The organism is Flagellimonas algicola, from assembly GCF_005937185.1.
GTDB classification, from domain to species: Bacteria; Bacteroidota; Bacteroidia; order Flavobacteriales; family Flavobacteriaceae; genus Flagellimonas; species Flagellimonas algicola.
This window is the reverse complement of record NZ_VCNI01000002.1, coordinates 1,384,112-1,614,797: the sequence shown is the minus strand read 5'-3', so window position 1 is coordinate 1,614,797 and position 230,686 is coordinate 1,384,112. Positions and strand designations below refer to the sequence as shown.

197 protein-coding genes and 1 tRNA gene (2 of these 198 cut by a window edge) are annotated in these 230,686 nt (G+C 41.9%); 98 read left to right on the top strand and 100 right to left on the bottom strand.

Features of this window, described 5'->3' with window-relative positions; translation table 11 throughout:
• From FGG15_RS16040 to FGG15_RS16025, 5 genes are all read right to left on the bottom strand, one after another.
• Positions 1–244 carry the 5' end (the start) of an MFS transporter gene (locus tag FGG15_RS16040; RefSeq protein WP_237561842.1) on the bottom strand. It extends 995 nt beyond the left edge of the window, so 244 of the gene's 1,239 nt are visible here — the first part of the coding sequence; the start codon lies at positions 242–244; its stop codon lies off the left edge, out of view.
• Positions 245–450: 206 nt separating this feature from the next.
• Positions 451–1,410, bottom strand: a complete 960-nt coding sequence (locus FGG15_RS20330) for a RagB/SusD family nutrient uptake outer membrane protein (protein ID WP_237561841.1) — start codon at positions 1,408–1,410, stop codon at positions 451–453.
• Between the two features lie 66 nt (positions 1,411–1,476).
• The gene (locus FGG15_RS20325; RefSeq protein WP_237561840.1) at positions 1,477–1,989 is read right to left on the bottom strand and encodes a RagB/SusD family nutrient uptake outer membrane protein; all 513 of its coding nucleotides are present in this window, start codon (positions 1,987–1,989) and stop codon (positions 1,477–1,479) included.
• A 14-nt stretch (positions 1,990–2,003) separates the two neighbouring features.
• On the bottom strand, positions 2,004–5,378 hold the full coding sequence (locus tag FGG15_RS16030) for a SusC/RagA family TonB-linked outer membrane protein (protein WP_237561839.1): 3,375 nt from the start codon (positions 5,376–5,378) through the stop codon (positions 2,004–2,006).
• An 87-nt stretch (positions 5,379–5,465) separates the two neighbouring features.
• Entirely contained in the window at positions 5,466–6,596 is a 1,131-nt protein-coding gene (locus FGG15_RS16025) for a FecR family protein (RefSeq protein ID WP_138838060.1), read from the bottom strand.
• 172 nt (positions 6,597–6,768) lie between these two features.
• On the opposite strand from FGG15_RS16025, the gene FGG15_RS16020 reads away from it, so the two are divergent.
• The gene (locus FGG15_RS16020) at positions 6,769–7,344 is read left to right on the top strand and encodes an RNA polymerase sigma factor (protein WP_237561838.1); all 576 of its coding nucleotides are present in this window, start codon (positions 6,769–6,771) and stop codon (positions 7,342–7,344) included.
• A gap of 166 nt (positions 7,345–7,510) precedes the next feature.
• On the opposite strand, the gene FGG15_RS16015 is transcribed toward FGG15_RS16020, so the two are convergent.
• The 7 genes from FGG15_RS16015 to FGG15_RS15985 form a co-directional block, all read right to left on the bottom strand.
• Positions 7,511–8,794 (bottom strand): endonuclease/exonuclease/phosphatase family protein, encoded by a 1,284-nt coding sequence (locus FGG15_RS16015; protein WP_138838053.1) that lies wholly within the window; start codon positions 8,792–8,794, stop codon positions 7,511–7,513.
• 280 nt (positions 8,795–9,074) lie between these two features.
• Positions 9,075–9,587 (bottom strand): hypothetical protein, encoded by a 513-nt coding sequence (locus FGG15_RS16010; RefSeq protein ID WP_138838052.1) that lies wholly within the window; start codon positions 9,585–9,587, stop codon positions 9,075–9,077.
• The gene (locus tag FGG15_RS16005) at positions 9,574–10,764 is read right to left on the bottom strand and encodes a hypothetical protein (RefSeq protein WP_138838051.1); all 1,191 of its coding nucleotides are present in this window, start codon (positions 10,762–10,764) and stop codon (positions 9,574–9,576) included. The genes FGG15_RS16010 and FGG15_RS16005 overlap by 14 nt, the downstream gene beginning before the upstream one ends.
• 2 nt (positions 10,765–10,766) lie before the next feature.
• A complete protein-coding gene (locus FGG15_RS16000) occupies positions 10,767–12,935 on the bottom strand; it encodes a type II secretion system protein GspD (RefSeq protein WP_138838049.1) in 2,169 nt (722 codons plus the stop codon).
• A 3-nt stretch (positions 12,936–12,938) separates the two neighbouring features.
• Complete coding sequence (locus tag FGG15_RS15995) at positions 12,939–14,351, bottom strand: GspE/PulE family protein (RefSeq protein ID WP_138838047.1); 1,413 nt, start codon at positions 14,349–14,351, stop codon at positions 12,939–12,941.
• Positions 14,351–14,833 (bottom strand): hypothetical protein, encoded by a 483-nt coding sequence (locus tag FGG15_RS15990; protein WP_138838045.1) that lies wholly within the window; start codon positions 14,831–14,833, stop codon positions 14,351–14,353. Before FGG15_RS15990 ends, FGG15_RS15995 begins: the two co-directional genes overlap by 1 nt.
• Positions 14,833–15,246, bottom strand: coding sequence for a general secretion pathway protein GspG (locus FGG15_RS15985; protein ID WP_138838043.1), 414 nt, complete (start codon positions 15,244–15,246; stop codon positions 14,833–14,835). The genes FGG15_RS15990 and FGG15_RS15985 overlap by 1 nt, the downstream gene beginning before the upstream one ends.
• Before the next feature lie 297 nt (positions 15,247–15,543).
• Between FGG15_RS15985 and FGG15_RS15980 the strand changes: the two genes are divergently transcribed.
• From FGG15_RS15980 to FGG15_RS15915, 14 genes are all read left to right on the top strand, one after another.
• Positions 15,544–16,917, top strand: coding sequence for a fibronectin type III domain-containing protein (locus FGG15_RS15980; RefSeq protein WP_138838041.1), 1,374 nt, complete (start codon positions 15,544–15,546; stop codon positions 16,915–16,917).
• On the top strand, positions 16,904–18,346 hold the full coding sequence (locus FGG15_RS15975) for a fibronectin type III domain-containing protein (protein ID WP_138838039.1): 1,443 nt from the start codon (positions 16,904–16,906) through the stop codon (positions 18,344–18,346). Before FGG15_RS15980 ends, FGG15_RS15975 begins: the two co-directional genes overlap by 14 nt.
• A 113-nt stretch (positions 18,347–18,459) precedes the next feature.
• A complete protein-coding gene (locus FGG15_RS15970) occupies positions 18,460–19,614 on the top strand; it encodes a fibronectin type III domain-containing protein (protein ID WP_138838037.1) in 1,155 nt (384 codons plus the stop codon).
• 4 nt (positions 19,615–19,618) lie between these two features.
• Complete coding sequence (locus FGG15_RS15965; RefSeq protein ID WP_138838035.1) at positions 19,619–23,203, top strand: RHS repeat domain-containing protein; 3,585 nt, start codon at positions 19,619–19,621, stop codon at positions 23,201–23,203.
• 33 nt (positions 23,204–23,236) lie between these two features.
• Complete coding sequence (locus tag FGG15_RS15960) at positions 23,237–28,654, top strand: DUF6443 domain-containing protein (RefSeq protein ID WP_237561837.1); 5,418 nt, start codon at positions 23,237–23,239, stop codon at positions 28,652–28,654.
• Positions 28,655–28,683: 29 nt separating this feature from the next.
• Positions 28,684–29,343 carry a hypothetical protein gene (locus FGG15_RS15955; protein WP_138838031.1) on the top strand — a complete coding sequence of 220 codons (660 nt, stop codon included), beginning with the start codon at positions 28,684–28,686 and terminating at the stop codon, positions 29,341–29,343.
• A 488-nt stretch (positions 29,344–29,831) separates the two neighbouring features.
• Complete coding sequence (locus FGG15_RS15950) at positions 29,832–33,278, top strand: T9SS type B sorting domain-containing protein (protein ID WP_138838029.1); 3,447 nt, start codon at positions 29,832–29,834, stop codon at positions 33,276–33,278.
• 75 nt (positions 33,279–33,353) lie between these two features.
• Positions 33,354–34,073, top strand: coding sequence for a hypothetical protein (locus FGG15_RS15945; protein WP_138838027.1), 720 nt, complete (start codon positions 33,354–33,356; stop codon positions 34,071–34,073).
• A complete protein-coding gene (locus tag FGG15_RS20225; protein WP_202619565.1) occupies positions 34,070–34,768 on the top strand; it encodes a hypothetical protein in 699 nt (232 codons plus the stop codon). Before FGG15_RS15945 ends, FGG15_RS20225 begins: the two co-directional genes overlap by 4 nt.
• Complete coding sequence (locus FGG15_RS15935) at positions 34,765–35,223, top strand: hypothetical protein (RefSeq protein WP_138838025.1); 459 nt, start codon at positions 34,765–34,767, stop codon at positions 35,221–35,223. Before FGG15_RS20225 ends, FGG15_RS15935 begins: the two co-directional genes overlap by 4 nt.
• Positions 35,220–36,488, top strand: coding sequence for a hypothetical protein (locus tag FGG15_RS15930; protein ID WP_138838023.1), 1,269 nt, complete (start codon positions 35,220–35,222; stop codon positions 36,486–36,488). Before FGG15_RS15935 ends, FGG15_RS15930 begins: the two co-directional genes overlap by 4 nt.
• Positions 36,476–36,811: a hypothetical protein gene (locus tag FGG15_RS15925; RefSeq protein WP_138838021.1), complete on the top strand. Its 336-nt coding sequence runs from the start codon at positions 36,476–36,478 to the stop codon at positions 36,809–36,811. The genes FGG15_RS15930 and FGG15_RS15925 overlap by 13 nt, the downstream gene beginning before the upstream one ends.
• Complete coding sequence (locus FGG15_RS15920) at positions 36,801–37,271, top strand: PulJ/GspJ family protein (protein WP_138838019.1); 471 nt, start codon at positions 36,801–36,803, stop codon at positions 37,269–37,271. The genes FGG15_RS15925 and FGG15_RS15920 overlap by 11 nt, the downstream gene beginning before the upstream one ends.
• A 2-nt stretch (positions 37,272–37,273) precedes the next feature.
• Positions 37,274–38,413, top strand: coding sequence for a type II secretion system F family protein (locus FGG15_RS15915; protein WP_138838016.1), 1,140 nt, complete (start codon positions 37,274–37,276; stop codon positions 38,411–38,413).
• Between the two features lie 280 nt (positions 38,414–38,693).
• Here the strand turns inward: FGG15_RS15915 and FGG15_RS15910 are convergent, their stop codons facing one another.
• From FGG15_RS15910 to FGG15_RS15895, 4 genes are all read right to left on the bottom strand, one after another.
• Positions 38,694–42,770, bottom strand: a complete 4,077-nt coding sequence (locus tag FGG15_RS15910; protein ID WP_138838014.1) for a BspA family leucine-rich repeat surface protein — start codon at positions 42,768–42,770, stop codon at positions 38,694–38,696.
• A gap of 530 nt (positions 42,771–43,300) precedes the next feature.
• Entirely contained in the window at positions 43,301–46,444 is a 3,144-nt protein-coding gene (locus tag FGG15_RS15905; protein ID WP_138838012.1) for a glycoside hydrolase family 2 TIM barrel-domain containing protein, read from the bottom strand.
• Positions 46,445–46,452: 8 nt separating this feature from the next.
• Positions 46,453–49,482 carry an aminotransferase class III-fold pyridoxal phosphate-dependent enzyme gene (locus FGG15_RS15900; protein ID WP_138838010.1) on the bottom strand — a complete coding sequence of 1,010 codons (3,030 nt, stop codon included), beginning with the start codon at positions 49,480–49,482 and terminating at the stop codon, positions 46,453–46,455.
• A 3-nt stretch (positions 49,483–49,485) separates the two neighbouring features.
• A complete protein-coding gene (locus FGG15_RS15895) occupies positions 49,486–51,513 on the bottom strand; it encodes an MGH1-like glycoside hydrolase domain-containing protein (protein ID WP_138838008.1) in 2,028 nt (675 codons plus the stop codon).
• 318 nt (positions 51,514–51,831) lie between these two features.
• On the opposite strand from FGG15_RS15895, the gene FGG15_RS15890 reads away from it, so the two are divergent.
• The 5 genes from FGG15_RS15890 to FGG15_RS15870 all read left to right on the top strand — a co-directional run bounded on the left by FGG15_RS15890 (position 51,832) and on the right by FGG15_RS15870 (position 62,139).
• Positions 51,832–52,392 (top strand): RNA polymerase sigma-70 factor, encoded by a 561-nt coding sequence (locus FGG15_RS15890; protein ID WP_161991983.1) that lies wholly within the window; start codon positions 51,832–51,834, stop codon positions 52,390–52,392.
• Positions 52,393–52,511: 119 nt separating this feature from the next.
• A complete protein-coding gene (locus FGG15_RS15885) occupies positions 52,512–53,639 on the top strand; it encodes a FecR family protein (protein ID WP_138838003.1) in 1,128 nt (375 codons plus the stop codon).
• 155 nt (positions 53,640–53,794) lie between these two features.
• Entirely contained in the window at positions 53,795–57,106 is a 3,312-nt protein-coding gene (locus FGG15_RS15880; protein WP_161991982.1) for a SusC/RagA family TonB-linked outer membrane protein, read from the top strand.
• Positions 57,107–57,136: 30 nt separating this feature from the next.
• Positions 57,137–58,657: a RagB/SusD family nutrient uptake outer membrane protein gene (locus FGG15_RS15875; protein WP_237561836.1), complete on the top strand. Its 1,521-nt coding sequence runs from the start codon at positions 57,137–57,139 to the stop codon at positions 58,655–58,657.
• 113 nt (positions 58,658–58,770) lie between these two features.
• Positions 58,771–62,139, top strand: a complete 3,369-nt coding sequence (locus tag FGG15_RS15870) for a VCBS repeat-containing protein (protein WP_161991981.1) — start codon at positions 58,771–58,773, stop codon at positions 62,137–62,139.
• 3 nt (positions 62,140–62,142) lie between these two features.
• On the opposite strand, the gene FGG15_RS15865 is transcribed toward FGG15_RS15870, so the two are convergent.
• The 9 genes from FGG15_RS15865 to FGG15_RS15825 all read right to left on the bottom strand — a co-directional run bounded on the left by FGG15_RS15865 (position 62,143) and on the right by FGG15_RS15825 (position 66,807).
• Positions 62,143–62,325: a CPXCG motif-containing cysteine-rich protein gene (locus tag FGG15_RS15865; protein ID WP_138837995.1), complete on the bottom strand. Its 183-nt coding sequence runs from the start codon at positions 62,323–62,325 to the stop codon at positions 62,143–62,145.
• Between the two features lie 49 nt (positions 62,326–62,374).
• Positions 62,375–63,301 (bottom strand): DUF5777 family beta-barrel protein, encoded by a 927-nt coding sequence (locus FGG15_RS15860; RefSeq protein WP_138837994.1) that lies wholly within the window; start codon positions 63,299–63,301, stop codon positions 62,375–62,377.
• On the bottom strand, positions 63,291–63,836 hold the full coding sequence (locus tag FGG15_RS15855) for a YceI family protein (RefSeq protein WP_138837992.1): 546 nt from the start codon (positions 63,834–63,836) through the stop codon (positions 63,291–63,293). Before FGG15_RS15855 ends, FGG15_RS15860 begins: the two co-directional genes overlap by 11 nt.
• Before the next feature lies 1 nt (position 63,837).
• Positions 63,838–64,233: an OB-fold protein gene (locus tag FGG15_RS15850; protein WP_161991980.1), complete on the bottom strand. Its 396-nt coding sequence runs from the start codon at positions 64,231–64,233 to the stop codon at positions 63,838–63,840.
• A gap of 120 nt (positions 64,234–64,353) precedes the next feature.
• Positions 64,354–64,635 carry a hypothetical protein gene (locus FGG15_RS15845; protein ID WP_138837988.1) on the bottom strand — a complete coding sequence of 94 codons (282 nt, stop codon included), beginning with the start codon at positions 64,633–64,635 and terminating at the stop codon, positions 64,354–64,356.
• Between the two features lie 10 nt (positions 64,636–64,645).
• Positions 64,646–65,491, bottom strand: coding sequence for a DUF5777 family beta-barrel protein (locus FGG15_RS15840; RefSeq protein ID WP_138837986.1), 846 nt, complete (start codon positions 65,489–65,491; stop codon positions 64,646–64,648).
• A gap of 12 nt (positions 65,492–65,503) precedes the next feature.
• On the bottom strand, positions 65,504–65,884 hold the full coding sequence (locus tag FGG15_RS15835) for a hypothetical protein (protein WP_138837984.1): 381 nt from the start codon (positions 65,882–65,884) through the stop codon (positions 65,504–65,506).
• A complete protein-coding gene (locus FGG15_RS15830; protein WP_237561835.1) occupies positions 65,884–66,432 on the bottom strand; it encodes a YceI family protein in 549 nt (182 codons plus the stop codon). Before FGG15_RS15830 ends, FGG15_RS15835 begins: the two co-directional genes overlap by 1 nt.
• A gap of 18 nt (positions 66,433–66,450) precedes the next feature.
• Complete coding sequence (locus FGG15_RS15825) at positions 66,451–66,807, bottom strand: hypothetical protein (protein WP_138837980.1); 357 nt, start codon at positions 66,805–66,807, stop codon at positions 66,451–66,453.
• A 233-nt stretch (positions 66,808–67,040) separates the two neighbouring features.
• Between FGG15_RS15825 and FGG15_RS15820 the strand changes: the two genes are divergently transcribed.
• A complete protein-coding gene (locus FGG15_RS15820) occupies positions 67,041–68,147 on the top strand; it encodes a LytR/AlgR family response regulator transcription factor (RefSeq protein ID WP_138837978.1) in 1,107 nt (368 codons plus the stop codon).
• Positions 68,148–68,197: 50 nt separating this feature from the next.
• On the opposite strand, the gene FGG15_RS15815 is transcribed toward FGG15_RS15820, so the two are convergent.
• The 5 genes from FGG15_RS15815 to FGG15_RS15795 form a co-directional block, all read right to left on the bottom strand.
• Positions 68,198–69,523 carry a TolC family protein gene (locus tag FGG15_RS15815; RefSeq protein ID WP_138837976.1) on the bottom strand — a complete coding sequence of 442 codons (1,326 nt, stop codon included), beginning with the start codon at positions 69,521–69,523 and terminating at the stop codon, positions 68,198–68,200.
• On the bottom strand, positions 69,520–72,807 hold the full coding sequence (locus FGG15_RS15810; RefSeq protein WP_138837974.1) for an efflux RND transporter permease subunit: 3,288 nt from the start codon (positions 72,805–72,807) through the stop codon (positions 69,520–69,522). Before FGG15_RS15810 ends, FGG15_RS15815 begins: the two co-directional genes overlap by 4 nt.
• Positions 72,804–73,940, bottom strand: a complete 1,137-nt coding sequence (locus tag FGG15_RS15805) for an efflux RND transporter periplasmic adaptor subunit (RefSeq protein ID WP_138837972.1) — start codon at positions 73,938–73,940, stop codon at positions 72,804–72,806. The genes FGG15_RS15810 and FGG15_RS15805 overlap by 4 nt, the downstream gene beginning before the upstream one ends.
• 153 nt (positions 73,941–74,093) lie before the next feature.
• A complete protein-coding gene (locus tag FGG15_RS15800; RefSeq protein ID WP_138837970.1) occupies positions 74,094–74,978 on the bottom strand; it encodes a leucine-rich repeat domain-containing protein in 885 nt (294 codons plus the stop codon).
• Between the two features lie 135 nt (positions 74,979–75,113).
• Positions 75,114–77,024 (bottom strand): ABC-F family ATP-binding cassette domain-containing protein, encoded by a 1,911-nt coding sequence (locus FGG15_RS15795; protein WP_138837968.1) that lies wholly within the window; start codon positions 77,022–77,024, stop codon positions 75,114–75,116.
• A 66-nt stretch (positions 77,025–77,090) separates the two neighbouring features.
• Between FGG15_RS15795 and FGG15_RS15790 the strand changes: the two genes are divergently transcribed.
• Positions 77,091–77,480 (top strand): DUF983 domain-containing protein, encoded by a 390-nt coding sequence (locus FGG15_RS15790; protein ID WP_138837966.1) that lies wholly within the window; start codon positions 77,091–77,093, stop codon positions 77,478–77,480.
• Between the two features lie 162 nt (positions 77,481–77,642).
• Here FGG15_RS15790 and FGG15_RS15785 read toward each other — a convergent pair whose 3' ends face one another.
• From FGG15_RS15785 to FGG15_RS15750, 8 genes are all read right to left on the bottom strand, one after another.
• The gene (locus FGG15_RS15785; protein WP_138837964.1) at positions 77,643–78,710 is read right to left on the bottom strand and encodes an NAD(P)/FAD-dependent oxidoreductase; all 1,068 of its coding nucleotides are present in this window, start codon (positions 78,708–78,710) and stop codon (positions 77,643–77,645) included.
• A 187-nt stretch (positions 78,711–78,897) separates the two neighbouring features.
• Positions 78,898–79,800, bottom strand: coding sequence for a type IX secretion system ring subunit PorN/GldN (gene porN / locus FGG15_RS15780; protein ID WP_138837962.1), 903 nt, complete (start codon positions 79,798–79,800; stop codon positions 78,898–78,900).
• 18 nt (positions 79,801–79,818) lie between these two features.
• Positions 79,819–81,390 (bottom strand): type IX secretion system motor protein PorM/GldM, encoded by a 1,572-nt coding sequence (gene porM / locus FGG15_RS15775; RefSeq protein WP_138837960.1) that lies wholly within the window; start codon positions 81,388–81,390, stop codon positions 79,819–79,821.
• Between the two features lie 66 nt (positions 81,391–81,456).
• On the bottom strand, positions 81,457–82,107 hold the full coding sequence (porL, locus tag FGG15_RS15770) for a type IX secretion system motor protein PorL/GldL (RefSeq protein ID WP_138837958.1): 651 nt from the start codon (positions 82,105–82,107) through the stop codon (positions 81,457–81,459).
• Positions 82,108–82,178: 71 nt separating this feature from the next.
• A complete protein-coding gene (porK, locus tag FGG15_RS15765; RefSeq protein ID WP_138837956.1) occupies positions 82,179–83,567 on the bottom strand; it encodes a T9SS ring complex lipoprotein PorK/GldK in 1,389 nt (462 codons plus the stop codon).
• A 120-nt stretch (positions 83,568–83,687) separates the two neighbouring features.
• Positions 83,688–84,845: a formimidoylglutamase gene (locus FGG15_RS15760; protein ID WP_138837954.1), complete on the bottom strand. Its 1,158-nt coding sequence runs from the start codon at positions 84,843–84,845 to the stop codon at positions 83,688–83,690.
• Positions 84,846–87,329 carry a type I DNA topoisomerase gene (gene topA / locus FGG15_RS15755; RefSeq protein WP_138837952.1) on the bottom strand — a complete coding sequence of 828 codons (2,484 nt, stop codon included), beginning with the start codon at positions 87,327–87,329 and terminating at the stop codon, positions 84,846–84,848.
• A 120-nt stretch (positions 87,330–87,449) separates the two neighbouring features.
• A complete protein-coding gene (locus FGG15_RS15750) occupies positions 87,450–88,703 on the bottom strand; it encodes an LVIVD repeat-containing protein (protein WP_138837950.1) in 1,254 nt (417 codons plus the stop codon).
• Positions 88,704–88,834: 131 nt separating this feature from the next.
• On the opposite strand from FGG15_RS15750, the gene FGG15_RS15745 reads away from it, so the two are divergent.
• The 10 genes from FGG15_RS15745 (at position 88,835) to groL (ending at position 98,969) form a co-directional block, all read left to right on the top strand.
• Complete coding sequence (locus FGG15_RS15745) at positions 88,835–89,812, top strand: formylglycine-generating enzyme family protein (RefSeq protein ID WP_202619564.1); 978 nt, start codon at positions 88,835–88,837, stop codon at positions 89,810–89,812.
• Between the two features lie 4 nt (positions 89,813–89,816).
• A complete protein-coding gene (locus FGG15_RS15740) occupies positions 89,817–91,148 on the top strand; it encodes a Gfo/Idh/MocA family protein (protein WP_138837949.1) in 1,332 nt (443 codons plus the stop codon).
• Between the two features lie 22 nt (positions 91,149–91,170).
• The gene (locus tag FGG15_RS15735; protein ID WP_138837947.1) at positions 91,171–92,085 is read left to right on the top strand and encodes a hydroxypyruvate isomerase family protein; all 915 of its coding nucleotides are present in this window, start codon (positions 91,171–91,173) and stop codon (positions 92,083–92,085) included.
• Between the two features lie 84 nt (positions 92,086–92,169).
• Positions 92,170–93,633 carry a tRNA (N6-isopentenyl adenosine(37)-C2)-methylthiotransferase MiaB gene (gene miaB, locus FGG15_RS15730; RefSeq protein ID WP_138837945.1) on the top strand — a complete coding sequence of 488 codons (1,464 nt, stop codon included), beginning with the start codon at positions 92,170–92,172 and terminating at the stop codon, positions 93,631–93,633.
• Between the two features lie 73 nt (positions 93,634–93,706).
• Positions 93,707–94,978: a sigma-54 interaction domain-containing protein gene (locus FGG15_RS15725; RefSeq protein ID WP_138837943.1), complete on the top strand. Its 1,272-nt coding sequence runs from the start codon at positions 93,707–93,709 to the stop codon at positions 94,976–94,978.
• A gap of 35 nt (positions 94,979–95,013) precedes the next feature.
• Positions 95,014–95,532, top strand: a complete 519-nt coding sequence (locus tag FGG15_RS15720; protein WP_138837941.1) for an LptE family protein — start codon at positions 95,014–95,016, stop codon at positions 95,530–95,532.
• 4 nt (positions 95,533–95,536) lie between these two features.
• A complete protein-coding gene (locus FGG15_RS15715) occupies positions 95,537–96,421 on the top strand; it encodes a hypothetical protein (RefSeq protein WP_138837939.1) in 885 nt (294 codons plus the stop codon).
• 9 nt (positions 96,422–96,430) lie between these two features.
• Positions 96,431–96,799: a preprotein translocase subunit SecG gene (gene secG / locus FGG15_RS15710; RefSeq protein ID WP_138837937.1), complete on the top strand. Its 369-nt coding sequence runs from the start codon at positions 96,431–96,433 to the stop codon at positions 96,797–96,799.
• 147 nt (positions 96,800–96,946) lie between these two features.
• Positions 96,947–97,225, top strand: a complete 279-nt coding sequence (locus FGG15_RS15705) for a co-chaperone GroES (protein ID WP_138837935.1) — start codon at positions 96,947–96,949, stop codon at positions 97,223–97,225.
• Positions 97,226–97,334: 109 nt separating this feature from the next.
• Positions 97,335–98,969, top strand: a complete 1,635-nt coding sequence (gene groL, locus FGG15_RS15700; protein ID WP_138837933.1) for a chaperonin GroEL — start codon at positions 97,335–97,337, stop codon at positions 98,967–98,969.
• 46 nt (positions 98,970–99,015) lie between these two features.
• Here groL and FGG15_RS15695 read toward each other — a convergent pair whose 3' ends face one another.
• A complete protein-coding gene (locus FGG15_RS15695) occupies positions 99,016–100,080 on the bottom strand; it encodes a DUF3179 domain-containing protein (protein WP_138837931.1) in 1,065 nt (354 codons plus the stop codon).
• A gap of 12 nt (positions 100,081–100,092) precedes the next feature.
• A complete protein-coding gene (locus FGG15_RS15690) occupies positions 100,093–101,070 on the bottom strand; it encodes a transporter (RefSeq protein ID WP_138837929.1) in 978 nt (325 codons plus the stop codon).
• 232 nt (positions 101,071–101,302) lie between these two features.
• Here FGG15_RS15690 and FGG15_RS15685 point away from each other — a divergent pair, with 232 nt between their 5' ends.
• Positions 101,303–102,502, top strand: a complete 1,200-nt coding sequence (locus tag FGG15_RS15685) for a glycoside hydrolase family 18 protein (RefSeq protein ID WP_138837927.1) — start codon at positions 101,303–101,305, stop codon at positions 102,500–102,502.
• A 7-nt stretch (positions 102,503–102,509) separates the two neighbouring features.
• Entirely contained in the window at positions 102,510–104,738 is a 2,229-nt protein-coding gene (locus FGG15_RS15680; RefSeq protein WP_138837925.1) for a DUF4838 domain-containing protein, read from the top strand.
• Positions 104,739–104,803: 65 nt separating this feature from the next.
• Here the strand turns inward: FGG15_RS15680 and FGG15_RS15675 are convergent, their stop codons facing one another.
• The 4 genes from FGG15_RS15675 to FGG15_RS15660 all read right to left on the bottom strand — a co-directional run bounded on the left by FGG15_RS15675 (position 104,804) and on the right by FGG15_RS15660 (position 108,631).
• Positions 104,804–105,514: a heavy-metal-associated domain-containing protein gene (locus FGG15_RS15675; protein WP_138837923.1), complete on the bottom strand. Its 711-nt coding sequence runs from the start codon at positions 105,512–105,514 to the stop codon at positions 104,804–104,806.
• Entirely contained in the window at positions 105,515–105,880 is a 366-nt protein-coding gene (locus FGG15_RS15670) for a heavy-metal-associated domain-containing protein (RefSeq protein ID WP_138837921.1), read from the bottom strand.
• A 19-nt stretch (positions 105,881–105,899) separates the two neighbouring features.
• Positions 105,900–108,134 carry a TonB-dependent receptor gene (locus tag FGG15_RS15665; RefSeq protein ID WP_138837919.1) on the bottom strand — a complete coding sequence of 745 codons (2,235 nt, stop codon included), beginning with the start codon at positions 108,132–108,134 and terminating at the stop codon, positions 105,900–105,902.
• An 86-nt stretch (positions 108,135–108,220) separates the two neighbouring features.
• Positions 108,221–108,631: an HYC_CC_PP family protein gene (locus FGG15_RS15660; protein WP_237561834.1), complete on the bottom strand. Its 411-nt coding sequence runs from the start codon at positions 108,629–108,631 to the stop codon at positions 108,221–108,223.
• 142 nt (positions 108,632–108,773) lie between these two features.
• Between FGG15_RS15660 and FGG15_RS15655 the strand changes: the two genes are divergently transcribed.
• From FGG15_RS15655 to rodA, 7 genes are all read left to right on the top strand, one after another.
• Positions 108,774–109,226: a GAF domain-containing protein gene (locus tag FGG15_RS15655; RefSeq protein ID WP_138837917.1), complete on the top strand. Its 453-nt coding sequence runs from the start codon at positions 108,774–108,776 to the stop codon at positions 109,224–109,226.
• A 92-nt stretch (positions 109,227–109,318) separates the two neighbouring features.
• Entirely contained in the window at positions 109,319–110,851 is a 1,533-nt protein-coding gene (gene purH, locus FGG15_RS15650) for a bifunctional phosphoribosylaminoimidazolecarboxamide formyltransferase/IMP cyclohydrolase (protein ID WP_138837915.1), read from the top strand.
• Positions 110,852–110,906: 55 nt separating this feature from the next.
• Entirely contained in the window at positions 110,907–111,935 is a 1,029-nt protein-coding gene (locus tag FGG15_RS15645; RefSeq protein WP_036380166.1) for a rod shape-determining protein, read from the top strand.
• A 62-nt stretch (positions 111,936–111,997) separates the two neighbouring features.
• A complete protein-coding gene (mreC, locus tag FGG15_RS15640; RefSeq protein ID WP_138837913.1) occupies positions 111,998–112,816 on the top strand; it encodes a rod shape-determining protein MreC in 819 nt (272 codons plus the stop codon).
• Entirely contained in the window at positions 112,809–113,315 is a 507-nt protein-coding gene (locus FGG15_RS15635; protein WP_138837911.1) for a rod shape-determining protein MreD, read from the top strand. The genes mreC and FGG15_RS15635 overlap by 8 nt, the downstream gene beginning before the upstream one ends.
• Before the next feature lie 52 nt (positions 113,316–113,367).
• The gene (locus FGG15_RS15630) at positions 113,368–115,236 is read left to right on the top strand and encodes a peptidoglycan D,D-transpeptidase FtsI family protein (protein WP_138837909.1); all 1,869 of its coding nucleotides are present in this window, start codon (positions 113,368–113,370) and stop codon (positions 115,234–115,236) included.
• Entirely contained in the window at positions 115,226–116,512 is a 1,287-nt protein-coding gene (gene rodA / locus FGG15_RS15625; protein WP_138837907.1) for a rod shape-determining protein RodA, read from the top strand. Before FGG15_RS15630 ends, rodA begins: the two co-directional genes overlap by 11 nt.
• On the opposite strand, the gene FGG15_RS15620 is transcribed toward rodA, so the two are convergent.
• A complete protein-coding gene (locus FGG15_RS15620; protein ID WP_138837905.1) occupies positions 116,509–117,309 on the bottom strand; it encodes a DNA/RNA non-specific endonuclease in 801 nt (266 codons plus the stop codon). The two genes, rodA and FGG15_RS15620, sit on opposite strands and share 4 nt — an antisense overlap.
• Before the next feature lie 110 nt (positions 117,310–117,419).
• Between FGG15_RS15620 and FGG15_RS15615 the strand changes: the two genes are divergently transcribed.
• The gene (locus tag FGG15_RS15615; protein WP_138837903.1) at positions 117,420–117,869 is read left to right on the top strand and encodes a GNAT family N-acetyltransferase; all 450 of its coding nucleotides are present in this window, start codon (positions 117,420–117,422) and stop codon (positions 117,867–117,869) included.
• Positions 117,870–117,926: 57 nt separating this feature from the next.
• Here FGG15_RS15615 and FGG15_RS15610 read toward each other — a convergent pair whose 3' ends face one another.
• The gene (locus tag FGG15_RS15610) at positions 117,927–120,092 is read right to left on the bottom strand and encodes a carboxy terminal-processing peptidase (protein WP_138837901.1); all 2,166 of its coding nucleotides are present in this window, start codon (positions 120,090–120,092) and stop codon (positions 117,927–117,929) included.
• 203 nt (positions 120,093–120,295) lie between these two features.
• Between FGG15_RS15610 and surE the strand changes: the two genes are divergently transcribed.
• Genes surE through FGG15_RS15585 form a run of 5 tightly spaced genes read left to right on the top strand, consistent with a single transcriptional unit; the run spans position 120,296 to position 125,098 of the window.
• On the top strand, positions 120,296–121,072 hold the full coding sequence (surE, locus tag FGG15_RS15605) for a 5'/3'-nucleotidase SurE (RefSeq protein WP_138837899.1): 777 nt from the start codon (positions 120,296–120,298) through the stop codon (positions 121,070–121,072).
• Complete coding sequence (locus FGG15_RS15600; protein ID WP_138837897.1) at positions 121,065–121,352, top strand: hypothetical protein; 288 nt, start codon at positions 121,065–121,067, stop codon at positions 121,350–121,352. Before surE ends, FGG15_RS15600 begins: the two co-directional genes overlap by 8 nt.
• Before the next feature lie 28 nt (positions 121,353–121,380).
• Entirely contained in the window at positions 121,381–122,493 is a 1,113-nt protein-coding gene (gene lpxB, locus FGG15_RS15595) for a lipid-A-disaccharide synthase (RefSeq protein ID WP_138837895.1), read from the top strand.
• A 31-nt stretch (positions 122,494–122,524) separates the two neighbouring features.
• Positions 122,525–123,073 (top strand): C40 family peptidase, encoded by a 549-nt coding sequence (locus FGG15_RS15590; RefSeq protein WP_138837893.1) that lies wholly within the window; start codon positions 122,525–122,527, stop codon positions 123,071–123,073.
• The gene (locus FGG15_RS15585) at positions 123,074–125,098 is read left to right on the top strand and encodes a ComEC/Rec2 family competence protein (RefSeq protein ID WP_237561833.1); all 2,025 of its coding nucleotides are present in this window, start codon (positions 123,074–123,076) and stop codon (positions 125,096–125,098) included.
• On the opposite strand, the gene FGG15_RS15580 is transcribed toward FGG15_RS15585, so the two are convergent.
• Positions 125,095–126,627 carry a peptide MFS transporter gene (locus FGG15_RS15580; RefSeq protein ID WP_138837889.1) on the bottom strand — a complete coding sequence of 511 codons (1,533 nt, stop codon included), beginning with the start codon at positions 126,625–126,627 and terminating at the stop codon, positions 125,095–125,097. The two genes, FGG15_RS15585 and FGG15_RS15580, sit on opposite strands and share 4 nt — an antisense overlap.
• Before the next feature lie 16 nt (positions 126,628–126,643).
• Entirely contained in the window at positions 126,644–128,803 is a 2,160-nt protein-coding gene (locus tag FGG15_RS15575) for a S9 family peptidase (protein WP_138837887.1), read from the bottom strand.
• Positions 128,804–128,960: 157 nt separating this feature from the next.
• Between FGG15_RS15575 and FGG15_RS15570 the strand changes: the two genes are divergently transcribed.
• The 7 genes from FGG15_RS15570 to FGG15_RS15540 all read left to right on the top strand — a co-directional run bounded on the left by FGG15_RS15570 (position 128,961) and on the right by FGG15_RS15540 (position 138,392).
• The gene (locus FGG15_RS15570; RefSeq protein WP_138837884.1) at positions 128,961–130,277 is read left to right on the top strand and encodes a hydroxymethylglutaryl-CoA reductase, degradative; all 1,317 of its coding nucleotides are present in this window, start codon (positions 128,961–128,963) and stop codon (positions 130,275–130,277) included.
• Positions 130,277–131,185: a GYDIA family GHMP kinase gene (locus FGG15_RS15565; protein WP_138837882.1), complete on the top strand. Its 909-nt coding sequence runs from the start codon at positions 130,277–130,279 to the stop codon at positions 131,183–131,185. The genes FGG15_RS15570 and FGG15_RS15565 overlap by 1 nt, the downstream gene beginning before the upstream one ends.
• A gap of 308 nt (positions 131,186–131,493) precedes the next feature.
• Positions 131,494–132,081, top strand: coding sequence for a helix-turn-helix domain-containing protein (locus FGG15_RS15560; protein ID WP_161991979.1), 588 nt, complete (start codon positions 131,494–131,496; stop codon positions 132,079–132,081).
• Positions 132,082–132,430: 349 nt separating this feature from the next.
• Complete coding sequence (locus FGG15_RS15555) at positions 132,431–135,655, top strand: SusC/RagA family TonB-linked outer membrane protein (RefSeq protein ID WP_138837878.1); 3,225 nt, start codon at positions 132,431–132,433, stop codon at positions 135,653–135,655.
• Positions 135,656–135,665: 10 nt separating this feature from the next.
• The gene (locus FGG15_RS15550) at positions 135,666–137,114 is read left to right on the top strand and encodes a SusD/RagB family nutrient-binding outer membrane lipoprotein (protein WP_138837876.1); all 1,449 of its coding nucleotides are present in this window, start codon (positions 135,666–135,668) and stop codon (positions 137,112–137,114) included.
• 10 nt (positions 137,115–137,124) lie between these two features.
• Positions 137,125–137,871 (top strand): BT_2262 family domain-containing protein, encoded by a 747-nt coding sequence (locus tag FGG15_RS15545; RefSeq protein WP_161991978.1) that lies wholly within the window; start codon positions 137,125–137,127, stop codon positions 137,869–137,871.
• Between the two features lie 11 nt (positions 137,872–137,882).
• Positions 137,883–138,392 carry a lipid-binding protein gene (locus FGG15_RS15540; RefSeq protein WP_138837871.1) on the top strand — a complete coding sequence of 170 codons (510 nt, stop codon included), beginning with the start codon at positions 137,883–137,885 and terminating at the stop codon, positions 138,390–138,392.
• A 394-nt stretch (positions 138,393–138,786) separates the two neighbouring features.
• Here FGG15_RS15540 and FGG15_RS15535 read toward each other — a convergent pair whose 3' ends face one another.
• The 7 genes from FGG15_RS15535 to FGG15_RS15505 form a co-directional block, all read right to left on the bottom strand.
• Positions 138,787–140,913 carry a peptidylprolyl isomerase gene (locus FGG15_RS15535; protein WP_138837869.1) on the bottom strand — a complete coding sequence of 709 codons (2,127 nt, stop codon included), beginning with the start codon at positions 140,911–140,913 and terminating at the stop codon, positions 138,787–138,789.
• Between the two features lie 135 nt (positions 140,914–141,048).
• Entirely contained in the window at positions 141,049–142,338 is a 1,290-nt protein-coding gene (locus tag FGG15_RS15530; RefSeq protein WP_138837867.1) for a hemolysin family protein, read from the bottom strand.
• 6 nt (positions 142,339–142,344) lie between these two features.
• Entirely contained in the window at positions 142,345–142,548 is a 204-nt protein-coding gene (locus tag FGG15_RS15525) for a hypothetical protein (protein ID WP_138837866.1), read from the bottom strand.
• The gene (gene lptC / locus FGG15_RS15520) at positions 142,541–143,152 is read right to left on the bottom strand and encodes an LPS export ABC transporter periplasmic protein LptC (protein WP_138837865.1); all 612 of its coding nucleotides are present in this window, start codon (positions 143,150–143,152) and stop codon (positions 142,541–142,543) included. The genes FGG15_RS15525 and lptC overlap by 8 nt, the downstream gene beginning before the upstream one ends.
• A gap of 1 nt (position 143,153) precedes the next feature.
• Complete coding sequence (locus tag FGG15_RS15515; protein WP_138837863.1) at positions 143,154–144,527, bottom strand: hypothetical protein; 1,374 nt, start codon at positions 144,525–144,527, stop codon at positions 143,154–143,156.
• Positions 144,528–144,629: 102 nt separating this feature from the next.
• Positions 144,630–145,895 carry a BamG family beta-barrel-assembly machinery protein gene (locus tag FGG15_RS15510; RefSeq protein WP_138837861.1) on the bottom strand — a complete coding sequence of 422 codons (1,266 nt, stop codon included), beginning with the start codon at positions 145,893–145,895 and terminating at the stop codon, positions 144,630–144,632.
• The gene (locus tag FGG15_RS15505; protein ID WP_138837859.1) at positions 145,896–146,624 is read right to left on the bottom strand and encodes a type III pantothenate kinase; all 729 of its coding nucleotides are present in this window, start codon (positions 146,622–146,624) and stop codon (positions 145,896–145,898) included.
• A 109-nt stretch (positions 146,625–146,733) separates the two neighbouring features.
• On the opposite strand from FGG15_RS15505, the gene FGG15_RS15500 reads away from it, so the two are divergent.
• From FGG15_RS15500 to FGG15_RS15480, 5 genes are all read left to right on the top strand, one after another.
• Positions 146,734–146,806, top strand: a tRNA-Phe gene (locus FGG15_RS15500).
• Positions 146,807–147,152: 346 nt separating this feature from the next.
• Positions 147,153–151,418: a response regulator gene (locus FGG15_RS15495; RefSeq protein WP_138837857.1), complete on the top strand. Its 4,266-nt coding sequence runs from the start codon at positions 147,153–147,155 to the stop codon at positions 151,416–151,418.
• Positions 151,418–152,245 (top strand): CheR family methyltransferase, encoded by an 828-nt coding sequence (locus tag FGG15_RS15490; RefSeq protein ID WP_138837855.1) that lies wholly within the window; start codon positions 151,418–151,420, stop codon positions 152,243–152,245. Before FGG15_RS15495 ends, FGG15_RS15490 begins: the two co-directional genes overlap by 1 nt.
• The gene (locus FGG15_RS15485; protein ID WP_138837853.1) at positions 152,211–152,816 is read left to right on the top strand and encodes a chemotaxis protein CheB; all 606 of its coding nucleotides are present in this window, start codon (positions 152,211–152,213) and stop codon (positions 152,814–152,816) included. Before FGG15_RS15490 ends, FGG15_RS15485 begins: the two co-directional genes overlap by 35 nt.
• 2 nt (positions 152,817–152,818) lie before the next feature.
• The gene (locus FGG15_RS15480; protein ID WP_138837851.1) at positions 152,819–154,363 is read left to right on the top strand and encodes a hybrid sensor histidine kinase/response regulator; all 1,545 of its coding nucleotides are present in this window, start codon (positions 152,819–152,821) and stop codon (positions 154,361–154,363) included.
• A gap of 20 nt (positions 154,364–154,383) precedes the next feature.
• On the opposite strand, the gene FGG15_RS15475 is transcribed toward FGG15_RS15480, so the two are convergent.
• Positions 154,384–154,935, bottom strand: coding sequence for a hypothetical protein (locus tag FGG15_RS15475; protein WP_138837849.1), 552 nt, complete (start codon positions 154,933–154,935; stop codon positions 154,384–154,386).
• Positions 154,936–155,176: 241 nt separating this feature from the next.
• Between FGG15_RS15475 and FGG15_RS20220 the strand changes: the two genes are divergently transcribed.
• From FGG15_RS20220 to FGG15_RS15460, 3 genes are all read left to right on the top strand, one after another.
• The gene (locus tag FGG15_RS20220) at positions 155,177–155,902 is read left to right on the top strand and encodes a DUF6090 family protein (RefSeq protein WP_138837847.1); all 726 of its coding nucleotides are present in this window, start codon (positions 155,177–155,179) and stop codon (positions 155,900–155,902) included.
• Positions 155,903–155,971: 69 nt separating this feature from the next.
• Positions 155,972–156,199 (top strand): hypothetical protein, encoded by a 228-nt coding sequence (locus FGG15_RS15465; protein ID WP_138837845.1) that lies wholly within the window; start codon positions 155,972–155,974, stop codon positions 156,197–156,199.
• Positions 156,196–156,591 carry a VOC family protein gene (locus tag FGG15_RS15460; protein ID WP_138837843.1) on the top strand — a complete coding sequence of 132 codons (396 nt, stop codon included), beginning with the start codon at positions 156,196–156,198 and terminating at the stop codon, positions 156,589–156,591. The genes FGG15_RS15465 and FGG15_RS15460 overlap by 4 nt, the downstream gene beginning before the upstream one ends.
• A gap of 66 nt (positions 156,592–156,657) precedes the next feature.
• On the opposite strand, the gene FGG15_RS15455 is transcribed toward FGG15_RS15460, so the two are convergent.
• From FGG15_RS15455 to FGG15_RS15430, 6 genes are all read right to left on the bottom strand, one after another.
• The gene (locus FGG15_RS15455) at positions 156,658–158,676 is read right to left on the bottom strand and encodes a DUF3857 domain-containing protein (protein WP_138837841.1); all 2,019 of its coding nucleotides are present in this window, start codon (positions 158,674–158,676) and stop codon (positions 156,658–156,660) included.
• On the bottom strand, positions 158,648–160,474 hold the full coding sequence (locus tag FGG15_RS15450) for a transglutaminase-like domain-containing protein (protein ID WP_138837839.1): 1,827 nt from the start codon (positions 160,472–160,474) through the stop codon (positions 158,648–158,650). The genes FGG15_RS15455 and FGG15_RS15450 overlap by 29 nt, the downstream gene beginning before the upstream one ends.
• 864 nt (positions 160,475–161,338) lie before the next feature.
• Positions 161,339–163,267 (bottom strand): S9 family peptidase, encoded by a 1,929-nt coding sequence (locus FGG15_RS15445; protein ID WP_138837837.1) that lies wholly within the window; start codon positions 163,265–163,267, stop codon positions 161,339–161,341.
• A 72-nt stretch (positions 163,268–163,339) separates the two neighbouring features.
• On the bottom strand, positions 163,340–163,843 hold the full coding sequence (locus FGG15_RS15440; RefSeq protein WP_138837835.1) for a nuclear transport factor 2 family protein: 504 nt from the start codon (positions 163,841–163,843) through the stop codon (positions 163,340–163,342).
• A 210-nt stretch (positions 163,844–164,053) separates the two neighbouring features.
• On the bottom strand, positions 164,054–164,620 hold the full coding sequence (locus FGG15_RS15435; RefSeq protein WP_138837833.1) for a dihydrofolate reductase family protein: 567 nt from the start codon (positions 164,618–164,620) through the stop codon (positions 164,054–164,056).
• Positions 164,621–164,628: 8 nt separating this feature from the next.
• Positions 164,629–165,279 carry a YdeI/OmpD-associated family protein gene (locus FGG15_RS15430; protein WP_138837831.1) on the bottom strand — a complete coding sequence of 217 codons (651 nt, stop codon included), beginning with the start codon at positions 165,277–165,279 and terminating at the stop codon, positions 164,629–164,631.
• A 230-nt stretch (positions 165,280–165,509) separates the two neighbouring features.
• Between FGG15_RS15430 and FGG15_RS15425 the strand changes: the two genes are divergently transcribed.
• The gene (locus FGG15_RS15425) at positions 165,510–167,021 is read left to right on the top strand and encodes a M20/M25/M40 family metallo-hydrolase (RefSeq protein WP_138837829.1); all 1,512 of its coding nucleotides are present in this window, start codon (positions 165,510–165,512) and stop codon (positions 167,019–167,021) included.
• Positions 167,022–167,117: 96 nt separating this feature from the next.
• Here the strand turns inward: FGG15_RS15425 and FGG15_RS15420 are convergent, their stop codons facing one another.
• The 3 genes from FGG15_RS15420 to FGG15_RS15410 all read right to left on the bottom strand — a co-directional run bounded on the left by FGG15_RS15420 (position 167,118) and on the right by FGG15_RS15410 (position 168,702).
• Complete coding sequence (locus tag FGG15_RS15420; RefSeq protein WP_138837827.1) at positions 167,118–168,068, bottom strand: bifunctional helix-turn-helix transcriptional regulator/GNAT family N-acetyltransferase; 951 nt, start codon at positions 168,066–168,068, stop codon at positions 167,118–167,120.
• Positions 168,069–168,184: 116 nt separating this feature from the next.
• A complete protein-coding gene (locus FGG15_RS15415; protein ID WP_138837825.1) occupies positions 168,185–168,424 on the bottom strand; it encodes a helix-turn-helix domain-containing protein in 240 nt (79 codons plus the stop codon).
• Between the two features lie 38 nt (positions 168,425–168,462).
• Complete coding sequence (locus tag FGG15_RS15410) at positions 168,463–168,702, bottom strand: helix-turn-helix domain-containing protein (RefSeq protein WP_138837823.1); 240 nt, start codon at positions 168,700–168,702, stop codon at positions 168,463–168,465.
• Between the two features lie 245 nt (positions 168,703–168,947).
• On the opposite strand from FGG15_RS15410, the gene FGG15_RS15405 reads away from it, so the two are divergent.
• From FGG15_RS15405 to FGG15_RS15395, 3 genes are all read left to right on the top strand, one after another.
• On the top strand, positions 168,948–169,391 hold the full coding sequence (locus FGG15_RS15405; RefSeq protein ID WP_138837821.1) for a hypothetical protein: 444 nt from the start codon (positions 168,948–168,950) through the stop codon (positions 169,389–169,391).
• A 37-nt stretch (positions 169,392–169,428) separates the two neighbouring features.
• Entirely contained in the window at positions 169,429–169,752 is a 324-nt protein-coding gene (locus FGG15_RS15400; protein WP_138837819.1) for an ArsR/SmtB family transcription factor, read from the top strand.
• Between the two features lie 100 nt (positions 169,753–169,852).
• Positions 169,853–170,728 carry a phosphatase PAP2 family protein gene (locus FGG15_RS15395; protein WP_138837817.1) on the top strand — a complete coding sequence of 292 codons (876 nt, stop codon included), beginning with the start codon at positions 169,853–169,855 and terminating at the stop codon, positions 170,726–170,728.
• Between the two features lie 3 nt (positions 170,729–170,731).
• Here the strand turns inward: FGG15_RS15395 and FGG15_RS15390 are convergent, their stop codons facing one another.
• Positions 170,732–171,586, bottom strand: coding sequence for an NHL repeat-containing protein (locus FGG15_RS15390; protein ID WP_138837815.1), 855 nt, complete (start codon positions 171,584–171,586; stop codon positions 170,732–170,734).
• 100 nt (positions 171,587–171,686) lie between these two features.
• Here FGG15_RS15390 and FGG15_RS15385 point away from each other — a divergent pair, with 100 nt between their 5' ends.
• Positions 171,687–173,204 carry a CRTAC1 family protein gene (locus FGG15_RS15385; RefSeq protein WP_138837813.1) on the top strand — a complete coding sequence of 506 codons (1,518 nt, stop codon included), beginning with the start codon at positions 171,687–171,689 and terminating at the stop codon, positions 173,202–173,204.
• On the opposite strand, the gene FGG15_RS15380 is transcribed toward FGG15_RS15385, so the two are convergent.
• The 7 genes from FGG15_RS15380 to FGG15_RS15350 all read right to left on the bottom strand — a co-directional run bounded on the left by FGG15_RS15380 (position 173,194) and on the right by FGG15_RS15350 (position 179,166).
• Entirely contained in the window at positions 173,194–174,621 is a 1,428-nt protein-coding gene (locus tag FGG15_RS15380) for a pyridoxal phosphate-dependent decarboxylase family protein (RefSeq protein ID WP_138837811.1), read from the bottom strand. The two genes, FGG15_RS15385 and FGG15_RS15380, sit on opposite strands and share 11 nt — an antisense overlap.
• Positions 174,622–174,780: 159 nt before the next feature.
• Complete coding sequence (locus FGG15_RS15375) at positions 174,781–174,990, bottom strand: hypothetical protein (RefSeq protein WP_138837809.1); 210 nt, start codon at positions 174,988–174,990, stop codon at positions 174,781–174,783.
• 12 nt (positions 174,991–175,002) lie between these two features.
• Positions 175,003–175,359: a YciI family protein gene (locus FGG15_RS15370; protein WP_138837807.1), complete on the bottom strand. Its 357-nt coding sequence runs from the start codon at positions 175,357–175,359 to the stop codon at positions 175,003–175,005.
• 88 nt (positions 175,360–175,447) lie between these two features.
• Positions 175,448–176,728 carry an RNA polymerase sigma factor gene (locus FGG15_RS15365; RefSeq protein ID WP_138837805.1) on the bottom strand — a complete coding sequence of 427 codons (1,281 nt, stop codon included), beginning with the start codon at positions 176,726–176,728 and terminating at the stop codon, positions 175,448–175,450.
• Positions 176,729–176,808: 80 nt separating this feature from the next.
• Positions 176,809–177,156, bottom strand: a complete 348-nt coding sequence (locus FGG15_RS15360) for a hypothetical protein (RefSeq protein WP_138837803.1) — start codon at positions 177,154–177,156, stop codon at positions 176,809–176,811.
• 34 nt (positions 177,157–177,190) lie between these two features.
• Positions 177,191–178,282 carry a glycoside hydrolase family protein gene (locus FGG15_RS15355; RefSeq protein WP_138837801.1) on the bottom strand — a complete coding sequence of 364 codons (1,092 nt, stop codon included), beginning with the start codon at positions 178,280–178,282 and terminating at the stop codon, positions 177,191–177,193.
• A complete protein-coding gene (locus FGG15_RS15350) occupies positions 178,282–179,166 on the bottom strand; it encodes a polysaccharide deacetylase family protein (RefSeq protein WP_161991977.1) in 885 nt (294 codons plus the stop codon). Before FGG15_RS15350 ends, FGG15_RS15355 begins: the two co-directional genes overlap by 1 nt.
• Before the next feature lie 170 nt (positions 179,167–179,336).
• Here FGG15_RS15350 and FGG15_RS15345 point away from each other — a divergent pair, with 170 nt between their 5' ends.
• Complete coding sequence (locus FGG15_RS15345) at positions 179,337–179,906, top strand: hypothetical protein (protein WP_138837797.1); 570 nt, start codon at positions 179,337–179,339, stop codon at positions 179,904–179,906.
• On the opposite strand, the gene FGG15_RS15340 is transcribed toward FGG15_RS15345, so the two are convergent.
• Both FGG15_RS15340 and FGG15_RS15335 read right to left on the bottom strand, forming a co-directional pair.
• Entirely contained in the window at positions 179,903–180,853 is a 951-nt protein-coding gene (locus tag FGG15_RS15340; protein WP_138837795.1) for a sugar phosphate isomerase/epimerase family protein, read from the bottom strand. The two genes, FGG15_RS15345 and FGG15_RS15340, sit on opposite strands and share 4 nt — an antisense overlap.
• A gap of 165 nt (positions 180,854–181,018) precedes the next feature.
• Positions 181,019–181,702: an SOS response-associated peptidase gene (locus FGG15_RS15335; protein WP_138837793.1), complete on the bottom strand. Its 684-nt coding sequence runs from the start codon at positions 181,700–181,702 to the stop codon at positions 181,019–181,021.
• A gap of 91 nt (positions 181,703–181,793) precedes the next feature.
• Between FGG15_RS15335 and FGG15_RS15330 the strand changes: the two genes are divergently transcribed.
• Positions 181,794–182,051 carry a hypothetical protein gene (locus tag FGG15_RS15330; protein WP_138837779.1) on the top strand — a complete coding sequence of 86 codons (258 nt, stop codon included), beginning with the start codon at positions 181,794–181,796 and terminating at the stop codon, positions 182,049–182,051.
• 117 nt (positions 182,052–182,168) lie between these two features.
• Here the strand turns inward: FGG15_RS15330 and FGG15_RS15325 are convergent, their stop codons facing one another.
• From FGG15_RS15325 to FGG15_RS15285, 9 genes are all read right to left on the bottom strand, one after another.
• Positions 182,169–182,492, bottom strand: a complete 324-nt coding sequence (locus tag FGG15_RS15325) for a hypothetical protein (protein WP_161991976.1) — start codon at positions 182,490–182,492, stop codon at positions 182,169–182,171.
• A gap of 263 nt (positions 182,493–182,755) precedes the next feature.
• Positions 182,756–183,058: a HigA family addiction module antitoxin gene (locus FGG15_RS15320; RefSeq protein ID WP_138837773.1), complete on the bottom strand. Its 303-nt coding sequence runs from the start codon at positions 183,056–183,058 to the stop codon at positions 182,756–182,758.
• 11 nt (positions 183,059–183,069) lie between these two features.
• On the bottom strand, positions 183,070–183,351 hold the full coding sequence (locus FGG15_RS15315) for a type II toxin-antitoxin system RelE/ParE family toxin (protein WP_138837771.1): 282 nt from the start codon (positions 183,349–183,351) through the stop codon (positions 183,070–183,072).
• A 174-nt stretch (positions 183,352–183,525) separates the two neighbouring features.
• On the bottom strand, positions 183,526–183,963 hold the full coding sequence (locus FGG15_RS15310; protein ID WP_138837770.1) for a hypothetical protein: 438 nt from the start codon (positions 183,961–183,963) through the stop codon (positions 183,526–183,528).
• Between the two features lie 311 nt (positions 183,964–184,274).
• Positions 184,275–185,759, bottom strand: coding sequence for a mannitol dehydrogenase family protein (locus FGG15_RS15305; RefSeq protein WP_138837768.1), 1,485 nt, complete (start codon positions 185,757–185,759; stop codon positions 184,275–184,277).
• A complete protein-coding gene (locus FGG15_RS15300; RefSeq protein ID WP_138837766.1) occupies positions 185,756–187,480 on the bottom strand; it encodes a purine-cytosine permease family protein in 1,725 nt (574 codons plus the stop codon). Before FGG15_RS15300 ends, FGG15_RS15305 begins: the two co-directional genes overlap by 4 nt.
• 101 nt (positions 187,481–187,581) lie before the next feature.
• Positions 187,582–187,833, bottom strand: a complete 252-nt coding sequence (locus FGG15_RS15295; protein ID WP_202619563.1) for a helix-turn-helix domain-containing protein — start codon at positions 187,831–187,833, stop codon at positions 187,582–187,584.
• A complete protein-coding gene (locus FGG15_RS15290) occupies positions 187,811–188,044 on the bottom strand; it encodes a helix-turn-helix domain-containing protein (protein ID WP_138837764.1) in 234 nt (77 codons plus the stop codon). The genes FGG15_RS15295 and FGG15_RS15290 overlap by 23 nt, the downstream gene beginning before the upstream one ends.
• A 22-nt stretch (positions 188,045–188,066) precedes the next feature.
• Entirely contained in the window at positions 188,067–188,315 is a 249-nt protein-coding gene (locus FGG15_RS15285; protein WP_138837762.1) for a helix-turn-helix domain-containing protein, read from the bottom strand.
• Positions 188,316–188,453: 138 nt separating this feature from the next.
• Between FGG15_RS15285 and FGG15_RS15280 the strand changes: the two genes are divergently transcribed.
• Positions 188,454–188,891 carry a hypothetical protein gene (locus tag FGG15_RS15280; protein ID WP_138837760.1) on the top strand — a complete coding sequence of 146 codons (438 nt, stop codon included), beginning with the start codon at positions 188,454–188,456 and terminating at the stop codon, positions 188,889–188,891.
• Between the two features lie 171 nt (positions 188,892–189,062).
• Entirely contained in the window at positions 189,063–189,290 is a 228-nt protein-coding gene (locus FGG15_RS15275; protein WP_138837758.1) for a hypothetical protein, read from the top strand.
• Positions 189,291–189,317: 27 nt separating this feature from the next.
• Here the strand turns inward: FGG15_RS15275 and FGG15_RS15270 are convergent, their stop codons facing one another.
• The 3 genes from FGG15_RS15270 to FGG15_RS15260 form a co-directional block, all read right to left on the bottom strand.
• On the bottom strand, positions 189,318–189,764 hold the full coding sequence (locus tag FGG15_RS15270) for a hypothetical protein (RefSeq protein ID WP_138837756.1): 447 nt from the start codon (positions 189,762–189,764) through the stop codon (positions 189,318–189,320).
• A 412-nt stretch (positions 189,765–190,176) separates the two neighbouring features.
• Positions 190,177–191,169 carry a type I glyceraldehyde-3-phosphate dehydrogenase gene (gene gap, locus FGG15_RS15265; protein ID WP_138837754.1) on the bottom strand — a complete coding sequence of 331 codons (993 nt, stop codon included), beginning with the start codon at positions 191,167–191,169 and terminating at the stop codon, positions 190,177–190,179.
• A 93-nt stretch (positions 191,170–191,262) separates the two neighbouring features.
• Entirely contained in the window at positions 191,263–193,080 is a 1,818-nt protein-coding gene (locus tag FGG15_RS15260; RefSeq protein WP_138837752.1) for a pyruvate kinase, read from the bottom strand.
• A gap of 229 nt (positions 193,081–193,309) precedes the next feature.
• Here FGG15_RS15260 and FGG15_RS15255 point away from each other — a divergent pair, with 229 nt between their 5' ends.
• From FGG15_RS15255 to FGG15_RS15230, 6 genes are all read left to right on the top strand, one after another.
• Positions 193,310–193,807 (top strand): rhodanese-like domain-containing protein, encoded by a 498-nt coding sequence (locus FGG15_RS15255; RefSeq protein ID WP_138837750.1) that lies wholly within the window; start codon positions 193,310–193,312, stop codon positions 193,805–193,807.
• Positions 193,808–193,815: 8 nt separating this feature from the next.
• Complete coding sequence (locus FGG15_RS15250; RefSeq protein WP_138837748.1) at positions 193,816–194,436, top strand: TIGR04282 family arsenosugar biosynthesis glycosyltransferase; 621 nt, start codon at positions 193,816–193,818, stop codon at positions 194,434–194,436.
• Positions 194,433–195,248 carry a purine-nucleoside phosphorylase gene (locus FGG15_RS15245; protein WP_138837746.1) on the top strand — a complete coding sequence of 272 codons (816 nt, stop codon included), beginning with the start codon at positions 194,433–194,435 and terminating at the stop codon, positions 195,246–195,248. The genes FGG15_RS15250 and FGG15_RS15245 overlap by 4 nt, the downstream gene beginning before the upstream one ends.
• Entirely contained in the window at positions 195,245–196,210 is a 966-nt protein-coding gene (arsM, locus tag FGG15_RS15240) for an arsenosugar biosynthesis arsenite methyltransferase ArsM (protein WP_138837744.1), read from the top strand. The genes FGG15_RS15245 and arsM overlap by 4 nt, the downstream gene beginning before the upstream one ends.
• Positions 196,211–196,357: 147 nt before the next feature.
• Positions 196,358–197,035 carry a DUF547 domain-containing protein gene (locus tag FGG15_RS15235; protein WP_161991975.1) on the top strand — a complete coding sequence of 226 codons (678 nt, stop codon included), beginning with the start codon at positions 196,358–196,360 and terminating at the stop codon, positions 197,033–197,035.
• Positions 197,022–197,726, top strand: coding sequence for a TIGR04283 family arsenosugar biosynthesis glycosyltransferase (locus tag FGG15_RS15230; protein WP_138837740.1), 705 nt, complete (start codon positions 197,022–197,024; stop codon positions 197,724–197,726). The genes FGG15_RS15235 and FGG15_RS15230 overlap by 14 nt, the downstream gene beginning before the upstream one ends.
• Here the strand turns inward: FGG15_RS15230 and FGG15_RS15225 are convergent.
• From FGG15_RS15225 to FGG15_RS15195, 7 genes are all read right to left on the bottom strand, one after another.
• Entirely contained in the window at positions 197,720–198,724 is a 1,005-nt protein-coding gene (locus FGG15_RS15225; RefSeq protein ID WP_138837738.1) for an N-acetylmuramoyl-L-alanine amidase family protein, read from the bottom strand. The two genes, FGG15_RS15230 and FGG15_RS15225, sit on opposite strands and share 7 nt — an antisense overlap.
• 34 nt (positions 198,725–198,758) lie before the next feature.
• Positions 198,759–199,691: an N-acetylmuramoyl-L-alanine amidase gene (locus FGG15_RS15220; RefSeq protein ID WP_138837736.1), complete on the bottom strand. Its 933-nt coding sequence runs from the start codon at positions 199,689–199,691 to the stop codon at positions 198,759–198,761.
• 88 nt (positions 199,692–199,779) lie between these two features.
• Entirely contained in the window at positions 199,780–201,039 is a 1,260-nt protein-coding gene (locus FGG15_RS15215; RefSeq protein ID WP_138837734.1) for a POTRA domain-containing protein, read from the bottom strand.
• A gap of 84 nt (positions 201,040–201,123) precedes the next feature.
• Positions 201,124–201,861: a hypothetical protein gene (locus FGG15_RS15210; RefSeq protein ID WP_237561832.1), complete on the bottom strand. Its 738-nt coding sequence runs from the start codon at positions 201,859–201,861 to the stop codon at positions 201,124–201,126.
• 19 nt (positions 201,862–201,880) lie between these two features.
• Positions 201,881–202,882 carry a glycoside hydrolase family 113 gene (locus tag FGG15_RS15205; RefSeq protein WP_138837732.1) on the bottom strand — a complete coding sequence of 334 codons (1,002 nt, stop codon included), beginning with the start codon at positions 202,880–202,882 and terminating at the stop codon, positions 201,881–201,883.
• Positions 202,883–202,926: 44 nt separating this feature from the next.
• Positions 202,927–203,808, bottom strand: a complete 882-nt coding sequence (locus tag FGG15_RS15200) for a hypothetical protein (RefSeq protein ID WP_138837730.1) — start codon at positions 203,806–203,808, stop codon at positions 202,927–202,929.
• 21 nt (positions 203,809–203,829) lie between these two features.
• Positions 203,830–204,552 (bottom strand): DUF547 domain-containing protein, encoded by a 723-nt coding sequence (locus tag FGG15_RS15195; RefSeq protein ID WP_138837728.1) that lies wholly within the window; start codon positions 204,550–204,552, stop codon positions 203,830–203,832.
• A 233-nt stretch (positions 204,553–204,785) separates the two neighbouring features.
• Here FGG15_RS15195 and FGG15_RS15190 point away from each other — a divergent pair, with 233 nt between their 5' ends.
• The 20 genes from FGG15_RS15190 to FGG15_RS15095 all read left to right on the top strand — a co-directional run bounded on the left by FGG15_RS15190 (position 204,786) and on the right by FGG15_RS15095 (position 224,911).
• The gene (locus FGG15_RS15190) at positions 204,786–206,135 is read left to right on the top strand and encodes an NAD(P)/FAD-dependent oxidoreductase (protein WP_138837726.1); all 1,350 of its coding nucleotides are present in this window, start codon (positions 204,786–204,788) and stop codon (positions 206,133–206,135) included.
• A 70-nt stretch (positions 206,136–206,205) separates the two neighbouring features.
• Positions 206,206–207,810: a 4Fe-4S binding protein gene (locus tag FGG15_RS15185; protein ID WP_138837724.1), complete on the top strand. Its 1,605-nt coding sequence runs from the start codon at positions 206,206–206,208 to the stop codon at positions 207,808–207,810.
• A gap of 1 nt (position 207,811) precedes the next feature.
• Entirely contained in the window at positions 207,812–208,282 is a 471-nt protein-coding gene (locus FGG15_RS15180) for a toxin-antitoxin system YwqK family antitoxin (protein ID WP_138837722.1), read from the top strand.
• Positions 208,282–208,971, top strand: a complete 690-nt coding sequence (locus FGG15_RS15175) for a glycosyltransferase family 2 protein (protein ID WP_138837720.1) — start codon at positions 208,282–208,284, stop codon at positions 208,969–208,971. The genes FGG15_RS15180 and FGG15_RS15175 overlap by 1 nt, the downstream gene beginning before the upstream one ends.
• A gap of 1 nt (position 208,972) precedes the next feature.
• Entirely contained in the window at positions 208,973–210,457 is a 1,485-nt protein-coding gene (locus FGG15_RS15170) for a cellulose synthase family protein (protein ID WP_138837718.1), read from the top strand.
• Positions 210,458–210,460: 3 nt separating this feature from the next.
• Entirely contained in the window at positions 210,461–211,813 is a 1,353-nt protein-coding gene (gene mptB / locus FGG15_RS15165; RefSeq protein ID WP_138837716.1) for a polyprenol phosphomannose-dependent alpha 1,6 mannosyltransferase MptB, read from the top strand.
• 219 nt (positions 211,814–212,032) lie between these two features.
• Entirely contained in the window at positions 212,033–212,653 is a 621-nt protein-coding gene (locus FGG15_RS15160; RefSeq protein ID WP_138837714.1) for a GNAT family N-acetyltransferase, read from the top strand.
• Positions 212,650–213,840, top strand: a complete 1,191-nt coding sequence (locus FGG15_RS15155) for an argininosuccinate synthase (RefSeq protein WP_138837712.1) — start codon at positions 212,650–212,652, stop codon at positions 213,838–213,840. The genes FGG15_RS15160 and FGG15_RS15155 overlap by 4 nt, the downstream gene beginning before the upstream one ends.
• The gene (argC, locus tag FGG15_RS15150) at positions 213,833–214,807 is read left to right on the top strand and encodes an N-acetyl-gamma-glutamyl-phosphate reductase (RefSeq protein WP_138837710.1); all 975 of its coding nucleotides are present in this window, start codon (positions 213,833–213,835) and stop codon (positions 214,805–214,807) included. The genes FGG15_RS15155 and argC overlap by 8 nt, the downstream gene beginning before the upstream one ends.
• Positions 214,808–214,819: 12 nt before the next feature.
• A complete protein-coding gene (gene proC, locus FGG15_RS15145; RefSeq protein ID WP_138837708.1) occupies positions 214,820–215,614 on the top strand; it encodes a pyrroline-5-carboxylate reductase in 795 nt (264 codons plus the stop codon).
• Positions 215,615–215,620: 6 nt separating this feature from the next.
• Positions 215,621–216,748 (top strand): aspartate aminotransferase family protein, encoded by a 1,128-nt coding sequence (locus tag FGG15_RS15140; protein ID WP_138837706.1) that lies wholly within the window; start codon positions 215,621–215,623, stop codon positions 216,746–216,748.
• Entirely contained in the window at positions 216,745–217,941 is a 1,197-nt protein-coding gene (locus tag FGG15_RS15135) for a glutamate-5-semialdehyde dehydrogenase (RefSeq protein WP_138837704.1), read from the top strand. Before FGG15_RS15140 ends, FGG15_RS15135 begins: the two co-directional genes overlap by 4 nt.
• 4 nt (positions 217,942–217,945) lie before the next feature.
• Entirely contained in the window at positions 217,946–218,707 is a 762-nt protein-coding gene (gene proB, locus FGG15_RS15130; RefSeq protein ID WP_138837702.1) for a glutamate 5-kinase, read from the top strand.
• Positions 218,704–219,642: a Rossmann-fold NAD(P)-binding domain-containing protein gene (locus tag FGG15_RS15125; protein ID WP_138837700.1), complete on the top strand. Its 939-nt coding sequence runs from the start codon at positions 218,704–218,706 to the stop codon at positions 219,640–219,642. The genes proB and FGG15_RS15125 overlap by 4 nt, the downstream gene beginning before the upstream one ends.
• Position 219,643: 1 nt before the next feature.
• Entirely contained in the window at positions 219,644–220,396 is a 753-nt protein-coding gene (locus tag FGG15_RS15120; RefSeq protein WP_138837698.1) for an SDR family NAD(P)-dependent oxidoreductase, read from the top strand.
• Position 220,397: 1 nt separating this feature from the next.
• Positions 220,398–221,177, top strand: a complete 780-nt coding sequence (argB, locus tag FGG15_RS15115) for an acetylglutamate kinase (protein ID WP_138837696.1) — start codon at positions 220,398–220,400, stop codon at positions 221,175–221,177.
• Positions 221,174–222,244: a M20 family metallo-hydrolase gene (locus FGG15_RS15110; RefSeq protein WP_138837694.1), complete on the top strand. Its 1,071-nt coding sequence runs from the start codon at positions 221,174–221,176 to the stop codon at positions 222,242–222,244. Before argB ends, FGG15_RS15110 begins: the two co-directional genes overlap by 4 nt.
• A gap of 13 nt (positions 222,245–222,257) precedes the next feature.
• On the top strand, positions 222,258–222,668 hold the full coding sequence (locus FGG15_RS15105) for an ACT domain-containing protein (protein WP_138837692.1): 411 nt from the start codon (positions 222,258–222,260) through the stop codon (positions 222,666–222,668).
• Positions 222,665–223,954, top strand: a complete 1,290-nt coding sequence (argH, locus tag FGG15_RS15100) for an argininosuccinate lyase (protein ID WP_138837690.1) — start codon at positions 222,665–222,667, stop codon at positions 223,952–223,954. Before FGG15_RS15105 ends, argH begins: the two co-directional genes overlap by 4 nt.
• Before the next feature lie 735 nt (positions 223,955–224,689).
• The gene (locus tag FGG15_RS15095; RefSeq protein ID WP_138837688.1) at positions 224,690–224,911 is read left to right on the top strand and encodes a hypothetical protein; all 222 of its coding nucleotides are present in this window, start codon (positions 224,690–224,692) and stop codon (positions 224,909–224,911) included.
• A 108-nt stretch (positions 224,912–225,019) separates the two neighbouring features.
• Here the strand turns inward: FGG15_RS15095 and FGG15_RS15090 are convergent, their stop codons facing one another.
• The 5 genes from FGG15_RS15090 to FGG15_RS15070 form a co-directional block, all read right to left on the bottom strand.
• The gene (locus tag FGG15_RS15090) at positions 225,020–225,859 is read right to left on the bottom strand and encodes a pseudouridine synthase (RefSeq protein ID WP_138837686.1); all 840 of its coding nucleotides are present in this window, start codon (positions 225,857–225,859) and stop codon (positions 225,020–225,022) included.
• Between the two features lie 57 nt (positions 225,860–225,916).
• The gene (locus tag FGG15_RS15085) at positions 225,917–226,867 is read right to left on the bottom strand and encodes a carbon-nitrogen hydrolase family protein (protein ID WP_138837684.1); all 951 of its coding nucleotides are present in this window, start codon (positions 226,865–226,867) and stop codon (positions 225,917–225,919) included.
• A complete protein-coding gene (locus tag FGG15_RS15080) occupies positions 226,867–227,772 on the bottom strand; it encodes a geranylgeranylglycerol-phosphate geranylgeranyltransferase (protein ID WP_138837682.1) in 906 nt (301 codons plus the stop codon). The genes FGG15_RS15085 and FGG15_RS15080 overlap by 1 nt, the downstream gene beginning before the upstream one ends.
• An 11-nt stretch (positions 227,773–227,783) precedes the next feature.
• On the bottom strand, positions 227,784–228,722 hold the full coding sequence (locus FGG15_RS15075; protein WP_138837680.1) for a mevalonate kinase family protein: 939 nt from the start codon (positions 228,720–228,722) through the stop codon (positions 227,784–227,786).
• 128 nt (positions 228,723–228,850) lie between these two features.
• Positions 228,851–229,945 carry a diphosphomevalonate decarboxylase gene (locus FGG15_RS15070; protein ID WP_138837679.1) on the bottom strand — a complete coding sequence of 365 codons (1,095 nt, stop codon included), beginning with the start codon at positions 229,943–229,945 and terminating at the stop codon, positions 228,851–228,853.
• A gap of 92 nt (positions 229,946–230,037) precedes the next feature.
• On the opposite strand from FGG15_RS15070, the gene FGG15_RS15065 reads away from it, so the two are divergent.
• Positions 230,038–230,511: a TspO/MBR family protein gene (locus FGG15_RS15065; protein ID WP_138837677.1), complete on the top strand. Its 474-nt coding sequence runs from the start codon at positions 230,038–230,040 to the stop codon at positions 230,509–230,511.
• Here FGG15_RS15065 and FGG15_RS15060 read toward each other — a convergent pair.
• Positions 230,508–230,686, bottom strand: partial view of a DUF1697 domain-containing protein gene (locus tag FGG15_RS15060; RefSeq protein WP_138837675.1) — the end only. The gene runs 355 nt beyond the window's last position; the window shows 179 of its 534 coding nt (coding positions 356–534); the start codon falls outside the window, past its right edge — the gene reads right to left on this strand; it ends in the stop codon at positions 230,508–230,510. The two genes, FGG15_RS15065 and FGG15_RS15060, sit on opposite strands and share 4 nt — an antisense overlap.

Sequence of the window (230,686 nt, the reverse complement as noted above, 5' to 3'; positions counted from 1 at the left end):
TGAACAAATGAATTATAGACGCTGCAAAAAGGCCTAGGGCCATGAATGTCCTGATATTGGCTCGATCAGCCAAAAGTCCACTGATAAACTTTCCTATTCCGTATACCACATAAAACACGCTGCTTAAAATTCCCAGCTCTATGATGTCGATATTCAATTTTTCACTGATCAAGGGCAGGGCAGGTGAAATGTTTTTGCGCGTAAAGTAGAAGATGGTATACCCAATGTACATACCTATGAACATTCTCCATCTCCAATGTTTATATGTTTTAGCGATTAATTTTTTAGGTACTTTTTCTGTGGAGGGTTCTACTTGTTTTAAAGGAGGTATTTTTTTAAGAAGCATTATAATGTAACGAATTATAAAGGCAAGTGCGCCCACGAATGGACGCACCTATCCAATCAAAACTAACTCAACTTACTGGTTGTTAATAACTTAAATGAATTTTGTTACCATCCTTCGTTTTGCTGTATGGTTCCTTCGCTGGTGGAAATCACCAAAGGCGGAATAGGCCATACATTATAAATGCTGGCATCGAACTGGGGTCTGGCCGGCCATACTTCCTCGATAACATAAGGAGAATCAGGGTCTGACTTATCGGAATGTATGCGTCCATGAAGCGCATTAGGTATTACTGTTGCAGCATCTCCCCAACGAATCAAGTCCTCATATCTGCCAAATAACTCGCCTGCAAATTCAGCTCTTCTTTCATATTTGAGGTCCGACATAGTGGCCCCGGAAATCGGAGCGAGACCTGCTCTCTCCCTAACTTCATTTAAGGGTGCGTCTCCATCCTGTCCTTGCATAATCAATGCTTCAGCTTTCATTAAAAGTATGTGTGAGTAGCGAAGTAAGGGAAGGTTAAGATCTGTGGTAGGGTGGTCACCATTCCCATTTAAATGCTGTGCATCCGGATAGCTGTAGGGCTCCAGATATTTTTTGAACTGAAATCCCGTAAGGTTGGTTGTGGACCAATACCTTCTACTTTCCCCAAAATAAGTGAAAGTATCACCAAATTTTAGCATGGTAGCTTCTCTTCTGTTATCTTCTGGCAAATAGGATTCATATAACTCCAAAGTCGGAGCGAAATATCCCCAGCCGTTGTATCTGCCCCAACCCCGGTTCTCCAGAGATGCCCCAGGGAAAATACTTCCACCTTCTTTGTTACTGGGAACGGACCAGAGGTATTCAGAACCCCAATTGTTCGCAATCTTAAATACATCCTCAAAATTGGCCTCTAAAGCGTTTTTTCCTGAGTTGATTACTTGATCACAAGCTGTTACCGCCATGCTCCATGAACCCGAATCATATTGGGCGTTATGGAGGTGGGTTCTTGCCAAATACCCATATGCAGCATTTTTATGTGGTTTCCCATAATCATCTTGACTGATCTGGTCAAAATAGGGCAAGTATTCAGCTGCCTTTGAAAAACTATCGGCCGCAAAAGCATAGCTTTCACTTACATGTGCTGGTCTTTAAATAAAAAACGATTCCGTGTTTTCATCGACAATTGGAATTCCCGCTCGTTGGTCGCCATAAATAACGCAGAGTTGAAAATAAGCCAGTCCCCTCATAAAATAGGCTTGCCCCAATGCAAAGTTTTTGAGGTCATTATTGATGTCCATATCGGGAACATTTGTAATGATATCATTGGCTCTTTTAACCACTTGGTAATGCATAGCCCAAATATCCCTAGTGTAGGATCCTGATCCATCAGTAAAAAAGTTTTTGATATCCTCTATTTGTCCTTTTGACTTGCCAACAACAAAATCATCGCTGGGAATCAAAGAATACAGATGGATTCCCCTACCATAAATCCCTTGAAAATCATTCAATAGGTATAGTCCGTTGGTGGCCGCAACAACATCAGCCTCCGATTTCCAAAAGGTGGCCAATGTTGGTGCTCCTTCAGGCTCCAGTTCTAAAAAATCCTTTCCACATCCCATAAGGATGAACAGTATTCCGAATGCACTTATAAATTTTTTCATAATAGTTTTTTTGTTTAAAATGATACATTAAGTCCAAGGTTAAAAACTCTTGAAACTGGGTATTGCCCTCCATCAATTCCCCTATTTGTGACTTCGGGGTCCAAGCCAGAGTAATTTGTTACGGTAAACAAGTTCTGTGCAGAAATGTAGGCTCTTAATCTATCGAACATCTTCAATTCTGAAAATGTATAGCCAATCACCAGGTTTTTCAACCGTAAATAATCCGTACTCTCCAGCCAAAAGTCAGATGGCCTTAAGTTATTATTGGGGTCGTTCAAAGAAAGCCTAAAATAGGTTCCGTCCGTGTTTCCTGGATGCCAGGTGTTTGTAGCTTCGGCAAACAAGTTGGCACCGGCAACCGATGTTTGGGCAGGGTAAACTGTGGTAATATTAAATCCATTATAGGCTGTTGACCCGCTCACTCCTTGAAAGAAAAAGGAAAAATCAAAATTCTTATAATTGAAATTTGCGTTTAATCCATAGGTGAAATTGGGAAACGAACTTCCTTTATAGACTTTGTCATCTCCATCGATTACACCATCTCCATTCTGGTCTTTGAATCTAAGATCTCCTGCAACGGCATTTGGTTGTGCAGTGTAGGCTGAAGCCTCTGCATCCGACTGAAATATCCCATCCGATTCCAATAAATAGAAGGAGAACAGAGGCTCACCGATTACAGATTCAATAGGAAAGTGTGTTGCTACCTGGGTGTTGTCAAGAATTCTATTGATGCCATTGCCCAAGGCCACCAATTCGTTATCTATTTTGGAGATGTTCCCTGAAATATCATAGGTGAAATCCCCTTCAAATTTGGCAAACGACATGGAGATTTCTATACCCTTATTGCGAACCTGTCCAGCGTTTACAAATGGAGCATTACCTACCCCGGCGAGCGAGCTTATGGGCAGGGGTAAAATCAGGTCTTTAGTGTCTTTTATAAAATAATCCACAGAACTGGTAAATCTGCTGTTAAAAAGAGATAGGTCCAGTCCAAAATTCAACTGTTCGGTAGTTTCCCATGTGATATCTGGATTTGAGATACCATCCAATGCAAAACCACTTACAGGAGTGGTGGCTCCCAAAATCACCCTAGTTTCTGATAGCGGGACATTGGTGGGATAATTGCTCAAAGATGAAATGTTGCCTATCCTACCCCAGCTGGTCCTGATCTTGAGGTTATTTATTGAATTGCTTTCGTTCAAAAAATTCTCTTCGGACACTCTCCACGCCAACGCAACTGACGGAAATGTCCCCCATCTATTGTTTTCTGAAAGCTTGGAGGTACCATCCCTTCGTATACTTGCCGTTAGAAGATATTTGTTGTTAAAGGTGTAGTTCAACCTACCAAAGTAAGAGGACAATGTATTTTCTTCTTTGCCGCTCAGTGGCTTGTCAAACTGTGTTGCGTTGATCAAAAACCTGGAACTGGGATCTTCGCTTGGCAGATCTCTTCCTATGATTGAAAATATCTCGCGCGAAAAGCTTTGTTGCGTAATCCCCCCTAATAAGGTCAGGACGTGTACTTCGTTAAAAGTTTTATTGTAAGTCAAGGTGTTTTCAAAGGACCAATCCTCTTGTTTGATTTCTGCCACCTGAAGGCTATTGGTAGTCTTTTGTGTTTTGGAAACTTCGGGAATCCTAGGATCGAATTCTTTGAAGGATTCCGATTTCAGATTGATTCCGAAACTGGATTTAAACTTTAATCCCTTTGCCACGGTATAATCCAGGTACAAATTGCCAAAAAGATCGGTTACCGGATTGTCAATATCGATTCTGTTCAAGGTGGCTACTGGATGGATGGTAAGCCCATAGCCGGCATCGGGCATATTGGAATAATTTCCATCTTCATCATAGACCGGTACATGGGGAGGAGCTTTAATGGCCTGTGCAATGATTCCGTTGTAATTGGTCTCTCCATTGGTTGCCTGTGTTCCTGTGAACGCGCTGTTTCCATTGGTTCTGGTGTAGGACATGTTCTCTCCAATCTTTAACTTTTCATTTACCCGGAATTCAGAATTCATCCGGACGCTTATGCGCGTGGCTTCCGTATTTAGCAGTGTACCTTCCCTTTTGTTGAATCCCAAAGAGGATGAAAAGGTGATTTTTTCATTTCCTCCCCGAACCCCGATATCGTAGTTCTGGATCATCCCGGTCCTGAAAATTTCATCGACCCAATTTGTTCTGGTAATTTGCCCATCTGGATTCTGGGCCGCATCGTGCACAGGATCTCTTGGAACGCCGGTATTGTCGGCGGCAATATTGTAATATTCTGCTTGTTCCGCAGCATTCAAGGCTTGTGGTTTGTTCCAAACGCTCTGCATTCCAGTATAGGTGTTCACATCGAACGTCAATTTTCCCGACTTACCTTTTTTTGTAGTGACCAAGATTACTCCTCCTGCTGCTCTTACCCCATAGATTGCGGTGGCAGAGGCATCCTTTAAAACTGTAATCGATTCGATATCGAAAGGGTTCAAGGGACCTCCATAGTAAGGCACTCCATCTACCACCCACAATGGGGATTCATCCGATGTGGTTCCAACCCCTCTGATTCTTACTGTAGGCACACTGGTGGGGTCACCGCCGTCAGCAACTATGGTAACACCGGCCACATTTCCCTGTAGTGCTTCTTCCGTATTGGTTACGGCCCTATTTTCTATGTTTTCAACCTGCGTAATGGCACCGGTCAGATCTTTTTTTGTCACGCTGCCATAACCAACAAGTACTACTTCGTCCAATTTTGCGGCATCAGGCCGCATTTGAACATTGATAGAGGTTTGATTACCCACAACAACTTCTTGGGTAATGTAACCTATATAAGAAATAACCAAAGTGGTCTCGGCACCCGCAACCTCGAGGATAAAGTTTCCATCAAAATCTGATTGCGTACCATTGGCGGTTCCTTTTTCAAGAATGTTGGCGCCAGGCAATGGGCCGCCGTTTTCATCGGTTATCGTACCATTGACCTGTAACTGTAGGTCGTCATCCAATGCTCCTTGCTGATCATTATCTTCTGCGGCAATCCGCTTCGGCTTGACCACTATGGTGTTATTCCCCGTGAACTCATAAGTGAAGTTTATTGGGGACAAGCAAGCGTTCAACAAGGCCCTTGCCTTTATGGTTCCCCTTTTTAAAGCAATCTCCGGAGCGTTTTTGACCAAATCGTGCCTATAAATAAATTTATAGTTTGCTTGCTTGTTGATAAGCTTGAAGACCTGTTTAACGGTCATTTTTTTATCCTTATCTATGGTGATATCAGCGTCCTGTGCATGACCCATTTTGGGCCCAAGGGCCAGAGCGACCGTACAACATAAAAAGATAAAGGTTTTCATAATGGTTCTCAGGAGCAGCTTTCCCACGCGGGAACACTCCTTGGTTAAATCAAATTCCATAAATTTGTTCTGGTTTAGTTAGACATTGTTTTAATTAAGCTGGCGGAAAAAGGCTAATACTGTCCAAGGTGCTGGCCTTTTCCTTTTTTATTTAATGATTATTGTTTTCCCTTCTATTTCAAATGCAATCTCACCTTCGCTGGTAGCCGCGATAAGTTCAAGGATATCTACAAACGACTTGGTTTTTTCGAGTACACCTGTGAACGCAAAATCTTGGTGCTCGACGGATTCGAAGACCACATCCACATCATACCATCGGGATAGGACTTTCATCATTTCCCCCAAAGATTCTTCGTTGAAAGTGAACAATCCTTTGATCCACGAAACTGCCTCTGCAGCATCTACTTCTACAACTTCTATTTGATTAGCATCTGAACCAATTCGCGATTGCTGGTTTGGACGTAGAACTCTCTTTGCTCCCTTGGTCTCAACCTTAATTTTTCCTTCGACCAGGGTGGTCTCAATTTTTGGGTCATCGGAATAGGCCTTTATGTTAAACTCGGTTCCCAAAACACCTACCTCTTGACCTTTGGTCTTCACGTGGAAAGTAGCCCCATTGTGCAGCGTGCTCGGAGACACTTTCAAATAAGCCTCACCATATACAAGCTCTATTTCACGTGTTTCTCCTTTAATAAATTTTGTTGGATACCGCAATTTTGAATCTGAGTTCAACCAAACCTGTGTACCATCGGATAACTGAACAAAAAACTGCCCACCCTTGGGAACGGTCAACTGGTTGAAGAGTAATTTTTCGTTTGCGTCGGCCTCTTTAACTTGAGCATTGTAAACAAGTTCTTCGCCGTTACTTTTGACATTTCCTGTTTCGTAGCTCTTACCTTTACCCAGAGCCACTTGATTGCCATTTTCCAAGGTAAGTACGGCCTTGTTCGAACCAATGACGATTTGGTTTACGTTATCGGTTGTAGCTGTAATCCTTTGATCCTTAAGGTACAAAAAGGACAGCCCCATGATCAAAAGAATCGAGGCGGCAACAGATAATTTTTTGTAGATCAGCATTTTTTTTCGCCGTTCTGATTTTCTAAGCTTTTGACCGATCGATTCCTTTGCTTTGGTTATGTTGTATTCTCCCATGTAAAGTGCAGTAAGATATTCTGTGCGAACAAAGCGGTCAAAAACGGAATTGTTGCTTTTGTCCTGCAACCAAACTTCCAGTTCTTCCAGTTCGTTCTGGTTTGCTTCCTTATTAAGGAATTTCACTATTGTTCTATGAATTTTTGGATTCTCCACATTATGACATTATACTAACATTACGTGCGAAAAACTGATACCCCTCTATTTTTTTGTTCTTTTTTTTTAGATTTGTGCACCATCCATTCCTTTTTTTTAAGAATAACTCAGCTAAACTATGGCCTTTGAAAAAAACTTTTTTTTGGCGAAGCGCTTAAGTTCCGGTGATGCCAAGGCATATGATTTTTTGATGGATGCTTTCTATCAAAAGCTTTGTAGCTATGCCTATACTTTGACCAAAGATCATGGCAGGGCAGAAGATATTGTTCAAAATGTATTTGTAGAGGTCTGGACCAACCGAAAAAAGATAAACCCTAACTTTTCCATAAAAAATTACCTGTACAAATCGGTGTACAACGAGTTTATTGATCAATACCGAAAAAACAAGCCTGTGATTTTTTTGGAAAAGAAATATATGGAGGCATTGGATTTGGTCATTGAAAAAGAAGAGGAAAACCTGGACGAACTGATCAAATTGGTGAATGTGGAAATCGACAACCTGCCCAAAAAATGCAAACACATCTTCCTATTGAACAAAAAAGAGGGGCTGACCCATGTTGAAATCTCCGAACACCTTGGAGTTTCCATTAAAACGGTTGAAGGGCATATAACCAGAGCCTTTAAAATTTTAGGAGAAAAACTAGGGAAAAAAGTAGATACTATCCTTTTCTTGCTTTACAATCCTGGGACGCGGATACAATTGCTTAAAGAAAATTGATCTGCAGTCATCCATTTTCCAAGGCATCACATACTTCTTCTCATACGAACTATCTTTTTGAGATTCTACCTTTTAAGGCAAGTGGTAATTAATTCCACATTTAAATGAACTTTCATGGATTACTGCCGTTTGACTTATTAGTTCACAAAAACGGTGGTTAAGTGTTTTAAAATGCACTATTCAAATATTCTTCACTTTTATTGATGTCAATTTCAACCCACAAAGGCAGATGATCACTTATTTGAAAGGTGTTCCAAGGAGATTCTTTGTAGAATTTTCTTTGGGCTGCATCATCTTCTGCTAAAAGGGCAAGATGATATTCTAATTTACCTTGGGCTTTTTTTTGACGCCCAATAAAAATCTTCCGCTTCGATGCAGATAAAGTAGCATCACTTAATTTTGCTTTTAAATCCTCTAGTTTAGTTTTCAATTTTTGATTCTCATCTAAGAATATGTCCTTACTTCTACTAACATAATTCGCTACATCTTTTTTAAATAAAGGAAATTGTTTATCCGTATAGACGTAGTTGAAAAAATTAAATGTTCTATCCCAATTATTGTGGTCTTGCTTTGAAGATTTATTGGAGTCCTTCCATTCAAAATCCAAGTCGGTGGTCTTGTAGTAAGAAATTTGATCATAAAATTTTGTCCTACTTCTATTGGATCCTTTCCTGTTTTTTACAGTTTTAAATCCATTTTTTGCAAGAGCATCATACGAAATATTGCCCTCACCAACGATGTTAAAGTCGCCGACAATAAAATAATTATAGGGATTGAACCATGTTCTTCCTTGAGAACTCTTACTCTCTTTTTTTGCGTTTTTGGCAATTACTTTGGCCACTTTGTCAATTTCATCTATTCTTCTCTGGAACTTTTTTGAACTTTCGCTTTCCTCTCCAAAATAAATATGCACCGTTGTTACCTTAAACTTAAACCATCCTGCTTGGAAAGAACACTTAAAAGGCGTTCGTGAAAATTGTCTTTCGACGATTCCATCATTATTTCTAATAAGCATATCTTGGGGCAAAACAAGCTCTCCTGCTAGGCCCTTGAAGCGTACTGTTCTTTTATCGTATATAAAACCCAATCGTTCATTATTACCTCCTGCCTTCCATGCAGCTACATCTGTAACAATATATTCATAGTTCTTGCCTAGGATTTTGAGTACTTTTTTTAGTGGAGTTAAGTCCTCATTTATTTCCTGAATTGCCAAAAGGTCGAATCGAGAAATTATTTCGGCTATGTAAAAGAAGTCATCTTCTTTGCGCGGGCCATACTTTTTATTATTCCCATCAAATTCCCTAATGTTCCATGTTCCAAAAATCAAAGTTTCATTTAATTGCCTTTTAGGGATTTGACGACTCAAACCCTCTCTTAATGATTTTAATAGGCATACACAGCGCTCGGTATATTCCTTGTTTTTGAAGTATTTTATTCTATAATATTCCATGCCAATAAATTAAGTAATTTGAAAGTTTTAATTTTTTGGAAACTAATTCAATACCCTCTTATGGGTATTTTTGGGGAAGAAAACATAAGAAGATAAGTCAGTTATTGGAATATTCCAATATAGAAAATAGTCATGAAAACCAACTACATAAAACCCTTAGATTTTCTGGGGTTTTTCTATTGTTTCACACATTTATCCCTTCTAAATTGCTAATGCCTATTTAGTTTTTCAATTCTCTTTTCTAGAAATTGAAAAAAGAGGGGGTTATTTAAACCTAGAATTATTTTACCTCCTTGAGAAATATTGTTGTCTGTAAACGTGAAGTTCTGTTCCTAAAATCGCGGTTCTTTTCATAGTCAACATGGGATACCCGCCCAAAACCTCCTTTTTTCTCCAGCTCATGGAGCATTTTCAGGATTGAAACATAACTCCCTTCCAAAGTGAAGATCTGTGTTTTTACCTTGGTATTGTTGTGCTGGGTAACATGAGGGGCGTTGAATGCTATTATTTTAATGCCGTAGGCCTCACTTTGTTCATTAAGAATCCTCAGAAGATTGTTCTGAACGGATGAATTGTCCAAATCCAAACTGCTAAGTTGTAAATCCAAGTTTTGTTCCTTCTTGGACAATTTCGCAAGTTCATGATTAACATTCACATATTTTTCTTGATGGTCATTGGTAACAGCCATTTCACCCTTGAGCTCGAATGTCTTTTTCACTGCCAAGAAATAGCATGCAAATGCCATCGCAAGGATTCCGCCAATCAAGTATTTGTTCTTTTTATTTAGCTTCATCCAAATACATTTTTAAAGCAAACCGATCCCTTTGTTTTGAAACATACTCATAAGATTCGATTTCCACTTTATCCACCCACACTTTGTTTTCCAGTTCACTTGTCCACGCAATAAATTCTAACTTGCTCTGCGTAACACCGGCCACAAGAATTACTTTTTCTTGCAACTCAATAACCTTCCCATCCCTAACCGGTTTTAATGTGGGCTGATATGTAATTTTGTCCAACAAAACTGAAGATGGTAATTCCAGTGCTATACGGTCTAAGTAGAAAGACGATTTGGAATTGACGGCATTGGTAACCGCCATAAGTTTTTCTTCTTTAAGGGCTACCCGCTCTTGCATTGCGTTAAACAGATTCAATTGCTGTTGGGCCGAGGCTTGTATTTCCATGTTTCCCAATTCACTTTGATAGCTGGAATAGTATAAAAAGTTTACTAGTAGAATACCGAGGAAAATGCCCAAGGACCACCGCAGTCCAAAGTGAAATAAACGTCTATTCTTGAATTCATTGAACAGGAACATGTTGGTTGTTACAAGGTTCCCCAATTCCGGCATTCTTTTTAGATGTCCCAATATTTGGGCAAAGGAAGTTATACTCGCTGATGACAACATCAACTCGCCCATCTTCACTTTCTCATCGGAGGAGTTATGGGTCATCTCCAATTTCCCGTCTTGAGATAGTTTGTAGTTGGACCCAAAGATCTCAACCGAATCCATGTGACCCAAAATGAATTGAACTGGCGTGGTTCCCAAGGCAACTTGCACTGGGGAAAGCCCATATCCAGCCAACTCTTCCATAAGGGAGCCCAAATAATCTCTTTTACTGATGGCCACTTGTTGGTTCCCGTTTAAATCCATGGTTTGGAAATAGAAATTTTCCAGATCCAAATTGGGAAAAGCGGTCACTACCATCTGTTCCGAACCAATTTTGGATGCCACATCCACCCTTCGGGTCAATATTTGGGAAGTGTTCACCGTAAGGAACAAAATGGTGTTCCTATGAATATGGGAAGTCACTTTATCCAAAGAATCAAAAGTCTTCTCAAACCGCACATGGAGTTCATCCTTTTCTTTCTGAACATGCAACAAAGCATACCAAATTTTGCCTTCGATTTCAAAAATCTCCAAGCCTTGATAGCTGTTGCCTTCAACGATATGTTTTAACCAATTTTTCAAAATCAATAGATAACGGTGGGCTTGATCAAGATCGTCAGCTTTTGTTTGGTGTCTTCACGTTTTCGCTTGCTAAAAAGCCATTTCAGAACTGGCACTCGAGCGAGCAAGGGAACCCCGCTTCCGGAGTCATTTTTGATTTTCTCCTCAAGTCCGCCCAGTATGGCCAAATCCTGGTTTTGCATCCTGATTATGGAGCTGAATTCCCTAGAGGTCAATCCGGGAGGGGCATCCTCTTCGATACGTTCCCCACTAAAATCCGACTGTATGACATTGATGTCCAGGGTCACTTGTCCATCCCCGGACACCAATGGTTTTATACTTACCCCGAGCTCGGCGTCAATTGGCGCATAATTTCGTACTTCCGAAGTTGTGGGAACCTGGGAGCCGAAAAAATTCTGGTTGGTTATGACATAATAGGTGGTTTCCCCAATGGACAAATTCGCCCTATGTCCATTTAAAGTAGACAATTTAGGGGTAGATCGTATTTTGATGTTTCCGTCCTCTTCCATGGCCTTGATGGTGGCAAAAAATTCCGGTACGACTTTGCCAATATTGAAAGATCCAAACCCGTCAAATCCACCGATGACTTTGTTCACGGTTTTGGCACCCAGAGTCAAGTCTGTATTGGGAAATAGATTTCCTTTGGTCTCTACGGGACTGTCCCCAATACCCCAACTGATACCTGTCTCTACCAAAGAAGATTTTCGGACTTCAATAATCATTACTTCTATGAGTACAACAGGTATGGGCTTATCTATTTCCTGAATGAAATTTTTAAACCGTTGGATGTTTGCCGAGGGCCCGCTGACCAAAAAACTGTTCAACTCAAAATCCACTTTTATGTCCAGTTCGGCCTTTATTTCCTCTGGAAGAATGTTCACCAAAGCCTCCGTACCACTTTGATAGCCTTCAAAACCATTTCCCCTGGTGTTGATGGATCTTTGGTTGTCCAGATTTCGTTGGCCATTTGGACCAAACGAATTTTGACCGTTGGAGAAGTAGTTTACGTTGCCCGTATTGGTTCTTCCTGCCGTTCTATATCCTCCTGAATAGTTGGCAGGGTCGCTCATCAACTCCACGGAACGGTGCATCATCTGTATAATTTCCACCTTGCGCAGACTCAGCTGATCCGCGGTCCCAAAAAAGTAAATGTTGTTTTCTTTTTTGAATGTAAAGTTATTCGTGACAGCCGTACTTTGATTAGCATTGTTGTTATTGGGGCTGTTCCTACCCCTAGGTTGATTGGTTTGCGGAATTGGGGCCGGACGACTCTTGGACTGGCCCTCGAAAATATGGGCCAAAAGATCATCGAAAAAGATATTCCCGGCGTTAAAGGTCACATTTCCTGCATTCTCCAGTGGAGTTGCCGTGTACACGTCAAGCTTTAAATCATAACTCAACGATTCAATAATGTCGGCAATTGAGGCATTGGTGAAGTCAACATTTAGAATCTTGTTGATGGTGTCCAAAACCTCATAATGCATCCCATTCCGGCCACCTTTACCCAAACGCGAATTGTTGGAACCTCCCTCATTGGCACTGAAGAGATAAAATCCGTCCCGGGATTTGGAATGGTTTAGGTTATTGAGTTCCGCCAGCTTTTCCATGGCTGTATCAAAGGGAACGTTATTGAGATAAACATTGACGGGATTGTTCTTAAGGCTGTTGGCATAAAGTAAATTCTCCCCGGAAGACTCCATGATTTTTCGGAAAACCTGTTCCAAGGGTATATCATTGATATCCAACGTAATACTATTAGCCCCGGGGTTCCATTGTACCAAAAAAGCCTTCTGGGTTTCCTTTGGCGGAGGAGGAAGGTACTTTTTGATAGCCAGGATACTTCCAGTGAAATCAATGGTCAAATTATACTCCTTGCACATAAAAAGTAACAGATCGGAAATGGTGACATTGGAAAAATTGTTGACAATTTTGATATTGGAAATATCATTGGCGACGCTCAAGTTCAGGTTATGCACCTTGGAGACCGCAATGAGAAAATTGGGCAGGGTCACATTGCTCACATTTACCTCTAGTTTTAAGGTTTCGTTGAATGATGGGTTCTCTACCGCAAGCAGTTCCAGATGGTTGCTTATGTTTTGAAACCTGTCCGTGTGTTGGGCGAAACCAAAACTGCCCAAAAGAAATAAAAAGAGAAAAACACTTTTTTTCATAGATCAATTGCTTAGTAGGGAATACACTTCCTCTACAGAGGTTACCCCTTGCTTGACCAGCTCCAGGGCGTTGCTTTTTAATGTTGAAATATTTTTTTCCTTTAAATAGTGTTCAATCTCAAGGACATTGTCCTTTATGGGTTTTGCCAATTCCTTTGAAATAGGTAGGATTTCATAGATGGCTTTTCTTCCCTCATAACCGGTATGATGACATGCATTGCATCCCGTGGCCACGTGATGCGATTTCAGATCTGTAGGAATGTCAAAATTGGAGGGAAAAACATCTTTGTTCACAGGTTCTTCTTTTTTGCAGCTATTACAAAGTTTCCGAACTAAGCGTTGTGCCACGCTCATGTTCAAGGTACTGGCAATCAAAAATGCCGGTACGCCCATATCTATGAGTCTTGAAATGGTGGCCCATGCCGAGTTGGTATGGATCGTTGACAACACCAAATGTCCGGTCAAAGCTGCTCTAATGGCCATATTGGCTGTTTTCACATCGCGAATCTCACCTACCATGATTATGTCTGGATCCTGTCTTAAAAAAGTTCTCAAAGAACTGGCAAAGTCCAAACCAATGTTCTCCTTTAACTGTACCTGGTTGATTCCCTCCAAAGTATATTCAATGGGGTCTTCTATAGTTAGGATATTGCTATTGCCTGTATTCAATAGTTTTAAAGTGGCATAGAGTGTTGTAGTCTTTCCAGAACCCGTTGGGCCTGAAATCAAAACAATACCATTGGGCTTTTTTATGCCTTCCGTATAGCTAAGCAGCTCTTTCTCATTCATTCCTAAATCCTCCAACTGCCCTGCTGCGTTGTCTTTGGCTAAAATTCGCAGCACCAACTTTTCACCATGTAAAGTAGGGAGGGATGAAACCCTGATATCAAACTCACCCTGATTGGATTTCACGGTAATCCGCCCATCCTGGGGCAATCTTTTTTCGGCTATGTCCAATTGTGCCCTGATCTTCACCTTGTTCACCATGGTTGGATAATCCTGGATGGGAATGTTGTAGTATTCCAAAAGCTTACCGTCCAATCGGAATCTTACCCTACACTGATTTTCATAGGGCTCAAAGTGAATATCACTACTACCAAGGGATTTAGCCTCCAGCAGTATATTCTCCAAAAAATCGGTTACATAGGTGAGTTGTGCCAAATCTTTGGATTTTCCCTGTCTGTAGTTGGTGGTGAGGTATTGCTGTAGTTCTTCGCTATCACAAGCTTCCAAATGCACTTTGGAATCCAATACGATATTGAGCTCGGCCAATAACTCTTGAAGGGATTCACTATCGGTTTTAAGTTTAAGGCCATTTTCATCCTGGGCAACGGGAACAACTCTATAGTGAAAAGCCTGTTCTGCCGAGATGCATTGTTGTAGTTGCGGTGATATGTGAAACTGTTTGTTTTTCATTAAATAAGATATAGGCATGGGGAGTTGGGGAAAAAACTAAGTAGTACCACCCCAATAAGATAAAGTGCCATCAAACCTGCCAAGGGTACGGAATCTGTTTTCCTGAATACTCGAAGAATGGTGAAAGCGATCAAGGAAAATCCTATTGCCGATACAAAAAGGATGATAAAGGTCAAGGTGGGAAATCCCAATGCAAAAGCATAAAAGAAAAGCATATCGCCAAGACCAAAACTAACATCCAGAAATGCTTTCTTAAGAATGTATTTGGTGCACAACCAAAGTACTAGTAGTACACAGCTGATAAGCAAAAGGTTGGAAAGGGTAAAGAACCAAAAAAATTCAAGACCCACATGCCAAATATGGAGACTGGCCAATAGGATTCCCAATATGGGAAGCAATATCCACGTAACAGCCCTTTCCTTGAAATCCTGAAAGGCCACTACGGCAAATCCGGTCATTGTAAAGAGTTGTAGGAGGAGCATCAGTCCTTAATGGTTTGTTTAGGGTTTCCGCTTTCGTCTATTTCCCAAACGTTCATCACCCCATCACCATCAAAATCGGTAATGGCTTCTGCCCGGGCCTTGAAGGTTGCGTTGGATGCTTGCAATATTTCATACCTGTAATTGGCAGTTCCATTTTCTTCCACAGTCCTGGGAGCCACAAAATCCAGTTCGTCAATATCTGGGGTATACTTACTATGCAGATACCTGTAGGTAGTCTGGGAATTGTAGAGGGCCTTGAGCTGGGTCTGTGCCTCAATACTCTTTGCCTTGGATATCAAGGGCATCAAATTGGGAAGTGCCAGTAAGAGCAATATTCCGATAATAGCTAGTACTATAAGGGTTTCCTGTAGGTTTAGTGCCGGAATTTTCCTTTGCAGAATGCTTTTTGACATAAATAAGATAGTCTTGATTTGGTGATACCATTAACTGAAAAAGAAATTGATTATTATAATTATCTGTAAAAAATGTAAGTTTTTTCATTTTGGTTTGTAGTTCATCGAAAAAAGAAAATTATTATATTATTAATCAGAATAAAGCGATATAATTGCGGCGTAAATATTTTTCCCAAATAAAGTATTTACATATTAAATTAACCTACTTAGCATGCCCCACTTACTTGTTTTACGGACACCCGAGCTCCGTTTTTGTACCAACAACCTTTTCCTTTTAAATCTTAATCTAGCATGAACATGAAACACCTACTAGCGTTTGGTGCATTTACTCTATTTACCCTTTTTAATTCTTACAGTCAAACTAACTTGCTGGACACATCCACTTGGTCCATTGGAAGTGGATCTGTTACGGGATTCCCGGCTTATGGGTCTTCAAATGAAAATATTAGAGAATTGGACACTGATCCTCATGGGAACCAATCCATAATTTGGAAGGGCATTCCCCAAACTCCAACATCCAGTGGTGGATGGCTATCGGATACCTTTCCAATCGATCATACTAAAACTTATAGGTTTACGGTTTGGATGAAAAAAACCAATACCCTTACTGGATTTGAGGTGTTTGGCACGGAAGCTTACAATTCAAACGGCGATGATACTATTCTTAATCTCAGTGGAGGAGTCAATGCAAATCCCATCTTTAAGACTTCAATACCACAATTAGACCATTGGTACCTTTATGTGGCTTTTGTTCACCACAGTGGATATGGAGGAACCACAAGTTCAGGTGGTATTTACGACATGAACGAGGTAAAAGTTGCTGATGTTGGAGATTTCAAATTTAGTACAACCAGCGTTTCAGCTAAACATCGAGCTTATTATTGGCAAGGAGAAAATGCCGCGGATGAGCTTCATTTTTTCGGCCCCACTGTTTACATGGTGGACGGAACTGAGCCCACAATTTCAGAGCTACTAAACCCTGCAGGAGGAAACGACACCCAAGCCCCCTCTGTGCCAACTGGCTTACAGAGCACTGCCCAATCCCAAACTACGGTTGACCTTTCCTGGAACAGTTCAACAGATGACTTTGGAGTGACCAACTATAGAGTATATAAAGATGGAACTTTAGACGGGACCTCTGGTAATCTAACCTCTTATCAGGCTACTGGTCTAACCAGTGGAATCACTTACGACTTTACCGTATCTGCCTTGGATGCCGCCCAGAACGAGAGCGCCCAGAGTACCCCCGTATCTGTGACAACGGAAAACGGATCCAGTGGAGGCGGGAGCACGGTTTGGACAAAGAATGGTTCAACGGCGAGTTATTCCGGTGAGGTCGCGATTGGAACCAGTACTGTTCCCAGTGGTTACCAACTGGCTGTTGATGGCAACATCCGTACTCGAGAAATTCGCGTGGATCAAGACACCTGGCCAGACTATGTCTTTGATAAGGACTATCAACTTCCCACACTTGATGAAATCCAAAAACATATTGATGAAAAAGGACATTTGCCCAACATTCCATCCGCAAAGGAAGTTGAAACCAATGGAATGAATGTGGGTGAGATGAACAGACTGTTGTTGGAAAAAATCGAACAACAGATACTCTATATACTTCAGTTAAAAAAAGAAATAGACCAACTAAAAAAGTCCAATAATGAAAAAAAATAGGTCTCTAAAGTCTTTCTTCAAAAAAAAGAGTACCATACAAATCTTGGCAATTCTGTTCCTTTCAACACAGGCCATTGCCCAAAATAATCTGCTAGACACATCCACGTGGACCGTGGGCAACGATTACCTATCGGATTTTCCCAGGTATGGTTCGGCCGCAAAAAATGTACGCGAACTTGATTACGGACCACATTCGACAACCCAACAAGTTATTATCTGGAAAGGTTTAGCAGATGACACTTCAGGCAATGATGGTGGTTGGCTAACCCCATATTTTACCATAGATTCTTCAAAAAAGTATCGTTTTACCGTATGGCTCAAAAAAATAAATTCAAATGATGGTAAATCCTACTTTGGCTTCAACGCTCTTGATGCTTCTGATAATAACGCATCACTAAAACTGGATGGAACAATTGAAAGTAACTCATATTTTGGGTCATCCAATGTATCATTCCCATCATTTAATGAGTGGTATTTATTCGTGGCCTATGTAAACCCGCACACACATACCTCTACTACAATTGAAAGTGGAATATATAGCACCGATGGTACAAAGGTGGCTAGCCTAAGGGAATTCAAGTTTGCCCCAACAGCAACTAAAATTAGACACCGAGCTTTTTTAATAGATGATAATAACTTGGATGAATTACATTTTTACGAACCAACAGTCTATGAAGTAAACGGACAAGAACCAACGATAGCCGAGTTGTTAAATCCATCAGTGGGAAGCGACACCCAAGCCCCATCGGTGCCAACAGGCTTACAGAGTACTGCCCAATCCCAAACTACGGTTGATCTTTCCTGGAACAGTTCGACTGATGATGTTGGAGTGACCGACTATAGAATTTATAAAGACGGAATTTTAGATGGCACTTCTGGTAATCTAACCTCTTATCAGGCTACTGGTCTAACCTCAGGAATCACTTACGACTTTACCGTATCTGCCTTGGATGCTGCCCTGAACGAGAGCGCCCAAAGTCCCACTGTTTCTGTGACCACGGAAAACGGATCCAATGGAGGGGGTAGCGCGGTTTGGACCAAGAATGGTTCTACGGCGAGTTATTCCGGTGAGGTTGCCATTGGAACCAGCACTGTTCCCAGTGGTTACCAACTTGCAGTTGACGGCGATATTCGTACTAGAGAAATCCGAGTAGACCAGGACGATTGGCCCGATTATGTTTTCGACGAAGATTATGACTTACCCACATTGGAGGAAATCAAATCCTTTATTGAAGCGAATGGCCATTTGCCCAAAATACCATCAGCAGAAGAAGTAACTCAAAACGGGACCGACCTAGGAAAAATGGACAGGTTGCTACTGGAAAAAATAGAGCAGTTGACCTTATTTGCAATTCAACAGAACAGATTACTTGAAAAGCAGCAAGAAGAGTTAAAACAGCTTAAAGCAGCCCTTAAATCCAAACGATAATCTAAAAAAAAAACGGAACGGAATTTAGAAAAACAGTTCGCAATTAATTTCAAAGTATAGTTATAAACTAAAATTAATCCATAGGAATAATATATTATTAAACAACAAATACAATGAACAAATTATCCCAAATCTTCATTCTAACAACTATGTGCTTTGGCAGTAGTTTTGCTCAAGAACTTCATACCGAAAGCAACGCGGGAAGCATTGCCAATGAATCCAACGCAATAACAGGATGGACTCCACAAAACCAGAATGTAACCACCGTATCCGTAGAGACCAGTGATGTTTACGAAGGATCTTATGCTTTACGGATAGAGACCATTGCCGAAGCAGCGAGTCGTGGGAAATATACTTTTACCACTACAGCCAATACCCAATACAAAATAGTTATACACGCCAAGTCATTGAGTTTGGATGGTGGCTTTTGGTCATGGGACGGTTTTAGTGATTTTGCCGGTGTGGATTTTTATGGAACAGGCTGGCACCGCTACGAGTTCAATGTGACAGCGAGTGGAACCTCGGCCACCTTGAAGGTGTATGCAGGTGCCCCTTCAACAATTGGGGAAGCCGTACTGATTGACAATATCTCCATCCAGGAACTGGACAGTTCGCCGCCGACACAACCTGGTCAACCTACCCTTGTTTCCAAAACAAGTAATTCAGTATTTTTTAATTGGACAGCGGCCGGTGACGATATAGGGGTCACCGGATATAAGGTATACCAAAACAACGTCGCTGTGGACACACTTTCCAATGTTCTGGACTATACGGCTGACCAACTGACCCCGTCAACTCCATATCAGTTTCATGTGACCGCCTTGGATTATTATGAGAATGAGAGTCCTGCAAGTCTTTTTTTGGACGTAACCACGGAAGCTGCACCTGCTGGCGGCGGTAACGCGGAATGGACAAAAAACGGTACCACGGCTAGCTATTCAGATGCGGTTGCCATTGGCACAAGTTCTGTTCCTTCAGGGTACAAACTGGCCGTTGATGGACATATCCGTACCCGTGAGATCCGTGTGGACCAGGATACCTGGCCGGATTACGTGTTCAACAAGGATTATGACCTTCCCACACTTGAAGAAATCCAAGAATATATAAACATACACGGACATCTGCCCAACATTCCTTCTGCCGAGGAAGTGGAAACCAATGGAATGGCAGTTGGAGAAATGAACAAGTTGCTGCTAGAGAAGATTGAGGAGCTGACACTGCATGTGATTCAGTTGAAAAAGGAAATAGAAACACTTCAAAAGAGATAGAACAATGAAGCTTAAGATTGAATTACATAGAATAATGAGCGGTATTGCTATGGTTTTACTTTTTGGTAATGCGATAGCTCAAAATGATCTCGACGATTATTTGCAGAAGTACCCTACCGAACCAAGAATGACAAGTTTCGACACTTATGGAAGTTTTTCACCTCCCTCCTCCTATGGAGTAATTCCTATAAGCATACCTCTTATGACTTTGTCAACCAGGGATTTGCAGATTCCGGTTTACTTAAGTTATGATTCCGGAGCAGGGATACCTGTGAACCAAAGGTCCTCAGAAATAGGATTGGGATGGTCTTTGAACATTAACAACTTCTACATAGAAGCTACCATTAATGACGACCCCGATTGGTTCGCTCACAATGCGCAGACCCAATACAACGACATTGAGACGCGGAAAAATTCAAATGACATCAATGAAATAAGCGGTCTGTACTTTCAAATCAAAAACACAATCATGGGAGAAGACATTACGGCTGCCGACTTTGGGTTGGACGAGTACCGATATAATTTCAATGGACATTCTGGAAACTTTCTTTTCGACGAACTGGGGGAAATCATAAATCTTAGCACCAGCAACAGCGATTTAACAATTATTAAAGACACGAATGGATTTACCGTATGGGATTCCCGGGGATATACCTATTCATTTACAAAGGTAATTGACTATGAAGACCCTAACGAAAACAAACTTTTTAGAAGAAGATGGTTACTGGAAAAAATAAAACACCCTAACCAAGAAGAGGTAATTTTCACATATACCAACGGGAGCTCCGAAACGGGTAGTGTCATTGTTCTTTCCGAAACCAACAGCACCACCCGCCAATTACACCATATTGAAGAAATAATTAACCCACCAGGTGCAACCGGTTTAAGGCCTCCTGCAATGGAGTACCCTCCGAATTCCAGTATTATCAGCCATGAAATGAGTTATGTTAAATCCATAGAGTTTGCCAATGGGAAATTGGAAATTGACTATGCATTAAATTCAATGGGCAAGTTGATGCTTTCCAAATTGAATTTATTCGGGAAAAGTGCTGCAAACTATATTAAGGTAAAGGCAGTACAGCTAAACAATGTCAACTATTACGTAGGGCAGGATTCAGGTTCATCTACGTTGGTCAATAGGGCTCCAAAACTGGAAGAGGTTGCATTCTTGGACGAAAATGATCTGGAGGTAAATAAATACCAACTTTTCTATAATCCGGGAGAAATCCCTTCAAGAAGTAGTGCCAAAAAAGATTATTGGGGGTATTATGCAGGTCCCAATGCTGGAACAATTCCAGATTTCACTTATTACCACGACAATCAATCTTTTAGTTTGGGCAATGGGAGCAGAGAGCCCATTTTTTCTTATACCCAAAATGGCATTCTAAACAAAATTGTTTATCCCACCGGAGGATACACCGAGTTTAGTTATGAACCCAATTACTATTATATTGAAACTACTACTACAGGAAGTTCTATAGTGCAAAAAGATATCGACCTCACAGCAATTGGGGCTAATCCCGATTCTGGGGGGAATTGGGTAGCAACACCAGAGGCCTCGACAACCTTTAACCTCAGCTATGGACAGGTAAGCAGCCCCGGAGGAATAACCGTTACCTACTCGGGGTCCAGATACACACCTGAATCCCCTCAGGCTGCACTGCCCTATATCAGGGTTACTACTCCGAGCGATGGTCTTTTTAATAATGTTTATAGCAATGTTTTTCATATTCCCACGGAAAGGGAATCAGGAACCTTTCATATTACCAATATTAAAACTGGGGAATATAAGGCAACCGCTTATGTAGGGAATTCTACTTTGGATCCTAATGATCCACAACCGCACATTTTTGGAACGGCAGCCGTGGAATTATCGCTGAGCTGGAGCGAGTATGTCGACAATGGAGGGGTGACTGAAGAAAAACTGATGACTGGTGGTGGTTTAAGAATAAAGGAAATCAAATCCTATGACGGGAACAGCACTACTCCAAGTAGGATACAAAAATTCAATTACGGTTCAAAAACCGTGGAAAACCAGGAAGTAGGTAGCTTTTTAGGAGTGCATACCCAACAGAATATTGTTAACCCAATTAATGGGCTTCAAGATGAAGATCATATGATAGCTCATTTCTTAACGTTAAAAGAATATGATCTTAAACATGGGAGTTCGACCGAGTTTGGTGGATGTATTTTTTCAGAAACCTACGGAAGTAAAAGCCTGCAAATATCTTCTGAGCCACAATTTCCCATCCAGTTTAACGGGTCGTCCGTGCACTATGATAAGGTTATCATATCAAGTGTGGATTCAAGTAATCAGGCATTCGGCAAGACAGAGTACTTCTATTCCTCCCCGAAACCCAAAAAGATTTACAACCTCAATGGGAATTGGGACGATCAATCCTCCAGCGCAGAAAAAGATATCGCATCGTATTCACCTTATGCAAAGGTTCATTTAAAAGAGGAAATTCATTTTAACGACAACAATGATACGATCCAATCAAAAAAGTACAATTATATCACCACTAACCTAAAACCCCTACATAGACTTAAATTGGCTTTATCTGACCGAAACACAAATATTTCTGGTTGTTACATATCTACAGCCGCGGTGGAAAGGGCATTTATAAATGATAATTTAAGGTATTACACCTACTACGAACCTCTGGAAATTGACAAGCTTTTTTCCGTTGAGGAGAAAAACTATTTGGGCAATACCACTTTATCAACCAGCACGAACAATTGGTATACCTCAAATAATTCCTTTAGGGTTGCAAAGACATCTTCCACCAATAGTAAGGAGGAGGTAGTGATAACCAAGATGTACTATCCCGACGACATTTCTTTTGATACGGATTTGGGGGAACCTTATTTGACCCCTACCGAAAAAGCTGCCATAGACAAACTTAAGACAGATGATCTTCACCGCCTTTCAGAAACCGTTCAAACAGAAACATATAAAGATTTGAACAAGGATGGCGTCGCCGATCCAACGGAGCTGTTAGGACTAAGTCGAACATATTTTAAGGAATGGCATCCCAATATCGTTTCCGCTGAGTCCGTTCATACTTTGAAAACCGCGTATTCCGGCAACAATCAATTGCAAAAGCGGATACAATTTCACAGCTATGATACCCACGCCAACATATTGGATATTAGTAAATCAGGCGAGGCACATATTTATACCGTTTGGGGCTATAACCATGAATACCCCATAGCTCGTATTGAAAATCTTCAAGAAGGTCAAATTACTACAGCCATACAGCATCGAATCGACGCTGCAATTGTGGCATCTGATGAGGACGATGACAGAACATTGGATTCAACTGATGGACAGGGCAATAAAGTCTATGTGGGAAAAGAAGGAGAACTGCGAGAGGCGTTATCCGAATTGAGAAATGACCCCGCCCTAGCTGAAACACAGATAACCACATATACCTATGACCCCACAATCGGGGTTACCAGTATTACAGATCCCAGGGGGTATACCATTTATTATGAGTATGACAGCTTCAACCGTCTTAAAGAAGTTAAGGATGCCAATGGCAATCTAGTGACGGATTATAAATATAACTACAGATCCCAGAACTAAAACCTACGAGACATGAAGACAAAGATGTACAGCATGAAACATTCCATATTTCTCTTTTCTGCTTTGGTATTGACCCTTTTATCACAAAATGATCTTAATGCCCAATGCTATGTGGAAAATCTTTCACCTTCGTCATTCGATTTTACCGAAGCAGGAGGTACCCAAACGAACAGTATCGTCTATACCAACGGATCGTGTACCTATTCGTTGACTTTTTCCAACATCCCATCATGGATAACCAGTGTAACCCAACCCAACTCCTATCAGGTAGTGGTTACTTGTCAGGCCAACCAAGGGGGAAGCCGTAATGCTTTAATAAACTATTCCTATAATGGACAGATGCAAAGTTTTGCAGTTTCTCAGGACGCCAACCCCAATCCACCTCCAGCTCCGAATATCCCAACTGTGGTGGCAAACAGTAATGGATGTGGTCAGGCTACTTTGCAACGTTCAGGAAACCCACCAAGTGGGGTGACCTGGTACTGGCAGGGGACAAATTCCAGTGGAACCAGTACATCATCCTCCCTCAACGCTGCCAACAACAATTACACGGCAACCCAGACGGGCACCTATTACATAAGGGCAAGGGGTGGCAATGGACTATGGAGTCCATCTGCATCCAGAGCGGTTTCAGTAATTGATTTGGAGCCTGGCGTTATTGAAAACAACAACGTATCTATATGCTCTGGTGATGACCCTCCTCAAATAGACAGTTTTGAAGAGGCCTATGGAAGTGTTGGGGGTCATACTTACCAATGGGAACGGTCTCTGAATGGAGGAGCATGGACAGAAATCGGTAATGCCAATGATAGTTTTTACGATCCTCCAGCCGGGCTCACACTGAACGCAAAATATCGAAGAAAGGCCTCCTGTGGTTCACAAGAGGTGATTTCCAATGAAGCAACTGTAACGGTAGACCCTTTGCCTGGAATTGCCAGTGGAAATGACGTTTCACGATGCGGATCCGGAACATTGACGCTTTCTGCCACGGCGGGGACAAACGGTAACTCAATACGATGGTACAGCACGTCAACAGGGGGTACTTCCTTGCACACCGGAATCAATTTTGGAACTCCCAGTTTGAGTGCAACCACTTCCTATTATGCCGAAAGCTATAATAGTACAACAGGGTGTACCGCCACTTCTAGAAAACTCATTAGAGCGGTAATTAATCCGATACCTGGAAGTGCCACCGGAAACAATACTTCCCGTTGTGGAACCGGCACCGTGACCTTGACCGCCAATCTGGGTACAAATGCCAATACGATTCGATGGTATACAGCATCTTCTGGGGGCACTCTCCTCCATACCGGCACCTCCTTTACAACTCCAAGTTTAAGCTCAACCACAACTTACTTCGCGGAAAGCTATAATAGCACCACAGGTTGTGTGGCTGGTTCACGTACACCTATCCAAGCCCAGGTCGAGTCCGTAATTACATGGTACCTGGACGCAGACGGCGACGGACATGCAATATCCACTTCACAAAGCTGTTCCAGTCCAGGAGCGGATTTTACCCAGACAGTGCTTCCCCTTGACGATTGTGACGATGGTAATTCCGGCATACAGGGACCCGTTGTTTGGTATTTGGATTCAGATGGTGACGGTCTTGGGGATCCAAATGAGCCAAGCGATCCATCCTGTACCGCTCCGGCCAACCACGTGGCCGATAACACGGATCAATGCCCGGGATATGGATCGCCCACCAATCAGTGCGAAATACCGGCTAGCAATGATCCGGAGACACACAACTACATTTATACCCGAACCTACCAAAGTGAGGTAGCTACAGTACCCACTCTCAAGTTTGGGAATGACGACGCCTATGTCCAACAGATTACCTTTTTTGATGGGCTGGGACGACCCCAACAGCAAAATGCCATCCGCCAGTCACCGGACAACAAGGATGTCATCACCCATATTGGGTATGATGAGTATGGCAGACAGGACAAGGAATGGTTGCCCCTTTACGAACCTTTAGGTTCCCTCGGGGATTTCCGTACCGGTAATCTGGAAGCGGACACTCGTGGGTATTATGAGAACCATGCGGATTATGGTCTGGATTTCCCAACAACAAGCGGAATAGATGTAAATGCCTACTCCCAAAAGGATTTTGAGCCATCCCCATTGAACAGGGTGCTAAAACAGGCCGCCCCTGGGGAGGACTGGAAATTGGGCAATGGACATGAGATTGAGTTTGATTACAAATCCAATAGCGCCTCGGACAACGTAAAGCAGTACAGGGTAAGCTTGGTATTTGCCAGCAATACCTATACGCCCACCTTGGTGGATGATGGAACTTATACGGCCAAGGAATTGTATAAGCACATCACTTATGACGAAAACCACGATGGCAGCAGTTCCAATCTGCATACCACAGAGGAATTTACGGATAAACAGGGCCGGGTGGTGCTCAAACGTACCTATGCAAAAGTCGGGTCGCCGAGCGAAGTCGAGGCACATGACACCTATTATGTCTATGACGATTTTGGCAACCTCACCTTTGTGCTCCCACCTTTGGTGGACACTTCGGCTACCATAGATCAGACTATATTGGACAACCTTTGTTACCAATATGCCTATGATCACCGCAACCGCTTGGTGGAAAAACAGCTGCCCGGAAAGGAAAGGGAGTTTATTATATATAACAAGCTGGATCAGCCCGTAATGACCCAAGATGCGAATCTTCGGGAAGGAACAGGCCCGGACACATGGCTCTTTACCCACTATGATGCCCATGGAAGGGTTGCTTATACCGGAAAGCTTACCTATGCCAACGATACCCAGCGTACCTACGTGCAACAACAAGTGGACAATTATATACAAGACCAAGAGAACAACGGAGTGGTAGATCCAAAACTTTGGGTAAACAAACGCAGTCTTACCGATGGCCCACTTACCATTGCGGGAAGTGAGGTACATTATTCTGGCATTGAATACACAGGTGCCACCATTACGGAGGTACTGACTGTAAATTATTATGACAACTACGAATTTGATACGGCCAATGAAGGTGCTTCGCCAACTGATGTCTTTAATGAACCAGTGGATGACCGTACCCAAGGTCTGGCCACAGGAAGTTTGGTAAAAGTACTGACCACCAATGACTGGATTACTACCGTGACGCGTTATGACGACAAGGGTCGAGCCATCTATACCTATAGCCAGAATGACTATCTGCAAACCACGGACATGGTGGAGAGCCAACTGGATTTTGTGGGCAAGCCCCTAAAGGTACGCAGCCAACATACCCGCAACGGTAATACCGTGGTTACCTTGGACAACTTTACCTATGATCATGTGGGCCGTTTGCTTAGCCAGACCCAATGTATTGGCGACCAGACCCTGGGCGAAAGCTGTGATCAGGTCAACGTGGAAGCAAACCCTGTGGTGAACACCTCATTGGTTACCCAAGGCACCGTTGGTACCCAGAGCGTGACCATTGCCAACCCAAGCCCCTCAGAACCTGTAGTGGTAACTGGAGGTACTTTTAGGGTAGACCCCAATGCCGGGAGCAGTGGTGCGGATCAGGAGCTTATTGTATATAACGATTACGACGAGCTGGGACAGTTAAAGTCTAAAAAAGTGGGTGGTGACCCGAATGCCAGTACCCTGGGTCTTCAGACTGTGGACTACGGCTATAACGTTAGGGGTTGGTTAAAGAGCATTAACCAGGATGCGAATGCGGACAACGACCTCTTTAATTTTGGGATCAACTACAATACGGTTGCCCATGGAGGAACCGCCCTATTTAACGGAAACATAGCCGAGACCCAGTGGGAAACAGCAAATGATAACATACAGCGCTGGTACCATTATGGCTACGATGCCCTGAACCGGATTACCGGAGCCACAAGCAATACTGGAAATTACGATGTGGCCAATATCACCTACGACAAGAACGGGAACATCCAGACCCTGAACCGTGACGGATGGCAGGACAATGGCGGTGGTACTGTTTACCCGGATATGGATATCCTGGATTATGACTACAATGCTGGCAATAGATTGTTAAAGGTGACCGATACCGGAAATACCAATTTTGGTTTTAAGGATCCCACAACCACAGGCAACGATTACCGTTATGATGATAATGGCAACCTAGTGATGGACCAAAACAAGGGAATAGGAAACGATGCGGTGGATGGCATAAGCTATAACCACCTGAATCTTCCTACAAGCGTTGTGATAAATGGCCAAACAATTTCCTATATTTACGACGCCGCGGGAACCAAGTTACGGAAGAACGCGGAAGGTTCTGTGACAGATTATGCCGGTAACTATGTGTATACAGACAATAATGGGACACCCGTGTTGGAGTTCTTGAGTCATCCAGAGGGTTACGCTAGCCCAGATGGACAGGGCGCCTATGACTATGTGTACCAATACAAAGACCATTTGGGCAACATTAGATTGTCTTTTATGGACAACAACGGTACCACCGAAATTGTGGAGGAAAACAACTACTACCCCTTTGGCCTTAAGCACAAAGGGTACAACGATACTACTTCTCCTCTTGGGAACAGTGTGGCCAATAGATGGAAGTTTGGTGGAAAGGAATTGGATGATAGTTTTAATGATGCCTTGGCTACTTATGATTTTGGTGCGAGGAACTATAGCCCCGATTTAGGTAGGTGGATGAATGTTGATCCGTTAGCGGATTTGCTTACTCAATATGACAAATCTCCTTACGCATATGCATGGAACAATCCAATATTTTTTATCGATCCAGATGGAGAGTCTCCATGTCCTCCTGGTATAGATTGTGAAAATCCATTACCGAATATGCAAAGGATAAGGGTGAATAGGGCAAGTAATTTAGGAGCAGGATATACTAGGACGAATGGTACGCAATGGCATGCAGGACATGATTTGTATGCGCCTGTAGGAACAAGCGTTAGATCTTCTATGGCAGGAGAGGTAGTAGCAGAAGGAAATAGTTCCTCGTATGGGAATTATGTGACAATCAAGACAACACATACAAGAACGGAGACCGTGAATGGCGAGACTACGGAAACAACAGACACTTATTATACTTTTTATGCACATTTGGAGGAAACATCAGTTGAAGAAGGAGATACAGTGGAGGCTGGAGATGAAATAGGTACTTCAGGAATATCCGGAAATGCTAGTAATTTGACAGGAGACAATGAACATTTACATTTTGAAATTGGGACAGAGTTGAGGAGTGAGAATAGTTCTTTCCTGAAGAAAGACTCCCTCCTTGATGCTAATAAAGGTTATAATGGTGTGTCGTTTGCTAGTCAGGATCCAGAAGCAACAAATCAAAGCGATAAAGGTGTTGTTAAGACGCAAATTTCTATAGGATACAATCCTCAAACCGGTAAACAATATTTGATTCTTAAAAGAACAAACCAAAATTATAGCTCAAGTAGTGCTAATGGGACTGATGAACAGCCAACTTATAATATTTTGGAAATAGAACAGTAAACTTTTAATAATAAAACAATTATTGCAAAATGAAATTAAAAATGTATTTCACCATAACATTGGTAATCTTCCTTATAGTTTTTTATTCCTGTTTGGGAAATAACAATACTAAAACAAATGTAAAAAGTGAAGCAGCTGAAACAAGTAACAACGTTGGTGTTGTTAATAAATCAGATAAGGAAAAAGAACCTGTTGTGGAGAACGGGTCTGATGCCATTAGATTTTTAAAGTCCAAAGGGATTGTAGGCTCCGAGTATTCTGATAAAATGGCAATGTCTTATGAATCTAAAGTTTACCGTTCTCTTAAATATTGTTTGTTGAAGTTAAATTATGACGAGAGCCTTGGTAACGATTATTCGGAAGATCCGGTAATCAACTTCTTGTATATAAAGAAAGGAGAAGATTTGATTAACTTAATAGTATTATATACTATTAATGAGGAGGATTTGACTTTTTCATTCAATATTGAAAAAATTCCTTTTTATAAATATTATGATTCGTCTACTGGTTGGCACAAGTATTATTCGTATTTGCCTCTTAAGGAAAATTTCATTGAGACTAGACAATTGGACGAATCAGAAGAAATAAAAAAGGAATCGATAAGATTAGGAGAAAACTTGGGTTATCAAATTAAATCAAGCTCTGACATCGAAAAATTTACCGTGATCGAAAAACCAAAAGTCAAGTAATGTCTTAAACTGGTTATTTTAACTTCAAACAACCAACAACAGCAGTTCATTATGAGCTGCTGTTTTTTTATGGAGTAATGGAAATAACGGTTTATCACCCGCCCAACCCCTCTACCCTTTTTTTAGCTGGTTAAGTGGACGAGTTGATGTTCTTAGCGTTTTTATCTGAACTTAGGTTTTCGGTATTTGGACTTCACGCAAAACATCTAGTTCGGAATGTTGTTCCATTTTCAATTCTGAATAGACCCTTAACCTTTCGACCTAAGAGAAAGAACCAAGAACTTAGTCCCAAGACCAAAACAATTTACAATGGACAATTAGCAATGATCAATATTCAACAGATCATTTTCAGTTTTCCATTTTCCATTTTCAATTCTGAACACGCCTTACCCTTAACCCAAATTCTGCTCCGTTTGAAGAATAATTTTCCCTGCCAGCCACAAAATCATTACATTTAATTCCTAAATAAACTATCAACCTTTACCTACTTGAACCTACGACTTTTCTGCGCTGCTATAGCCCTACTTTTTTCTGTACATGTCCAGTCCCAGTTGGAAGCCTCCATTTGGTATTTTGGAACCAATGCAGGTCTGGACTTTAGGAGTGGTGCCCCCGTTGCCTTGGAAGATGGCGAACTGGTGACCAAGGAAGGATGCGCAACCATCTCAGACCCTTTGGGCAACTTACTTTTTTATACGGATGGTTCCACGGTTTGGAACCGCAACCATATCATCATGCCCAATGGTACGGGATTGTTGGGAAATTCTACTTCCTCACAATCTGCAATCATAGTCCCCAAACCTAACGACTCCAACATCTTTTACATAATTACGGTATCTTATGAAGGAGTGGCTGACGGTGTTAATTATTCCGAAGTGGACATGGGCTTAAATGGCGGATTGGGAGATGTTACCGTAAAAAATGTGCACCTGTATGGCCCATCAATGGAAAAATTGACTGCTGTGGAACATGCCAACGGCAGGGATATTTGGGTAATAACCCACGATTGGGCCAATGCAGATTTTTTGACCTACTTGGTTACTCCTGCTGGCGTAAACACCACCCCGGTGGTTAGCACCGTAGGCATGGATTTGTCCGGTAGTCTCGATACCACGGCAGCCATTGGTTATTTAAAAGCTTCCCCTGATGGGACCAAGGTGGCGGTTAGCCATAGGGACGCCGGTTCTGAGCTACTGGATTTTGATACTACCACGGGCATCCTCAGCAACCCCATTCTCCTGACAACAGAAGGGATGCAATATGGCGTGGAATTTTCACCTTCGAGCAAGATACTGTACCTAAGCCCGTTTACGGAGTTTCTCTACCAATATGACCTCACAGCGGCAGACATTCCAGGCAGTGCCATCAATATCAATGAAAATAACGTAGGTGAAGCCGCATTGCAGTTGGGCATTGATGGTAAAATTTATGCCACCAATTTTCTTAGGAATACCTTGAGCGTAATCCATGATCCCAATGTCCTTGGCCTTGGCTGTAATTATGAATTCGCCGCAATTGACCTAGGGTCTGGGGAAGCTTTTTGGGGACTTCCACCGTTTATACAGTCTTTTTTCTTTATCAGCGATATCCAGGCAGACAATCTTTGCCTGGGCGATACCACGGAATTTAGCATCAACGTCTCAGAACCTATAGTTTCTATTTCATGGGACTTCGGAGATGGGAATACCTCCACAGATGAAAACCCAACCCATACCTACACCTTTCCCGGTAATTATACGGTCTCCGTAACGGTGACCACTGCTTCTGAAACCCAAGTGGAAACCAGGGACATTGTGATTTCTGAAGTTCCTGTCGCAAACCCTGTAACCGATCCAGTAGTTTGTAACGCCACAAACACTTATAATTTTGATTTGTCCACTTTGGATACAGAGGTATTGGGAACCCAATCTGCTACGGATTTTGTGGTGTCCTATCATACTATACTTGCGGATGCGGATACGAATAGCAATCCAATGAGTTCCATCAGCACTTTTGGATTGGGAGCCACCCCGGTTTTTGTGCGTATATCCAATCGTGCAGATCGGGATTGTTATGATACCACAGCTTTTACCATAAACATCTATTTGCAGCCTAGCTTGCACGCAGTTACCGATTGGACCGTCTGTGATGATGATACGGACGGGGTATATAACTTTGATCTTACCTCTAAAGATGCTGAAGTATTAAATGGGCAAGATGTCTCCACATTTGCCGTTAGCTACCACAGTTCCCAAACGGATGCGGACAATAGGGCCAATGCTTTGGGAGCATCCTATATCAATACCCTGCCGGTGGAAACTCTTTTCTTCAGAATAGAAAACAGTGGCGAAACTGATTGTTATGAGACCGGGAGCTTTGCCATTGAAGTGATCGAGCAAGTGGTAGCAAATACACCTGTCAATCTCGAAATCTGCGATACGGACAACAACGGAAATGCCACTTTTGATCTGAGTTTGGTGGAAACCGAGATTATTGGTGCACAAAATCCGGCCAGTTTGGTAATTTCCTATCACAGTACCAAAGCGGATGCGGACGCAAACACCAATCCTCTGGCTACGAACTTTGACAGTACCAACTATCAAGAAACCATTTATGTACGCCTGGCCAATGCCTCCAATTTGGATTGCTACGATACTACCTCCTTTCAACTCTTGATTTTTGATACTCCGGTAGTTTCTATCGTATCGGACTGGTACGCCTGCGATGACGATAACGATGGGGTTCTTTCTTTTGATTTGACCGAGAAGACTTCCGAAATCTTGTCTAGCTTCCCTAGTGGGACGGTTTCATTTCATGAAACCCAAAATGATGCCGATTTGGACCAAAACCCGATTGTTGGAAATTATTTCAATACAGCCAATCCGCAAACCATCTATTTTAGGATTGAAAATTCGGGTAATGCCAATTGCTACAATTTGGGGCAGTTTCAAATTCAGGTATTTGATACCCCTTCCGCAACCATGCCAATGGATATTGTGGTCTGCGATGTGGACGAAACCGGCCGTTACACTTTTGACCTTGGCCAAAAGGATTTGGAAATTTTGAACGGGCAGGCTCCAAATGTATTTGAAGTACTGTACTTCAGTTCGGAAATGGACGCCTTGAACAATACAAATGCCTTGCTAGCAACTGCTTACAATAGCAATTCGGCAAGTGATGTCATTTATGCACGGGTGCACAATCCACTTTTTTCGGATTGTTTTGCCATTACCAATTTTTCGGTGTTGATCAACCCCTTGCCCCAGATAGGATTACAGGATACTTACGTCATTTGCCCGGACAGTCCAGACCTTACTATTCAGGCTGACATATTTGAATCTTATGAATGGACAGATAGCGCCGGACAGGTTTTGGGTAATGCCCAAGAACAATTTATTGCAGCGTTGGGCAATTACAGCTTGACCGTCACCGAGACCACGAACGGGGTCACTTGCACTAACGCCTTCAATTTTGAAGTAGTGTCTTCAGGGGCTCCAGATAGCTTTACCGTGTCAACTGATGGGGTTTCAGACGAGATAACCCTTACTGTGGATGCTGTGGGCATTGGCACTTTTGAATATTCCATAGATGGGATCAACTACCAAACAGACAATCAATTTATGGTCTTTCCCGGGAGATATATCGTATACGTGCGCGACCCCTTTGAATGCCGTACCCTAAGCCAGGAGATCATTGCCTTGGGATATCAAAAATTCTTTTCACCCAATGGGGACAACCACCATGAATATTGGAATGTAATCGGTGCGGAACAATTCCCAAATTCCCTGCTTTTCATCTATGATAGACTGGGTAAATTACTGTGTCAGATTTCTCCCCAAGGACAAGGCTGGGATGGTACGTATTTAAGACGTCCCATGCCCGCATCAGACTATTGGTTTCGCTTCGAATATGGTGAAGGCGAAGTACTTACAGGCCATTTTACCTTAAAAAGGTAATATTTACATTACTATACTCATTTTTCGTACAACACTTCTCGGAAAAAAGCGTTAACTACCTACAGAATCTTATACATGAGACCTACAATTACCGTTTTGCTACTGGCATTGCTGTTAAGTGCCTGTGGCCCAATGCGCAACCTACAAAAAGTAGAAACGCGCATTCCCTGTCTGGGATCAGTGGGAAAAAGCAGTACCACCTTGTTTACCAAAGATTTTCAAAAAGCCGGGGAACCAAGCTTGGATACCCCTCTGGAAGTTTCATTGAATGTCTTTGATTTTTCCCAGTCCACACTTTCAAAGTATAGGAAATTCAAAGAGCGCCAGGGAGTAAAAGCCACAGACTCGTTGAAAAATTCTACCCAGGCGGCTAATTCCAAATACTACAAGTTGAGGGTTTCGGATCTGGTGGGTCTCAAAGCTCAATTGAACGCTGCCAAAAACCTTACCCTGAAAGAATACCTACAGGACGATTCGGACTTGGAAGTTTTAACGGGTATCTCATTTGTTGCCAAGGGGGGTCTCGACTCAAAATTACGGACCGCCCATCACTTTTATCTCAAAGAATCTCGTGGAACCTTGGTATTGGAGGCGCATAACGGAAAACAGTTTTCTACCATAGAGATGGCGGGACTTGAGATTTTTGATTTTGAAACCTCCCAACTCTGCTGGAAACGAAACCATAGGGGCAAATTGGAAATTGCCACAATTACAGATTCAGGAAGCCGTTGTCCAGGAGATACTGAAAAGGATCCCAACAAATTGGATTCCACCAAAAACTATTTGAAACTATGAGTCTGAATAAATTACTATTGTGCCTACTGGCAGCAGTTCTGCTTGCTTTAGGTTGTGAAGATATCCTGGAAGTACCGGACATTTCTACCCAAATGGTGGACATTCTGGCCCCAACCGAGGGAAGTGTGCTCACCACCAATGCCATATCCCTGAATTGGGAAGAGATAGAGGATGCGACTGCCTACCAAGTGCAGATTGCGACTCCCAGCTTTGAAAATGCAGCCCAATTGGTATTGGACAGTATTGTGGAAGTGGATTCCCTGGACCAGATCAAAACCCGGATCCATCAAGATTTGTTCAATGGAAACTATCAATGGCGGGTAAAAGCCGTGAACAGCGGTTATGAAACGGCCTATTCATTGAGTGGTTTTCAAGTGAACGGGGATGAAAATTTGGATCTGACCCCTCCCAATACCCCCCAACCTGTAAGTCCGGCCAATGGAGCATCGCTTACTGCAACCGAAGTCAACTTTTCATGGACACGGGTAGATGTTGCAGGCAGTGCGGAACGCGACAGCATCTTTATCTATGCTGATGAAAGTTTACAGTCCTTGGAAACCAAGGGCTTGGGAGCCAACAAGACCTTTACCACCAACTTATCCGATGGAACTTTTTATTGGGTAGTGCGCGCGTATGATGCTGCCGGCAACCAAAGCGGGGACAGCAATACTTTTAATTTTACCATCAGCAATTGAGCAAACGAACCAAGACATATTTGCTTTTAGGTGTAGTCCTGGTTATCTGGGGCTTGATCGGGTTTAAGGTGGTAAATACCCTTTCTCCGAACGAAGAACCTTCAATTGTACAAAAGCAAGCCGTGGATATTCCCACGGCAACCATTAAAAAGGATACGTTTACGCTTTATGCCAACTATAGAGACCCCTTTTTGGGCACCTTGCAAAATCCGAATAAGAAGGTAAAAAGAAAGGTTTCCAAAAAGACCGACCAACCCAAAAAGAACATTGCTTATGCCGGTTTGGTATCTCAGGCGAGTTCTGGAAAATCCATGTTCTTTGTTACCATAGATGGGCAACAGCATATGATGTCCCCCAATCAGGAAGTGGACGGGGTACGATTGCTTAGCGGAAATGTGAGCAAAATACGTGTGAGGTACAACGGCCAACACGAGACCATTACCCTTTCTGAATGATGGGATTAAAAAAAATAAGGGCAGGGGCACTACAATTCGTGCTTTTTGTGGGCGCCATAATAGCTGTGCTGCTCATGTCTTTTGTACTGGTTTCCTATACCCAGGTCCTATTCAAAAAGAAAACCGATGTCACCTTAGATTTGATTCAAGCTGCTCAAACCGGACTGGAAAGTTCCTTTAAGGAACCCATGCAAGAGGGGAAACCAATGGAGATGTCCATTCAGGCGACCTCGGAAATGGAAGTGACTGTATCCAAAAAAACTTGGGGACTACTGGAATTGAGGGAGGTGATGGCGAAAAAAGGTAAATTGCAGTTTTCCAAGATCGGATTCGTGGGAAAAACGATTGAAAATCGCCCCGCTCTATATCTTCAAGACAACCAAAGACCCATGGTGATAGCGGGAAAGGCCAGGATCAAAGGAGATGCTTTCCTGCCCCAAAGGGGAATCAAAAGAGGAAACATCCGAGGACAGGGATATACCGGCTCCCACTTGATCTACGGTAAAGAGGAAAAAAGCTCATCTACCCTGCCCCAATTGGATTTGGAACTACAATCCCAGCTTGAGACCCTAACCCAGCCATTTTTTCAGCCCAAGGGGGAGACAATCCGAATTCAAAAAGGAATGATTTTAAGGCAAAGTTTCAAGGAGGAAACCAAGGTCATCAAAGGAGAATTTTTGGAATTGGACAAGGTAACACTTAGCGGAAACGTCGTGGTCTGGGCAGCACATAAAATAATTGTTCATCCGTCTTCGCAGCTTAAAGATGTGCTCCTTATCGCACCTCAAATAGAGATAAAGGACCAGGTTTCTGGAAATTTTCAAGCATTGGCCAGTAGAACCATCAAAGTGGGGCAAGCTTGTAATCTGGAATATCCAACTGTACTTGCCGTCCATCAACCCAAAATAGGAGAGCTGGACAAGAATAAAAGAACACCGCCGAACATGACTATGGACAAGGGATCAACAGTTAGGGGGATGATGGTTTATCAGACCAAAAATGAGATAAATAAGTCCATGACCCATATCCATGTTGCGGAAAAAGCAATGCTCATTGGGTCCATGTTGTGCCAAGGGAATTTGGAACTTAAGGGAAGTGTACTAGGGAGTGTGGCTACACAAGGATTTATTGCCCTGGAAAATGGGAGTGCCTACCAAAACCATTTGTTCAATGGCACCATAGATTTTAGTGCCCTACCCCAAAAATTTTCCGGATTACCCTATCAAAATGAACAACCAAACAGCATTGTCAAATGGCTGTACTAAAAAAGTTAAGGGCCTCAACCCTCATGGAAACCTTGGTGGCAACCATTTTAATCGTGCTTGTCTTTATGTTGTCCAGTATGTTATTGAATTCAATATTGACAAACACCGTTGGACAAAATGATGAGCTGGTAAGACAAGAATTTCTGCTCTTAAAATACCGATATGAGCATGGAACACTGCCATTGCCGTATTACGCGGAGTTGGAACATTGGGAAATAGCTGTGGTGGAAAATGAAGAACTAAACTCATCTGGAGTTTCATTTACCGCGCTCCACACCAAAACCAATAAGGAAATCTTATATCAGATGGATCATGAACCTTGAAAACTCTAAAATAAAGGCCTTTACCCTAACAGAAATGTTGGTGGTCCTGTTGATCACCAGCATCGTGATTAGTTTGGGGTTTTCCGTACTGCGCTTGGTCCAGCAACAGATGTATACCATTGGTGGAATCTACGAAAGTAATACGGAGGCCAATCTATTGAGGCAAAGTTTGTGGGTAGATTTTAACCGACATGATGGTGTTTGGTATGATGAGCAAAGGAATGAACTTGTCTTTGCCAATGAACTGAAAAATACCGTTTATCAATGGCAGCAAGATTATGTGGTCAAGGAAAGGGATACTTTCTTTCTAAAGACACATGAAGCGACGTATTATTTTAATGGATTACCAACACAATCCAGTGAGGTGGATGCGCTGGATTTCTCCGTAGGGAACGAGGGCAAAAAACAAAGAATTGTGGTTTATAAAACCAATGCGGCCACCACTTATCTAAATCAATAGTTATGGGATTCAAATTGGAACATACCATGAATACGGAAGCTCCCAAAACGTCCAAAACGGATGGATTGGAGCAATTGCTTAAAAAAGAGATCTCCTTGTTCGGCTACATGTTCAATTCCAAAAAAAAGGAATCTTTCTACAGTGAATTGGCAGTGTTGCTAAAGGCAGGAATCCATTTGAGGGAGGCCCTTGACCTGATCAAGGAGAACCAAAAGAAAGAGAAATTTCAGCATTTTTATTCCCAAATGTTGAACGAATTGGATGCTGGACACAGTTTTTCCGAGATTCTAGAGTCCAGAAAAGAATTCACGGAATATGAGCATTATTCCATAAAAATTGGAGAGGAAAGCGGAAACCTTGGCAAGATTACCCAAGAGTTGGGAAATTATTTTGCACAAAAAAACGAACAGCGCAGAAATCTTTTGAACGCGCTGACCTACCCTATGATCATATTGGCAACGGCCATTCTGGTCGTGGTATTTATGCTCCGAATGGTGGTTCCCATGTTTGAGGACATTTTTAAGCAAAATGGGGTGGAACTGCCTACAATTACCGTTTGGATCATCTCTGCATCCAATTTTATAAAAGATTATGGTTTGCTCATAATCTTTGCCGTTTTGGGTTTTCTCATATTCAGAAAACCCCTGCTGAAAAATCCCAAAATCAAAAGAAGAAGAGATTTTCTATTGCTCAGGGTTCCATTTGTAGGGGAATTTGTCAAAACGGTCTACATGTCCCAGTTTGCCCAAACCACAGCCTTATTGACCTCATCAAAGGTGCCCATGTTGAACAGCATTCAAATGGTGAAGAAAATGATCACTTTTACCCCTTTGCAGGAAGCATTGGGCAGTATGGAAAATAAAATCATGAAAGGTATCAGCCTACATGAGAGCATCAGGGGCAACAGGCTTTTTGATAACCGTATGTCTTCCTTGGTCAAAGTGGCCGAAGAGACCAATCAGACCGAATATATCTTCGATAAATTGAGCCAGCAATATGCCAGGGAGGTTCAGCAAAAGTCCAAAATGCTGTCCACCATCATGGAGCCCCTGATCATCGTGGTCGTTGGTTTTTTCGTTGGTGTCATCCTTGTATCCATGTATCTTCCCATGTTCAGGTTGAGCAGTGTTTTGGGTGGATAGTTTTTACTACTTTTACCCTAATTAACCGTACACGATACCGTACACGTTTTTGGACAAAATTGGCGGAAAAAGACCGGGTTTTGTACCCCATTGGGGAGCTCATAACCCGAAGGTCACAGGTTCGAGTCCTGTTCCCGCTACTAAGAAAGTCATGATCTGTTGAAGGTTGTGACTTTTTTTATGGACCAAAGCGGGGAGGACTAGAAGCCTACAGTTTTATACAAAAAAGTCCTCCAATCTATCTGTGATCGAAGGACTTCTATTTTAAGTCGGCATTGGGTTAATTTCCAATGACCATTTGCTTACGAAATTGCTTCCCCTTGTCATCTTCCATTAGAATAAAGTAAGTGCCACTTGGTAGTTCATTCACATCCATTGAATAATTCACTTTCATTTGTTGATCCGCCACCCTATGAACTTTTACTAGACGGCCTGTCATATCAAACACCTTAATGTCTATTAGTTCAACAGCCTCATCAAAAGTTGTGGTTACCTGCGTTGTTGCCGGATTCGGATATAATTTAATCTCAAAAGAACTTCTACTTGTAGGGGTATTACTTTCCGCATTATCTCCAATCCGCGCAGTTAAATTAGTTGAAAAACCAGATACTGCTATATTATCGATATAGTAATTTTCAGGGGAACCACTTACTTTTGACTCTACAATAATCTGAATGGTATTGCCTGAAAGATTGTCTGCCGTGAAGGTTTGTGGGTCTATATCGTCTGAAACTGAACCAAACAGTACTGGTGTACCACCGTCCAAAACGTAATAGGCCCGAAGGTAATCCGCCCGCTCTTTCTTCTGGTCGGAATCGTCAACGTCCATGGAAATTGAAACCGTACCACTTATTGAAATCACCTCGGAAGTCCAAGTACCCGGGCCAGAACTCGAACCATTAATACGAAACCTGCCATCTAAGACTTCGAACACCCCACTATCTCGTATGGAATTCCAAGCCGTGGAACCATTGTCTACCGTTATACCGTTTACGAGATCCTCGAAATCTTCCAACCATATCGTTCCACCTGAAGGAATGGTGCTATAGGTGGCAGTAATCTCAGCATTAGCAGAGGGCATTGTCAAAGTGGTAGTTGCACTGTTGATATCAGAAACAGCCCCAACGTCCCCGGTCCATGCTTCGAACTGTTGGCCCGAAGGAGCCGTGTCCGCCACTATATTGACCACCTCGCCTGCTTCATAGTTACCATCACCACTTCCATTGTTGACGTTAAGCATATAAGAAATACTAGCTGCAGATGCTTTTCTTACCGCAATATTATCGATATAATAATTTTCTGGGTTGCCACTGACCTCAGATTCTATGATAATCTGTAGGGTACTGCCGGCTAGATTGTCCGCAGTGAAGGTCTGTGGGTCTATGTCGTCTGAAACAAAGCCAAACTCCACTGGGGTTCCACCGTCCAATATGTAGAGGGCCCTGACGTAATCCGCCCGCTCCTTCTTCTGATCGGAATCGTCAACATCCAATGAGACCGACACAGTACCGCTTATCGAAATCACCTCAGAGGTCCATGTACCTGGGCCTGAGCCTGCATTATTGATCCGAAACCTGCCATCCCAAGCCTCAAATACCCCTCCATCACGTACCGCGCTCCAGGCCGTGGAACCATTGTCCACAGTTGTGCCACGGGCTAGGTCATTGAAATCCTCAATCCATAGTGGCGCCCCTACTACCATTACTTGCGCATCACAGCTGGCTGTATTACCATTTTCATGAGTCACTGTTAAGGTAACCGTATTGGGACCAATATTCCCATAGGTAAAACTGGAAGGGCTTACAGATACACTTTCAATACCGCAATAAGTAGTGGAGCCATTGTCAATATCGGCAGCGGTTATCGTGGCAACCCCTTCATCATTAAGAACTACGGTAATGTCTCGGCAAAGAGCAATTGGAAGTTCCGTTTCTGCACTTCCACCATCATTGATGGTCCATCCATAGGTATCCATGATACTTTGGCGGGCTTCTATTGCTTCACAGTACTGGTTTTGGGGAGCATCCAATTGAACACCATTTTGTAAAGAAGGTAATTGGCTCCAGCCTATTATAATTTGGTCATAATTGTTATCCTGGAGACCAGACCTAAAAAACATGTTGATCATCTGAGTTACGCTTTCAACATTCCAACTTCCTAAATTTTGGTTAAAGGAGGTTGCATTACCAAACATAAGAGGCATTCTGCTACAATTTCGTACATTCCAGTTACCAATATTTTGATTAAATGAGGTTGCGTAAAAAAACATAAGAGACATATCCGTAACCTTAGTGACATCCCAACTGCTTAAATCTTGATCAAATGCAAATGCATCTTCGAACATACTGCCCATATTGGTTACGTTAGATACGTTCCAATTCCCAATTGGCTGATTAAATGAGCTTGCTTCACCAAACATTGCAACCATGCTGTTGCAATTCCCTACATTCCAATCACTAATATTTAGATTAAAATGGTGATTTCTAAAAAACATGCTCGTCATATTGGTAACGCTGCTTACATCCCAATTACCAATGGGTTGGTTGAAAGAACTATTCGCAAATGCTCCGTCCATTCTTGTCACATTTTCAACATTCCAACTATTGAAAGAAGGGTTTCCGATCAAAGTAAAACATCCATTAAACATCGATCCTAGGTGGGATGTTTGGGAAAGATCTGGAACATCAACAGCCAAAACATCCAATTTTATGCAATTTATAAAAGCCTGTTCCATTGATTTCCATTCAAGGTCTCCCCATTGATTTACCTCAATTATTTTTTCTTTATCCGTAGAAGTTTGAAAATAAATTCTAGGAAAATGTCCTGTGATTGAAACCGTATAGATACCAGGTATGGTATAAGTATGAGTAATATTACCGGTGACATTAGTGTCTGAAGTGCCATCACCCCAATCCACCGTATAATTATAGGTCTCCGCCGCAAAAGTCGGTATAGTTATTTGGTTGTCATCGGACAATCCAACATTGTCCGTTTTCCATGTGGTGACAAAGGGTCTTTGACAATCAGTTGCTTTGCCAGCATCATTGATGGCCCAGCCATAGGTGTCAATAATACTTTGGCGGGCCTCCTCGGCCAAGCAATATTGTTTGCTTGGAGCATCTAGTTCCACATTCCGCTGTATATTTGGGAGCGTTGACCAACCCAGCAAAGTCTTGTCATAATTTTCATTGGCAAACGAGGAGTTCTCCAACATCCTTGTCATTTTTGTGACCTTACCTACATCCCAATCGGCCAGACTCTGATTGAACTCAAGTGTAAAAACAAACATAAACTCCATGTTTTCTACGTTTGAAACATCCCATGAACTGATGTTTTGATTGAATTTTCTAGAGTTACCAAACATAAAACTCATATCTTTCACCTTGGAAACGTCCCAACCTGAAATATCTTGATTAAAAACACCGTTCTGGAACATTGCTCTCATAGACTCAACCTTTGATGTATTCCAATTACTAATATCTTGGTCGAAAGCCATGTTGCCGCTGAACATAAAGGCCATATTTGTCACGTTTGAAACATTCCACCCACCTATATCTTGGTTAAAAGCAGATGATTCAAACATTTGAAACATACTAGTAACCCCACTAACATCCCAATTAGAGAGATCAAAATTGAAATTAGAAGTGCCGCTAAGAAAACCATCCATATCAGTAACATTACCAATATTCCAACGACTTATGTCTTGATTGAACTTTGATGCCCCTGAAAACATGTTAATTACAGTTCTAGCGCTGCTCAAATCCCAATCGGATACATTAGCATTAAATTCAGAACATTCAGAAAATGTTTGAGTGAAATCTTCTATAGTGCCGACATCCCAGATATTAAAGGTATCATTACCCACTAATGAACTACAGTTCGCAAATGTTGAAAATAGTGATGTAACATTTGAAAGGTCTGGAGCATCAATGGCAAACACGTCCAAGTTTGAACAACCAGCAAATGCGGCTAACATGGTTTGCCATTGAATATCACCCCATTGATTTATTTCAATGAGTTTGGCAGCATCACTATTTGCCTCATTCCCAGGATAGCTATTAAATAAAATGCCAGGAAAAGTACCGGAAATGGAAACGGTGTATATGTCAGGAGCATCATAAGTATGGGCTATATCTCCCGTGACGTTGGTATCTACATCACCATCTCCCCAATCAATACTATAATTATACACAAAACCAGGTCTTGCAGGTATAGATATCGAATTGTCATCAGAAATACCTAGGTTGTCCGTTTTCCACGTGGTGATAAAGGGTCGTGGAGTACCACCTGTTTGCGCAGCTATTGTATTAGCTGCTAGTAGAACAAAGAATAAAGAGAGTAAAGTAATTTTTTTCAATGATAAATTATTTTAAGAGTTAGTGATTAGGCACATACGGATATAAGCAAAAAACCTGCAATCCAAGTTGGTTTTGGATAACTAGATCTTTGGAATTAGCAAAAATTATTGAAACTCCTTTGCCTGATTTTTTTGGTGAGAAAGAATTGTAAAATTTCGTTTGTATAGACCTAAAAAGGTCAATGAAAAAAGAAACGATCTGGGACGTTTTCATATTAGTTTACTGGTCGCTTATTTGTAATTGATGACCTAGCTTAGCAATCAAGTTTAAGGTAGTTAAGATTGGGATTCTTGCGATGAAAATAAACAATGCATCACAACAACTAACCTATCCATTTTTAAATTGGGTGAAGTGCTAATTAATTTCGTTCAACTACGAGGATGACCAAATTGAGTGGAAAATTTGAAAATCACCTACATAAAATGTAGTAGGGTCTTACAACTCAGAGATCAAGAGATCAAACCCTTTCCGCTATATTGGAAAAGCCAAGTAAATGCTCGTTTTTTTATTGCCAAAAACGTAATAGAAACTACTCCCTTTGGTTTGGTGTTAGTGTTATGGAATAGGATCTAGTCATGGGCTTAATCAAATAAGGGTCCTGGACCATTCTACCCCATGAATTCTCACCCCCCACTCCCATCTGAAGCAAATCAATATTCCACTGAACGCTGTTGCCCAATTTGATCTCGGCCCCATGTTTTTTGGTCACGGGTACCAAACCCGAAGCTGATTCAGCACCGTCTTCATCAGAATTAAAATCCAATTCCTGCATCCCAAAAGGCCACGTACTTGCATTAAGCAAGGTATCTCCCGTTACCCTTATAGAAAGTTTTTCTGAGGAAACGGTCATCCAACGAACATCCGTTTTATTTCCGGTTTCCTGCGGTCGTGGGTAGCGGTGAAACTGATCCACAATCTTACCAAAATAAACTCCCGTTTTAACTCCCGTTTTTCTATCCCAATAACTCTCCTCAGGGCCGTTTCCGTACCAGGAAATTTCATCAAAACTTTGAGGCAGAGTAAGATACATCCCTAATCTTGGAATATTGGGAAGTTCACCTTTCTTCGGCTCAAACTGATAATTGATTTTCAAAAACCCATTCCGTTCCAACATGTATACCATTTCCACCTTGGCTTCGTCATTAGGTAACGTATAACCTACTTTGAATCCAACACCGCCACTTTTTCCAACCTTTGGTTGACTAATCAGTATTGGGATACTGTTATATGTGGCATCTTGCCATATTTTGGCCCACTTGTCCATCCCGTTGCCCAAATCGTTATCCGTAGGTGGACGCCAAAAGTTGGGTTTTATGGGTTTTTCTGTTATGGTTTGACCTTGATATTTCCAAGACAACAGTTCTCCCGATTTAGCATCAATACTGAGCTTCGCCATATCATTTTCTATGCTGAAAACCCCATCTGCCAAATCAACGCTAAATGCATCTCCTATGGGTTGTTCTTCTATTTTGAAACTTCCCTTTTGCAGTATAAATTGATTCCAGGCAATTTCGTGTCCACTGGGTATCATTGCCGTCCCTACTTTTTGGAACATCCCTATTTCCAAAATATATTCCTTATCTGCATCAAAGTTTTGCGGAATTAGCCCAAGGCTGATTCTTTCAGACTGCCGTGGCTTCACTTCCAAAGAAATCTCCTCTTGCACCTCTGCAACTTCACCATTCACCAACAGCTTGGCCTTAAACTGCATCTGGGAAAAATCCGTAAAGAAATTTTTGTTTGCCACTTCAACCATCCCGTTCCCTAAATATTTGAAAGCTGCCGGTTGGTATACCTTTTTAACCTCTGTAAGATGCGGGTGCGGATTTCTATAGGGATCCACCAATCCATTATTTAAAAAATTACCATCTGTGGGCAAGTCTGCATGGTAATCATGCCCATAAGCCAAATATGGATTTCCTTCCTCATCCTTGTATTCCAGACTTTGATCTACCCAATCCCAAATATACCCGCCTTGTAGGTTGGGATATTTTTCAATGATGTCCCAATAATCCTGCAGGTTACCAACGGAATTTCCCATGGCGTGGGCATATTCGATCATGATGGAAGGTTTGTCCGAATTGGATTCACCGTGTTCTATCAGATATTCAGGTTTGGGGTACATGGGGCAATATAGATCCGTGTAATCTTCTTTTCCTGCAGGTTCATATTGCACAATTCTATTGTCATCCTCTTCCTTGAACCATTGGTAGGTGGTTCTGAAAATTTCTCCCTCCCCTGCTTCGTTCCCTAAAGACCAGGAGTATATGGAGGGATGGTTTCTATCCCGATAGTACATGCGCTGGGTTCGGGACATATGTGCGGGAAGCCATTCCATTTCGTTCCCGATTTGGGTTTTTTCATCAATGGCTAAAGGATGGCTCTCGATATTGGCTTCGTCCACCACATACAGGCCGTATTGGTCACAGAGATCAAGCCAATAGGGGTCATTGGGGTAATGTGAGCTTCTAACCGCATTGATGTTGTTCTGTTTCATCAGCTTTATGTCCAGTTCCATGGACTCCCTTGAAACCACATGCCCTGTAAACGGGTCCGTTTCATGGCGATCTACCCCTTTGATATAAATGGGTTTGCCATTGATCAATACCTGACTGTTTTTAATTTCCACCCGTTTAAATCCAACATGATTCTTTATGTATTGGTTGTTTTCTGGCTTGATGGAATCTTCCAATGCTATTTTTAAGGTATAGAGATAAGGCGTTTCAGCTGACCATTGCTTGACATTTTTAAGCAGGTCTTTGACCTGGATCCATGCAACATCCTTGGGAGCTAGGTTTATTTTAGAGGTTTTTGAGAAAATCAAATTTTCATTGCCCAGAAGTTCCACCGTGATCTTACCTAAAACTTGTTCATTTGATTCGTTATCCAAATAAACGATCTCCTCATAAATTCCGTCCGAATACTGATCATCTAAATTGGTATAGGAATAATGGTCGGAGATATACACTTTAGGCCGAGTGTAGAGGTAAACCCCGCGTTCAATACCACTCATCCTAAGCATATCCTGGCTCTCCAGATAGCTGGCATCACTCCAACGAAACATTTGCAGCGCAATCAGATTTTTACCTGCGGTTAAATATTGGGAGATATTAAATTCTGCTGGAGTTTTACTTCCCTCGGAGTATCCCACGTAATTTCCATTGATATATACATACATGGCGGATTTTGCCCCTTCAAAATGAAGGATTACTTCTTCCTTTAAGAAATCTTCTGTCAACTCAATTTCTTTGCGGTAGGTTCCCACGGGGTTGTAATCCGTTGGCACATTGGGCCAATGCGTATCAAACGGATATCTCTCATCCAAATAAATGGGGAAATCATACCCTTGTACCTCCCAATTGGCTGGAACAGGGATGGTACCCCAATCGCTATCGTCGTACTCCCTATTTTGAAATGTTGTAGGACGTTCTTTTGGGTCTTTAACGAAATGGAACTTCCATTCCCCATTCAAGCTTAAGAACCTTCTGGAATGCTCTTTTGAATCGACATCAAAAGATTCCATGGCAAAGAAAGTAGCTCTTGGCGACAATTTGTTTTCTTCAAATATCAGATGGTTGAAATGATACAACTGCTCTGGAACTTCTGGAAGTTGCGGTCCTGTGCATCCATGCAGGCAAACCAAGGCTATAAAACCGGTATAAATTCGTTTCATTTTGTTTGTCAATTAAGTTGCATGAAATCCTCAGTCAGAATTTTGTCCAGATACAGCACCAATTCTTCTGCATTTTCCATGGAAAAAACCATTGGAGGTTTAATTTTTAGGACGTTGTTGTCCGGGCCGTCCGTGCTCATGAGTATGCCATGATCTTTCATTCTATTGGCCAGGTAATCTGCTTTATCACCCAAGGGATTCAAAGCTTCATTAACAAGCTCAAACCCAAGGAAAAGCCCTTGTCCCCTAACATCACCGATAATTGGAAATTCTTGGGCCAATTTTTGCAGTTTTTGTTTAAGGAATTCCCCAACCTCTAAGGCATTTTCCTGAAGCTTTTCGCGCTTTACCGTTCGCAACACCTCAGTTCCAATGGCGCAGGAAACAGGATTGCCACCAAAGGTGTTGAAGTATTCCATCCCATTAGCAAATTTTTCAGCCACTTCTTGCGTACAAGCTACAGCAGCCAAGGGATGCCCGTTGCCCAAAGGTTTTCCAATGGTAACAATGTCCGGCACCACATTATGCAATTGAAAACCCCAAAAGGTCTTTCCAACGCGTCCACAACCTACCTGCACTTCATCAGCAATACACAAGCCACCTGCTTTTCGAACATGTTCATATGCTCTCTCCAAAAATCCCTCCGGAAGCTCTATTTGACCTCCGCAGCTGATAATGGACTCCAAAATCAATGCCCCAACTCCTCTTCCTTTGGAGGCTATCCGTTCAATGAGGGGAAGTATCTCATCCGCATATTTTTCACCTGAATCCTTGCCTCTATATTTTCCCCGAAATGCATCAGGCAATGGGAAGATATGGGTATGTTCAGGGGCACCTGAACCGCCTTTTCCATCAAATTTATACGAACTAATATCCACACACATATTGGAATTGCCATGATACCCCACTTCTGAAGCTAATATATCTCTTTCGCCGGTAGCTGCTTTTACCATTCGGATAGCCAATTCGTTGGCCTCACTGCCAGAATTCACAAAATGCATTACAGAAAGTTCTGGGGGCAAGGTTTTGAGCAACTCCTCCGCCAAGGTGTTGATATTTTCATGTAAATAGCGGGAATTGGTATTGAGCAAAGCCATTTGCTTTTGCCCAGTTTTGACTACGTCATAGTTTTCATGCCCAACATGAGCAACATTATTTACAGTATCCAGATATTTTTTTCCGTTTTGGTCCATTAAATATTGTCCCGCGCCACGAACCATGTTAATGGGAATCTTGTATTGTAGGCTTAAGCTTTTCCCCAAATGTATTTTTCTGTATTCAATCAAAGAATTGTTGGTCTGTTCTTGAGCAGGTTTTAGCTTATCAATTTTGAACAACAGATTGGGATCCGGGCAAAGTCCTTTCCAAGTTTCCAGCTGATTGTAATACGCTACTCCAGGGAAGTCATTTTCATATCCCAATAAGGACAGCATCAACTGAAAGTGAAGATGCGGAGCCCAATTCCCATTTTCTGGGTAATTGCCCAAAAAACCAATACAGTCTCCTTTTTTTAGCGTGTCCCCTACCTTGTTTTTTGTGGCGCTTGCCACGGTCATATGCCCGTATAGGGTATAGAACTCTAGGCTGTTTACTTGATGTTTTAAAATAACCAACCCTCCATATTCCTTATCACCGGCGTCATTCACAGCTGTAACTACCTCCCCATCAAATAGGGCATGGACAGGAGTGTTGGCAGGTAACCAAAAATCCACCCCTAAATGCACTGTTCTGCTTTCGCGACCACTATTTCCCATTTTGTCATAGGAAGAAGTTCCATACAAAGCCCGTGGCTCTAAATACCCTCCGGCAATTATCTTTTTGGGGTGCTCTTTTTGAAGCTGTTCCAATCTAAACTGAAGAAAATCTAAATCATTGAATTCTTGTTGATGTCCTACCCATTCGCTGGAAACACTTAAATCGATAGGGAAAACATCATCCGCATCAACCGTCGGAAACAACTCCTCCAAAGAAAAGGTATGCTCCTTAACCCATTGCTCAAACGTATCTTCCTTGGGATGGGATGTAAACCCACATGCTTTTCTAAATGAGAAACAAGCGAAATCCGGATGAATGGAATACCATTTTTTGAGTACTTCCCAGGCCGGTTTTTCACTCACCAGCAAATACGTATTATCCGGTTCCTTGATTTTGTTGAGCGCAGATTTGGTCACTGAAATTACCAAGCGCATAGCAATGGCATGGTACAAATGTTCCAATTCCGCCTCCAAAAGGGGAAAAGATTTATGGTAACCTGCCACCATTGGCAATGCGGCCTCGAGAGGGTCATTATGATGCATGACGGCATAGGCACTAGCCACGGCCAAATCATTGATGGTTTGGGTGTACATTGCATCACCATAATCAATAAACGCCCTTACCTGTGGCTCCACCAATTCCTCAGTTACTATAATGTTATTGTCATTGGCGTCGTTGTGCACAACAGACTTTCGCAGTTTTGAATAGGAATCCTGGTTGTTTTCGAAGGCCTCAATAAAGTGCGAAAGAATCTTCCTCTCGTCATCTTCAAACAGATTCAAGTGGGCTTTAGTCCATAAGGCTTGGGCTACGTCCCATTCAAATTCCCTTTGCGCCATGGGATGATCAAATCCCTGCAGGGAGTGCGCCAATCGACCACATTGCTCTCCCAAACTAAATCGGAGGCTATCGAGTTGTGGATTTACACCGCTCCATAACCGGCCAGGAATCCATGTCAGCAGTCTAATCCTACGCTGATTGCCGAAATCATCCTTATACTCTGAAATTTCATTTCCGTCTACATCTTTGATGACCAAGGGTGAAATAAGATCACTTTCTTGCGCTGCAACGTATTGAAGCAATTTTTGTTGGTACTCCAAATACCCAATATCTTCGCCAACTCTAGAAACTTTGAGGATATAGCCATCGCCACCTGGCACCTTGATTCTAAAGTTGAAATCAATTTCTCCGGGTAATTGAAAAATTTCCCCTTGAACATTAAACAGGCTTTGGGCCAACCTTCCCGCCTCTTCCGTTGATATCTTCAACTTCGCGTATTCCATGTATTATTCGTGGTTTGTCAGTAGTAAAATGATGTGGGCTGCACTCCAACTAAAATTTTTGGCGTACAGTCCTTTTCCCGTTAAGGGATGATAATTCTCATAAATGGGTGCACCCTTTTCCATAAGTCCCTCGGCACCCTGCAAAAGTTTTTCGGTAACCTCATCGGCCTCCTCGGTAAACCCATAGTTCCTTAACCCCTTAATTCCAAAATAGGCTTGATCCAACCAATTTGGACCTCTCCAATACCCGTTTAGGGGGTTGAACAAGGGATGGTCGGCTGCCATGGTCTGAAATGGAACTTTCACATAAAACTTTTCTGGATCCAACATCTGGTTCTTTACAGTTTCTGCTTGCTGGCCTGTGGCCACTTTTGCCCAAAGGGGAATCCATCCTTCGCTTCCAGCTCCCTTTACAAATTGGTCTCCATTTAAATTGGTATCGTAGAACCAGCCATCATCCTCATCATAAAATTGTGTTTGAATGCGTTGTTTCAAATTCTCAGCTTCCATCTTCCATTGTTGGGCTTCATCCATCAAATTTAGCACCTCTGCCAAGCTTCCCAAATATAATTTTTCGGCATATAAGTAAGCATTGAGATCAACACTTTCTTGATCTAAGGAATATGCCTCTTCAGAGTTTTTCAAAATCTTGGAATTATCAAAGCGAATGGCATTGTCCATCCCACTTTCCCATTTAGCTGCAATGAGCGTCCCATCAGTGGAACCGTACTCACATAGACCATCTTGATCATGATCCCGATCCACATACCACCACTCATGGTATTTTTTCAGTTTCGGATACATTTCCTTCACAAAACTGGTGTCCGTATCCATTTGCATAATCTTGGCCACGGCCCATGCCGCCAAGGGAGGTTTGGTGTCCCGAAAGTTGTGGGGTTCTATCGAAGTGTCACGGTATACACAATCCACAATAAAGCCATTATCCAATTGAAAATCGAACATGGCCCTCATTTGGTCTTTGGCCAATTCTGGTGCATATAGGGACAATCCTGCCGCATGTTTCCATGAATCCCAGGACCAAAAACCGTGGAACCACTCATAGTGGTAGCTTGGAAACAATCCTTGGTGCTGCAATTCCCCTGCTGCAATTCTCCAATTGTTCTGTAAGGTCAAGTGGGCTTTTGCAAGAAGCTCGGCATATACACTATCTTTAAATTTGGCAGCAGTTTTAGAATGAATGGCGGCCAACTCCTGGTCTTTTTCCATTTGGCGAGTCTGTAGTAGGGAATCAAAGTCTACTTTATGAATTGCATCCTGTTCTATGTTCCATACATATTCCGGAAAAATAAAGGATTGTGAAACCAAAAAGGTTCTTGATGTATTGGGCAGTATGGTTACAGCAGATTTTCTGGCTTTGTACGAGAGGCTATCTTCCAATAGAATACCATCTACCCCATTCAAAAATTGTAGATATCCTACGGCATCACTTTTTTCTGAATCAAACTGAATTGTATTGTTTCTATTGGATAGTTGCATATCCAATTTAAAGACCACCCCTGAATATTCCAGGTTTAGGGTAATGGCCTGATCTGTCCGATTGGCAATGGAGTTGCGTTGTAAGGCCGTATGCCCAGACATAAAAACCAGTTCCTGTTTTACCTCCAAGCTTGAATTTTCGAAAATTTGCTCCAAATGGCTGGAAAAACTACGTTGGGAAATCAGGGACGATTTCCAATCCATTGCAACTTGATCGTTATCGTCCCAAATAAGTTTTAGTTGAACGAGGTTTGGGCTTAACCAAACCCCATTTTCTTGGGTCATTAAGAAAGGGCCACTAAAACTTCCTCCCTTCCCATTCTTGGGCAGACCATATCCAAACCAAGCCCCTTGGTCCGAAAAAACAAGCATCTCCCTATCCCTTGGGTGTTTAGGTGCTCCGGTATAATTCAAGGTGTTGGCATAACTGGAAACATGAGGCATCTGATTTGTGGAACTGTTGATCGGCTCCCCTTGTTTACAGCCATAAAGCAGGGCAATCAATACAAAAAATAAAAAGATGAATTTGTCCATAAGCTTGCTGCCATAAGTTTGTTTTCCTATGGTCTTTAATTAAAGGATTTATACCTCTTTCAAGCTACACGAACGACATGGTAAATCACAACAAAAGGAAAAGAATGTTGCTATTGTGGACGGATGCAATGTACAAAAAAAACCATTTTAACATCTGTTGGGAGGTAAAATTTTCGTTAATTCATAATTTTAATACTAGCTTGTTTCATCTTGGGCATCCATTGTAAGATAATACCCCAGAGCGATTTGGAATAGCTGGACAATTTATGCCAAACCGGTATAGAAACTAGTTTTATTAGGTCTTTTAGCACAACCATCTTGGACTCTAATTCAATTATACAGGAAATACGGAACCAAAACCAATTTGTCTACAAAAAGTTCTTTGAAGACACCTATGCGGAACTGGTCCACTACGCCAATAGCTATCTTTTTGATCAAGGTTGGAGTGAAGATATTGTGCAAGAAGTTTTCATCCACCTATGGGAAAAGTCTTATTCCCTCGAAATCAAAAGTTCTTTAAAAGGGTATCTGTATGCCATGGTGAGGAACCGCTGCCTCAACTTTTTGAAAACCATAAAAATCACAGACGATGCAAACGTTTTGGACATGCAATCCATGCTTAGTGCCGATTATAATTTGGACGTATTTTCCGATGAGGACCTCAAAATTATCCACATCCAATTGCTGAAGGTTGTTGAAGGCCTTCCTACCAAGATGCAGCAAATTGTGAAGATGCGATTTATAGAGAATTACAAGTATGTGGATATTGCGGAGGAATTGGGTGTTTCAGTGAACACGGTTAAGACCCAACTCAAAAGAGCCAAGGTAAAAATCACACAGCAGATGGCCATTGTTATTGCACTTTTGACACTTCACTAAGGCCTTCATTCTTACGATTTTTGCTAATTTTTAGCTCTTTTTTTTTTAAAATTTTTGTCATTTTTTTGTCACCCATTTTACGATTTTGATTGTCTACAAAATAGAAAGTCAAAACAAAAATGGAATTTAAGTTAATTCTAAAGAAACTAAATAATACTCTTAGCCTAGAGGAAGAGCAGATTTTTAATGATTGGATTTCTGAATCCGAAACCCATAAATCTTACTTTGAAAAAGTTCGCGAAAGCTATTCAAAATCACGGAATATTGTTGATATTCAAAAAGGGTGGGAACAGATTAATTCCAAAATCCGTCCCCGCAAAAGTTTCTCCACGGTTTGGAAATATGCAGCGGTGGCTGCACTATTAGTATTACTAAGTCTCCCTTTTTTGCTCACAAACCAAGACCCAATAACAGAACCTACGACCAATATCGTCAATGAGGTAATTGAAATAGGTACGGATAAGGCCACACTTACCTTGGAAGATGGCACCAAAGTACCGCTGGAAAAAGGCAAAGCGTTCAGCACCCAGGCCCTTACCAGCAATGGTCAGGAGCTCGTTTACACCAATAAAGCTGAGACTTCATCCAAAACAGTGCTATATAACACTTTGACCATACCAAGAGGTGGGCAGTTCTACATTACCCTATCCGACAATACCAAAGTTTGGCTTAATTCAGATTCGGAATTGCGATATCCTGTCAATTTTTCCACAGATCAGCCAAGAAAGGTGGAATTGGTGTACGGTGAGGCCTATTTTGAGGTTTCTCCTAGTGCACATCACAACGGAACCCATTTTCTGGTGGCCACTCAGGAACAAGAAGTGGATGTATTGGGTACAGAATTCAATATAAAGGCTTTTAAAGAAGATTCTTTTATCGAAACCACCTTGGTCAATGGTAAAGTTGCTATTAGAAACGGTGAAAACATCAGCAATCTAACTCCAGGTTACCAATCCCGACTGGAGAAAGGCACAAATGAAATCAGCATATCACACGCCGATATCTACAATACCATTTCATGGAAAAATGGCCTTTTCAGCTTTAAGAACATGGCTTTGAAAGACATCATGACAGTGTTATCAAGATGGTATGATGTAGATGTGGACATAATTAACCAGGAGGTTGAGAACGTCACTTTTAATGGTGTTTTTAACCGAAATCAAGATTTAGAAAATATTCTTTCAATTATAGAAAATACGAACGAAGCAAAATTTACAACTAAAGGAAAAACTATTATGGTAGAATAAAAAAAGGGATGGAGCTTAGACCTGGACAATTTAAACTTCCATCCCTGTGTGTCGATCAATTAATTAAATATTAACTAACTAACGAATTCAAATTTATGAAAACAAAATTTGTTGGTCTACCTATTTTTTATAGGAAGACCCTTTTACTCGTAATTATGAGGACCTTTATTTTTCTATTTTGTATGGCAACCTTTGGTTTTACAACCAAAATAGGCTTCTCACAAAATAAAAAGATAGTTGTCAACACAAGCCAAGAGCTCACTGTAGAGCAGGTTTTTGACCTCATTAGACAGCAAACAGACTACTCTTTTATTTATCGATCGGATTTGTTTGCAAATGCTCCCAAGGTTATGGTCAAGAAAGGGGAAACCCGTATTAATGACCTTCTTAAAAAAACCTTGTCTTTTGCAGATTTTGAGTATGAACTGTCTCCCGAAGGATCTATCCTTCTCATTAAATCAGAAAAACCGGCGACTCGGAAAAAGAAAAAATACCAACAGGAGATTACCGGGACAGTAACGGATAAAAACGGAACTCCCTTGCCTGGAGCCTCCGTACTTATAAAGGAAAATACCACCGTGGGTACCCAAACCGATTTTGATGGGAATTACTCCATCATGGTGCCCGGTTTTGAGTCCACTTTAGTATTTAGATACTTGGGCTTTGTGACTCAAGAGGTAGTTGTGGGTAATCAGACCACCATAAATGTTACTTTGGAAGAAGATGCCCAAGGTTTGGAAGAGGTTATTTTGGTAGGTTTCGGTACACAAAGAAAAGCCGAAGTTACCGCAGCCATTTCTTCTGTTGACATTGAGGAAATCCAAAAAATCCCAACGGCGGATGTTGCAACCTCGCTGCAAGGTCAGGTAGCTGGTTTAAATGTGGCTATTGCAACCGGTGCTCCCGGAAGCGAGCCTATCATCCGAATTAGGGGATTGGGAACCATTGGTAACAATAATCCATTGGTGGTAATCGACGGTATTCCAGGAGACCTTTCGTATATCAACCCATCAGACATTGAGGACATCAGTATACTTAGAGATGCCTCTGCTGCTACCATCTATGGTTCCAGGGCCTCCAATGGTGTGGTCATTGTAACCACCAAAAGAGGTAGAACGGGTGACCCAAAAGTCACTATTGGGTCTTATGCCAGCACCCAATGGTTCAGCAATGGCGTGGATGTGGCCAACAGGTCGCAGCACGATCAGATAAAGTTGGAAGCCTTCAACAATGCTGGAGAAACCCCTGCGCCTTACCTGACCAGTGGAGCCCAGTATGCTGATTCAGATTGGGTTGGTGCATATATCGATAATGCTTTTGAACAAAAACACGATATCGGAATTACTGGTGGTACGGAAAACATGAAATACAGTTTTTCAGCAGGGTATTTTGAAAATACGGGAACCGTAGTAAACACCGATTTCAATAGACTAAGCACCCGATTGAATTTGGATTTCACTTTGTTGGAAGGTCGTCTTAATATTGCACCAGGAGTAAGTTATACCCGAGAAAATACCGGTGGGATTTTTGAGCCAACTTCCGAAGGAAATGCCAGTTTCTCACCTTTCTTGCAGATATATCAAACTTTGCCCCACAAGTCCATTTTTGATACCAATACATTGAACGGTTTTGCTGTACCTCCATCTGAGCTGGGATCAGGAAACCCAGTTGGGGAAACAGAATTGAATGATAGAAATGACGAAGATGACTATCTGCAGTTTAATGTAGCTGCCACACTCAAACTTTTCGACGGACTGGAATATCGCTTCCAGTATGGTGCCAATATTGAAAACACACATTTTGCCAACTTTTTGCCCACCTATAATTTTGGGCCTCAAGCCGTAAATGATAATCCTTCCCTGTCCGAAAATCGCACAAGAACCAATGAATGGACCTTGAACAACACTCTAAACTATCGGAAATCATTTGAGAAACATGACGTTGAAGTGTTACTTGGTATTTCAAGGGAGAAAAGCGAATTTAGATCATCTGGGGGATCCAACAACGAACTAGCTTCTGATCAGTTAAGAGGCTTAAGTGCAGGTATAGGCGATGAATCTTCTTTTGGATTCAACTCTACTAGCACCTTGCAATCTTATTTTGGGCGATTGAGCTATGACTTTGACAATAAATACTATGTTCAAGGAAGTGTTCGACGAGATGGTTCTTCGCGCTTCGCTTCCACCAACAAATACGGAAATTTTTATTCGTTATCCCTTGGTTGGGCGGTTCACAATGAGGAATTCTTTGATTCTGAACTGATCAGCCAACTAAAACCTAGATTTAGCTACGGAACCTTAGGAAACCAGCTTATCGGAGATCATTTGTTTCTAGCTCGAATTGGTTCAGGAGGACAACAACTGAATTATCCTTTCGGAGCTGGGCAAAGTCAGCCCGTAGTTGTTGGAGCCATAGCAACATCGTTTCCTACTCCTGATATCCAATGGGAAGAGACTACTACCACCAACATTGGTGTAGATTTCGGTCTTTTGCAAAATCGAGTTAAATTCTCATTTGATTACTTTACCTCTGAAACCACAGACATGTTGGTGAATGTTCCTATTCCTGCAACTTCAGGGATTACCTCTTTCCCACTGACCAATGGCGGTAATTTGGAGAACAAAGGTTGGGAATTTTCAGCTTCTTACAACAACGGATCGGATAGCGATTTTAGCTATAACATAAGCGCCAATATCAGTGGTTCTTCCAACGAGGTTACTAAATTGGGTATTGCAGATGAAGCATTTACAGATGGATTTATCGAGTTCAACAATTTCCCAACCACCCGTACAGAGGTGGGTGGAGAAATTGGAAGATTTTACCTGTTTGAGGCGGATGGAATTTTCCAGACACAAGCGGAAGTTGATGCCCACGGGGTACAGCCTAATGCCGCTCCTGGTGATCTTCGCTTTGTGGATACCAACGGAGATGGGGTACTTGATGACGATGACAAACAATTCATGGGCAGTGGACTTCCTGATTTCGAGTACGGTATCAACTTTAGCGCCAATTACAAGAATTTCGACATCAGCTTATTCTTCCAAGGCACCCACGGAAACAACATTTACAATGGGGTTAGGATGTGGTTGTATAGAACGGATAGACAAAATATGTCTGCCGACCTGTTGAATGCCTGGTCTCCCTCAAATACCGGAAGCAATATTCCAAGGAACATCTTTGGGGATCCCAACAACAACATTCGACCCTCTAGCTATTTCTTGGAAGATGGATCGTACTTCAGGCTAAGAAATCTACAGGTGGGATATACCTTCCCGCAAAAGGCAATGGGCAACCTTCCTATTGACAATCTTCGATTGTATGTTACCGCGACCAATTTGTTTACCATTACAGATTATTCCGGTTTTGATCCTGCCCTAGGAAATGGAGGAACCTTTAACAGAGGTGTTGATAGAGGCTTCTATCCTTTGTCCAAGTCACTTATCCTAGGATTGAATCTTACACTTTAACAAAAAATTGAAAACATAATGATCAAGATCATGAAAGAGAGCAAGTTAATTCTAGTTGCAGTATTGGCCCTAATAGGGATGTATTCCTGCAGCGATGATTTTATAGAAGTTGAAAACAGGGAGGTCCTTACGGAATCCAGTTTTTGGCAAACGGAAGACCATGCGCTTCAAGCCCTTACCGCCACCTATGCTGCTTTGCATAGCTCCAGCGGTAGTAAATGGGCCTTTTTTGAGGAAATATACACAGCCATGGCCTATAAAGCTGATGACATGGTGAACAATACTGCTGAGACCTACAGTAGGTCCTTGGCAAGTTTCACCAATACCACAGAAGAAAGCGGACCCTTCAATATCTGGCGAAGTGCCTATGCCGGTATTGGACGTGCCAATCAGATTTTACAACAGGTTCCCAACATGGAAGCCCTTTCCCAAGAGAGTAAGGATGTGATCATGGGAGAAGCTAAATTCCTGAGGGCATACTATTATTTTTGGTTGGTGACCGGTTTTGAAAATGTACCCTTGGTAACCACCTATGAAGTGGACCCAGACAATCTTTTCCCTGGACAGGCAACTCCAGCCGAGGTATGGGCCCAAATTGAAACAGACCTTTCCGAAGCTGAGTCTGCCATGTTAGTGGCACATTCTGGGGAGTGGATAGGAAGAGCAACCCAGGGAGCTGCCAAGGCCCTTTTGGGAAAAGCGTATCTATTCCAAGAAAAATGGTCACAGGCGGAGGCTAAACTTGCCGAGGTAGTTGCTATGGATTATGCCTTGTTGGAAAATTACGCCGACAATTTTAACGGAAGTGCTGAAAATGGCAGTGAAAGTGTTTTTGAGATTCAGTTTACTGGCGATAGAGCCAATGGTAATGATGAGCGTCAAGTATTCAACTTTGAAGTTTCCCCTTATGCCTTTGGAGGATGGGAACTCTTTTATCCTTCACAATGGTTGGTAGATGAAATGAGAACGGATGTTGATGGCATTGGTGACCCCAGTGAGCGTGTTTACGCCAGTATTTTCTTTGATGACCCAGGTTCTCAAATGTACAGCCGCGATTCCGACACGGAAGTTGCCTATGGCGATGTTGCCGGAGAATTGAACCACCCAAAATACTTCAAAAAGTATTCTTTCAATGAAGACACCAATTTTTACAATGGTACCAACATCACCATTATTCGTTTTGCCGATGTACTGTTGATGTATGCGGAAGCTCTTAACGAAAATGGAAAAACAGCAGAGGCCATAGTTGAAGTCAACAAAGTAAGGGAAAGAGGTGGTGCAGTCCCATTGGCGGGTCTGTCCCAGAGCGAACTAAGAACGCAGATCCGTCATCATGAGCGGCCTGTAGAGCTGTCCATGGAATTTGGGATTCGCTGGTTCGATTTGTACCGTTGGCAACGTGGTAGCACCGCCACAGAGTCCATTCAAACGACCCTTGAAAATCATGGTAAACCATTTGCCGAGAACTTTCAAGACAAACATATACTGTATCCCATTCCACTTCAGGAGATCAACATTAATGAAAACCTTGATCAAAACCCTGGATGGTAAACCGGTTAAGTTTAGTTTGAGTTAGTTTCGTGTTTAAGTAGCGTAACTTGCCACCTAGGGACAAAGAGCGGTCCTTAGGTGGTTTTTTATAAAAACCCATCAGATAAAACTGAGTGGAAATTGAATTTAAGGCCGCTCACCTACAAAGCAGGAGTATTTTGATCAGTTGTAAATACGTCACATCCTATACATTAATCCTATTAAGCCTGATAGGTTTGTTTTCCTGCTCTAAATCCAACGAAAAACCTAGCGACAAGACTATACCTCTATTCACGGAGATTTCTTCATCCCAATCTGGAATAGGTTTCGTTAATGAAATTCCAGAAAACAGTGCCATGAACAGTATGGTCTACGAATATTTTTACAACGGTGGCGGCGTAGCCATTGGAGATGTGGACAACGATGGACTTGCCGATATATATTTCACCGCCAACCTCAAGGAAAACAAATTGTACAAAAATCTAGGTGATTTCAAGTTCGAGGATATTACAGCCAAGGCCAAGGTAAAGGGAAGTTTTGGTTGGACAACCGGAGTGACTATGGCAGACATCAATGCGGATGGCTGGTTGGACATTTATATCTGCAAATCAGGGAAAGGAAAGGCAGAAAACAGGGCGAATCTCCTGTACATCAACAATAAAAATGGCACATTCTCGGAAATGGCCACTTCCTATGGTTTGGATTTCTCCGGTTATAGCACCCAAGCTTCATTCTTTGATTATGACAGGGACGGAGACTTGGATTTGTTTTTACTAAATCATAATGTAGCACCTGTAAATACCAATACCCCAGAAGTTTTCAAAAATGAGGAAAATGAACTAGTGGGCGACCGTTTATACAGAAATGATAACGGGAAATTCACCAATATTTCCAAACAAGCTGGTATCATAGGTAATTCCTTGGGATTTGGCCTTGGAGTTTCCATTGGCGACCTGAACAACGACGGTTGGCCAGACATTTATGTGGGCAATGACTATATAGAACAGGATTACCTCTATTACAACAATAGGGATGGCACTTTTACCGAAGGGATCAAAACCTCCATGGGGCATACCTCGAATTTTTCCATGGGAACCGACATTGCCGACATCAACAACGATGGGCTACCAGAGGTTATTTCCCTAGACATGGTCGCCGAAGACAATTACGGAATTAAGACAAGTATGAGCGGCATGGATCCCAAAGCCTTCAACTATGCGGTTGAAAAAGGGTTTCACTATCAATACATGTATAATGCGTTACACTTGAACAATGGCGATGGACACTTTAGTGAGATTGCCCAAATGGCAAATGTTTCCAATACAGATTGGAGTTGGGCTCCCCTATTAGCCGATTTTGACAATGATGGCCAAAAAGATTTGTTCGTTACCAACGGACTCAAACGCGATTTCAGAAACAACGATTTTAAAAAGTATAAGTTGGAACGGCTGGAACAGGCACAAAATCGCAACGAAAAAATGCCGAAGGTCATTGAGGAGTTGGTTCAAAAAACACCTCAACGCAAAACCACCAACTATCTTTTTAGGAGCAATGGAGATTTGACCTTCACCAACAAAACAAGTGACTGGGGCATTCAAACCCCAACCTTTTCCAATGGCGCAGCCTACGGCGATTTGGACAATGATGGAGATTTGGACTTGGTCATCAACAATATAGATCAGGCGGCCACCGTGCTGCGAAATAATAGCAAGCAGAACTACATTCAGTTTGAATTTAAGGGGCCTTCGCGAAACCCCTTCGGTGTGGGTACAATCGTAACCATAGAAACAAACGACGGACAACAATTTGCCACCAATTATCCTACCCGCGGATACCAATCGGCAGTGCAGCCCTTGGTGCACTTTGGTTTGTCACAGACCACCCAAGTAGAAAAGGCAGCAATCCTCTGGCCGGATGGTAAATCCCAAACCTTCCAAAATTTAGGGTCAAATCAACGGATGCACGTCGACTATGGTAAGGCCGTTGCTACGCAAGAAGAAAAAAACCGCATCACCGATATACTTTTTCAAGATATTACCGATGCATCTGAGATTAAGTACCGTCATACGGAAAACTTCCATGACGATTTTGCGCTGGAAAGCCTATTGCCTCACAAAATGTCACAGGAAGGGCCTGCCCTGGCCGTGGGCGACATCAACCAGGATGGGCTGGATGACTTCTATATTGGAGGTGCTAAAGGATACTCTGGGGCACTTTATGTGCAGCAGGAAAATGGTAAATTCCATGTTCAAAATCAAACTATTTTTTCTGAAGATAAAATCCATGAAGACGTGGATGCCGCCTTTTTTGACGTGGATAAGGATGGTGATCTTGATCTTTATGTGGCCAGTGGCAGCAATGAAGAAAAAGCAGGCTCCAACTATTATTTGGATAGGATTTATGTCAATGAAAATGGTCTTTTCAGTAAGGTTTTAAATCCTTTTAATCAGGATGTCGCCTCAAGTAGTTCCATTGTCCGACCTTATGATTATGACAAGGATGGTGATTTGGATTTGTTTGTTGGAGGTAGGCAAGAACCTGGAAAATATCCTTTATCCGGAACTAGTGTTTTATGGAGAAATGATACTGAAAATGGACGTATCAATTTCACTTCAATGCAAGAGGAAATCCCAGATGATCTGGGGATGGTCACTGACGCTGCTTGGGCCGATGTTGATGGGGATGGCTTTTCGGATTTGATCCTTGTTGGGGAATGGATGTCTATCAAAATCTTTAAAAACCATAAAGGTTCATTTACGAACATATCCGACCATATAGGTTTGGAAAACCAAACGGGTTGGTGGTTTAGCTTGGAAGTTGGGGATTTTGATGCCGACGGAGATATGGATTTCGTAGCCGGTAATCTTGGATTAAACAGCAAATATCAAGCTTCATCCCGGGAACCTTTCGAAATTTATGCCAAAGATTTTGATCAAACAGGATCCCTGGACATTGTTTTGGGGTATCATCAGGAAGGAAAGCAATTTCCGTTACGCGGACGTGAGTGTAGTTCCAATCAAATGCCATTTATCAAGAAAAAATTTCCCACCTATCATGATTTTGCATCTGCAAGTCTGGAAGATGTCTATGGCAAAGAAAACCTAGCCACAGCGGTGCAATTCCAATCCAAAACCTTTGCCTCAGCCTATTTTGAAAACCAGGGAGATGGTAGTTTTACATCAAGACCTTTACCCAATTTAGCCCAACAAACAGCTGTAAGGGATATCATAGCCACGGACTTTACTGGAGATGGGCTGGAAGACCTACTGCTTTTTGGTAATCTTTACGGATTTGAAGTAGAAACCCCAAGACAAGATGCTGGATATGGCTTGCTAATGGAAGGGAACGGAAGCGGAAGTTTTGAACCTCAAATGCCCTACGCTAGCGGATTGTATATCCCAGGGGATGTAAGCCAGGCCTGCATGTTAAGACTTGCCAGCAATAAAAAGGGGCTTTTGGTAGCCAAAAACAATGATTATTTGCAACTTCTCGAAATACAATAATTCCTATTGTCCCAACATTCCGACCTGAAATTGCGTCAATTCCCCATTTTCAAACCCTACTTGGCTTTCTATGGGATTACAGCATACTTCGCAATCTTCCACGTAGGTTTGTTGGCGGATTGAAGTATCCAAAAGAAAGGAAATTTCTTCCCAGCAATAAGGACATTGAAAGAAATGTTCCAACATGGTCTTGTTGATTTTAGTCTTTGCAGGTTGTCATGGCATATTCAAAATGCTATGGAGTTTTATTTCCCTGTTTCAGTCCTTTAAGCTGCCTTTTAAAATGAATGATGTAGGTGAAATTAAACCCAAAATTTAGGTTGGGGTTCTTAAAATTGAAATTGTTCCTGGTTTCTGCAATAAATGAACTTTCCACCATACTGGGCGCATTGGTCAGCATAAACTGAAGCATTACATCGCCCAATTCCCAATTTACACCAATTCCAAATGGGCCATAGGTATCTATACTTTCAACCGGGTTGAAAACTCTATAGTATTCACTCACCAACGATACGTGTGGCCCCAATTTATACCTACCCCCAAAGCCTAGGGCCAAATGATTTTGCCTTTCATCTTGCGTATAAACCGCACTTCTGTGGATAAAGGTTGGGGCAATTTGCAAGGAGAAATCAGAACTGATCTTTTTTGCAATGAGCAGTTGGGTGGTAAACGACAATCTATTGGAAAAATCATCTTCAACATTGGGGTTGCTAATGGCATGACTGTTATAGCTTGCATTTTGAAAAACAGTAAGCCCAATTGGCGACCCCTGGCCACTTGCCTGCTGTCTTACCAATCTATATTTCACAAAGGCATCAAAAAGACCATCCCATGTTGATCCCCCCAAGCCCGTGGTAAGTCTATCACTGATTCCATATTCCAAGGCAATACGGGCATTCAATTTGTCCGCCCCAAAACTTTGGGAACGTAACTCCGGGGTATTCCAAAACCTTGTTGCCGCAAACACCTCCAAAATTCCTTTTTTACGGGTCTCAACAGAATGTCCGTAGGTAATCCGGGTAGACTTAAATGTAGCTGGGACAAATTGAGGCACCGTATCAGTATGCTCCTTTTCCAAAATATCCAGCAGCTCATTTTGTGCCATTATTTGATTTACAAAGAGGCAAAAAACCAATAGCGTCCAAAAAACTCTAGTTTTCATAGGGCATACATTCAAAATTAAAATCCACTGAAATGGTCTTTGCAATATTCCCCGCCAGAAGTGGTGGAATCTTTATTTCATAATCCCTGACCAGGGTTTCAAAAGTCCCTGAAAGGATAAAGGTCTCGTTGTTGCGCGTTATTTTGGTCTTGATTTGAAGTTCTTTGGTAACCCCATGCATATTGAACCTACCTTCCACCATTCTTGTTTGTTCACCTTCAAGAGTAGGATCAAAATCCATAATGGTACCTACAAAAGTGGCCTTGGGATAAATATCGGATTCCACATAACTTTCGTTGAAATGTTCCCGCATCAAGGCTTTTTCAAAAACAAAGGCATTCATGAGCATGCTCACGGCAATTTCACCAGTGGTTGAGTCAACAATACTCAGCACCTGATTATTCTCCGCCTTTATGTGTTCTACAGAAGTGTAGGAGAAAAATGAGACATGACCCTGTCTTGCAATGGATTTGGTAGCCACTTGTCCAAACCCGTTAAAGGCGATCAATACTAAAAAAGGTAGAAGTTTACCCATATTATTCATGACTTACTACACAATTCAAAAATATGGCATCTTTTAAAATGCCTTTGAAAACACCTTTGATAACCAAAGTGTCTGTCGGTTCAAATTCCTTGATAAGATTTTCTTGACCTTCCATCATATCACAAATAATGGACGGATGTTCCTTTCCCTGAACATGCAAGATAACAGTAAGTCGGTTATTCTTTTTATTGATTTCCTTGATTGCACCTGTTATTTCAATAACCTTCTCAGCGGACAATAGGCCAGCTCCGTCCTTTTTTTCCAGCAAATCCACCAAATCGTTCGCACTCATGTACAGCTCAGGTTCTGCATTGGCCATATCCATAGATTTTGCTGACGCTATGAACCAAACAATACATATGCCCAAGATCAAAAGACCAACTGCCATCCACAGGATCAAACGGTTTTTACTTGTCAAACTTCGCATCTTGCCTTCAATAGAAACCCAGGGCCTTACTTAAAACCCTGGGTCCAAAACTACTAAAACTAATTTCCCTTTTCAAAGTAGTTATGCCGCACTGGAACCAACCTTGGTACACTGGCACAAAGGCGGCACGTAATTTTCTTTCTTTATTTTATCCCCTAAAGGTGGGTGTCCTATTTCCATTAATTTGTTAAGCGCCAAAGCGAGTTCATTGGCACTGCCAAAATGAAACCAAACCAAGGAATCCATTGGATTGGTGCATACATTGTATATCCCCTCTATTCCAAGAAGCTGTTTCTTTATACCACTTGCACAATCATCACAAAATGCCTGTGCCACCGGAATTTTTGCCAAACCTTTTCTCATGCTGTTTGTCTTAAAATACCCTTGATAAATTGAACCCAAAGAAGATGTCTCCATCACCCCAATCCCCTGTTGCCTGACCCAAAAAATAATTGGTGTTCATAGGTTGGGCATTGGTAAAATGCAACTGAAAAACGTGTCCTCCGGTTTCCAGGTCAAACCCTATGGACAAAGCATTTTTGAATGGGGAATTATCCGCTCGGTTCAAATGCCAACCATAATCCAGATTTAGGCTCCATCTTTTGGTCAGCTTATGTCTTCCCCCAATACCCAAAGCAAATTGCGAGTTGTCTTGCTCCTCCAGGCTGACCAGGTTGTCATGGAAAAATGTGGGCGTCAACTGCAGGGAAAGATCATTGTTCAACTTTCTTGAAATCAAGGCTGACACTGCATAACCCACTCGATGTTTGAATTCAAGACCCGGTAAACTAATATCATCCAAGGCAGTGTTAATCAAAACTGAATTGAACAAAACCAATGTTAAGGGAGATGCACCTTCCTTTTGACGCAACAATCGCAACTTAAGGGAACCTTCATAGGTTTTTTGGAACGAACTTCTTGAGATACCCAAATTAATCCCATCGGTAATCCCATAAATAAGGTTCAATCGCGTAACGGCCTGATCCAAACCAAAAAAATCATCGATTCCTGTTTTTATGGTTCCAAAACGGTGTGAAACCACAAAATAGAGCTCTTTTTGGGAGACCATTTTGGTAGATTCAAAATTTACAATTTTTAAGCCCTTAAAAGCAGCTGATTCAAAGGCTTCCGAATCATCAATTTCAAGATCTTGCAAAAGATCCTGCTGGCTAAAAATAATTGAGGGCACAAGGGCCAAAAACACTATTAGTTTTTTCATGATTTAGTATCTCTAGTTGGTAATTGTTGCTTGGTCTATTTTTACTATTTCCAAAAGATCATCATACCCAATACACCTTCCCTTAATGGTCAAATAATCTTCTACTTGGATTTCGGAATGTGGGGTGTCCAACAAATTGATCTGCACTTTGTGGTCCAGAAATATGGATTGTTGGTCAATTTCCGTCACCTTTCCCGTGGTTATTATGGCCTGATCAATGAATTGGTCTCCGTTTTCTTCAGAAAAATGTTCAAATAACAGCTGTGCTGATAGTTGATGGACGGCCTCCTCCTTCAAAATGTTCCTGGATTCTGGATAAAGGGTTCTGTACCCAACAATTGCCAGGGCCCCTACCGCTATTGCGATAAACATCAAAAGGTATCTTCTCGCCATTACTTCCTTTTCAGTTTAAAATCGAACTTAACCTGGACCTCCTTGGCAATTTGGTTTCGGACAATCCGTGGAATTTCAATATCAAAATCAGCGGGGGAAACGGTGAAGTTGCCCAAGAGGGACAGCACATCATTGACCAATTGTGCATTCACCACAGTTTGGATTTTCTTCACTTTTCCATGGAAGTCGAGAGTACCCTCAAGTTGCACCTCCCCTCCTGCGGATGGCAACCCTACCAAATCAAAATTTTTCAGAGCTCCCCTAAAAATGGCTTTTGGAAACTGGTCCGATTCGGCATAGCTTTCATTGAAATGTTCCTGCATCAGTGAATTTTTAAACTCAAATGCCCTTACCAATGTCAGTGACGCCAATTCGTTGGTTTCTGCATCATAAACCGCAGTGGCCGTGCTATTGATGGCTTTAACTTCCTCAAAAAGTTCTTCGGAAGCTTCAAAAATTACGACCCCATTTCTATCTATAAATTGGTCTTGGGCAACGCCCTGATAATTCCAAAGGAACAGTATGAGGACAAGTGAAATCTTAGCCATGCGTTGGACCATTTTCTGCTAGTTTTCCAAGGTTCCGTCCTCGATCCACTGCTCAACCAAATCTATCGCTGATTGAGGTAGTCTTCCTGCAGGTGGCATTGATCTAGCTTCAGAGGTTTGTCTGCTTATTGCAGTTAAAATACCTCCTGCCCTGCTCTGGACTTCGGTAAAGTTGGTCAGGGAAAAGGGTGCTCCATTTTGGGTGGGTGAGGAATGGCATCCCAAACAGCTTCCGCCAATCAAGGCGCTTATGTTCCCATCATACGTGACCAAATCATCATTGGGTGGGGTAAGATCTTCATCGCTGTCACTTGAACAGCTTGTCAACACGACCAAAAATGCCAATGAGCATAGATACATTAGTTTCTTTTTCATGATTGTGATTGTTTTTGTGTTTAATAATGTCAATTGATTTACACTATCAAAACAACAGTACCTCAGGCAATTATGGAGGGTAAACCTTTGTGAAAGGGAAAACTGGGCCTTGACAGGGAATTTTTAGCCTTAAAAGGAATTCTTAACCGTGTTGCCGAAAAAGTAAACCTTGAACGCTTTTACAAAGGGGGTATAAAATCATTATATTGGATAAAAAATTTGTTGGAAATCCTATGAGAAAGGATAGGCTATACTTCTTAACGTTTATTTCGATTACGGTCATCTACGCCATCATTGCGAGCATTGCCCTGCATTATTTGACCAAATCAGGAACCCTTACACTGCTGGAAACCTATCTGGAGTTCAGTAAAAACGAGGCCAAATCCTTTGCCACTTTGGTAGGTCATAATACACAAATGGGGATTTCCAAGGATTCCATTGTCCAAAGTGTCCAGCAAAGTTTGGAGGAAACCGATACTGATATTGGTTATTTGAGCATTCTGGATTGGTCTGGAAAAATCATTTGCCATCCCGACATCAAAATTGTTGGGGAACAAGCTGGTGGGTCTAAATCTTTCGTCTCTTCCGTTGCCGATGAATTAACGGTGGAAAGTTTTTACAGCCAACTTAACCGACGGTTAAAAGAGAATCGCGATTCGGCGAACCAGACACTCGCAAAAGAATCCGAGGTCATCCATTTATATCCCGTAAGTGGTTCGGACTGGATTGTGGCTGCCCACATTGGCATTGACAACATTTCCCAAAGATTGCAGGAAATGAGGAACCGATTTTATACCATCTTTCTACTTATGGGACTCTTTGTGGTTCTGTCCTATGTGGTGGTGGTTCGCCTTATTGGAAGCAACTATGAAAAACAGTTGGAGGCCAAAAACAAGCAGCTTGAGGACGAAGTAATTAACCTTTCCAAATTAAATAGGGCTGTTGGGGATTATCAGCAACGCGTCTCCGAAAAAAGTAAAGGAGACAAGGAAGACACTACCATTAAGCGGAGAATCCTTACGTATATTCGAAATGAACTATTGCCGGTGGCCACCGAGGAGATTGCTCATATCTATACCGAAAATTCCATTACCTATGTGGTTTGTTTTGATGGGAAACGGTCCACCACCAATTCCAGTCTTGATGAACTTTTTTCCCAATTGGACAGCGCTTATTTTTTTAGGGCCAATAGACAATTTATCATTGCTATTTCCAGTATCGATAAAATTGTGAAATATGGGAAAAACCAATTAAAGATTTTAGTGGTTCCCAAATCTGAAGCTGGTATTCTAATTAGCAAGAACAAGGCCGCAGAATTTAAGCAATGGTTAAATCTCTAACTTTTGAAGCACTCTTCCCAATCGAAAGTTAAATTGCGATGGTGGTTTAATCAGAATTCGACATTGAGCAATTGCCCACTGATCTGCAACATCTGCAGTTCAGCCAATTTTGCACTGTATTTGGCCTGACTTTGGGCCAATTCCGCATTTAAAAGGTTCAATTGCGCCTGTCTGAATTCAATGGACGTTACCTGACCTAACTTGTAGCGTTCATCTGTTCGGTTAAAATTATCTTGATTGGTCTGTAGGTTCTTTTCCTGAACCTCCAAAACATAAAGCGCATTGGTGTAGCTATCCCAAGCATTGCGAATATCGCGTTCCACTTCCAAAGCTATTTGTTTTTGCAACAGCTCTTGCGTCTCGTAGTTGATTTTGGTGTTTTTTATGTTGGTGATACTTCTCCCCCCATCAAACAAATTCCAAGTAAGGTTGATCCCTCCAGTGACCCCAGTTGCCGTGTTTTGCACAACAAAGGCCAAAGGGCTGTTGTTGTTGGATTCGTTCCACCCGTAGGTTCCTGTTAAACCAATGGTTGGTAAATAAACACTTTTGGCGGATTTAAGGTTGTAATTATTGATGTTCAACTGCTTTTCTGCAATCTGTAGCCGAACGTTATTGTCTTTTGCTTCATTGTGCATGTTTTCCATTTCAAGACCGGAAACAAAATTCACCATTGTGTCCGCTGCAAAAGTGGTGGCCAACTCCCTATTTAAAATAAGATTAAGGTCGCGCATAGTGTTCCGTAACTGCTGTCTGGAATTCAGCAGGTTGATGCTATCGGTATTAATGTCTACTTCGGCATTTAATACGTCCAGGCCTGTATTCTGACCATATTCAAATTGGTATTCTGCCCTGCTTAGTCTATCCTTTGAAATTCCCAAGGCGCTTTCAAGGTTTTGCGTGTTCTCGGTCAATCGCGCTACTTCATAATAGACCGTGAACAACTGCAAAATGGTAGTTTCTATGGTCTGCTGTACTTCCAGTTCGGATTGTTGGGAGCGTTCCTTGAAACTCTTATAGTTATAATGACGGCCCAAGCCATCAAACAAGGTATAGTTGACGTTTACCGAAGCATTATATCTCCTGGTTTCCACACCATCGGCTGTTCGTGTTTCTCCATTGCCCAAGGTCCCCTCTGTGTTTTGTCTATCAATGGTTCCTCCTCCATTGGCAGTCACTGAGGGCAAATATCCAGAATTTAAAATGTTGGCATTGTTATCATCAATTCTTTGGGTATTTCTTGCCACTTGGATTCCCAAATTGTTTTGCAGTGTCAAGTCAATTGCTTCCTCTTTGGACAACAGTGGTTCTTGTGCCAAAGCCCAATTTGCGAATGCGAAAAAAAATACGGGTAGGGTATAAAATATACGTTTCATTCTGTAGTGCCTTCTAAAACTTTTGGAGCTTCTTCCTTCTTTATATGCGTAGAACTTCCATTCTGACTATATAACCCCTCGTGCATCATATGTTCTTCCTCGTTACGTTCCCGGATGGACCGTTCCACTTCTTCCCTAGTTGCCTTTTCACCAGTCCACATCTGTTTCACAAATACTTTGACATAGTTGCCAAAAGAAAGAAAAATGGGCAGCATCAAAAGGGTAAGAACCGTGGCAAATCCAATACCGTATGCAATGGAAAGTGCCATGGGTTTTAAGAATTGGGCCTGTCGGCTTTTTTCCAAAAGAAGGGGTGCCAAACCAGCTATGGTGGTAATAGAAGTCAAGAAAATGGCCCGGAACCTAGATCGGCCCGCTTCATAGATAGCCTCATCAAACTTTAAGCCGTCCCGTAAATTATTGTTGAACTTTCCAATAAGTACCAATCCATCATTGACCATAATGCCAATCAGTGCAATGATTCCCAAAAGCGACAAGATGTTAATAGGGAAATTGTGCAACCAATGTCCCCATCCCACCGCTGTTAAACTAAATGGTACCATTAATATCAGCAATAAAGGTTGACTAAAACTCCTAAAGGTAAAGGCTATGGTCACAAAAATGAGAAAAAGCACGGTAAGACCTACAAAACGTAGCGAGTTGCTGAATTTGTTCGCTTCCCTATTCTGACCCTCATACGAAGGTGTGATGGAGGGATATCTGGACAGAATATCCGGCATTATATCATTTCGAATCCAAGCCATGGCATCTGTTCCGGTATATACCTTATCATTGGTTAAGTCGGATGAAATTTGGATTTCCCGTTGACCATCCAAGTGGTTGATGGCCACATCACCCCGCTCAATAGAATAAGAAGCTATTTCCTTAAGTGGAATACGTTCCCCGGTTGGAGATACAATACGCATGTCATCCAAATCCGTGATGGAGGAACGGTTACTACGATCGTAGCGAACCCAAACACGTATCTCATCTTGCCCGCGCTGAAAACGCTGCGCTTGGGAACCAAAAAATCCAGCCCTCACTTGGTTCATAACACTCCTAAGATCCAAGCCCAATAAATAGGCATTTTCCTTTAGTTCTATTCGGATTTCTTTTATCCCGGCAGGGTCATTATCCGCAACATCCTTCAACAGGGCGTTATTTAACATGGCGGTCTTCAGTTCCTGTTTGGCCGCTTTGAGTTCTCCAATATTATTTCCCAAAAGAGAAACGGAAACTGGATCTCCACCAAAATTTCCACCAGAACCGTAAATCAAACTTTCCACACCGATCACTGGACCAACCAGTTCTCTCAGCTTCCCGGAAACCATAGTAGAAACAATCTCATCCGGACGCTCTTCCCCGGGTAAAAGATTGATAATCAAAGTAGCCGTGGAAGAACCTGGCCCAAGGGTCTTGAGCATATTTTCAAACAACACTTTATCCGTTCCCAGTAGATATTCCTCCGTCAGCTGCTGGTTAACAATCTCCGCCTTCTCCTGAATCATGCTAATGATGGAGTCCGTTACTTTTTCGTTGGTCCCATTAGGCATTTGAAGCTCCACAGCAACCCTATCACTGGCAATTTGCGGAAAGAAAGAAGTTCTAATAATTCCTCCACCAATGGAGCCAAAAGTCAAGGCCAATGCCAAAAAGAAAAAGGAAAAGGTCAAAAACTTGTACCGCAAGGCAAACCGAAGGGTGGGGCTATACCATTTGTCCCGCATCCAGGCCATGGCCTGATCGCCCAGTTTATTGATGACACGTAGCTTGGCAAAAATTCGGCCTATGCTGGATTGTGGATCCTGACTCTTGGGCCGTAAAGCTTTGGAATGAGCCAAGTGCGCGGGTAAAATAATCAAGGCTTCCACCAAAGACACTACCAAGGTAAGGATCACGATTACGGATACTTCACTAAAGAAATCCCCAATTCTTCCGTCCAAAAACAGGAAAATGGAAAAGGCCAGGATAGTGGTTATGATGGCCGATAAAATGGGAGGTATTACCTCCATAGTTCCATCAATTGCTGCCTTTATGGGGCTTTTCCCTTTTTCGTAATGCTGATAAATGTTTTCAGCAATCACAATTCCGTCATCCACCAAAATCCCAATTACGATGATCATCCCAAATAAGGAAAGTACATTGATGGTTACATTGAGCATGGGGGCAAAAACAAACATCCCCAGAAATGCAATAGGAAGGCCAAAAGCTACCCAAAAGGCCAATCTTGTATTGAGGAAGAGGGATAAAAAGAGGAGCACCAGAATCATCCCAATCACGGCATTTTCCGTAAGGAGATCAGTACGCTGAGTCAAGGTCTTGGATTGATCGCTGATTACTTCCAACTGAGCGTTGGAGTATTTATTATTGAAATCCGCAATGTACTCTTTCACATTCTCAGCAGAGTCAATCAAATCTTCTGTATTGGTGCTGGTCACGGTAATATTAACCGACAGTTCATTGTTGAGGAAGGACGCATTGGGAGTTTCAGAGAAGCGATCTCTAATGATGGCCACATCCTTTAAGCGAATGACCCTTCCAGACGCATCGGCCCTTACCACTACGTTGGAAAGTTCATCACCATAATAGGAACGATTGTTGGCCCTAATCAGATATTCCTCCGCATCGGTTTTGATATTCCCCCCCGTCACCAGAATATTGGCACTTGAAACTGCCTGTGCCACCTCGCTAAAGGACAGATTATAGGCCAGTAGGCTATTTTCATTGACCGCAATTTCAATTTCTTCTTGGGGATATCCTGAAATTTGAATCTGGGAAATCCCATCAATGGCCCGAAGGTCATTTTCTATCTGTCTTCCAATTTGCTTTAAGGTAGCCAAGGGAATGTCATTTCCGCTGACCGCAAAGCTGATGGTAGGTCGTACCGCCTCAAGCTTGGAAACTACTAAAGGCTCCATCCCTGTGGGGAAAGTGGGTACCCTATCCACGGCATTTTTCACCTCAAGAAGCATAAAATCTATATCCCTCCCTTTTTCAATCTCTACATTGATGCTCCCGCTATTTTCCCTGGAGGTGGAGGTTACTCGTTCAACCCCTTGAAGTCCCTTAAGGTTGTCCTCAATCTTTAATACAATCCCTTCTTCCACTTCCAATGGGGAAGCCCCAGGATAGGTGATATTGATCAACACATTCTGGGATTCCACCAAGGGGAAAAAGGAAGATTTTAGGGAAAATGCCCCTACTATCCCAAAAATGAAAAAGGCAATGATAATCACATTGACCGCAACGTGGTACTTGATAAAATAGGATATGACCTTTCTCACGACTTAGTCCTTTTGGATTTAGCAGCATCGAATACTTTTACCACCATCCCGGTGTATGCTCCGGAAACTGCTTTGGAAACAATTACTTCATCGTTGGGAACATCTTTGAGCACCACCTTTTTATCCGTGAAGTAAACGGGATTTACGTCGATGACATCCAAGATGGAATCACGAACCACAAAAATCTGGTTGTTTTCCAATAGCAAGGAACGGTCCACTTCAATGGCATTGGGTTCCTCTTTGGCCTCCAGGCTGGCTTCCAAATATTGCCCTTCCTTAAGTTTATCTCCACTGACTTCAATATAAACGGTAATGGTTTGGGAGTTTTGATCCACACGGCCGTTCACCCGGGTTACTTTTCCCATAAATTTTTCAGTTTTCTCCAGATTGAAAAGCTCCACTTGCTTGCCCACGGTTAAATAATCACCATAGGTTTTGCTAACGGAAACTTCAAGCTCGTAAACACCGGTATTTATAAATTCGCCCAACTTTTGTCCTACCCTGATTAAAGTTCCTTCGGTGACCAAAGCATCTGTAAGCACCCCCTTAAAGGGAGCTGAAATGGTATATTTGGACAAGCGTTGTTCCAAGTTCTTTACATTATAATAGTTGGATATCACTCCGCGGCCCGAGATGAAGAATTTTTCCTTTTCACTGGTCATTTCCGGTAATTTGGGTGTGGTTTTATCTAAATCAAAGCCGTTGAGATAGGCCTGCCATTTGGGATATATGGTAGGGTAATCCAGCCTTAAATCCGGCATGATGGAAGTAAGCAAGTTGTATAAATTGCTTTTGGCAGACTGTACCGATGCGTAGTATTCGTTGGCATCTATTCGAATCAAAGTCTGGCCAGAGCCGTATTCCTGCCCAGTGCGAAACAATTTACTCCCAGACCTAAAAACTCCTTGAACCTCCGAAAAAAGTTCTACGCGTCTTTTGGCCCTTAAGTTTCCATTAGCTGGAACTACAATGGGAACTGTGGCATTTTTGACCGTATCCACAAAAACCGTTTTAACCACCCTTTGGGGTTGTGGTCTTTTATCCTTCTTGCTTCCTGCAATCATTCTAGCAAAAAAAATGGACAGAAAAATAATGAGGCCACCTGCAATGACCGAGAAAATGAGCTTGCGCATGTGTTGGTACCGATTAGTCTTTGCAAAACTATTGGCTAATGCATACTTGCTTGGTTAAATATTTCATAAATGTGAACTGTTCTTTGTAAAAAGGACACAAAAAAGGGGATACACGCCTGTATCCCCAAACCAAACAAACTAAAGTATAACTAACTACTCATTATCGTCAACATCTTCAAATTTTGTATCAGCCATCCGTGTACGTTGCAGCTGTATTTCGTTGAACTTGGGATTCAAGCTTTTTTCATCGGTATCAAATACCAAAAATTGTCTTGTATCCATCTCTTGCAGCCCTTTGTAGGAATTAAACCTATTGTTCTGCAACTGTAATATTTTTAAGCTCGCCAACTGTCCAAATTCTGAAGGTATCTCTCCTCCCAATTGATTGTTGGCCAGTACCAATTCCTTTAATTCCCCAAGATTTCCCATTTCTTCTGGAATGGTTCCCTCCAAACTGTTTTCAAAGAGACCCAAAGCTTCCAGTTTCGTAAGATTTCCGATAGTGTTTGGGATAATGCCTTTCAAATTGTTACTGGATAGGTTTAACTCCCGTAGATTTTTGAGTTCTCCAAAGGTTGGTGGAATGGAACCACTCAAAAAATTGTTGAACATGGAAAATACCTCCAACTCCTGAAGCTGTCCAATTCCCATGGGCAATGCACCTTTTATCCTATTCATTTCCAGTCGCAATACCTTTAGGCTTTTCAGCTTTACAATATCCTTCGGTAAAACCCCGGTAATGCTGTTGAATGCCAAATTGAGATGCGTAAGATACTTAAGCTTTCCTATACTCTCTGGAAGAATTCCATCCAAATTGTTCATGAAAAGATTAATTCCCACAACATGATTATCCTTGACCTTTACCCCTTTCCATTGGGCAACCGGTTCGTCAAGATTCCACGAAACCTTCCAATCCGATCCCTTGGTGCTATGGTAAAGATCCAACAAAACAGCTTTTTCTTTGGCAGAAACCTCTTCATTGGCCCATGCTAGTGTTGAAGCTAGTACCAAAAAGCAAAAAACGGTTAGTCTTTTCATGAGTTACAATTCAGTTTATAAGAATTTACCTACAAATTACGCATTGAGACAGCAACTCTACAAATTAAATAGGTGTAAGCACGGAAAAATGTTGTAAACAGGGAGAAAAATGTGGTGTAGAATGCTCCTTAGCCCTTAATCCAAGGATTCCAGCTCATGAGAAAGACTTTCCCAGTCTTGCATTAGGGTCTCCAGTTCTTTCTTTTTGCCTTGATAACCATCAAAAAAGTCAGGCTTGGCAATGGTTACATCGTAATCCATGAGCAGGCTGTGATCAATCTCTGCAATTTCCTTTTCCAATTGCGAAATCTTCTTTTCCACCCCACTTAATTTGTTTTTGAGCGATTTTATCCTCTTTTGGGCTTGATAGTCATTCTCCTTCGGTTTTTCAATTTTGACCTGGGTCTTTTGCTCGCCCTTTTCAATTTTTCTAAAATCCTCAGCCTTGCGTTGCTCCAGATAAAAATCAATATCTCCCAAATACTCCTTGATACAGCCTTCTTTAAACTCGTAAACCCGGTCCGTTAAGCCCTGAAGGAAATCCCGATCATGGGAAACCAGTACCAAAGTTCCCTCAAAGTTTTGCAAGGCTTGCTTGAGTACATTTTTGGATTTAATATCCAAGTGGTTGGTAGGTTCATCCATGACCAATACATTGAAAGGTTGCAGCAACATTTTGGCCAGTGCCAAACGGTTCCTTTCTCCACCGGAAAGCACCTTTACATACTTTTCCACCTCATCACCACGAAAAAGAAACGAGCCTAAAATATCCCGAACTTTACTTCGGTTGCTCTCATTGGCTTCATCAATCATGGTGTCCAAAATGGTCTTGTTGCCATCTAGATATTCCGCTTGGTTTTGGGCAAAATATCCGATTTGGACATTATGTCCTATTCGTATGCTTCCGCCGTGATCCAGTTCGCCCACCATGATCTTGGCCAAAGTGGTCTTACCCTGCCCATTCTGACCCACGAAAGCGGTTTTACTACCACGCTCCACCAAAAGATCAATTCCTGTCAACACATGATTGTCACCATAGCTTTTAGACAGATCTTCCAATTCAGCCACCACTTTTCCCGGGGTTACTGAAACCGGAAACCGAACGTTCATGACGCTATTGTCCTCTTCATCCACTTCTATGCGTTCCAGCTTGTCCAACTTTTTGATCAGCGATTGTGCCATGGAAGCCTTGGTGGCCTTGGCACGAAACTTTTCAATGAGCTTTTCGGTCTGTTGGATTTGCTTTTCCTGATTTTTTTGGGCATTCAACTGCTGCTCCTTCATTTCCTTTCTAAGCTCCAGAAACTTGGTGTACGGTTTGCTGTAATCGTATATCCTCCCCAATGAAATCTCAATGGTTCTATTGGTCACATTGTCCAAGAACATCTTGTCATGGGAAACGATGACGACAGCACCAGCGTAATTTTTTAAAAACTGCTCCAACCAAATAATGGATTCAATATCTAAATGGTTGGTAGGCTCATCCAAAAGCAGCACATCATTGTTTTGAAGCAGGAGTTTGGCCAGCTCAATCCGCATGCGCCATCCCCCGGAAAAGGTATCGGTGATCTTGTCGAAATCCTCCCGTTTAAACCCCAGTCCAATCAGTACTTTTTCGGTATCCCCTTGATAGTTATATCCCCCCAAGATTTCATAGCGGTGTGTCACATCGGTCAAATCCACCATCAATTGGTTGTAGCCTTCACTCTCATAATCGGTACGCTCGGCCAACTCTTGATTGATTTTTTCCAACTGTAGTTCCAACCCTTTGATTTCGGCAAATGCCTGATAGGATTCTTCCAGCACCGTACGGCCCTGTTCAAAATCAATGTCCTGTTTTAAAAAACCAATCTTAAGGTCCTTTTCGGTGGCTATGGTTCCTGTATCCGGAGCCATTTCCTTGGAAAGCAACTTGAGCAAAGTAGACTTCCCTGCCCCATTTTTCCCGATGAGTCCCACACGGTCTCCCCCATTCAATCGAAAGGCGATTTCCTCAAAAAGATATTCGCCCCCAAAGGCAACAGAAAGATTGTGAATATTAAGCATTTTATGTGACCAGAATTACAGAACAAAAGTGGGTTAATCCGTACTTTTGCATCAAAATCGCTGCAAATGTTAAAAAAAGGAAACAAACTCTACAGTATTTTAACAGGAAGTTGCCCCAAATGCCATGAGGAGAGCATGTATGAGAGCTCTAATCCCTATGCCATTTCCCAACTGTTCAAAATGCATGAACGCTGTTCGCACTGTGGAACCAAGTACAAAATTGAGCCCTCATTTTTCTATGGCTCCATGTATGTGAGTTATGCAGTGGGCATTGCCTTTGGCACCGCCGCGTTTGTCATTGCTTTTTTGATTTTGGGAGCTTCCTTGGTCAACACTTTTATTTCGATAGTTTTGACCCTGATCGTGTTTTTACCTGTAATCATAAGATTGTCCCGAAACATCTGGATCAATTTCTTTTTTAAGTACGAACCAGAAGTAAACGGTCAGTTGGAATAGGCCAAGTGGGCTTTGCTGACACTTTTTAATTGGCCATATTATTGTTTTGCCAATTAATTGACACGAACCTGCCTTGCCGGCAGGCAGGTTGCACCAATTTCCACGGATGCGATAAATCCCTTCTTGGACAACTTTTGGACAAGAAGGAATAATTGCATGTTTTTACTCTAATGTCTTTTTTGGAAAATACTTTTTGGTGAATCTGTCAATATTGATTTCTGAATCCAGATGGATTCCTTTTTCAATAAAGTTGAAGAGTTGCCCAGAAGCATAAGGAGCAATCATTACTCCTCGGGAACCAAAACCATTCAATACATAAAGGTTTTTATGTTCGGGATGTTGCCCCACCAGAGGTCGTCTATCCACAACCGTGGGTCTAATTCCTGCAACATGATCCACAATTTCAAAATCGCACTTGAGGAAAGTCTTTAATTTTTCCAAGAGTTCCGATTTGGCCTCTTTGGTTGGAGTATTGGTCTTGTCTTTCCATTTATAGGTAGCTCCAACCCGATACAAATCTTCCCCCATTGGAATGGTGAACACCCCAGATTTAATCACATTTTTCTCTATATAATCCGCCGCTTTGATACTCAAAAGCTCTCCTTTGGTTCCATTTAAGGGCAAATACTGGAAAAATGGGTTGTTTTTAAGCCCGTAGCCCTCGCAAAAGACAATTTGCTTGGCCTTGATAGTTTTATAGGAAATATGTTCCGAGGTGGCGTTAAAATGGGCAAAGTCGAAAGTCGAAAGTTGGAGGGCGCCATTTCTCTCCAAATATTTCGTGTATGACGACAGCAGCACCGCAGTATCAATACGTCCCGTGTGCAGCACTTCGCCAAAACCGTATGGAGCATCCAAGGAAGGGTTTTTGTTTTCTTGAATCTTGGTGGACATAAAATCTTCCAAGCCTGGCTTGTCCGCCGCCTCAAACCAAAGGTTCTGCTCTTCAATGGATGCAAACTTGCGAAGTACTCGCAATTTATGATCTAACCGAACACCCAATTTCTGTTCCAAATCCATATAAAATGGCATGGCAAGGTCCAGTTGTTCCTTGGCCTTCCAGGCCAGAGTAAAACGCTTTAGAATAACCGGGTTGTACATGCCCCCCGCCACCAAAGAGGATTGTTGGGAGTTATCTGAAATGACATGATATGTCTTTCCCTCTTTTTCAAGGGTTTCGCAAAAGGAGATTCCGGCCAATCCCAGTCCCACAATCAAATAATCGTACATACTGCAAAAGTAGGCATCCGGTTATTCATTCAAAAGATGAATAAACAGCAAATAAAAAACGCCGCACTTTCGTGCGGCGTTTTACTGTATAGAATTGGAAATTTATTTTTGGGCTTATCCCGAATAAATTCGGGATTAATTCGTCTAGCAACCTTTTTCGCTCATTGGCTCAAAGGTCGAGACTCATTTAATACGCCCACATATCCTGTTCCCTATCGCGGATGACCTCCTTGATTCGTTTGGCCTCCAACAATTGGAACAGTGCATTGTCAAATACGTAATCGTCTATTTCACGATCCCCGTGGACATTGTCCTCCTTATAGATTATTCCGTTGAAACGTCTTGCATTCAACAGCATATCAAAAGAAATGGGTCGTGCGGAGTTACGCTGGTTATAGACCTTGGCCTCATGCAGCACCTGACGGGCGGCAGGATACCATATCCAGAAAAGTTCTACTTTGTTTTCGCCTGGATCTACAGACTCATCGTCAATAAAGTTTACGTCCGGAGCTACGGGGGCAATTCCCAATAGTCTGTACTTCAACTCACCTTGACGCTTGTCAAAATACCACATTCCTTTTATGCGATACTCTTCAATATCAGCTGCGCTCAAATCCCTTTGGTTGATAAACTCCGCAGAAATCTGCTCTCCAGCGTTCAATTGCTCGTATCCAAGGTCAGTAGTATCCACCTTTCTTAACGTAGCGCTTAAGTCTCCTAAAGTTCGTTTTTCAGTGAAATACGAATCGGTGTACACCTCGGTCAGTTTCCCATTTCTGATGTTCTTCATCAAAACATGGTACAAAGACCTTCTGTCCGCACCAATACCAATGGTATCGGTTGGGTAGTACAATGGAAAGTTAACACGCTCGTCCAGGTCAATGGTCTCCCATACGGTCTTGGACCAAAGGATATCCCGATCGTCTACGTATCCGTAGGCAAGTGGGGCGTCATTGTCCTGTTCTTTTTGGGCCTCGGTCTTTATGCCTATATCCTGTGGCAACTTGGCATTCAAAATGTTTGCCTGGCCCAACATGGATACGGGCGCCAAAGCCAATGCTCCAATGATTAATGCATTTTTCCAATTCATGATTACTTCTATACTTTATTAGTTTGTAAGCTCAACCACAACAGGAGATACTTTCTTCAACTTGTATGTTCTGTTGTTTGTGATATAAGCTTTAATATCGAATATCTGAACCGCCTCGCCTCTCTTGGCACGCTTTAAGGCAGACTTGGCTCTTCCATCCAATTTATTTCCGTTTACGTTGATGGTTGGCTGACCTGGCACCTTGAACTTAAATCCGCTTACGGCTAGGTTCAAGTCAAAATCAAAGTCTTCCAACATAGCGCCAACTGTAGAAATCTCAAGGTTTCTTCTTGGCATTTTAACGCTACCAGCTTCTCCTCGTACGGTACCACCAGGTCTTGGGATATCCTTGATCCTAAACTCAGATCTTGTGGAAATACCTTTTCCATCTGGCAATGTACCTGAAGCAGTAATGGTAACTGTTCTACCCGTACCTGGATTCATTACATAGTTGCTACCACTTCTTCTGGTCAACCCAGGAGCATTGGCGCGTACTTTGTTATCTGGAATACCAGGAATGGAGATGGTCATTGGGTTGGACACACCACGGTATACAACGTTCATCTTGTCTGCAGAAATAACCGCAGCATTAGGTTTGGTAATGGTAGCAAAAGAGTTATTCACTTCCACTGGGATTTCCTCACCATCCTGCATAAAGAACATTGTTCCGGAAATTGTGTGGTCACCGGCAGCACCGGCACTGATCAACAACTTGATACCACCTTCTTCCAAGATATAATCCTTCTCGGCAGCAAGGTTTCTACCATCCAACTTCAACTCAGCCCTAACTGGCTTAGAAGAGTTATCGGTCTTACTGATGATAATTTTACCATCGTACTTCTCACCTGTGTAAAAAGCAGTTTTGGAAGCGGACAAGGATGTAGCGAAATTCTTCAAGGAAACGGCTTCCGTCAAGTTACCTTCCAAAAGTCCTTTCAATACTTCTTGCTCTGTAGACATGATATCTGCCTGCAACTGTGTGATCTTGGTCAAGGAAGCTACCAAAGGATAACCCTCAAAGTGGTAGTTCATCCAATCTACTTTGACTCCATCTCTTTGTCTCTCAACCTTGCCATTCTGATCACCAGTTTCAAAACGGGTTTGAACAGCTCCTTTAATCTCTCCCATGTTTTCTGGAAGTGCAGCAGAAATCTTGGTTCTATAATTATTCAGTTTTGACAAGAACTCTTGACCATCCGGCTTTAAGTTATCGCCTTTAAAGAATAGATTGTCCAAATAGTCAGACTTATCCATTACAACATAGTTGTTGGGATCTTCCTGATCGGCCAACATACCCTTTTTCAACTCCTCCAAGTACTCGTAGTACTCATTGGAAAGTTGTTGAACGGTCTGCGCCTTTTCATACAATGGACCATATTTGATCGCATCTTCAGATGCCTTAGTCCCAAGACCTTCAAAATAGGCCAAATTGTTTGCTTCGGCTTTTTCGTTAGAAGTCTCTAGCTTGGCATTCATCAATCCGAATGCGGCAAGAACTTCCTTGCTCATATTTAATGCCAACATCGCGATGAAGATCAAGTACATAAGGTTGATCATCTTCTGACGTGGTGTCTGTTTTCCTGATGCCATGTTTTTTATCTAATTAGAATTATTAATTAATTTGATCTGGGGTTTGGTATATCAATTAAACCCTAATTAGTTTTTGCTCATGGCAGAAAGCATACCTCCATAAACTCCGTTCAAGGAAGAAAGGTTGGTAGCCAAAGATTCCATTTGCTCTTTAAGAGCTCCGGCATTCTGTACTACTTCCTCATTGATGGAAGCTTGACGGCTAGCGCTTTCCAATTGTACTTTGTACAAGCTATTCAAAGACTCCATTTGAGCGGCAGCATGTGACAACTCTTCAGAGTACTTCTTAGTGTGTTGGATCGCATCTGTTGTAGGAGCGATGTTTTTGGCAGCTCCCTCAAAATTCTTGATACTCTCACCCAAGCTGTTGAACAACTCAGAATCGATATTGGCTTCTTTTAATAGATCATCCAATTTTCTGGAAAGAAGACCCTCAGCTTCTTTAGCTTGCTTAGCGTCATTCTTGTTTCCTTTGGTCTGACCGTTGGCCAATTCTGGGTATACCAAAGACCAATCGTACTCGTCATCTACTGGTTCAAACGCAGAGATAGCAAAGATCAATGCCTCAGTAATTAGTCCGATAGCAAGAAGTAACCCCCCGTTCAGTGGTCCAAATTCCCAGTGAAGGATTTTAAATAGTGCACCAATAATTACTACCGATGCCCCAAGGCCGTAGGCCATGTTAAACAGCTTTTTTGTTGATTTTGACTGTGCCATAATTCTAGTTTTAATTAAGTTATATAAATAAGTATTTGGTTACTGGTTTATATAATGTTCTCTTTCTTAATTTATCTGGCAGAAGGTAACCCGTTTCTACCGTTGGTGGAATCTTCCTCGCCCATATAATCCTGAACGGTTCTAAATCCGATATAGCTACGTGCGGAATCCTGGTATTCGTAATCCCGTGTACTTACTTGCAAGAAATAAGCAACGTCTTTCCAAGATCCTCCACGAATCACTTTTCTTTGGTTTTGTCCAGAACCGATATTTGGGTTCATGGTGGACAAATATTCATAGGCCCCTTGGTCAAAGCTGGAGCTTGTCCACTCCGCTACGTTACCGGCCATGTTATATAGGTTGTAATCATTTGGCTCATAAGACTTTGCCTCCACAGTGTACAGGGCAGCATCGGCTGCATAATCCCCACGTTGTGGCTTAAAGTTGGCCATAAAACAACCTGTGTCGCTGATCACATACGGACCACCCCAAGGATAGGTTCCTCCTTCAATTCCACCACGGGCAGCATACTCCCATTCGGCTTCAGTAGGTAACCTAAACTGGTTTACAAATTGTTTACCACGTGATTTCTGATCATCGTTCTTGAACTTGGTTCTCCAATTACAGAATGCTTTGGCCTGCATCCAGTTTACACCTACAACAGGGTAATCACTGTATGCATCATGCCAAAAGTAATCATTGTGCATGGGTTCATTATAGGAATACTCGAAATCCTTGATCCATACGGTAGTGTCTGGATAAATCTCAAGTTCTTCATGCTTAATAAAGTCTTTTCTTCTTCCTTTTTTGGCTCTAGCGGCAGCTTCAATGTCCATCCAACTGTATTTGTACTTCAATTGAGTAACATCTATGGAACGCAATCCATTATAACTTTCCTCTTCCGGCAAATAAATGGAATCCATAACTTCGGCGTAGTACTCATCTGGGTATTCCGAGGTGTCCCAAACCAAGTCCACATCCTTGTTCAAAGCCCTACCCTCATAACCTGTCTCGCCGAGACCTGCATAATTGTCGAGCATATATTTATCATAAACTGAAATTCTGGAAGTGTCGGTGTCCTTGAAGGCATATTCCCCAATCCCTTCATCTTCTGGGCCAATGCCCAACTCATCGGCCAAGATGGCCAATTTGGTTCTAGTAATGGAATCCTTCACCCACTCCACAAACTGTCGATACTCACTATTGGTAATTTCCGTATCGTCCATATAAAAGGAACGTACGGTCACTGTTCTAGTAGGAGCATTCAATACTTTAGCCTGATCTTCCTCAGCCTTACCCATTACGTAGGAGCCACGGGGAATTAGTTCCATCCCATAGGGTTTCTCTGGATACCATTTTTTTCCTTGGGCTCCAACGAGTTCACCTTTTGACTTTGAATTTGAACCGCAACTAGCGAGTAAAAAAGCAAGTGCTATAGATGAAAAGAATAGCTTTCTCATACTTTAGGTTAAATTTTCGATTTAGTTTTTTAAACTGTGCTACACAAATTTCTTATTCTCAAAACTGATTTTTGAATAAATTATTGTGTAAAAACAGTTAATGGTCAAAATTTAATTTGTTCAGTTAAAGCCCTTTCTGTAAGCTTTGAACCACCTTTCGGGAATCTTCTGGTTGCAAGCATCCAAATAGTCCTCCTCGGTGCATGGTAATAACGCCGCCGAATTTGTTTTAGTATGTTCGGGTAAAATTGATGGCACCTCAACCCACCAACGCTCTGTTACATGGCTTTTATAGAAGATCAGTTCTTCGGTATCCGTAGGTACAGTGAATTTGGTAAAGTCCTCACTTTTGGAACTTGGAAACTCCGTTATCCTAAAACTGATTCCTTCAATGAAGTACCAAATAATTTGCGCAATCATTTGGAAAGCCTGTAAGGAATTCTCCCCTTCATATATTCCAAACAAGGAAACCTTATCGCTTATTCCTGCATATCGCGCTATGGCACAAATCTCCCTTCCTGTAAATCCGTTGGGGGAAAAGTTCTTGTACAAACCCATTTCGCTAGCGCGAATAGCCCGTAGATCCAGACTAACAATATGGGAACTCCTCAAAATGGGTTCCGCCAATGAAATGTTGGCCGCAATATCTCCCAAGCGATAGGCATCAAAGAAAAGTCGCTCCATCAAATCAATTTCCTCCTGGGCATTAAAATAGCTTTGGTAACCTATATTGGAAAAATTGAAAAGATTGTTCGGTTTGTCTGTGATGATTCGGGTCATGTAGGAGTGGGAAGATATCAACTCTTCTTCCTCTCCAAAATCAAAGCGGCTGTCTATGGACACTAGGTTAACCATTTCCTTGATTTTATCAAACGCCCTGTAGGTCGGAAATGTGATATCTTGGGTAGCCCCTATTATAATAGGTATAATTTGCTCTTCCAAAAGACCGGCCACAACCTCTTTTACCACAAAGTAGGTATCCTCAACCGTGTCTCCTTCCTCAATATCGCCAATATCCAAAATTGTGGAATTCCAGTTCCCCGTCATAAGACGATACAGCTGAATCCGAATTTCGTCCACGTCCAAACGCTCCGGTTTTTTCTCGAAGGCATTTCGGGATTCATTGACGGCAAAGATGGCTACCGTTGCATTGGCAAATACGGGAAGGCCCTTCTTCTCTGTGTGCTTGTGGATGCTTTTTCCCAGGGCCTGGGGCGGAAGTAATTCTGAATAGGCCAGTACTTTATCACTGACCGGAACCAAAAAATCGAATGCCATTTATTTTTTTGCTTTCGCCTTTGTTTTCTTTTTAGGTGTTTTCTTTTCCAAAAGGGCCTGTGCCTCTTCCAACGAAATCTTGGTAGCATCCACATCCTTGGACAATTCTACCTTAATTCTGCCTTTGATAATATTATGTCTTCCCCATCTGGCCTTTTCAATTCGGATTTTCTCAGCTGGCCACTCCTGGACCAATTTCTCGGCCTCCTTAACTTTTTTGGCCTCAATAAGCTCTCCTATATCCGCTTGGGACAAATTATCAAAATCGTATTTTTTGTTGACATTGATGAACATGCCATTCCATTTGATGAAAGGACCAAAACGTCCAACACCCTTGGTGACTTCCAAATCTTCATAATGGGCGATGGGGGCATCGGCTTTTTGCTTGGCCTTGATCAACTCAATGGCACGATCCATATCCACATCAAAGGCACTTTCTCCCTTATCCAAGGAAATGAACTTTTTGCCAAAACGGACATAAGGGCCAAATCGACCTACATTGGCCTCCACTTCTTCACCTTCATGCTGACCCAATTTTCTTGGGAGCTGAAAAAGTTCCATAGCCTCTTCAAAGGTGATGGTGGAAATGGATTGTTCCGGCAACAAACTGGCGAACAAGGGTTTTTCTTCCTCTTCTACAGTGCCTATTTGAACCATAGGGCCAAAGCGTCCCAATCTAGCGGCCACTTGTCTTCCTGATTTTGGGTCGGTACCCAAAACCCGTTCCCCGCTGGCACGTTCCGCATTTTCCTCTACATCAAGTACCTTGGGATGAAAGTCCTTGTAGAACTCCTGCATCATTTTTTGCCAATCTTCTTCCCCATCGGCAATTTCATCAAAGTTCTCTTCCACCTTGGCGGTGAAATTATAATCCAAAATGGTGGTAAAATGACTCACCAAGAAATCGTTCACGATCATTCCAATATCCGTGGGCACCAATTTGCCCTTATCGGAACCTATCATTTCAGAAAGGGATTTCTCAGCTATATTTCCAGCTTCCAATAACAACTGGGTATATTTTCTTTCCGTGCCTTCCACGGTTCCCTTCTCTACATACCCTCTATTTTGAATGGTTGAAATGGTAGGCGCATAAGTGGATGGTCTTCCAATTCCAAGTTCTTCCAGTTTTTTCACCAAAGATGCTTCGGTGTATCTGTACGGTGGTCGGGTGAAACGTTGGGTCGCTGTGATAAAATTATTTTGGAGTGCTTCTCCCACACTCATGGCAGGCAGCATTCCTTCTTGTTCCTCAACCTTGTCCTCCTCATCAATACCTTCCAGATATACTTTAAGGAATCCGTCAAACTTGACCACTTCCCCATTGGCAGCGAATTCCTCGCCATGGGTATTGGACTTGATCTTTACGTTGGTGCGTTCCAATTGGGCATCACTCATCTGTGAAGCCAAAGTCCGTTTCCAAATCAATTCGTACAATTTGGCTTGATCTCTTTCCAAGGACGGATTTTGTTTGGACATATCTGTTGGCCGAATGGCTTCGTGAGCCTCTTGAGCACCTTTGGATTTGCCTGTATAGTTCCTAACCTTACTGTAGGACTCCCCATAATTTTGAACAATGGCGTCCTTGGCCGCGTTCAGGGCTTCGTTGGAAAGGTTTACACTATCGGTTCTCATGTACGTAATCAAACCTGCCTCGTATAAGCGTTGCGCCACTTGCATGGTCCGGCTTACTGAAAAGTATAGCTTACGCGAAGCTTCTTGTTGCAAGGTTGATGTGGTAAAAGGAGGTGCCGGGGACTTTTTGGCCGGCTTTTTGTCCATACTGGCCACGGAAAAGTTCGCGCCCAAATTTTGTTGCAAAAAGTTTTCAGCAGCTTCTTTGGTCGGAAAGGTTTTTCCAAGTTTGGCCGCAAAATTATTTCCGTTGGAGGTTTTAAACTCGGCACGGATTCTATAGGAAGCTTCTGGTGTAAAACCTTCAATTTCCCGTTCTCGTTCCACGATCAATCGTACAGCAACAGACTGCACCCGACCCGCGGACAATCCCGGTTTTATTTTTTTCCAAAGCACGGGAGATAGTTCATACCCCACCAGCCTGTCCAAGACCCTTCGGGCTTGTTGGGCGTTCACCAGATTATAATTGATTTCCCTAGGATTTTCTATTGCCTTCTGGATAGCGGATTTGGTAATGGAGTTGAAAACAATCCGTTTGATTCGGCTTTTATCCAATTTTAGGGCTTCGGCCAAATGCCATGAAATGGCTTCCCCTTCACGGTCCTCATCACTGGCCAACCAAATGGTATCTGCTTTTTGAGCCAAATCTTTCAGTTTTTTTACCAAGGTTTTCTTTTCCTTGTCAACCGTGTATTTGGGTTTAAATCCATTGTCCACATCAACACCAAGTTCTTTGGAAGGTAGGTCTACAATATGACCAAAACTGGATTCTACCTGATAGTCCTTTCCCAAAAAACGCTCAATGGTCTTAGCCTTTGCAGGTGACTCAACTATAACTAAATTCTTAGGCATGCAACGGGGTTTAGAGGTAACAAAAGTATATGAATTTTTCGATTTTGACTTTTTGACAAAATAAAGCGCAAAAAAATATCCCGCTTAAAACGGGATATTTGAGAAGGTTATTGTATTTGATTACTTCAAGTCAATTTGGCTCATCAGCCTGATGTCGTCTTCCAGATATTCATATTGATACAACACCTCATCACCAACCATGATCAAATGGCTTTCCAAAGGAATAACATCAAACGTAACAATATCTTTAAAATGATTTAACTGTTCCAACTCCATCACATCGGTCTTATCATAGACTTTAAGCCCAGAGCTTCCATCACACACAAACAACTTTTCATCCCGTATACCTAAACCATAGGGTTCATCCATAGGGTAATCCACGGTCAACTCCGGATTGGCAATGTCCGAGATATCCACAATAAAGAGTCCGCTTTCCAAAGCCCCACAATTGTTTCCTCCTCGCAAAGTTACATAGGCATAATCCCCATCCACCACAACAGGATCACAAGCAGTACCATGTTGAAACTCGGATACAAAAGTTGGGGTTGCAGGAGAGCTGATATCATAAATATACATTCCTCTCATACTTCCCAAGAATAAATGGTTGCCCCTATTGAAAATGGTCTCAATATCGAATCCAGCATATACATCCTCCAAGTCTACAGGGTTATCCAAATCCGAAATGTTGAATACATTAATATTATGGCTGTCCACAGCGTAGAGGTAATCTTCCACAATCTTAAACCTCGCCAGCGACCCTCCTTGTCCAGCGCCTCCTGCATCTGAAGCCTCTGCCAAGGCTATATCACCAAAAAATATTACATCTGTATTTCTTTGTTCCTCCACTTCAGCAATCAATCTTCTTTCCGTGGTAGTTTCCCAACCGATCAACACTTCAGTTTCCCAATTAAAATCCTCATTTTCTATGATATCGGCTTCAAAGGGCCAAAATACATTATTATATAGCATATTCTCAAGTCGGTTAACTTGAGCTATATTATTAATGTCAGATATATCCAATACAACTAGATCAGTCAAACTGTCGGCATATAGGAAATCATCCTTAACAGAAATATCCACATTTCCGGGAATTTTGATAAAGGCAATTTTTCTAGGTTGCAGCGGATTGGAATTGTCAATTACATGCACCCCTTGGTACTTGTCATTGATAAAGATGTAATCTTGATAGGTGTACACTTTCCCCGATTCATTGATAGGAGTTGGAGCTATGATGTCAATAGTGGTTAGTTCTGCCTTGCTGATAACAAGAGGTCTGGCAACCAAGTATTCTGCATAATCACTGTCATCATTGGATTCACAGGATACAAAGCTTATGGCAATTAAGGATAAAACCAGTAGAATTTTCTTTTCCATTTTTTGTATAAGTTTATTGGATTGTATAGCATTTGATAGATAAGAAGTCTGGAATAACGTTGCGTGGATTTTCACAAAAAAGTTTAAATATATAGCGTATAAAACCCTACTTTTATTCATAATTCTTCAAATTGAGAGCACTTTTTTTATCAACCTTATTACTTATTGGAATAAGTAGCACGGCCCAAAAACCTTTTAAAGCCTACAGTCAAAACGTTTCAGGAACAGATGTCCAAGTTAAAATGGTGCCTATTCAGGGAGGTTCTTTTACCATGGGAAGTCCATCCAACGAAAAAGGCAGAACCAGCGATGAGGGACCAACGCACTCCGTGGAAGTTGCGTCTTTCTGGATGGCCGAATTCGAAATAACCTGGGATTTATACAATCTTTACGTGTATAGGTCTATTGACAACCAAAGGGATTCCAAAAATCTGGCCAGTGAAGCTTCCATTGAAGTTGATGCTGTTTCTGGAGCTACGGTTCCCTATATTGTGATGGATTTTGGTATGGGGGTTGAAGGGCATCCCGCGGTGAGCATGACCCAACTGGCTGCCTCTAGATTTTGTGAATGGCTATCTGCGATGACTGGCAATTTCTACCGACTTCCCACCGAAGCCGAATGGGAATATGCCTGTAGGGCAGGCTCACAAAGTGCCTACTCCTTTGGAAATAATGCTTCCAACTTGGATGAATATGCCTGGTCCAAAGAAAATAGCGATGGAAAAACGCATCAAGTAGGTCAAAAAAAACCCAATGCTTGGGGACTGTACGACATGCACGGAAACGTAGCAGAATGGACCTTGGATAAATATGACCCTGAAACCTATTCCAAGCGAAGAAAAAAGACCAACGTAGATCCATTTGTTAAACCGGACAAAACCTACCCGAGAACATTAAAAGGAGGCTCCTGGGCAGATGCCGCAGACCGATTAAGGAGTGCTTCCCGAAAAGTTTCCCAGAAGAAATGGAAAATAAGAGACCCTCAAATCCCAAAAAGTAAATGGTGGCATACCGATGCCCCTTTTATCGGATTTAGAATTGTTAGGCCCTATAAAACCCCTAGTGCCGAAGAACAAAAAGTATATTGGAAGGAAAAACATACAAACTAAAACCATGTCGCAAAATCGCAAAAACAACGTAGCAGAAAAATTGAACAGACGATCGTTCGTCAAAACCACCGGACTCGCAACCGGTGCGTTAATGACCAGCTCCCTACCCATGAATGCCATGGGCTATGTAGCAGGAAACCAGAAATTGAAACTCGCCCTGGTTGGGTGTGGGGGACGTGGCACCGGTGCCGCGGTTCAAGCCTTAACGGCCGACACCGACGTAGAATTGGTAGCGATGGCGGATGCTTTTCAAGATCGTTTGGAAAACAGCCTTAATGCCATCATCGAACATTTTGATGGCGAACGCAAGATCAATGTAAAAGAGAAGAATCGTTTTGTGGGCTTTGATGCCTACACCAAAGCCATAGATTTGGCAGATGTGGTTATCCTGACCACCCCTCCAGGATTTCGTCCCTTACATTTTGAATACGCCATTGCGCAAGACAAACATGTATTTATGGAAAAACCCGTGGCAACGGATCCTGCCGGGGTTAGGAGGGTATTGAAAAATGCCAAAATTGCAAAAGAGAAAAATCTGAACGTGGTGGTTGGTTTGCAACGCCACTATCAAAAAAAATACCACCGACTTTATGAACAAGTGCAAAATGGCGCCATTGGACAAATTGTATCGGGACAGGTGTACTGGAACAGTCGTGGGGTTTGGGTAAGACCAAGAACGCCGGAACAAACCGAGATGGAATACCAGATGCGCAATTGGTATTACTTTAATTGGCTATGTGGTGACCATATTTTGGAGCAACACATTCACAATATTGATGTGGCCAATTGGTTCATTGGAGAATATCCTGCCTCGGCCCAAGGTATGGGTGGTAGGCAAACCAGAAATGGCAAAGACCATGGGGAAATTTATGATCATCACTTCGTGGAATTCACCTATCCGAGTGGAGCAGTTATCTCGAGCCAGTGCAGACATCAAGAAGGATGTTTTGCAAGAGTGGATGAGGTATTCCAAGGTTCCAAAGGCGGAATCGTGACTGGTAGCGGAGTAATCTCGGACTTAGAAGGAAATACCCTATTAAATACCAAAAAGGAGGGCGACCCGAATCCCTATCAAGTGGAACATGACAAACTCTTTGCTTCCATCAGAAACAAGGAAGTAATTGCCGATGCGGAAAACGGTGCCAAATCCACCTTAACGGCAATTATGGGTAGAATGGCAACATATTCTGGCCAAACCATTACTTGGGAACAGGCTTTGAATTCGGATTTGAGTTTGATTCCTGAAAACCCAACTTGGGATTCCAACCCACCCACGGTACCGGATGCCGATGGAAGATATCCAATTCCCATGCCTGGGGTAACCAAATTTGTTTAATCCCAAATCAGCTGAATATATTATGAAAAGAAGAACTTTTATAAACAGCACCGCCATGGCTGGTGCTGCCCTGGGGGTTTCCCCAAATTTATTTGGAGGAGAAGCCAAGCCCATGGGACATACGTTCAATTTAAAATATGCACCGCATTTGGGCATGTTTAAAAACAAAGCTGGCGATGATCCCATTGACCAACTTAACTTCATGGCAGACCAAGGCTTTAAAGCCTATGAGGACAATGGCATGAAAAAGCGAACGGTTGCCCTACAAGAGAAGATGGCCAGCACCATGGCGAAAAGAGGCATGGACATGGGCGTTTTTGTGGCCCATGAGATTTACTGGAAAGAACCCAATTTGGCCAGTGGTGATAAAGACCTTCGGGAAGAATTCCTATCCCATATCAAAGAGTCCGTTGAAGTGGCCAAACGTGTAAACGCCAAATGGATGACCGTGGTTCCCGGTCATGTAGACCTCAGACAAAACATGGGATACCAAACCGCCCATGTGGTGGAATCCTTAAAAAGGGCATCTGATATTTTGGAGCCGCATGGCCTTGTTATGGTTTTGGAGCCATTGAACTTCAGAAACCATCCAGGTCTCTTTCTATCGGAAAGTCCACAGGCTTATGAAATTTGCAAGGCGGTGGATTCCCCTTCGTGCAAAATTTTGTTCGATATCTACCACCAACAAATACAGGAAGGCAATTTAATCCCCAACATTGAAGCATGTTGGGATGAAATTGGATACTTTCAAATTGGGGACAACCCCGGCCGAAAGGAGCCCACCACAGGGGAAATCAACTATAAAAATGTATTCAAGTTCATTTACGATAAAGGTTACAAGGACATTTTGGGCATGGAGCACGGCAACTCCATTGAAGGCTCAAAAGGAGAGCAAGCAGTCATAGATGCGTACAAGGCTTCGGACGATTTTCTCTAAAATTTGGTTAATCCCTTCATAATTCAACTGCCAAATTGTCACTAAATTGGATTATGCATTATCTTTGCATCCCATTATAGCGAAATGATCAGGAACGAAGAATTAGAGAAGGTTATAGACGAAAGTCAACAAGGAAGTCCCCTTACTTTGGAAAGTGACGAAAAAAACAGCCGAAAGCTATATATAGAAAGCTACGGTTGTCAAATGAATTTCTCGGACAGTGAGATCGTAGCATCTATTTTGGCCAAGGAGGGATTCAATACTACCCAGGATTTAGCGGAGGCCGATTTGGTCTTGGTCAATACCTGTTCCATCAGGGAAAAAGCCGAACAGACCGTCCGCAAACGATTGGAAAAATTCAATGCGGTCAAAAAAACCAATCCAGGTATGAAGGTTGGGGTTTTGGGCTGTATGGCAGAACGCTTGAAAAACAAATTCCTGGAAGAGGAAAAAATTGTGGATATGGTGGTTGGCCCGGATGCCTACAAAGACCTGCCCAACCTAATCCAAGAAATTGATGAGGGAAGAAACGCGGTGAACGTTATTCTTTCCAAAGATGAAACCTATGGTGATGTTGCTCCTGTTCGATTGAACTCCAATGGTGTGACGGCCTTTGTATCCATTACCCGCGGATGCGACAATATGTGCACTTTTTGCGTGGTTCCTTTCACACGTGGACGCGAGCGAAGCAGAGATCCACAATCCATTTTGGAAGAGGTGAATGATTTATGGGAAAGAGGCTTTAAGGAAATTACCCTGCTGGGCCAAAATGTGGACAGTTACCTATGGTATGGTGGCGGTTTGAAAAAGGACTTTGAAAAGGCCTCCGAAATGCAAATGGCCACTTCGGTGAACTTTGCAAAGCTGTTGGAAATGGTTGCCATTGCCCAACCTAAAATGCGAATCCGTTTCTCTACTTCCAATCCTCAGGATATGACATTGGATGTCATTGAGTCCATGTCCAAGCATGAGAATATTTGCAATTACATTCACCTTCCGGTTCAAAGTGGTAGTGATCGCATTTTAAAGGCCATGAACCGCTTGCACACCCGAGAAGAGTACTTTGAATTGATTGACAATATCAGAAAGATCATTCCTGATTGTGCCATAAGCCAGGACATGATAACTGGTTTCCCCACGGAGACTGAGGAAGACCATCAGGACACCCTTAGTCTTATGGAATATGTGAAGTATGATTTCGGTTTTATGTTCGCCTATTCCGAAAGACCGGGAACTCTTGCTGAAAGAAAATTGGAAGATGATATTCCAGAAGCAACCAAGAAGAGAAGGTTAACGGAGATCATAGCGCTGCAGCAAAAACATAGCCTATACAGAACCCAACAGCATGTGGGCAAGGTAGAGGAGGTTTTGATAGAAGGATCTTCAAAAAAATCTGACACACATTGGATGGGGAGAAACTCCCAAAATACAGTGGTTGTTTTTCCGAAGGAAAATTACCAAGTGGGCGAGTTTGTCAATGTCAAAATCAACGAATGTACCTCAGCGACCTTAATAGGGGAAGCACAAGGTTTAAGTAAAAATAATTAAGATCTCAAGATTTAAGAGACAGGAACCAAGACACATCTTGTTTCTTGCTTCTTGAATACAGACTCCAAAAAACATGGAATCAATTCAATCCATAAAACAACGCTTTGAACTCATTGGTAATGATGTAAAGCTAAATAGGGCCTTGGAAAAAGCCATCCAGGTTGCCCCTACCGACATCTCGGTCTTGGTTACCGGGGAAAGCGGTGTGGGTAAGGAGGCCATTCCGAAGATCATACATTCCCTGTCGCATCGCAAGCATGCCAAATATATTGCGGTAAACTGCGGGGCCATCCCAGAAGGCACCATTGATAGCGAACTTTTTGGGCACGAAAAAGGGGCCTTCACCGGTGCCACCCAAACCCGTAGCGGATATTTTGAGGTGGCCAATGGAGGAACCATATTCCTTGACGAGGTTGGGGAACTGCCTCTGACCACCCAGGTTAGATTGCTTCGGGTATTGGAAAATGGGGAATTCCTAAAAGTGGGATCCTCCCAAGTCCAGAAAACAGATGTGCGCATTGTGGCCGCAACCAACATCAATATGTTTGAGGCCATTAAAAAAGAAAAGTTCCGGGAAGATCTTTATTACCGATTGAGCACGGTGGAAATCCATATTCCTCCGCTACGTGAACGACGGGAAGATATTCATTTGCTGTTTCGAAAATTTGCTTCGGACTTTGGGCAGAAATACAAAATGCCCACCATTAGGTTGGAGGAACAAGCCATTCAGTTATTGTTGAAATATCGCTGGCCCGGAAACATTAGGCAGTTGAGGAATATTGCGGAGCAGGTATCCGTATTGGAGGAAAATCGCACCATTTCAGCTGGTACGCTGCACACCTACTTGCCCAACTCCAGTAATACCAACCTGCCTGCTGTAATTGAAAAGCAAAAGAAGGAAAGTGATTTCAGCAACGAAAGGGAGATCTTGTACAAGGTGCTGTTTGATATGAAAGGTGACCTCAACGATCTCAAAAAACTCACTTTGGAATTGTTGAAGAACAGCGACACTGAAAAAGTACAGGAAGAAAATGAAACCTTGATCCAAAAAATTTACGGGAACAAGGAAGAGGATATTCCACAGGAAGAAACTAATGTAACAGAAGTTTTGCATCTACCGGAACCTGTTGTTGAAACAACAAGTACAGTATCACAACCGCAGGAGGACCGCTATCATTTTGCCGAGGAAATTGAAGAGGAAGAAACCCTATCTTTACAGGAAAAGGAAATTGAATTGATCAAAAAATCCTTGGAGCGAAACCGAGGCAAGAGAAAGGCAGCCGCTTCGGAGCTTGGTATATCAGAACGAACCTTGTATAGGAAAATCAAGCAATACGATCTGTAATTTTTGATCAAATCGATTATTGGACAAATAAATCAATGGTAAAAAAAGGAATTAAATTGGGACTACTTGTCCTTTTTTTCAGTCTACAAGGCTGTGGAATATATAATTTTTCAGGAGCTGATATAGGAACAGCGGAGAGTTTCCAGGTGAACTTTTTTCAGAATTATGCGGACCAAAGTCCCGGCTCAACCATTGAACCAGGGTTGGATAGGGAGTTTACAAACGCCCTACAGGAAATGATCAACAATCTGACTAGTCTTTCGCTGACAGGTAGTAATGGAGATTTGCTCTACGAAGGTGAAATTGTGGAATACAGGGTAACCCCGATGACCGCAACAGCCGATCAATTGACCGCCCAGAACCGATTGACTATGAGCGTAAATGTGCGTTTCTTTAATAAGACCAAAGACGACGCCGATTTTGAGCGGCGCTTCTCCTTCTTTTTTGATTTCGACGCCGCTGCGTCCCTACCATCGGTGCAATCCGCGGCGCATGAGGAAATTTTTGAACGAATCACCCAAGATATTTTTAATGCCTCGTTAGGAAACTGGTAAACAAATGAACGTATCGGATTTTATAGAAGTTCTTCAAAAATCGGACACCATCCTGTCCCCCAAACAAACACGGGAATTGGAAGGCATCATTGAAGAATATCCGTACTTTCAAGCGGCCAGGGCTTTACATCTAAAAGGATTAAAAAATCTGGACAGTTATAAATACAACAATGCCCTAAAGGTTACCGCTGCCTATACAGCAGATCGCGATGTTCTTTTTGATTTTATCACGTCCCAGGAGTTTGTTCAAAACAATATAGCGGATACCATTGCCGGTAGAGCTCCCAAGTTGGAAGACAAAAAAGCAGTTTCCGAAGAGATTGAACCCAATCCCGAAACGGAAAATCTATTGGGTGAGTCCAAGGAAGCCCTCCCACAGAACATACAGGATGCCGAACAAATATTGAGTCCAGCCCTATTTAAATCCAAGCCAGAAAGCGCCGAATCGGAACCGAGTAACGAAGAAACTTCCGAAGGAAAGGCTGAACTCGAGCTTGGAAAACCCCTCCCCTTCACCAAAAAAGAGCGCCACTCCTTTACTGAATGGTTGCAACTTACCTCCAATTCCACGGATGATGCGAATCAGGAATCTGATTCAAAAAGCCTGGACAAAAGACAAAAGTTTGATTTGCTGGACAAGTTTATTGCGAATAGACCAAAGATTGTCCCCAACGAAGATTCCAGTGCCAAGGTCAACATAAAAGAGTCCACGAAGATGGACAAAAGTGAGCTGATGACCCAGACATTGGCCAAGGTGTATTTGGAGCAAAAAAAGTACAAAAAAGCCATTCAGGCCTATAAAATATTGAGTTTGAAATATCCGGAAAAAAGTGGTTTCTTTGCAGACCAAATTCGGGCGGTGAAGAAGCTGCAGAAAGAAAAAGATTAAGATAAAACCATGAGTACGTTTACTATATTTTTGATTTTGATCATTGTTGTATGCCTTTTGTTGGTATTGGTGATCATGGTGCAGAACCCTAAAGGAGGCGGATTGTCTTCCTCTTTTGGAGGTGGTGGAAGCCAAATAGTTGGGGGAGTCAAAAAAACCGGGGACTTTTTGGATAAAAGTACTTGGACCTTAGCAGGATTGTTGATTGTATTGATTCTTGTTTCCAATGTTTCCCTTAAGGGAAATTTCAGTCAGGCCGACTCTAAATTATTGCAAGGAGATGACATTGAAAACACGGTGCCTGAGACTGTTCCAGAAACAGTTCCTGAGCAAGTTCCAGCAACGGATAACACTAATCCAGCGGACACCATCAACTAAAATAAGGTGACAGAACAAATACATAATGCCAGCTTGAAATGACAAGCTGGCATTTTTGTTTTCTATAATGTCAGTTTTCATCATAATGGCATAATTTCTGTCCAAACATTCGAGAATTTTTAAAACAAATACCTAAAGATTAATAATATGGCTAAAGTTAACATCCAACCATTAGCGGACAGGGTTCTTATAGAACCTGTAGAGGCTGAGACCAAAACAGCTTCGGGAATCATCATCCCGGATACCGCCAAAGAAAAACCCCAAAAAGGAAACGTAGTTGCCGTTGGTCCCGGAACCAAGGACGAATCCATGACCGTTAAGGTTGGCGATACGGTTCTTTACGGAAAATATGCAGGTACCGAACTAAAATTGGACGGCTCTGACTACCTGATCATGCGCGAAAGTGACATTTTAGCAATCGTATAACAGCTAAAAATTCCAAAAAAAATAACAAACTCCAAAGTACGACTTTCCTGAATTCATCATTTGGGATTTAGATTTTGGAACTTTAATTTTTCAACATAAAAATTATAAAATGGCAAAAGATATTAAGTTCGATATAGATGCACGCGACGGCCTAAAAAAAGGTGTGGATGCCTTGGCCAATGCTGTAAAAGTTACCTTGGGACCCAAGGGTAGAAACGTAATCATCAACAAATCCTTCGGCGCTCCCCAAGTCACCAAAGATGGGGTAACCGTGGCCAAGGAAATTGAATTGGAAAACGCCTTGGAGAACATGGGTGCCCAAATGGTTAAAGAAGTTGCTTCCAAAACCAACGATCTTGCCGGTGATGGAACAACCACTGCAACCGTTCTTGCACAAGCCATCGTAAAGGAAGGCCTTAAAAACGTTGCTGCCGGTGCCAACCCGATGGATTTGAAAAGAGGAATTGACAAGGCGGTGGAAGCCATTGTAAAAGATCTTTCCAAGCAGTCCAAAAAAGTAGGGGACTCTTCAGAAAAAATTAAGCAAGTTGCCGCCATCTCTGCCAACAATGACGGAGCCATAGGTGACCTTATCGCCCAAGCGTTTGAAAAAGTAGGCAAAGAAGGTGTTATCACTGTTGAAGAAGCCAAGGGTACAGATACCTACGTTGATGTGGTGGAAGGAATGCAGTTTGATCGTGGATACCTTTCCCCATACTTCGTTACGGATTCTGAAAAGATGATTGCTGATTTGGAGAACCCTTACATCTTGTTGTTCGACAAGAAAATCTCCTCTATGAAAGATTTGCTTCCTGTATTGGAGCCTGTTGCCCAATCCGGAAAGCCTCTTTTGATCATTGCTGAGGATGTTGACGGAGAAGCATTGGCTACCTTGGTGGTGAACAAATTGAGAGGCTCCTTGAAAATCGCTGCTGTTAAAGCACCAGGTTTTGGTGACCGAAGAAAGGCCATGCTGGAAGACATTGCCATTCTTACCAATGGTACCGTTATTTCTGAGGAAAGAGGTTTCTCTTTGGAAAATGCCTCTTTGGAGATGCTAGGTTCTTGTGAGCGAATCACTATAGACAAAGACAATACAACAATTGTGAACGGTTCTGGAGATACGGACAATATCAAAACCCGTGTGAATCAGATCAAATCACAAATTGAAACTACCACTTCCGATTACGACAAGGAAAAACTTCAAGAACGTTTGGCCAAATTGGCCGGTGGGGTTGCCGTACTTTATGTAGGTGCTGCTTCTGAGGTTGAAATGAAGGAGAAAAAAGATCGTGTGGATGATGCCTTGCACGCCACAAGAGCTGCTGTTGAAGAAGGAATTGTTGCTGGTGGTGGTGTAGCCTTGGTTAGAGCCAAGTCTGTACTTGCCAAGGTGGATTCTGTAAATGCCGACGAGGAAACTGGATTGCAGATTGTAGCACGTGCTATTGAATCCCCATTGCGTACCATTGTTGAAAACGCAGGTGGCGAAGGTTCCGTTGTTGTTGCAAAAGTAATGGACGGTAAGGGTGACTTTGGTTACGATGCCAAGTCTGACCAATATGTAGAGATGATGAAAGCAGGGATCATCGATCCTAAAAAAGTAACCCGTATTGCATTGGAAAATGCGGCATCTGTTTCAGGAATGATCTTGACCACGGAATGTTCATTGACCGACATCAAGGAAGATGCCCCAGCTATGCCTCCAATGGGAGGTGGCGGCGGAATGCCAGGAATGATGTAGGAATTCCGAAACCATAAAAAGAAAGCCCCAAGATTTGGGGCTTTTTTTATTCGCTATATAATTGGGTCTGGTAAAATGCTGGGATGGAAAACCACTGCGCCATCATGGCATCAACCTGTCCCAAACGCCCACCCTGCCTTGGTCCAGAAACGGCTTCGCCAAAAACATTCCATTCATTCCCCTCATTGTCCGTAAGTACAATAGCTCCATTTCCAGCAGCAAACGCATACTCAAATTCGAGATTAACCGTATCCTCAACCAAAGCAAACACAGTTATAAAATTTTGATTTCCTACCAACAACAGTTCATTACCACCATACAAATCCCTTAAAATATTATCCGTCTCAAAATCAGAAAACTGATATGCCTTAGCCCGATTTCCATTTAAAATGGCCAAAACCTTTTCTTTGGAAGGCAATCGTGGGTCTTTGTCCACAGGAAACAGGAAAAATTCGTGGTCCGTGTTGTAGTTCCCATAAGGCGACACCCCATAGGTTCTGGAAAAACCAGTATCGGTGCTCACCACCCTAACTTCTGGAAACATTTGTTTCAACGTGCCCCAGTTGGTTTCCAACAGTTGATACAATTCTGGTTTACGACCAATTAAGGTTCCATTTACGGATTCATTTAATATTTGGGACCAATTGCTATCCGTTTGTCGGTCATACGGAATAAGATTGGTGTTGTAAAGTAGGCCAGAAACCCCAAAAGTAGTTTCGGTACCTTCCAACATTCTTCCCCAGCCTATTCCTGTGCCGGTCAAAGGGCAAAAGGTAACCGCCATGGAAACATCCCCGATATTATCATTAATAATCTCGTGCCAATCCAATATGATATGGGGATATGCCCTTACCTCATCTCCATTTTTAAAGGCCAAGACCAAATCATTATTTTGAAGTACCTCAGTTTGATCCGCGGTAATCAGTTCAGGATTATCCAAGGCAGGAATTCCATCCTTTCCTGGCCCTCCATCCAGCACCTCTGCCACGGGAATACTCCATGGAGAAGAGTTATTTGTAGGAGTGTCATCCGTTCCTCCTGAGTTGGTCTGCTCTGCAGAACTGCAGCCATACATCGCAAACAACCCCAAAAAAATCAAAATTCTTTTCATAGCAAGTATTTTTTAGTTGTTGAGTATCGTGTTATTCTTTCGTTTTAAAGTGATAAAAATCCCTGCAGTAACTCTCAAGGTAGGCGTTAGCTGTGTGCCCTCAACAAAACTGTGGACCGGTATTTCAACTTTGGATACCAAGGCCATGGACGGTGAAAGGGCAGCGGAAATTTCAGGCCGGATAAAAATCCATTCCCCACCCGTATTGGGTAGATTGGAAGCATTGATTTTATCTACAAAGGCCTTCCTGTATTTGACAACCAATGAGGGTTCAAAAAGGGTATTGAGCCATAAAAATTGGTCTGAATAGCCCACATTGCCTTGAATTTCATTTCCAAATTCGTAGGTTGAAGTGCTATTCAAATAATCCTTGTTTACCCCAGTAAATCTAATCGTAACATTGGCGGATAGCGTAGCTGATTCCCTAAATGCCGGATTCTTTGAAAAAGATACCAAACCCACAAAGTCCCATGCACCACTTCCCGGCTGCAAATCGGCTGTAAGTTGAATCCCTTCACCGGTGGTAAAATCGGATCGCCCAAAGGGGATTTTAATCCCACCTCCAATACTAATATTTGACTTTTCCCCCACCAAATCCGGAAACGCATATTTCACCAAAAAGACCCCATCGCCTATACCACTGGTTTCGGTATCCGTCTCATTGCCAAATTGGGATATCGTCCGCAACTGATTGACCCATGTCAAAAGCGATTCAATAGATAATCTATCCGTAAACGCATATCCCGCACTTACCAAAACAGAATTGGTAACACGTAACCGGGAATCATCATCCAACCTATCAGAGCCTGCATTTAAGGTGTTAAGATTGTTGTAGTCATAACTCACCCCAAGAGTAAAAGCTCCTTTGCCTTCATTGGGCAAACCCAGATTATTGGACAGCGGAACACCACCCGAACAACAAGTCTGGGCATAGCACATGTCCATGGTACATATAGCCATGAACAAAAGAAGGGAACCAAAAATTTTCATAGCACCTTTTGAGAAGTGCCATAAAAATGCAAATCCTTACAATTCAGCATGTTAAAATTTATGATTTGCTGTCGACCTCATGCATTTACCACCCTTAAATTCCACTAGTGATCCAAGCATCACAATAGCTCCAAATCTGTTGTTGATATATGTACCAACGCTCTCGGTCTAATACTTTCTGTTTTACTACTGATAAATGACTAATTTTTAGTTTCTAAACCTATACTTAAAAATGAAATTCTCCCAATTATTGAACTCCGTCCTGACCATCGTATTAGCGGTTGGCATAGTGGGTTGTTCCGAACCACCTGAAGAAACCGATTCCATAGTGGTCATGGGCTACTATGTCCCAGAAGCGGACTACCAACCTGCCCAACTTCCGTTGGATCAACTTACCCACATCATATTCTCATTTACCAATGTGATCGATGGTGAAATGAAGTTTAGAAATGTAGAATCCGGCGAAAAACTCAAAGCCTTGGTGGCCCAACGTGAAAAACACCCCCATATTAAAGTAATGATTGCTTGTGGCGGATGGGGCGCCGATGGTTTTTCGGACATGGCGCATACTCCCGAAAACCGCAAAAAGTTTGTGGAAAGTGCTGTTGCATTTAACAAAACCTACGAATTGGACGGACTGGATATGGATTGGGAATATCCCGCCATTCCTGCCGCGGGAACAGGAGCAAGACCGGAAGACAAGCAAAATTTCACCTTGCTGATGAAAGAACTTCGGGAGGGATTGAACACCCTAGATCGCAAACAAACCTTAACGTTTGCCTCTGCGGGTTGGCAACGATACTACAACAATGTGGAGTTACTGGAAGTGATGAAACATGTGGACTATATGAATATCATGACCTATGATCAAGTCGGAGGAAGTTCCCCCTTTACCGGACATCATACACCGCTCGGTCTCATCACCGAAGAGGATGTCAAAGAAACCTTTGCTTGGGAATACATGAATGAGCGAAGAGAGCAATTGAAGGAAAGAGGCATTACTAATCTCAATCCCAGATCTGCGGAGCGTATTGTTGATTATTGTTTACAGCAAGGAGTTAAAGCAGAACAGATGGTCATCGGATCTGCGTTCTATGGCCGCGCTTGGAAAGGTGTTCCGCCAACCAACAATGGTTTGTACCAGTCCAACACTGGAGCTCATATTGGATGGAGTGCTTATAGGCAGATCAGAAGTGAATTTGAGCCTAATGAACAATACAAAAGATATTGGGACCCCATAGCCAAGGCACCATACCTCTACAATGCAACGGACAGCATATTTATTAGTTATGACGATACTGTTTCCGTTCGCTTAAAGACGGAATATGCACTACAAAAGCAATTAGGAGGCATTATGTTTTGGCAATTGGGCAACGACACCAAAGATTCCAATAGTCTTCTGAAAGCTATGTACGAAGCATCCATAAAATAACCTCACCATGCCAAAAAAATTTAATTTCATTATCCTAGGCCTGGCTGTTCTTTTATCGGCCTGTTCTAACAATAAAACTACCTTGTCAAAGAGAGGCCAAACAGAATATGAAATTGTCTTTATGGACAATGCCTCCAAACAAGTTTATCTAGCTGCTGAAAAGCTTGCAGAGCATCTAGAAACAATAAGTGGAGCAAGCTTTGATGTTGTTGGAGAAAGTTCCCAAACCACAAAGAAGAAAATCTATGTGGGCAATATCAAGGAAGAATCTTTGGAATACCATCAAATTAAAATCCAGACAGAAAATGGGAATTTGTACGTCAGTGGTGGTTCCGATGCTGCTACCCAAAATGCCGTCTATGAGTTTTTGGAAAAGTTCTTAGACTGCAAATGGTATGCGCCCGGAGTTGCAAAAATTCCGGAAATGAAGACCATTTCCCTGAATCCCATTGATTATTCCTATACTCCGGAAATTACTACTCGAACCGTCCATTCAAGGTTGTTTTACCAAAATCATGAATTCGCTGATCAACTCAAGGTAACCTACGAGGCATTTCCCACCTATGTTCCCTCTGCACGGGTACATACGTTTCATAAGTTTATGCCAGAGGAGGTTTTTTACGAGGAGCACCCTGAATATTATGCCCTAAGGGGGGATAAAAGATTGCCCACACAACTCTGTCTCACCAATGAGACCGTTTTGGAGATAGTAAAAGATTCGGTTGCAGCCCTATTTGAAAGACATCCCAATGCTGCCGTTTTATCTGTGAGCCAAGATGACAATCAGCAGTATTGCCAATGTCCCGTTTGCAGTAAAGTGGACGAAGCGGAGGGAAGCCCTGCCGGCACCATGATTCAATTTGTCAATCAAGTTGCCAAGTCGTTTCCAGAAAAGACAATTTCTACTTTGGCATACCAACACACTCGGAAACCACCAAAATTACGTCCTGAGGAAAATGTACTGATCACCTTGTGTTCCATTGAATGTGATCGAAGTGCCCCCATTGCAGACAAGTGTCAGGATTTTGCCAATGACCTTACCGGTTGGGGAAAATTGACGAACAACATCCGGATTTGGGATTATACCACCCAATTCACCAACTTTTTGGCCCCATTCCCCAATATCCGAACGCTACAGCCCAACATCCAGTTGTTTCGAGACAATAATGCCCAATGGGTATTTGAGCAGCACAGCAATAATCCCAGTGAATTGTTCGAGCTTCGCTCGTATATGACCGCAAAACTACTCTGGAATCCAAATCTTGATTTTCAGGGCTTGCTCGAGGAGTTTACAGATGGATATTATGAAGAAGCAGCGCCATTCGTAAGAGAATATGTCAACAAGATTCATGATCAATTGCAAGAGGTTCCGGATTTTTTCCTCTTCCTATATGGAGATCCCTCCGAAGCATTTGGTTCTTATCTGAATCCTGAACTTTTAAAGGAATATGTTGCCTTGTTCGATGCTGCAGAGGAAGCGGTCTCCCAAAAACCGGTTGTTGTAAATCGGGTTAAACTGGCCCGCATGGGGATTGATTATGCAGTTTTGGAAGCCAGCAGAAAAAACCTGACCGAGGATTTAAGTCTTACCGTTGCTGATGCCAATGGAGTGGAATCCATAAATCCAACGGTTGCATTGTTGTTAGACAACTTCAGTAAGACCGCAAAGGCAAACGACATCACCCTGATGAACGAAATGGGCTTTACGGTAAACGAGTATGGAGCCAATTACCTGTCCGCCTTGGAAATGGCCAAGAAACCCAACAAAGCCAAAGGAAAAAAAGTAGTGACGCTTACCCAACCCAAGAAATATGCCGGAGAAGACCCCATGGTCCTCACTGATGGTGCATTGGGCGGTAGTAGTTTTTATGCCAATTGGCTTGGGTATGAAGGGAACCGTATGGAAGTGGTGGTGGATTTAGGAAAAATCCAATCCGTTAGCAGCATTTCCATGGCTTTTTTACAAGTGACCAATCACGTGGTGTTTTTTCCATCTGAAGTACAGTATTTGGGATCTATGGATAACGAAAATTTCGTTTCTCTTGGAACACTGGCAAATCCGAAGCCGCTGAACAAAAAGAGCAAGGTCAACGACATCCAATACTTTGATCTTGATTTTAACCCTACAAACCTTAGATACATTAAAGTAATTGCACCAAATACCCCAACTCCATACTGGCACCATGCCGCCGGTTTGCCCTCTTGGGTATTTGCTGACGAAATTATTATTGATTAATCAACCAAAGCTACATCCAAAATAAAAAACCCCTTGTTTTTGACAAGGGACTTTTAGATAAATTTCTACGCCAACAGCATCCAAAATGCCATAATCAACATGATGGCATTTTCAATAAAGGTGGCTTCGGTCATCGGAAGTTTTAATGCCGTTCCCAAACAGGCACATCGGATGCTCTTTTTGTCCAACAAAGTTTTGGTGACCCCAAAAGTTGTTATTCCAAGTACCACAATGGTGGCAATTAGGGCAGATTGTAACTCCAATCGCATCAAAAATAGCAGTCCCAATCCCAGTTCAATAAAGGGGTAAAGCCATCCATAAAATGGCACAGCTCTTGCCAATGGATCGTACATTGCGAAGCTTTCGGGAAAACCCTTCAAATCCAAGAACTTGAAAAAGCTAAAAACAATATAGAACAGTCCCATAAAATCCAACATGGCTTCATTGGTATTCCAATCTCTTACATGGAGCAAAATTGCTGCTCCAAAGAGGTAGGCAAAAATCAAGAATAAGGGCTGCAACTGGGCCCATTTCGATTTCTCTTCCGGTAAACCTATTGGTTCAACAACAGCTTTCTTTTCCGAAATACTGTATTTATCAGGTAGGGCAGCCCTTAAATCAGACAATTGGATATGCTGATTCATTGAAATTTGTGCTGAAGCAGAAGCAAGGTCTACCTCAACATCTTCCACCCCACTCACATTGGACAGTTTTTCCCTAACAGATGACACGCAACCTCCACAGGTCATTCCTGTTATGGAATAGGTATGTTTCATTTAATGGTCTTTATGGTGATGACTGTCGTCCGTATTGTCTTCTCGATACTTGCAGCAGGGATGAATCTTATCATAAGCCTCTTGGCTGGCCTTAAGTTCCTTGGTATCGTGTCCCGCCTGGACCAAAGCTGTTTTAATCTTCATGGCATCGGTCTTTCTTTCGTCCATAACCAGAGAAAGTTGATGGGTTGGAATGTCCCAGCTGGCAAACTTCACCCCAGGCACTTCAAGAGCTGCCTTTTCGATACGCATTTTACACATTTCGCACTTGCCGTTGACATCTAAGACCATTTTTTTGTTTTTGTCTTGAGCCATCCCTAAGGTGGAAATCAACAAGCAAACAACTATCAAAATTCTATTTTTCATCTTGTATTATTTTAGTTTGTTATGATTTAAATCTAAAGCCCGCATATACCATCCGACCAAAGATTGGGGCATATACTATGGTCGTGTCAAAGTTCGTTCCAAAAGGATCCTGTGATCCCAATACTGGATTATCCTGTCTAAAATTAGTCAAATTCTCTCCTCCCAAATACACTTCAAATTTCTTTGAAAAGACCTTGGTGACCTGTGCATTCATTAAACTATAGCCTTCAGAAAAATCTCCCAATTGCAAATCAATTGGATTGGAGGATGTATCGGGAAGTCTTTGTTCTCCCAGGGCATTGAATGTATAGTCAAAACGCCATTGGGAACCATTCTCCGTAGGTTCTGTTGTATAGCCCAAATTGGTAAAAAAGCGATGTCGCGCCTGCAAAGGTTTCTGCAGCCTGCCGCTTTGGTAATCGGTCTTTACATCGTAGAATTTATAGGCTGTTCGAACTTCAAATCTGGGCAACAGTTCATGGTTTAACTCCACCTGAAGACTGTTGGCATAGCTTTTTCCGTCCAAATTGGAGAAGGTCACCTCCAGGGGATTTTCCCAATCCACCACAATTTGGTTGTCGAAATCCGTTCTGTAAAAATCCACAGAGAAATTTCCTGGTCTTTCAAACAGGGTAAAACCCTGTAAAAAACTTACACCATAGTTAATGGCCTTTTCAGGATCGAATCCGTAAACCGGACCACCATTATCCTGCAATTGAATAGTTCTAGAGGAAGCAAACAATTTCTGGTTCTCTGCAAAAATGTTGGCTGCCCTTCTTCCAATACCAAAGGAACCTCTTAAACTCCCTTTCTCCCAAGGGGTGTATCGAACATGAAGGCGGGGAGTTACAAAATTACCCAATCTGTTATGGGTATCTACCCGTAAACCAGCGGTTAAACTTAGTTTCTCAAGATTGGTATAAGCGTACTCAAAAAACGCACCTGCGGAACGGTCCACACGCTCAAAATTTTGAGCGTTTACCAGTTCATCATAGCCATCATAGGCAAATGTTAAACCAGCTTTGAATTTGTTCTTGGTATTGTCAATTATAGAATTGAACAACAAGTTGGAATAAATACTGGTATGATCAATATTGTACACATTAAATCCGTAGTAGGAATCCTGTTGATGATTGCTAAAAGAAGCTTGGAATCCAAAACTCTGATAGGGCAAATTAGGAAAAACGTATCCCAGTTTCAATGACCCATCAAACCGCTTGGTGTCAATTTCACTGCCCCAGGCATTAGTTGTAAATCGGTCTGTATCTGGATTAAAGTCCTCCTGGCCAATTTGTTTTTCATCATTAAGGTATCGTACGTTCAAAAAGCTAACCCATCCTGTTTCCGGGTTTTGATATTGCCATCGGTTCATGATGTTGATCTGATTGGCCAATGGATTGTCCAAAAAACCATCATCATTGTTATCTACCTCGATATCCCGTCTATTGCCATGAATATACAGTCCGGTACTCCATTTGTCCGATAATTTGGTGTTCAAATGGGTGTTCAGCTCCAATCTCCCATTTAGGTTGGCATAACCATTGGCAAATATGGGGGTATCCGTCAACGGTTTTTGCAATTCAGTATTGATCTGGCCCGAAATACTTTCATAGCCATTAACCACACTTCCTGCACCTTTGGTAATCTGTATGCTCTCCACCCAGGTTCCAGGTGTGAAGGTGAGTCCAAAAGCCTGCGAAGCCCCTCGGACCATAGGGATATTCTCTTGGGTAATCAACAGATAGGGACTGGTCAATCCCAACATCTGTATTTGCTTTGTTCCAGTCAACGCATCGTTGAAATTGACATCGATGGCCGGATTGGTCTCAAAACTTTCGGATAGGTTGCAACATGCCGCTTTCAGCAGTTCTGCGCTATTTACCGTAACCACGTTCTGAGGGGAAAAATAGGCTTTTTGCACGGCATCCCGTTCTTTCTCCACAACCACCTCATCCAATTGGTTGGAAGGTCGCAACCAATGATGAACCATTTTGGGCTCATTAATGGTAAGCGTATCTGACTGAAATCCAACAAAGCTGATAATGAGCTTATTGTATTCAGAGGTATATGGAATGGTAAAGGTGCCGTTGTCCTTGGTTATGGTTCCAATTTGGGAATCCATCCAGTACACATTGGCACCGGCTAGCCCAATGTGCTTGTTTTCTGTATTGGCTTCCATCACCATCCCTTCAATTTTATCTTGGGCGGTAGCTACAATGGGAAGCCAAAGCAATAATTTTAATATGTGTTTCATTAGATATTTTAAACATTTGTTATTGAAATAAATCAACCCTCCCGACTCAAATTCCTGAGACGGGTAATTGCAAATTGTTCAAAACATCAAATCAAGAAAACTTGATCCAAAAGATGGATATCCCGGGTTATTAAAGGCGGCGGATAACCTTCATGCGGAACGGGGAGTTCCTCCAAGGATTCAAAAAGATTAAGATAGCCGTGGGTAAAAGCAACCAAGAACACTTGTTGCTCCAACTCCAAATCGGTCAAAGTTAGCTTTAAATCATCCTGACCGGAAACGGTGAAAGACTCATCATCACAACAATGATTTTCTTCAGTTTCATCCCCCATAGCTGCCATTGCCATTTCCATGGCGCAATGCTCCGCTTCGGCAAATAGGGAAATGTCCATGACCCTGCCCATGCACAAGTGTTTTTCCACAGTCCAAGAAACGGTGGAAAGCAGCACCAACATGGCCAAGCCAACAGATAATATTTGCCTAATAAGGTCCTTCACGGCAACAAAATTACCAAATATTTCAGTTGCTCTCAAAATCAGCGTCAATCCTTAACTAAATTTTAGGGATACCTGGATGTAATTTTAATGGTAAAAATCGACCTAAAAGTCCAGTTTAAAATACATTTGCAAAAACTAAAATATGCTTGCCGATCTAAAACCCAAAGTTGCCTCCATCATGGACCAATCAGAGAAAGCTGTAGATGAGCGTCTCGCCGAAATTTGTGAATTGCTCCTTAATTCCATCTCTTACTATGACTGGGTTGGATTTTATTTTAAAAATGGGGATAAGGAAGAACTTAAATTGGGGCCCTATGCAGGCGAGCCTACTGATCATACCATTATTCCATTTGGTAAAGGCATTTGTGGGCAGGTGGCCGTAAGTAATCAAAACTTTGTAGTCCCTGATGTGGCCGCCCAGGACAATTATATTGCTTGTAGTATTACCGTAAAGGCAGAAATTGTTGTTCCGCTGTTCTTGAACGGGGAAAATATTGGCCAAATCGACATTGATTCCAACACCCCGGACCCCTTTTCGGAGGAGGACGAACGCTTTTTGGAATTTGTGAACGAAAAAGTATCACAAATTCTTTAAAACTAGTGCCATTTTGTTGATAACACAGCTCACATTTTACTGACAAAAAAATTACTTTTGTGTGCTTAAGAAATTGATTTTTAAGACACAAAATGACTACCACCAAAAAAGCATCAGCCGCCCTTATTTCCGTGTTTCACAAAGACGGATTGGAACCCATTGTTAGAAAACTTGACGAACTGGGAGTTACGCTCTACTCCACAGGGGGAACCGAGAAATTTATTAAGGATTTAGGGATAAATGTGGTACCGGTAGAAGAAGTCACGGATTATCCTTCCATTTTGGGTGGACGGGTAAAAACCTTGCACCCCAAGGTATTTGGGGGAATCCTGAATCGCCAGGACAACGACGGGGATGTGGCCCAAATGACGGAATTTGAAATTCCGCAATTGGACATTGTGATAGTTGACCTATACCCGTTTGAAAACACGGTAGCCAGTGGAGCTTCGGAGCAAGATATTATTGAAAAAATTGATATTGGAGGTATCTCACTAATCCGTGCAGCAGCTAAAAATTACAAAGATGTGCTTTGCGTGTCTTCCATGGAGGACTATGAAGATTTCTTAAATGTGATTTCAGAGGGGAATGGCAATACATCGCTCGAAGACAGAAAGCGGTATGCAACAAAGGCCTTTAATGTCTCTTCCCATTACGATTCGGCCATTTTCAATTACTTCAATGCCAATGGTGATGAAACCGCATTGAAAATCAGTGAGCAAAATGGAAAAGTACTTCGCTATGGGGAGAACCCTCATCAGCAAGGAATCTTCTATGGGGATTTCGAGGCCATGTTCACTAAACTTCATGGCAAGGAGCTTTCGTATAACAATCTTTTGGATGTGGATGCCGCTGTAAATTTGATGGGAGAGTTCCATAATGACAACCCCACTTTTGCAATTCTCAAACACAACAATGCCTGTGGACTTGCCACTCGAAGCAATATCAGACAAGCCTATGTGGATGCGCTTGCTGGAGATCCGGTTTCGGCCTTTGGGGGGATTTTGATTTCCAATGTTGAAATTGATGCTGATACAGCGGAAGAAATACATAAGCTGTTCTGTGAAGTAGTCATTGCCCCGAGTTATTCGGATGAAGCATTGAACATCCTGAAAGGCAAGAAAAACAGAATCATTTTAATCCAAAACGAAGTAGCACTACCAGAAAAACTGGTAAGAACTTGTTTGAATGGGGTTTTGGTTCAGGATAAGGATTTTAAGTCAGATACAGCAGATGTATTAAAGCCCGTTACCAACCTGCAGCCATCAGCACAAGAAATTGAGGACCTTATTTTTGCCTCCAAGCTCTGCAAGCACACCAAAAGCAACACTATAGTTTTAGCTAAAAACAAACAACTTTGCGCTAGTGGAACCGGTCAGACCTCAAGAGTAGATGCCTTGAACCAAGCGATCCATAAAGCCAAGTCCTTCAATTTTGATTTGGAAGGGGCTGTGATGGCCAGTGATGCCTTCTTCCCTTTCCCGGATTGTGTGGAGATTGCCCACAAAGCAGGTGTCAAAAGTGTTATCCAACCAGGAGGTTCCATTAAGGATCAATTGAGCATAGATTATTGCAATGAAAATGGTCTTGCCATGGTAATGACAGGCACTCGGCATTTTAAACATTAATTTTAGTACATTAGCCGATAAAATTTACCGTTAATCCGAAAAACCAACGTTTTCTATGGGATTTTTTGATTTCATGACCGAGGAGATTGCCATTGACCTCGGTACTGCAAACACCCTCATTATACATTTGGATAAAGTAGTTGTTGACAGTCCCTCCATTGTGGCCCGTGACCGGGTTTCCGGCAAGATCATTGCTGTAGGAAGGGAAGCCAACATGATGCAGGGAAAAACCCATGAGAACATTAAGACCATTAGGCCTTTGAAAGATGGGGTAATTGCCGACTTTGATGCTTCGGAAAAGATGATCAATATGTTCATCAAAAACATTCCGGCACTAAAGAAAAAGTGGTTCCCTCCGGCTTTACGAATGGTCATCTGCATTCCTTCCGGTATTACCGAAGTGGAAATGCGAGCAGTGCGGGAATCCGCAGAACGTGTAAATGGCAAAGAAGTGTATTTGATTCACGAACCTATGGCTGCTGCCATTGGTATTGGTTTGGACATTATGCAGCCCAAAGGAAACATGATTGTTGATATTGGTGGTGGTACTACCGAGATTGCCGTTATTGCCTTGGGCGGAATTGTATGCGATAAATCGGTTAAGATTGCAGGGGATGTATTCACCAACGATATCATTTATTACATGCGCACCCAACACAACCTGTACGTTGGGGAAAGCACGGCCGAGGCCATCAAAATTGAAATCGGTTCGGCAACCGAAGACTTAAAGTCCCCTCCGGATGACAAATCCATTCAAGGTAGAGACTTGTTGACTGGAAAACCAAAACAAGTTCAAGTTTCCTATAGAGAAATTGCCAAGGCATTGGACAAGAGTATCCTACGCGTTGAGGATGCCGTTATGGAAACCTTGTCGCAAACACCGCCAGAACTGGCAGCTGACATCTACAATACCGGGATTTACCTAGCTGGAGGTGGATCTATGCTGAGGGGTCTGGATAGAAGATTATCCCAAAAAACCGACTTACCTGTTTACATTGCAGAAGATCCTTTAAGGGCAGTGGTACGAGGTACAGGTATTGCGCTTAAAAACCTAGAGCGCTATAAAAGTATATTGATCAAGTAGCCGGAGTCCCAAACGGCAACCCATTTTGAAAGTTTGTGGACTTTCAGTAACGATACAGTTGCATGCAGCGCATCATCAATTTTATTTTAAGTTACAGAAATGCGTTTCTTTACGGTTTCCTTATGGTCATTTCGCTTGTATTGACCATCCGATCACATTCCTACCATCAGTCCAGATTTTTTAACTCCTCCAAATGGGTTAGTGGTAATATTTATGGTACCGCAGCCAATATTTCGGCCTATTTTGGCCTACAGGAGGAAAATCAGCGTTTGGTGGAAGAAAATGAGGAATTGAGAAGATTGCTCTTCAACAATGCCACCCCCACCAATCCCATTTTACCTGATTCCATTTCCACCACTTATGAAGTAATCAGTGCCAACGTGATCAAGAATAGTTTTTCATCTCCACGGAACTACCTTACCATTGACAAAGGAAAAAATCATGGGACAGCAACGGACATGGGGGTAATAACCACCAAGGGCATTTTGGGTATTGTTGAAAATACATCCAATAAATTCTCCACGGTTCAAAGTGTGCTGAATACCAAATCCAACATCAATGCGAAAATCAAGAACACCAATCATTTTGGCTCCCTGAAATGGGATGTTGGCGATTATAATGTGGTACAATTGGTAGATATTCCAAGATTGGTTCCTTTAGTGGTTGGCGATACCATTGTTACAGGGGCCATGTCCAGTATTTTCCCCGAAAATATCCCTATTGGTGTCATCAAAAAATACGATTTGGACAATTCCAGGAGTTTTTATCATATTGATGTGGAGCTGTTCAATGACATGTCCAACATTAAGAATGTGTACCTGATCATCAACAAAAACAAGGAAGAAATACAGGAACTCGAAGCTAGAACACAGAATGAATAGTGCCTTGTTTATTAATGGACTTCGTTTTGTCTTACTTGTCTTAACACAAGTACTGATTTTCAACACCCTGAATTTTCTTGGGTTCATCAATCCATTGGTCTATGTTATTTTCTTTTATTGGTATCCCATTAAAAGCAACAGGGCCCTATTTATGCTGACTGCCTTTTTGCTGGGCTTCATGATTGATTTCTTCTCTGATACGCTGGCCTTGCATTCCATTGCATCAGTAACCGTTGCCTATATTCGTCCTGTGATCATGCGTTTCTGCTTTGGTGTGAACTATGAGTTTCAAAATTTCAGTTTCAGAAATACCACGAAAATTCAGCGGCTAACATTTTTGGGGCTATTGGTGTTGATCCATCAAGTGGTCTTTTTCTCATTTGAAGTCATGAGTCTGTCCCATTTCCTTCTCATTTTGAAAAAGGTATTTGCCACAGGTATTGTAACTTTGATAATATGTGCACTATTTAGTTCACTTTTCAGCCCCCAAAGCGAATAAATTGGAGGTTGTTCCGTTGAAATAAAAGATTCAGGGTCAAATCGGGTTTTAAATGAAAAAACTACTCTTATCTTCCATCATTGTAATCATTGGTTTTACTTTCATTGGTAGACTCTCCTATTTACAGCTGTTTCGTTTTTCGCCCGACCAAATTTTGGACGACCCAGCCATTAAAAAAATATACGATTATCCAGAACGGGGATACATCTACGACCGTAATGGGGAGCTAATGGTGGGAAACCAGGCTGCTTATGATGTCATGGTAATTCCCCGAGAGGTAAAACCTTTGGACACCTTGGAGTTCTGCAACCTCTTGGCAATAGACAAAGCCGAATTTGTAAAAAAAATGAAGAAGGCCAGAACCTATTCCCCCCGACTTCCTTCAGTGCTGGTTCCTCAATTGTCTAAAGAAGATTATGCTCGTCTTCAAGAGAAAATGCGACATTTTGAAGGCTTCTATATTCAAAAACGTTCCCTTCGCTACTATACAACTTCAGGAGCTGCCAATGTTTTAGGCTATATCAGTGAGGTAAACGAATGGGACTTGGATCGAAACCCATACTATGTGGCTGGGGAATTAAAGGGCCAAACTGGTGTTGAAAAACAATACGAAGAATTATTACGGGGTAGAAAAGGTGTAAAACACATCCAAAAAGACCGATTCAATCGGGATATTGGCCCCTATAAAGGAGGAAAACTGGACACCTTGCCCGAACAAGGGAGGGAAATTAGAATCACTCTTGACAAAAAATTGCAAGAATACGGAGAGCGATTGATGCATGGTAAACGTGGTGGAATTGTAGCCATAGAACCCAAAACCGGGGAGATTTTGGCCATGATTTCAGGACCTACCTATGACCCCTCCTTATTAGTGGGAAGGCAACGCTCCAAAAATTACAGCAAACTCCATTACGATTCCATTTCGAAACCGTTGTTTGATCGTTCCATTTCGTTTGAAAAGGAACCTGGGTCTCCATTCAAGACATTAAATGCGCTTGTGGCACTTCAAGAAGGTGTGATAGAACCCGGTACCAAGTTCCGCTGTTATAATGGGTTTTATGTTGGAAACCAGAAAAAGGGATGCCATTGTGGAGGCGGGGTACGAAATATGATATTAGGGATTCAGGAATCTTGCAACGCCTATTTTGCGGGCACGTTTCGAAAAATCTATGATAAGTTCCCCACTACGGACGAGGGGATGGACGTTTGGGAAAAGCACATTGAAAGTTTTGGTCTGGGGAATTATTTGGGCACGGACCTTCCAACGGGTAGACCCGGAAGGATTCCAGGAAAGGCCTTTTATGATAGATGGTATGGCGATGGTGGATGGGCTTCATCCACTATTATTTCCAACAGCATAGGACAGGGGGAAGTGGCTGCCACTCCACTCCAATTGGCCAATATGACTGCGGCCATTTCCAATAGGGGGTATTATTACACTCCCCATATTCTCAAAAACGTTGGTTCTTCAGGTGCTATTGACCCTAAATACACCGAACCGCATTATACCACCATAGACCGAAAACACTTTGATCCTGTTATTGAGGGCATGTCCAACGTGTACAAATACGGGACTGCCAGATGGATTCAAGTTCCAGGAATCAATATTGCAGGTAAGACCGGGACCGTGGAAAACTTTACCCGAATTAATGGCGAGAAAGTGCAGCTTACGGACAATTCGGTATTTGTGGCCTTTGCCCCAGTGGAGAACCCTAAAATTGCCTTGGCGGTATACATTGAAAATGGGTATTATGGCGGGCGGTATGCCGGTCACATCGCTTCGTTATTGATTGAAAAATATCTCAAAGGGGAAATTACCCGCAAAGATTTGGAGAAACGCATGCTTGAAAAGACCTTGGAGCATGAGTATGCCAAACCTTTAAGTGGGGAACCGTTCAAGATAAACGAGTATGTTTGGTAGAAGGGGGCTGTTTGGCAGATTGGATTGGCTTACTGTTTTTCTCTATGCACTTTTGGTTTTTATGGGTTGGGTCAATATTTACTCTACCACATTAAGTAATCCCGACCTTTCCATTTTCGATTTTTCAACCTTGTATGGCAAACAGCTATTTTTTATGGGGCTTGCCGGGTTGGGTATTGTCTTCGTATTGTTTATAGAAACCAACTTTTTTGAACGATTTGCCTCCATCTTTTACATTGCTTCCATTGTACTCTTACTTGGGCTTTTTGTCTTTGGAAAGACCATAGCTGGAGCAACTTCTTGGTACGATCTTGGCTTTTTTAACCTGCAACCTTCAGAATTGGCCAAAATGACAACCGCCTTGGCCTTGGCAAAGTACCTGAGTGATATTCAGACCGACATCAAAAATAGAAGGCATCAGCTATATGCCCTAGTGATCATTCTTTTACCTGCGCTGCTGATTTTGCCCCAACCGGATCCCGGTAGTTCCTTGATTTACTTTTCGCTCTTTTTTGTGCTTTTTAGGGAGGGTTTTCCGCTTTACTATTTGGGAATTCTATTGGTTATGGTCGTTTTGTTTGCCACCACTTTGATGTATGGAACCGTTTGGGTCTCCATTGGCTTGGTTATGCTTACCATCCTCATTTTTGGGTTCAAGAAAAAATCGACCAAAATTCCCATACTCCCATTTATTGCCATCATGGGGGTGGCCGTGTTATTTTCCTTTTCGGTTCGGTTTGTTTTTGACAGCGTTTTTGAACAACGACACCGAGATCGTTTTGCCCTTTGGCTGCGTTTGGAAAAGGATGAACAAAAATTGGAGGAAATCCGCAAGACCATTGGCTATAACACCTACCAATCCGAAAAAGCCATTGAATCTGGTGGGTTCTTCGGTAAGGGTTTTTTGGAAGGTACCCGTACCAAGGGAGACTTTGTACCCGAGCAACATACGGACTATATTTTTAGCTCTGTGGGCGAAGAATGGGGTTTCCTGGGGACCGCTTCCGTAATTCTCATATTTTCCATTTTCTTTTTACGGCTGATCTATATTGCGGAGCGGCAAAAAAATGATTTTAGTCGCATGTACGGGTATGGGGTCATTTCCATTTTGTTGATTCATTATTTTATCAACATTGGGATGGTGATTGGACTTCTGCCCACTATTGGAGTTCCACTGCCGTTTTTTAGCTACGGAGGTTCTGGGCTTATCTTTTTTACGATGCTGTTGTTTATTTTCCTGAAGCTGGATTCCAACCGATTAAAGGATGGTATTTAAAAATCCCAACCTGAAGTATTGATTCCTGCTTCGAACTTGTCTTGCCATTCTTTGGGTTGATTAACAAAGAAATCTATCCCCGAATGTTTTTCAAGCTCATCTATGGAAATTAGAAATTGATTGAGAGGTTTCTGACTTTCTCTATGTGGCACTAGGAATGCAAGGAGTTCATCCCCAGTCTTATTTTTTTTAATGATCACTTTGAAAAATGCCTCGGGAACATCAACATCCTCTTCCCCAATTTCTTCCAGGCCTTTTTCCAAAATCCCTCCCGTGATAACCACTAAATCTCCTCGTTTTTTACACCATTGTCTTACTTGTTGTTCCAAACGGTTCCAGACTCCTGCATTAAAATCCCGATCCTGGGGACTAATGTTGCTGGTATAGAAGGTCTCATTGTAAGCATATTCCGAAAACCGCCTATCCCCAGCCGGGCAAAGGTGCCCACGATCATAACCAGAACCTTTATAATTTCTCCAATCCGCCGATTTGGTTTTCACTTTGGGGTCTTCAATAAAATAAGGTCTTTGACGGTCATCATGGGTAAGATGACTTCTTTGCAACGGATAGGCTACCCACTCCGCCTGTTCATGCGGTTCACTATAGGAAAGCATAAAATGGTCATGTTCTACTATCACATCCGTAGTGGATTGGGGCAAGAAGAGTTCATCTAGTAGCAGACCATCATTGTCACTTTTTGGGTTGGAATAAGTGTCCGGAGTATAAAAATTCTCAAACACCCAAAACCCCACCACACAGGTTATAAAGAGAAGCGTATAGATGGTTTTGTTTTTCATAACCATTTCCAATTAATCATTTAGTCAAAGATTGGCATAAATTTGAAAGAAGCAAGGGGCAATTTATTGTATTTATATTCCTTTGCGAAACCATCAAAAACCAAACAACTATGAAGATAGTTTCCGTTCGCGAAAATCCAACAAGTTTGGAGCATGTTATATCCTATTTCCAACAGACTTGGAAAAGTGTACCGCCGGAGGTATATCAGGATTGCATCAGTAATTGTATTGATTCCCCTAATCCTTTACCACAATGGTATTTGTTAGAAAATAAAGGAGAAACCATAGGTTGCGCTGGACTGATTACAAATGATTTTATTAGCAGGATGGATCTATATCCTTGGATATGTGCTTTGTTCATTGAAGAGGGACATAGAGGAAAGGGTTACCCTGCCCTTCTTATTGAAAAAGCTAAAGAGGATGCACGTAAAGGTGGATTCAAGCACATTTATCTCTGCACAGAACATATAGGATATTATGAAAAGCATGGATTTCATTATGTGGGACAAGGGTATCATCCTTGGGAGGAGGAATCCAGAATCTATACCCTTAGTTTATAGGGTACAAAAAAACCGGCTTCAAAGAGCCGGTTTTCTATATTTTGAAAAATGTTTTTATTATCCCTTAACGGCGGCTAATTTTCGCTCGCTGCTTTTGATGTTGTTCAACTGAAGGTCTCGAAGCACATTAATGGCTTCCTCCACATAAATATCCCTAGCCAAATCCTTGTGCCAGCGATTTCTTTTTTCACGTAATACAGAGTCTTGGGTAAACAATTCGGTCTCATATTTCAGGGATTCAAATGTGAGTTTGGAATCATATTCCCTTAGGCTCTTGAAGTGATCTGAACGCTTCTTCGCTTCTCCCTCCTTGACCTTGAACGCGTCGTAATTCAAGGAAACAATGGTTTCATCTTGCTGCTCCTTCAACCATTTGGCATTTTCCTCAATCAACTCGATCTGTGGATTCTCAGCCATTCGTTTTTTACTATTGGCCACTGCTGTCTCAAAATCGATATAGCCTTCCCAGATTTCATAATCTGCTGGAGATATTTTATCCCAACCCAATGGATTTTCCTGATCTCTCTCTCCTAGATCGATATAACTGTAACGGTCTGGAACCACAATGTCACTCTTTACACCTTCCAACTGTGTAGAACCTCCGTTAATTCGGTAGAATTTCTGTGTTGTAAGCTTTATAGCTCCCAAATCTCCATGCTCATTGCTACGAACAATATTATCCAAAGGAATTACATTTTGAACAGTTCCCTTACCAAAAGTCTGTTTGCTACCAATAACAACAGCGCGCTTATAATCCTGCATGGCTGCTGCGAGTATCTCAGATGCAGATGCGGACAACTCATTCACCAAGATTACCAACGGGCCATCCCATTGAATGCGCTCGTCCTTATCTTCGTGTACTTCTTTTCTTTGCCCCGAAGATCTTACTTGTACAATAGGACCATCTTTGATAAAAAGTCCGGCCATTTCCACAACGGTCTTAAGCGAACCACCTCCATTATCCCGAAGGTCAAGCACTATACCTTCTACTCCAGCTTCCCTAAGTCGGTCCACTTCTTTGGCGACATCTGTTGCCGCATTTCTTTCGGTATAGTCCTCAAAATCTACATAGAACTTGGGCAAATTGATTAATCCGTATTTGTGATCTTCTCTTTTAACTGTCGCTGATTTAGCATAGGACTCTTCCAACATCACTACATCACGGGTAATGGAAACCACATCTATTGTACCGTCTACACGTCTAACGGTCAAGTCTACAATGGTACCTTTAGGCCCTTTGATCAATTTAATGGCATCGTCCAAGCGCATTCCTACAATATCAATGGGCTCTTCGCCATCTTGACCTACTTTAAGAATTTCATCACCTACTTCCAAGCTTTGTTCTCTCCAAACAGGGCCACCGGAAATGATTTCCATGATTCTGGCGCCTTCCGGCTTCTTTTGCAAACGTGCTCCAATACCTTCAAACTTTCCGGACATTCCAATATCAAACTTTTCTTTATCATCCGGAGCAAAATAGAAGGTATGCGGATCAAATTCATCCACAATAGTGTTGATGTATTGCACAAACCAATCCTTTCGCTCTAAATCATCGATAAAGTCAAAGAACTCATCCAAGGTGTTTTTTGTGTTCTCTCTTGCTTCTTCCTCCAATTCATTCCTATTCACTGACGAAGTAATACTGCTGTAAGTCAATGCATTGACATCAGCAACTTGCTCCCCGGCATCTGAAATTCTATTTTCAACCTTCCCATCAAAAACTGCCAAGGTGTTATATTTCAATTGCTTTCTCCAGCGCTCCTTTAGCTGCTTTCTGTTGGCAGCGTAATCTTGATCTTTATAATCAATATTGATGGTTTCCTCAAGGGAATAATCAAAAGGTTGGGACAGTACTTCTCTGTAAATCTCCTTTGCTTCTCCCATACGCTTCATCAAACGTTGGTACACAATATTGAAAAAAGTAATGTCAGTATTTTTTATTTCGTCATCTATCTGAAACCTATATTTTTCAAACTCCCGAATATCGCTCGCAATGAAGTATCTCTTCGTGGGGTCTAGGATATCCACGAAATCGTCAAAAACATTGGACGAAAAACTATCGTTTAGGTTTTTTGGCTCATAATGCCCCCGTTCCAAGACGTAGGTAATCAAATCCAACAACAATTTGTCCTTGTCATCGTTTTCAAAAGATTTGCTTGTAAAACTACAGGAGGCTACCGCCACAAGAATTACCAAAAGAGCTAAGGTGAAATTCTTTTTCATAAAAAGGTTGTTTAATTGGGAACGAAACTAGTTGGCTAACCAACCAAAAACTCATCACTTCATCCTCCGTTTCTACTTGTATGAATTCCCTAAGATACTGAAAAAACCGTGCCAGTCTGGTCAAGTCCGTTTAATTTTTTGTTAAACACCTAGAGCTTCATATCCTAATGAAAAACGTATTTTTACCCTATTAATTATACAAAATGGAAAAACCGCTCATCCTGGTCACCAATGATGATGGAATTACTGCCCCTGGGCTTCGATCATTGATCGGTGTAATGAAGGAAATAGGAGAGGTTGTGGTGGTTGCCCCAGATAGTCCACAATCAGGTATGGGACATGCAATTACCATTGATAGCACCCTGTATTCCAAACAGGTCATTATTGACCAAGAAGAAGGAGCTCCATTGGAGTACAGTTGTAGTGGGACTCCGGCGGATTGTGTGAAATTGGCCCTCCAAGAATTGCTTGATAGAAAACCGGATATCTGTGTTAGTGGTATCAATCACGGTTCCAATGCATCCATCAATGTTATTTATTCTGGAACCATGAGTGCTGCCATTGAGGCAGGAATTGAGGGCATTCCCGCCATTGGTTTTTCGCTATGCGATTATTCCTGGGAAGCCGATTTTGAACACACCAGCAAGTCCATCAAAAAAATTGTTACCGAAGCATTGCTTCATGGGATTCCCAAGGGTACCGTGCTCAATGTGAATTTTCCTAAAACCGATAAGGAGCCCAATGGCATCAAGGTATGCAGACAAGCCAGGGCCAATTGGAGAGAACAGTTTGATAAACGTACAAGTCCCACTGGCAAGGATTATTATTGGCTTTCCGGGGAATTTGAGCTTTTGGACAAGGGACAAGACACTGATGAGTGGGCACTTTCGCAGGGCTATGTTTCCGTGGTTCCCACCCAATTTGACCTTACCGCCCACCATGCCATTCCACAAGTAAACAATTGGTGTTTGAATGAATAACAGAAAAGAAGTTTTAATCGGGTTTGTTGTGGGTATTATTGCCAATACCTTTGGGACCCTGGGATACATTTTGATTTTTTCCGACCTTGGAATTACCGAAACCATTGAAGCCGCTATTTCCCAAGGACATGTGGGTAGCTTGCTCGCCCTTGGCGCCATTTTGAATTTGGTTGCCTTTTTTGGGTTTTTGCGACTTAAGAGGGACCATAGGGCAAGAGGGGTTATGGTGGCAACCCTACTTACAGCCCTGCTGATCATGTACTTTAAATTTTTCAAATGATCTTGACCCTTGAAAATGAATTTTTAGGATGAAGTACTACATCATTGCCGGGGAAGCATCGGGAGACCTACATGGTTCAAATTTGATTAAGGCCATTAGGCAAAAGGATGCCAATGCCCAGATCAGATGTTGGGGCGGGGATTTGATGGAACAAGCAGGCGGTGTATTGGCCAAGCATTACAAGGACATGGCTTTTATGGGGTTTTTGGAGGTCATCAAGAATATTCCCACCATCTTCAAGAACATCTCTTTTTGCAAGGAGGATATCGGAAAATTTAATCCCGATGTCGTGGTTTTCATTGATTTTTCAGGATTTAACCTTCGCATTGCAAAATGGGCCAAGGCTAACGGTTTTAGAACCAATTACTATATCTCCCCACAAATCTGGGCCTCAAGGGAAGGTAGAATCAAGAAAATTAAACGGGATATTGATCAAATGCACGTGATTCTCCCATTTGAAAAGGATTTTTACGAAAAAAAGCATGGCTATCCAGTTCATTTTGTGGGTCATCCCCTAATTGATGCCATTGACAATACAGATATCCCGGAAGAAACGGAATTTCGTTTGCAAAATTCCTTGCATCCTGAAAATCCCATTATAGCCCTGCTTCCAGGGAGTAGAAAACAAGAAGTACAAAAAATGTTGGCGGTGATGCTTTCGGTCACCAAAGATTTCCCTCAGTATCAGTTTGTGATTGCCGGTGCTCCCAGTTTATCACAGGATTTCTATTCCTCCTATAGGAATGAAAACAAAGTCGGGTATGTTTCCAATCAGACCTACACATTGTTAAAGTACTCCCACGCTGCATTGGTGACCAGTGGAACAGCCACTTTGGAAACGGCACTTTTTGGCATTCCTCAAGTGGTGTGCTACAAGGGAAACTGGATTTCGTACCAAATTGCAAAGCGCATCATTACCTTGGAATACATTTCCCTGGTCAACCTGATCATGGACAAAGAGGTTGTCAAAGAACTGATACAAAACGATTTAACAACAGCCAATCTTAAACAAGAGCTTGGCAAGATTGTTGAAGGACCAAAACGTGAAGCCATTTTGGATGACTATCAAATCCTTCGGAAAAAACTAGGTGGAAAAGGTGCCAGTCAATTAGCAGCACAATTAATTGTTGAAAATGCTTAATTTATGGCCACAAGTCATAAACCTACTTAACATGTTTCGAAACGTCCTTTGTATTCTTACCCTTTTGTTCCTGCTTGGTTGCGGGGCAAAAAAGAAGCGAACGTACAGCAAGAGCAGAACCCCCACCATTACAGTTGAAGGATCAATCGAGGAACCCACGCCACCCAAATTATCTCGAAAAGAAGAACGGGCAAATGACCAAGCCAAAAATATTATTGCCACTGCGATGACCTTTTCGGGCACCCGTTACAAATACGGGGGAACCACCGAAAAAGGCATGGATTGCTCAGGATTGGTGTTTGTTTCGCTCAAAGAAAATGATATCGAATTTCCCAGAGTATCGCACCAGATGGCGGAACATGGAAAACGAATTAAGGTAGGTCAGGTTCAAAAAGGAGACCTGCTGTACTTTAAGACCGGCAAAAGTGGCAAACGCATCAATCATGTGGGATTGGTAGTCGATGTCAACCGAAACGAAATCAAATTTATTCACGCTACAACCTCACGTGGAGTCATAGTTTCTTCCCTTAGGGAAGGATATTGGAACCACGCCTTTGTCAAGGCCATGAGGATATTGTAAATGCAACAATTTAATTTTGTGTCCATTAAGTTGACACTCTGCCTGATCATAGGCATTGTGTTGGGTTTGTATTGGAATTTTAGCTCCTATTGGGTTCTGATTCTTCTTCTTTCCCTACTTCCCTTCCTCTATTTTAGTTTCAAAAAACAAAAACGCCGAACTTTTCCTTTTTTTGAATGCCTTACAGTGGTTACCGTAATAGTTCTAGGAATTTTTACGGTAACTTTTTCAATGTCCAGCACATGGGAAGGAAGGTTTGAAAATACCAAGGAAGATGTAATTGGTTTATGGGAATTAAAGATTCAGGAAGTCCTGAAGCCGAACTCCTATTCCCAACGATGCATCACCCACTTGCATTCGTTGGACGGGAGCAAGTCAAGAGGGAAACTGCTGCTCACCCTCCCTTTGGATTCCACTTCCAAGTTGCTCAGCGTTGATGACGAGCTTGTGCTATGGGGAAAGGCAGAAACCATCCGCCCCCCTTTGAATCCCAACAGCTTTGATTATAAAGATTATCTGGCCAAACAGGGCATTCGATATCAAATCCGAGCACAACCCGATCAATTTAAAATTCAGGAAAACCCCTCATCTACTTTATACGGAATAGCCTCTCGTTTTCGGAATCAAATACTATCCAACTTGAAGCAAGAGGAGTTTGGGAAGGAAGAGTTAAGCGTGATTCAGGCCTTGGTACTGGGCCAGCGGGACGACATTTCTGAAGACACCTACAAAAGTTATAGAGATGCTGGAGCAGTCCATATTTTGGCTGTTTCTGGACTACACGTGGGCATACTGCTCCTTTTGTTCCAATTTTTTCTGTCGCCCCTGGAAAGGCTCCCAAAAGGTAAAACCTTAAAGCTGATTATGGTAGTCCTTTTTCTTTGGATGTATGCCTTTATCGCAGGATTATCACCCTCCATTGTCCGGGCCGTTACCATGTTTTCCTTTGTAGCCTACGCCATGCACCTGAACCGCCCCACCAATGCGTTTAACATCTTGGCGCTTTCCATGTTCTTTATCTTGTTGATTAAACCTTTGTTCCTGTTCCAAGTCGGTTTTCAAATGAGTTATGCTGCGGTATTTGCCATTGTTTGGTTGTATCCCAAGTTGCAACGTTTTTGGTATCCGGAAAATATCATTCTTCAAAAGTCTTGGCAACTCATGTCGGTCAGTATTGCGGCCCAATTGGGTGTTTTGCCCATAAGCCTTTATTATTTTCATCAATTTCCCGCCTTATTCTTTGTTTCCAATCTTTTGGTAGTGCCGTTTCTTGGATTGCTATTAGGTATGGGAATTTTTGTCATCGTTCTATCCTTTATCCATGCCCTGCCCCATCAAGTGGCGGAGGTATATAATTTTTTAATAGGAACCATGAATACCATAGTGGCTTGGGTGGGAAAACAGGAAGGTTTTGTTATCAGGGATATTCCATTTGACCAAATTCAGATGGTCTTGGGGTATGTTCTCATTATCGCATTGGTTCGAACGCTGTCTAAACCCAAAGTCAAAAATGTATGGTTGCTTGGAATCAGTATTCTGATGATGCAGTTATGGGTTATTTGGAACCAACAGCAATCCAATACCGTCCAAAGTTTGATTTTGGCTAATCAGACCAAACAGAGCTTGCTACTATATCAAAACGGAAACAATTTAAATATCCATGCCAATGATACCCTTCTTAATCCTTCGTGGATCGACAATTTCAAAATTGCAAAGCGCATCTCATCCTCAAAAGTGCATTCCTTAAAAAACAGCTATCACCTTAGCCAAAAAAGAATTTTTGTAATGGACAGTTTTGGTAACTATCCTCTAAAAAGTGGTGTTGATTATCTCGTACTCACCCAATCTCCCAAAGTTCATTTGGGTCGCCTCTTGGATTCTGTCGGACCCAAACTAGTTTTGGCAGATGGGAGCAACTACAAGAGTTATGTGCGTCAATGGAAAACAACTTGTGCACAAAAAGAAATCCCCTTCCAAAGTACCAGTGAAAAGGGATTTTATGTTTTCAATCTTGAAGAAGATTAATGGACATTCCCCATCAAGCGTTTCATTAAAGGCCCAAACAGTAATACTACTGCACCTGCTACCAAGGCATAAATGGCAATCAATCGGAATCCATCCAAGTACACATCCAAGGTTTCCAGACCACCAACATTGCTATCCGTACTTTCAATAGCCAATTGCTTGGAGATAAAACCAACAATCTGGAAGGCGTAAGCGGATGATAGGAACCATACCCCCATCATAAAGGCCACAATTCGTTTGGGTGATAAATCGGTAATCTTGGAAAGTCCTACCGGAGACATAAATAGTTCTCCAACGGAAATGATAAAATATAGCCAGAGCAGATAAGAGAACGGAACCATCCCATTTTCATCTGCACTACCACCGCTTAAGGATACCACATAAAATGCCAAACCTGCCAACACCAATCCCATACCAAACTTATATGGGGTTCTTGGGTTGATTTTCTTCTTGGCCATATAGGTCCACATGATAGAAATAGGAATGGACAAGATCACAATAAACATGGAGTTCAGGGCATTGGTCTGACTCGCATTGATCAAGGACAAGTCTACATTTCTGGCAGCAAACAAGGTAATCACACTGCCGTGCAATTCATGAAAGCCCCAGAAAATGGTCATAAAGAAGGTAATCAACAGAGCCATAAAGAGCTTTTTACGCTCATCCACCGTTGATTTAACCATGATGGTTGCCATATATATCAGCACGACAATCCCAACCAGATAAAACAAGAGGTTCACGATATTGGTATCGGCAAATGCAGTTCCTTCTTCTCCCAGCGACTTGTACGAATGCAATAAAAATGCAATCAAAGGTGCGGACAAAAAGGCTAATATGGGGATTAAATGTTTTTGTGGAATTCCCATCACCTTTTTTTCATACACCTCTACGCTGGGTGGTTTTCCTCCATCACCAAACACATTCTTCTTGATACCACTCCAGAAGAAGAGTAATCCGGTTAACATTCCAATTCCTGCAAGACCAAATCCGTAGTGCCATCCATAGGTTTCACCAAGCCAGCCACAGAGTAAAGGGGAAATAAATCCTCCTATGTTTATCCCCATATAAAATATGGTGAACCCAGAATCCTTTCGGGGATCTCCGTCCTTATATAGCGTTCCTACAAAGGTGGATATGTTGGGCTTAAAAAAGCCATTTCCAACAATGATTAAAGCCAAGGCCAGAAAGAAGGCAATATTATGTTCAATGGCCAACACAAAATGACCCAGGGCCATCAAAATTCCTCCTAAAAAGATGGATGCCCGCATCCCTAGAATGGAATCCGAAATCTTGCCTCCAATAACCGTGGAAGCGTAAACCAAGGAGCCATACGAAGCATAAACTGCAGCAGCGGCATAATCCCTGGTGGACAGGGCCTCGAATATTACATTAACCATATAGAGCGTGAGCAATGCACGCATTCCATAGAAACTAAAGCGTTCCCATAGCTCAGCAAAAAACAGGTAGAATAGGCCTTGTGGGTGCCCAAGAAGCTGCTTTTCGCTAGCCGGTTTTACAACATCTGACATATATTAGATAGTTTGGTTACAAATTTTCCTTGACGAACTTGGTCATCTTGCTAAATAGGTGAAGTCGGGTATTGCCCCCGTAGATCCCGTGATTTTTATCGGGATAAATAGCCCATTCAAAATCCTTGTTCGCCTGCACCAATGCCTCGATCATGCGCATGGAATTTTGCACATGCACATTGTCATCCCCCGAGCCATGCACCAAGAGGTATTTCCCCTTTAACAATTCAGGATAGTTAAAAGGTGAGTTGTCGTCATAGCCAGCAGGATTTTCCGCAGGCGTACGCATAAATCGCTCGGTGTAAATGGTATCATAGAATCGCCATGACGTGACAGGTGCAACGGCAATCGCCATTTCAAAAACATCATTCCCTTTCAACAAGCAGTTGGTACTCATGTGACCTCCATAGCTCCAACCCCAGATACCGGTGCGGTTTTCATCAATATATGGGAGTTTACTCAGTTTCTTGGCCACGGCAATCTGGTCTTCGGTCTCATATTTTACCAGATTCATATAGGTGACCTTTTTAAAGTCACGTCCTTTTAAGCCTGTTCCCCTGCCATCCACACAGGCCACAATATAGCCTTCGGATGCCAACATTTCGTGCCAGTAATCATTGCTTCCCAACCATCTGTTAGCCACTTGTTGGGAACCCGGACCACTATACTGGAACATTAAAAGTGGGTATTCTTTACTGGGATCAAAGTCGGCCGGTTTGATCATCCACATGTTCAGGTCATTCCCATTGATGCTGATGGTTGAAAATTCCTTCGGGCTAAGCTCATAACTCTCCAACTTTTGATCCAGAGTGTTATTGTCCTTGATCACCTTGAGCTGTTTCCCATCCGAAGCTTGGTGTAACGTAAATTGATACGGCGCAGTGGCACTGGAATACGTATTGATATAATAGGTAAAGCTTGCACTAAATGCCGCACCATTGGTTCCTTGTTTAGCGCTTAAAGTCTTCTTTTTCTTCCCATTTGCCCCAATGCTAAATACCCCTCTATTTATGGAGCCGTTTTCCGAGGATTGGTAATAAATTCGCTTTCGTTTTTCGTCGTAACCGTAATAGGCCGTTACCTCCCAAGGCCCTTGGGTCACTTGGTTTTTTAGCTTCCCATCTTGTCCATAAAGGTAGATATGGTTAAAACCATCCTGCTCGCTCGTCCAGATAAAACTGTCATCTGGTAAAAAGGTAAGGTCATCAGTGATGTCCACATAAGCTGCGTCCTTCTCCTCGTGCAAAAGTGTCACAGCATTGTCCTTGGCATTAACACTATACATCTTTAGGTGGTTTTGATGTCTGTTAATGGTTTGGACACTCAATTCATTGGGATTGTTCTTCCATTTGATTCTGGGGATGTAATACGCATTTCCCAAATCAACATCAGAAGTATTTCCAGCGGAAACATCGTACATATGAAGACTTACTGTCGCATTCTCCTCCCCGGCTTTAGGATACTTGAATTCGTATTGAAAAGGATACAGGTTTTGACCGTAAACATCCATGGCATAAAGAGGAACATTGGACTCATCAAATCGAAGGAAGGCGATCTTGCTCCCATTACTGTTCCAAGCAAAAGCACGTACAAAAGCAAACTCTTCTTCATAAACCCAATCGGTAACACCATTGATAATGGCTCCCTTACTACCGTCCAAAGTGATCTGCTTTGTGGCTCTGGAGGCTAGATCAAAAACATAAATGTTGTTGTTTTGAACATAAGCAACCGCCGAACCGTCTGGAGAAAGCAAAGGTTCCTGAATCTTTTGATCAGAAACCTTTATGATATTCTTGCCAACTACGTCATATACATAATAAACGCCGAGTCGTGAATGTCTAAAAATAGGCTCTATTTCTGTGGCCAATAATACTTTGGTCTCATCTTTACTAAAGGTATATGAACTGAAAAAGGGAACATCTCCGGAAGAAGCTACAATGGTTTCCACCTTTTCTGAGGTTTCATAATTGTATTTGTCCAGACTACTTGATCTTGGAGACCTATTGAAATTAAGAACCGTATAGTCCGTTCCATTTTTCATGGAGCGAAGCGCGTCCATGTATTCTGTTCTAAAGGACCCTTGCCAGATGTCCTCAAGGGTTATTTTCTTTTTTTGGGCTTGTGAAAGTGTTAAAAATCCGAGGGTAAAAATGTAAATTAGGAATTTGTTTCCCATGAATACTGATAATTGATTAAAAACCGTCAAGTTTACTAATATTTTGTCAATTAATAAACTATGTGTTTACACTTAACACTGGAAATCTTTCCGATTTGATCTAAATCATCACCTAAAATGGGATTATCCTTATATTTGAATCCTTTAACCAAGCACCATGAATACTCCCGTTGAAGGATTTTCCAAGCTTTCCAAAAGCGAAAAAATCAATTGGATTGCGGAACATTACACCAAGAATCCTATCGCTTCCAAAAAGCTATTGGAACAATACTGGAACGAAGATCCCAAAGTTCAAAAGGTGCATGATGAGTTTATCGAAAATACCTTATCCAACTATTACCTTCCATTTGCGGTAGCGCCCAATTTTTTGCTCAATGGAAAGTTCTATGCCATACCCATGGTCATTGAGGAAAGTTCCGTGGTCGCAGCGGCGAGCAATGCGGCCAAGTTCTGGTTGAATCGTGGTGGGTTCAAATCCGAAATTGTGGGTACAGAAAAAGTGGGCCAGGTTCATTTTATGTTTCATGGCGACACGGGCAAGCTCCCATCATTCTTTCAACAGCTTAAGCCAAAATTAATTAACAGCGTTTCCGCCATCACCAAAAACATGGAAAAACGCGGCGGTGGGATAAACAACATTGAACTCCGAAGTCTGGATGATAAGCTTAAGGGATATCATCAATTGCACTGCACTTTTGAAACTTTGGACGCCATGGGCGCCAATTTCATCAACTCCTGTTTAGAGCAGTTTGCCAAGACTCTAAAATCCGAAGCCAAAACGTATTCAGCATTCACACCTGAAGAATCCGAATTGGAGGTAGTCATGAGTATCCTTTCCAATTACGTCCCCCAATGTTTGGTAAAAGCAGAGGTAAGCTGTCCCGTATCCGACTTGGATCAAGCTGGCATCCCCGGTAAAGAATTTGCTGAAAAAATAGTTCGGGCTGTAGAAATAGCCAAGGTAGAACCGCACAGGGCGGTGACACACAATAAAGGAATTATGAACGGGGTGGACGCCGTGGTTCTGGCCACTGGAAACGACTTTAGGGCTATTGAGGCAGGGGTACATGCCTATGCAGCAAAAGACGGGCATTACTCCAGTTTAACCCATGCCAAAATTGAAGATGGCATCTTTTCATTTTGGATTGAATTGCCTCTGGCCTTGGGTACCGTGGGCGGACTTACATCACTTCATCCTATGGTTAAACTTGCTCTGGAAATTCTAGGGGAGCCTACCGCCAAGGAACTGATGCAAGTAGTCGCGGTTGCCGGATTGGCCCAAAATTTTGCCGCTTTGCGATCCTTGGTCACCACCGGAATCCAAAAAGGGCATATGAAAATGCACTTGATGAATATGCTCAACCAAATGGGTGCCACAGAAAGTGAAAAACAACAGCTTGTACAGTATTTTAAGGACCATACGGTTACCAATGCATCCGTTAAGGAGGCCTTGGAAAAGATCCAATCGCAATAATGCAGCAAGAATATTATAGCCATGGAAAACTATTACTTTCAGGGGAGTACGCTATTCTGGATGGAGCTGTTGGGCTTGCCGTACCTACAAAGTTTGGACAATCCCTTAAGCTTGTTCCATCTAGCAGTCCATTTTTAGGGTGGACGAGTTTCGATACCGATGGACAACTGTGGTTTGAAGCTGAATTTGAGGTTCCAAATCTTAAGCTAAGGATAAGTTCAGATGAAAAAATGGCCAATCGACTGTTGGAAGTCCTTACAGCTGCACAATCCTTGAATCCAAACTTCTTGGTTGATGGCCAAGAGCGGAGTGTGGAAACCTTCTTGACCTTTCCAAGAGATTGGGGGTTGGGCACTTCGTCTACCCTGATAAATAACATGGCTTTATGGGCCAAGGTGGATGCCCACGACTTATTGCAAAGAACTTTTGGGGGTAGCGGTTACGATCTTGCCTGCGCACAGCACAACTCTCCTTTGTTATACCATCTTAAGGACAACCACCCTACAGTTCAAGAAGTTCGCTTTGATCCTCCCTTTAAAGAAAATCTATTTTTCGTCTATCTCAATGAAAAACGAAATAGTAGGGATGCCATTGCCAACTACCGCTCGCTTGAATTTGACAAAGCTGAATTGATCCATAAATTGACCACCATCACCAAAAACATGGCAATTTGCAGTACCCTAGAAGAGTTCCTGGCGCTGATGGATTTGCATGAACAAACCTTGTCCGAAGTACTAAAAGTACCCACGGTTCAAAACAGATTATTCCCGGATTTTCCTAAATCCATTAAAAGTCTGGGTGCTTGGGGTGGTGATTTTGTAATGGCAGCCGGCACCAAAAAAGATCAGCAGTATTTTACGGATAAGGGATACCACACTGTATTATCTTATTCGGATATGGTTCTTTGATCCTACCACTTTTTTGTTTGTATACAACCTACCTTCCTCCTTTTCAATAGATCCAATCTTAAGAAAACACCTCATTTTGCCTCATCCGTAAACTGAAACAGGGCATTCGTCAATTCAGGGCCTGAAAACATACACATTTTTCACAATTTGACTGCCGGGGTCATTCATATAGGTGATTCCGAATCGATTTTGAAAATTCAGATGCTATGTTCTCTTGGGATTACACGTTTTTCTTCTTCTTGCTTCAAATACTCCTAATCACTGTTATTTTTCTATGGAAAAAGAAGAAAAACCACCACGAACAAAAGATGGCGCTACTTTTTTTGGTGCTGTTGTCCTATAATGCTTTCCTGACATATTATGGTTGGACCAACTCCAAAGACGAGTTTTACTTAGTGATGAGTTATGTCCAATTTGTGCCTTTGGTTCTGCTCACCATTACTTTTTACATAAAGCCTTGGCAACTCGGATTTTTAACCCGAAGGACGCCAAAGGTTAAAATGTCATTCGGGAAAAATCACAAGTATGAAAAAACAGGTCTGTCCAAAGCCTTTTCCGAAGAGTTGAAAACCAAACTGGAACATTTGATGATGACCCAAAAACCCTATTTGAATCAAGAATTAAGACTGGATGACATTGCCAAAATGTTGGACATTTCCAGACATCATGCATCTCAGGTGATCAACGAGAATTTTGGGCTCAATTTCTATGATTATATCAATGGCTATAGAATAGAAGCAGCCAAAAATCGATTGACATCCAACTCGGAAACTGCAATCCCATCCATTTCAGAAATAGCCTATCAATGTGGGTTTAACAATAGGGTTTCATTTTATAAGGCATTCAGAAAAATTACCCATTCCACACCTTCGGAATTTATGGGCAAGGTAGCTTAAAGTCATCGGCTCCTACCAGCTAAAATCGATGGCAAAGGCAATTTACCCCAGAGGGCCTATCACCTAGTCATATTCCATAGCGCTTTAACCAATCTACTTGTATCCTCAACCAGCTAGAATTTTGAATCATGAGCTGGCTTGTAAATCTCCTTCGGCAATTGTGTAAAGGTTTTTAAGGGTTAACAAAGTCCGTGTTTTCAATTCGTTTTTTTGCTCGGCAATCTTCCAAAAACAGGAGCCAAACTTTTCTTCCCCATTTATTTCCATGAGGATTATTTGAATTAGCTAACAAATACAAAGTTGAACTCCTGTTTGGTCGATCGCTCTGACTAACTCTTAATAAATATTTATGAAATCAAAAAATCTATGCATGATGCTGGTGCTATTGCTTTGCATAAGCGCAACCGCACTGGCACAAGAGAAGAATGTTTCGGGTACCGTTTCCGACCAAAACGGATTTCCACTCCCGGGTGTTAACATTGTAGTTTCTGGAACAACAATTGGCACCCAATCCGATTTTGATGGCAAGTATTCCATTGCAGCCGGCCAAGGTCAAACTTTGGTATTCTCCTATCTGGGCCAAATGGATGTTCGGGTTGCTGTGGGAGCAAGCAATACCATCAATGTTCAAATGGAAGAGGATGCTGAAGCATTACAGGAGGTTGTAGTTGTGGGCGCCTTTGGAATTAAAAAACAAGCACGTTCATTAGGTTATGCCGCAACCAAGGTTTCCGCAGATGATCTTACCGAAGTAGTCAACACAAATCCGTTAGAATCTCTTTCTGGATCGGTTCCAGGTGTGGACATCTCCGCACCTGCACAACCAGGTGCTTCTGCCAAGGTAATTTCAAGAGGATTTGGATCCATCACAGGTAGCAATACTCCTCTTTATGTAATCAACGGTTCACCCGTTCTCGACAGGGCCAACGGATCAATTTTAACTACAAGTTCATTTGATGTAGGTTCAGGGGTTGTGGATTTAGATCCCAACAATATAGAAAGTATAAACTTTCTAAAAGGAGCAGCCGCTACTGCCCTTTATGGTTCTAGGGCAGCCAACGGAGCCATAATAATTACCACCAAAACTGGCAAAGGAAGATTGAAAGTGGACATAAGTTCTTCCATCGATTTTAACGAAGTAGGAAAATTGGTGGACAAGCAACAAAAGTTCGGTACCGGATGGTCGGGACATTCCTATTCCAATGTTACTGGGGAAGGTCCATTAGCGGCAAGTAATGAAAATGGCTCTTGGGGAGCTCCCTTTGATGGCGAAGTTAGAGCATGGAGTCGAATCGTGGACAATACCCAACTAATTAAACCTTATGTCCCCCTAGAAGACAATGTCAGGGAGTTTTTTGACATAGGTCAAACGTACACAAACTCCATTACTATTAGTGGTGGAGACGAAAATGCCAATATGGCTTTTACTTATTCTAGAGTGGATTCAGACGGGATTTTCCCTACTGATTCAGATTCCTTCAAAAAGGACAATTTTGGCTTGAATACGGGATTAAAAGTAGATAAGCTCGCCATCAGGGCAAGTGCGAACTTTACCAACAAAGATCAATGGGCAGTACCTTCTGGTCAGGGAGATGATGCCGCATTTGGTAAATCATTGATGCAAGAAATGATTCAGATGCCCAATGATATCAGTATTGTTGACATGGAAGATCAATCCAACATCTTCAATACCCCTAGTTACTTCTACACTCCCTATGCTGCCAATCCCTATGTTTCTTTAGAGAGCAATAAGGTTAGGTCTTTAAAGAATCGGTTCTTTGGAAATGTGAACCTGAACTATCGGTTTAATGACAATTTTAATTTAATCTTTCAGGTAGGTGGTGATGTAGACAATGAATACATTAAACGGACAGGTGCAATTATTACTTATATCGATGGCGCTCCACAAAATTTAGCAGGTTCTAACGAAGTGGTAGGTGCTGTAGGGGAATATAAATATTCAAATAAGGAATTGGACACCTATTTGAACTTAAATTTCAATAAGGATCTGTCTGAAAATCTTAATTTGAATATTCTTGCAGGTTTTAATTATAATCAGCGGAATGGTGATGCCCTTTCTGTTGCGGTAACAGATTTGGACTTACCCAACTTTTATGAATTGAGCAATTCCGCCTCAACTCCTTCCCTCGGTCAAAGTAATTACCTCCGAAGGGTATTTGGGCTTTATGGCAGTGCGGAGCTAGGCTTCATGAATCGTTACTTCCTAACCCTCACGGCGAGAAATGACAATTCATCTACCCTACCCATTGAGAACAACTCCTATTTTTACCCCTCCGCTTCTTTGGCGGCAGTAGTAGTTGACACGAATTCGAGTTTTGTCAAACTAAGAGGTGGGTATGCCCGAATTGGCAACGACACTGGATTATACCAGGTATATTCCACTGCAGGACAGGCAGTAAATGCCGGATATTTTGGCGCCATAGAATATCCGTTTGCAGGACTGAATAGTTACGAGGTATTTGGCCGAATTGAAAATCAAAACTTAAAACCAGAGATTACTGATGAGCTTGAGATTGGACTCGAAACCCAGTTCTTTAACAACCGATTGGGTCTAGACGTTTCGGTATATCAGCGCGACACTAAAGATCTCATTGTTGATCTGAACGTTCCCCGATCCACAGGATATAATCAGATTACTGGAAATTTTGTAGACCTACAGAACAAGGGTATAGAACTGGCCTTTACGGCCAAGCCCATCCGTACCCAAGATTTTGAATGGAGCTTGACCTATACCTTCGCTAAAAATGAAAGCGAAGTAACCCATGTAGAAGGGGAACAAGAGTTCGACGAAAACGGTGATGAAATCAAAAAGAAGATTTCAATCTATTCTGCCTATGACATAAACTTTTATGCACAAGAAGGACAGCCATTAGGAGTATTTTATGGCCCTGCCCCGGAAACAACAAATGATGGCGAAATCATTGCCGATCCCAATACTGGATATTATACCTATGATGGAGAAGAGCATTTCCTAGGGACTTCACAACGAGATTTCATTATGGGTCTGCAGAATTCCTTTGAATATAAAGGTCTGAGGTTATCCGCAAACTGGGACTGGAAACAGGGCGGTAAGATGTACTCTTACACCAAAAGGTTGAGTTATTTTGTTGGGAATGGTCAAGAAACCACCTATAACGACAGAAATCCGTTCATTCTTCCCAACTCCGTAGTTGCCGTAACGGATGAGCAGGGCAATGTAACCGGTTATGAAGAGAACAGCACATACGTAGATTATGAAGATGTGACTGCCTTTTATAATGCAAGCCAAAATCAGGCTATACAAAGCGAGCATATCATTGATAAATCCTTTATTAGGTTGCGGTCGGCCGCACTGACGTATACCTTTCCCAACAAATTTGTTCAATCTGTTGGGTTAACCGGTATGTCGCTGTCTTTGTATGGCAAAAACCTCTTTTTGTGGACTCCCAGCGACAATACTTATGTAGATCCCGAAACCACTTCCTACGGAAGGGGAATTAGAAGTGAATTTGGGGAGTTTGCAACCAACCCGGCCCAACGGGCTTACGGAGCTCGTGTAAAATTCTCATTTTAAAAACAAACCCATGAAAAAAACATATATCATATATAGTCTTTTGTTGATCGCTGGAGTTTTAAATTTAATTTCCTGCGACCATGATTTGGATATAAATGTTGATCCAGATCTATTGACGCCTGAACAAGTACCAATGGCGGCAGAACTCCCAACAGCGCAAACAGGAATTGCTGCAGCAGCTGGCACCTATTTTGCCATTCCTGGGGGTTTTTGGAGCCAATTTTGGACCCAGAGTGCGGTAGCCAATCAATACCGTATTTATGATAACTACTCAGTTACCAATTCGAGTACCTTGTTTAATGATGGTTGGTCTCAAATCTATGATGCCCTAACCGATATCAGAAACATTAAAGCAAATGCAAAAACCGATAGCAATTGGAATTATTATTTGATTGCCTCTACCTTAGAAGCCTATGCATTTCAATTATTGATAGACTTTTATGGATCAGTTCCATATACCGATGCAAATAATACTGCAATTCTAGCTCCAAGTTTCCAATCTGCGGAGGAAGTATACGATCTAATGGTCTCAGACCTAAAAGAAGCCCTTTCCAAAAATCTGGCAAATTCTCCATTGGATAACGTTCCAGGCGAAACAGATCTTCTCTTTGAAGGAGATATGGAGAAGTGGGCTCAATTTGCCAACACTTTGTTACTACGATTGTATTTGAGACAATCCAATGCACGCCCCACAGTGGCTTCTTCAGGCGTTACAGAATTAATTAATTCAGGCGCAAGCTTCCTGAATGAATCTGCGGCAATTACCCAATTTGTAGATGAGGCCAGCCGAAGTAATCCCCTATATGAAAATGAAAAAAGGCAGCTGAATGTGGGTACCAATTTAAGAGCCAGTAACACCATGGGGTCTTTTTTGGAGGCTGCCACGGATCCAAGATTGGCAGAATTCTATGACGGTAATACCTTTCAACTGCAAGGCGATTTTGGTGATGGCTCCGGCGATGCCTCGGTAGTTGTACTCCATGCTACGGATCCTTTCTACTTCATTTCTGAAGCTGAAAGTAAATTCCTCCAAGCGGAGGCGTATGAAAGATATTCAGAAGGTACTGAAGCTCAAGGATTATACGAAGAAGGGGTCTTGGCAGCATTTGCCCAGTTTGGTCTGGACGGTAGCGACATGCTGGCCACAAATTATGCCTACCCTAATAGCAACGATGAAGAGGCAAATATCAAAGCCATAATTACGCAAAAATGGATCTCCCTCTATCCAGGTAGTGGTTTTGAAGCTTTTATAGAGCACAACCGGACCGGATATCCCCAAATAAGTCCTGTAGTAGGTGATGACAATAATTATGTTCCCGGAGAATTCACCTACTCCGTAGAAGGAACCACAGGAGGGCTTTTCCCAAAGCGATTTCTATTTCCGTTGGATGAAACGCAACGTAACCCAAATACTCCGGCACAAATTCCATTAACAGAAAAAGTTTGGTATGCTAATTAAAAAAGAAAATATGATGAAAAATAGACTGTCAATTATAATTACAATAGCAGGATTGTTGTCTTCCTGCTCATCGAATATGGATACTGGTGGTGTCTCCAGACTTACCTATTTCCCAATAATCACCATGAATGGAGATGCTGAGTTGCTAGTCCCTTTGGATTCAACCTTTGAAGATCCGGGAGCCACGGCCGACGCAGGAGGAAGTTCTGTTGAAGTTGCTACGACAGCCAGCGGCACCTATCAGGGAGTGGATGGAGTAGATACATCAATTCCAGATAACTATCTAGTGACCTATTCAGCTCAAAACGATGACGGTTTTGATGGAACAGCTATTCGAAATGTCTGGGTGGCAAACACCGGGGATTTGATCAATAGTATAGAAGGGCTGTATTTGGCAAACGTACAACGAACTCCAAATTTTGAGTTCCTTCCCCAATATACGGACATGAACTATGTTCTTATTTGGCAAACGGATGTTGGAACAGGCACTTATGAAATATCACATGCTCTTGGAGCCTATTATGATATTGGGCGTGGCTTTGGTCCAAATTACGCCGCTCGAGGCGCTGTGATAACAGCAAATGACATCCCATCTAACGATTTCACCATTGCTCAAGCTGTCTTTCCAATTTGGGGAAATACCGTTGACATAACAGATTTTCAAGTTGACCCAGAAAATAAGCAAATAACATTCACCGGAACCGGGAATTTTGGTAACGGTGTATTTCAAGTTCAATTAACCCAAGTTCAATTTTGATTTTAAGAAAAATGAAAAGTATTTATACAAATAAAGTTTTAAAGGTCTTGGTTATTTTTTTGGTAGGGATTTTGGCCTTGGCATGCGATAAACATGAAGATTATGTCCCAGGAAAAACCGCACTTACTGAAAGTAGTGGAGACTGGTTCATAAGGCTACTAATAGATGGTGAAGACATCTATGGATTAGGTTACAATCTAATAACCACAGCAAATAGTGCAGATGAAACTTCTCTTTGGATTGATGATCATCATGCTATCTGGGATTTCAAGACGAAATGTCCTATAAATGCCGAAACCATGAAATTTTCAGGCTCTGATCTTGCCAGCAATGTAGATGGTTATGAAGTTGACGTTACCATCTCCAATGGAGCCATATTCAAGGATGCTGTTGAGTCCACAGGCGGTAATGTTGTGGATAGTATTTATTTTGAGGCTGAGTTCTCTGATGATCCCAATCCTGGAACTATTTACCAATTTGCAGGCTACAAACGCACAGGTTTGGCAGAAGATGAACATTAAGGTGTAGCGAGGAAGCCATTTTTGATGAGGGCTTTCCCAGAAGAGGTTGTTCTAAAAGGACAACCTCTTTTTTTTTGTGCCGCGCAGAGCATCTATCAAAACAACTTGAGTTGCAACAAGATACTATCTGCCTGTCCAACATTCAACAGTTTAAGCTTTTATGTCAGGTCGAGCGCAGTCGAGACCTACTTAAAATTCGAGTCATATGGACTTCTCCACTGCCTGCCTGTCGGGAGACACGGCGCTCGAAGTGACATCAGTTCCATCAACAAGCTGTGTACTTAGGTTGAAACACAGTTAAATTTGTGATTACTGGTGAGCCCTGAATAAAACGAAACAAAAAAAGCCTCCCTTAAAGGGAGGCTTTTTTTATTCTATAACGATTGCTTACCTACTAATAAAAAGTAGCTCGCTTGTCCTCAATATCGGCTCCATCTTTAAGCGCATTGTAAACCGCTCCGTTTACCCTATTGGCTGCATTGGTTCGCAAAGTTTTGGCGTAGGTGCTAAAGTTGTCCACATTAGGGGCTTCTTCCTTCTTGGTCACTTGGATCATAAATACTCCGGTTTCTCCCTTAATCAGACCTGAGGTTGCACCTTGACCCAAAGCAAAGGCAGTACCTACTACCAATGGCTCTCTTCCTGCACCTGGCAGGGTTGGTGACTTCATGGTCAATGCAGAGGCATTGGATTTGGCAACGTTGCTAGCTGAAGCAAAGGCATCCAAATCCATATTGGAATGTGCAGCAATAATTTGCTCTGCTTTACGATCTTTTCTGATTAATGGTAAAGCAGTAGCAGAAGCATCCTCAGGAGTCATTAGTCCCTCCTTATATTTCTTGGTCACTTGTACTACGGCATAACCGTTGTTGATGTTGAAACGTCTAATATCTCCCACCTTGGTATCATCGTTAAAAGCCCACTGAACAATTCCTCGTTGAGTGGAAAGTCCAGGTAGGTTCTCATCCAACTCCTTGATTTTGTTTACCGGTCTAACCACATAGGTGCTTTCATTGGCAATATCACTAAAAGCTTCCGGCTCGGCATCAATGGCCGCCATTTCAAATTTGGTGGCATCGGTGAACAGGGTATTGATGGTTTCTTCAGATGGGGCTACCTCACGGGAAAGCGTGGCCACCTGAAGCAAATCTTGCTTGTCATCAATTTTAATGATATGGAACCCAAAAGGTGTTTCCACCATTCCAATTTCATCCAAATCGTGCTCAAAAAGGAAGTTTCTGTAATTTTCAGCCAACCCTAGGTCAGTCTGTCTAAAGTAACCGATATCTCCTGAACGCTGAACCGCTGTTGGGTCATCTGAATGTTCTCTGGCGAGGGCTGCAAAATTGGCATCGGCCTTTTTGGCTTCTTCCAACATTTTCTTTGCTTCTTCCTCCGCCTCTTCCTTGGTTCTTGTGATATCTGCCCCAGCTCTTTCAGCACCTTCATAGGCGTAAAGAATATGGCTTGATTTCACGGCTCCTTCGGCTTTTTTATCCAATATCTTTGTCACCCTAAAGAAATCTCCATCGCGATATGGTCCGTAAACCTCACCAATGGACAATCCCATCAAGGTGTCAGCCGCAATAGATGGCAGTTCACTTTTGGCTTTGAAAATGCTATCATATTTGGTATCAGAATTTCTATCCAAGAAAGCTGCGATATCATCTGTATTGGAAAATTGCTTTTCCACGTAGGTGGTGTCAGCGGCGTTGGTCACCTTGTCCTCAATTAAATTGGTGATATCCTCTTTTACCTGATTCTCATCACCCAAAGAAGGCTTTTCCTCAAAAAAAACAAAACGTATATCCCTGGCCTTTTCTTGTTTGAATTGGTCCTGATGGTTGTTGATATACGTCTGAATATCATTTTTTGAAACTTGAATGGTGCTATCGGCAATTGCAGTATAAGGTACACGTACATACTGGATGTCTACCTTTTCGTTGGCCATTTTGTAATCGAACTCTCCTTCGGCAAGCGTGGCTCCCACACCTCCCTTGATCAAATTAAAATACAAACGTTCTTTGGCGGATTGAATGATGCGCGCCTCATCCTGCAACCAAGCATCGTAACGCAAAGGGTCATTTACACTCCAGTTGGCAACGGCACTTCGAAATACTTCAGCATTAAAAATTCCATTCTCATCCTGGAATTCCGGGATTTGGGCATAACCGGAAGTTCTAACGAACTCGATAATCTGATCGCTCTCCACATCAATTCCCAAATCCTTGAACTGCTGATCCAAAATGGTGTTTCTTACTTGCTGCTCGTACACCTGGTTCACCAATTGTGTATTGGAAAAAGTAGGGCCAAAACGTCTTGAGGCCGACTCCACTTCTTTTCTAAAATCGTCAATGGAAATACTCTCCCCATTAATCTCAGCCACCGCGGAGCCTACTTTAGCACCTCCTGCAAAATCATTGCTGGTAAAGACTCCAGATATTACAAAGGCGAACAGGGCCATACCGATAATCAAAATCAGCACAGTTGTTCGTTTCCTAATATTCTCTAATATTGCCATTTTACTGCTTGTTTTCTGCGAACTCCTCTACGCTTTTTCCAGTTGGTTAAAAAATTTACGTGAGTTCAGTATTTTCAGTGGGCGAAAATACCATTTTCTTTTCAAATAGGAAAGCTTAAAAAAGCTTGGAAATTGTTAATCTTCAGGGAAAACCTGTAGGTTCACCAAATCGATTTTGGTATTGGACACTTCCAATATCTTGAATGAGAAATTGTCGATTTTCACTTCCGAATCTTGTTCTGGAATTTCACCCGTTCCGTTCATGATGAGTCCACCCAATGTTTCGTACTCCTCACTTACCGGTAGCTCCAACTTATAGTTTTCATTGATGTAGTCCACCTCTAAGCGGGCAGAAAACTTGTAAACGTTCTCACTCAACTGCTCCTCATGCAAGTCTGTACTATCATGCTCATCCTCAATCTCCCCAAATAGTTCCTCTATAATGTCTTCCACTGTCATGATGCCAGATGTACCCCCATATTCGTCCAAGACCACGGCCATACTCTTCCTTTTTTTGGTGAGTACGTTAAGGATATCTTGGATCAACATGGTTTCTGGGACAAATTCCACCGGAAGTAAGATGCTTTTGATGGTTTTTGGTTTTTTGAAGAGTTCATAGGAATGTATATACCCTATAATCTCATCTATGCTCTCTTTATAGACCAAGATTTTGGAATATCCCGTTTCCGAAAATAATTTGGCCAGATTTTTTGGAGTCTCATCCAGTTCTACCGCCATGATTTCGGTTCTAGGAACCATAGCTTCTCTTGCCTTTACATTGGAAAATTCAAGGGCTTTCTGAAAAATCTGGATTTCTGAATCCACCTCATCTTCCTCCTCCACCGTTTCCATTTGTTCGGTAATGTAATCCCCTAGTTCCAATTTGGTAAAAGCCAGTTGTACCTCATCTCCATCGGTTTTGAAAAAGACCCGCAAGATGAAATCCGACACTTTGATCACAAACCAGGAAATAAAAGAGAACAGCACATAAAAGAAATATGCGGGAATGGCAAAGAACTTCAACAAGGTGTTGGAGTAAATCTGAAAGAGCACCTTGGGCAGAAATTCTGCCGTGATCAATATAATGAAAGTGGAAATGATGGTTTGAGACAACAGGCTAAAATCCGTCAACAAAGCATTCGCAAACTCACTTGATGTGGGCAACAGGGTTTGGAACCATTCCATCAACATATCGCCCATAAAGAGTCCATAGACCACTAGGGCAATATTATTGCCAATAAGCATGGTGGCAATAAATTTGGAAGGCTTTTCAGTTAGCCAAGTAAGTACCTTGGCAAAAAAACCTTCCTGCTTTTTTTCGATTTCTATATGAATCCGATTTGCCGAGACAAAGGCAATTTCCATTCCGGAAAAAAAAGCCGAAAACAGTAAAGACAATACTATTATGATCAGCGAAGGGTCCAAACAATACTACTGTTGGTTATCTTGTTTTCGTTGCTCGAAGCGCTTGCGGTACTTTCTTCTAAAAAGAAACATGGCAATGGAGACCACTGCGAAAAAAATGAATATATAGGTCTCCTTGGGTTCCACGCTCCACAAGGTGGCCACCTTGTAAATGGAAACAATGGCAACAGCCAAGTACAGGTATTCGGTATATCTTAAAATCTTAATCATCCAGTTCTTTTTCTTTTATTGTCATTAGACCAAAGGTCTTATGGGCCTTAAAATAACTCCGATTCCTATTGAAGTCCATTCCTTCCCCATTCATAATGGAACCGTCCTCAGGGTTGGTAAAGGTGAAGGCCTCTTCGGTAAAAATCCAATTGTTGGATCGGTCAAAAAACATCTGTGGCGCCTCCAATTTCTTCCCATCATGACTTTCCAGAACCACATTGCCCTGTAAGTCAATCAGATCGGTCTGGGTATACACAATTCCATAATCGGCAGTAATTACACTCTTCTGATTGTTATCATCAAAAAAGTCCACCTTGAGTCCATTAGGAAAGGTACGAAATTTAAAAACTTGGTTGTCGAAGTCTTCATAAACAGGACTTGTAAGAACGGCAATAACCTGTGAGCTATCTTGATCCTGTGTGCCCAATTCTTTTGTGGTCTTGGTATAGGTCAGCGTCAAATTTTGCGCGACCCCTTGCGGATAAATTGGCTTTACAGCTTCTTCCCCAACCCTTTCATAGTTGTCCCCACAGGACATAAAAAGGATTGCCACGGTAAAAACCGTGGCAAAACACTTTAAAATATTTCTTGATTTTCGAATCACACTATAGACTAGGCACTCTTACGCTACCTCCTACCCAACAGCTGAAACTAACTGTTTTACCAGCCATTCCAGAGCTAAAAATCATCTCCTTGGTAGGAGCCCTTTCTGTATAACTGGAAGCAGATTGATTGGCCCTTCTACTCAAAGCTGGATCGACTCGACCTGCTTTTCTGGCCATTTCTGCAGCTCTCCAGTAGATTGCTCTCTTCTCAAACGGAGTACTACCGCAAGCATTGGCACTAGTGGCGTACAAATTGGCAATCAATAAATACGCCTTACCATTAGCTGGGTTGGCATTGATCGCTTTTTGGGCATAGTTCCTTGCCTGGGATTTGCTGCCTCTTCTTACTGTAGTAGCAATCTTGTAAAGGATGTTGGATTTTCTATGGGAATCGGTTTCCAATTCCACCGCCTTGTTAAAGTCAGCTATGGCACCTTTGCTATCACCTGCTTTTTGCTTCAACACACCTCCATACATATAGGCATCTGCAGAAGGATCCAAGGCCAATTGCGCTTCAAACAATTTTCTAAACATAGGATCATCCGTACATTCTTTGGCAAACATTCTTCCCACTGCACGCTTAACCCAGTTTACGTCGCTCTTTTTGGCTTCGTAACTTTTCTCGTAAAGGGGAATTAAATTTTCGCAATTTGCCAAATCCCCTAATTTGGTGTCAATACTGGAAGCAATCTGACCATAAGACTTGGAATTCGTTTCATATACCTTTTTAAGGCGCTTTTCTTTAGAAGTCAATTCAGTTCCAGCATCTTCTTTTTCCAATAACTTGCTCAGGGACCCAGTTAGTTTCTTATTTTCAGCCTCAACCTTTTCAGTTACATCATCATATTTGTCAAACACTTCTTGAAGTTCTTTGGACCCTGCCTTGTGCAAGTCAACCAAAGTAGAGAAGTATAGGTACAAAGCTTTTGGGTTTTTGAAGTTCTTTCGATCTTCATTAAAAGCTTTGTCCAGCATATCGTACAACTGTGCATCAGAAGCCATTTTATTGTCATAAGACAACAAGGCCTTGTCAATAGCCACCTCAGCTTTGCTAAACTTGGTTGGGAAATACTTAAGGCTATTGTCATATAAGGACATCAAATCTTGGATGTATCCATCTTTGTCTGCCCCAGAAGAATTTTTGATTTTATGGGAAAGTATTTTTTCGCCGTAAGAGAAATTGGCCTTGTTGATGTCAGGGCAACTTTCATACACCATTTTCCATGGTTCATAAGCGGCGTCGTAATTTTTAACTTTAGCGTGTTCTGCGTAAATGGAAAGATTGGTCATGCACTCTGGATTCTGTGCTTGGGCCATACTTAATCCCATCGACATAAGTACCGCTATCATCGTTAAGTAGTGTTTCTTCGTCATCTTACTAATTTTAAAGTGGTTAATGTACAAATTTTCATGAAAAAAATATCTTAAAGGAGCAGATATCACAGGTATTTTGCAGATATCAAAATAAAATCCCCATCAATTTATTTTTCTTTTAAGGAACCATTTGTCATTTAAGGACAGACCAACGTTGACTTTAAAGTAGCCCTCTTCAATCAGGTTCGCATCTGTTGTGCCTCGTTTTCCTAGCTCAAATCCTAAGTTTACATTGGAGAAACTATTGCCCAACGGTAACCCAAATCCAAAATTTATGCCAAAATCATTGATCTCTTGCCCATTAACTTCCAATCCGCTCACTTCATAACGCAATCCAGCTCTATAGGTTATCCTTTTATGGTATCCTCCCAATGCCCTATAGTCCGGTACCCAATATCCGCCCAGTGCAAAACTACTTGCATCCGTATATGCCACGTTTTCTATCGCTAGAAAGTCATTTGTGAAATCGCTAAACTTCTGAAAACTATATTCCCCACCTAAAAACCATTTCTTGTTTTCCCCAAAACCAAGACCCAATGTGGTTTTGGTTGGTACTTTCAATTCCGTGTTTTTAAGATTGTTTGTATGTAGGTTCACATCAATTACTTCAATTTCCTGACCATTGACCAAGGAGAATGACCCCAATCTTGCCGAATTCTCTGAAGCTAGGTTGCCCTGGGTATTAACCAAAACAGAGGTATATAAGGTATATTTATCCTTGATTGTGGGTGTATATGTGGCCGCATAGTTGAAATCCAGCCCATTGATTCGTGATTCCCTTCGGTCCAAGGTTCCAAACTGGACCCCTTCCACACTTTGGATGCGTTGATATTCCAAAGTTCCAAAGTTGAAATTAGCTGTTACACCAACACTAAGGTTTTTAATGGGCTCAAACCCAATGGAGAAGAAAATCCGGTTTAATCCACCATCTCCCGTAAATACATTGGTAACCGCTTGATCGTCGTTGTTGGTAGTTTCATCCGTCAGCTCATAACCTACAGAAGACAACGGCATTATTCCAAATCCAGCTCCAACTTTATTTCCAATGGGGAAACCAATAGCCAAATAATCCAAATTAGTGACGTTTGCGGTTTGTTTTTCCTGACTGTCCTTTAGGGTGAACCTACTACGGGAAATCCCTGCGGTATAGGTAGTAAGTCTTAACTTGGAATAGGCAGCTGGGTTGTTTAGGTTTATGTGGATACTATCCCCATACAAACTAATTCTCCCCATCATTTGGTTTTCTACGGAACCACTGTTCCTAAGGTCCCCAATACCAAAATATGAATAAGGTGATATAGTGGCGTTTTGCGCAAAAATGCCGTGTGCAGCTACGCAAAATAATGCAATCAAAAATTTCTTAACCATCTAGCGTTTGTTGTATTCCAGCAAGTAGTTTAGCCCCTCCAAGAGAAATTTAGAATTCGCAAATATGGTATTTTTTAGCCGTTTAGCAAAAAAATGGAAGTCGCCTCCTGTTAAAATAACTGTTAAATCTTGAAAGCGAGATCGGTACTGATCAATTACTCCGTCAATTTCTTGCGAAACCCCATTGATTACCCCACTGTGCATGCTGGTTTCGGTTGAGTTGCCAATAAAGTCCAGGATTTCGTCTGGTTCCAACAACGGAAGCGCAGCTGTTTGGTTGTTCATGGCCCTATATCTCATTCGTATTCCGGGAGAAATGGCGCCTCCAACATACTCGCCGGAGTCGTTAAGCATGTCATAGGTAATACAGGTTCCCGCATCCACGACCAAGGTGTTCTTCCTAGGATTTTTGTAGAAAGCTGCCGTGGCCAAGGCTACACGATCCATTCCGAGGGTATGTGGTGTTGCATAACTGTTTTTGAAAGGCACTTTGGAATCATGTGACAGCACATGTACCTTGCAAAAAAGGGAAACCAAATCGGATTCTTTGTGTTGCAACTCCCCTACCGAAGATATTAAGGCTTGGTCAATCTTGGGAAATTGCTCAAAGAGCTCTTTTACTTTGGACAGGAACAGTTTTGACTCGGAAGCTTGGTCGAACAACAGTGTGCGATTTTCAAAAACTGCATACTTTATAAGGGTGTTACCAATGTCGATGACCAAGTTCATATTGCAAAGATGGAAAATTGAAAAAAAACACCTGCCTTTTTTCCCCTTTTTGTTTGTATATCCTAATTTTGAAATTATATTTGCACCCGCCTTTGCAAAAGGCTTGGAGGGTACCTTAGCTCAGTTGGTAGAGCAACGGACTGAAAATCCGTGTGTCCCTGGTTCGATTCCTGGAGGTACCACGAAGTGGTAGATACAGAAAGCACTCTTGAAGAAGGGTGCTTTTTTTGTGCAACAAAATGAATCGAGGCCTGTCCTGAACCTGTTGAAGGAATAACTGGAAGTAACACAACCCATTAAATACAGAAAGCACTCTTGAAGAAGGGTGCTTTTTTTGTGCTTTTTTTCAAATTTCACCCGTGCTCTTCAATCACGGTTTCCCAGGTCATAAGTTCTAGATATTAGTGCCGTATCTTCAGAAAGATTACCTCATTATCCAAAAACTTTCAAGTCATTGCATACAAATGGTTCAAAAAATACGTTGTAGGTAAAGACTTACATTGATTGTAGTTTTTATTTATAATTCGTATGAATGCAACTATTATAAGGGAAAAGGTAAAAGATACGTTTACCAATACATTTAAATCGACAGCTGTGCTATTCGTGGCCATGCTATTATCTTCAATGCTACTAACCTGGCTGGTATCAAGTTTTGATAGTAAATCCTTGCCCGTATACTGGTTGCTGATTGTTGGCCTAACTTCCTTACTATTGGTTTCAAGTGTCCTGGTGTATAGAAACCTAAAAAAAACAGCAAGGGATAGTTCGCATTTTGCTCAAAATAGGGCCATAATCAAAACTGCCGCCGAGTGCATCTTCACTATGGATGGCAATCAGGTTATACAGTCGTTCAACCCTGCTGCAGAATCCCTATTTCAATATACGGAGAAGGAAATTAAAGGAAAGCACATCGACTTTTTGCTCTCGGACGATTTTGTCCATAATGCGAATGACACTACTGAATGCAGCAAGAATACTAAAAATGCTCAGCTAATTGGTAAGGATCAAAGGGTATTGGCCAGAAAAAAGGACGGTACACTGTTTAACGTCAATGTTTCAATTGCGGAAATCCAGATTGGGGCCCAGTTTACCCTAGCAGGTATTATGCGGGATCTATCCGAAGAAACCCGACAACAGGAAGAGATTGAAAAAAGAACCCAGGAAATTGAAAAACAGCATTGGATCAAAACAGCCATTTCAAAAGTATATGACGTAACCAAGGGAGTTCAGGACATTGATGCACTTACAGCCATCTTGAGCGGGGTAATTAGCAAACTTCTGGAAGCTTCCGTGGGTACCTTTTATCTAAACCAGGGTCTTTTTGACTGTGATTCGGACGAATTGAAACTATATGGAAGCTACGCTTTTAAAAATACCAAGGGACTTCCCGAAACCTTAAAATTTGGCGAAGGTCTGGTAGGCCAATGTGCCTTTGAGGGAGAACCAATAACCATAAAGGACATTCCAGAAAACTATATAGAGGTTAACTCTAGTTCCGGTAAGTCCATCCCGAACGAAATAACCATAATTCCAATAAAACACAACAGCGAGATTATTGGGGTAATGGAGTTTGGAACCATAGGTAGTTTCAGTGAGGTGCAACAGGAGTTCGTAAAGGAAATCTGTTCTTCCATTGGAATCATTATCAAAGGAGTGGTTGAAAGAGCCAAAACCGAGGAACTGTCCATTGAAATCAACAATCAAATATCCGCTATCAATCGTTCCAATGCGGCCATCGAATTTGATCTTGACGGAAACATTCTTACGGCCAATTCCCTTTTCCTGGACCTTATGGGCTATAGTTTGGATGAGATAAAAGGCAAACACCACGAAATATTCGTGGAAGCTGAATATGCCAAATCCAAAGAATACAAAACGTTTTGGAAAGAACTCAAAAAAGGTGAATTTAAACAAGGAGAATTCGAACGTTGGGGAAGAGAAAAGCAATCTGTTTGGATACAAGGCTCCTACAATCCCATATTTGATGTGGAGGGTGAGCCCTATAAAGTGCTAAAAGTTGCGGTGGACATCACCAAACAAAAAGAGCAACAAATAAAAACGGATGAACTCTCCATAGAGATCAACAATCAAATTTCCGCTATCAATCGTTCCAATGCGGCCATTGAGTTTGATTTGGACGGACATGTACTTTCTGCCAACGATCTGTTCCTTAATCTAATGGGTTACACTTTGGATGATATCCAAGGGAAACACCACAAAATGTTTGTGGGCAATACCTATTCCAAATCCAGAGAGTACCAGGGGTTCTGGAAAGAACTGAAGCAAGGGGAGTTTAAACAAGGTGAATTTGAACGTCGAGGAAAAGATAACAAAACCGTTTGGATTCAGGGGTCGTATAACCCCATTCTAGACGTGGAGGGTCAGCCGTATAAAGTCCTTAAAATAGCTGTTGACATCACGGAACAAAAGAAGATTCAGTTCGAAGTTCAAAAACAAAAAGAGATTGTAGAGGCCCAAGAAGAAGAATTACGGGTTTCCAATGAAGAACTTACCAAACAGGCCAACCAGTTGCAAGCTTCGGAAGAAGAATTGAGGCAACAGCAGGAAGAATTGGAAAAAGCCAATGTGTTATTGGAGGAAAAGGCACAACAACTGGAAGAACAACATCTGTATACAGTTGAAAAAAATGCGGCCCTGGAACAGGCTCAAGCGGCATTGGTCCTCAAATCGGAGGAGCTTGAAAAAAGTGGTCGATACAAATCTGAGTTTTTGGCCAATATGTCCCACGAGCTTAGGACACCTCTCAATAGCGTCATCATTCTATCCAAATTGCTACAAGACAACAAAACAGAGAACCTCACCGAAAAACAAATTGAATTTGCCCAAATCATCAATAAATCTGGAGAAGATCTACTTAGCTTGATCAATGAGGTATTGGATCTGGCCAAAGTGGAATCCGGTAAAATTGAGTTGGAAATTGAATCAGAAGATATTATAAGGTATGCAGAGGACAGCAAAAAAACCTTTGTAGCCATAGCACAGGACAAAGGGGTTGATTTTGTGCTAAACATAGACAAATCCCTTCCGGAAACCTTTACCACAGATAAACAAAGGCTAAATCAAGTTATCAAGAATTTACTAAGCAATGCCTTCAAATTTACTGAAGAGAATGGTACCGTAACCCTAGACTTCAAAAAGAGCAGAACACTTCCAAAGTTCACCAGTCCTTCCCTTTTAAAGCAAGAACAGGTATTGCAAATTTCTGTGACAGATACCGGTATTGGAATCGCGAAAGAAAAATTGGGGTCAGTTTTTGAAGCATTTGTACAAGAGGATGGCACTACACAAAGAAAATATGGAGGTACCGGCCTAGGTTTAAGTATTTCCAAAGAATTGGTAAAGCTTTTGGGCGGAGAAATCTTTGTGGAAAGTGAAGTTGGCAAAGGTTCTACTTTCACACTGTTCCTTCCCTTCGACTGTTCGGAAGTAGTTCAACAGGCAACCGCTGAGAACAAGGAACCCGAAGAACAATCAACTGAACAAGAAGACTCCAAGGTTTTGGAAACCCCAGAAATGGATGAAAAAACCGCCTCGGGCAACAAGAAAAAAGCTTTGGGGAAAAAGTTGGAAGCCGTTATCGCCGATGATCGTGATCAGCTTCAAGAGGGCGATAACACTATTTTGGTTGTGGAAGATGACCTTCAATTTGCCAAGGTACTTCTAGATCAAGCTAGAGAGAATGGTTTCAAAGTAGTGGTCACCGATCAAGGCGACAAGGCTCTACAACATGTGGAGGTATACAACCCAAAGGCCATAATCCTAGATATGCAGTTACCTGTAATGGATGGCTGGACGGTACTGAAAAAACTAAAAGCCAGCAAAGAAAACGCCCATATCCCCGTACATGTTATTTCCGGTATTGATAAAACCAAACTTGGTCTGGAAATGGGAGCTGTGGAATATTTGGTGAAGCCCATTGCGCTGGATACCCTGGAGCAAACCTTTTCCCTTATTTCAGAATCCATTTCAACCAATGATGTTAAAAAAGTACTGATCATTGAAGATGATGAATTGAACAATCAAGCGCTACAGGAAATGATCAAAAGCAAACGATTGGACGCCATTGCCGCGAAAAATGCCAAGGATGCCCGAAAGTTGTTCAAAAGTGAGCATCCCGATTTGGTTGTTTTGGACCTTGGCTTGCCTGATATAGATGGCATTGAACTATTAAGTGAGCTTAAAATGCAGAAAAAAGAGGTTCCAGTAATCGTATTTACCGGTCGCGAACTGACCAAAAAAGAACTGAAGCAGATTGAGCGCCACAAGGACACCTCGGTAGTACTGAAGACTACTAAATCCTATGACCGTCTTTCTGAAGAAACCGAACTCTTCATGAACATGCTGAACGCCACCCAAACCGATTATCAAGTCTTGCCTCCCAAGGAATTTGGATCAGAAGACATCATAAAAGGAAAAAGGATTCTCATTGTGGATGATGACATGAGAAACATCTACGCCCTGGAAACAGTTTTGGAAGATGCAGAGGTTGTAGTAACCATAGCCACCAATGGCGCGGAAGCAGTGGAAGAAGTAAAGAACGGCGAATTTGATGCTGTGCTTATGGATATTATGATGCCGGTCATGGACGGGTATGAGGCAACCAAAAAAATTCGGGGAATGGGGCACACCAAGCTTCCTATTATTGCATTGACCGCCAAGGCCATGAAAGGAGACCGTGAAAAATGTCTGGAAGCAGGGGTAAGTGACTATATGTCCAAGCCCTTGGATGTAGAAAAACTAATGTCCCTATTAAGGGTTTGGTTATACAATTAATGGAAGCGCTCCTAGAAATTTCAGAAAACGAACTGGATGATTTTATACAATTATCCGACAAGCTTTATGGCATCGATTTTTCGGGCTATGCTTTGGAATCGTTACGGAGGCGGGTCTTGCGTCTAATGCAACTAAAATCCTGCGATTCCTTTACGGCTTTCAAATACTACCTGGCCAATCAGCAATTGAGTGATGAAGAATTACTGAACGAAATCTCTGTTAACACTACGGAAATGTTCAGGGATTTTGAAGTGTTCAAATTCCTAAAGGACGAAGTTTTTAGTGTACTGGAAACCTATCCCAGGATCAACATCTGGCATGCGGGATGCTCAACAGGGCAAGAACCCCTAAGTCTTGCCATATTACTAAAGGAACATGGACTACTGAGAAGAACAGTCCAGTATTGTACGGACATTAATTCTGAAGTGCTGGCCCAAGCTAAAAAGGGAATTTATGAGCTAAAGGAAATGAAGGACTATTCCGCCAATTACATAAGATCTGGAGGAGCGATGTCTCTCTCGGATTATTATGTAGCCAACTACGGCAAGGCAAAAATGAACAGGGAATTGGGAAAGAATATGGTATTTACCAAGCACAACCTAATCAATGGTACCTCCTTCAACCAAATGCATATGATCATGTGTCGCAATGTTTTTATCTATCTGACCACAGCGCAGCAAAACAAAGTGTTGCGCCTGTTCATTGATAGTCTTGTACCCCGTGGTTATTTAATCTTGGGAGTGAAGGAGAGCGCAGTTTTTTCAACGGTTTTAAATGAACTGGAAATTGTAAATGGCAAACTCAAGATCTATAGAAAAAAAAGATAGCCACAGCACTATCAAGGTGGTACTTTTTTGCGGTTCTACCGGCGCCATTGAGGTGTTGGAAAAGTTCTTAATGAATGTGAGCCAAAAAAACCTAAGGGCCGCTTTAGTAGTGATCCTGCACAGAAAAACCGGGACACGGGATTTGCTGGTCAGGTATTTGAATGAAAAACTTAATGTAATGGTCAAAGCAATTGAACATGGCGTCCCTTTGGAAAAAGGGGTCATTTATATAGCCCCTGCAGGATATCACTGTATGCTGGAAAAGGACATGACCTTGAGTCTGGACCTCAGTGAAAAAGTAATGTTCTCCAGACCTTCGGCGGATGTATCCCTAGAATCATTTTCATATAATCTTAAGGATCGATTGATCGCCATTATTGTGAGCGGTGCCAATTCTGATGGTGCGGATGGTGCTAAATGTGTATCCCGCAGAAATGGAAAAATTATTGTGCAAAATCCAACAGAGGCCTTTGCCAAAACAATGCCAAGTGCAGTTATTGATAGCTTGGACAAGGTAGACCACATTGTAACCACCAAAGAACTTTATAAAACAGCCGCCAAATACTTTTAAAAATGGACAAAGCAAAAATTCTTATCGTAGATGATCTAGTGGAAAATTTATATTCCCTGGAACAGATTATTGAAAAGGAGGACCGAGAGATCATTTCGGCCACAAGCGGAAATGAAGCTTTAAAATTGGCACGAAAGCATGAATTTGCATTGGTCATCACCGATGTCCAAATGCCAGAAATGAACGGTTTTGAATTCGTGGAAATTTTCAGGAGTAAGAAGAACACCCAAAACGTGCCGGTCATTTTTGCCACTGCCATCAACAAAGAGAAACAATATGTGATCAAAGGATATTCCGAAGGTGCGGTGGACTATTTATACAAGCCGCTTGACCCAGAAATTGTGGCGGCCAAAGTTGACATTTTTGTTACCCTCTACAATCAAAAAAGAACCCTGGAACACCAATATCAGGAACTGGATGCGCTGAACAAGCTAAAAAACAAGTTCTTGGGAATTGCCGCCCATGATATTCGGAATCCATTGGCCATTATTGAATTTTATTCCAAATCCCTTCTAAACGAATTGGAGCCTGTTCTAAAGGACCGTGCCAAAATCCAAGAACTGGAAAACATTTTTGTTTCCACCAAATTTGCACAAAACCTGGTCAATGAGTTTTTGGATATTAGTAAAATTGAATCAGGAAACATTGATCTGGAAGAAGAAATGGTGGATGTAGGGTCCTTTCTGGAAAGCAGCATCCAATTTAACCAAGTTTTTGCCAACAAAAAGAAAATCAGTCTCATTGGCGATATTCAAGTAAATGGACTTCAAACCGCTTTTGACCGAAACAAGATGAACCAGGTCTTCAACAACCTGATTACCAACGCCATCAAGTTTTCGCATGAAGGCACCTCCATCCATATGAATGCCCAACAAAAAGATGATCATCTGTTGATTTCCCTCAAGGATGAAGGGCAAGGTATTCCGAAAAAAGAAATTATCACTTTGTTCGATCCGTTTGCCAAAACCTCGGTGAAATCCACCGCTGGTGAAAAAAGTACTGGACTGGGGCTTATGATCGTCAAGAAGATTGTGGACGCCCATAAGGCGGAAATAACGGTAACCAGTGAGGTAGGTGTGGGCTCCTGCTTTACCATCGAGCTTCCCATCCGGGAGTTGGGAACCTTAAAGCCAATTTCCAATCAATTTGTGGAGCAAGAATTACCTTCAAAGGATGAACAACTGAACATTGTGGTGGTTGATGATGATATCTTGATGCGAACCCTTTCCGAAGTCGTATTCAGTAAAATTGGCGGGAACATTACCATGCTCGAAGATGGGGAGGCTTTGCTTGATCAGGTAGAGGCGATAAATCCGGATTTAATATTTACGGACATCAACATGCCAGGAATTAGTGGTTATGACCTGGCCAAAGAAATTCGAAATAAGGGTATTGAAATCCCAATTTTTGGTCTAACAGGATTCATAAACGATGAAGTCCAGGCACTTTCCAAAAAGTCGGGAATTGATGGAGTCTATGAAAAACCCCCCGTGGAAAATATGCTGAAACACCTAATTTCCCAAGTTAACGAGCAGCGTGCCTCTTAAACCCACGTTGATTGCTTTAGTCAATCCAGTTTTTCCGGGCCCTCTGTATCATTGGTAATCCTCCAGCGTTCATTTTGTATGGATCTATAAATGATTTCAAAATACAAGCCTTCTTCCAACAAATGGTTCAAACTGTTTCGTAAGAGTAGATAATCTTTCCTAGAGTTTTTGACTTCCACGATGTTGTAAGAGGAATTGACCGGGATGGCCATCCCTTTATCCAAAGTTGAGTAAGAAATAGCTTTTATGCTATCCAATTCTGGCATTCTACTTTTTAGAAAAGTGAGTACTTCATTATCAAAATCTGCCAAGTCAAAAGACGCTCCCTTATGCTTTATGGTTACACTTTCCAAAATGGCCGGACCAACACCATAATTTTCCAACGAAAGACTATACTGATCATCCGCAGAACTGTTGGAAATTGACAGGGATAGATACGGTAAGATGGACAAGTAATTTTGTCGACTCATTAAATTGGTCTGGTAAATGAAAATAATGAGGGTTATAAAACTAATGACCATGGCCGTTAGGCTTAGTATTCGCTCCGAATTCCACTCGATTTTGATGGCCATATTATCACTTGGTTTATATCCAATCAACAATTTAGCAAAAATAAGGCTGCTCGGATATCAATCGTGGTATAAACCCACTGGGGTACGATTTATTTCATTTTAACATAGGTTTGGTCAACTCTCCCCGTCAGTAAAATCCTTATGGTTATTAATTCTTATGTGTATCTTCGGTATGCACCATTAAACCTAGAACGTCAATGCTTTTATAAGATTCTAAACTTCCTAATCATCAACTAGAAATATGATTAAATTTTTTAGACGTATTCGTCAAAATCTGCTCGAAGAAAGCAAAACCACCAAATACCTTACATACGCCCTAGGTGAAATTGCCCTTGTAGTCATTGGTATTTTAATCGCACTTAGTATCAACAATTGGAATGAATCACGGCAACATGAGAAAATCAAGGGTAATATTTATAAAACTGTAGTTGAAGATATAAAAAAGGATTCTTCTGAAGTGGCCATGGTGCTTAATTTCATCCAGGACAGGAAAAACACTTTTGAGAAAATTTTACATGACTCATTAACGCTAAAAGATATTGAAGAAAATGAACTGATCTTTTCAATATTGACCGATGTTAGGGTATTGAGTATTGAACAAAGAGGTTATGACTTACTTCGCAATTTTGAAGACCAATCAGTTAGCATGAACGATTCTTTATCCTTTAGGATCATTAACTTTTACGCTAGTTCCCTTTTTTTTGCGGGTAAGGTGGAAAATCTAATTATTGATGATCTCATTAAAACGAATGACCTATGGAAGAATCAAGATTGGTATGCCCAAATAATGAAAAATAATAAAGACGAAAAGTTCAAAAACTATATGCTAACGGATGTAGAGTTCAAAAATTTATGCGCCTTTAGGTATAGTCTTCTATATGAGAATTATGTTCCTACCATTGAGCAATTTCAAGAAGGCGGTGAACAGATTAGGGCGGCAATCAATGCTAGACTTGATTCCAAATGAAGAACTTTAATCCACAAAGCTGACTTGCTTGCCTAGTTTTAGGTCTATTCAATCATAAAAAACATATTCATGAATAAGATTGAAATGCCTGTTGTGGTAGAACAAACTTTTGAGTTAGAAGAGGAAAACTCAAAGACAAATCCTAAGCTATCCTATACGGCTCTTGAGCCATTTCTTTACTATATCCCAGAATTCCATAGAGAAATTGATATAGCAGCTTGGGACTACCTGATTAAGGAAAACCTGAAAGGATTCTTGGAGGCGAAAAAACGAAATAATAACTTCACGGCCCTATGAACTTAAACCAAATTACCGTTCCTTCCTTGGATTTATCCAAGTCCGTTCCGTTTTATGAGACTTTGGGACTAAAACTGATAGTGGAAGCCTTGCCCCACTACGCAAGATTTGAATGTCCGGATGGAAACTCCACCTTCTCCATTCACCAGACAGAACAATTACCTACTGGCGATGGGATTTATGTATATTTTGAGTGCAAAGATTTGGATGCCTATGTTGATGGTTTGATCCAAAAAGGCATAAATTTTGACTCAAAGCCTGCGGATCAACGTTGGCTTTGGAGGGAAGCCCGGTTAAAGGATCCCGACGGCAATCAATTGATCTTGTTTTATGGTGGAGAAAATAGATTAAATCCTCCTTGGAGAATCAAGGATAAACAGGATAATCTGTGAAGTGCAAAATAAATTTAACCAAGGTCTAAGGCTGGGTTAAGCTTGAAATCCTTCAATAGGGCATCATTATTTTTTGAGCTTTACTACAATACGCCTGTTTTTAATATTTTTTACGAATTCGTTTAATTCTTTCAGGGCATCGTATTTGTTTGTCGGGATTTTATCCTTGGTAATTTTATAGTTGGATTGAATAGTGATCTGATTTGACCCAACCATCTTTAAGTTGAAATAGTACTCTCCAAAATCATTTTTAAAATCAAGATTATAACTATCAATATCCAATACATCAATATCGATAGGAAATTTAAATATCATCATGATATAATCCGTAAAACAATAATCCAAGTAGTAGCTCAAATCTGTCGTCCCTTGATCACTTTCAATTTGGTTGTGAACAATCAGTTTATCCAGAGAGATGCTTGCCATGCTATCATTTAAAAAGGACACTCCTTGTTTCAAGGTTCCTTGGGCATTGATCGTATATCCGAAAGGTTTTTCCTGTTTTAACTTGGCCTCAGAAATGGTATCAATTGCTATGATATCTTCATTCCCCTCATATTCATCCTTGGCATCATAATAAGTGCTAACTTCCTCATCTTGGTTTAGCATTCCAAAAAAACTCTTCAAATCCGTGTGCATTCCTCCAGATACGGAAAACCTATATTTAGTTGGGATTGTTTTCTCTTCAAGATCAACCGTGCTATAATAAATTTGCTTCACATAATTCTGATGTACCCTTGTTCCCGGTAATTTGATTCCTCTTACCTCAACAGAATCCACTTCAGCTAATTCAAGGTTTCTCTTGATGAACTTATCGCTTTTCTTAATTTTTCTTGTTAGAACGGGTTTCGTAATTATTGCTCCAGAATTATAAATTGAGGTAGGTATCTCATTTATCTGATAGCGGTTATAATTATCATGCGGATAGAGAAAGTTCAACTCTTCGCCATCTCCCTTATAAGCAAAAAAAACATGGTCGAACTCCCCTTTTCTAATGTAATATGGGTCAATGGGTCCTGTTCTTTTGCTTCTAGCAAACACGGCCCAATAGTCAATTTCAAGGTCTTCCAACATACGCCTGTATAGCCTTCTAACACTTAGCGGATTCATTCGTTTTTCTTTTAAAAAATAGCCACTGGACTTTAAAAGTTCACTTTTTTTAGGTGCTTCCATCTGCATATTTTCCATGATATCTTGGTGTAAAAGTTTAAACTTATGGTACTTACTACTGTCCTTCGCCTCCCCAATAACACCCCTCTTCCATCTACCGTAATAAGAAGCATTTTGGGCATCAAAGGCAATGGGTTGAGTAACCACATTAAACTCTTGGTTGTAAACATCCTTCCAGCTTCTTGGTTCATCTTCTTCCTTTTCCATTGAATAATACATATAGGGCAATTCGCATGGTAAACATGTGTTTTCATTTTGGTGCAATCCCTTAATTTTTTCCATACTGAAAACACAATAAATCAACGAATCATTGGCGACAATCTCTGGTTCAGGAAAATCGTTGTACCCTTTATATCTAACCGCCAAGTTAGAACTGGACTTTATGGAGTACTCAGATTTTAAACTGGGCACATTAGTGTAAAGGTTAACAAAATCAGTCATCTGGCGGAAAGATGGCCTTTCAGAATATACATATTTAGTTTCAATGGTATCGCCAGGTTCAACACCTGGTATTGGATAGTTAATTGCCCCAAATCTTTTAAATCCGGATTTTCGCTGAAAGACTTGACTAGAATCCAACTCTATTACAATTCCACTGGCTTTTAAGGTTTTCACTTCGATCTCATACAAATTGTTGGAGACATATTCAGACAAATTGAGATAAGCAAATTGGTCAACCCCGTTTGAATTGTTTACTACCAATTTATTGTTTACCGATGTATATTTTGTATAACCAGACCAGGTTTTATCGTAGGTGACGTCCGTAAAGGAATACAACAAATAAGCGTCAGCATTTTTACAATGTTTAGCAAAATCAAACTTAGGTATGCTATCATGGGCAAAGATGCCAGAACTAAAAGAAAGCAGTAAAAAAGGTATTAGTTGTTTAGCTTTTCTTAAGAATAATGGGGTCATTTATTATTTTTTTAAATGATTCTAAAGTGTTGTTTATAAATCCAATATTTTCCTTTCCGGTGTTATAGTAGTCCGAAGTAAACTCATAATGGCACTCGATAATATTATCTGCGGGAGCGTTAATTTTAAGACGTAATAAAAGTCCTTCATTGTCAACGGTATGTTCAATTGGTTCAAATGTCTCGAAATGACCATCCATTTCAATTCGCAATGTTACTTTTTTACTAAAATTGCTGCCAAGATGAATTCCTTCCAACAAGGCATCTCGTTCCTGTGTTTCAAAAAGCCGGGGTAAAAAGTCAAGGAACAGAATTCGCTCCCCACTATCATTGAATAATTTGCCGTTCACTACCAAAACTCCCTCCGTAGTCAGAATACCGGCCTCATCGGTCAATTCAAGCTGAGAAACGGTTTGATTGTTAAATACGGATTCATAATGCTTCTTGTTAATCGTATTTTCCTTGTTCTTACCTAAATGCCTAATTATCCGACGTAAAAAATTTCCGGAAATCCCCTTATAATTTGCCTCAAAATCCCCGCTCATGGACAATTGATCGGGTTCAACTTTTAAATCAATCTGATACGAGATTAAGTTTTGATCGGGAGTAAAACCGCTTACTTTTTGAAGAGTCCCTCCCTTTGCATCAACTATCAAAATTGACCGATTTTGTATACTCTGAACTGGAGTATCTGGAATGTGAATTGGATCCGTAGGATCCAATATTACGGTCTCATCATCAAAATACGCCAAGCAAACTACATGATTGGCCGAGCTTAAAGAAGGAAAATCGCAGTCACTTATATGACTATAGGTTGCGGCCAATGCCACATTGCTTTTTATACCTTTGTAGTTAAGTGCTTCTGAAAGCAGATTTGACAAATCTTTGCAATCCCCTTCCTTGTTCAAGTAAACGTCGTTTGCATGGGTAGGAATAAAGGCCCCCATCCCAATTTCCACGGCCACATATTTATAGTTTTCCCTAACATAATCGTATAGGGTTTCCATGATTTGCCTAGGATTGGAAATTCCATTGGTCAACTCATCCACCTTGTTTTTAGCCAGAAAATTTAAGCCTCTTTTGTCTTCAAGCTTTCCAAAGTACCAATCGTTCATATAATCTACTTCCCTGTTCTCATAGGCAGCAGGAACCACTATGGTCCTCATTAATGGAGCCTTCTTGTTCTTGTAAATCCCAAAAAATGCCAACGGATCGGGTTCCGTTCTAACGGGAACAGCTTTGATATTCCATTTCATGTAATTCATTGCTTGAACCGAATCAATTTCAATGAAGTCTAAGGAGTCACCGTGGATTATACTTTGAGCAAAGCGAAAAGTTTTAGGTACTTCAATCTGATATTGTAATGTATCTATCGCACTGTTCGAGAAAAATGGCAAATCAGAAAAATACATGAGTTCCTCACAAGCAATTGTATAGGTGATTTTGGATTCAACACCTGGTGGGATAAAAACAGATTTGACTTTTTTACTTGCTATATATTCAAGCTCCACATCGTCTTCCAACACAAGTGGTTTTTTTGCAGGTTTAAAGTGCCTGCCTTTTCTGGAATGGACTTGAATATCATATATGGTTTCCAATTCTGCATCGTAAAAAATGGGATAAATGCCAGTCTCGTCATGCTCCTTGATGAAAACTTCAACATGTTTCACAAAAGAACTGTCCTTCCTGATGGCAATATTCTCTGTTCTTTTTCCAATAAGTACTTCCTGTCCTGTAGCCCTTGTAGATAGCGTCACCACAACCAAAAGGAAAAGGGATTTGACAATAAGGTTTTTCAAAAATTCAATAGATTAATTAATGGCATTAGAAAAATTTAGTATTCCAGCTTTTTTGTTCATATAGCATAAAAAAAGTTAGAACCACAAGCTTAAGTACTTTGAAAGTAAATAACATTTTTCATTTTGCCTCCAAATTCACTTAATTTCCTAACGACTGATTTTTAACGAAAATTCCTATACCTATTTTACGGGAATGCTTAAAACTAAAGTAGCCAATCATCTTTTTATATTTTAACCCATATCCTGCTAATTTTATCGATGTAATCATAAAAAGGGTGTAACGGATTAATACATCATACCTTTGCGAGACATTTCCATGTGAGTCGGATACCAGCGTGAATCGGAGGGCCGTGGAATGGTTTTTTGACAAAGGGCAATATGTCAATCAAGGAGGTTAAAAAATCCTATTTGAATTTGATATTTGGTAAAACAGATTTCCCGTTAGGGTTGGAGAGTACATAGAACTTAAACTTGCTATAGTACTCCTGCCCTTGCCAAGCTGCGCTAGGTTGGAAAACCATTAGTCTTGTGGGCAATCCAATTCTACCCTAATGGTTAATCATTTGAAGTGAACATTGTATTAAGCCCAAAAGCCTTCTTTAAACAAGATCAACAATACAAGTAGGGCTGCCAATACAAGGATTCCTACAGATCCGTATATTTGGTTTTTAAGATGGTTCATGTGTTCTAGGGTTGATTTATCAATATACGGAATTTGTAGTATTATTCCTCATTAGCTGCATAATTTATCACACAGTTCCTGAATTATGTAAAATATGGGTGTACAAGGATGCTATGGTTGTAAGTAAAATATTCGGATTTAACTGATTGGTATTCAGAACATCAGCAGACTAAATTTGATTACTACCTTCCGATGTGTCGATCCGCCCAACCTAGCCAATTGTGTAGGACGCTTTTAAATTGCACGGGATTTCCAATACTATGTCCCGCTCTTGGGTAAATCATCATTTCAACTTCTTTACCTGCATCTTTCATGGCACGGTACATTTCCCAAGCTTGAAGGGTTGGACTTCTACTATCGTTGGCTCCATGTAAAATTAGGAGCGGTGTCTTTACATTTTTAACGAAAAATATGGGTGAAGCTTTTCTATAGTTGTCTATGTTATCTATTGGCAATGCCTTATACTCCCATATCCCAATTTCCCGGTTGCTAAACTCATGTTGCCCGTAAAGGCTGACTAAATTGGAAACCCCGGCCACACTAATGGAAGCCTTGAACATATCGGTCTGCGTAATCGCCCAATTCGCCATATAACCGCCATAGCTCCACCCCCCAATTACCAGTCTGTCCCTATCCGCTATGCCCAATGCAATCAATCTTTCAACACCTGCCAAGATATCCTCTAAATCCGCATGGCCAAAGGCATTTCTATTTCCTGCATAAAAATCCCTGCCATATCCAATACTTCCCCTAAAATTGGGTTGAAACACCACATAGCCGTTATCTGCAAAATACTGTCCCATCCAATTAAAATCGTCCATTACCAATGCATCTGGCCCTCCGTGCGGGATTACCATAAGCGGATATGTCTTGGATTTATCGTAGTTGATAGGGTAGGTAATTATGCCTTGAACTTGTGTTCCGTCTTTGCTCCCATAATCAATCACCTCACTAGTAGTTTTAATTTTTGGAGCCAAATCCGAATTGAGATGGGTCAAAGCCAGGGCGTGTTCAGGATTTTCTCCAAGTCCTAGTTTATACAGTTGATTGGTTTTAGACCCTCTTGAAGCAGTAAATAAAATATCCTCTCCCAATTGGAAATCATAAATCACCCAATAAGGGTCTACTATGGAGCTGATCTTGTCTTTACGGCTCACTTTGTAAATTCCAACATATCCACTTCGGGGAGTGGAAAAACAGATGGAGTTGTCATCTAACCATTCGGTTTTTTGAATGGTGGGATCAAAATCATACGCCAGATTTTTGGTCTCCAAATTCTTTAGATCCACCATAAAAAGTCCATCATTGGAGGCATACCCTTGTGTGCTTCCAACAAATGAAATTCTAGTGCCATCTGGTGAAAACTTGGGTGTATTTAATGCGTTGGCCTTGTCAAATTTGTATACAGACTTTCCGGATTGAAGATTAATAACCTCAACCCAGCTATGTACAATGGATTCATAGGCATCATAGTTCTTTGCACCAATTATGGCCAAATATCTGGAATCATTGGATATATCAAATTCGACAATTCGGTAGGATCCATCCGTAATCTTTTCCTTTTTCCCAGAATTGATGTTAAAGCTCCAAAGTGCGTTGGTATAGAACTCCGTGCCAACCAGATACCCACCACCATTGGCCTTTTCTTTGGCGACCAAGATGCTATCCCGAGGTTCATCATCCACATATGCAATGGTTTCATTGTCCAACCATTGATGATTGGATATATAGGCCTGGGCATCAGATGCTTTTTTCGGTTCTCCGCCATTTCGAGGAATCACATAAACCTGTTGAAGGTTGTTCCTGTACGAAATAAATGAGATAAAATCCCCATTGGGAGACCATTTGGGGTCATAATCGTATTCGTTCTCGGTAAGTCTCACCTTGTTCTTTCCATCGGTATTGGAAAGAAGAATGGAGGAAGTGGTTCTTCCGTCCCAACGGTCCTTTGTTGTTTGGGCATATAGGATTTTTGACCCATAAACTTTTGGACTGTTCAGATTTTCCATGCCCAAATGTTCTTCAACCGTTAACTGCGAAAAAACAACGATTGGGCTAAACAACATGGGAACTGCCCAAAGAAAAAAAGATTGGATAATGAATTTGGCCATCTCCTTGCAAGGCTAAACTCCAATTATTTTAGCCTTGTATCAGCAAGTTAAACAAAGTAGATTTAACCACGCCTATTTCTCAAAAAGACTTGGAGAGCTTAAAAAAGCTATAGGTGGATCATCATTGGGAGTGGGGAACCAAAGCCTTGATTTTTTGATAAGCCAGGTACCATTTTTATGAATCAGGAAATGTGATTGCCGGTACCTTCGTACCACCATACTCAAATCCTCGGAATAGATCTCTTGAAGTACATCAACCCAGGCCGTGGTTTTGTTAATTTGATCCACCTTAAATTTTAACCGAAGTCTAGCATTATCAAGCTCAGGATACCTGAGGAAAAGCCAATCTCCAAAGTAGGTTTTGAGCATTACCTTTTCCCTTATGGTCCATCCAAAGGAGTTTTCCCAATCCATATCCTCGGAGTAGCAAGCCACTAGGCTGTCTAGATCATGTGTTGCAAGTGCCTTGTTCATCTTTTTTACAACACTTACCACTTTGTTTTCCTGATTTTCGTTTGTTGCGTGTTCACAAGAAAAACAGCAAAAAGCTGTTAGAAATATTAAAAATTGCTTCATGATTTTTGGTTCAAGTTTATTCTTAGACGTTGGAGCGGTTAAAAGGTTTAGTCTTAGGACAAGTGAATCTCATTCTACCACCAGTTTTATTAGGTAGTTGCATCTTATCATATACTTAGCAAACCACAAGATGTACTCGCACCTAGCTTAACTAAGTGATCTTGCGGGAGAGCAGGGGTTTGCGCTTTAAGGTTGTAGGTAGTTGTGATTCTATTTTGTTTTATAATGAAGCAGAACGATTCCGCTTTTAAAACTAATTGACCTAATCAATTTAAATTGTTGCCAATCATCCAACTTGTTAAAAATGGGAATGCCTCTGCCCAGAGCAATGGGATTAACAAATAAATGAAATTCGTCTATAAGACTTTCCTCTATCAAATTTGAGACAAATGAGCTACCTCCATATACCACAATGTCTTTGCCATTTTGATTTTTCATTTTGGTTACTTGTTCTCTTAAGTTCCCTTTTTCAAGTATTGTATTTTCCAGCTCTAACTTTTTCAGTGTCCTTGAGAAAACAATTTTCTTTTGTTTGGCCTTAATTTTGGCCAATTCATACATTGGGTCGTTTGGTTTTGTCAATGTATGGAGCCAATATGGAATATAATCAACCGCTAATTTTCTCCCTATAATTTCAGTGTCAGCAGAGTTGGCAATTTCCAAGACATATTGCTTAATTTCATCCCAAGCCCATGTAACCCATTGCTGCTCATCATTCAGACCAGTTGAATTAAATCCGTCCAAGGAAACTTGCATCTGTAATTTCAGTTTTCGCATATAATTTCTTAGGGTTGGTTATTATTTTTTATGGCCCTATACTTATCGTGCAAGCCTATGCCAGACAATATCATAGGAACACATTTTTCAATCCTGGAAATCCTTGTCTTTTCCTGTTTGGGTTGCATAAAATAAAGGATATATCCTCTCTGTCTTCCAGGAGTTAGGGCCTCGAAAGCGGTTTTCAAAACTGGGTCTTCCTCAAATTTGGACTCCAATTCCATAGGAATAGGTTCAGGGTTCTTTTTAAAAGTAACAGTTAATCCGGATTTTTCAACCTCAATTGCTTCAAAGATGTACGCTTTTATCTCACTTTCAATCCTTTGAATTTCATCAATGCCCTTAAACTTAAAAAGCCTTGCAGCTTGTGAATTTGGACCAGGTTTCTTTAACAGATTTTTACTATCACTTAATAAAGAACCTTTGAAAAAGCTGATACAGCAATACTCTTTTAAGGCGCTTACCAAAAGGACGTTCTTATTCTGAAATGTATAGCATGGTGACCCCCATTTAGATTCTTCAGTCAATCCACAGTCAAGGACAATTTTTCTCAACAGTTCCAACTCCATAATCCAAGTATTTACCTTGCAATCAGGAGTGCCTCCAAGAGGACAACGTCCACATCCTGCTATAAAATAATTGTCAACAGATTTATTCATCTAATTCCGATTACCAAGTGCTGTCGCTTGTTTAAAACTGGTGTTGTGTATCCAACCAAATTAATCAAAGTAAACTTTGTATACCACCAAAACGTCAGTTCGAGTGTCCCTAATAAAATTCGGGATGTATCGAGAACCTGTACGGCCTCACCATAATCTGGTCATTTAGGTTTTACCTAAAACCTTTTAGCGAACTAAAAATCTTTACTTTTAGCTTCAAAGGAAAAGTCATGAGGAAATTGCTATTGGTATTGGCATTTTTTAGCGTAAACGGATTGTTTTCGCAACAATTGGAATCAACAGAACTGGAAGAACTTGCTTCCAAATTCACAAAAGCTTCTTTTCCCATGTATAGGGAATTGCTCTCTATACCCTCAGACGCCAATTATCCGGAAGACATTGAATTGAATGTGCAATGGTGCGAAAATGCTTTTCAAAGTAGAAACTTTACCACTACTAGGATCAAGACCGACTATGTGCCGCTTCTGCTGGCAGAACGAAAAGCAAAATCAGCCCAAAAGACCGTCCTAATTTATCTGCAGCTGGACGGCCAGCCTGTTGATAGCACAAAATGGTTTCAGGAAAGCCCTTGGGTTCCGGTATTGAAGCAACAAAATGAAAAAGGCGATTGGGAACAAATCCCTTGGGAGAACATAGAGAACTACGAGGATGACTGGAGGGTATTTGCCCGCGCTGCATCAGATGCCAAAGGACCTGTTGCCATGTTTCTAGCCGCTTTGGATGCGATTGAATCCCTAAATATTGAACCTAATTTCAATATGAAGGTGATCATGGATTTTGAGGAGGAATTAGGTTCTCCGCACCTTCCGAAAGCGGTAAAAGACAACTCGGACTTACTACGTGCAGACATGTTGATCATCCTTGATGGGCCGGTCCATAATTCCAACAAACCCACCCTCGTGTTTGGAGCGCGGGGGATTGCACAAATGCAATTGACCACCTATGGCCCAATAGTACCGCAACACAGTGGCCATTATGGAAATTATGCGCCCAATCCCGCCTTACGCTTATCCAAGTTGCTGGCTTCTATGAAAGACGATGACGGGAGGGTTACCATTCCTGGGTTTTATGACGGTGTCCATATTGATGAGGCGACGGAAAAAATACTGAAATCCGTCCCGGATGATGAGACAAAGATTAAAAACAGGCTCAAAATAGTTAAGCCCGACAAAGTTGGGAGCTACTACCAAGAGGCCATCCAATACCCATCACTCAATATTCTGGGAATGGAATCTGGATGGGTACGGGAGCAGACCAGAACTATTGTCCCCAGCCAGGCCATAGCAGAATTGGATATGAGGCTGGTTCAGGGATCCGACCCGCAACGCCTTATTGGATTAGTACAAAAACACATAGAAGCGCAAGGCTATTATGTTATTGGCAAAGAACCTACGGATGCGGAACGAATGAAGTATGACAAGATAGCCACATTTACCCATAAAGTGTTTTACCATTCTTTTCAAACCGATTTTAATACAGAAGTGGGCCAGTGGCTCCAAAGGGCCTATAATAGAGCATATGCGGTGGACCCCATACGGATAAGAATGGGTGGTGGATCCATTCCTATTTCGCCTTTTGTGACTACTTTGGGTATTCCTGCGGTGCTTGTAACTACGGTTAATAGCGACAATAACCAACATAGCCCAAACGAAAACCTGAGATTGGGAAATTACCGGAATGGCGTAAAAGCCATGATTGCTTTTTTAACCGAGGCGTTGTGATTCTTGCCCTCTGATTGGGAAGGTATTTGTTAGGGTAGCACCACAAGAAGTGCTTGCACCTAGCTTGACTAGATGATCTTGCAGAAGTAGAGGGAATCATAATGAAAGACACATAACTTTTTCTGTTCTTGCCAATACATCCATTTGAGGTGGTGACAATTTATCATTAAAACCAAGCTTGTAGTATAATTTGTGTGCCTGTGGCATACTTATCGTGGTTTGTAACCACAATTCTTTAGCATCATTTTCTAAACAGCGACTTATGCAACGTTCTATCAGTTTGGTTCCTATTCCAAGTTTTCTATGGTTTGGATCAATGAATAGCTTAGCAAATTCAAAAGTGTCATCATCTAATCGCTTTAGGGCGACACAACCAACTATTTCATCTTTTAACTTTGCATAAAAAAGAAACCCCCCATTTTCCAAATAGGCTTTGTCTGGATTGTTCAAAGTGAATTTGTCATCTTCTTCCAATTCACCATTCAAAACGCCCAATAGCCAAGGCCCTGCCAATTCATAGAAGTATTTTTTTAGGCTGGGTTTATAGTCAATGATTTTAACAAATTCGCCCTTGGGTTGATGGATACGCTCATTTATTGGTTTATGATTAATCTCCCAATCAAGTCTATTCAAAATGTTGATCATATCTGGATGCCCGATAGAGAAAAGGTCTTTGAGAGTATTTGAAAACGAAAGCCATAGAGGTTCAAGTTCCTTTTGTAGCTCTTTCCCTTTTGTAGTTAGTTCAACTAATTTTGAGCGTTTATCGTTAGGATTAGGTTTAATACTCACTAGCTCTTCTCTTTTTAGTTCACGTAAAATATTCTTTACCGTAATATGAGAAAAGTCAATTTGATTGGAAATTTCAAGTATAGTTTGTGGGGAATCTGATTTTGCTAAAACGTAATAAACGGAAAACCAACTTGCCTTGAAGTGAATATTAGCGTCTGAATAAATCTTATCGCCATCTTGTTGCAGTTTTTCACTTATTCTTCGAAATCTGGAAGCGCCTGCAAGAAATCCTAATTCATTTAAAACATCGGTCATATGTAATTTATAAAAGTACTTTCGCAAAAGTATGAAAGGTGTTTCATAAATTCAAATTATTCTTCAAAACACTATCCTCCGTGGCTATCGCCGGTTTGCAACTGGTGGTATTTTTATCAATCTCTAGCCTCCAAAAACTCATTCAAATCGACATTTAAAACTTTCGCTAATTTGTAAAGATTCAAAACGTTAGTCCCCATTTCTCCTCGTTCTACTCTTCCAACGAGATTGTCATGGACTTGTGCTTGAAAACCTAAATCCTGCTGGGTTAAGTTTTGACTTTTTCGGATTTTCCTAATCCGTTCCCCTAGTGTCTTAAGAAATTCCTTTTCGTCTTGGGAAAGTTTTTTTGCCATATCTCCAGTTACCGCCAGTTTTCAACTGGTGACTCACATTACTCCACAAATTCAAAAAGCTCCGATATCTCCAATTCCAATGCCTTGGCTATTTTTTCCAACTGAAGAATATTCGCTGCCCGCTCTCCTCTTTCTATCCTGCCAACCATATTTCCATGAACTCCAGCTTCATAAACCAGATCAGCTTGGGTCATTCCACGCTCGTCGCGCAGTCGCCTGAGATTGGCGCCAAATTTTAAAAGATATTGTTCTTCTTCTTTGGATAGATTTTTTGGCATAAGGCAAATTGTTCATTCCATTAATCGAATAAAAGCACCATTTGGTGTTATATTGCATATTTTTCTTACCTTGCTATCACCCCAAAAACTAATAATCCAACAATCCAACCTCGCCATAAAGTCGAAAGTCCGTGGTCAAATTCCAAAACCCAAATCCCAAAACTGTTGACTGTCAACTGTTAGCTGTCAACTGAAGACTGAGAACTGAGAACTGAGAACTGAGAACTGAGAATTCCAAACCTACTATGCAAAAGTCCGTCCTGCCCACCATTCATGACTTTCTACATAAAAGCCCCCATGCTTCGTTGGAAATAACCTTTGGCTCCCATACCGTTTTGAACAGCCTTGTCCACAGGCCACTAAACCAAGTGTACAAACAAAATAGCCGCATCGTTATCAACAAAAGACCCCGTAAAGGGAATCCCCAAATGGTAGTGGTAGACAATTTGATCTTTAATTTTGACTTTGGGTTTACCCCGCCCATGCAGCAGGAATTTTATCTGGGCAGCATGCTACACCTTCCCAGTCCTTTAGATCAAGGCCACCTGCATATGGACGTAGACCAACTTACCCTTTCCTTCCGTATTCATTCCCGAAATCCCAAACACTGTGTCTTTGTTTCCCAGACCTACACCCATATCCACCATCTGGAACGGTTCTTTGTCCCGTACATCATCCCGGAAGAATAGCCCTAACAATATTGTATATTTGCAGTAAACGATACAGATGAGGATCAGGGCAGAGATTACCAGCAAATACATTAACGATACGGATCGCAAAACCGCCGTGGTGGCCAATGCCTTGGCGCATCCGTTCCGTGTGGCGCTGGTACGCTACCTCAGCACCAAAAACTGTGGCGAAGGGGTTGACAATGTTACCTGTAACAAAGATCTGGTGCAAATGTTCGATTATTCTCAGAGCACCATTTCCCAACACGTAAAGATCCTTAAAGAGGCCGGCCTTTTCCTTACAGAGAGCCATGAAAAGTTCACCTTTTATACCTTGAACAAACCGCTACTGGACGAGTTTCGTGGTTTCCTAAAACTGTAATTCCCAACTATTAATTTGCTGTTAAATCCCATATTTGTTTCGGTGTTTTGGTTAAATTCGTTTATCGCTTATTAACGATTTATAACTAAAAACCTATTCCATGATTCAAAAAACGACACTCTTTTTGGCCTTGTTGGGCTTAACTCTTAGCTGGGGGCAAATTGCACCCCTAGAGCCTGTAAAGGCACACTACAAAACCTTGCAAAAACTGAGCAGCAAACCCAACCCTGAACGTGCAAAGCTGGACGAGATCAGCTTTCCGGCATCGGAATACAGCAGCGGTAGTTTGATCTATACCATGGCCGCCCCGGCCTACCTCTCTTCCGTCCAAGTAGAAACCCTTAAAAAGAGCGTGCAGTACCCGGCCAACTCTTCGGATCAGACCCGCGCCGAACTGGATTTTCTGTTGGACTGGCAGAAAAAACGAAGTCAAGCCCAAGTAGATCGCTCCGTTAATTTCCTGGCTCCTATTGGTTATTGGCCGCACATCGCCGTACTCAAAAACCATGAACGGTACAATTCCAATATGGAAGACCTTTTTTATGAAGGCCGTGCCGTAATGGGTGAAAGTTGCAACCCGGAAAACTATCCACATACCGCCAAGTTATTGCAAGGCGTAACCAAGGATATGCGCATAATGGAGTTTACCGTAAAATATCACCTGCGCCGCGCCCGCCCCTACCATTTAGAATCCCATTTACAGCCCTTGGCGCGCATGCGCACCCCTTCCTTTGCGAGCGGGCACACTTTATGGGCCTATATCCAGGCCTTTACATGGAGCGAGCTGATTCCGAACAAGAGAGCCGAATTTTTGGACTTGGCTTACGAAGTAGGCGAATCGCGTGAAATCATGGGCATCCATTATCCCAGTGACGAGGAAGCTGCAAGGGTGTTGGCACATCGTATGTTGGTGTCCATGTGGGACAACCCTGTTTTCAGGGAAGATCTTGCCAAGGCCAAGGCCGAGTGGAAATAAAGGCTAGGGATTATCTAAAGTAACCACCTCTAAATAGTACCGCTGCGCTGCATGGTTTCCCCTTGGAACATACAGGGTGGCGGTTTCCTTTACATACTGAAGGTCGCCAAAATAGTCGCCCCCTTGATCCAAGCGCGTGGATTTTCCCTGGGCATCCAAATGCCAAAGGGCAGTACCTTCCACCGTGCTTAGGAAATAACCTCCGAGACCATCGGGCCATAATCCATCCATATCAACAATGGGAGGATTTGTTTCTATTTTCCGGAGGGCTTTCGTTTTTATATCGATGCTAGCCAAGTGGGTTCCCCCCACCAAAACTTCCTGATCTAGGGCATAAATGCCATTGGCCCATTGCAATTGTTCTTCGTCTTGGACCCAAGGCTTCAGGGAATCCCCGTCTACCTTGAACACCGAATGGATAAAGGAAGCAGTGACATAGACCTCACCTCGTGAATTGATGGCCACGTCATTTAATCCTGAATTTTTAATGGGTTCCGAGTAGCTTTTTACCACTTTTCCCGCAGCAATATCGATAACCTTAAGTTGGTTTACATCGGCCACCCAAAGTTGGTTGTTATGGATAGCCATTCCCGTAGGTCGGCTTAAATCGCTCACCCATTTGAGCTCTTCCAGTTGCCCGTCTTTGTTAAACTTGGAAATAAAACCATCCGTTCCCGGAGCAAACTGTTGTCCGTTGGAGACATACCAACATTCATTCCCAGCATCAAAGACCACGCTTTCGGGTTTGATCAAGCCCACATCCTCACCCCATTTTTCGGTTGGATAACTTTCGTCTTGCGCAAATCCACCAAAGACTGCACAAAAGGAACATACCATCAAAAATTGCTTTAACCTCATCCGATGAAACTTTTTGATTCGCTTTAAAATTAACATAAGCTTATAAAACCTGCATGCCAATTAACATTATTTTCGTTTATAAGCAATAAACGATTTAACTATGTCACCCAACCTAAAACTGCTGCTTGCGGTCAGTTTTCCTCTACTCCTGATGGGCTGCGCCGAAAAGCCCGAAGAAATAAAAACAGAACATTCCCTTTCCATTTTTGAGGAAATTACCGAAGGTAGAATCGCTACCGATGGTGGACTTTCGCGCGGGGTAGCTTGGGGCGATTATGATGGCGACGGCGACCCTGACCTTTATGTCTCCAACTCCAGTGGGCAATGGAATGCTCTGTATCGGAATAATGGAGATGGGACATTTAAAAAAATGACCGAGGGCGGATTTGACATCAAAGTGTTTTCAGAATTGGTGCGACATGGCGGGAGTGCCCAAGGAGCCAATTGGGTGGACTATGACAACGATGGGGATTTGGATCTGTATGTCGTAGGTCGGGATGATGAGCCCAATTTCCTTTTCAACAACATTGACAATCTAGGCTTTACCCGAATCACGGAGCATCCCCTGACCGAGGAAGGAATCCGCGCCTCCATGGCTTGTTGGGCAGATATTGAGGGTGATGGGGACTTGGATATTTTTATTGTGGCCTCCGGTAAGGGTCCCAACCGAGTGTACAAAAACCTAGGAGATGGAAACTTTGAATTTATGGAAGAACACTTGCTGTCCGAAGGAACTGGCAGAGCGCGAGCCTGCGCCTGCGGGGATGCCAATGGGGATGCCCTACCAGAATTCTACATTGCCAATGCCCAAGCTGCAAACGACTACTATGTGAATCTGGGAAATTGGGAATTTCAAAAAGTGGAAAAGGGGCATTTGGTCCAAGATGTAGGCTATTCTTACGGGGTTTCTTGGGCCGACTATGACGATGACGGCGATTTGGATCTCTTTTTGGCCAATTTTGATAAAATGAACTTTCTCTACAACAATGACGGTTCTGGAAATCTAAGTCCTGTTATGGAGGGACCGGTTTCCCAACAAATGGGAGGGGCATCCAAGGGCCATACTTGGGGTGACTATGACAATGATGGCGACCTAGACCTATATGTGGCCAATGGCACCTATAGGCCTGAGATGTTCAATTTTTTCTATCTGAATAAAGGGGATGGAAGTTTTGAACAGGATTTTAGCGGGCATTTGTTGAAACATGCGGATACCTCTGCAGGAGCAGCCCATGCCGATTTTGATCGCGATGGCGACCTCGATATTTTTGTGGCCAATTGGGGCAGCAGTGACCAAGTGAACCGTTTTTACAAAAACTCAACTACAGGTAGTCATTGGATCAGTCTGAGGCTGAACGGAACACAAAGCAACCGCTTTGGGATTGGAGCAAAAATATCTCTGTTTTCTAATGAAAAAATTCAATACCGGTGGATGTACCCGGTTACCGGTTATGCCAGTCAAAACGACTACGAACTGCATTTTGGTTTGGGGCAATCCACGGTTATTGATTCGCTTAAAATTGAATGGCCTTCAGGTCATACGGATGTACATCCCAATCCAACCATTGATACCCATTTTTCGGCAACTGAGGCAGGAGCTTTGGAAATCAAACCTTAGTGGCTATTTCCCGGATAGAGGTCACAAGATTTACAATATGCCCGAACTCCGTATTCGGGCTCATAAAAACCAATCTCAGGTAGCGTGCGCCCTTGAACAAGGTGGTGGTCAGATAAAACTCTCCAGTCTCCAACAGTTTTTTCCGAAGGAAAAGGGAATCCATCGTCGCTCCGGTATATTGAAAACAAAGAATGTTGCTCTCTGGTTGTGCGGGGCACTCAAAATCAGGAAGATTTTGCAGGTAGTGATAAACTTCCAAAGTGAGCTGGTATTGCCTATCTATAAAACCTGCCATTCCGCCCTCCCCAATGGCCCCCAGCACAAAAAACAATCGTTCGCCTAGACCAGGTTTTGTGGTTTCAATGGTTCGATGGAGGGTGTCCACCCCAGGTTGTTCCTTATCATGAAACAAATAACTGGCATTGTCTCCTACGGGCATGGCCTGATCTAAATGTTTATGGTTCTTGACCAGCAGAGCAGCACAAAGCGATGGCACTTGAAGCAACTTATGGGCATCCCAAACTAGGGAATCGGCCCGCTCAACCCCTTTCAATTTATGTCCATGTGTTTCGGATAAAAGTGCACTGGCACCATGGGCCCCGTCTACATGCAGCCAAAGCTTTTGCTCTTGGCAAAAATCCGCGATTTCGTCCAAAGGATCATAAATGCCCACTGGAGTATTACAGGCATTGGCCACCAGCGCAATGGGGAAGTGCCCCTTTTCCTGAACCTTCTTGAAAATGCCAGGCAGACTATCCGGAATAACCGCTCCACGCTTGTCAACTTCCACAAAGTGGATGGCCTTCTTGCCTATCCCCAAAATTCCAGCAGCTTTGGTCAGCGAATAATGACTTTCTGAGGGCAATAAAATAGAAAGTCCATCTGGATTTCCCTCTTGCCAAACTTCTGGTGCTACTTGAGTCCTGGCCATAATCAATGCGGTGAGGTTGGCAATAGATCCTCCATTGACCAATACCCCTCCACCATAATTTTCCTCCGACATTCGGCTATGTACGGTCAAAGGAGTTGGTTTCCATCCCACTTTTTCCAACATCCAATTGACCAGAAAAACTTCCAAAGCCACCGAACTTGGACCCATTTCATAGATTGAGGGTACATTATTGGTGACGTTGTTAATGAAACCTCCCAAAGCTGCAGCGTAATGCGGAGCAGCACATTGGTGACCCAAATAGCCAGAATGATGCAACCTGGTTTGATAGCTTAGAAATGCGGACAAAAAGTCTTTTAAGACTTGCCCTTCAAGTCCTCCCTCCTTTATCCATGAAGACAAGTCCAACTTTTGAATCAGCTGATCCAATGGTATTTGATCGATTACTTTGTTGTTGGGTGAATAAATCTCTGTGGTAAAATCTTCCAGAGCCTGTCTTACGATGTCAAAATTCGTTGTAAAATTCATATATCGTTTATTTACGATGTACGATATAAAAATACGTATAAAATTGAACGATGGTATATTTCCCCATAAAAAAAGCGATTTGGATACTCTCCAAATCGCTCTTACCGTATCGATAAATAATCAATCTGTTATTCCCAGTTTGTATTTCTTCTTTTCATCTTACTTATTTATCCAGTTAGCGTCCGCCTTTTCAATGCGATTGGGCAGCAGTTTGAATAAAAATTTAGCAATAGGGTTTGAGAAAAGATATTCCTTCCCCTCAATGGTTAGGCTGTGTTTTCCACCTTTCACATCTGTTTTTCCTGTACTTACCGCAAAAGCACAATGTCCGCTATATTCCGGTGTATTATGTTGTGTGTCTGAATGCATCGTTTTCCAATTTTAGTTTATCCCTTCCATTTGCTTTATTGGCCTCACCTCTATTGTCCCCTCAGCATCATGGAACATGGGATTGGCTTTGGCTATGGCAATAGCTTCATCCAAATTTTCCGCCAGAATATGGAAGTACCCTACGATGACTTCTTTGGATTCATTAAAAGGGCCATCCTTAAAGGTTCCTTTGTTTCCATGGATAATGGCTCCATCCATATCCAAAGGCTGGGCGCCTTTCAACTTTTTGGACTCCATGAGCCCGCCGATATATTGTCCAATCTTCTGAACATGGGCCTGCTGCTCTTCTGGGGATAAACCTTCCAAATGGTCTCCTTTGGTTTTGATGAAAATCATAAATTCTTGCATGATTTAGTTTTTTAAAGCATTAAAAAATGGTTCTACACCCCTTAGTCAATTGAAGAAAGATAAAAAGGACATTGATTTTGAAAAAAAACTAATTATCTCCGGAATAATCCCGCAGCTTGCTGTTTATCAAATCTTTATGGTTTACATCCAATGGTAGTTTCAAGGCCTCATTTAAGAGGTCTATGGCCTTTTGTGGCTCCTTATTCTGAAAATGAAGCTCCGCCCTAGTTGTATAATATGGCAAGTACGTACGGAAAGATTGGCTATCCCCTATTTTGTTGAGCTGCTCCAATGCTTCCTTGGGATGCGTGGTTTTGGATAACACCACAGCGCGATTGAGCAATACAATGGGCGATTTATCTATTTGGACAAGCATGTCGTACAACTCCAAAATACTAGCCCAGTCTGTAGATTGATAGTCCACCGCAGTGCAATGCTGGGCAGAAATGGTGGCCAGAATATGGTAAATGGATACTTCGTTTTGTTGCGTGGCCATTTCTAAATAATACAGTCCCTTTTTTATCAAAGCCCTGTCCCAAAGGCTTCTATCCTGATGCTCCAAATCCAGAACATTGTCAAATTCATCCACCCTTGATTTGAATCTGGACATATTCAGGCTCATCAAAGCCAATAAGGCATAAATGTTGGTCGATTTTGTATTCGGATTTGATGCAATTATTTCTGCTAGCCGAACGGCTTCCTCGCAAAGCTCATATCGGATAGGGTGATTCCCCGAAGTAGCATCATAACCCTCATTGAACAAGAGATAAACGGTCTCAAGAACGCTTGACAATCGCTTTTCGAGTGCCTTCCCAATTGGCACTTCAAATGAGATATTGGCCTCCTTTATGGTTTTTCTTGCCCTGACCAATCTTTTGTTGATGTTCTCCTCATGGGTTAAAAATGCCTTGGCTATTTCAGGAATACTAAATCCACACAGGGTTTTAAGGGTCAGGGCCACCTGGGAGTCTGATGAGATGGAAGGGTGGCAACAGGTAAAGATCATGCGCAACTGGTCATCCGCAACTTCCTTATCCGTAAAAATGTAATCCAAAGCCGGTTTCAACGTCCATTCTGATTGCAATTGCTGGGCAACATCGGAAGCGTATTGCCGCTTGTACTTTTCGCGGTTTAATACATTTACCGCTTTGTATTTGGCCACTTTGTAGATCCAACCTACGGGATTTTCCGGGACTCCATTGTAGTTCCATTGGTTCAGGGCTTCCAACATGGCTTCCTGCACAACGTCCTCGGCAAGTTGGATATGGGGTGTACCAAATGTTTTGGTCAATACAGAAACAAGTTTACCATACTCATGCCTGAACAGATGATCAATTTGGTCGGATATGTTTTTCTCGGCTGTGAACATGTTTTGGTTAGGGCAGATCCAATTAAAGTTTAAAGCTAGTTCCTACCAGTAAATTATAAAAATCCACAAGATGGGTAGCTTCAATCTGTTTTAAGTTTATTGTTTATCCGTTCAACCGCCATTGAGGTTTGTTCCCTGTCATAGTTAACAAGTTCTATGGAATAAGAGTGTGCATTTGTAGACAAATCCAATGTTCCTTTTCCTCTTTTCCAGTGACCAACCCCATGCCCAGTTATAAGATCTATCACCATAGTAATCATTCCAGTAATCCAAGGGATATTGCCTTTGATAAACTCCACCATTTTTATTTCTGTGTAGCTCGTCTTTTTGATTAAAACGGAGCCAGACTTTCTAACCTCCAAGTCATGTTCAGTAAACACCACCTCAATCCTTGGGGATTCCTGTAAAATTAGAATTTCTTGTGTCACAGCTAATTGATTGTTTTGTCAATATTCCGTCGTTTCATTCTTCCGAAAGATTTCGATACACTTTCTTAATCACCCCAGTTTTAGCTTCATCTTTGGCAACCGAATTGGTCGTAAACATCATCACCCCTGTGGACTCCCCTGCCAGTCCCCCTAAAAGAACGGTTTCAAATTCCTCTTTGGAGATAATACTGGGGTCATCATGCGCTTGAACAATGGGCCATACTTTGGGATAGGCTCCCATTTCAATATTCAATCGGTTGCTGAACCAGCTAATATTTTCTTCCACCCAGTTAGGGTCTCGATGCATTCTTCCGTGATAAACCATTGGAGAAAACACATCAATAGTTTCCCTTAACAAATCATAATCCAACCCCAGATTTCGACGTCTGGCACCATTGTATTCTTCGTCATCCCAAGGACAGTGATACAGCCCCAAGAGTGCATTGGGATTGGCTTCCTTAAGGATTTTCTTCATTTCTACCGCCCAATCATGAATGACTTTGCATCTCCAATTGCGCCATTCCATGTCATGCTGGGTTAAAATCCATTTTGCCTTTTCCGTGGTTGATCCGTCAGGTATTTGCAAACCAGTGTGTGCCGAAAATTCGTTAAGGCAATCGTCGTTAAAACAGGTTTCGGGCAAAATAGGTTCGGGGTCTTCAAATTGCGCATGCCAGTGCACATAGTCCATCCAAATTCCATCCAGGTCGAATTTGGATAGTAAATCTCTTAGCTGATTAAAGCGATATGACCTAAAACCCGGTTCGGTAGGGCAGACACCCATAAACCAGGTAGCCGCCTTCACTTTTTCTCCTTTTTCGTTGATAGCCCAGGCCTCGGGATGGTTTTCCACATAATTTTTCCCGTTCAAGGTGGCAAATTCGGCATATACCTTAGCTCCTTCGGATTTAGCTCGTTCCACCATGGCCTGATCAATGGCACCACTATGGACAAAAATGGCATTAACCCCAAGTTCATTTAGCTTATATCCTTTATCCCAAAGGGGTTTGGGGCTCCCGTAGACACCCCTCACCTCAACAGTTTTGGTGGATTTTTGAGCGCATGACAGCGCAAAGACCAGTCCAGTAGTAACAAGTACAATAGGTTTAAAAGAGAAATTTCCCATTACAAATCCAATTGATCCATTTTATCCTTTTCATATCGGCTATCCTCCGCCGGATATCTCAATCGGTCTTCATAATTGCCCGATTGTTTGGCCATAGACCAGATCAAACTTTCGCCAGCAAAATCGGGACTTGGTATTTGTCCAAAAATGGGATCTTCAAATGCCGTATCCGAGTCTATAACTCGCCAGCCCTTGGCCTTAAAAGCCTCAATCAAATCTCCTAGGAAAAGAGCTGATGTCAGGTTATGGTGCAGCAACAATGTATGCTTAATATGTCTTCCGTTCATTTCAAAGGACAGCTTTTCGTAATACTCGGCCCGTTCCAGAATGTGCTGCACATAAAAGTCGCGAAATTCGTCAAGCTGTGTATTTGAAACTCCGTTGGCCTTGATTTTTTTGATCAAACGGCTGTTGACATACCAATCCGAAGCATCTATAGTGACGTATCCATTGCGGTAGCCGTTTTGGGCAAGGATATTTCTAATACTGTCCACCTTGGCTGGGTTCTGCCCTTCCTTTAGATATGGAAATCTGAACAGCTTAGAACTGTTCCCAAATTTTGAAATTACTGAATCCGTACGCAGCAGTTGATTGGCAAACATTTGGGCAGTATTGGCATCCGAATTAAAATTGGGGTGGGAAAAGGTGTGATTGGCAATTTGATGTCCATTATCGTTCCAGCTTTTCAAAAGGAACTGGCCTTTTTCATCCAATTTGTTCAGCCCAGTGACAAAAAAAGCGGCTTTGAGGTCTTCCTTTTCCAGATGGGACAAGAGCATTTGATTCCATTCCTTAAACGGATAACCTGCCAAGTCTGCGGTAATGCCATCATCAAAAGTTAAGCTTACCGTGGGTTGGTTAGTGTGTTTAATGGTATCCGTCACTTTTCCTAATTTTTTCGGTGACTGATTTTTACACCCTAGACATAGGACGGATATTAAACATAGCGCTATCGTGGTCAATTTCATGATTGGATATTGGAATACCTAACTTGTTATAAAGATACGCCAATTTGCAAGCCTAAAATCTTAACTTAACCTCCGAATACACCCTAATGAAAAACACCCTTTTTATCCTATCCCTCTTGCTATTGATGGCAAGCTGCAACCAGAAGAAACCGACACGTAAAGAGATGGTCACCCAATATTACCAAGCTTTTGAGGAAGGGAATTACCAAAAAATAAAAGCATTGATCAATGACACCCTCACCATTACCTCTGGCGATTATGTTACCCCTTACACCCATGAAAGTTTTTATGAGTTTTTTAAATGGGATTCCATATTTAAAACCTCCTATGCCATAGTTCAATTGGATGAAGCGGACAATGAGGTTCTGGTCAATGTGGCATCAGAATCCGTACGTTATGAATTTTTAAAGAACAACCCGTTGACCTGTCAGTTCAACATCTCTTTTGATTCCGGAAAAATTTCAAAAATTGAATCTGGTGAATGCGCCGGAGCAGATTGGGGTGTTTGGCAAAAAGAACGGGATTCCCTGGTCAGTTGGATCCAGAAAAATCACCCTAAACTGGATGGTTTTATCCATGATTTGACCATGCACGGGGCCATCAATTATGTAGAGGCCATTGAGTTATACGAAGCAGATAAAAATAGTATTCCCTAATCTAAACCGTTCCAAGCTTTTTCTATCAATGCCTTGGTAAGTAGTATGCCCTCATGTTCTGGGGCATCCCCTTCGTATTCTATGCCAATGTGCCCGTCCCATCCAAAGTCTTTTACAATTTTGAGCATCCTGTAATAATCTATGGAGGGGTGTTCTCCCTGATCATCAAAATTATAGGACTTGGCACTGACCCCTTTGGCAAATGGCAAGAATTCGGTCACACCTTGATAGATGTCATAGGCTTTATCACAATCTCCTTTGGTACTTCCCCATTTGGCGGTAAGGCACCAATTTCCAAAATCTGGAAGGGTTCCCACGTTTGGGGTACCGACTTGTTTTAAGATTTCGGTTATCAATTGCGCATCCGAGCTGTTCAGGCCATGGTTTTCAATCACAATATTGATGTTCTCCTTGGCGGCATATTCTGCTAGGCGTCCAAGGCCATCTGTCATAGCGGATTTAAAGGTATCCCTATCGCTGGCACCAAAGGCATTGACCCTAATGGAATGGCATCCCAAAATTTTAGCCGCATTGACCCATTTATAATGATTCTCAACAGCTTTTATCCGTTCCTTTTCATTTGCCGCACCAAGATCTCCTTCTTCATCTATCATAATCAATAAGTTGTTTACGCCTGCCTTGTCCGCCCGTTCTTTCATGTTTGCCCAAAATCGCTCATCTTTCCCAGATTTTTTATAAAACCCATTTACGTACTCCACAGCGTTTAACCCATAGGTATCATTGGAAATACTGGCAAAGTCAACTGCATTGAGGTTCCCATTTTGAAATTGACGGTGCAAAGACCACTGCGCCAATGACAATTTTAAATCACTTGCATAGGGTACGCTTCCATCGTCCAAGAAATTGTACCCGTATGTCACTAGGGGCGAAGCCGCTAAAACTCCAGTACTCCACGCAAACTTTTCCAAAAAAAACCTTCTTTTCATTATGTTCTGTTTTTTATAGCATTAACTCCACCTTAATACTCCCACCAAGTTAATCAAAGTAAACCAAGAATATTATAGCACCAAATAGTGTGGATGTTGAGTTTCAATATTCTATTTCAATCTCTTCATAGTCCACCCGCTCAATTATCTCATCCCTATTGGAGTCTATGGTTCTGGAGTACAGATCCTTGGTAATCGGATAAGCTTCCAACTCACCTTCCCAAAGATCATCTGCAGCACATCGTCCAGATCCATATCGTCCATAAGCCAAGAATCCAAGTTTTCGTCATCTATGATCACAGGTCTCCTCTTTTTTTCGTTATGGATCTGCTCAAACATTGGGGTTGCGTCCTTGGTCAAGATAGTAAAGGTGTTCCATCCATCCGAAGTGGTGGTGTAGATTCCTGCTAGGCTAATGGGGTCATCGTTTTTGCGCTTAAAATAGAACGGCACCTTAAAGGATTTGCCCTTGACTTTTACCGGAGTGGTATGGGGTTCAAAAAAGCCATCTACGGGAATAATGCACCGTTTGTGCTCCCAAGACTGCCGGTAGATAAAATGGTCAAAGAGTTTTTCAGATTTGGCATTGAGGCCCCCAAAGGTCTTGTAGTTTTTAAAGTACTCCTTAAAATCGGCCCCTTTGTTCTTGGAGGGCATAATGCCCCACATGGCGGGGGTTATCCGGTTGGATTTTTCCTGCGGAATGATCCACATGAGGGGGTGGCTCCAACCATTGGCATGAAAGTACCGCAGATCCAGCTCCAACTGCTCTTCTCCCAGTAATTTGGTAACGTTGTAAAAGACCTCAAGTTCTTGCGCTTTCCTAACCACTCGAATACCGTAACACATACCCCATTTTTCCTTTCAATTTAACATATCCTGTGCTAAAAATTAAATATATTTGTTTGGATTATTTCCTATTTTATGGATTATTTCCTATATGAGAAATACAACCTTCAAACATATGGACAAGTATGCCATAAAAAGGCTCCTATTGGAAATAGGCCAAAACCGCTTGAACCGGGAATGCGAACAAAAAAGACTGCCCTTGCCCAAACGGGTAAGGATGTTCTATTTGGAACAAAATGCCAATTGCACCTTGCTAAAATATAAATACCAGCAGGGGGAGCGGGTGATCATGAAAGTAGATGAATTTGAACTGCCCGAAGCGGGATGGATCAGAACCCAACAGCTCTAATGTTCTGAGGTGCCCATAAACGTCAGTTCGAGTGTCCCGAACTCAATGTTACCGCCAAACTAGAAATAGTAAACCAAGAATACCACAAGATTACATTTTAAGGAAGTGGAATTGACTTTAATACATTTTGATGTAAAAAAGTTCCGTGAACTTTCCCTCATAAGAATCCATAAAACCTTTTTCCCTAAAATCAAATACCCCAAGAATTTCCACATTTTTCATATGTAAATCGTGATAGGTACTATCATCAGCATAGGCAGGGCCAAAAGAATCAATCCAAATCCAAGAACTTCCATCTGTGATTGAAACATTATGGGAAGACATTACTATTTGTCCTTTTATTTTTATGGTGTCTTTATAAAATTCATTTGGGTTTTTAACTACGGATTGAAAATCAATAAATTCATAATTATTGAAGGCTTCTACATTTCCATACTCCATACTTTTTTTACACGCTAGCAACAAAATAGAGATAGATAACATATAAAATATTCTACGCATATGTTTTACTTGGTTTTGGGTGAACAACACATGGCCGATCAAGTTAAAAGCTGGCAGTTTAATCACTCCAATTTAAACAAACTAAACCAAGAATGCCACAAGATGTACTTGCACCCAGCTTGACTGGGTGATCTTGCGGGAGCGAGGGAATCAAGCTGGAAATTCCGTATGGAAATTCCGACCGAATTGAGCTAGATACAGTGCTAGGTTACGTTTTTATTTTCAAACTTTTCAATTCCGTCCAGTTCCGTTCTCTTTTCCTCCCGTTCCTCTTCAATATCGAAATCGTCTTGAAGTCCAAGCCAGAATTTGGCAGAATTCCCAAAATATTTGCTTAATCGAAGGGCAGTATCCGCCGTAATTCTTCGCCTCCCTTTTATGATTTCCGAAATTCTGGTCTGCGGAATTTTCAAGTCTTTGGAAAGTCGGTATGCCGAAATTTCCATAGGCTCAAGAAATTCGAAATAAAGTATTTCTCCAGGATGTACATTGACCAACTTCCCCATTTTTTCTTTTTTTAATGGTAATCGATTATTTCCACTTCACTTGCGTTTCCCCTATTCCACTTGAAAATTATCCGCCATTGCTTGTTAATTCGAATGCTATAAAAATTATTCAGGTTACCCGATAATTTTTCCAGTCGGTTTGATGGCGGTACTCTCAAGTCCGTTAGATCTTGAGAGTTGTTCAGCATTCTGAGTTTTCGTCGTCCAGCATTTTGGATTTCAAGTGGCATTTTTTTGGCCCTGATTCCGTTCCAAATCTGTTCGGTCTCTTTTGAGCCAAAAGAAACAATCATGCTTCTGTTTTACGTTACTAACGTCAAAGGTAAGTAATTTTGGAGGTTTTTACAAATGTTGCGCAACGTATGATAAAGACACCATATTAAACAAAGTAAACTTGAAACCCACAAGATACGCCTGCACCCAACTTGACTGGGTGATCTTAAGGGAGCGAGGGGAAAAGGGTATTTTTAGTTTTTCAATTTCTTGAATTTCACTTTACCATATTCGATAAAATCTAAAACATCAAATTCAGCAGTATTGCTCCCCAAGTGACCATACTTCCTATCTTTCTCCTTACGCAAAATTCCCCTTAGGGTCAACTTTATACTTACCCCGCACCCGTACATCTCATCCAAACGAGCTTCAACTTCTTTTGTGAAATGCGCTTGATTAAACCTAAGATCCATGTCAAATGCATCGTAACATTCGTCACTTTTCACCGGATTGAAGGAACTATATTCCATACAAGTCGAATAGGTTCCACGAACAACAATTGTATCATTTATCTTATCGGCAAGTTCACATGCCTCGTAGATCACATTTTGATTTTGAACCGAATCATTTGTCAATTTACAAGATGCTACGCAAAACCCCATGAAGCTAATAATGACACAATAGTATTTCATTTTATTCTGTTAAATCATCGCTACAGCCACTTTCGGACCCGTTATTACATCTCACCAATTAAAACAAAGTAAACTTGAAACCCACAAGATACGCTTGCACCCAGCTTGACCGGGTAATCTTGCGGCAGCAAGGCCTAACGGTTGTGAGTATGATTAGTTGCGGGAAAGGGTGTAAGTCATTTTCCGTTATTGGTTAAGATAATTAATGTAAGCGATTTTCTTATAAGGAAATTCCGCGGCAATTAATTATACACGTTGTTGTGATGCGTTTTTTCAATTGACTAATCGGTATGCAATTCTGGCTAACTGCTCTAAATCATACTTTGCATCAATTCATTGATCCTAAAACCTGTATACAACTTCTGTAACATTGAGGTGTAGGTTCTAGTAAAATCATCGTTTTTTGCAAGACCTCCAAACAGATTTTCTTGCTTAATGAAGGCTAATGGGTCATTTTTCGATTCTGATGCCACTTGGTGTAATTCATTCGACATTGCATCAATAATTTCGAGTGGTTTTCCCTGTTGGTCTACTTTTTTATCACTGTAGTAGCACCATGCTGCTATGACCAAGGTGCCGAATTTGATACTTCCTCCTATTGCTAAATTTTCATGTATGGTTGGGATTAAAAATTTAGGTAGTTTGGCCGAGCTTTCTGAGCAAATACGGCCAACGCTGTCTTTTATATTAGGGTTGGAAAAACGTTCAAAGAGGCTGTCTTTGTAGTCCTCCAAATTAATGCCTTCAACGTCCCCTAAAATAGGAGTAGCTTCTTCGTCTAAAAATACACGTAAGTAGTTTGCAAAGACTTCATCTTCTACACAAGCATTGATGGTCGGGTTACCATGAATTGCTCCCAAAATTCCTAAAACTGAATGCCCTGCATTTAGGAGTCTTAATTTCATTTTCTCATACGGCCCTACATCATGTACAAATTGTACGCCTACTTTTTCAAATGCTGGTCGTCCATTCGAGAATTTATCTTCTACCACCCATTGTATAAAAGGTTCGCACGTCACTGGCCACGCATCAGCTACGCTATAGTTTTGAGCTATAGTATCGATATTTGCTTTGGCTGTTACCGGCGTAATACGATCGACCATGCTATTGGGAAAGCAGACTTCTTGTGCAATCCATTTTGCCAAGCCCTTATCTTGCTCTTTGGCAAAAGCAAGAAGCATTTTACGCATCATATCTCCATTATGTTCAATATTATCACAAGACAAAATGGTAAAAGCAGGTAACTTGGCGGCGCGGCGTCTTTTTAGAGCCGCCGTTAAAAACCCATAGATGGTTATTGGGTCATGCGGGTGACGAAGTTCATGTTGTATATCTGGATTGTCAAAATTGAATTCTCCCGTGGTGGGGTTGAAATTATAACCTCCTTCGGTAATCGTCAGTGATACAATTCTTGTATCCACACTTGCCATTCGAGCGATAACGGTTTCGGGATCTGTGGTTCCCATTTTAAAATCTACAATCGACCCAATTATTTCGGGTTCGATTTTTCCGTCTGGATGCTTAACCATTAGTGTATAAAGATGGTCTTGCTTTTTTAAAATATTACTTAGTTTAGTATCTGCTTCGCGTAAACCGATTCCACAGATTCCCCAGTCTGAGGCTTCCCCCAGCTGTCTTAGTTGATGCAAATAATACGCTTGATGTGCACGGTGGAATCCGCCAACGCCGACATGTACAATTCCAATTTTATTGTCGGTGCGGTTATATATCGGCACGGGCATACGGCTTCCCAATTCTTCTAAATTTTGTTGTTGAAGTTGTATTGGTGTTTTCATTGGAGTGCTACCGTTTTTGATTTTCCACGTTTGAGTGCCCAATAGGCCAGTATAAAATAAATGATGGTACTGATGAAAGCATACGTATAAAAGAGTTCCCGATTTTCAATATAATTCGATTCTGTGGCGCTACCGAACGTCACGTTACAGGCCAACACAAAAGTGGCCACCAAAGCCGAAATGGCTATGAATTTTAATCCTTTAGAGAATAAAGAAACATCCTTAGAAATAGCTGGCTCATTCTTTGCTTGCTGCTCTTGAAAACGTTCAATCGTTTCCATCCGAACTTCTTCTTCTTTTACTTCCTCCTGGTAGTCCTGCTTCGCTCCGTATTTAGATGCGAGCAAAGTATATACAGCGATGGTAAAAAACCATGTAGGGATAAACAGATAATAGAAGGAAATCACATCTAAGAAATTCAACCCAAATCCGAAGACTAAGCCCAAGCCCCAAGCCGCAACTGCAGGCATACTAAAGGTTAGTTTTCGGTACGAAGACCAATAGCGCGTAAAGCCAATTCTAGGGAAAATCTGGTGTTCGGCAAACACAATAGCTCCCACAGGAACAACCAGCAACCCTGCATAGGTCAGTAGCGGTAGTATTTGTGAAAATACAAAAGGGAAACAGGCGATAGCTACGGTGACCATACCAACCACAATAGTCGTTTTCTTTCGAGAATGATTGAAAAAAATAGCTTGTGCGGCCAAACCTGCTCTGTACAAATTCGTAATCGCGGTCGTCCAACCGGCAACAATAACAATCACAAAACCTGACCAGCCAAGTGCATAATAGGCCACATCACCTGGATCAAGCTCAACGATTGATTTTCCTAATATGACGGCGGCACCGGCGCCCATGATTCCCGCAGCTATCCATGCAACATAATGACCGAACATCATGCCTGTACTGGTGGCATATCCGTAGTTCTTCTTTTTAGCAAAACGTAGGAGGGCCATATCAATCAATCCGAAATGTGTAATTGTATTAGCAGCCCAGCCAAAGCCAATGACTTCGACTAATCCAATTCCCGGAGCACCATCGCTGTTGATGCCTGTCCAGATACTCTGGTCGCCAAGGGTTATAAAATCCGCCCATCCAGCAGGTAAAGTTTTATCCAATACATCTAAAGACAAGGCAGGGAGTAACACCATGGCACCACTCGTAAACATCACAAAGAGCCAAGGAGCGCAGATCCCTGAAAATTCAGAAACGGCATTGAAACCATAGATAGCAATAGAAACCACAACTATGCCTACGGCCAAAACAATCAATATAAACCAGGCATTGGTGGGATACCAATTGAGTTGTGCAGGAACATTAAAAGCGAAGCGAACCGCTGTTGATGAAACTGTGATCATCGCGGCAGATATCACAGAAAAGATAATGACATTGGCCCAATTGTACAGCTTAGTCATCGAGTCACCAGCAATCTTATTCAGATAGGTATAGAGGCTCAGGCGTGTATCAACGGCAATTGGGGAAGTGATGAATCTCCAGCTCAGTACCGCTAGAATATTACCAATCAGAAGACCTAAGATGATATCCATCGTCTTGGCGCCAAGCGCCACAAAAGTTGCTCCGATCACAAACTCTGTAGCCGCGACATGCTCGGCAGCGTAGAGACCCGCAAAATGAGTCCAATCGTGTAATTTGTGTTTAGCGACGGGTAATTGTTCTTCGTCTAGATTTTCAAATTGTTGGAAGTTTGTCTTTTCCTGCATGTTGGTTTGGTTAATATTCTAATATGATTAAATGCATCACGGCGTTTGGATAAAGATATTTCAATTCAAATGGCCAATTTATTAATCAAAAGCTCAAAACATCACCTCCTAAACTCAAAAAGCTCTTCAATCTTAACATCCAAGGCTTTTGCAAGTAACACCAAATTGGAAATAGTGGTGTTTACTTCGCTATTCTCAATGCGCCACACTTGATTTTTGGATAATCCAGCAATGGCCTCCAATTTGGTTTGCGATAAATTTCTTTCTTCCCGCAAAGCTCTCAGGTGCAATCCAAAGTCTCTTACAAACAACTTTTCTTCCCTGCTCAATTTATTCCTCAAAACCCTCTGCAAAAAATTCGGTTATAGTCAATTCAAAGTATTCCGAAATCCTCCGAATTGTGCTGAATTTGGGGTCCCAGCGACCCGTTTCTATCCTCCCAAAGTGAATTCCTGTGTCATTATAAGCGTCCTCCTGAGTAAGGTTTCGATTATCTCTTAGTGATTTTATCCGATTGGCCAATTGCCGAAGAAAATCAACATTATGGTCGCCTTGTTCGCTCATACGACAGCAATGCTAGAATATCTTAACCTCGTTTATCAAAAGCTAACAATTCAGATGTGCTGATCTCAAATGCATCAGCAATTCTCTTCATCATGGAAATTTTCATTTCCTGTTTACCTAATTCATATTTTCTTAGGTTTTGGGCATCAATCCCTGCTTTAAAGGCAATTTCTTCAATGCTCAATTCTTTTTCAATTCTCAAGGTCCTAAGATGCTTCCCAAAGGCTATACAGAAATCTGGCATTTCTTTTTTTCGTTCACGCTTTGACATAACTCAAAAATGCAAACAAGAAGTTTTATTCAACCAATTGAATACAATAGGTTGTTTACAACCTTTTTTATATCTTTACCCAATCAGCCTCATCTAAAAATCCAACAATCCAAACATCCAATCCTCTAACCTACACCTATGCCAACCACACCCATTCTGCAAACCATTCAAGACTTCGTCCACCAAAGTCCTTACACCTGTATGGAAATCATCTTTGCCGATCATCTGGTGCTCAACAGCCAAAACCAACTTCCCTTTCTACCCGTGCTCAAACAACATAGCCGCATCATGCTCTGTAAAAAAACCCATAAAGGCCTGGTTCAAATGCTGGTGGCGGACAATCCCGTCTTCAACTTTTCCTTTGATTTTGTGCTTCCTACCAAGCAGGGTTTTTATCTGGGTTCCATGCTGCACCTGCCCAGCCCTTTAGATCAAGGCCACCTGCACATGGATGCCGACCAGCTCACCTTGTGCTACCGTATCAATGCCAAGAATCCCAAACTCAGGGTGCATGTTTCGCAGACATTCACCCATGTCCATCATGTAGAAAAATTTCCCTCTGGCCATTTGGTTTAGCAGCGTACATAGTTTAAGAAAATATTGGGGGTTTATATACAGTTTTTTTCCTTTATTTGCAGGCTCTTAGGGGAAATATTTTGGCTTGATATAAAAAACGAATACCCCTATAGGCAGAAAATATCAAAGTATCCCTTATATTTAGCCAATCTAGATTAATTTTAAATAAAAATGACCGAAGATTTATTAGCAAAGGCAAAGGAGTTTATAGGCAGAACTTTGAGTCATATGTCCACCAGTGATAGGGTTGCGGCTTCCAGAGAGGCAAAGGCCCTCATACTTTCCATTAACGAGATCTATAAGGAGACCAAGGATCAAAACCTTATGGACGTTATGAAGGAGCTTACCGAAAAGAAGCGCAAGATTGAAAAGCGCCTTAAAGGTACTCCGCTGGTTTAATCCCGTTCCATTTCTTGGAAAAGGGAATCAATTCCCTTGTTTTTTAAAGAGTGTCCCGCCCACGATCAAGGCCGCGGATATGATCATCACGTTTTTAATGATATACTGCCCTTCCAAGGTAGGCAATAGGTAGTTGCCATTTTGAAAGGTGATTTCCGGTAGAAACACCAAGGGCATAAAGGTGCCCACCATTTGCAGCAGCAAGAGGGCAATGGCAATCTTGGTGGTCTTTCGGAACAAGAAGGTAATCCCGATCACCACTTCCCACCATCCTATGACCACCAACCACGTATCTGGCGAGCCAAAAGGCAACCAGGCCACCGTGGCCTTTAAAAGTCCGGTCGCGGCAGAAAGCCCAAAGGGCTTTAAAATCCCAAACCAGAAAAATATAATAGCAAATGAAATGCGCACCGCGGGAATACCCCATTTGCGCATGCGTTTGGAAATAGCTTGGTCAAGTTCTTGGTAGTTCATAGGCTCTGGACTTGTCACAAAATTACGTACCAAGCCCCTAGTTACCAAGTAGAAAAGCTTGCTTTCCTACAAAAATTGGTGTTGTGATTTTCCATTCCCACAACGGGTTTTAGGGTCGATATACCATCCACAAAAAATTTGCTACCAATTATATGCTTTTTGGGGCAACCAATAAAAATGTAACATTATGATAGGCCTTTCTCTGTACTTTCGAAGAGAAGATAAAATGCAACCACCAGAACACAAAAACATTACAATGAACACTGTAGAAGAAAAAATGGGGTACATATTTTGGTATTTCGTACTGGCTTGCTCGGTAGGTTCGCTGATCACCAGTTTATACCATTATATCAACTAACCATAAAAAACGAGGGCCGCTTACGCGGCCCTTTCCTTTTCCATTTCTTTTCGACTATCCCTTAATCTCCAGGATCTGACGAATCATCTGATTGGTGAATCCCCATTCATTGTCATACCAGGTCATCACTTTCAACAAATCCCCATCCACTACACGGGTCATGGACAGATCCACGGTTGATGCATACGGGCTTTTAATAATGTCCGAAGAAACAATGGGTTCATCTGTGGTGTCCAGCACATCGGCATAACGATCGGTCTGGGCTTCTTCCACAAGAATTTGGTTCACCTCTTCTGCAGTCACAGGTCGTTCCGTAACAAAGGTCATATCCGAGATAGAACCTACGGGAACAGGAACCCTAATGGCCACCCCATCAAACTTACCCGCATAGGCAGGTAGTGCCTTGGTAGTGGCAATGGCCGCTCCCGTTGTTGTCGGAATCAGGTTTTGTGCTCCTGCCCGTCCCATTCTAAAGTTCTTGGCCGAGGGAGCGTCCACCGTACCCTGCGAAGCGGTATAGGCATGAACAGTGGTCATAATGGCCTTTTTAATCCCGATACGTCGGCCCAAGACCTCAACCACTGGACTAATGTTGTTGGTGGTACAGCTGGCACAGGAAAATACGCTTACATTCCCATCTTCTGAATTTACCCCATGCACAACCGTTGGGGTGTCCGCACTTTTGGTAGGTGCGGAAATAATCACCGTCTTGGCCCCTGCTTTCAGGTGGCGTTCGGCATCCTCACCTTTGGTGAAGACCCCTGTACTCTCGATCACCAAGTCCACCTTGTGTTCTCCCCAGGGCAATTCCTCCGGGGTACGGATGGAGGAGTAGTGGATTTTTTGTCCGTCCACCACCAAAGCGTCAACTTCATGGGTTACCTCTTTTTCATATTTCCCATAGACCGTATCGTACTTTAAAAGGTATGCGGTGTTTTCTATGGAAACAATGTCGTTTACGGCAACGACCTCCAGGCCAGGAGTTTCGTTGATTACCTTAAGGGCGGCCCGTCCAATACGGCCCATCCCGTTGATTCCTATTCTCATTTTTAGTGTTGTATTTGTTATTACTTGTTTACTTGCCATTAGTCCGAAAACCACCCCAAAAATTACAGTGTATAACGCACTAGAAAATTGGTATTAGAGCCAGTCAATTTTGGGCCACATGCCCTCTTTTTTGCTGTGCAATTTTTCCATCCCCCGAAGCATTTCGTCCAAGAGCACAATAGCTTCATTGATATATGGCCCCTTGTTGAGCATTACGCACTCCGCACGCAAGGAGGAAGTTATGTCCGTAATCTCGGAACGCGAAGGCAGACCACTTTTAGCCAAGCCTTCCAGTACTTGGGTGGCCCATACCACTGGGATGTGGGCGGCACTACAAAAGGAAAGGATTTCTTCCTGCACCTTGCCCATATTTTTCCAACCCACCTCCAAGGCCAGGTCGCCGCGGGCGATCATCACGCCAATAAATTGGGTCTTCATGGCAGCCAACAGAATTTTCACCAGGTTTCTATAGGCAAATCGGGTCTCAATCTTTAAAATGACGCTTACCTTATCCCTTGACCCAAGCTGCTCCAGCTGATCTAGAAGTTCATCCACATCCTCAGCGGTGTTCACAAAAGAAAAATTGACGATATCGGCATACTTGGCCACAAACTTTAGATCTTCTCTGTCTTTGTCAGTTAGGCCCGAAAGGCCCATATCCAGTGTTGGAAAATTAATTCCTTTTTCTGCCTTGAGTCGCGCGCCATTTTCCTTGGCCTTAACAATCCTGACCATGAAATGGTCTTTGCGAACTTCAGTGATGACGCCTTCTATTTTACCATCATCAAAGAGGATAGGTTCCCCTTTTTTGGCTTTGGAAACCACTTTTGAGGGCAGGCAGGGAATACTTCCCACATGTATCTGCTTTCCTTCTTCGTTAAACTGGGGAAGTTTTCCTTGCTTCTCGTTTGCCGTTACTGCCAGCAGATTGCCCGTGTGCAGTTCAATGAATTTATCCGTTACTGGAAGCTCTCCAATAACACCCACTGGAATAGACTCCCTTTGGGGTTGTAATCGGGTTCCTGTTTCTAGATAAACCGTTCTTTTACAATGCAAGAGCGCTTTTCCTTCTTCCAATTTGTGAACCACTAGTTTCCGTTTTTTTCCTCTAGTGTCCTTTAGAATGAATTTATCCCCAACCCGTAGCAAGGAAAGCCAGTCAGAAGCAATTGGAATTGCAGTGGGGTCAATGCTTTTATTGTCTTCGGGCACCAATCTAATCTGGGCTGGGGTTTCCACTATCCCAAGTACCGACCTTTTGGGTTTAAACTTCAACACTTTTGGCCCCAATCCCAGAAATCCTGTTCTAATTTTTGGGCCTGCCAGGTCCATGGCAATCTTTACATCGGTTCCGCATTCGGCAGATGCCTTTCTCACATTATCGGCTATGGCTTTCCAAATGTCCGGATTGTCGTGGGCGCAGTTGATTCGCGCACAATTCATCCCATTTTTTACCATTTCCAAGACCTTGTTATAGTCATGGGCAGACTCGGTTGGCTGTGTGACCATGATCCGCACCCTTCTACTTTTTTTGGGGGTTGGAAAAAGAGCATTGGTATGTTTTCTGAGTTTCTTTTTGCCCTGTCCAATTCCCAAAGCAGGTAATGGATATTCCTTGGAAGGTTGCCCCATCAACCTTATTAGATTGTGCGCATTGGTAAGGCTTCCCAAAATATTGCCTTCGGCATTTGCAAAACGGGAGAGCCCAAGCCGTTTTAGCTTTTTTTGAATCGATCTAAGGTCATAGGTTCTAAAAGTGCTATAGTGCAGCAGGTTTTTGGCACTTTCCCGGTAGGTTTCACAAACCTCTTTTAACAGCGTTTCATTGTCCCTTTCATTAGCGGCACAATTTTCAATAATATCTTCCAACCGTTTGGCAATGGAAGGAAGTTTTTCTGGGTCGATGTTCATTATGGGAGGTTTGACTTAGCAAAATTTCAACTTAAAAACTAGACTGCTGCTGATTTAAATCAGTAATTAGAATTTTTTTTGAACTGTACCACAGCTTAAACCTTTGTGTGTCACGGAAAATAGATTGTTTTTTAAACCAAGGGATACTTCAAAAATTCCAAGGATTAAGATAATCATATTATCGCTCAACTTATGTAATGAGTTATCTTTGAAACTCATCAGTAAACAAATGACTAAGCAACTTCCGATTTACATATTCCTACTTCTTTCCATTGGTGCCAAATCCCAATTGACCATCCCGGATATTTTGGAAAAGTTCAACAATAAAACCGTGGAGTATATCACTGTGGATGAAGCTATAAATGGAGATGATTTTATCTTTTTGGATGCAAGGGAAAGGGAAGAGTTTGAAGTGAGCCATTTAAAAAATGCGGTCTGGGTTGGATACGATGATTTCGAAATCGACCGTGTATCACAGATTGCTCCTGACAAAAAAATACCCATCGTAGTATATTGCTCTGTAGGAGTGCGTTCCGAAGATGTGGGCGAAAAGCTAAAGTTGGCAGGCTATACACAAATCCGCAATCTGTACGGCGGTATTTTTGAATGGAAGAATCAGGGAAATCCAGTTTATAACACGCAAAACCAACCTACGGATAATGTCCACCCCTTTAGTAAGTATTGGGGTCAACTTTTGACCAATGCGGATAAAGTGTACAACAAATAAAATGACCCTTGGAGAAAGATAAATCCCTATTGCTCATTTTTACCCGAAATCCTGAATTGGGCAAATGCAAGACCCGATTGGCTGCCAAGGTAGGAGACCAAGCTGCTTTGAATATTTATAAATTCCTCCTATCACACACGGTCAATATCACATCTGAATTGGAGGTGACCAAATGGGTTTTCTACTCCAATGAAATTTGGGAAGAAGATATCTGGGCCAATGGCACATATCAAAAAAAGTTACAAAATGGTGCCGATTTAGGCCAGCGAATGCTAAATGCATTCCAAGAAGGGTTTGAATCCGGTTATGAAAAAATCATTATTATTGGAAGTGATATGTACGATTTGTCCCAAGCGGATTTGGAATCGGCATTTTCCCAATTGAACCAGCACGATTATGTAATTGGCCCCGCCGAAGATGGGGGGTACTATTTGCTGGGAATGACAACATTAAATATGGAGTTATTTCAAGACAAACTCTGGGGAACCGAGACCGTGCTTGAGGACACCATGAAGCATTTAGACCAGGAAAAAACAAGCATGCTTCCTATTAAAAATGATGTAGATCATTACGAAGACATTAAAGATATCAAGGCGTTCCAGCCTTTTTTAAAACATATGAAAGAATGACCAAAAAACAGCTTGAAGAATCTGTAGAATACTTGAAAAAAAAGGGATTTGAATCACCAGAAATTGGCATTGTTCTAGGCACTGGACTTGGGCAACTGGTAGGTGAAATAGAAAATCCGGTTGAAGCCCATTACAACCACATTCCCTACTTTCCCTTGGCCACGGTTGAATTCCATTCGGGAAAGCTTATTTATGGCACCATTGCGGGCAAAAAAGTGGTAGTGATGCAAGGTAGGTTCCATTTGTACGAAGGCTATGATTTTTTGGACATTACCTATCCCATTAGGGTGATGCGCCTTTTAGGTATTCAAAAACTGTTTGTCTCCAATGCCGCAGGGGCCATTAACCTCAATTTTAAAAAAGGAGATATGATGCTAATTGAGGATCATATCAATCTGCAAGGTGGCTCTCCTTTGGCTTTTAAAAATGTGGCTGAGTTTGGTGATCGGTTTGTGGACATGGCAGAACCATACGATTTGGATATGCGCAACATTCTTGAATCCATTGCGGCCAAAAATGGTATTACCCTTCAAAAGGGTGTTTATGCCTCAGTGGTAGGGCCACAACTAGAAACCAAAGCGGAATATCGGATGCTTAAAATATTGGGGGCGGATGCCGTAGGAATGAGTACCGTACCCGAAGTAATTGTTGCCAACCATTTACGACTACCTATAGTAGCTGTATCCGTTTTAACGGATGAATGCGATCCGGACAATCTGCAAGCTGTGAATATTCAGGAAATTATTGAGATTGCCGGCAATACTGAACCAAAAATGATTCAATTGTTCAAAGAACTAATTAAAGAAATATGAGCTATTTAGAAGCGACCCACGATTTATATAAAAAGGCGGCCCTGACCCCAGATGTAGGGCTTTGTTGTACCACCAATCCCATTTGGCAGTTCCCAGGGCTTTCCATCCCAAAGATCATGCAGGAAATGAACTATGGATGTGGAAGTACCGTTTCTGCACAAGATTTGGTCAACGATCCCAAAGTGCTGTATGTTGGAGTTGGAGGCGGAATGGAACTGTTGCAGTTCTCCTACTTTTCCAGACAAAGAGGAGGTGTTATTGGTGTGGATTCGGTGGATGAGATGTTGGAGGCCTCCCGAAACAACTTCAAAATTGCCGAGGAGGAAAATGACTGGTTCAAAAGTGAATATGTGGATTTGGTGAAAGGGGATGCCCTGAACCTGCCCGTTGCGGATGAGAGCATTGATGTTGCGGCCCAGAATTGCCTGTTCAACATCTTTAAAATGGAGGATTTGAAAAAAGCGGTGTCAGAGATGTACAGGGTGCTTAAACCCCATGGCCGTTTGGTGATGAGCGATCCCACCTGTGAACAGCCTATGAACGATGAGCTAAGGAATGATGATAGATTAAGAGCGCTTTGTCTTAGTGGAAGTATTCCTATTAAGGACTATGTAAAAGTGCTTACCGATGCTGGTTTTGGAACTATTGAAATAAGAGGACGTAGAGCATACCGTGTGCTTTCGCCCAACCACTATCCAACGGATGAGTTGGTTTACATTGAGTCCATAGAAATTGCTGCCATCAAAGATCCAATGCCAGAGGATGGCCCATGCATGTTCACTGGCAAAACGGCTATTTACTTTGGTGACCAAGAGTATTTTGATGACAACAAAGGACATGTTCTGCTTCAAAATCAGCCATTGGCGGTTTGTGATAAAACGGCTGCTGCCCTTCAAGAAGCATCAGACGAAATATTTGTCAGCGAAAGTACTTGGCATTATAACGGCGGAGGTTGCTGTTAAAAACAGATTGGGGGTCATTCCCCAGCTTTATATATTAAAAAATTGCTGCTCATGGGTCTAAGCCCTCAATGGCCATTGGTCTTACTTTTGGTATGGATTTTTGGTGGATTTCCAACAAGTACCCCCATCTGCCATCCTGAGCTCCAAATGGCAAAACATATTGCAAATCTTCCGGACTACCCCAGTCATCTGGCTTGGGGGAAGCTGCTTAAAAAGCATGTGGATGATTTGGGCAATGTGGACTACTCAGGATTTCAAAAGGACGTGTCCCAATTGGATGCGTATCTAAAGGAACTTTCCCAAAATGTCCCTAATTCTGCATGGGATAAAAATCAGAAACTTGCATTTTACATTAATCTGTACAATGCAGCTACGGTAAAACTAATTGTGGATCATTATCCTGTAAAAAGCATTCGGGATATTCCCAGTAGGTGGAAAAAGAAATGGATTGCGTTAGGAGACAAACAGGTATCCCTTAGCCATATTGAGCATCAGATTCTGCGAAAAATGGGGGAGCCCAGGATACATTTCGCCATAAACTGTGCCTCCTATTCCTGTCCCAAGTTGCTCAACGTTCCCTTTACTGCACAAAGTATGGAGCGTCTACTTTCCAAAACGGCGGTTGATTTTGTGAATGATACCAAGAGAAATCGATTTGAAGGGAACAGAGCGCAGCTTTCCAAAATATTTAGGTGGTATAAAGGAGATTTTACGGAAAACAAAGGTTTGCTGGAGTATATCAATACGTATTTGGAGAACCCTACTCCAAAAAGCGCCCAAATTGAATTTCTTGACTACGATTGGAGTTTGAATGAAGCCAAATAAGACCATAAGTATCATCATTCCTGTCCTAAATGAGGAGGGTTTCATTGGAAACATCTTGGATCATTTGGCCAAAACCGGAAGCTCTGGGCTTATCCAGGAGATTATTTGTGTAGATGGCGGAAGTCAAGATCGAACCGCAACGGTTTCCGAAGCCCACGGGGCAAAAGCTATACGCTCGGATAGAGGAAGAGCCAAACAAATGAATTTAGGCGCCAAAAAAGCCCAGGGAGACATCCTCTATTTTCTGCATGCTGATACGTTTACCCCAAAAGATTTTGATCAAAAAATCTTGGATGCTGTGGCTGAAGGTTATGATTCGGGCTGTTTTCGGATGAAATTTGATACCAAAAATCCATTTCTTCGGTTCTTTGCCTATATGTCCCGCATAAACCATAGGCTTTGTAGAGGCGGAGATCAATCCCTATTTGTTAAAAAGGAACTGTTCCAAAAAACCAAGGGGTTCGACGAGGCTTATTATATCTACGAAGACACCGAATTCATTGCACGCCTGTACAAAAAAACGGAGTTTAAAATCTTACCGGATGCGGTCATCACCTCTGCTAGAAAGTATCGGGAAAAAGGATGGGTGAAAGTGCAGTTTCATTTTGCCATGATCCACCTAAAAAATTATTTGGGAGCCAAACCCGAAGAGCTTTACCGCTACTACGCAAAAAATATCCTCGATTACTGATCGGACTTCGTTTCAAAATCCAGCAAAACACCTTCTGAAATCCATTTTGCCAAAGCTTGTCGGTTATCAGGATCCAAAATTCTGCGCTGGTCTTTTTCACTACGGATATTCCCTATTTCGATATATGCAATTGCAGGTAATGTATTTTTGACCAGATAGAGGTTGCTCCTATCTTTGAAGGTGCCCGTGTATTTTCTATTCGGCTGGAACTTTTTGTATTTCTTTTGAAAAGTCTGGTGTATGCATTCCGCCAATCGCTTTCCGTTTTTACTCTTATGGTGATGATAAAAGAACACATCGATATTGGTCCCTGAAGCACGGCCATCAACATGAGTCACAATCAATCGCTGGTATTTCCCTCTATTTTGTAGATATAGTCTGTTGACCACATTCACCCTTTGCTCAAGCCTTTTTTTTTGATTTAAAGGAATGGGTTTATCTGGATAAGCAACCTCATCCGTATCAAGATCAAGAATTCTGCTGTCCCGAATTCCATCATTTTCATCACGCACAATTATGTGCACTTCAGCGCCATGGGACAATAGCTCTCGTGCCAATCGAAGGGTAACATCATAGGCATATTCATCTTCCGAGATCAATTTACCCGCATAATTTTCGACCGCACCGGGGTCAGGCCCACCATGACCTGATATGAGATAGTACACTGTATTTTTTAGCCTATCGCTCAATGATTCAACAGTGGCATAGTCCTCCCCAAAAATGGGATATTCCATTTTATTTGTTGGTTCGGAATCCCGATCTGTTCCTTTATCAGTTGGCACAACGGGGATTCGATATACATTTCCGGCATATAACTGATGGTCGCTTTTTAGATTTTCTTTATTCAGTTGAAGAAATCCCTGATAAAACTTGGTTGGATCGAGTCCGTGCCTTCTCAATAAAGAATATATTCCATCTCCAGTTATGGCCTCTACCTGTTTAATGGAATCCTGAGCTGTGCCTATGACAATGCTGCCCATACAAAAAAGAACGAACATGCATAGAATTCGATGAATTGATGAAAATACAGAGTTAGTCCTCCAGGGTAAGTTCCGCATAATCCTTTAAAATACCACTTGCAATCCAATTGGTAAAGGATTTTTTATCCAACCGCACAGATATGGCATCTTCGGTCCTATCTTCGGAACGCTTGTTTACCGTAATCAAACTAATGGCCGGTAAGGTATTTCTAGCTAAAAAAAGTGTACTCTTATCATCAAACGTCTTACTATCGATGCTGGCTTTTTTAACGGTGCTATTGGCCTTAAAAACATGCTGAAGATTCTCCGCCAAACGCTGTCCTTGCTCACTATTGCCATGGTGCAAGACCGAAACATCCAAATTCCCGGCCTGCAATATGCCGTTGGCTCGTATGATCAATAGTCGTTGGTACTTTCCATGGTTCTGCAAGTACCGCTTGTTGATTGCGTCAACATAGTTGCCCAACCTATCCATTTTGGTCAATTGAGCGGATGTGGTCGTTTCGTTTTCATCCTCATTTCCCATGACAAACACGGTGGCGCCCTGCTCCAAAAGTTCAGCAGCCAAGTTTTTGGCAATGTCCTCCACAAATTTATTTTGGGTGGAAGTACTGTCCTCAGTTATCAAGTAGTAAACCGCATTCTTTAGCGCTTTGCCCTCATGCGACATTGCCCCCAACTCCTTGTCAAAAATAGGTTCTTCAGCCTTCTGGGCGGCCAAAACCCTTACCCCTTTGCTTTTGTAGGAATCGTCCGTTATTGGAATTCTATATTCCCTGCCTATCTGTAACAAGCTACCATCCTTGATGTTGTCCTTGTTCAGGTCAATAAAAGCTTCGTAATGTTTCACTGGATCTAACCCTTGTTTTCGGAGCATGGAGAATATCCCATCACCCTTTTGGGCAACGATGGTATAAAAGTTGTCTTGGGCAAGAAGTGCAGAGTTCATGCCCACCCACAACAAAAGTGCTAGTAGTAATCTCATTAATCCATAATGTTGCAGGGGTGCTTAACAAATATTGCAAAAAAAGCTTGAGACAGAAAAGAATTTGTAGGAAATTCTTTGTGAAAAATCAAAAATATTGTCCAATGCCAAAAACGATTCCCTTAGCTCCCATATTGGTAATGCCATGGCCATAGTCTATCCTAAAAATGGCATTGAAAATACGCTTATGGATAAACCTCACCCCTATTCCAGGGTAAATCCTTATGTTTTGATCGTCACTAAAGTCGCTAAAATCGCCTCCAGGATTACGCCATGTTCCCCCGTCAATAAAAACGTTGCTCTGCAGCACAAACCAATCCTTGTCTATCAAGGTATGCCTGTACTCCGTATTGAGGACAATGGCGCCGGTACCCCGATCAATGATATTTCCCACACCTCGAATGTTTAGATTGTTGTCCACTGCGAAAGGAGCAAATGGAGTATCAATATTGCTGGACAATCCCAGACGTAATCTGTTGGCCCAATTCCCCCGTTGGCCCACCCGAACGAAATAGGTAAAATCATTGAATCCTATGATAAACTCCGGAAGCATTCCGCTGGTACTGTGCACATATTGCAGGTTTAAGGTGCTTTTGAATCCGGCTAAATACTGATAGTAGTAGTCAATACCGTCATAATTGTAGATCAACTTCATTAAGTACTTATCAACTTCCAGATCTTGCGGTACATTGGGATCGGTTTCCCCAAACAGATAATCGTAATTCTCGGTAAAGAAGTTGACTCCAAATTCAAACCTATTTCTAAAGTTAACCTCAAAGAGACCCAGCACCTCAAAAGATTTATTGTTGTATCTATAGTCAGCCGTACCTGAATCCAAAAACACAGGTTCCTGTGTTCGCAAATCTTGATAGCTAATAGCCAATCCAATTTTACTGGAAAAGAGATAAGGAGCCCTCAGGTGGGCACCGTAAGAATTGAATACGTCCAGTTGATAAAATCCACCAAGGGTAACATTGTTCCCAAACAAATTGAATTCCTGCAACCCCAACCGAAAGGCAAATTCATCATTATTGGAGGTATAAACATTCGCAAACGGAATCAAAGTGAAGTTCTCCTCAATACCGTAAAACACGTTGTAATTCCCTTCCTCCATGGCGGGAAAAACTTGAAAATAAGCATGGGAAACCGAAGGGAGTCGCTTTAGTCGGTAAACATCCTCTTCCAAGAGGGTGGAATCCAGTTCCATTCCAGCTTTAAGCCGTACAATTTTCTTTATGAAGTTGGTTTTGGTCCGCTCATTGCCCTGAACTTTTACATCCGCAACTTTATTTTGAGCATATCCAGATACCACTATCAACAAAAGCAGTATGGGCAGAAGATTTCTCACAGCGGCTTTCAAATTTTGGACTTAAATATAGGCCAATACGTTATAAAGAGTATCACAGAACCAAAAGTATTGGGAATTATCATGCTATTCCAGCGTAAAATTTACCTCCGCGAAGAGGTTTACCCAGTTATCTTCACTAACTGCCAACAATGAGAAGTTGTAATTGTTTCCCAACATAAGGGAAGGTGGTTCGGTAACCGTAATGTTCAACACAACATTGTCCAATTCATAATATTGGAATATTTGATCCATGGTATAGGTTCCCGATAACAGCGTATTATTTTCATCGGAAACTACTTGGAAGTAAATTACGGTATCGTCGAAAGCTCCATCTTCCCATGAAAAAATGGGCATAACCCCACTGTTATCGACAGTTACATTTTGAGGCAAATACTCCGTGGGCTTGGTACGCTGTTTTAATCGGATTGGATTTGAAAGGTGCACTTTTCCATCCTCTTCAAAAGTGACGATAACCCACTTTTCCTGATCTGGCACTATTTCATACTTCAACAAATAACCGTTGAAAACATCCATCAGTTCTGCAGCACCTTTAGAGTAGCTTGAAAAATTATTTTCATCCACCTCCATGTGTTCAGTTTCATAAAAATTGATGTTGGAAGCACCTGCTCTTGGGTACAAAAAAACGCTGACCACGGAGGGGTCCTCATTGCTTGCTGCGCAAGCGATCACATTTCCCAAGACCATCTCTTTATCCGTTAAATCACCGGCTAGGGTTCCATCCAGCTGTGGTTCTTCATTATCTGAACTACAGGAAATCAAGAAAACAGCAAAAAGACCGGAAATAAGATTTCTTTTGATCATCTATAGGGGTATTCTTTACCTAATAGTCGCCATAAAAACTACGGATTACATTTTCCGCAGGTTTGTTTTGGGGAGTGAACCGATTATCAGCGCTTCCTCCCGACTCGTTATGGTGAATAAACCATTTCCAGATAAATCCACCTGCGAACCAGTCTTCCTCCCAAAATTCTTGAAAAACAGCTTCTGTGGCATCGGCCTGAGCTTGTAAATTGACATTCATTTGGTTTCGATCCACCAACCAAGGTTTCTTGGCGGCATAATCCATACTTCTATAACCAAATTCGGTAAAGAGTATGGGTCTGTCCATAGTTTCTGCCAAATTGGCCAATTTGGTTTTCCACGGTTGCCATCCGGCCTTGAGCACCTCCATGCTGGGTTTTTGATCTTCCGAAAGTGGAAAATAGGCATCCACCCCAATAAAATCCATTTGATCCCAAAAAGGAACCCTGGGATATTCGTCCCAATTGGCAGCATAGGTTAGTTTTCCGCTGTAGATTTTTTTAATTTTTGCTATCAAATCCGTCCAAAACTCTGGTCTTTGTTTCACGAATTCTTCCAGTTCGGTGCCAATACAGTACACCTCAACTTGGGTCTCTTGGGCCAAATCGGCATAGGTCAAAGCGAAATCGGTATAGGTCTCCTCAAGAATTTGCCAATCCTCTTCGGACTGCATGGCCAAATCTCCTGTGAATTCTCCTCTCCAAATCCAAATTTGGGGCTTCAACATGATCTTGATGCCATTCTTCCTCAACAGTTCAATATACTGTTTTGCCCCTCTCCGAGTTTCACCGTACCATTGCCGTTCCGTGTTAAAAATTATTTCCGGCGATGAGAGGTTCCTTGCAAACCCAAAGGGCATTACAGCTGCAAAATTTGCATTGACTTTAACTACTGGCTCAACGTGGCCTTGGGTGACCTTTTCACGAGACCCCACAAAACTCACCCCGTTGATTTTTTCCTTCTTTTGTCCCACACAGGACAATTGGATCAAACAAAGAAAAAGGAGTCCCAATCTTTTCATAGCCAAAAGTTAAGACTCCTAAAATAACCTTTTAGGTTATAGATTTAAAAAATTGCGCGCAAACCAATGTTAAAAGTTTCGCCCAAACCTGTATTTTCTCCCCTTACAAAGTTGGTATACAGCGCCTCAACATTCAATGCATTGGTCAATTGGTATTTTAATCCGCCCCCCAAAGCGGTAAAGTTTTGGGTAAAATCATTCCCTAAATCCAAACGTTGTGAGTGCTGTGCCAAGGCCAATACCGTAAACTTGGAACTTGGAAAATAACTTAGAAACACACCTGGGGTTAAATTAAGACTGTTATTGGCAAAGCTCTTGTCCTTATCTCCAAAGCTCAATTCCGAATTCAATTCAGTAAAAAGTTGCCATTTACCACCCGGAAAAGTATGGTCGTAGAAAAATCGGTTTTGCCAGATGTAGCCATTTTGATCTAGGAACACTCCTTCTTCTGTTTCATTATCCACCAAGGGAATAAAAAATGAACTTTGGATGGAAAAATTGCTTACCGAAGCAATAGGGACAAACTTTACGGAAGGTGCAAAGGACGTAAATCCGGAACGTGCTGTTCCCGTTTCCCCATCAAATTGAAAGACTTGCAATGCCCCGCGGTCCGCAACAACATTGGAACGGAATTCAAAAATGGCTCCAACGTTCCACCGCTTGTTTTCACCTACTCCAGTATATGCTTCCAAGGTGGAAGTGAAAAATGTTTGTCTTGGCTCTGTTCCATCGGAAAATGTACTCTCCGTCTGGGTGTACAAATTGTTGAACCACTTGAGGTCCCATTGTCCTTTTCCAATAAGTTTGGAAGGCGTGTATTGTTGAATGTTACTTTGACTTTGAGCATTGGGGTCGTTTTGGGAAAATCCCAAAAATACACTCATGATCATTCCCCCAAAAAGGAGGTAAATTCTCTTCTTTTTCATGCTTAGTTGTTGTTATATGGATTAATCGGTTTCGTTCAAACTCCAGTCGTATGGGTAGTACCCTACCTTGGATTTTGAGTCAAATTTTTCTTTTCGATATAGGTTTACAAAATCTATCAAGGATTTTCCGCCTTGGGTAAAGTCACCAGTGTACCATTCAAAAATTTGGGACAGCAGTACTTTCTTCCCTTTTGTCCTAACAAAATTGGGATTGTTCAATGCAATTTCAGTTTGTTTCTGCAATTGTGCATCCAAGGTGCTTGGCACATATGCATCGGGTATAATGGGAGGGCATCCCAGACCTGCACACACAAGTACAAAGTGAAAGCGAGCCTCCTTTGGAAAATTGCCTCGAAGTAATTTGTTCTCAATGTCATTTAGGGTTATGCTCTTGCCTCCTACATTATACTTGATTTTGTCAAAAAACCCGCCTTTGTCCAATGGGGATTTAATGGGATAATTATCTGCAATCCCCTTAATTACCGAAAGGTTATAGGTGTTTATCCAGAATGCTTGATAGGTATTGGCATCAGACGTAGAAACGGTAATGTTTTGGGCCATATCCATCAGTTCGTTTAATCCTGCTGGATTCGACTTAATTTCGGTATAATTCACTCTGCCATCGCTCACATACGTATTAAAGAATGCGTCTGCTTTGGTGAAAAAATTTGAAATGTCCTGTGAAAAGCCTAATTGTACAACAAGAAATAGTACAGTCGTGGTCAGTGTTTTTCTAAATTCCATTTTAAGTTTTAATTGATTCAAACTTGGCAATCTGTCGTATACAGTTCGGATGCCATACAAGCTCTTGCTGAATTTAAGGATTATTTAAGATTTTAGTAATCAAACACTTAGGCGTTCGAATTTTAGGGTCAAACCTTACCTTTTCTGTTAAAATTTAAATTCTTTCTAAATTAACAAAGGGTATTAAGTTCCTATATTTAAGGACGACACATTAGCAACACCAACACAATTTCATGGAGAATATTGTCATCATTGGAAACGGAATTGCTGGTATTTCTGCAGCAAGGCACATTCGAAAACTTTCAGATAAAAGAATTATAGTAATTTCTGGGGAAACAGATTATTTCTTTTCCAGAACCGCACTTATGTATGTGTACATGGGACACATGAAATTTGAACATATACAGCCCTATGAGGATTGGTTTTGGGAAAAGAACCGCATAGAATTGGTCAGAGGTTATGTGACCCAGGTCAGTCCCGATACAAAACAATTGCTTATCGATGGATCTAGGGCACTGCATTATGATAAACTGATTATTGCCACAGGATCCAAATCCAACAAATTTGGATGGTCGGGACAAGATCTACACGGCGTACAAGGACTCTATTCCAAACAGGATCTTGATTTACTCGAGGTAAACGCGCCCAACAAGGAAGTCTGTAAAAGGGCTGTGATCGTGGGTGGTGGTTTAATTGGGATTGAATTGGCAGAAATGCTTCGAAGCCGGGATATTCCGGTAACCTTTTTGGTACGAGAAGACAGCTTTTGGAATGGGGTGCTGCCCAAGGGCGAATCCCAAATGATCAATGAGCATATATTGGAACATCATATCGATTTGCGTCTTGGCGCCAATCTCAAGGAAATAGTTAGCGACGGCAATGGCAAGGTCAAATCGGTTATCGTTGCCGAAACTGGGGAAGAAATCCCCTGCGATATGGTTGGTCTCACGGCCGGCGTTTCTCCAAATGTTGATTTCCTAAAAGATTCAGGAATAGAGTTGAGGCGTGGAGTCAAAGTCAACCGCTTTTTGGAAACCAATGTGCCAGATGTTTATGCCATTGGAGACTGCGCAGAACAGCATGATGCCATTGGCAATCGCCGACCCATAGAAGCGGTTTGGTATACCGGCCGGATGATGGGCGAAACTGTGGCGCAGACCATCTGTGGTAACAAGTTGGAATACAAACCTGGACACTGGTTCAATTCCGCCAAATTCTTGGACATCGAATACCAAACCTATGGCTGGGTATTTTCAGAACGAGGAATGAAAGAAAACGAAGCCCATTTTCATTGGAGACATCCTCAAGAGAAGATTTGTATCACTATAGCTTTTGATCAAGAATCAGGTCAGTTTTTGGGTATCAATACCTTTGGTATTCGCATGCGACACCAGGTTTTTGACAAATGGTTGACCCAAGAAAAAAGTGTGGATCAAGTCATAGAGCACCTGGCCGATGCCAATTTTGACCCGGAGTTCTATAAGCATCATGAAGCGGACATTGTATCCAAATACAATTCCGATTTTGGAAAATCCATCAAGTCCAAAAAGAAAAGTCTAAAACGAATTTTTCAAATTAGTTAATAGTAAAAGGTCAAAAGTTGGTCGGTTTTTAAACCTATTAACTCATAACCCTTAACCAATAACATTTAAAATGAGCACATACGATAGAAGCATGGCCCTGACCGGGCAGCCTCCCAAAATATTGAGCAGAAACCAAAAGATTGCAACCCTGATAGGGATGGGAGGTCTTGGTATTCTACTTTTGGCAGCATTCAACGTGAGTTTTCCAAACAAAGGATTATGGCTCACCCTCTCTTTGATGGCCATTTCCGCAGGAACCATCTGGTTTTCATGGGATGCCTATACTCATAAATTACCCGGAATCAAAAACGATGGGGTCTGGTTCAAATCCATTTCCAGTAAAGGTTTGTGGGGATGGATGGCCGGAATTGCCCTGACCGGATTTTACATTGTGCTGTATTTCTATCCCGAATATTTGGGATTGGTCAAAGATGGGAACAATAAAGGTGTTATTGGACTTTTTGATCCATTGAGCAGAATGCTAAGCGGCAACCCTGCCAGCCAGTGGTTTGTATACGGAACTCTATATACTGTTGCTATTTTGGCCTTTGGCATCAAATTTATGTGGAAGTACCGTCACAATCGCTATGAGCGCATCCGGACTATGAGCGTTATGTTCTTTCAAACCGCCTTTGCCTTTATCATTCCCGAGTTAATGGCACGTTTAAATGGTGATAAAATACTAAATGGTGGAAGCTTACCCTATTACGACCTCAAAAATGTCTGGCCTTTGAACTATTACAATTTTGAAGGATATAGAATCAAAAGCTTTTTGAGCTCGGGTGACATTGGTTTTGCCCTGTTAATTTTCGGAATCTTATCGGTATTTGTGATTACCCCTATTTTGACGTATAAATATGGCAAAAGATGGTATTGCTCTTGGGTATGCGGCTGTGGTGGCCTGGCCGAAACAGCTGGTGACGCCTTTAGGCAATTGAGCGATAAAAGTGTTAGCGCTTGGAAAGTGGAGCGCTGGGTAGTACACAGCGTAGTGGTTTTTGTTACTTTGATGACCACCGCCGTTATCTATTCCTACCTAGGACATGATACGAGTAAATATTGGCTTACCAAAAGCACTTTCTTAATTGGTGTGGCGTCCTTACTGACCCTTGTATTTGCTTGGGTGATGCTATTTAAGCGTGACCAGTTCAAAAAAGATGCGATTTATGGAGCCATTGGATACTTTGTAATTATCATGGCCCTGATCGGATTTCACTTCTTTAGTGGCGATGGCAATGTATTCTTGTTTAAATCTGAAACCCTTCGTAAGTCCTACAGCTTCCTTATCGGAAGTATTTTCTCAGGAGTCATTGGAACTGGGTTTTATCCCATTTTTGGGAATAGGGTATGGTGCCGTTTCGGATGCCCTATGGCTGCCATGATGGGCTTTCAACAGCGCCTGTTCTCCAGGTTCAGAATCACCACCAATGGAGGACAATGCATCTCTTGCGGAAATTGTTCCACCTATTGCGAAATGGGAATCGACGTACGTGCCTATGCCCAAAAAGGTGAAAACATCGTCCGATCTAGCTGCGTAGGTTGCGGAATCTGTTCCGCAGTTTGCCCAAGAGGTGTTTTGAAATTGGAGAATGGTCCACTGGAAGGTCGTATTGACAGCAATCAAGTGTTGTTGGGTAATGATGTAGACCTTATGACCTTGGTGAACAAGAAATAAGATGCTTCGGTTTACATTTTTACTTTCCTTTCTTTTCCTATTCGGTACAGGAAAAATGTACCATCGCGATTATCACCAGAATGGTAAGCTAAAGGCCGAGGGGTGGGTTCTGGACAATTCTAAGGAAAATTTCTGGAAACACTACCATTCCAACGGCAACCTCATGGCGCAAGGTCATTATAAAAACAATGAACGGGAAGGATACTGGTATTTTCACGACCAACTTGGTAAGCTGGAAAAGGAAGGTCATTTTAAAAAAGGTGAAAAGGTAAACTGGTGGCTTTTTTATGATGAAAACGGGAAAATAAACCACAAATGCCAACTCAAAAACGGCATCAAAAATGGATACTGCCTTAAGTATACTGACGAGGAGCTTAAATCGGCAGAAAAATATAAAAACGGGAAAAAGATCAAGGAATGGTTTAGCTTTGGCAGTTTTAGAAAAGAAAACAAGCTTTCCGATTTAAAATAATGGCAGAAATCAAGGTCATCATTCCCGCAGTCAACGAAGGAGATTCCATCGGAAAAGTGGTTGCTGAATTGCCAAATTCCGTTTCCGAAATCATTGTAGTCAATAACGGCTCTGAGGATAATACGGTGGAAAATGCCAAAAAAGCAGGAGCTACCGTGCTCACCGAAAACCAACGCGGATACGGTTATGCCTGTCTAAAAGGTTTGGATTATGTGGCAAAACAATCCAAACAGCCCGACCTTATCGTATTTATTGACGGAGATTATTCCGATTATCCGGAAGAATTGGACAAAGTGGTGGCTCCGATCTTGCAGGATGATGTGGATTTTGTGGTGGGAGCTCGCAAAAAAGCACTTAGAGAACCCGGATCCATGACTCCGCAACAGGTTTTTGGCAACCAATTGGCCACATTTTTGATGCGGCTGTTTTTTAGGGCAAAATTTACGGATTTAGGGCCTTTTAGAGCCATTAAATACGAAAAGCTCAAAGAACTGGAAATGCAGGACAAAACGTATGGATGGACAGTGGAAATGCAGCTGAAGGTTTTGCGGAAAAAAATGACATATGCCGAAGTACCAGTGCGTTATAAAAGAAGAATTGGGGTATCTAAGGTGTCCGGTACGGTAAAAGGTACTATATTTGCGGGCATAAAAATCTTAGGTTGGATTTTTAAATACAGTTTAAAATAATATGGGACTAACAATCGCTTTTATTATCATCGCTATTTATAGTACGGCCTTAATTTTGATTTTTTTCTACAGCTTGGCCCAACTCAATTTATTGATCAATTATTTGGGCAATAAAAAGCAAAACGAGGAAGCTCCCAAATTCAATCTTCTCGACCCAAAAGAGATTCCGTTGGTTACCATCCAATTGCCCATTTACAATGAAGAATATGTAATGGAGCGGCTGTTGGACAACATTTCCAAAATTGAATATCCTAAAAGCAAATTGGAAATTCAAGTGTTGGACGATTCCACGGATGATACCGTAATAGATACCGCAAAAAGGATACAAGAACTTAAAAATACTGGACTCGACATCCTCCATATCAGGAGGGAAAACCGCCAAGGCTTTAAGGCCGGCGCCCTTAAAGAAGGTTTGGAAGTTGCCAAGGGAGAATTCATTGCCATCTTCGATGCCGATTTTCTTCCGGAAAGCGATTGGTTAAAAAAGACTGTTCCTTATTTCAAGGATGAGGAGATAGGTGTTGTTCAAACCCGTTGGGGCCATATCAACAGAGACTATTCCACCTTGACCAAAATACAGGCTTTTGCCTTGGACGCGCATTTTACCTTGGAGCAAGTGGGAAGAAATTCCAAAGGGCATTTCATCAACTTTAACGGTACCGCAGGTATCTGGAGAAAAGAGTGCATTTTGGATGCTGGAAATTGGGAAGGCGATACCTTGACCGAGGATTTGGATTTGAGCTACCGTGCCCAATTAAAAAATTGGAAATTTAAATACTTGGAGGATGTGGAAACTCCTGCCGAGCTTCCTGTTGTAATCAGTGCTGCCCGATCCCAGCAATTCCGTTGGAACAAGGGAGGGGCGGAAAACTTTAGAAAAACCGTCTGGAGCGTGATTACGGCCAAGAACATCCCTTTCAAGACCAAATTCCATGGGGTAATGCATTTGTTGAACAGCTCCATGTTCCTTTGCATGTTCATCGTGGCCATTTTTAGTATACCCATGTTGTACATCAAAAACTCCTACGGACATTTGGCCTGGGTTTTTGACGTGAACCGATTCTTCATAATTAGTACCATTATCCTGTTCATTTGCTACTGGTTTACCTTTAAAAGTATTCAAGGCAGTAGTTTTGACAAGTTTGTGGACTACATTAAACTCTTCTTTACCTTTTTCTCGGTAGCCCTTGGATTTTCACTCCACAATACCGTTGCTGTTTTGGAAGGCCATTTGGGCAAAAGGAGTGAGTTTGTACGAACACCAAAGTTTAACATCAACAATCTTACGGATAGCTGGAAAGGAAACAAATACCTGACCAAAAAGTTGTCTCCGAATATGATTTTGGAATTTGGCCTCATGGTCTATTTCTTATTTGGAATGTACAGCGCGGTTCCTTTAAATGATTTTGGGTTGTTCCCGTTCCATTTAATGTTGTTCCTTGGATTTTCTTTTGTTTTCTTCAAGTCTTTGACCTCGAAAGTTTAATTCATGCTTTCTTATTGGAAACTGCATAAAACCCCTATCCTTTTAGGTATAGGCAGCTTGCTTTTCTATGCAGTTTTCGCCCATGATTTGGAGCGCGAAGATTTCCCAAAACTCCTGTCCCTATTTGCAGCACTTTTTTTCCTCCATTACAAACTCATTCAATTTGAGAAATGGAATTTTAAGTTCCTATTGGTTACGGGCATCTTATTTAGACTGATTTTCTTATGGGCAGAACCCAACCTTTCCCAGGATTTCTATCGCTTTATCTGGGATGGGGAGCTGATCAAGAATGGAATTAATCCCTACATCCATCTCCCCAAAGACCTTATTTCCCAAGCTGACCTTCCTATTGCCAATGCGCAAGAGCTTTTTGAAGGCATGGGCGGTCTTAGCGCCAGACACTACAGTAACTACCCTCCCGTAAACCAAATCATATTTGCCTTGGCTTCCATTTTGGGTGGGGGAAGTATTTTGGGTTCCGTTATTACAATGCGGTTAACAATTATTTTTGCTGATATAGGAATTTTGGTGCTGGGCAGGAAGTTGCTTCAAAACCTCAACCGTTCCAATCACTTGGCGTTTTGGTATTTTTTGAATCCTTTGGTAATCATTGAGCTGACGGGAAATCTGCACTTTGAAGGTGTAATGCTCTTTTTCTTTGTATGGGCACTTTATTTAATCTCCAACAAAAAATGGCTGGCTGCCGCCCCAGTTTATGCCGCCGCCATCATGGTAAAACTGGTTCCGATCTTGTTCCTTCCTTTGTTTCTAAGATTCTTCGGATTCAGGAAAAGCGTTGGGTTCTATTTGTTGGTCGCGATTTACTGTGTGCTCCTGCTACTTCCATTTTATTCATGGGTCTTTATTGATAACTATTCCGAAACTGTTGGCCTGTGGTTTTCCAATTTTGAGTTCAACGCTGGATTCTATAACGCCTTAAAAATTGTGGCCGTTGATTGTTTTGAGGCCAAACCCTGGGAGTTGGTAAAGGTTTATGGCAAATGGGTGGTGGGTGCTGTTGTGTTGGGAGCAATGCTACTGGCGCTGCTCAGAAAAAACCAAACCTTGACAGCTTTAATCACTTCCATGCTGATCTTGCTCACCGGGTATTATCTCCTATCCAGTACCGTACATCCTTGGTATTTGGTCTTTTTGATAGTACTTGCCATGTTCACCAAATTCCGGTTTGCCATGCTATGGTCTTTCTTAGTTGTTCTGAGTTATTTTGCCTATTCCAATCCAGATTTCGATGAGAATCTATGGTTGTTGGCTTTTGAGTATCTGCTGGTCATCGGCTACTTGATTTATGAAATTATGGGTAGAAGCGGAAAAAAGTTAGATTTCTTCAAAAAATAATGGGCATTTTAGGTCGGTTGAAATTAATTTGTACTTTTATCCCATAATGAAAGGACAAATACACATACTATCTTCTTTGAGCATCACTGCTCCCGTTCGTCCATTCGCTCCACGTCGCCGTCGCCCGTAAGGGTGCATACTAGTTATGGGAATAGGTGAGTCCATTTCCGCAATAAACCACAAGTTTTCAAATTTTTATCAGTTTTAAATGCCATAGCAATGGAAATTGTAATTGCTAACGAATCACATATTAAATTCGCCCAAACTATCAGCGATACCATAACGGAATCCGCTAAGGTACGCGGTACCGGTATTGCTCAGCGGAGTCCAGAATATATCATCAAAAGGCTGGAGAACGGAAATGCTGTTATTGCCTTGGATGAAGGGAAGTTTGCCGGCTTTTGTTATATCGAAGTCTGGGGAAACAAGAATTTTGTGGCCAACTCCGGACTCATTGTTCATCCTGATTACAGAAAACAGGGGCTAGCCAAGAAAATAAAGAAAGCCATTTTCGAACTTTCTAGACAAAAGTTCCCGGAAGCCAAAATATTTGGAATTACCACAGGATTGGCAGTCATGAAAATGAACTACGAACTGGGATACAAGCCAGTGACTTTCTCGGAATTAACAGATGACCCGGATTTCTGGAAAGGTTGCCAAACTTGTAAAAACTTTGATATTCTCACCAGGACAGAAAGAAATATGTGCCTCTGCACAGGAATGTTGTACGATCCAGACGTTAAAAAAATTACATTAAAAAAAATAAATGGAAAAGCCTTCAAACGATTAAAGCGAATGAAAGAGCATCTTTTCCTTAAAAGAAATCAAAATAAAAAATGAAAAAACTAGTACTAGCCTATAGCGGCGGATTGGATACCTCATATTGCGCCAAGTACCTCTCCCAAGAAGAAGGGTTTGAAGTGCATGCGGTAAGTGTTAACACGGGCGGGTTTTCCGCAGCAGAAATCCAAGAGATTGAGCAAAAGGCTTTGGCACTTGGAGCTTCCACCTATACGTCCATTGATGCGGTTTCCAATTTCTACGAAAAAGTGGTCAAGTATCTCATTTTTGGTAACGTGCTGAGAAACAATACCTATCCTTTATCCGTAAGCGCTGAGCGAATTGTGCAGGCTGTGGAAATTGTAAGTCATGCCAAAAAGATTGGTGCGGAGTATATTGCCCACGGAAGTACGGGAGCCGGCAACGATCAGGTGAGATTTGATATGATCTTTCAAATCATGGCCCCAAATATTAAAATCATAACCCCAATCCGGGATAATAAATTATCGAGGGAAGCGGAAATTGAATACCTTCAAAAAAATGGGATTGATTATTCTTGGGAAAGGGCTAAATATTCCATCAATAGAGGCCTTTGGGGTACCTCTGTGGGTGGGGATGAAACCTTGACTTCCCACCTTTCCTTACCGGAAAGCGCCTACCCCAGCCAGTTGGAAAAAGAGTTGTCCAAAGAGCTTAAACTCACATTTACCAAAGGCGAACTGACAGCTGTGGATGGGGAATCGGGCTCGCCTGTGGACAATATTGAAAAACTGGAGGCCATTGCATCCAAATATGCCATTGGAAGGGATATCCATGTTGGTGATACCATCATTGGAATCAAAGGAAGGGTTGGATTTGAAGCGGCTGCACCTACAATTATTATCAAGGCGCATCATCTACTGGAAAAGCACACTTTGAGCAAGTGGCAGCAATATCAAAAAGAGCAATTGGCCAATTTCTATGGCATGTTGCTCCATGAAGGCAACTATTTGGATGAGGTTATGAGAAACATTGAGGCGTTCCTTGCTGATACCCAAAAGAATGTTTCGGGAGATGTATTTGTGACCCTACACCCCTATCGATTTGAATTGGATGGAATCTCGTCCCCTCATGATTTAATGAACGCATCCTTCGGAAGCTACGGGGAAATGAACAAGGGTTGGACTGCAGATGATGCCAAAGGGTACATCAAAATCCTATCCAACCCTGGAAAAATTGCAAACCATGTAAACCAAGACCATGATTAAGGCAGGAATAATAGGAGGTTCGGGATATACCGGAGGGGAACTGATCAGGTTGTTGCTGAATCATCACCAAACCGAAATAGACTTTGTGTTCAGCACCACCCGTGCAGGAAAGCCTGTGTCATCAGCACATCAAGATTTGCTGGGTCAAATCAACCTACTCTTTTCAGGTGAAATCAATCCTAGTGTGGATGTGGTCTTTTTGTGTTTGGGACATGGTAATTCCACCAAGTTTTTGGAAGAAAATGGCTTTGCTGACCACACCAAGATTATTGACCTGAGCAACGACTTTAGGCTCAACTCCGATTCGGTTTGGAACAGCCATACTTTTGTATATGGACTCCCGGAATTAAATAAATCAGATATACAAAATGCACAAGCCATTGCCAATCCTGGTTGTTTTGCTACCGCCATCCAATTGGGATTGTTGCCCTTGGCCAAGGCAGGACTACTGAACAAGGATATCCATATTAACGCAGTTACGGGAAGTACGGGAGCTGGTGTCGGCTTGTCCGCTACATCCCATTTTAGCTGGAGAAATAATAATGTTTCCTGGTACAAACCCTTTACACACCAACATTTGGGTGAAATTGGAGAGAGCTTGGAATCCTTCGGAAATGGGGTGGGCAAACTCTATTTCCTACCCAATAGGGGCAATTTTACCAGAGGCATTTTGGCAACTGCTTATACGCCTTTTGATGGAAGTTTGGAGAAAGCACAACAATTATTCAAGGATTTTTATGCCGATGCGGTCTATACCCATGTCTCTGATGACCCTATTCACCTAAAACAGGTGGTGAACACCAATCAGTGCCATATCCATTTGCACAAGCACGAGGATGTGCTGTTGGTTACATCGGCCATAGATAACTTATTAAAAGGTGCTTCCGGACAAGCTGTACAGAACATGAATTTGATGTTCGGTTTGGAAGAGCAAATGGGATTGCAACTAAAAGCAGGAGTGTTTTAAAAAAATAATAATATGAAAATAGCGATTATAGGGGCAGGGAATCTGGGATTGGCGATAGCCAAGGGCATTTTGCACAGCAATGGAGCCACCTCCATGTACCTGACCAAAAGAAACACCAGTTCCATCAAGGACTTTGAAAAGTACGGGAATGTCGTAGTGACCACGGACAATCATGAAGCTGTGAAGCAATCGGATATTCTGATTTTTGCGGTTCAACCAGGACATTTTTCCAAGATTTTAGACGATGTAAAAGATCTCCTTACGGAGAACCATGTTTTGATCAGTACCATTACCGGTTTCAGTATTTCCAAAATCGAGGAAATTGTTGGAGCGGACAAGTACATTGTTAGGAGTATGCCCAACACGGCCATTTCCGTTGGAAATTCCATGACCTGTATTTGTAGCAACGAATTGGGCAAGAAACGTATCGATTTGACCAAGGGTATTTTCAACCGTATGGGTCATACCTTGGAAATCCCGGAGGATTTGATGCAAGCTGCCACAGTGATTTGTGCCAGCGGAATCGCTTTTTGGATGCGATTGATACGGGCCACCACACAGGGCGCCATCCAGTTAGGTTTTGATGCCAAGGAAGCCCAAGAGTTGGCTATGCACACCTGTAATGGCGCAGCTAGTCTTTTGATTGAGTCTGGCAGCCACCCCGAAGAGGAAATTGATCAGGTGACCACTCCAAGGGGGTGTACTATTGAAGGCCTTAATGAGATGGAACATCAAGGTTTGAGTTCTTCGCTAATCAGGGGAATTGTAACCTCATTTGAGAAAATCAGCCAAATTAAAAAAGGATAAAAAGGCGTGGAACTATTTGATGTATATCCCCTATACGATGTAACCCCGGTTTCTGCAAAAGGGATTGAGGTAATTGATGACAAAGGGCAAAAATATCTCGATTTCTATGGCGGGCACGCCGTTATTTCCATCGGACACACCCATCCGCATTATGTAAAACGATTGAAGGAGCAGCTGGACAACATTGGCTTTTATAGCAACTCCATTCAAAATCCGCTTCAGCAAGAACTAGCAGATAAACTAGGCCAACAATCAGGATGTAAAAATTACAAACTGTTCCTATGCAATTCCGGAGCGGAGGCCAACGAAAATGCTTTAAAACTGGCTTCGTTCCATACCAAAAAATCCAAGGTCATCGCTTTTAAGAATGGATTTCACGGACGTACTTCCGCAGCTGTAGCTGCAACGGACAATCCAAGCATTAATGCACCTCTCAATAAGCAGCAGGAAGTTACTTTTCTTACTTTCAATGATTTTGATGCTCTTGAAAAAGCTATCAATCAAGGTGATTATTGTGCAGTAATCTTGGAAACCATCCAAGGCGTAGGTGGATTGGACGAACCCACCACCCCATTCCTCCAATTTGTAGCTGAAAAATGCAAGCAAAACGGAGTAGTTTTGATAGCAGATGAAGTGCAATGTGGTTTTGGAAGGAGCGGAAAATTCTTCGCTTTTCAGCATCACAAAATTCAACCCGATATTATTTCCATTGCCAAAGGTATGGGGAACGGATTCCCAGTTGGGGGAGTGTTGATTCATGAATCCTTTAAAGCCTCTTATGGACTATTGGGTACCACCTTTGGAGGCAACCATCTGGCATGTGCAGCAGTTTTGGCTGTTCTGGAAGTGATGGAGCAGGAGAATTTGACCCAAAATGCAGCTGAACTAGGAGTTTATTTTCTGGAGAAAGCCAAGGAAATTCCTGCGGTGAAAAATATCAAGGGAAGAGGACTTATGTTAGGCTTGGAGTTTGACTTTGAAGTGGCTTCCCTACGAAAAAATATGATTAACAATCAAAAAGTGTTTACTGGTGGAGCAAAGGACAAGCACGTCTTGCGGTTTTTGCCCGCACTTAATATCACCAAAAATCAAATGGATCAATTTTTTGATGCCCTAAAAGCCGAGCTGTCATGAGTTTACTTTTGAATATGGAAAAACGAAATGCCGTTCTAAAGCGAATGGCCATACTGATTCAGGAACAGGCCGAAAAGTTGATAGTGGCCAATGCAGAAGATCTAAATGCATACGATGGCGGGGATTTGGCAATGGCGGACCGTCTAAAAGTGGATGAGGCGAAGGTTTCAGGAATGATTCAATCCTTGGAAGAATTGGCTTCGCAACCCGACCCTATAGGTGTGGAACGCTATACCTTCACCCATGAAAACCAAATGCAGGTGAGCAATAGAACCGCTCCTTTTGGCACCGTTATGATCATCTATGAATCTAGACCTGATGTGACCATTGAGGCTGCTGGAATCGCATTTAAGTCTGGTAATAAAATCTTGTTGAAAGGGGGCAAGGAATCCCTACGAAGTAATTTGGTGCTGGTGGAGTTATGGCATCAGGCATTGGAAGAAAATGAATGTTCCAAGGATTGGGTCACTTACCTAAACTACTCCCGACAAGAAACCCAAGATTTCTTGGCCAACCCGGATCAGAAAATCGATTTGATCGTACCTAGGGGCGGTGAATGTTTGATTCAATTTGTAAAAGCACATGCCAAATGCCCAGTAATTGTGAGCGGTAGGGGCAACAATTTTTTATATGTGGCCAAGACCGCAGATACCCAAATGGCAACAGATATCATTGTGAACGCCAAAATTGCCAAAATATCGGCCTGTAACGCTTTGGATAAAGTGCTTATTGATAAAGAACTCCCCAATAAGGAGGCTTTCGTTTCCGAATTGATCAACACACTTAAAAACAAAGAGGTTGCCATTTATTCGGATAAGGCCATCTCAGAACATGGAGATACCGAACTCATTACCAATGAGAATATTTGGGAAGAAGAGTTTTTGGATTACAAAATTGTGTTGGGTGAAACTTCAGGACTTGAGGACAGCATTGAAAGAATCAACACCCATAGCGGAGGGCATTCAGCCACCATTATTACCTCAGACCAAGAAGAAGCTTCCCTATTTATGGAATCGGTAGATTCCGCAGCGGTCTACCACAATGCTTCTACCCGGTTTACCGACGGCGGCCAATTTGGCCTGGCTGGGGAATTGGCCATAAGCACGGATAAATTACACCAAAGAGGCCCTCTTGGATTAACCCATTTGGTAACCAATAAATGGTACATCAAAGGAAACGGCCAAACAAGATAAAGGGATGAAAAAAAGGGTTCTGATAAAAATTGGCTCAAATACGCTCACCAAGGAAACCAATCAAATTTCCAGGGGCAAAATTGAGGATATCGGTAGGCAAATTGCTTTGCTGAAAGAGGAATATGAGTTTATCCTGGTCTCTTCCGGCGCCATTGCCACCGCCAAACAATTTGTTAAACTGGAACACAATGGGCAGGAAATTGACGTGAAACAGGCATTGGCTGCTATCGGTCAACCCAGATTGATGCACATTTTTCAGGAGAGTTTTAGGGAATTGGGGTTGTTCACTTCACAATGCCTCTTCTCCTATTCCGATTTGGAAAATGAAAAAGCAAGGGTGAACATTGAGAACACCATCAACGTATTGTTGGCCAATGATGTTATTCCCATCATCAATGAAAATGATACTGTGGCCACCGATGAAATCAAATTTGGAGATAATGATAAATTGGCGGCACTTACGGCAGCCTTTTTAAAAGTGGACCTCCTTTTGATTGCAACCAATACAGATGGCATTTACACCAAAGAATCCTTGGATGGAAAGCTACCCGAAACCATAAAGGAAGTAGCTTCCATCACGGAATTGGGGAAAGAGGTGAGTTCGGTCAAATCTTCCCACGGAACAGGAGGCATGCAATCTAAAATAGAGGCGGCCAGTATTGCGAAAAAGGCGGGAATAGAAACATGGATTGTGAATGGACTGAAAGACAATTTCATTGTTGATAGTTTTCGAGACCAAATCCACTTTACAAAAATCAAGGCATGAAGCATTATTTAAGCATCAACGATATTAAAGACCTAGAGGCAGCGGTTGCAGAGGCCATCGAGTTGAAAAAAGACCCGGTTAAATTCAAGTCCCTTGGAAAAGACAAAACTGTTTGTCTCCTTTTTTTCAATAACAGCTTACGTACCCGCTTGAGTACACAAAAAGCCGCCATAAATTTAGGAATGGAGGTCATGGTCATGAATTTCGGTAGTGAAGGTTGGCAACTGGAATTTGAAGATGGAACGGTTATGAATCAAGGCAAGGCGGAACATATCAAAGAAGCTGCACAGGTGGTGTCCCAATATTGCGATATCGTGGCCATACGTGCTTTTGCAGGTTTGGAAAACAAAGCATTGGACGAAGCTGAGGTAGTTCTAAACGGTTTTAAAAAATATGCCAACGTTCCTGTGGTGAACATGGAAAGTTCGGTGGGTCATCCCTTGCAAGCCCTTGCTGATGCTATAACCTTAGAGGAATTTGGTTCCAAAGACAGACCCAAAGTTGTACTTTCTTGGGCGCCACATCCCAGAGCACTGCCTCATGCTGTGGCCAATTCCTTTGTAGAAATGATGAAATTGCAGGATGCGGATTTTGTAATCACCCATCCTAAGGGCTATGAATTGAACCCTGAAATCACCAATGGGTGCCAGATTGAATATGATCAGGATAAAGCCATGGAAAATGCCGACTTTGTTTACGTGAAAAACTGGAGTAGCTATTCGGATTATGGAAAAGTAATTTCCCAAGATCCCAATTGGATGTTGACCCAAGCACAGCTTGGCACGGCTAAATTCATGCACTGCCTCCCCGTTAGAAGAAATGTAGTGGTAGCCGATGTCGTGTTGGACAGCGATCAGTCCCTGGTGGTGGAACAGGCCAACAATCGGACATATTCGGCACAAATTGTTTTAAAGAAAATTCTTGAATCCCTATAAAATGGAATTAAAGCTAAATAACAAAGTCGGTATTGTAACGGGAGCTACCAGCGGCATGGGAAAAGCCATAGCTGAAGCTTATCATGAAGCCGGTGCCTCCTTGATCTTATCTGGTCGCAATTTGGAGCGAGGGAACCAATTGGCCGCACAACTGGAAAACAGTGTCTTTGTCCCTGGTGATGTAAATGATGTGGATTACAACCAAAAATTGGTGGCTACGGCCATGGACAAGTTTGGAAGATTGGATATTTTATCCTTGAATGCCGGGATTCTTGGTTTGGGAAATGTGGTGGACCTTTCCGTTGAAACTTGGCGTGACACTATTGATACCAACTTAAGTTCCATCTTTTATTGCTCCAAATTTGCCATTCCTTTTTTACAAGAAGGGGAAGGAGGAAATATATTGATAAATGCATCCATTGCCGCTTTTAAGAGTTTTCCCAACCATCCGGCCTATTGTGCTTCCAAAGCAGCATCCTTAGGGTTGATGAAGCAATTGGCCGTAGAATATGCTCCAAAAATCAGGGTAAATGCCATCTGTCCCGGCCCTGTGGACACCCCTTTGATTTGGGATTCGGCAATAGCATTTGACCAACCAGAGGAAGCGGTGGAAAATGCCAAAAATGCCACCCTGCTCAAGCGATTGGGAACTCCAGAGGATATTGCCAAATTGGCGTTGTTCTTGGCTTCGGAAGATTCCTCGTGGATAACAGGTTCGGCAATGACCATTGATGGCGGAATAATAAATGCATAAAATGGGTGAAAAACTTTCCATAGTAAAAATCGGGGGCAATGTCATTGAGGACAACAGCCAACTTTCCCATACCCTTTCCCTTTTTTCCAAAATGAAAGGAAACAAAATTTTGGTACATGGGGGAGGAAAAAAGGCCACCGAAATTGGGAACAAGTTGGGTATAAAGGCCCATATGATCAATGGTAGGAGAATTACCGACAGTAAAAGTTTGGATGTGGCCATAATGGTGTATGCTGGTTTGGTCAACAAAAAAATCGTGGCCCAACTGCAGTCCCAAGGAACCAATGCCATTGGCATGAGTGGGGCTGATGCAAATGCCATCCAAGCCCATAAAAGACCTGTAAAAGAAATTGATTTTGGATGGGTCGGCGATGTAGATGGCGTAAATTCCAATGGAATTTTTAACCTGCTACAAGCTGGGTTCACTCCCATTTTTTGTGCACTGACCCATGATGGCAAAGGACAATTGTTCAATACCAATGCCGATACCATTGCCGCCGAACTGGCTATAGGAATGTCAGGACTGTTTGAGACTACCTTGTTTTATTGTTTTGAGAAACAAGGTGTTCTGCGAAGTATTGAAGATGAGGATTCGGTCATCCAACACATCAACTCTGAAACTTATGAAAGCTTATTGGAAGGGGGAATCATTGCAGATGGGATGTTACCTAAAATGCACAATTGCTTTCATGCGCTTCAAAATAAGGTGAAACAAGTCTGTATTGGAAACCATACCATGTTGGACGCCTCGAACTCAAATTTCACGACCTTGACCCTATGAAAACTGACCAACAAACGTTGACTCAAAAAGCTATCGAGTTGCTAAAGCAGCTCATTTCCATTCCCTCATTTTCAGCAGAGGAGGATAAAACTGGCGATGCCATTGAAACTTGGCTCCAAGGTTTTGGGGTAAAAACAGAACGGCTAGTCAATAATGTTTATGCTTTCAACAAGCATTTTGATGAAGCCAAACCAACTCTGCTCCTCAATTCCCACCATGATACCGTAAAACCAAACTCGGCGTATACCAAAGACCCTTTTCATCCCCATGTGGAGGACGGAAAACTTTATGGTCTGGGCAGCAATGATGCCGGAGGGTGTTTGGTTTCCCTTTTGGCCACTTTTGTGCACTTTTATGAAGCTGAAAATCTAAGCCACAACATCATTATGGCGGCAACGGCGGAAGAGGAAAATGCTGGGGAAAAAAGCTTGAGGGGATTGTTGCCCATACTTCCAAACATTGATGTGGCCATTGTTGGCGAACCTACCCTATTGGATTTGGCCATTGCGGAAAAAGGGCTGGTAGTTTTTGATGCCGTTGTGGAGGGAACCCCTTCCCATGCAGCCCATCCCAATAACAACAATTCCATTTACAACACCATTGACGTCTTAAACTGGTTCAAAAATTACACTTTTGACAAGGTTTCGGAGGCTTTGGGTGAGGTAAAAATGACCGTGACCCAAATCAATGCAGGAAAGCAGCACAATGTGGTTCCGGCCCAAGTGGATTTGGTAGTGGATGTGCGCGTAAATGATAGATACTCCAATAAGGAAGTTGCTGATTTGTTGCAACGGGAAGCCCCCTGCAAAATGACGCCACGTTCCTTACGACTGAATTCTTCTTCCATTGACCCCAAGCACGATTTGGTAAAGAGTGGGATGGCCTTGGACAGAAAAACCTATGGATCCCCCACGCTGTCCGATCAGGCCGCATTGACTTGTCAATCGATAAAACTGGGGCCTGGAGATAGTACACGATCGCATTCGGCAGATGAATTTATTTATGTGAATGAAATTGAGGAAGGAATTGATCTATATATCAAAATCCTTTCAGGATTTTTAAATTAAAAGGAATTGATCAATGACGGGAGAAACTAATTTATCCGCGCTAATCGCAAATATGCAACCGGAACTAAGCCCTACAGCTTTTGTTTTTGTCGCTGTGGATGATTTGTCAGCTCTAGATCTATCCAAAGTCCATGGCTTTTATCGGGAAAAAGAAGGCATTACCCTGATTCTAGAAAAGTCGGTAGCGGACGACCTAGGTCTAAGTTATGGTTTTGTAGCATCTTGCATAACGTTAAGAATTCATTCCTCCCTAGAAGCCGTTGGGCTTACCGCAGCTTTTTCCAATACGTTGGCAAAGCACGGAATCAGCTGCAATGTAGTTGCGGCCTATTACCACGACCACATTTTTGTGGACACAATCAATGCAACAAAAGCAATGGATGCATTGGTTGCAATGACAAACCAAAACAATACAACATTATGAAACTCTGGGACAAAGGTTTTAGTACAGATAAAAAAATTGACCATTTTACCGTAGGTAACGACCGGGAACTGGATTTACTATTGGCCAAATATGATGTGATGGCCTCCCAAGCCCATGCCAAAATGTTGGCTCAAGTGGGCTTGATTTCCAAAGAGGAGTCCGAAGCCTTGGTAAAGGAACTGGGTACCATTGCCAAATCCATTGATAAAGGAACTTTTACCATTGAGGATAATTTTGAGGATATGCATTCCAAGATTGAATTTCTACTTACCAAAAAACTGGGTGATACCGGAAAGAAAATCCATACCGCACGGTCAAGGAACGATCAGGTTTTGGTAGCTATGCAGTTGTATTTAAAAAATGAGCTTAGCGAAATTAAAAGTGAGGTGAAATCACTTTTTGACCTTCTGCTCAACTTGGCGGAAAAACACAAATCCGTATTGCTTCCGGGTTATACGCATCTGCAAATTGCCATGCCCTCCTCATTTGGACTTTGGTTTTTGGCCTACGCAGAAAGTTTGGTGGACGACCTCCATTTTGTCCAAGCTGCTTATAAGATTGCCGACCAAAATCCGTTGGGAAGTGCAGCCGGTTATGGAAGTTCTTTTCCCATAGATCGGACTTTTACCACTAAGGAAATGGGATTCAAGACCCAGAAATATAACGTAGTTGCAGCCCAAATGGGGCGTGGGAAAGTTGAAAAGGCGACCGCCTTTGGAATTTCCAGCGTAGCTGCTACCCTATCCAAATTGGCCATGGATATCTGTTTGTACATGAGCCAGAATTTCGATTTTATCTCATTTCCCAACGAACTGACTACGGGCAGTAGCATCATGCCCCACAAGAAAAATCCGGATGTTTTTGAACTTATTAGGGCCAAGTGCAACAAAATTCAAGCCGTGCCCAACCAACTGACCTTGATTACCAACAATCTTCCGAGCGGATACCATAGGGATCTACAATTGGTGAAGGAAGTGATTGTGCCTGCCATTCAGGATATAAAAGCTTGTTTGGAAATGACCATTTTTAGTTTGAAGGAAATCCAAGTGAATCCCAATATTTTGGATGACCCCAAATACGATTATCTATTTAGCGTAGATACTCTGAATGAGCTGGTCAAAAACGGAATGCCTTTCCGGGACGCCTACAAAACCATGGGGCAAGCCATTGAGAATGGAAATTTTAAACCCAAAAGGGATATTGAACATACCCATGAAGGTAGTTTGGGGAATTTATGTTTGGAGGAAATTAAGGAAAAGATGGAAAAAGTACACTCATCCAACTAATGGATTTTATCTTGATTTCACCTTTTTAAGGGTTGAGATAAAAATGTTCAGGAAATAAAGTACTTGACCTATAACGAATAATATCAATCCGAAAAACCAAAGAGATTCAACGTACTGTATCATCCTAAAATTTTCCATGGTTGGTTTTATATCCATATTGGTTGTTGCAAAACTTAACGGAAAAAGGACCGTGAAAATCAAATGAAACCAGAACATCCAGCCAAAAATTTCGATTCTTCTGAGCTTTAGAATCCAATACCCAACTCCGCAAAGAATAAACCATGTCCCCAGTACATTGAACAAATGTGCATATGCGATGACAAAGTAGGTGTCATGGATATTTATATCCAGTGTTGAATCCGGGTAGACTACTGTGAAAAATACTTGTAAAACAATCAGGAGGATTCCCAATATCCAAAATACCAGATGTGTTTTTTCTTTGATGCTTTTCAAAAGGGCATTTATTTAATCATCTTCAAATTTACGCCCTTATCACTTTAAAATAATCTGTAACATTAATGAGGATTCATTTTAATGCTGAAAGATGGAAAAATTATACCTGTAAAAAGAGTTTTTTCACCTTAACTGTCCATCCGTCAATCCAAGTGGGGCATTCGTCAATTCCACCCTTCTTTTTTCTTTGAAATTCTCGAACTTCAATTATCGTCCTCTAAAAATCATTAAAACGATTTTTTGCTAAATGTTCTATGCAATATCAGAAAAGCCAGACTAATTATGAGAAACAAAAACACATATATCCATTTAACAATTATAGTGTTGCTAAATAGTTGTACTGAAGGTGAACCTGAAGGCGTTTCTTTTGCTTTTACGGTTGTACTCGGAATAATTTTTGTTATTGCGGCCTTTCGTACGATGTTCACAGAAGGTGATAATAAAATAGCCAGCGGTATTGTGGGAATTATATGTTTGATTGCATCCCTATTAATACTTGCCTAATAAAAAAGAAGATGGACGTTTTATATGATTTATTTGACACAAATTTTCACCAATCTTAACGGTGAAAATTCATTCAACCCGACCAATGTCAATCAATATGTTCCCAGATTACTTGATCATCTTCAAATTCACCACCTCTTGTTCTGTCAAATGGCGCCAATGTCCACGGGGAAGGTCTTTTTTGGTAAGTCCAGCGAATATTACACGATCCAATTTAGTGACATGGTAACCTAAATGTTCAAAGATGCGACGGACGATACGGTTTCGTCCACTGTGGATTTGAATTCCGACTTCCTTTTTTGGCGCACCTTGGATATAGCTCACATCATCCACTTCTACAGCTCCATCCTCCAACTCCAAGCCAGTTTCAATTTTTCTTAAATCGGAAAGGTTAAGACTTTTATCCAAATGCACATGGTAAATTTTACGCACTCCGTGGGTAGGGTGGGTCAGTTTTTTTGTGAGGTCGCCATCATTAGTAAACAACAACAACCCTGTAGTATTCCTGTCCAATCGTCCAACAGGCAACAAACGGTTTTTAGAAGCGCTAGAAACCAGCTCCATCACCGTGCGTCTTCCTTTTTCGTCATTGGTAGTGGTGATAAAGTTTTTGGGCTTGTTCAACAGGATATACTCCTTCTTTTCAGGATTGAGCTTTCTTCCATCAAACCGAACATCATCCGTAAGTTTCACCTTATAGCCCATTTCGGTAATCACTTTACCATTCACAGAAACACTGCCCGCAGCTATATACGTATCTGCCTCCCTTCGGGAGCAAATTCCGGCGTTGGCCACGTAGCGGTTCAATCGGATTTCGTTGGGGTTGGATTTTTTGGCTGGGGTATTCGCTTTAGGTTTTGAACCGTATTTTTTAGCATGCGGTTTTCCTTGATTTCGCCCCGTATTTTGGGTGGACTTCCTATTTCGTGGATTGTCTGATTTCGGCATCAGTCGTAAATTTTTTGCAAAAGTAGTGTTTTATGCTCCCTGCCACACTATCCAGAGCTATTTTTCAAACTCCACAGTGGATTGTCTTTCCCTATTGACCGAAAGCCTGGTCACATCAGGGCGGGAATAATGGCCTACAGGATCAAAGTTTTGGCGCTCTTCATAAACTCTATTGAAGTCCAAAGTTTGATAAATCAGGCCTTCTTGATCTACAATGGGTTCCACAATCCATTCGCCATCTGGGCCGGCTATACAACTGCCTCCATTGGCCATCACCTTCGGTGCTTTTTTCAAAATCTTGTCCAAATGCGGCGTCTCTTTCGGAAAATCTGAACTGGTCATCAAAGAGGACACAGAGATAACATAACTCCGGGATTCGCGGGCAATAAAACGGGTGATATCCTTAGTGTTGTGAAGTCCCCCGGGCCATACCGCCACATGCAGATTTTCTCCCTGCCCATATAAGGCCGTTCTGGGCAACGGCATCCAATTCTCCCAACAATTGAGTCCTCCAACCGTAAATTGTTTCAGTGGGTGGACTTGTAAACCATTGCCGTCACCTGGAGCCCAAGTGAGCCGTTCATCATAGGTAGGCTGTAACTTTCGGTGCACGGATTTGATTTCTCCATTCGGGTTGATATAAACCAATGAGCAGTATAAACTATGTCCACCACGATCTTTGGCACGTTCCATCATTCCCAAATACAGCGCTATGTTGTTTTCTTGCGCCAAGGTGCATATTGAATCCAACTCTCCCGCTTCCATTTGAATGGAATTTCGAGCATAATGGGCATGTAATTCTTTGTTGACTTTTAAGTCCCAAGCGGCACCCTCGGTGTAGGCCAACCAAAAAGGATATCCGGGCAAGAAAGCTTCGCCAAAAACCAGAAGTTCCGACTTTTCCTTTGCCGCTTCCAGAATTGTTGCTTCAATCTTCTGGATGGTCGCTTTTTTATCCAGCCAAACCGGGGCTATTTGCGCCAATGCTACCTTTAAATGATTTTCCATCACAAAATTCGATTTATAACCAAGTCCACATCAATCAACAAAATACTGATCACTCCAGCAACAATGATGAACTTTAGAATATTATGCAACCAAACATAGTGCTTTTTGCCACGGGCTTTCCATAACAAAATGATAAAAAGTCCCAACAAAACAATGCATGCGATGAAATACAGATGCATGTATCCCACATCAAAACTTTTGATCAACAGCAAGGCCGGCGCCAGCGTTAAAACAATTAGAAAACCAATAATGATCTTGGATACTTTTGGGCCATAGAGGATTGGGATGGTCTTATAATTCTGGGCCATGTCCCCTGCCATGTTTTCGAGATCCTTGATCATTTCACGGGCCAAAATCAACAGAAAGAGGAATAGGGCATGTACGAATATGACCGTCTCAAAATTGCCGTAGTACACAAAAACCACAAAAAAAGGAGCGATGGCCAAAGAAGCTGAAACCAGATTTCCGAGAAAAGGAACCCTTTTAAGCTTATGGGAATACAACCAAATGCCAAAAATGTAGCTTGAGAAAAATAAAACCGCCCGAAACGAAATATAACTTGCGGCCAGCACCGCCAGAAAGTTCAGGATAAAGTAGGTAGTGAGTTTGAATCGTTGGCTTACCAACCTATCCAACATAGTTTTCCGTGGTTTGTTGATCAAGTCCTTCTCGGCATCGTAAAAGTTATTGATGATATAGCCACTTGCAATCACCAAGCCTGAAGCGGTCACAATTAGAAATAGATTAAGGTCAAGAACAACTTCCCGTAAGCTGGTTTGTGGGGAAAGAATAAAAATCGAAGCTAAATATTGGGCCAGGGTAATGACCAAAATATTGTACCCACGTACCACAGAAAACAAACTCAACAGCTTAAAAAGCAAGAGTTTATTTCTTCTACTAAGCATGACGATTGTGGTTAGAAATTGTAAACAACTTCCAAATTGTATCCCTTGAGTGCTTTTTTGGCTTTATCCAAATCCTGGGTAAAACCCAAAATATAACCTCCGCCTCCAGAACCGCAGAGTTTTAAATAGTAGTCATTGGTTTCAATACCTTGCTGCCAAAGTTTATGGAACTTGGAAGGGATCATGGGTTTAAAGTGATCCAAAACCACATGCGATAACTGCTTTAGATTTCCAAAAAGGGATTTCATGTTCCCGTTCAAGAAATCTTCCACACAGGCATCTGTATGTTTCACAAATTGGTCTTTAATCATATTCCGGAAACCTTCTTGCTTCATTTTTTCCATAAAAATCTGCACCATTGGAGCAGTTTCTCCAGTAATACCGCTATCCAACAAGAATACAGCACCTTTCCCTTCCGTGTTTTGGGAGGGTATGCTGGTGGATTCAATATTGTCTTTGGAGTTGATGAGGATGGGCAGACTCAAATAACTGTTCAAGGGATCCAGACCCGAAGATTTGCCATGAAAAAAGGATTCCATCAAACCAAAAATGGTTTTGAGTTTCAACAATTTTTCCCGGGTAAGGTTTTCAAGAACTGTAATCTTATTATTGGCATATTTATCATAGATAGCGGCAACAAGGGCCCCGCTACTTCCTATTCCATAACCTTGTGGGATGGAACTGTCAAAATACATTCCTTGGTTCACGTCCCGCTCCATTACCTCCAAATCAAAAGAAACCAAATTCTTTTCCTTTTTTTCCAATTCTCTCAAATAACCTACAAAAGCCTTAAGGCCTTCATTGGATTGTTTTGCAGATGGTGCAGGGTTTTGATCGGTCTTTAGGGCGCCTTTAAAAAAATTATAGGGAATTGAAAGTCCCTTGGAATCCTTGATGATCCCATACTCCCCAAATAATAAAATCTTAGAATAAAAAAGAGGTCCTTTCATTATTGCATCTAAAATACAAACTATTTTGTTTAATTCAACTCTTGATCGGTTAAACAAAATGATTTTTCGGTTGAAATCCAGCGCTATTTGCCAAATTCAGGACAAAGAACGCTAAAATTTTGGCTTGATTACTTTTTAGGGATGATTAATTCTTTAGCTCCCGTCCCAATTCGATCACAAATATAGTGTCCGTTATCACAATGGGCAACCAATTCATCCTGAATGAATTGTATAACACTATCCTTAATAGATTCTGGATACAGCACATGTACATTGGCCCCTGCGTCCAACGTAAAGCAAACAGGCATTCCGGTTTCCTTTCTAAATCCCCAAATCTTATTGATGATTTCCAAGGTGTTGGGTTTCATCAAAATAAAATATGGATTGCTGCTCATCATCATGGCATGCAGGGTCAGGGCCTCGCTTTCTACCACCTTTACAAATTCTTCCAAATCCCCTGATTCCAAAATAGTTTGCAAGGAAGTCAGGTTATGATAAGCTTGTTTGAACCGCTCTTCGGCAAATGGGTGTCCGTGCATTAGGTTGTGACCTACGGTACTACTTACTTGTTTTTCGCCTTTATCTACCAGCAAAATGGTGTCATGGTAATGTTTAAAATTATCATGGACTTTATATGGATATTTTAAACCAAACAAATTGCTGCTTCCTTCAATAGATTCGTGCTTGCCCCAAACCACCAAATCGCCTTCCAAGCTTCTGCAGGCACTTCCTGAGCCTAATCGAGCCAAAAAAGAGGCTTTTCTCATGAAAAAAGAAGGATCCATATTCGGCTGCATATGTCTTTCCAAGTCCATAAGACAAAGTGCTAAAGCTGACATTCCACTGGCGGAGGACGCTATACCACTGCTATGGGGAAAGGAATTGGAAGTCTCTATAACAAAATGATATTCCTTCACAAAGGGTACATATTCGGCAATACGATCAAAAAATACCTCAATTTTTGGTTTAAAGTCAGCCTTCGGCTTACCGTCCAAATACAAGTCAAATGAAAACTTGGAAGTTGTCTCCTTTTTTTGAAATGAAAGTGTGGTCCTTGTGGCACAAGCATCCAAAGTAAAACTAATGGAGGGGTTGGCCGGAATTTGATTTTCCTTCTTCCCCCAGTATTTTACAAGTGCAATGTTACTCGGTGCTTTCCATGCAACTTTTCCCGATTCAGGTAAAGCTTCAGTATGTTTTGGCAGAAAGTCTTTTTCGGTCATTCAAAAAACTTTTGGCAAAGATAATGGAGTGCAGGAGGTTACAAGGACTCGGAGTTAAATAAATTCTTATTTTAGTTGGGAATGCCATTGCCATGAAAAAAAAACTGACCTATATAACCCTATCCGTACTTATTTGTTTGTTGATTGGTTTTCTGTCCAGTTTTGCCACCCAAAGTTCTGTCAATGATTGGTATGTTGGACTCAACAAGCCCAGTTTTAATCCCCCAAATTGGATTTTTGCCCCCGTTTGGACCACATTATATGTACTCATGGGAGTAGCTGCAGGCATTGTTTGGTCCAAAGGCTTTCATCATATTTGGGTAAAGACCGCCCTCTATCATTTTGGATTCCAGCTCTTGTTCAATGCCCTGTGGAGCATCGTTTTCTTTGGACTCAAGAATCCGTTTTGGGCATTTTTGGTGATTTTGGTGCTACTAACCCTCATCGCGTTAACAATCAAATGGTTCCGGGTAGTGAGCAAGCTAGCTTCTTTCTTGCTGGTTCCCTATCTTCTTTGGGTTTGTTTTGCCACCCTGCTCAATTACAAAATTTGGGAACTGAATTAGGATTGGGCCATTTCCAGTAACTTCATCATCGTCCTGAAATTTCGGGTTGTGGCCTGTACTTTTAGCTTATTTTCAATGAGATTGTTGCTGAGTTTGGCTTTCCCATAACCTGCCTTACAACAGAGATACACACAATTGTGGTTCACCTGAAACGCTTCATTGTCAAAATGGAGCA

Excerpts from the sequence above, each read along its gene's own strand:
- FGG15_RS20325 (WP_237561840.1), bottom strand. The coding sequence starts at position 1,989 with ATGAAAAAATTTATAAGTGCATTCGGAATACTGTTCATCCTTATGGGA.
- FGG15_RS16030 (WP_237561839.1), bottom strand. The coding sequence starts at position 5,378 with ATGGAATTTGATTTAACCAAGGAGTGTTCCCGCGTGGGAAAGCTGCTC.
- FGG15_RS16015 (WP_138838053.1), bottom strand. The coding sequence starts at position 8,794 with ATGGAATATTATAGAATAAAATACTTCAAAAACAAGGAATATACCGAG.
- FGG15_RS16010 (WP_138838052.1), bottom strand. The coding sequence starts at position 9,587 with ATGAAGCTAAATAAAAAGAACAAATACTTGATTGGCGGAATCCTTGCG.
- FGG15_RS16000 (WP_138838049.1), bottom strand. The coding sequence starts at position 12,935 with ATGAAAAAAAGTGTTTTTCTCTTTTTATTTCTTTTGGGCAGTTTTGGT.
- FGG15_RS15995 (WP_138838047.1), bottom strand. The coding sequence starts at position 14,351 with ATGAAAAACAAACAGTTTCACATATCACCGCAACTACAACAATGCATC.
- FGG15_RS15990 (WP_138838045.1), bottom strand. The coding sequence starts at position 14,833 with ATGCTCCTCCTACAACTCTTTACAATGACCGGATTTGCCGTAGTGGCC.
- FGG15_RS15985 (WP_138838043.1), bottom strand. The coding sequence starts at position 15,246 with ATGTCAAAAAGCATTCTGCAAAGGAAAATTCCGGCACTAAACCTACAG.
- FGG15_RS15980 (WP_138838041.1), top strand. The coding sequence starts at position 15,544 with ATGAAACACCTACTAGCGTTTGGTGCATTTACTCTATTTACCCTTTTT.
- FGG15_RS15975 (WP_138838039.1), top strand. The coding sequence starts at position 16,904 with ATGAAAAAAAATAGGTCTCTAAAGTCTTTCTTCAAAAAAAAGAGTACC.
- FGG15_RS15970 (WP_138838037.1), top strand. The coding sequence starts at position 18,460 with ATGAACAAATTATCCCAAATCTTCATTCTAACAACTATGTGCTTTGGC.
- FGG15_RS15965 (WP_138838035.1), top strand. The coding sequence starts at position 19,619 with ATGAAGCTTAAGATTGAATTACATAGAATAATGAGCGGTATTGCTATG.
- FGG15_RS15960 (WP_237561837.1), top strand. The coding sequence starts at position 23,237 with ATGAAACATTCCATATTTCTCTTTTCTGCTTTGGTATTGACCCTTTTA.
- FGG15_RS15955 (WP_138838031.1), top strand. The coding sequence starts at position 28,684 with ATGAAATTAAAAATGTATTTCACCATAACATTGGTAATCTTCCTTATA.
- FGG15_RS15945 (WP_138838027.1), top strand. The coding sequence starts at position 33,354 with ATGAGACCTACAATTACCGTTTTGCTACTGGCATTGCTGTTAAGTGCC.
- FGG15_RS20225 (WP_202619565.1), top strand. The coding sequence starts at position 34,070 with ATGAGTCTGAATAAATTACTATTGTGCCTACTGGCAGCAGTTCTGCTT.
- FGG15_RS15930 (WP_138838023.1), top strand. The coding sequence starts at position 35,220 with ATGATGGGATTAAAAAAAATAAGGGCAGGGGCACTACAATTCGTGCTT.
- FGG15_RS15925 (WP_138838021.1), top strand. The coding sequence starts at position 36,476 with ATGGCTGTACTAAAAAAGTTAAGGGCCTCAACCCTCATGGAAACCTTG.
- FGG15_RS15920 (WP_138838019.1), top strand. The coding sequence starts at position 36,801 with ATGAACCTTGAAAACTCTAAAATAAAGGCCTTTACCCTAACAGAAATG.
- FGG15_RS15915 (WP_138838016.1), top strand. The coding sequence starts at position 37,274 with ATGGGATTCAAATTGGAACATACCATGAATACGGAAGCTCCCAAAACG.
- FGG15_RS15905 (WP_138838012.1), bottom strand. The coding sequence starts at position 46,444 with ATGAAACGAATTTATACCGGTTTTATAGCCTTGGTTTGCCTGCATGGA.
- FGG15_RS15900 (WP_138838010.1), bottom strand. The coding sequence starts at position 49,482 with ATGGAATACGCGAAGTTGAAGATATCAACGGAAGAGGCGGGAAGGTTG.
- FGG15_RS15895 (WP_138838008.1), bottom strand. The coding sequence starts at position 51,513 with ATGGACAAATTCATCTTTTTATTTTTTGTATTGATTGCCCTGCTTTAT.
- FGG15_RS15885 (WP_138838003.1), top strand. The coding sequence starts at position 52,512 with ATGGAATTTAAGTTAATTCTAAAGAAACTAAATAATACTCTTAGCCTA.
- FGG15_RS15880 (WP_161991982.1), top strand. The coding sequence starts at position 53,795 with ATGAGGACCTTTATTTTTCTATTTTGTATGGCAACCTTTGGTTTTACA.
- FGG15_RS15875 (WP_237561836.1), top strand. The coding sequence starts at position 57,137 with ATGAAAGAGAGCAAGTTAATTCTAGTTGCAGTATTGGCCCTAATAGGG.
- FGG15_RS15865 (WP_138837995.1), bottom strand. The coding sequence starts at position 62,325 with ATGTTGGAACATTTCTTTCAATGTCCTTATTGCTGGGAAGAAATTTCC.
- FGG15_RS15860 (WP_138837994.1), bottom strand. The coding sequence starts at position 63,301 with ATGAAAACTAGAGTTTTTTGGACGCTATTGGTTTTTTGCCTCTTTGTA.
- FGG15_RS15855 (WP_138837992.1), bottom strand. The coding sequence starts at position 63,836 with ATGGGTAAACTTCTACCTTTTTTAGTATTGATCGCCTTTAACGGGTTT.
- FGG15_RS15850 (WP_161991980.1), bottom strand. The coding sequence starts at position 64,233 with ATGGCAGTTGGTCTTTTGATCTTGGGCATATGTATTGTTTGGTTCATA.
- FGG15_RS15845 (WP_138837988.1), bottom strand. The coding sequence starts at position 64,635 with ATGAGAAAAGGTTTGGCAAAAATTCCGGTGGCACAGGCATTTTGTGAT.
- FGG15_RS15840 (WP_138837986.1), bottom strand. The coding sequence starts at position 65,491 with ATGAAAAAACTAATAGTGTTTTTGGCCCTTGTGCCCTCAATTATTTTT.
- FGG15_RS15835 (WP_138837984.1), bottom strand. The coding sequence starts at position 65,884 with ATGGCGAGAAGATACCTTTTGATGTTTATCGCAATAGCGGTAGGGGCC.
- FGG15_RS15830 (WP_237561835.1), bottom strand. The coding sequence starts at position 66,432 with ATGGCTAAGATTTCACTTGTCCTCATACTGTTCCTTTGGAATTATCAG.
- FGG15_RS15825 (WP_138837980.1), bottom strand. The coding sequence starts at position 66,807 with ATGAAAAAGAAACTAATGTATCTATGCTCATTGGCATTTTTGGTCGTG.
- FGG15_RS15820 (WP_138837978.1), top strand. The coding sequence starts at position 67,041 with ATGAGAAAGGATAGGCTATACTTCTTAACGTTTATTTCGATTACGGTC.
- FGG15_RS15815 (WP_138837976.1), bottom strand. The coding sequence starts at position 69,523 with ATGAAACGTATATTTTATACCCTACCCGTATTTTTTTTCGCATTCGCA.
- FGG15_RS15805 (WP_138837972.1), bottom strand. The coding sequence starts at position 73,940 with ATGCGCAAGCTCATTTTCTCGGTCATTGCAGGTGGCCTCATTATTTTT.
- FGG15_RS15800 (WP_138837970.1), bottom strand. The coding sequence starts at position 74,978 with ATGAAAAGACTAACCGTTTTTTGCTTTTTGGTACTAGCTTCAACACTA.
- FGG15_RS15795 (WP_138837968.1), bottom strand. The coding sequence starts at position 77,024 with ATGCTTAATATTCACAATCTTTCTGTTGCCTTTGGGGGCGAATATCTT.
- FGG15_RS15790 (WP_138837966.1), top strand. The coding sequence starts at position 77,091 with ATGTTAAAAAAAGGAAACAAACTCTACAGTATTTTAACAGGAAGTTGC.
- FGG15_RS15785 (WP_138837964.1), bottom strand. The coding sequence starts at position 78,710 with ATGTACGATTATTTGATTGTGGGACTGGGATTGGCCGGAATCTCCTTT.
- porN (WP_138837962.1), bottom strand. The coding sequence starts at position 79,800 with ATGAATTGGAAAAATGCATTAATCATTGGAGCATTGGCTTTGGCGCCC.
- porM (WP_138837960.1), bottom strand. The coding sequence starts at position 81,390 with ATGGCATCAGGAAAACAGACACCACGTCAGAAGATGATCAACCTTATG.
- porL (WP_138837958.1), bottom strand. The coding sequence starts at position 82,107 with ATGGCACAGTCAAAATCAACAAAAAAGCTGTTTAACATGGCCTACGGC.
- porK (WP_138837956.1), bottom strand. The coding sequence starts at position 83,567 with ATGAGAAAGCTATTCTTTTCATCTATAGCACTTGCTTTTTTACTCGCT.
- FGG15_RS15760 (WP_138837954.1), bottom strand. The coding sequence starts at position 84,845 with ATGGCATTCGATTTTTTGGTTCCGGTCAGTGATAAAGTACTGGCCTAT.
- topA (WP_138837952.1), bottom strand. The coding sequence starts at position 87,329 with ATGCCTAAGAATTTAGTTATAGTTGAGTCACCTGCAAAGGCTAAGACC.
- FGG15_RS15750 (WP_138837950.1), bottom strand. The coding sequence starts at position 88,703 with ATGGAAAAGAAAATTCTACTGGTTTTATCCTTAATTGCCATAAGCTTT.
- FGG15_RS15740 (WP_138837949.1), top strand. The coding sequence starts at position 89,817 with ATGTCGCAAAATCGCAAAAACAACGTAGCAGAAAAATTGAACAGACGA.
- FGG15_RS15735 (WP_138837947.1), top strand. The coding sequence starts at position 91,171 with ATGAAAAGAAGAACTTTTATAAACAGCACCGCCATGGCTGGTGCTGCC.
- miaB (WP_138837945.1), top strand. The coding sequence starts at position 92,170 with ATGATCAGGAACGAAGAATTAGAGAAGGTTATAGACGAAAGTCAACAA.
- FGG15_RS15725 (WP_138837943.1), top strand. The coding sequence starts at position 93,707 with ATGGAATCAATTCAATCCATAAAACAACGCTTTGAACTCATTGGTAAT.
- FGG15_RS15720 (WP_138837941.1), top strand. The coding sequence starts at position 95,014 with ATGGTAAAAAAAGGAATTAAATTGGGACTACTTGTCCTTTTTTTCAGT.
- FGG15_RS15715 (WP_138837939.1), top strand. The coding sequence starts at position 95,537 with ATGAACGTATCGGATTTTATAGAAGTTCTTCAAAAATCGGACACCATC.
- secG (WP_138837937.1), top strand. The coding sequence starts at position 96,431 with ATGAGTACGTTTACTATATTTTTGATTTTGATCATTGTTGTATGCCTT.
- FGG15_RS15705 (WP_138837935.1), top strand. The coding sequence starts at position 96,947 with ATGGCTAAAGTTAACATCCAACCATTAGCGGACAGGGTTCTTATAGAA.
- groL (WP_138837933.1), top strand. The coding sequence starts at position 97,335 with ATGGCAAAAGATATTAAGTTCGATATAGATGCACGCGACGGCCTAAAA.
- FGG15_RS15695 (WP_138837931.1), bottom strand. The coding sequence starts at position 100,080 with ATGAAAAGAATTTTGATTTTTTTGGGGTTGTTTGCGATGTATGGCTGC.
- FGG15_RS15690 (WP_138837929.1), bottom strand. The coding sequence starts at position 101,070 with ATGAAAATTTTTGGTTCCCTTCTTTTGTTCATGGCTATATGTACCATG.
- FGG15_RS15685 (WP_138837927.1), top strand. The coding sequence starts at position 101,303 with ATGAAATTCTCCCAATTATTGAACTCCGTCCTGACCATCGTATTAGCG.
- FGG15_RS15680 (WP_138837925.1), top strand. The coding sequence starts at position 102,510 with ATGCCAAAAAAATTTAATTTCATTATCCTAGGCCTGGCTGTTCTTTTA.
- FGG15_RS15675 (WP_138837923.1), bottom strand. The coding sequence starts at position 105,514 with ATGAAACATACCTATTCCATAACAGGAATGACCTGTGGAGGTTGCGTG.
- FGG15_RS15670 (WP_138837921.1), bottom strand. The coding sequence starts at position 105,880 with ATGAAAAATAGAATTTTGATAGTTGTTTGCTTGTTGATTTCCACCTTA.
- FGG15_RS15665 (WP_138837919.1), bottom strand. The coding sequence starts at position 108,134 with ATGAAACACATATTAAAATTATTGCTTTGGCTTCCCATTGTAGCTACC.
- FGG15_RS15655 (WP_138837917.1), top strand. The coding sequence starts at position 108,774 with ATGCTTGCCGATCTAAAACCCAAAGTTGCCTCCATCATGGACCAATCA.
- purH (WP_138837915.1), top strand. The coding sequence starts at position 109,319 with ATGACTACCACCAAAAAAGCATCAGCCGCCCTTATTTCCGTGTTTCAC.
- FGG15_RS15645 (WP_036380166.1), top strand. The coding sequence starts at position 110,907 with ATGGGATTTTTTGATTTCATGACCGAGGAGATTGCCATTGACCTCGGT.
- mreC (WP_138837913.1), top strand. The coding sequence starts at position 111,998 with ATGCAGCGCATCATCAATTTTATTTTAAGTTACAGAAATGCGTTTCTT.
- FGG15_RS15635 (WP_138837911.1), top strand. The coding sequence starts at position 112,809 with ATGAATAGTGCCTTGTTTATTAATGGACTTCGTTTTGTCTTACTTGTC.
- FGG15_RS15630 (WP_138837909.1), top strand. The coding sequence starts at position 113,368 with ATGAAAAAACTACTCTTATCTTCCATCATTGTAATCATTGGTTTTACT.
- rodA (WP_138837907.1), top strand. The coding sequence starts at position 115,226 with ATGTTTGGTAGAAGGGGGCTGTTTGGCAGATTGGATTGGCTTACTGTT.
- FGG15_RS15620 (WP_138837905.1), bottom strand. The coding sequence starts at position 117,309 with ATGAAAAACAAAACCATCTATACGCTTCTCTTTATAACCTGTGTGGTG.
- FGG15_RS15615 (WP_138837903.1), top strand. The coding sequence starts at position 117,420 with ATGAAGATAGTTTCCGTTCGCGAAAATCCAACAAGTTTGGAGCATGTT.
- FGG15_RS15610 (WP_138837901.1), bottom strand. The coding sequence starts at position 120,092 with ATGAAAAAGAATTTCACCTTAGCTCTTTTGGTAATTCTTGTGGCGGTA.
- surE (WP_138837899.1), top strand. The coding sequence starts at position 120,296 with ATGGAAAAACCGCTCATCCTGGTCACCAATGATGATGGAATTACTGCC.
- FGG15_RS15600 (WP_138837897.1), top strand. The coding sequence starts at position 121,065 with ATGAATAACAGAAAAGAAGTTTTAATCGGGTTTGTTGTGGGTATTATT.
- lpxB (WP_138837895.1), top strand. The coding sequence starts at position 121,381 with ATGAAGTACTACATCATTGCCGGGGAAGCATCGGGAGACCTACATGGT.
- FGG15_RS15590 (WP_138837893.1), top strand. The coding sequence starts at position 122,525 with ATGTTTCGAAACGTCCTTTGTATTCTTACCCTTTTGTTCCTGCTTGGT.
- FGG15_RS15585 (WP_237561833.1), top strand. The coding sequence starts at position 123,074 with ATGCAACAATTTAATTTTGTGTCCATTAAGTTGACACTCTGCCTGATC.
- FGG15_RS15580 (WP_138837889.1), bottom strand. The coding sequence starts at position 126,627 with ATGTCAGATGTTGTAAAACCGGCTAGCGAAAAGCAGCTTCTTGGGCAC.
- FGG15_RS15575 (WP_138837887.1), bottom strand. The coding sequence starts at position 128,803 with ATGGGAAACAAATTCCTAATTTACATTTTTACCCTCGGATTTTTAACA.
- FGG15_RS15570 (WP_138837884.1), top strand. The coding sequence starts at position 128,961 with ATGAATACTCCCGTTGAAGGATTTTCCAAGCTTTCCAAAAGCGAAAAA.
- FGG15_RS15565 (WP_138837882.1), top strand. The coding sequence starts at position 130,277 with ATGCAGCAAGAATATTATAGCCATGGAAAACTATTACTTTCAGGGGAG.
- FGG15_RS15560 (WP_161991979.1), top strand. The coding sequence starts at position 131,494 with ATGGCGCTACTTTTTTTGGTGCTGTTGTCCTATAATGCTTTCCTGACA.
- FGG15_RS15555 (WP_138837878.1), top strand. The coding sequence starts at position 132,431 with ATGAAATCAAAAAATCTATGCATGATGCTGGTGCTATTGCTTTGCATA.
- FGG15_RS15550 (WP_138837876.1), top strand. The coding sequence starts at position 135,666 with ATGAAAAAAACATATATCATATATAGTCTTTTGTTGATCGCTGGAGTT.
- FGG15_RS15545 (WP_161991978.1), top strand. The coding sequence starts at position 137,125 with ATGATGAAAAATAGACTGTCAATTATAATTACAATAGCAGGATTGTTG.
- FGG15_RS15540 (WP_138837871.1), top strand. The coding sequence starts at position 137,883 with ATGAAAAGTATTTATACAAATAAAGTTTTAAAGGTCTTGGTTATTTTT.
- FGG15_RS15535 (WP_138837869.1), bottom strand. The coding sequence starts at position 140,913 with ATGGCAATATTAGAGAATATTAGGAAACGAACAACTGTGCTGATTTTG.
- FGG15_RS15525 (WP_138837866.1), bottom strand. The coding sequence starts at position 142,548 with ATGATTAAGATTTTAAGATATACCGAATACCTGTACTTGGCTGTTGCC.
- FGG15_RS15515 (WP_138837863.1), bottom strand. The coding sequence starts at position 144,527 with ATGACGAAGAAACACTACTTAACGATGATAGCGGTACTTATGTCGATG.
- FGG15_RS15510 (WP_138837861.1), bottom strand. The coding sequence starts at position 145,895 with ATGGTTAAGAAATTTTTGATTGCATTATTTTGCGTAGCTGCACACGGC.
- FGG15_RS15505 (WP_138837859.1), bottom strand. The coding sequence starts at position 146,624 with ATGAACTTGGTCATCGACATTGGTAACACCCTTATAAAGTATGCAGTT.
- FGG15_RS15495 (WP_138837857.1), top strand. The coding sequence starts at position 147,153 with ATGAATGCAACTATTATAAGGGAAAAGGTAAAAGATACGTTTACCAAT.
- FGG15_RS15490 (WP_138837855.1), top strand. The coding sequence starts at position 151,418 with ATGGAAGCGCTCCTAGAAATTTCAGAAAACGAACTGGATGATTTTATA.
- FGG15_RS15485 (WP_138837853.1), top strand. The coding sequence starts at position 152,211 with ATGGCAAACTCAAGATCTATAGAAAAAAAAGATAGCCACAGCACTATC.
- FGG15_RS15480 (WP_138837851.1), top strand. The coding sequence starts at position 152,819 with ATGGACAAAGCAAAAATTCTTATCGTAGATGATCTAGTGGAAAATTTA.
- FGG15_RS15475 (WP_138837849.1), bottom strand. The coding sequence starts at position 154,935 with ATGGCCATCAAAATCGAGTGGAATTCGGAGCGAATACTAAGCCTAACG.
- FGG15_RS20220 (WP_138837847.1), top strand. The coding sequence starts at position 155,177 with ATGATTAAATTTTTTAGACGTATTCGTCAAAATCTGCTCGAAGAAAGC.
- FGG15_RS15465 (WP_138837845.1), top strand. The coding sequence starts at position 155,972 with ATGAATAAGATTGAAATGCCTGTTGTGGTAGAACAAACTTTTGAGTTA.
- FGG15_RS15460 (WP_138837843.1), top strand. The coding sequence starts at position 156,196 with ATGAACTTAAACCAAATTACCGTTCCTTCCTTGGATTTATCCAAGTCC.
- FGG15_RS15455 (WP_138837841.1), bottom strand. The coding sequence starts at position 158,676 with ATGACCCCATTATTCTTAAGAAAAGCTAAACAACTAATACCTTTTTTA.
- FGG15_RS15445 (WP_138837837.1), bottom strand. The coding sequence starts at position 163,267 with ATGGCCAAATTCATTATCCAATCTTTTTTTCTTTGGGCAGTTCCCATG.
- FGG15_RS15440 (WP_138837835.1), bottom strand. The coding sequence starts at position 163,843 with ATGAAGCAATTTTTAATATTTCTAACAGCTTTTTGCTGTTTTTCTTGT.
- FGG15_RS15435 (WP_138837833.1), bottom strand. The coding sequence starts at position 164,620 with ATGCGAAAACTGAAATTACAGATGCAAGTTTCCTTGGACGGATTTAAT.
- FGG15_RS15430 (WP_138837831.1), bottom strand. The coding sequence starts at position 165,279 with ATGAATAAATCTGTTGACAATTATTTTATAGCAGGATGTGGACGTTGT.
- FGG15_RS15425 (WP_138837829.1), top strand. The coding sequence starts at position 165,510 with ATGAGGAAATTGCTATTGGTATTGGCATTTTTTAGCGTAAACGGATTG.
- FGG15_RS15420 (WP_138837827.1), bottom strand. The coding sequence starts at position 168,068 with ATGACCGATGTTTTAAATGAATTAGGATTTCTTGCAGGCGCTTCCAGA.
- FGG15_RS15415 (WP_138837825.1), bottom strand. The coding sequence starts at position 168,424 with ATGGCAAAAAAACTTTCCCAAGACGAAAAGGAATTTCTTAAGACACTA.
- FGG15_RS15410 (WP_138837823.1), bottom strand. The coding sequence starts at position 168,702 with ATGCCAAAAAATCTATCCAAAGAAGAAGAACAATATCTTTTAAAATTT.
- FGG15_RS15405 (WP_138837821.1), top strand. The coding sequence starts at position 168,948 with ATGCAAAAGTCCGTCCTGCCCACCATTCATGACTTTCTACATAAAAGC.
- FGG15_RS15400 (WP_138837819.1), top strand. The coding sequence starts at position 169,429 with ATGAGGATCAGGGCAGAGATTACCAGCAAATACATTAACGATACGGAT.
- FGG15_RS15395 (WP_138837817.1), top strand. The coding sequence starts at position 169,853 with ATGATTCAAAAAACGACACTCTTTTTGGCCTTGTTGGGCTTAACTCTT.
- FGG15_RS15390 (WP_138837815.1), bottom strand. The coding sequence starts at position 171,586 with ATGAGGTTAAAGCAATTTTTGATGGTATGTTCCTTTTGTGCAGTCTTT.
- FGG15_RS15385 (WP_138837813.1), top strand. The coding sequence starts at position 171,687 with ATGTCACCCAACCTAAAACTGCTGCTTGCGGTCAGTTTTCCTCTACTC.
- FGG15_RS15380 (WP_138837811.1), bottom strand. The coding sequence starts at position 174,621 with ATGAATTTTACAACGAATTTTGACATCGTAAGACAGGCTCTGGAAGAT.
- FGG15_RS15375 (WP_138837809.1), bottom strand. The coding sequence starts at position 174,990 with ATGCATTCAGACACACAACATAATACACCGGAATATAGCGGACATTGT.
- FGG15_RS15370 (WP_138837807.1), bottom strand. The coding sequence starts at position 175,359 with ATGCAAGAATTTATGATTTTCATCAAAACCAAAGGAGACCATTTGGAA.
- FGG15_RS15365 (WP_138837805.1), bottom strand. The coding sequence starts at position 176,728 with ATGTTCACAGCCGAGAAAAACATATCCGACCAAATTGATCATCTGTTC.
- FGG15_RS15355 (WP_138837801.1), bottom strand. The coding sequence starts at position 178,282 with ATGGGAAATTTCTCTTTTAAACCTATTGTACTTGTTACTACTGGACTG.
- FGG15_RS15345 (WP_138837797.1), top strand. The coding sequence starts at position 179,337 with ATGAAAAACACCCTTTTTATCCTATCCCTCTTGCTATTGATGGCAAGC.
- FGG15_RS15340 (WP_138837795.1), bottom strand. The coding sequence starts at position 180,853 with ATGAAAAGAAGGTTTTTTTTGGAAAAGTTTGCGTGGAGTACTGGAGTT.
- FGG15_RS15335 (WP_138837793.1), bottom strand. The coding sequence starts at position 181,702 with ATGTGTTACGGTATTCGAGTGGTTAGGAAAGCGCAAGAACTTGAGGTC.
- FGG15_RS15330 (WP_138837779.1), top strand. The coding sequence starts at position 181,794 with ATGAGAAATACAACCTTCAAACATATGGACAAGTATGCCATAAAAAGG.
- FGG15_RS15325 (WP_161991976.1), bottom strand. The coding sequence starts at position 182,492 with ATGGAGTATGGAAATGTAGAAGCCTTCAATAATTATGAATTTATTGAT.
- FGG15_RS15320 (WP_138837773.1), bottom strand. The coding sequence starts at position 183,058 with ATGGGGAAGTTGGTCAATGTACATCCTGGAGAAATACTTTATTTCGAA.
- FGG15_RS15315 (WP_138837771.1), bottom strand. The coding sequence starts at position 183,351 with ATGATTGTTTCTTTTGGCTCAAAAGAGACCGAACAGATTTGGAACGGA.
- FGG15_RS15310 (WP_138837770.1), bottom strand. The coding sequence starts at position 183,963 with ATGAAATACTATTGTGTCATTATTAGCTTCATGGGGTTTTGCGTAGCA.
- FGG15_RS15305 (WP_138837768.1), bottom strand. The coding sequence starts at position 185,759 with ATGAAAACACCAATACAACTTCAACAACAAAATTTAGAAGAATTGGGA.
- FGG15_RS15300 (WP_138837766.1), bottom strand. The coding sequence starts at position 187,480 with ATGCAGGAAAAGACAAACTTCCAACAATTTGAAAATCTAGACGAAGAA.
- FGG15_RS15290 (WP_138837764.1), bottom strand. The coding sequence starts at position 188,044 with ATGAGCGAACAAGGCGACCATAATGTTGATTTTCTTCGGCAATTGGCC.
- FGG15_RS15285 (WP_138837762.1), bottom strand. The coding sequence starts at position 188,315 with ATGTCAAAGCGTGAACGAAAAAAAGAAATGCCAGATTTCTGTATAGCC.
- FGG15_RS15280 (WP_138837760.1), top strand. The coding sequence starts at position 188,454 with ATGCCAACCACACCCATTCTGCAAACCATTCAAGACTTCGTCCACCAA.
- FGG15_RS15275 (WP_138837758.1), top strand. The coding sequence starts at position 189,063 with ATGACCGAAGATTTATTAGCAAAGGCAAAGGAGTTTATAGGCAGAACT.
- FGG15_RS15270 (WP_138837756.1), bottom strand. The coding sequence starts at position 189,764 with ATGAACTACCAAGAACTTGACCAAGCTATTTCCAAACGCATGCGCAAA.
- gap (WP_138837754.1), bottom strand. The coding sequence starts at position 191,169 with ATGAGAATAGGAATCAACGGGATGGGCCGTATTGGACGGGCCGCCCTT.
- FGG15_RS15260 (WP_138837752.1), bottom strand. The coding sequence starts at position 193,080 with ATGAACATCGACCCAGAAAAACTTCCTTCCATTGCCAAACGGTTGGAA.
- FGG15_RS15255 (WP_138837750.1), top strand. The coding sequence starts at position 193,310 with ATGACTAAGCAACTTCCGATTTACATATTCCTACTTCTTTCCATTGGT.
- FGG15_RS15245 (WP_138837746.1), top strand. The coding sequence starts at position 194,433 with ATGACCAAAAAACAGCTTGAAGAATCTGTAGAATACTTGAAAAAAAAG.
- arsM (WP_138837744.1), top strand. The coding sequence starts at position 195,245 with ATGAGCTATTTAGAAGCGACCCACGATTTATATAAAAAGGCGGCCCTG.
- FGG15_RS15235 (WP_161991975.1), top strand. The coding sequence starts at position 196,358 with ATGGCAAAACATATTGCAAATCTTCCGGACTACCCCAGTCATCTGGCT.
- FGG15_RS15230 (WP_138837740.1), top strand. The coding sequence starts at position 197,022 with ATGAAGCCAAATAAGACCATAAGTATCATCATTCCTGTCCTAAATGAG.
- FGG15_RS15225 (WP_138837738.1), bottom strand. The coding sequence starts at position 198,724 with ATGTTCGTTCTTTTTTGTATGGGCAGCATTGTCATAGGCACAGCTCAG.
- FGG15_RS15220 (WP_138837736.1), bottom strand. The coding sequence starts at position 199,691 with ATGAGATTACTACTAGCACTTTTGTTGTGGGTGGGCATGAACTCTGCA.
- FGG15_RS15210 (WP_237561832.1), bottom strand. The coding sequence starts at position 201,861 with ATGATCAAAAGAAATCTTATTTCCGGTCTTTTTGCTGTTTTCTTGATT.
- FGG15_RS15205 (WP_138837732.1), bottom strand. The coding sequence starts at position 202,882 with ATGAAAAGATTGGGACTCCTTTTTCTTTGTTTGATCCAATTGTCCTGT.
- FGG15_RS15200 (WP_138837730.1), bottom strand. The coding sequence starts at position 203,808 with ATGAAAAAGAAGAGAATTTACCTCCTTTTTGGGGGAATGATCATGAGT.
- FGG15_RS15195 (WP_138837728.1), bottom strand. The coding sequence starts at position 204,552 with ATGGAATTTAGAAAAACACTGACCACGACTGTACTATTTCTTGTTGTA.
- FGG15_RS15190 (WP_138837726.1), top strand. The coding sequence starts at position 204,786 with ATGGAGAATATTGTCATCATTGGAAACGGAATTGCTGGTATTTCTGCA.
- FGG15_RS15185 (WP_138837724.1), top strand. The coding sequence starts at position 206,206 with ATGAGCACATACGATAGAAGCATGGCCCTGACCGGGCAGCCTCCCAAA.
- FGG15_RS15180 (WP_138837722.1), top strand. The coding sequence starts at position 207,812 with ATGCTTCGGTTTACATTTTTACTTTCCTTTCTTTTCCTATTCGGTACA.
- FGG15_RS15175 (WP_138837720.1), top strand. The coding sequence starts at position 208,282 with ATGGCAGAAATCAAGGTCATCATTCCCGCAGTCAACGAAGGAGATTCC.
- FGG15_RS15170 (WP_138837718.1), top strand. The coding sequence starts at position 208,973 with ATGGGACTAACAATCGCTTTTATTATCATCGCTATTTATAGTACGGCC.
- mptB (WP_138837716.1), top strand. The coding sequence starts at position 210,461 with ATGCTTTCTTATTGGAAACTGCATAAAACCCCTATCCTTTTAGGTATA.
- FGG15_RS15160 (WP_138837714.1), top strand. The coding sequence starts at position 212,033 with ATGGAAATTGTAATTGCTAACGAATCACATATTAAATTCGCCCAAACT.
- FGG15_RS15155 (WP_138837712.1), top strand. The coding sequence starts at position 212,650 with ATGAAAAAACTAGTACTAGCCTATAGCGGCGGATTGGATACCTCATAT.
- argC (WP_138837710.1), top strand. The coding sequence starts at position 213,833 with ATGATTAAGGCAGGAATAATAGGAGGTTCGGGATATACCGGAGGGGAA.
- proC (WP_138837708.1), top strand. The coding sequence starts at position 214,820 with ATGAAAATAGCGATTATAGGGGCAGGGAATCTGGGATTGGCGATAGCC.
- FGG15_RS15135 (WP_138837704.1), top strand. The coding sequence starts at position 216,745 with ATGAGTTTACTTTTGAATATGGAAAAACGAAATGCCGTTCTAAAGCGA.
- proB (WP_138837702.1), top strand. The coding sequence starts at position 217,946 with ATGAAAAAAAGGGTTCTGATAAAAATTGGCTCAAATACGCTCACCAAG.
- FGG15_RS15125 (WP_138837700.1), top strand. The coding sequence starts at position 218,704 with ATGAAGCATTATTTAAGCATCAACGATATTAAAGACCTAGAGGCAGCG.
- FGG15_RS15120 (WP_138837698.1), top strand. The coding sequence starts at position 219,644 with ATGGAATTAAAGCTAAATAACAAAGTCGGTATTGTAACGGGAGCTACC.
- argB (WP_138837696.1), top strand. The coding sequence starts at position 220,398 with ATGGGTGAAAAACTTTCCATAGTAAAAATCGGGGGCAATGTCATTGAG.
- FGG15_RS15110 (WP_138837694.1), top strand. The coding sequence starts at position 221,174 with ATGAAAACTGACCAACAAACGTTGACTCAAAAAGCTATCGAGTTGCTA.
- FGG15_RS15105 (WP_138837692.1), top strand. The coding sequence starts at position 222,258 with ATGACGGGAGAAACTAATTTATCCGCGCTAATCGCAAATATGCAACCG.
- argH (WP_138837690.1), top strand. The coding sequence starts at position 222,665 with ATGAAACTCTGGGACAAAGGTTTTAGTACAGATAAAAAAATTGACCAT.
- FGG15_RS15095 (WP_138837688.1), top strand. The coding sequence starts at position 224,690 with ATGAGAAACAAAAACACATATATCCATTTAACAATTATAGTGTTGCTA.
- FGG15_RS15090 (WP_138837686.1), bottom strand. The coding sequence starts at position 225,859 with ATGCCGAAATCAGACAATCCACGAAATAGGAAGTCCACCCAAAATACG.
- FGG15_RS15085 (WP_138837684.1), bottom strand. The coding sequence starts at position 226,867 with ATGGAAAATCATTTAAAGGTAGCATTGGCGCAAATAGCCCCGGTTTGG.
- FGG15_RS15080 (WP_138837682.1), bottom strand. The coding sequence starts at position 227,772 with ATGCTTAGTAGAAGAAATAAACTCTTGCTTTTTAAGCTGTTGAGTTTG.
- FGG15_RS15075 (WP_138837680.1), bottom strand. The coding sequence starts at position 228,722 with ATGAAAGGACCTCTTTTTTATTCTAAGATTTTATTATTTGGGGAGTAT.
- FGG15_RS15070 (WP_138837679.1), bottom strand. The coding sequence starts at position 229,945 with ATGACCGAAAAAGACTTTCTGCCAAAACATACTGAAGCTTTACCTGAA.
- FGG15_RS15065 (WP_138837677.1), top strand. The coding sequence starts at position 230,038 with ATGAAAAAAAAACTGACCTATATAACCCTATCCGTACTTATTTGTTTG.